Annotated in this window: 214 protein-coding genes, 1 tRNA gene, 1 other RNA gene and 1 pseudogene; 95 read left to right on the forward strand and 122 right to left on the reverse strand. The window is 39.5% G+C overall.

What is annotated here, in order from left to right:
* Positions 1 to 151: 151 nt before the first annotated feature.
* A complete protein-coding gene (pepN, locus tag BKK54_RS01420) occupies positions 152 to 2,761 on the reverse strand; it encodes an aminopeptidase N (RefSeq protein ID WP_077540799.1) in 2,610 nt (869 codons plus the stop codon).
* Positions 2,762 to 2,920: 159 nt separating this feature from the next.
* Between pepN and purE the strand changes: the two genes are divergently transcribed.
* The 11 genes from purE to BKK54_RS01475 all read left to right on the forward strand — a co-directional run bounded on the left by purE (position 2,921) and on the right by BKK54_RS01475 (position 12,595).
* Positions 2,921 to 3,418, forward strand: a complete 498-nt coding sequence (purE, locus tag BKK54_RS01425) for a 5-(carboxyamino)imidazole ribonucleotide mutase (protein ID WP_077540801.1) — start codon at positions 2,921 to 2,923, stop codon at positions 3,416 to 3,418.
* Between the two features lie 244 nt (positions 3,419 to 3,662).
* Positions 3,663 to 4,751 carry a 5-(carboxyamino)imidazole ribonucleotide synthase gene (gene purK, locus BKK54_RS01430; RefSeq protein WP_077540803.1) on the forward strand — a complete coding sequence of 363 codons (1,089 nt, stop codon included), beginning with the start codon at positions 3,663 to 3,665 and terminating at the stop codon, positions 4,749 to 4,751.
* Between the two features lie 139 nt (positions 4,752 to 4,890).
* Positions 4,891 to 6,081: an amino acid aminotransferase gene (locus BKK54_RS01435; protein WP_077540805.1), complete on the forward strand. Its 1,191-nt coding sequence runs from the start codon at positions 4,891 to 4,893 to the stop codon at positions 6,079 to 6,081.
* 213 nt (positions 6,082 to 6,294) lie between these two features.
* A complete protein-coding gene (locus BKK54_RS01440) occupies positions 6,295 to 7,197 on the forward strand; it encodes an urea transporter (RefSeq protein ID WP_077540807.1) in 903 nt (300 codons plus the stop codon).
* 25 nt (positions 7,198 to 7,222) lie between these two features.
* Positions 7,223 to 7,525: an urease subunit gamma gene (gene ureA / locus BKK54_RS01445; protein ID WP_077540809.1), complete on the forward strand. Its 303-nt coding sequence runs from the start codon at positions 7,223 to 7,225 to the stop codon at positions 7,523 to 7,525.
* A gap of 33 nt (positions 7,526 to 7,558) precedes the next feature.
* Entirely contained in the window at positions 7,559 to 7,864 is a 306-nt protein-coding gene (gene ureB / locus BKK54_RS01450) for an urease subunit beta (RefSeq protein WP_077540810.1), read from the forward strand.
* 9 nt (positions 7,865 to 7,873) lie between these two features.
* On the forward strand, positions 7,874 to 9,592 hold the full coding sequence (gene ureC, locus BKK54_RS01455) for an urease subunit alpha (protein WP_077540812.1): 1,719 nt from the start codon (positions 7,874 to 7,876) through the stop codon (positions 9,590 to 9,592).
* 53 nt (positions 9,593 to 9,645) lie between these two features.
* Positions 9,646 to 10,203 carry an urease accessory protein UreE gene (gene ureE / locus BKK54_RS01460; RefSeq protein WP_077540814.1) on the forward strand — a complete coding sequence of 186 codons (558 nt, stop codon included), beginning with the start codon at positions 9,646 to 9,648 and terminating at the stop codon, positions 10,201 to 10,203.
* Positions 10,188 to 10,895 carry an urease accessory protein UreF gene (locus BKK54_RS01465; RefSeq protein ID WP_077540816.1) on the forward strand — a complete coding sequence of 236 codons (708 nt, stop codon included), beginning with the start codon at positions 10,188 to 10,190 and terminating at the stop codon, positions 10,893 to 10,895. The genes ureE and BKK54_RS01465 overlap by 16 nt, the downstream gene beginning before the upstream one ends.
* A 148-nt stretch (positions 10,896 to 11,043) precedes the next feature.
* Positions 11,044 to 11,679: an urease accessory protein UreG gene (gene ureG / locus BKK54_RS01470; RefSeq protein WP_077540818.1), complete on the forward strand. Its 636-nt coding sequence runs from the start codon at positions 11,044 to 11,046 to the stop codon at positions 11,677 to 11,679.
* A 97-nt stretch (positions 11,680 to 11,776) separates the two neighbouring features.
* On the forward strand, positions 11,777 to 12,595 hold the full coding sequence (locus BKK54_RS01475) for an urease accessory protein UreD (RefSeq protein WP_077540820.1): 819 nt from the start codon (positions 11,777 to 11,779) through the stop codon (positions 12,593 to 12,595).
* 30 nt (positions 12,596 to 12,625) lie between these two features.
* On the opposite strand, the gene cdd is transcribed toward BKK54_RS01475, so the two are convergent.
* Positions 12,626 to 13,504 (reverse strand): cytidine deaminase, encoded by an 879-nt coding sequence (gene cdd, locus BKK54_RS01480; protein WP_077540822.1) that lies wholly within the window; start codon positions 13,502 to 13,504, stop codon positions 12,626 to 12,628.
* A gap of 292 nt (positions 13,505 to 13,796) precedes the next feature.
* On the opposite strand from cdd, the gene BKK54_RS01485 reads away from it, so the two are divergent.
* Complete coding sequence (locus BKK54_RS01485; protein WP_077493026.1) at positions 13,797 to 14,279, forward strand: Dps family protein; 483 nt, start codon at positions 13,797 to 13,799, stop codon at positions 14,277 to 14,279.
* A gap of 48 nt (positions 14,280 to 14,327) precedes the next feature.
* Here BKK54_RS01485 and grxB read toward each other — a convergent pair whose 3' ends face one another.
* Genes grxB through recB form a run of 3 tightly spaced genes read right to left on the reverse strand, consistent with a single transcriptional unit; the run spans position 14,328 to position 20,531 of the window.
* Positions 14,328 to 14,975 (reverse strand): glutaredoxin 2, encoded by a 648-nt coding sequence (grxB, locus tag BKK54_RS01490; RefSeq protein ID WP_077540824.1) that lies wholly within the window; start codon positions 14,973 to 14,975, stop codon positions 14,328 to 14,330.
* A 1-nt stretch (position 14,976) separates the two neighbouring features.
* Positions 14,977 to 16,917 carry an exodeoxyribonuclease V subunit alpha gene (gene recD, locus BKK54_RS01495; RefSeq protein WP_077540826.1) on the reverse strand — a complete coding sequence of 647 codons (1,941 nt, stop codon included), beginning with the start codon at positions 16,915 to 16,917 and terminating at the stop codon, positions 14,977 to 14,979.
* Entirely contained in the window at positions 16,917 to 20,531 is a 3,615-nt protein-coding gene (gene recB / locus BKK54_RS01500) for an exodeoxyribonuclease V subunit beta (protein ID WP_077540828.1), read from the reverse strand. The genes recD and recB overlap by 1 nt, the downstream gene beginning before the upstream one ends.
* A 134-nt stretch (positions 20,532 to 20,665) precedes the next feature.
* Here recB and BKK54_RS01505 point away from each other — a divergent pair, with 134 nt between their 5' ends.
* The gene (locus BKK54_RS01505; protein WP_077540830.1) at positions 20,666 to 23,401 is read left to right on the forward strand and encodes a YdbH family protein; all 2,736 of its coding nucleotides are present in this window, start codon (positions 20,666 to 20,668) and stop codon (positions 23,399 to 23,401) included.
* Entirely contained in the window at positions 23,385 to 23,579 is a 195-nt protein-coding gene (locus tag BKK54_RS01510; protein ID WP_077540832.1) for a YnbE family lipoprotein, read from the forward strand. The genes BKK54_RS01505 and BKK54_RS01510 overlap by 17 nt, the downstream gene beginning before the upstream one ends.
* Before the next feature lie 32 nt (positions 23,580 to 23,611).
* On the opposite strand, the gene BKK54_RS01515 is transcribed toward BKK54_RS01510, so the two are convergent.
* The 3 genes from BKK54_RS01515 to BKK54_RS01525 are packed head-to-tail and all read right to left on the reverse strand — an operon-like array spanning position 23,612 to position 26,290.
* Entirely contained in the window at positions 23,612 to 23,968 is a 357-nt protein-coding gene (locus tag BKK54_RS01515; RefSeq protein ID WP_077540834.1) for a DsrE/DsrF/TusD sulfur relay family protein, read from the reverse strand.
* A gap of 56 nt (positions 23,969 to 24,024) precedes the next feature.
* The gene (locus BKK54_RS01520) at positions 24,025 to 25,320 is read right to left on the reverse strand and encodes an NCS2 family permease (RefSeq protein WP_244153083.1); all 1,296 of its coding nucleotides are present in this window, start codon (positions 25,318 to 25,320) and stop codon (positions 24,025 to 24,027) included.
* 16 nt (positions 25,321 to 25,336) lie between these two features.
* Positions 25,337 to 26,290, reverse strand: coding sequence for an oxidoreductase (locus tag BKK54_RS01525; RefSeq protein WP_077540838.1), 954 nt, complete (start codon positions 26,288 to 26,290; stop codon positions 25,337 to 25,339).
* A gap of 57 nt (positions 26,291 to 26,347) precedes the next feature.
* Between BKK54_RS01525 and ybaK the strand changes: the two genes are divergently transcribed.
* Complete coding sequence (ybaK, locus tag BKK54_RS01530; protein ID WP_077540840.1) at positions 26,348 to 26,827, forward strand: Cys-tRNA(Pro) deacylase; 480 nt, start codon at positions 26,348 to 26,350, stop codon at positions 26,825 to 26,827.
* Between the two features lie 82 nt (positions 26,828 to 26,909).
* On the opposite strand, the gene BKK54_RS01535 is transcribed toward ybaK, so the two are convergent.
* The 6 genes from BKK54_RS01535 to BKK54_RS01560 form a co-directional block, all read right to left on the reverse strand.
* Positions 26,910 to 27,611 carry a LutC/YkgG family protein gene (locus tag BKK54_RS01535; RefSeq protein ID WP_077540842.1) on the reverse strand — a complete coding sequence of 234 codons (702 nt, stop codon included), beginning with the start codon at positions 27,609 to 27,611 and terminating at the stop codon, positions 26,910 to 26,912.
* Between the two features lie 6 nt (positions 27,612 to 27,617).
* Positions 27,618 to 29,024 (reverse strand): LutB/LldF family L-lactate oxidation iron-sulfur protein, encoded by a 1,407-nt coding sequence (locus BKK54_RS01540; RefSeq protein WP_077540845.1) that lies wholly within the window; start codon positions 29,022 to 29,024, stop codon positions 27,618 to 27,620.
* A gap of 1 nt (position 29,025) precedes the next feature.
* Positions 29,026 to 29,757, reverse strand: a complete 732-nt coding sequence (locus BKK54_RS01545; protein WP_077540847.1) for a (Fe-S)-binding protein — start codon at positions 29,755 to 29,757, stop codon at positions 29,026 to 29,028.
* Positions 29,758 to 29,854: 97 nt separating this feature from the next.
* On the reverse strand, positions 29,855 to 31,450 hold the full coding sequence (locus BKK54_RS01550; protein ID WP_077540849.1) for a lactate permease LctP family transporter: 1,596 nt from the start codon (positions 31,448 to 31,450) through the stop codon (positions 29,855 to 29,857).
* Positions 31,451 to 31,653: 203 nt separating this feature from the next.
* Positions 31,654 to 32,187, reverse strand: a complete 534-nt coding sequence (fabA, locus tag BKK54_RS01555; protein WP_077540851.1) for a bifunctional 3-hydroxydecanoyl-ACP dehydratase/trans-2-decenoyl-ACP isomerase — start codon at positions 32,185 to 32,187, stop codon at positions 31,654 to 31,656.
* A gap of 232 nt (positions 32,188 to 32,419) precedes the next feature.
* On the reverse strand, positions 32,420 to 34,183 hold the full coding sequence (locus BKK54_RS01560) for an AAA family ATPase (RefSeq protein WP_077540853.1): 1,764 nt from the start codon (positions 34,181 to 34,183) through the stop codon (positions 32,420 to 32,422).
* Between the two features lie 128 nt (positions 34,184 to 34,311).
* Here BKK54_RS01560 and matP point away from each other — a divergent pair, with 128 nt between their 5' ends.
* A complete protein-coding gene (matP, locus tag BKK54_RS01565; RefSeq protein ID WP_077540855.1) occupies positions 34,312 to 34,758 on the forward strand; it encodes a macrodomain Ter protein MatP in 447 nt (148 codons plus the stop codon).
* Between the two features lie 86 nt (positions 34,759 to 34,844).
* On the opposite strand, the gene cspD is transcribed toward matP, so the two are convergent.
* From cspD to BKK54_RS01590, 5 genes are all read right to left on the reverse strand, one after another.
* The gene (gene cspD / locus BKK54_RS01570; RefSeq protein ID WP_077415855.1) at positions 34,845 to 35,054 is read right to left on the reverse strand and encodes a cold shock domain-containing protein CspD; all 210 of its coding nucleotides are present in this window, start codon (positions 35,052 to 35,054) and stop codon (positions 34,845 to 34,847) included.
* 134 nt (positions 35,055 to 35,188) lie between these two features.
* Entirely contained in the window at positions 35,189 to 35,350 is a 162-nt protein-coding gene (locus BKK54_RS01575; protein ID WP_077541197.1) for a YoaH family protein, read from the reverse strand.
* Positions 35,351 to 35,352: 2 nt separating this feature from the next.
* Positions 35,353 to 36,063, reverse strand: a complete 711-nt coding sequence (gene truC / locus BKK54_RS01580) for a tRNA pseudouridine(65) synthase TruC (protein ID WP_077540857.1) — start codon at positions 36,061 to 36,063, stop codon at positions 35,353 to 35,355.
* On the reverse strand, positions 36,063 to 36,377 hold the full coding sequence (locus BKK54_RS01585; protein WP_077540859.1) for a YqcC family protein: 315 nt from the start codon (positions 36,375 to 36,377) through the stop codon (positions 36,063 to 36,065). The genes truC and BKK54_RS01585 overlap by 1 nt, the downstream gene beginning before the upstream one ends.
* Positions 36,378 to 36,460: 83 nt before the next feature.
* Entirely contained in the window at positions 36,461 to 36,730 is a 270-nt protein-coding gene (locus BKK54_RS01590; protein WP_077540861.1) for an acylphosphatase, read from the reverse strand.
* 242 nt (positions 36,731 to 36,972) lie between these two features.
* Here BKK54_RS01590 and BKK54_RS01595 point away from each other — a divergent pair, with 242 nt between their 5' ends.
* Positions 36,973 to 37,647, forward strand: coding sequence for a curli polymerization inhibitor CsgI-related protein (locus BKK54_RS01595; protein WP_077540863.1), 675 nt, complete (start codon positions 36,973 to 36,975; stop codon positions 37,645 to 37,647).
* 61 nt (positions 37,648 to 37,708) lie between these two features.
* Complete coding sequence (gene yccS / locus BKK54_RS01600; RefSeq protein ID WP_077540865.1) at positions 37,709 to 39,850, forward strand: YccS family putative transporter; 2,142 nt, start codon at positions 37,709 to 37,711, stop codon at positions 39,848 to 39,850.
* Positions 39,851 to 39,907: 57 nt separating this feature from the next.
* Here yccS and folC read toward each other — a convergent pair whose 3' ends face one another.
* From folC to rlmE, 8 genes are all read right to left on the reverse strand, one after another.
* On the reverse strand, positions 39,908 to 41,209 hold the full coding sequence (gene folC, locus BKK54_RS01605) for a bifunctional tetrahydrofolate synthase/dihydrofolate synthase (RefSeq protein ID WP_077540867.1): 1,302 nt from the start codon (positions 41,207 to 41,209) through the stop codon (positions 39,908 to 39,910).
* Between the two features lies 1 nt (position 41,210).
* A complete protein-coding gene (gene accD / locus BKK54_RS01610; RefSeq protein ID WP_077540869.1) occupies positions 41,211 to 42,101 on the reverse strand; it encodes an acetyl-CoA carboxylase, carboxyltransferase subunit beta in 891 nt (296 codons plus the stop codon).
* A gap of 84 nt (positions 42,102 to 42,185) precedes the next feature.
* Positions 42,186 to 42,980, reverse strand: coding sequence for a tRNA pseudouridine(38-40) synthase TruA (truA, locus tag BKK54_RS01615; protein ID WP_077540871.1), 795 nt, complete (start codon positions 42,978 to 42,980; stop codon positions 42,186 to 42,188).
* A 265-nt stretch (positions 42,981 to 43,245) separates the two neighbouring features.
* On the reverse strand, positions 43,246 to 43,731 hold the full coding sequence (gene sixA / locus BKK54_RS01620; protein WP_077540873.1) for a phosphohistidine phosphatase SixA: 486 nt from the start codon (positions 43,729 to 43,731) through the stop codon (positions 43,246 to 43,248).
* A gap of 61 nt (positions 43,732 to 43,792) precedes the next feature.
* The gene (gene glmM / locus BKK54_RS01625; protein WP_077540874.1) at positions 43,793 to 45,127 is read right to left on the reverse strand and encodes a phosphoglucosamine mutase; all 1,335 of its coding nucleotides are present in this window, start codon (positions 45,125 to 45,127) and stop codon (positions 43,793 to 43,795) included.
* Positions 45,128 to 45,163: 36 nt separating this feature from the next.
* Positions 45,164 to 45,991, reverse strand: coding sequence for a dihydropteroate synthase (gene folP, locus BKK54_RS01630; RefSeq protein ID WP_077540876.1), 828 nt, complete (start codon positions 45,989 to 45,991; stop codon positions 45,164 to 45,166).
* 113 nt (positions 45,992 to 46,104) lie between these two features.
* Positions 46,105 to 48,006 (reverse strand): ATP-dependent zinc metalloprotease FtsH, encoded by a 1,902-nt coding sequence (gene ftsH, locus BKK54_RS01635; protein ID WP_077540878.1) that lies wholly within the window; start codon positions 48,004 to 48,006, stop codon positions 46,105 to 46,107.
* Positions 48,007 to 48,086: 80 nt separating this feature from the next.
* A complete protein-coding gene (gene rlmE / locus BKK54_RS01640) occupies positions 48,087 to 48,725 on the reverse strand; it encodes a 23S rRNA (uridine(2552)-2'-O)-methyltransferase RlmE (protein WP_077540880.1) in 639 nt (212 codons plus the stop codon).
* A gap of 149 nt (positions 48,726 to 48,874) precedes the next feature.
* Between rlmE and yhbY the strand changes: the two genes are divergently transcribed.
* Positions 48,875 to 49,174, forward strand: a complete 300-nt coding sequence (gene yhbY / locus BKK54_RS01645; protein ID WP_077540882.1) for a ribosome assembly RNA-binding protein YhbY — start codon at positions 48,875 to 48,877, stop codon at positions 49,172 to 49,174.
* A gap of 65 nt (positions 49,175 to 49,239) precedes the next feature.
* Here the strand turns inward: yhbY and greA are convergent, their stop codons facing one another.
* A complete protein-coding gene (greA, locus tag BKK54_RS01650; RefSeq protein WP_077540884.1) occupies positions 49,240 to 49,716 on the reverse strand; it encodes a transcription elongation factor GreA in 477 nt (158 codons plus the stop codon).
* A 163-nt stretch (positions 49,717 to 49,879) separates the two neighbouring features.
* On the opposite strand from greA, the gene dacB reads away from it, so the two are divergent.
* Positions 49,880 to 51,319: a serine-type D-Ala-D-Ala carboxypeptidase gene (gene dacB, locus BKK54_RS01655; RefSeq protein ID WP_077540886.1), complete on the forward strand. Its 1,440-nt coding sequence runs from the start codon at positions 49,880 to 49,882 to the stop codon at positions 51,317 to 51,319.
* Positions 51,320 to 51,376: 57 nt separating this feature from the next.
* Here dacB and rnpB read toward each other — a convergent pair.
* Positions 51,377 to 51,753, reverse strand: an RNA gene (gene rnpB / locus BKK54_RS01660) — RNase P RNA component class A.
* A 104-nt stretch (positions 51,754 to 51,857) separates the two neighbouring features.
* Here rnpB and BKK54_RS01665 point away from each other — a divergent pair.
* Together BKK54_RS01665 and BKK54_RS01670 are read left to right on the forward strand one after the other, a co-directional pair.
* Positions 51,858 to 52,793: a KpsF/GutQ family sugar isomerase gene (locus BKK54_RS01665; RefSeq protein ID WP_077540888.1), complete on the forward strand. Its 936-nt coding sequence runs from the start codon at positions 51,858 to 51,860 to the stop codon at positions 52,791 to 52,793.
* Positions 52,794 to 52,802: 9 nt separating this feature from the next.
* Positions 52,803 to 53,345 carry a KdsC family phosphatase gene (locus BKK54_RS01670; RefSeq protein WP_077540890.1) on the forward strand — a complete coding sequence of 181 codons (543 nt, stop codon included), beginning with the start codon at positions 52,803 to 52,805 and terminating at the stop codon, positions 53,343 to 53,345.
* A gap of 45 nt (positions 53,346 to 53,390) precedes the next feature.
* Here BKK54_RS01670 and BKK54_RS01675 read toward each other — a convergent pair whose 3' ends face one another.
* Positions 53,391 to 54,077, reverse strand: a complete 687-nt coding sequence (locus BKK54_RS01675) for a hypothetical protein (RefSeq protein ID WP_143541396.1) — start codon at positions 54,075 to 54,077, stop codon at positions 53,391 to 53,393.
* An 8-nt stretch (positions 54,078 to 54,085) separates the two neighbouring features.
* Positions 54,086 to 55,513, reverse strand: coding sequence for a basic amino acid/polyamine antiporter (locus BKK54_RS01680; RefSeq protein ID WP_077541201.1), 1,428 nt, complete (start codon positions 55,511 to 55,513; stop codon positions 54,086 to 54,088).
* 99 nt (positions 55,514 to 55,612) lie between these two features.
* Here BKK54_RS01680 and yfaE point away from each other — a divergent pair, with 99 nt between their 5' ends.
* The gene (yfaE, locus tag BKK54_RS01685) at positions 55,613 to 55,861 is read left to right on the forward strand and encodes a class I ribonucleotide reductase maintenance protein YfaE (RefSeq protein WP_077541203.1); all 249 of its coding nucleotides are present in this window, start codon (positions 55,613 to 55,615) and stop codon (positions 55,859 to 55,861) included.
* Here the strand turns inward: yfaE and dapB are convergent.
* The 8 genes from dapB to BKK54_RS01725 form a co-directional block, all read right to left on the reverse strand.
* Entirely contained in the window at positions 55,856 to 56,668 is an 813-nt protein-coding gene (dapB, locus tag BKK54_RS01690) for a 4-hydroxy-tetrahydrodipicolinate reductase (RefSeq protein WP_077540892.1), read from the reverse strand. The two genes, yfaE and dapB, sit on opposite strands and share 6 nt — an antisense overlap.
* Positions 56,669 to 56,685: 17 nt before the next feature.
* Complete coding sequence (locus BKK54_RS01695; protein ID WP_077540894.1) at positions 56,686 to 57,315, reverse strand: homoserine/threonine efflux transporter; 630 nt, start codon at positions 57,313 to 57,315, stop codon at positions 56,686 to 56,688.
* 3 nt (positions 57,316 to 57,318) lie between these two features.
* Positions 57,319 to 57,807 carry a phosphatidylglycerophosphatase A family protein gene (locus BKK54_RS01700; RefSeq protein WP_077540896.1) on the reverse strand — a complete coding sequence of 163 codons (489 nt, stop codon included), beginning with the start codon at positions 57,805 to 57,807 and terminating at the stop codon, positions 57,319 to 57,321.
* A gap of 4 nt (positions 57,808 to 57,811) precedes the next feature.
* Complete coding sequence (gene thiL / locus BKK54_RS01705; RefSeq protein WP_077540898.1) at positions 57,812 to 58,801, reverse strand: thiamine-phosphate kinase; 990 nt, start codon at positions 58,799 to 58,801, stop codon at positions 57,812 to 57,814.
* Between the two features lie 38 nt (positions 58,802 to 58,839).
* Positions 58,840 to 59,427 carry a dual specificity protein phosphatase family protein gene (locus tag BKK54_RS01710; RefSeq protein WP_244153084.1) on the reverse strand — a complete coding sequence of 196 codons (588 nt, stop codon included), beginning with the start codon at positions 59,425 to 59,427 and terminating at the stop codon, positions 58,840 to 58,842.
* A gap of 194 nt (positions 59,428 to 59,621) precedes the next feature.
* Positions 59,622 to 60,056: a transcription antitermination factor NusB gene (gene nusB / locus BKK54_RS01715; protein WP_077540902.1), complete on the reverse strand. Its 435-nt coding sequence runs from the start codon at positions 60,054 to 60,056 to the stop codon at positions 59,622 to 59,624.
* Between the two features lie 3 nt (positions 60,057 to 60,059).
* Positions 60,060 to 60,533: a 6,7-dimethyl-8-ribityllumazine synthase gene (gene ribH, locus BKK54_RS01720; RefSeq protein ID WP_077540904.1), complete on the reverse strand. Its 474-nt coding sequence runs from the start codon at positions 60,531 to 60,533 to the stop codon at positions 60,060 to 60,062.
* 121 nt (positions 60,534 to 60,654) lie between these two features.
* The gene (locus BKK54_RS01725) at positions 60,655 to 61,095 is read right to left on the reverse strand and encodes a YcgN family cysteine cluster protein (protein WP_208605807.1); all 441 of its coding nucleotides are present in this window, start codon (positions 61,093 to 61,095) and stop codon (positions 60,655 to 60,657) included.
* A gap of 290 nt (positions 61,096 to 61,385) precedes the next feature.
* Between BKK54_RS01725 and pxpB the strand changes: the two genes are divergently transcribed.
* The 4 genes from pxpB to BKK54_RS01745 are packed head-to-tail and all read left to right on the forward strand — an operon-like array spanning position 61,386 to position 64,920.
* Positions 61,386 to 62,036, forward strand: coding sequence for a 5-oxoprolinase subunit PxpB (gene pxpB / locus BKK54_RS01730; protein ID WP_077540908.1), 651 nt, complete (start codon positions 61,386 to 61,388; stop codon positions 62,034 to 62,036).
* Entirely contained in the window at positions 62,033 to 62,965 is a 933-nt protein-coding gene (locus BKK54_RS01735; protein WP_077540910.1) for a biotin-dependent carboxyltransferase family protein, read from the forward strand. Before pxpB ends, BKK54_RS01735 begins: the two co-directional genes overlap by 4 nt.
* Positions 62,952 to 63,695, forward strand: coding sequence for a 5-oxoprolinase subunit PxpA (gene pxpA / locus BKK54_RS01740; RefSeq protein WP_077540912.1), 744 nt, complete (start codon positions 62,952 to 62,954; stop codon positions 63,693 to 63,695). Before BKK54_RS01735 ends, pxpA begins: the two co-directional genes overlap by 14 nt.
* A 37-nt stretch (positions 63,696 to 63,732) precedes the next feature.
* Positions 63,733 to 64,920, forward strand: a complete 1,188-nt coding sequence (locus tag BKK54_RS01745) for an NRAMP family divalent metal transporter (protein ID WP_077540914.1) — start codon at positions 63,733 to 63,735, stop codon at positions 64,918 to 64,920.
* A gap of 272 nt (positions 64,921 to 65,192) precedes the next feature.
* Here the strand turns inward: BKK54_RS01745 and glnS are convergent, their stop codons facing one another.
* On the reverse strand, positions 65,193 to 66,866 hold the full coding sequence (gene glnS / locus BKK54_RS01750) for a glutamine--tRNA ligase (RefSeq protein ID WP_077540916.1): 1,674 nt from the start codon (positions 66,864 to 66,866) through the stop codon (positions 65,193 to 65,195).
* A gap of 247 nt (positions 66,867 to 67,113) precedes the next feature.
* On the opposite strand from glnS, the gene BKK54_RS01755 reads away from it, so the two are divergent.
* From BKK54_RS01755 to BKK54_RS01770, 4 genes are all read left to right on the forward strand, one after another.
* A complete protein-coding gene (locus BKK54_RS01755; protein ID WP_077540918.1) occupies positions 67,114 to 68,289 on the forward strand; it encodes an efflux RND transporter periplasmic adaptor subunit in 1,176 nt (391 codons plus the stop codon).
* 17 nt (positions 68,290 to 68,306) lie between these two features.
* Entirely contained in the window at positions 68,307 to 70,238 is a 1,932-nt protein-coding gene (locus BKK54_RS01760; RefSeq protein ID WP_077540920.1) for a MacB family efflux pump subunit, read from the forward strand.
* Between the two features lie 233 nt (positions 70,239 to 70,471).
* Positions 70,472 to 71,839 (forward strand): toxin/drug exporter TdeA, encoded by a 1,368-nt coding sequence (tdeA, locus tag BKK54_RS01765; protein ID WP_077540922.1) that lies wholly within the window; start codon positions 70,472 to 70,474, stop codon positions 71,837 to 71,839.
* 55 nt (positions 71,840 to 71,894) lie between these two features.
* A complete protein-coding gene (locus tag BKK54_RS01770; RefSeq protein ID WP_077540926.1) occupies positions 71,895 to 72,524 on the forward strand; it encodes a histidine phosphatase family protein in 630 nt (209 codons plus the stop codon).
* A gap of 131 nt (positions 72,525 to 72,655) precedes the next feature.
* On the opposite strand, the gene rnm is transcribed toward BKK54_RS01770, so the two are convergent.
* A complete protein-coding gene (gene rnm, locus BKK54_RS01775) occupies positions 72,656 to 73,480 on the reverse strand; it encodes an RNase RNM (protein ID WP_077540931.1) in 825 nt (274 codons plus the stop codon).
* Positions 73,480 to 74,499, reverse strand: a complete 1,020-nt coding sequence (pyrD, locus tag BKK54_RS01780; RefSeq protein ID WP_077540939.1) for a quinone-dependent dihydroorotate dehydrogenase — start codon at positions 74,497 to 74,499, stop codon at positions 73,480 to 73,482. The genes rnm and pyrD overlap by 1 nt, the downstream gene beginning before the upstream one ends.
* A gap of 387 nt (positions 74,500 to 74,886) precedes the next feature.
* Between pyrD and BKK54_RS01785 the strand changes: the two genes are divergently transcribed.
* The 4 genes from BKK54_RS01785 to BKK54_RS01800 are packed head-to-tail and all read left to right on the forward strand — an operon-like array spanning position 74,887 to position 78,924.
* Positions 74,887 to 76,554 carry a type I restriction-modification system subunit M gene (locus tag BKK54_RS01785; RefSeq protein WP_077540941.1) on the forward strand — a complete coding sequence of 556 codons (1,668 nt, stop codon included), beginning with the start codon at positions 74,887 to 74,889 and terminating at the stop codon, positions 76,552 to 76,554.
* Complete coding sequence (locus BKK54_RS01790) at positions 76,547 to 77,899, forward strand: restriction endonuclease subunit S (RefSeq protein ID WP_077540943.1); 1,353 nt, start codon at positions 76,547 to 76,549, stop codon at positions 77,897 to 77,899. The genes BKK54_RS01785 and BKK54_RS01790 overlap by 8 nt, the downstream gene beginning before the upstream one ends.
* 2 nt (positions 77,900 to 77,901) lie before the next feature.
* Positions 77,902 to 78,363, forward strand: a complete 462-nt coding sequence (locus BKK54_RS01795) for a hypothetical protein (RefSeq protein ID WP_077540946.1) — start codon at positions 77,902 to 77,904, stop codon at positions 78,361 to 78,363.
* Between the two features lie 12 nt (positions 78,364 to 78,375).
* Complete coding sequence (locus BKK54_RS01800; RefSeq protein WP_077540948.1) at positions 78,376 to 78,924, forward strand: TIR domain-containing protein; 549 nt, start codon at positions 78,376 to 78,378, stop codon at positions 78,922 to 78,924.
* A gap of 381 nt (positions 78,925 to 79,305) precedes the next feature.
* Here BKK54_RS01800 and BKK54_RS01805 read toward each other — a convergent pair whose 3' ends face one another.
* A complete protein-coding gene (locus BKK54_RS01805; RefSeq protein ID WP_077540950.1) occupies positions 79,306 to 79,797 on the reverse strand; it encodes a transposase in 492 nt (163 codons plus the stop codon).
* A gap of 112 nt (positions 79,798 to 79,909) precedes the next feature.
* Between BKK54_RS01805 and BKK54_RS01810 the strand changes: the two genes are divergently transcribed.
* The 5 genes from BKK54_RS01810 to BKK54_RS01830 all read left to right on the forward strand — a co-directional run bounded on the left by BKK54_RS01810 (position 79,910) and on the right by BKK54_RS01830 (position 86,534).
* Positions 79,910 to 83,077, forward strand: a complete 3,168-nt coding sequence (locus BKK54_RS01810) for a type I restriction endonuclease subunit R (protein ID WP_077540952.1) — start codon at positions 79,910 to 79,912, stop codon at positions 83,075 to 83,077.
* Between the two features lie 523 nt (positions 83,078 to 83,600).
* A complete protein-coding gene (locus tag BKK54_RS01815; RefSeq protein ID WP_077540954.1) occupies positions 83,601 to 84,260 on the forward strand; it encodes an amino acid ABC transporter permease in 660 nt (219 codons plus the stop codon).
* Complete coding sequence (locus BKK54_RS01820; protein ID WP_077540956.1) at positions 84,250 to 84,918, forward strand: amino acid ABC transporter permease; 669 nt, start codon at positions 84,250 to 84,252, stop codon at positions 84,916 to 84,918. Before BKK54_RS01815 ends, BKK54_RS01820 begins: the two co-directional genes overlap by 11 nt.
* A gap of 10 nt (positions 84,919 to 84,928) precedes the next feature.
* Positions 84,929 to 85,693, forward strand: coding sequence for an amino acid ABC transporter ATP-binding protein (locus BKK54_RS01825; protein ID WP_077540958.1), 765 nt, complete (start codon positions 84,929 to 84,931; stop codon positions 85,691 to 85,693).
* Positions 85,677 to 86,534 (forward strand): cysteine ABC transporter substrate-binding protein, encoded by an 858-nt coding sequence (locus BKK54_RS01830; RefSeq protein ID WP_077540960.1) that lies wholly within the window; start codon positions 85,677 to 85,679, stop codon positions 86,532 to 86,534. Before BKK54_RS01825 ends, BKK54_RS01830 begins: the two co-directional genes overlap by 17 nt.
* Before the next feature lie 627 nt (positions 86,535 to 87,161).
* Here BKK54_RS01830 and uvrB read toward each other — a convergent pair.
* Positions 87,162 to 89,198: an excinuclease ABC subunit UvrB gene (uvrB, locus tag BKK54_RS01835; RefSeq protein ID WP_077540962.1), complete on the reverse strand. Its 2,037-nt coding sequence runs from the start codon at positions 89,196 to 89,198 to the stop codon at positions 87,162 to 87,164.
* Between the two features lie 397 nt (positions 89,199 to 89,595).
* On the opposite strand from uvrB, the gene BKK54_RS01840 reads away from it, so the two are divergent.
* Positions 89,596 to 89,671 (forward strand) — tRNA-Asn (locus BKK54_RS01840).
* Positions 89,672 to 89,774: 103 nt separating this feature from the next.
* Here the strand turns inward: BKK54_RS01840 and zevB are convergent.
* Positions 89,775 to 90,743, reverse strand: coding sequence for a zinc transporter permease subunit ZevB (zevB, locus tag BKK54_RS01845; protein WP_077540964.1), 969 nt, complete (start codon positions 90,741 to 90,743; stop codon positions 89,775 to 89,777).
* A gap of 3 nt (positions 90,744 to 90,746) precedes the next feature.
* Positions 90,747 to 91,367, reverse strand: coding sequence for a zinc transporter binding subunit ZevA (zevA, locus tag BKK54_RS01850; RefSeq protein ID WP_077540966.1), 621 nt, complete (start codon positions 91,365 to 91,367; stop codon positions 90,747 to 90,749).
* 338 nt (positions 91,368 to 91,705) lie between these two features.
* Between zevA and ettA the strand changes: the two genes are divergently transcribed.
* The 3 genes from ettA to BKK54_RS01865 are packed head-to-tail and all read left to right on the forward strand — an operon-like array spanning position 91,706 to position 94,344.
* A complete protein-coding gene (gene ettA, locus BKK54_RS01855; protein WP_077540968.1) occupies positions 91,706 to 93,376 on the forward strand; it encodes an energy-dependent translational throttle protein EttA in 1,671 nt (556 codons plus the stop codon).
* Positions 93,377 to 93,429: 53 nt separating this feature from the next.
* On the forward strand, positions 93,430 to 93,975 hold the full coding sequence (locus BKK54_RS01860; RefSeq protein WP_077540970.1) for a hypothetical protein: 546 nt from the start codon (positions 93,430 to 93,432) through the stop codon (positions 93,973 to 93,975).
* Between the two features lie 27 nt (positions 93,976 to 94,002).
* A complete protein-coding gene (locus tag BKK54_RS01865; protein WP_077540972.1) occupies positions 94,003 to 94,344 on the forward strand; it encodes a SirB2 family protein in 342 nt (113 codons plus the stop codon).
* Between the two features lie 45 nt (positions 94,345 to 94,389).
* Here the strand turns inward: BKK54_RS01865 and yciH are convergent, their stop codons facing one another.
* The 11 genes from yciH to dsbC all read right to left on the reverse strand — a co-directional run bounded on the left by yciH (position 94,390) and on the right by dsbC (position 103,729).
* Positions 94,390 to 94,710 carry a stress response translation initiation inhibitor YciH gene (yciH, locus tag BKK54_RS01870; protein ID WP_077540974.1) on the reverse strand — a complete coding sequence of 107 codons (321 nt, stop codon included), beginning with the start codon at positions 94,708 to 94,710 and terminating at the stop codon, positions 94,390 to 94,392.
* A 2-nt stretch (positions 94,711 to 94,712) separates the two neighbouring features.
* Positions 94,713 to 95,408 (reverse strand): orotidine-5'-phosphate decarboxylase, encoded by a 696-nt coding sequence (pyrF, locus tag BKK54_RS01875; protein WP_077540976.1) that lies wholly within the window; start codon positions 95,406 to 95,408, stop codon positions 94,713 to 94,715.
* A 37-nt stretch (positions 95,409 to 95,445) separates the two neighbouring features.
* Positions 95,446 to 96,624: a lipopolysaccharide assembly protein LapB gene (gene lapB, locus BKK54_RS01880; RefSeq protein WP_077540978.1), complete on the reverse strand. Its 1,179-nt coding sequence runs from the start codon at positions 96,622 to 96,624 to the stop codon at positions 95,446 to 95,448.
* The gene (locus tag BKK54_RS01885) at positions 96,624 to 96,923 is read right to left on the reverse strand and encodes a LapA family protein (protein WP_077540980.1); all 300 of its coding nucleotides are present in this window, start codon (positions 96,921 to 96,923) and stop codon (positions 96,624 to 96,626) included. Before BKK54_RS01885 ends, lapB begins: the two co-directional genes overlap by 1 nt.
* An 83-nt stretch (positions 96,924 to 97,006) precedes the next feature.
* The gene (locus BKK54_RS01890; RefSeq protein WP_077540982.1) at positions 97,007 to 97,291 is read right to left on the reverse strand and encodes an integration host factor subunit beta; all 285 of its coding nucleotides are present in this window, start codon (positions 97,289 to 97,291) and stop codon (positions 97,007 to 97,009) included.
* A gap of 149 nt (positions 97,292 to 97,440) precedes the next feature.
* The gene (gene rpsA / locus BKK54_RS01895) at positions 97,441 to 99,090 is read right to left on the reverse strand and encodes a 30S ribosomal protein S1 (RefSeq protein ID WP_077540984.1); all 1,650 of its coding nucleotides are present in this window, start codon (positions 99,088 to 99,090) and stop codon (positions 97,441 to 97,443) included.
* 96 nt (positions 99,091 to 99,186) lie between these two features.
* Positions 99,187 to 99,858: a (d)CMP kinase gene (gene cmk / locus BKK54_RS01900; protein WP_077540986.1), complete on the reverse strand. Its 672-nt coding sequence runs from the start codon at positions 99,856 to 99,858 to the stop codon at positions 99,187 to 99,189.
* Positions 99,859 to 99,866: 8 nt separating this feature from the next.
* On the reverse strand, positions 99,867 to 100,556 hold the full coding sequence (locus BKK54_RS01905; RefSeq protein ID WP_077540988.1) for a 5'-methylthioadenosine/adenosylhomocysteine nucleosidase: 690 nt from the start codon (positions 100,554 to 100,556) through the stop codon (positions 99,867 to 99,869).
* Between the two features lie 3 nt (positions 100,557 to 100,559).
* Positions 100,560 to 101,243: a thiol:disulfide interchange protein DsbA/DsbL gene (locus BKK54_RS01910; RefSeq protein WP_077540990.1), complete on the reverse strand. Its 684-nt coding sequence runs from the start codon at positions 101,241 to 101,243 to the stop codon at positions 100,560 to 100,562.
* A 10-nt stretch (positions 101,244 to 101,253) separates the two neighbouring features.
* Entirely contained in the window at positions 101,254 to 102,981 is a 1,728-nt protein-coding gene (gene recJ, locus BKK54_RS01915) for a single-stranded-DNA-specific exonuclease RecJ (RefSeq protein ID WP_077540992.1), read from the reverse strand.
* Between the two features lie 67 nt (positions 102,982 to 103,048).
* Positions 103,049 to 103,729 (reverse strand): bifunctional protein-disulfide isomerase/oxidoreductase DsbC, encoded by a 681-nt coding sequence (gene dsbC / locus BKK54_RS01920; protein WP_077540994.1) that lies wholly within the window; start codon positions 103,727 to 103,729, stop codon positions 103,049 to 103,051.
* Between the two features lie 131 nt (positions 103,730 to 103,860).
* On the opposite strand from dsbC, the gene prfB reads away from it, so the two are divergent.
* Together prfB and lysS are read left to right on the forward strand one after the other, a co-directional pair.
* Positions 103,861 to 104,959, forward strand: a protein-coding gene (prfB, locus tag BKK54_RS01930; protein ID WP_143541397.1) for a peptide chain release factor 2 whose coding sequence is annotated in 2 segments (ribosomal slippage) — positions 103,861 to 103,935 and positions 103,937 to 104,959 — 1,098 coding nt in all. Because the reading frame shifts where the segments join, the coding sequence is not laid out codon by codon here.
* 59 nt (positions 104,960 to 105,018) lie between these two features.
* The gene (gene lysS, locus BKK54_RS01935; protein WP_077540998.1) at positions 105,019 to 106,527 is read left to right on the forward strand and encodes a lysine--tRNA ligase; all 1,509 of its coding nucleotides are present in this window, start codon (positions 105,019 to 105,021) and stop codon (positions 106,525 to 106,527) included.
* Positions 106,528 to 106,603: 76 nt separating this feature from the next.
* Here the strand turns inward: lysS and BKK54_RS01940 are convergent, their stop codons facing one another.
* Both BKK54_RS01940 and BKK54_RS01945 read right to left on the reverse strand, forming a co-directional pair.
* Positions 106,604 to 107,476, reverse strand: a complete 873-nt coding sequence (locus tag BKK54_RS01940; RefSeq protein ID WP_077541000.1) for a DMT family transporter — start codon at positions 107,474 to 107,476, stop codon at positions 106,604 to 106,606.
* Positions 107,473 to 108,273 carry a hypothetical protein gene (locus BKK54_RS01945; protein ID WP_077541002.1) on the reverse strand — a complete coding sequence of 267 codons (801 nt, stop codon included), beginning with the start codon at positions 108,271 to 108,273 and terminating at the stop codon, positions 107,473 to 107,475. Before BKK54_RS01945 ends, BKK54_RS01940 begins: the two co-directional genes overlap by 4 nt.
* A 99-nt stretch (positions 108,274 to 108,372) precedes the next feature.
* On the opposite strand from BKK54_RS01945, the gene BKK54_RS01950 reads away from it, so the two are divergent.
* Entirely contained in the window at positions 108,373 to 109,035 is a 663-nt protein-coding gene (locus BKK54_RS01950; RefSeq protein ID WP_077541004.1) for a trimeric intracellular cation channel family protein, read from the forward strand.
* A gap of 209 nt (positions 109,036 to 109,244) precedes the next feature.
* Here BKK54_RS01950 and BKK54_RS01955 read toward each other — a convergent pair whose 3' ends face one another.
* The 5 genes from BKK54_RS01955 to BKK54_RS01975 form a co-directional block, all read right to left on the reverse strand.
* Positions 109,245 to 110,072: a D-hexose-6-phosphate mutarotase gene (locus BKK54_RS01955; protein ID WP_077541006.1), complete on the reverse strand. Its 828-nt coding sequence runs from the start codon at positions 110,070 to 110,072 to the stop codon at positions 109,245 to 109,247.
* A complete protein-coding gene (locus BKK54_RS01960) occupies positions 110,056 to 111,222 on the reverse strand; it encodes an anaerobic sulfatase maturase (protein ID WP_077541008.1) in 1,167 nt (388 codons plus the stop codon). Before BKK54_RS01960 ends, BKK54_RS01955 begins: the two co-directional genes overlap by 17 nt.
* A 1-nt stretch (position 111,223) precedes the next feature.
* Positions 111,224 to 111,820 (reverse strand): Crp/Fnr family transcriptional regulator, encoded by a 597-nt coding sequence (locus tag BKK54_RS01965; RefSeq protein WP_077462341.1) that lies wholly within the window; start codon positions 111,818 to 111,820, stop codon positions 111,224 to 111,226.
* A gap of 95 nt (positions 111,821 to 111,915) precedes the next feature.
* Complete coding sequence (locus tag BKK54_RS01970) at positions 111,916 to 113,361, reverse strand: sulfatase-like hydrolase/transferase (protein WP_077541010.1); 1,446 nt, start codon at positions 113,359 to 113,361, stop codon at positions 111,916 to 111,918.
* Complete coding sequence (locus tag BKK54_RS01975) at positions 113,361 to 115,040, reverse strand: solute:sodium symporter family transporter (protein ID WP_077541012.1); 1,680 nt, start codon at positions 115,038 to 115,040, stop codon at positions 113,361 to 113,363. Before BKK54_RS01975 ends, BKK54_RS01970 begins: the two co-directional genes overlap by 1 nt.
* Positions 115,041 to 115,254: 214 nt before the next feature.
* Here BKK54_RS01975 and BKK54_RS01980 point away from each other — a divergent pair, with 214 nt between their 5' ends.
* The 3 genes from BKK54_RS01980 (at position 115,255) to BKK54_RS01990 (ending at position 118,253) form a co-directional block, all read left to right on the forward strand.
* Positions 115,255 to 116,058 carry a sulfite exporter TauE/SafE family protein gene (locus tag BKK54_RS01980; RefSeq protein ID WP_077541015.1) on the forward strand — a complete coding sequence of 268 codons (804 nt, stop codon included), beginning with the start codon at positions 115,255 to 115,257 and terminating at the stop codon, positions 116,056 to 116,058.
* 230 nt (positions 116,059 to 116,288) lie between these two features.
* Positions 116,289 to 117,542: a glutamate-5-semialdehyde dehydrogenase gene (gene proA, locus BKK54_RS01985; RefSeq protein ID WP_077541018.1), complete on the forward strand. Its 1,254-nt coding sequence runs from the start codon at positions 116,289 to 116,291 to the stop codon at positions 117,540 to 117,542.
* Between the two features lie 57 nt (positions 117,543 to 117,599).
* On the forward strand, positions 117,600 to 118,253 hold the full coding sequence (locus BKK54_RS01990; RefSeq protein WP_077541020.1) for a hypothetical protein: 654 nt from the start codon (positions 117,600 to 117,602) through the stop codon (positions 118,251 to 118,253).
* A 50-nt stretch (positions 118,254 to 118,303) separates the two neighbouring features.
* Here the strand turns inward: BKK54_RS01990 and BKK54_RS01995 are convergent, their stop codons facing one another.
* The 7 genes from BKK54_RS01995 to aceE all read right to left on the reverse strand — a co-directional run bounded on the left by BKK54_RS01995 (position 118,304) and on the right by aceE (position 129,950).
* Positions 118,304 to 119,824 (reverse strand): catalase, encoded by a 1,521-nt coding sequence (locus BKK54_RS01995; RefSeq protein WP_077541022.1) that lies wholly within the window; start codon positions 119,822 to 119,824, stop codon positions 118,304 to 118,306.
* A gap of 300 nt (positions 119,825 to 120,124) precedes the next feature.
* Entirely contained in the window at positions 120,125 to 122,194 is a 2,070-nt protein-coding gene (dnaX, locus tag BKK54_RS02000; protein WP_077541024.1) for a DNA polymerase III subunit gamma/tau, read from the reverse strand.
* A gap of 10 nt (positions 122,195 to 122,204) precedes the next feature.
* Entirely contained in the window at positions 122,205 to 122,747 is a 543-nt protein-coding gene (apt, locus tag BKK54_RS02005) for an adenine phosphoribosyltransferase (protein ID WP_077541026.1), read from the reverse strand.
* A 335-nt stretch (positions 122,748 to 123,082) separates the two neighbouring features.
* Complete coding sequence (locus BKK54_RS02010; RefSeq protein ID WP_077541205.1) at positions 123,083 to 123,631, reverse strand: NlpC/P60 family protein; 549 nt, start codon at positions 123,629 to 123,631, stop codon at positions 123,083 to 123,085.
* 163 nt (positions 123,632 to 123,794) lie between these two features.
* Positions 123,795 to 125,219 carry a dihydrolipoyl dehydrogenase gene (lpdA, locus tag BKK54_RS02015; RefSeq protein ID WP_077541028.1) on the reverse strand — a complete coding sequence of 475 codons (1,425 nt, stop codon included), beginning with the start codon at positions 125,217 to 125,219 and terminating at the stop codon, positions 123,795 to 123,797.
* 93 nt (positions 125,220 to 125,312) lie between these two features.
* Positions 125,313 to 127,229, reverse strand: a complete 1,917-nt coding sequence (gene aceF, locus BKK54_RS02020; RefSeq protein ID WP_077541030.1) for a pyruvate dehydrogenase complex dihydrolipoyllysine-residue acetyltransferase — start codon at positions 127,227 to 127,229, stop codon at positions 125,313 to 125,315.
* A 63-nt stretch (positions 127,230 to 127,292) separates the two neighbouring features.
* On the reverse strand, positions 127,293 to 129,950 hold the full coding sequence (aceE, locus tag BKK54_RS02025) for a pyruvate dehydrogenase (acetyl-transferring), homodimeric type (RefSeq protein WP_077541032.1): 2,658 nt from the start codon (positions 129,948 to 129,950) through the stop codon (positions 127,293 to 127,295).
* 311 nt (positions 129,951 to 130,261) lie between these two features.
* Here aceE and mgsA point away from each other — a divergent pair, with 311 nt between their 5' ends.
* Entirely contained in the window at positions 130,262 to 130,720 is a 459-nt protein-coding gene (mgsA, locus tag BKK54_RS02030) for a methylglyoxal synthase (RefSeq protein ID WP_077541034.1), read from the forward strand.
* A 95-nt stretch (positions 130,721 to 130,815) separates the two neighbouring features.
* Here mgsA and BKK54_RS02035 read toward each other — a convergent pair whose 3' ends face one another.
* Complete coding sequence (locus tag BKK54_RS02035; protein WP_077541035.1) at positions 130,816 to 132,285, reverse strand: YdgA family protein; 1,470 nt, start codon at positions 132,283 to 132,285, stop codon at positions 130,816 to 130,818.
* Positions 132,286 to 132,552: 267 nt separating this feature from the next.
* Between BKK54_RS02035 and dnaK the strand changes: the two genes are divergently transcribed.
* From dnaK to dnaJ, 3 genes are read left to right on the forward strand one after another with little or no spacing between them, the layout of a single operon-like run.
* Positions 132,553 to 134,448 (forward strand): molecular chaperone DnaK, encoded by a 1,896-nt coding sequence (gene dnaK / locus BKK54_RS02045; RefSeq protein ID WP_077541039.1) that lies wholly within the window; start codon positions 132,553 to 132,555, stop codon positions 134,446 to 134,448.
* A 54-nt stretch (positions 134,449 to 134,502) separates the two neighbouring features.
* Entirely contained in the window at positions 134,503 to 135,219 is a 717-nt protein-coding gene (locus BKK54_RS02050) for a hypothetical protein (protein WP_077541041.1), read from the forward strand.
* Between the two features lie 5 nt (positions 135,220 to 135,224).
* Positions 135,225 to 136,376 (forward strand): molecular chaperone DnaJ, encoded by a 1,152-nt coding sequence (gene dnaJ / locus BKK54_RS02055; RefSeq protein WP_077541043.1) that lies wholly within the window; start codon positions 135,225 to 135,227, stop codon positions 136,374 to 136,376.
* A 168-nt stretch (positions 136,377 to 136,544) separates the two neighbouring features.
* On the opposite strand, the gene yfbR is transcribed toward dnaJ, so the two are convergent.
* The 9 genes from yfbR to BKK54_RS02100 are packed head-to-tail and all read right to left on the reverse strand — an operon-like array spanning position 136,545 to position 145,443.
* Positions 136,545 to 137,138: a 5'-deoxynucleotidase gene (gene yfbR / locus BKK54_RS02060; protein WP_077541045.1), complete on the reverse strand. Its 594-nt coding sequence runs from the start codon at positions 137,136 to 137,138 to the stop codon at positions 136,545 to 136,547.
* Between the two features lie 7 nt (positions 137,139 to 137,145).
* Positions 137,146 to 138,168, reverse strand: coding sequence for an outer membrane-stress sensor serine endopeptidase DegS (gene degS / locus BKK54_RS02065; RefSeq protein WP_077541047.1), 1,023 nt, complete (start codon positions 138,166 to 138,168; stop codon positions 137,146 to 137,148).
* On the reverse strand, positions 138,169 to 139,290 hold the full coding sequence (gene ribD / locus BKK54_RS02070; protein ID WP_077541049.1) for a bifunctional diaminohydroxyphosphoribosylaminopyrimidine deaminase/5-amino-6-(5-phosphoribosylamino)uracil reductase RibD: 1,122 nt from the start codon (positions 139,288 to 139,290) through the stop codon (positions 138,169 to 138,171).
* A 2-nt stretch (positions 139,291 to 139,292) separates the two neighbouring features.
* On the reverse strand, positions 139,293 to 139,742 hold the full coding sequence (gene nrdR / locus BKK54_RS02075; RefSeq protein WP_077541051.1) for a transcriptional regulator NrdR: 450 nt from the start codon (positions 139,740 to 139,742) through the stop codon (positions 139,293 to 139,295).
* A 44-nt stretch (positions 139,743 to 139,786) separates the two neighbouring features.
* Positions 139,787 to 143,200, reverse strand: coding sequence for an exodeoxyribonuclease V subunit gamma (gene recC / locus BKK54_RS02080; RefSeq protein ID WP_077541053.1), 3,414 nt, complete (start codon positions 143,198 to 143,200; stop codon positions 139,787 to 139,789).
* Positions 143,201 to 143,251: 51 nt separating this feature from the next.
* On the reverse strand, positions 143,252 to 143,527 hold the full coding sequence (locus tag BKK54_RS02085; protein WP_244153086.1) for a DUF5374 domain-containing protein: 276 nt from the start codon (positions 143,525 to 143,527) through the stop codon (positions 143,252 to 143,254).
* 4 nt (positions 143,528 to 143,531) lie between these two features.
* Positions 143,532 to 144,224: a DUF2572 family protein gene (locus BKK54_RS02090; protein ID WP_077541054.1), complete on the reverse strand. Its 693-nt coding sequence runs from the start codon at positions 144,222 to 144,224 to the stop codon at positions 143,532 to 143,534.
* Complete coding sequence (locus BKK54_RS02095) at positions 144,221 to 144,928, reverse strand: PulJ/GspJ family protein (RefSeq protein WP_077541056.1); 708 nt, start codon at positions 144,926 to 144,928, stop codon at positions 144,221 to 144,223. Before BKK54_RS02095 ends, BKK54_RS02090 begins: the two co-directional genes overlap by 4 nt.
* Positions 144,925 to 145,443 carry a prepilin-type N-terminal cleavage/methylation domain-containing protein gene (locus BKK54_RS02100; RefSeq protein ID WP_077541058.1) on the reverse strand — a complete coding sequence of 173 codons (519 nt, stop codon included), beginning with the start codon at positions 145,441 to 145,443 and terminating at the stop codon, positions 144,925 to 144,927. The genes BKK54_RS02095 and BKK54_RS02100 overlap by 4 nt, the downstream gene beginning before the upstream one ends.
* 200 nt (positions 145,444 to 145,643) lie before the next feature.
* On the opposite strand from BKK54_RS02100, the gene suhB reads away from it, so the two are divergent.
* Entirely contained in the window at positions 145,644 to 146,447 is an 804-nt protein-coding gene (gene suhB, locus BKK54_RS02105) for an inositol-1-monophosphatase (RefSeq protein WP_077541209.1), read from the forward strand.
* A 95-nt stretch (positions 146,448 to 146,542) separates the two neighbouring features.
* Here the strand turns inward: suhB and BKK54_RS02110 are convergent, their stop codons facing one another.
* A complete protein-coding gene (locus tag BKK54_RS02110) occupies positions 146,543 to 146,893 on the reverse strand; it encodes a helix-turn-helix domain-containing protein (RefSeq protein WP_077541060.1) in 351 nt (116 codons plus the stop codon).
* A gap of 205 nt (positions 146,894 to 147,098) precedes the next feature.
* On the opposite strand from BKK54_RS02110, the gene BKK54_RS02115 reads away from it, so the two are divergent.
* The 8 genes from BKK54_RS02115 (at position 147,099) to BKK54_RS11715 (ending at position 151,684) form a co-directional block, all read left to right on the forward strand.
* Complete coding sequence (locus BKK54_RS02115; protein ID WP_077541062.1) at positions 147,099 to 148,007, forward strand: DeoR family transcriptional regulator; 909 nt, start codon at positions 147,099 to 147,101, stop codon at positions 148,005 to 148,007.
* Positions 148,008 to 148,078: 71 nt separating this feature from the next.
* Complete coding sequence (locus tag BKK54_RS02120) at positions 148,079 to 148,867, forward strand: hypothetical protein (protein ID WP_077541063.1); 789 nt, start codon at positions 148,079 to 148,081, stop codon at positions 148,865 to 148,867.
* A gap of 26 nt (positions 148,868 to 148,893) precedes the next feature.
* Positions 148,894 to 149,376: a hypothetical protein gene (locus tag BKK54_RS02125; RefSeq protein WP_077541065.1), complete on the forward strand. Its 483-nt coding sequence runs from the start codon at positions 148,894 to 148,896 to the stop codon at positions 149,374 to 149,376.
* Complete coding sequence (locus tag BKK54_RS02130; protein WP_077541067.1) at positions 149,373 to 149,969, forward strand: hypothetical protein; 597 nt, start codon at positions 149,373 to 149,375, stop codon at positions 149,967 to 149,969. Before BKK54_RS02125 ends, BKK54_RS02130 begins: the two co-directional genes overlap by 4 nt.
* An 8-nt stretch (positions 149,970 to 149,977) precedes the next feature.
* A complete protein-coding gene (locus BKK54_RS02135) occupies positions 149,978 to 150,556 on the forward strand; it encodes a hypothetical protein (protein WP_077541069.1) in 579 nt (192 codons plus the stop codon).
* The gene (locus BKK54_RS02140) at positions 150,556 to 150,819 is read left to right on the forward strand and encodes a YkgJ family cysteine cluster protein (protein ID WP_077541071.1); all 264 of its coding nucleotides are present in this window, start codon (positions 150,556 to 150,558) and stop codon (positions 150,817 to 150,819) included. Before BKK54_RS02135 ends, BKK54_RS02140 begins: the two co-directional genes overlap by 1 nt.
* Positions 150,820 to 150,891: 72 nt before the next feature.
* Positions 150,892 to 151,551 (forward strand): ion transporter, encoded by a 660-nt coding sequence (locus tag BKK54_RS02145; RefSeq protein ID WP_077541073.1) that lies wholly within the window; start codon positions 150,892 to 150,894, stop codon positions 151,549 to 151,551.
* Complete coding sequence (locus tag BKK54_RS11715; protein WP_158074608.1) at positions 151,529 to 151,684, forward strand: hypothetical protein; 156 nt, start codon at positions 151,529 to 151,531, stop codon at positions 151,682 to 151,684. Before BKK54_RS02145 ends, BKK54_RS11715 begins: the two co-directional genes overlap by 23 nt.
* 150 nt (positions 151,685 to 151,834) lie before the next feature.
* On the opposite strand, the gene BKK54_RS02150 is transcribed toward BKK54_RS11715, so the two are convergent.
* From BKK54_RS02150 to BKK54_RS02195, 10 genes are all read right to left on the reverse strand, one after another.
* A complete protein-coding gene (locus tag BKK54_RS02150) occupies positions 151,835 to 152,620 on the reverse strand; it encodes a Cof-type HAD-IIB family hydrolase (RefSeq protein ID WP_077541075.1) in 786 nt (261 codons plus the stop codon).
* Positions 152,621 to 152,632: 12 nt separating this feature from the next.
* On the reverse strand, positions 152,633 to 153,097 hold the full coding sequence (gene ybeY / locus BKK54_RS02155) for an rRNA maturation RNase YbeY (protein WP_077541077.1): 465 nt from the start codon (positions 153,095 to 153,097) through the stop codon (positions 152,633 to 152,635).
* A 2-nt stretch (positions 153,098 to 153,099) separates the two neighbouring features.
* Entirely contained in the window at positions 153,100 to 154,182 is a 1,083-nt protein-coding gene (locus tag BKK54_RS02160; RefSeq protein WP_077541079.1) for a PhoH family protein, read from the reverse strand.
* Positions 154,183 to 154,390: 208 nt separating this feature from the next.
* On the reverse strand, positions 154,391 to 155,104 hold the full coding sequence (locus BKK54_RS02165; RefSeq protein WP_077541081.1) for a TerC family protein: 714 nt from the start codon (positions 155,102 to 155,104) through the stop codon (positions 154,391 to 154,393).
* Between the two features lie 71 nt (positions 155,105 to 155,175).
* Entirely contained in the window at positions 155,176 to 157,002 is a 1,827-nt protein-coding gene (uvrC, locus tag BKK54_RS02170) for an excinuclease ABC subunit UvrC (protein ID WP_077541083.1), read from the reverse strand.
* A 1-nt stretch (position 157,003) separates the two neighbouring features.
* Positions 157,004 to 157,768, reverse strand: a complete 765-nt coding sequence (kdsB, locus tag BKK54_RS02175; RefSeq protein WP_077541085.1) for a 3-deoxy-manno-octulosonate cytidylyltransferase — start codon at positions 157,766 to 157,768, stop codon at positions 157,004 to 157,006.
* 50 nt (positions 157,769 to 157,818) lie between these two features.
* On the reverse strand, positions 157,819 to 157,998 hold the full coding sequence (locus BKK54_RS02180) for a Trm112 family protein (protein ID WP_077541087.1): 180 nt from the start codon (positions 157,996 to 157,998) through the stop codon (positions 157,819 to 157,821).
* A complete protein-coding gene (gene lpxK / locus BKK54_RS02185; RefSeq protein ID WP_077541089.1) occupies positions 157,991 to 158,989 on the reverse strand; it encodes a tetraacyldisaccharide 4'-kinase in 999 nt (332 codons plus the stop codon). The genes BKK54_RS02180 and lpxK overlap by 8 nt, the downstream gene beginning before the upstream one ends.
* 59 nt (positions 158,990 to 159,048) lie before the next feature.
* A complete protein-coding gene (msbA, locus tag BKK54_RS02190) occupies positions 159,049 to 160,812 on the reverse strand; it encodes a lipid A ABC transporter ATP-binding protein/permease MsbA (RefSeq protein WP_077541091.1) in 1,764 nt (587 codons plus the stop codon).
* Positions 160,813 to 160,852: 40 nt separating this feature from the next.
* A complete protein-coding gene (locus BKK54_RS02195) occupies positions 160,853 to 163,240 on the reverse strand; it encodes a DNA internalization-related competence protein ComEC/Rec2 (protein WP_077541093.1) in 2,388 nt (795 codons plus the stop codon).
* Positions 163,241 to 163,499: 259 nt separating this feature from the next.
* Here BKK54_RS02195 and dksA point away from each other — a divergent pair, with 259 nt between their 5' ends.
* From dksA to folK, 3 genes are all read left to right on the forward strand, one after another.
* Positions 163,500 to 163,937, forward strand: a complete 438-nt coding sequence (dksA, locus tag BKK54_RS02200) for an RNA polymerase-binding protein DksA (protein ID WP_059365396.1) — start codon at positions 163,500 to 163,502, stop codon at positions 163,935 to 163,937.
* Between the two features lie 232 nt (positions 163,938 to 164,169).
* Entirely contained in the window at positions 164,170 to 165,603 is a 1,434-nt protein-coding gene (gene pcnB / locus BKK54_RS02205) for a polynucleotide adenylyltransferase PcnB (RefSeq protein ID WP_432213693.1), read from the forward strand.
* A 25-nt stretch (positions 165,604 to 165,628) separates the two neighbouring features.
* On the forward strand, positions 165,629 to 166,105 hold the full coding sequence (gene folK, locus BKK54_RS02210; protein ID WP_077541096.1) for a 2-amino-4-hydroxy-6-hydroxymethyldihydropteridine diphosphokinase: 477 nt from the start codon (positions 165,629 to 165,631) through the stop codon (positions 166,103 to 166,105).
* A gap of 64 nt (positions 166,106 to 166,169) precedes the next feature.
* Here folK and BKK54_RS02215 read toward each other — a convergent pair whose 3' ends face one another.
* Positions 166,170 to 166,511, reverse strand: a complete 342-nt coding sequence (locus tag BKK54_RS02215) for a DUF496 family protein (RefSeq protein ID WP_077541098.1) — start codon at positions 166,509 to 166,511, stop codon at positions 166,170 to 166,172.
* A 189-nt stretch (positions 166,512 to 166,700) separates the two neighbouring features.
* Between BKK54_RS02215 and serC the strand changes: the two genes are divergently transcribed.
* The 3 genes from serC (at position 166,701) to tpx (ending at position 169,487) form a co-directional block, all read left to right on the forward strand.
* Positions 166,701 to 167,786 (forward strand): 3-phosphoserine/phosphohydroxythreonine transaminase, encoded by a 1,086-nt coding sequence (serC, locus tag BKK54_RS02220; protein ID WP_077541100.1) that lies wholly within the window; start codon positions 166,701 to 166,703, stop codon positions 167,784 to 167,786.
* An 84-nt stretch (positions 167,787 to 167,870) separates the two neighbouring features.
* On the forward strand, positions 167,871 to 168,980 hold the full coding sequence (gene hisC, locus BKK54_RS02225) for a histidinol-phosphate transaminase (RefSeq protein WP_077541102.1): 1,110 nt from the start codon (positions 167,871 to 167,873) through the stop codon (positions 168,978 to 168,980).
* A 9-nt stretch (positions 168,981 to 168,989) separates the two neighbouring features.
* A complete protein-coding gene (tpx, locus tag BKK54_RS02230; RefSeq protein WP_077541104.1) occupies positions 168,990 to 169,487 on the forward strand; it encodes a thiol peroxidase in 498 nt (165 codons plus the stop codon).
* A 75-nt stretch (positions 169,488 to 169,562) separates the two neighbouring features.
* Here the strand turns inward: tpx and serS are convergent, their stop codons facing one another.
* Positions 169,563 to 170,852 (reverse strand): serine--tRNA ligase, encoded by a 1,290-nt coding sequence (gene serS, locus BKK54_RS02235; RefSeq protein WP_077541106.1) that lies wholly within the window; start codon positions 170,850 to 170,852, stop codon positions 169,563 to 169,565.
* Between the two features lie 196 nt (positions 170,853 to 171,048).
* Here serS and BKK54_RS02240 point away from each other — a divergent pair, with 196 nt between their 5' ends.
* A complete protein-coding gene (locus BKK54_RS02240) occupies positions 171,049 to 171,267 on the forward strand; it encodes a YdcH family protein (protein ID WP_077541108.1) in 219 nt (72 codons plus the stop codon).
* Positions 171,268 to 171,369: 102 nt separating this feature from the next.
* Here the strand turns inward: BKK54_RS02240 and rpsO are convergent, their stop codons facing one another.
* Complete coding sequence (rpsO, locus tag BKK54_RS02245; protein WP_005628925.1) at positions 171,370 to 171,639, reverse strand: 30S ribosomal protein S15; 270 nt, start codon at positions 171,637 to 171,639, stop codon at positions 171,370 to 171,372.
* Positions 171,640 to 171,833: 194 nt separating this feature from the next.
* Between rpsO and BKK54_RS02250 the strand changes: the two genes are divergently transcribed.
* The 4 genes from BKK54_RS02250 (at position 171,834) to BKK54_RS02265 (ending at position 174,836) form a co-directional block, all read left to right on the forward strand.
* Positions 171,834 to 172,268 carry a MarR family winged helix-turn-helix transcriptional regulator gene (locus BKK54_RS02250; protein ID WP_077541110.1) on the forward strand — a complete coding sequence of 145 codons (435 nt, stop codon included), beginning with the start codon at positions 171,834 to 171,836 and terminating at the stop codon, positions 172,266 to 172,268.
* Between the two features lie 4 nt (positions 172,269 to 172,272).
* A complete protein-coding gene (locus tag BKK54_RS02255) occupies positions 172,273 to 172,731 on the forward strand; it encodes a GNAT family N-acetyltransferase (RefSeq protein ID WP_077541112.1) in 459 nt (152 codons plus the stop codon).
* A complete protein-coding gene (locus BKK54_RS02260; RefSeq protein ID WP_077541114.1) occupies positions 172,716 to 173,240 on the forward strand; it encodes a GNAT family N-acetyltransferase in 525 nt (174 codons plus the stop codon). The genes BKK54_RS02255 and BKK54_RS02260 overlap by 16 nt, the downstream gene beginning before the upstream one ends.
* Positions 173,241 to 173,423: 183 nt before the next feature.
* Positions 173,424 to 174,836, forward strand: coding sequence for a hypothetical protein (locus tag BKK54_RS02265; protein WP_077541116.1), 1,413 nt, complete (start codon positions 173,424 to 173,426; stop codon positions 174,834 to 174,836).
* Positions 174,837 to 174,875: 39 nt separating this feature from the next.
* Here BKK54_RS02265 and hldE read toward each other — a convergent pair whose 3' ends face one another.
* Positions 174,876 to 176,306, reverse strand: coding sequence for a bifunctional D-glycero-beta-D-manno-heptose-7-phosphate kinase/D-glycero-beta-D-manno-heptose 1-phosphate adenylyltransferase HldE (gene hldE, locus BKK54_RS02270; RefSeq protein WP_077541118.1), 1,431 nt, complete (start codon positions 176,304 to 176,306; stop codon positions 174,876 to 174,878).
* An 86-nt stretch (positions 176,307 to 176,392) separates the two neighbouring features.
* Between hldE and BKK54_RS02275 the strand changes: the two genes are divergently transcribed.
* From BKK54_RS02275 to gltS, 4 genes are all read left to right on the forward strand, one after another.
* Positions 176,393 to 177,328 carry a Kdo(2)-lipid IV(A) acyltransferase gene (locus BKK54_RS02275; RefSeq protein ID WP_077541120.1) on the forward strand — a complete coding sequence of 312 codons (936 nt, stop codon included), beginning with the start codon at positions 176,393 to 176,395 and terminating at the stop codon, positions 177,326 to 177,328.
* 72 nt (positions 177,329 to 177,400) lie between these two features.
* Positions 177,401 to 179,299 (forward strand): DNA topoisomerase IV subunit B, encoded by a 1,899-nt coding sequence (gene parE, locus BKK54_RS02280; RefSeq protein ID WP_077541122.1) that lies wholly within the window; start codon positions 177,401 to 177,403, stop codon positions 179,297 to 179,299.
* Positions 179,300 to 179,312: 13 nt separating this feature from the next.
* Entirely contained in the window at positions 179,313 to 181,571 is a 2,259-nt protein-coding gene (gene parC / locus BKK54_RS02285) for a DNA topoisomerase IV subunit A (protein ID WP_077541124.1), read from the forward strand.
* A 33-nt stretch (positions 181,572 to 181,604) separates the two neighbouring features.
* Positions 181,605 to 182,819, forward strand: a complete 1,215-nt coding sequence (gltS, locus tag BKK54_RS02290; RefSeq protein WP_077541126.1) for a sodium/glutamate symporter — start codon at positions 181,605 to 181,607, stop codon at positions 182,817 to 182,819.
* A gap of 211 nt (positions 182,820 to 183,030) precedes the next feature.
* Here the strand turns inward: gltS and BKK54_RS02295 are convergent, their stop codons facing one another.
* The 3 genes from BKK54_RS02295 to metC form a co-directional block, all read right to left on the reverse strand.
* Positions 183,031 to 183,537 carry a DUF2301 domain-containing membrane protein gene (locus BKK54_RS02295; RefSeq protein WP_077541128.1) on the reverse strand — a complete coding sequence of 169 codons (507 nt, stop codon included), beginning with the start codon at positions 183,535 to 183,537 and terminating at the stop codon, positions 183,031 to 183,033.
* A gap of 81 nt (positions 183,538 to 183,618) precedes the next feature.
* Positions 183,619 to 184,974 carry a UDP-N-acetylmuramate:L-alanyl-gamma-D-glutamyl-meso-diaminopimelate ligase gene (mpl, locus tag BKK54_RS02300; protein ID WP_077541130.1) on the reverse strand — a complete coding sequence of 452 codons (1,356 nt, stop codon included), beginning with the start codon at positions 184,972 to 184,974 and terminating at the stop codon, positions 183,619 to 183,621.
* Between the two features lie 102 nt (positions 184,975 to 185,076).
* Positions 185,077 to 186,267, reverse strand: a complete 1,191-nt coding sequence (gene metC / locus BKK54_RS02305) for a cystathionine beta-lyase (RefSeq protein WP_077541132.1) — start codon at positions 186,265 to 186,267, stop codon at positions 185,077 to 185,079.
* A 248-nt stretch (positions 186,268 to 186,515) separates the two neighbouring features.
* On the opposite strand from metC, the gene BKK54_RS02310 reads away from it, so the two are divergent.
* Both BKK54_RS02310 and pgsA read left to right on the forward strand, forming a co-directional pair.
* On the forward strand, positions 186,516 to 187,118 hold the full coding sequence (locus BKK54_RS02310) for a peroxiredoxin C (RefSeq protein ID WP_077541134.1): 603 nt from the start codon (positions 186,516 to 186,518) through the stop codon (positions 187,116 to 187,118).
* Between the two features lie 103 nt (positions 187,119 to 187,221).
* A complete protein-coding gene (gene pgsA / locus BKK54_RS02315) occupies positions 187,222 to 187,782 on the forward strand; it encodes a CDP-diacylglycerol--glycerol-3-phosphate 3-phosphatidyltransferase (protein WP_077541136.1) in 561 nt (186 codons plus the stop codon).
* A 120-nt stretch (positions 187,783 to 187,902) separates the two neighbouring features.
* On the opposite strand, the gene metF is transcribed toward pgsA, so the two are convergent.
* On the reverse strand, positions 187,903 to 188,787 hold the full coding sequence (gene metF, locus BKK54_RS02320) for a methylenetetrahydrofolate reductase (RefSeq protein WP_077541138.1): 885 nt from the start codon (positions 188,785 to 188,787) through the stop codon (positions 187,903 to 187,905).
* A gap of 222 nt (positions 188,788 to 189,009) precedes the next feature.
* On the opposite strand from metF, the gene BKK54_RS02325 reads away from it, so the two are divergent.
* Complete coding sequence (locus tag BKK54_RS02325; protein ID WP_432213692.1) at positions 189,010 to 190,269, forward strand: PqiA/YebS family transporter subunit; 1,260 nt, start codon at positions 189,010 to 189,012, stop codon at positions 190,267 to 190,269.
* Complete coding sequence (locus tag BKK54_RS02330; RefSeq protein WP_077541142.1) at positions 190,244 to 192,919, forward strand: PqiB family protein; 2,676 nt, start codon at positions 190,244 to 190,246, stop codon at positions 192,917 to 192,919. Before BKK54_RS02325 ends, BKK54_RS02330 begins: the two co-directional genes overlap by 26 nt.
* A 113-nt stretch (positions 192,920 to 193,032) precedes the next feature.
* On the opposite strand, the gene BKK54_RS02335 is transcribed toward BKK54_RS02330, so the two are convergent.
* The 6 genes from BKK54_RS02335 to BKK54_RS02360 all read right to left on the reverse strand — a co-directional run bounded on the left by BKK54_RS02335 (position 193,033) and on the right by BKK54_RS02360 (position 199,143).
* A complete protein-coding gene (locus BKK54_RS02335; protein ID WP_077541144.1) occupies positions 193,033 to 194,586 on the reverse strand; it encodes a subtype B tannase in 1,554 nt (517 codons plus the stop codon).
* Between the two features lie 168 nt (positions 194,587 to 194,754).
* Positions 194,755 to 195,390, reverse strand: coding sequence for a tetratricopeptide repeat protein (locus BKK54_RS02340; RefSeq protein ID WP_077541146.1), 636 nt, complete (start codon positions 195,388 to 195,390; stop codon positions 194,755 to 194,757).
* A gap of 119 nt (positions 195,391 to 195,509) precedes the next feature.
* Positions 195,510 to 196,802: a prolyl oligopeptidase family serine peptidase gene (locus BKK54_RS02345; RefSeq protein ID WP_077541148.1), complete on the reverse strand. Its 1,293-nt coding sequence runs from the start codon at positions 196,800 to 196,802 to the stop codon at positions 195,510 to 195,512.
* A 273-nt stretch (positions 196,803 to 197,075) separates the two neighbouring features.
* The gene (locus BKK54_RS02350; RefSeq protein WP_077541150.1) at positions 197,076 to 197,936 is read right to left on the reverse strand and encodes a DsbA family protein; all 861 of its coding nucleotides are present in this window, start codon (positions 197,934 to 197,936) and stop codon (positions 197,076 to 197,078) included.
* 17 nt (positions 197,937 to 197,953) lie between these two features.
* Positions 197,954 to 198,298 (reverse strand): hypothetical protein, encoded by a 345-nt coding sequence (locus tag BKK54_RS02355; protein WP_167366610.1) that lies wholly within the window; start codon positions 198,296 to 198,298, stop codon positions 197,954 to 197,956.
* 98 nt (positions 198,299 to 198,396) lie between these two features.
* Positions 198,397 to 199,143: an alpha/beta hydrolase gene (locus BKK54_RS02360; protein WP_167366611.1), complete on the reverse strand. Its 747-nt coding sequence runs from the start codon at positions 199,141 to 199,143 to the stop codon at positions 198,397 to 198,399.
* A 161-nt stretch (positions 199,144 to 199,304) separates the two neighbouring features.
* Between BKK54_RS02360 and BKK54_RS02365 the strand changes: the two genes are divergently transcribed.
* Positions 199,305 to 199,640, forward strand: a complete 336-nt coding sequence (locus BKK54_RS02365) for a DMT family transporter (RefSeq protein WP_077541152.1) — start codon at positions 199,305 to 199,307, stop codon at positions 199,638 to 199,640.
* Between the two features lie 128 nt (positions 199,641 to 199,768).
* On the opposite strand, the pseudogene BKK54_RS12250 reads toward BKK54_RS02365, so the two are convergent.
* Positions 199,769 to 200,899 (reverse strand): annotated as a pseudogene (locus tag BKK54_RS12250) (NADH-dependent flavin oxidoreductase).
* A gap of 119 nt (positions 200,900 to 201,018) precedes the next feature.
* Between BKK54_RS12250 and BKK54_RS02375 the strand changes: the two are divergent.
* Complete coding sequence (locus BKK54_RS02375) at positions 201,019 to 201,717, forward strand: LysR family transcriptional regulator (protein WP_077541153.1); 699 nt, start codon at positions 201,019 to 201,021, stop codon at positions 201,715 to 201,717.
* The gene (locus BKK54_RS12135) at positions 201,708 to 201,890 is read left to right on the forward strand and encodes a LysR substrate-binding domain-containing protein (protein WP_077541154.1); all 183 of its coding nucleotides are present in this window, start codon (positions 201,708 to 201,710) and stop codon (positions 201,888 to 201,890) included. Before BKK54_RS02375 ends, BKK54_RS12135 begins: the two co-directional genes overlap by 10 nt.
* A 194-nt stretch (positions 201,891 to 202,084) precedes the next feature.
* Here the strand turns inward: BKK54_RS12135 and nfsA are convergent, their stop codons facing one another.
* Both nfsA and pepT read right to left on the reverse strand, forming a co-directional pair.
* Positions 202,085 to 202,801, reverse strand: a complete 717-nt coding sequence (gene nfsA / locus BKK54_RS02385) for an oxygen-insensitive NADPH nitroreductase (RefSeq protein WP_077541155.1) — start codon at positions 202,799 to 202,801, stop codon at positions 202,085 to 202,087.
* Positions 202,802 to 203,171: 370 nt separating this feature from the next.
* Positions 203,172 to 204,410 carry a peptidase T gene (gene pepT, locus BKK54_RS02390; RefSeq protein WP_077541156.1) on the reverse strand — a complete coding sequence of 413 codons (1,239 nt, stop codon included), beginning with the start codon at positions 204,408 to 204,410 and terminating at the stop codon, positions 203,172 to 203,174.
* 301 nt (positions 204,411 to 204,711) lie between these two features.
* Between pepT and potA the strand changes: the two genes are divergently transcribed.
* The 6 genes from potA to torA all read left to right on the forward strand — a co-directional run bounded on the left by potA (position 204,712) and on the right by torA (position 212,509).
* On the forward strand, positions 204,712 to 205,830 hold the full coding sequence (gene potA / locus BKK54_RS02395; RefSeq protein WP_077541157.1) for a spermidine/putrescine ABC transporter ATP-binding protein PotA: 1,119 nt from the start codon (positions 204,712 to 204,714) through the stop codon (positions 205,828 to 205,830).
* Positions 205,814 to 206,674, forward strand: a complete 861-nt coding sequence (gene potB, locus BKK54_RS02400; RefSeq protein ID WP_077541158.1) for a spermidine/putrescine ABC transporter permease PotB — start codon at positions 205,814 to 205,816, stop codon at positions 206,672 to 206,674. The genes potA and potB overlap by 17 nt, the downstream gene beginning before the upstream one ends.
* On the forward strand, positions 206,674 to 207,444 hold the full coding sequence (gene potC, locus BKK54_RS02405; RefSeq protein WP_077541159.1) for a spermidine/putrescine ABC transporter permease PotC: 771 nt from the start codon (positions 206,674 to 206,676) through the stop codon (positions 207,442 to 207,444). Before potB ends, potC begins: the two co-directional genes overlap by 1 nt.
* Before the next feature lie 133 nt (positions 207,445 to 207,577).
* Positions 207,578 to 208,660, forward strand: coding sequence for an extracellular solute-binding protein (locus BKK54_RS02410; RefSeq protein ID WP_077541160.1), 1,083 nt, complete (start codon positions 207,578 to 207,580; stop codon positions 208,658 to 208,660).
* Positions 208,661 to 208,901: 241 nt separating this feature from the next.
* Positions 208,902 to 209,999, forward strand: a complete 1,098-nt coding sequence (locus BKK54_RS02415; RefSeq protein ID WP_077541162.1) for a NapC/NirT family cytochrome c — start codon at positions 208,902 to 208,904, stop codon at positions 209,997 to 209,999.
* Between the two features lie 29 nt (positions 210,000 to 210,028).
* Entirely contained in the window at positions 210,029 to 212,509 is a 2,481-nt protein-coding gene (gene torA / locus BKK54_RS02420) for a trimethylamine-N-oxide reductase TorA (protein ID WP_077541164.1), read from the forward strand.
* A 302-nt stretch (positions 212,510 to 212,811) separates the two neighbouring features.
* Here torA and BKK54_RS02425 read toward each other — a convergent pair whose 3' ends face one another.
* The 5 genes from BKK54_RS02425 to ulaG all read right to left on the reverse strand — a co-directional run bounded on the left by BKK54_RS02425 (position 212,812) and on the right by ulaG (position 217,246).
* Complete coding sequence (locus BKK54_RS02425) at positions 212,812 to 213,630, reverse strand: pyridoxal phosphatase (protein ID WP_077541166.1); 819 nt, start codon at positions 213,628 to 213,630, stop codon at positions 212,812 to 212,814.
* Between the two features lie 56 nt (positions 213,631 to 213,686).
* Positions 213,687 to 214,379, reverse strand: coding sequence for an L-ribulose-5-phosphate 4-epimerase (araD, locus tag BKK54_RS02430; RefSeq protein WP_077541168.1), 693 nt, complete (start codon positions 214,377 to 214,379; stop codon positions 213,687 to 213,689).
* Positions 214,373 to 215,233 (reverse strand): L-ribulose-5-phosphate 3-epimerase, encoded by an 861-nt coding sequence (locus BKK54_RS02435; RefSeq protein WP_077541170.1) that lies wholly within the window; start codon positions 215,231 to 215,233, stop codon positions 214,373 to 214,375. Before BKK54_RS02435 ends, araD begins: the two co-directional genes overlap by 7 nt.
* A 94-nt stretch (positions 215,234 to 215,327) precedes the next feature.
* On the reverse strand, positions 215,328 to 216,074 hold the full coding sequence (gene ulaR, locus BKK54_RS02440) for an HTH-type transcriptional regulator UlaR (RefSeq protein WP_077541172.1): 747 nt from the start codon (positions 216,072 to 216,074) through the stop codon (positions 215,328 to 215,330).
* Positions 216,075 to 216,154: 80 nt separating this feature from the next.
* Positions 216,155 to 217,246, reverse strand: coding sequence for an L-ascorbate 6-phosphate lactonase (gene ulaG / locus BKK54_RS02445; protein WP_077541174.1), 1,092 nt, complete (start codon positions 217,244 to 217,246; stop codon positions 216,155 to 216,157).
* A 362-nt stretch (positions 217,247 to 217,608) separates the two neighbouring features.
* Between ulaG and BKK54_RS02450 the strand changes: the two genes are divergently transcribed.
* The 3 genes from BKK54_RS02450 (at position 217,609) to BKK54_RS02460 (ending at position 220,718) form a co-directional block, all read left to right on the forward strand.
* Positions 217,609 to 219,420: a PTS ascorbate-specific subunit IIBC gene (locus tag BKK54_RS02450; RefSeq protein WP_077541176.1), complete on the forward strand. Its 1,812-nt coding sequence runs from the start codon at positions 217,609 to 217,611 to the stop codon at positions 219,418 to 219,420.
* A gap of 71 nt (positions 219,421 to 219,491) precedes the next feature.
* Entirely contained in the window at positions 219,492 to 219,959 is a 468-nt protein-coding gene (locus BKK54_RS02455) for a PTS sugar transporter subunit IIA (protein WP_077541178.1), read from the forward strand.
* A gap of 78 nt (positions 219,960 to 220,037) precedes the next feature.
* Positions 220,038 to 220,718: a 3-keto-L-gulonate-6-phosphate decarboxylase UlaD gene (locus tag BKK54_RS02460; protein WP_077541180.1), complete on the forward strand. Its 681-nt coding sequence runs from the start codon at positions 220,038 to 220,040 to the stop codon at positions 220,716 to 220,718.
* Positions 220,719 to 220,970: 252 nt separating this feature from the next.
* On the opposite strand, the gene BKK54_RS02465 is transcribed toward BKK54_RS02460, so the two are convergent.
* From BKK54_RS02465 to BKK54_RS02475, 3 genes are read right to left on the reverse strand one after another with little or no spacing between them, the layout of a single operon-like run.
* Positions 220,971 to 221,435: a glycine zipper 2TM domain-containing protein gene (locus tag BKK54_RS02465; protein ID WP_077541211.1), complete on the reverse strand. Its 465-nt coding sequence runs from the start codon at positions 221,433 to 221,435 to the stop codon at positions 220,971 to 220,973.
* Between the two features lie 19 nt (positions 221,436 to 221,454).
* Entirely contained in the window at positions 221,455 to 221,754 is a 300-nt protein-coding gene (locus BKK54_RS02470) for a hypothetical protein (protein ID WP_077541182.1), read from the reverse strand.
* A gap of 4 nt (positions 221,755 to 221,758) precedes the next feature.
* Positions 221,759 to 222,328 (reverse strand): VOC family protein, encoded by a 570-nt coding sequence (locus tag BKK54_RS02475; protein WP_077541184.1) that lies wholly within the window; start codon positions 222,326 to 222,328, stop codon positions 221,759 to 221,761.
* Positions 222,329 to 222,407: 79 nt separating this feature from the next.
* Here BKK54_RS02475 and argS point away from each other — a divergent pair, with 79 nt between their 5' ends.
* Positions 222,408 to 224,141, forward strand: coding sequence for an arginine--tRNA ligase (gene argS / locus BKK54_RS02480; protein WP_077541186.1), 1,734 nt, complete (start codon positions 222,408 to 222,410; stop codon positions 224,139 to 224,141).
* A 37-nt stretch (positions 224,142 to 224,178) separates the two neighbouring features.
* On the opposite strand, the gene BKK54_RS02485 is transcribed toward argS, so the two are convergent.
* The 5 genes from BKK54_RS02485 to proQ all read right to left on the reverse strand — a co-directional run bounded on the left by BKK54_RS02485 (position 224,179) and on the right by proQ (position 229,768).
* On the reverse strand, positions 224,179 to 224,805 hold the full coding sequence (locus BKK54_RS02485) for an MBL fold metallo-hydrolase (protein WP_077541188.1): 627 nt from the start codon (positions 224,803 to 224,805) through the stop codon (positions 224,179 to 224,181).
* A gap of 57 nt (positions 224,806 to 224,862) precedes the next feature.
* Positions 224,863 to 225,423, reverse strand: a complete 561-nt coding sequence (locus BKK54_RS02490) for a YcbK family protein (RefSeq protein WP_077541190.1) — start codon at positions 225,421 to 225,423, stop codon at positions 224,863 to 224,865.
* A gap of 75 nt (positions 225,424 to 225,498) precedes the next feature.
* Positions 225,499 to 226,962, reverse strand: coding sequence for a L,D-transpeptidase family protein (locus BKK54_RS02495; RefSeq protein WP_077541192.1), 1,464 nt, complete (start codon positions 226,960 to 226,962; stop codon positions 225,499 to 225,501).
* A gap of 75 nt (positions 226,963 to 227,037) precedes the next feature.
* Positions 227,038 to 229,098, reverse strand: coding sequence for a carboxy terminal-processing peptidase (gene prc, locus BKK54_RS02500; protein ID WP_077541194.1), 2,061 nt, complete (start codon positions 229,096 to 229,098; stop codon positions 227,038 to 227,040).
* Between the two features lie 31 nt (positions 229,099 to 229,129).
* Complete coding sequence (gene proQ, locus BKK54_RS02505; protein ID WP_077541195.1) at positions 229,130 to 229,768, reverse strand: RNA chaperone ProQ; 639 nt, start codon at positions 229,766 to 229,768, stop codon at positions 229,130 to 229,132.
* Between the last annotated feature and the right edge of the window lie 506 nt (positions 229,769 to 230,274).

Raw genomic sequence — 230,274 nt, forward strand, 5'->3', positions numbered from 1 at the left:
CAAGGCAAGGCAAGGCAAGCATATTTTTTGCTCCTATTTAAGAATGTCAAGTGATATTTGTAGGGACACACTGCGTGTGTCCGTTATAAATTACAATTGTTTCAATATATTACAATCGGACACACGCAGTGTGTCCCTACATTTTAAAAATCTAGCGTAACGCTTTCTCAATCTTCTCAAATAAATCTTTGGAAAGATTTTCGACGGAGCTTAGACGCTCCAATGCACGCTTCATCAAGGTTTGACGCTGAGCATCGTAGCGGGCGAAACGGATCAAGGGTTCAATCAGACGAGCGGCAACTTGTGGGTTGCTGTCATTGAGGCGGATTAATACATCTGTTAAGAAACGATAACCTGAACCGCTGATTTCATGGAAAGCTTTAAGGTTTTGATTAGCAAAACTCCCCACTAAAGCACGAAGACGGTTTGGATTGTTGAAATTAAAACTTGGGTGATCCATTAGATGATTCACAATGTCTAACACATTTTCATCCGGTCGGGTGGCTTGTAATGCAAACCACTTATCCATCACTAAGCCATCGTGTTGCCATTTTTGCTCAAAATCAGCGAGTAAGGTATCACGGCACGCAAGGGAGGCTTTGGTTGCAGCAGCCAGTGCGGCAAGAGTATCCGTCATATTATTTGCCGCATTATAATGCTTATGAACGAGATTATTGCCAAGGGAGGTATAAGCCAAATAATTTAGGCAAAGGTTTCGCATTGCACGTAGAGCAATATCCTGTTGAGTGATACGATATTCATCCAAACGAATATGGTTGTAAGCTTTAAGCAGTGGCTCTTTCAGATATTCGGCAATGGTTTTCAATATAAACGATCGTGCAGCTACAATACCATCGGGATCAATGGTTTTAAAACTTTCGGCAAATTCAATATCCCGTGGTAAGGTAAGGATTAAGGTTGCCAATTCAATATCATCTTCATAATTTTCCAACACTGATAAAAGTGCGGTCAAAATTTGAGGTGAAATTTCGAAATCTTCTCCTTGTTGGAAGTGAGTCACGTTACGTCGTAACTCGTTCGTCAATAACATTTGTGCCGCATCCCAACGCACAAAAGCATTTTCGGAAAATTTTAATAAAGTAAGAAGTTGTTCCGTGGTGTAATCGTAATCTAACTTCACCGGTGCGGAAAAATCTTCCAGCAATGCCGGAACAGGGCGACCATAAATGCCGTGAAATTCAAACACTTGATCTTTTTCCGTAATATTTAATACCCCGCTTAATGGTGTACCGTTGTGCTGCAGAATTTGTTTCGTACCGTCTTGAGCATACAACGCCATTTTTAGTGGAATATGGAGATTGACTTTTTCCATTTGATCGGCTGTTGGCGGGGTAGATTGAGAAACGGTTAAACAATAGGTGTGGGTTTGTTCGTCATAAGCATCGCTAATCAATAATTCCGGCGTACCCGACTGACTATACCAACGGCGAAATTGGGTTAAATCAAGCCCGTTCGCACGTTCCATGGCAGAGACAAAATCTTCACAGGTCGCGGCTTTGCCGTCATTTTCCGCAATATATAACGCCATCCCTTTTTGGAACCCTTCCTCGCCCAATAAAGTATGCAACATACGGATCACTTCTGCGCCTTTTTCATACACGGTAACCGTATAAAAGTTATTCATTTCAATCACTTTTTCCGGACGAATCGGATGCGCCATTGGGCCGGCATCTTCAGCGAATTGTGTAGTGCGTAAAAATTTTACATTATTGATACGGTTTACCGCACGAGAGCCGGTATCGGAAGAAAATTCTTGATCACGGAACACGGTCAAGCCTTCTTTTAAACTTAATTGGAACCAATCACGACAGGTCACTCGATTCCCCGTCCAGTTATGGAAATACTCGTGTGCGATCACACTTTCAATAGCAAGATAATCTTCATCCGTTGCCGTTTGTGGATTCGCTAATACAAATTTAGAATTGAAAATATTCAATCCTTTGTTTTCCATCGCTCCCATATTGAAGAAATCCACCGCAACAATCATATAAATATCCAAATCGTATTCCAGATTAAAGCGATCTTCATCCCATTTCATTGATTTTTTCAGACTTTCCATCGCCCAACCGGCACGATCAAGATTCCCGCGATCTACATAAAGTTCTAATGCCACTTCCCGCCCGCTTTTTGTGGTAAATTTATCTTCCAAAAGATCAAAATCACCCGCCACTAAGGCAAATAAATAGCTTGGTTTCGGAAAAGGATCACGCCATTCAACCCAATGGCGACCGTTGTCTAATTCACCTTCAGCAATACGATTTCCATTGGAAAGTAAGTAAGGATATTTCGTTTTATCTGCGGTGATTTTTGTGGTGTAACGCGCTAACACATCAGGACGATCCAACATATAAGTAATTTGGCGGAAACCTTCCGCTTCACATTGTGTGCAAATCCCCTCGCCCGATTGATACAAACCTTGTAGCGAGGTATTTTCTGCCGGCACAAGAATGGTGACAATTTCTAGCTCAAATTCGACCGCACTTTGATCGCTGAGATCTAACGTTAAACTTTCGCCGTCTTGTTGATACGCAGTAAAAGGCTTACCGTTAAATTTAATGGAGGAAAATTGGAAACTATGACCGTCTAAACGCAAACTTGTTACGTCATCGTTTAATCGTTGGAACTTTGTAGTTGTGGTAACCACAGTGTGATTCGGATCTAATTGAAAATCCAGATAAATGTCTGTAACCGTAAAATCCGGTTTTTTATAATCTTTTCGATATTTTGCTTTGGCTAACATAATCCGCTCTTTTTTAAGAAAAAATCGTCCATTAGGATATGATTTTACGGCAAAAGTTGCAATGTAATTTTCTCTCACTACAACCGAGCAAACGTTTGCTTAGCCTTGTTAAATTATGCTATTCTACGCACCGTTTTTAGTTTTACTTGAGAGCAAAAAATGTCCACAACACAAGCACAAATTGCGATTGTGATGGGTTCCAAAAGCGATTGGACGACCATGCAAGAAAGCACGCAAATTCTAGATGAACTCAATGTACCTTACCACGTTGAAATCGTTTCAGCCCACCGTACCCCTGATAAACTTTTTAGTTTTGCCGAAAATGCACAGCGAAACGGCTATAAAGTGATTATTGCCGGCGCAGGTGGAGCCGCACATTTACCCGGTATGATTGCGGCGAAAACCTTGGTTCCCGTACTTGGCGTACCGGTGAAAAGTTCCATGTTAAGTGGTGTGGATAGCCTTCATTCTATTGTGCAAATGCCAAAAGGTATTCCCGTGGGAACACTTGCCATCGGCCCTGCCGGTGCAGCCAATGCAGCATTACTTGCTGCACAAATTTTGGCGGCGTGGGATCAGGATTTGCTCTCACGTTTACAAGCTTTCCGTGAAAAACAAACGAAGGCAGTATTGGATAACCCCGATCCACGCCTATAAAAACCTAAAAATTTGACCGTACTTTTAATAAAGTTCAGCATTATGTAGCGGTTTTACAAACCTGATTTTGGACTTTCTCGTAGGGACACACTGAGTGTGTCCGCTATATTGAAATACATTTGATTCCATAACGGACACACTCAGTGTGTCCCTACATTTTGCTTAAACGCCTGTTTTTGTTCATTTTCTACATAATGCCAATAAAGTGCGGTTGTTTTTTCGATTATTTTTAACGAGAAATAAAATGCAACAGTCTTCACTCTACCCCGTGGTTTATGTGCTTGGTAACGGTCAATTAGGCAGAATGCTTCGCTATGCCGGCGCCCCTTTAGATATTCAAGTCGAACCTTTAGCTTTCAACGCCCCTATTTTTGACTTACCGAAAAATGCGGTTATCACAGCTGAAATCGAGCGTTGGGAAAAAACACCTCTCACCGAATTGCTTGGCAACCACCCTCATTTTGTTAATCAATCCATCTTTGGCTTGTTGGCAGATCGTTTAACGCAAAAATCACTCTTGGATGAACTTGGGCTTTCTACCTCGCCTTGGTGCTTATTAGAAAATAAAGATCAATGGCAAGAGGTGTTCCAAAACATTAGTGAAAAAGTCGTGGTAAAACGCCGTACCGGTGGTTATGACGGACGCGGACAATGGATTATCACCAATGAAAACAACACTGAAATTACCGATGATTTATTCGGTGAAGTGATTGCAGAGCAATTTATTCCTTTTGATGATGAAGTATCACTTGTTGGTGCACGTTTCAAAAATGGTGAAAAACACTTTTATCCTGTGACACACAATCTTCAACAAAATGGAATTTTACGTTATAGCGTGATGGATACCACTTTCCCACAACAATCAAGCCAACAAAAACAAGCGGAAGAAATGCTTGGTAAAATTATGGACAAACTCAATTATGTGGGCGTCATGGCGATGGAATGTTTTGTGATTGGCGATAAACTTCTAATTAATGAACTTGCCCCACGGGTGCACAATAGCGGCCATTGGACACAGCTTGGCTGCACCATTAGCCAGTTTGAATTGCATTTGCGTGCTTTACTGGATTTGCCGACACCAAACTTGAAAACCTTTGCTCCAAGTGTCATGGTGAATTTAATTGGCACAGATCATAACCCGCAATGGCTAAAGACAGAGTTTGCCCAACTTCACTGGTATGGCAAAGAAGTACGTGCGGGGCGGAAAGTCGGCCATATTAACCTTTCTCACCCAAATAAATCCGTTATTATTCAACAACTGGAAAAACTTCGACATACTTTACCGGAAGATTACCAATCCGGTTTGGACTGGACAGTCGCACAATTAAAATAAATTCATTTTTAACCGCACTTTTTGATGTAATTAACAAAACACAAAAGTGCGGTTAATTTTTATCGTGTTTTTACTTGCTAAACATAAAAGCTTGCAGTATAAAACAACAGACCTAAATCCATTAAAAAAGGAAAACGCTATGTTTGAAAATATCAAAGCCGCCCCTGCTGATCCAATCCTTGGCTTAGGTGAAGCATTCAAATCCGAAACCCGAGCCAATAAAATCAATCTTGGTATTGGAGTTTATAAGGACGCACAAGGCGCAACACCAATTATGCGTGCCGTAAAAGAAGCCGAAAAACGCTTGCTCGACAAAGAAAATACCAAAAATTATCTTACCATTGATGGTATCGCAGAATACAACCGTTTAACTCAAGAACTACTCTTTGGCGTAGATAGCAACATTATTAAGCAACAACGTGCCAGGACCGTACAAAGCCTTGGCGGAACCGGGGCGTTACGTATTGCAGCAGAATTTATTAAACGCCAAACCAAAGCGCAAAATGTTTGGATCAGTACACCGACTTGGCCGAACCACAATGCGATTTTCAATGCGGTAGGAATGACAATTCGTGAATATCGCTATTATGATGCGGAAAACAAAACGTTAGATTGGGATAATTTAATCGCCGATTTAAGTAATGCAAATGAAGGCGATGTGGTGCTTCTACACGGTTGCTGCCATAACCCGACCGGTATCGATCCAACTCCGGAACAATGGAAACAACTCGCTGATCTTTCTGCAAAAAACGGTTGGTTACCATTATTTGACTTTGCTTACCAAGGCTTAGCAAACGGCTTAGATGAAGATGCCCTTGGTTTACGCACCTTTGCCGCAAATCACAAAGAATTGCTCGTTGCCAGCTCTTTCTCAAAAAACTTCGGGCTATATAATGAACGTGTCGGAGCATTTACCTTAGTGGCTGAAAATTCAGAGATCGCTTCAACGGCATTGACTCAAGTGAAATCTATTATCCGTACGCTCTACTCTAACCCGGCTTCACATGGAGCAGCAACCGTTGTTCAAGTGTTAAGTGAGCCTCAACTTCGCCAATCTTGGGATGATGAACTCACCGAAATGCGTGAACGAATCAAAAAAATGCGCCATTTATTCGTGCAATTATTAAAAGAATTTGGAGCCCAACAAGATTTTAGTTTTATCATTGAACAAAACGGTATGTTCTCCTTTAGCGGATTAACCGCCGAGCAAGTGGATCGTTTAAAAGACGAATTTGCTATTTATGCAGTGCGTTCAGGCCGCATTAACGTGGCAGGTATTACAGAAGATAACATTCGTTACTTATGTGAAAGCATTGTTAAAGTTCTTTAATCTCCTCTCTTTACTCAAAAGCGCATTCCAATATGCGCTTTTTTATTTTCGATAAAACAAGGAAAACATTAAAAATTATCCAATAAAAAATTAAATATTTAAAATTTATTTAACTATAAACGTTAAAATTTTAGAATTTAACTATTTATGATTGGCAATTATTCTTAACACGACTTAGACTATAAAGGTCATCTTTTATGAGGGAGATTTTTTATGCAATTTATAAAAATTGTCCTTGTCGGAATCGGGCAAATCTTTTTACAAGAGAACGGTCTATCAGGGCTAATTATCTGTATCGCAATGTTTTTCAGCCACTGGGCATTAGGTATGGGTTGCTTACTTGGGGCAATCATTGGCACAATAACAGCCATCTTACTCAAGTATCCCCAAAATGAAATCAAACAGGGGCTATATGGCTTCAATGCCAGCCTTGCTTTTATGTGTACAATGTTTACCTTTGGATTAAAAGGCGTTTCTCCTCTTATTTTTTCCTTAGGTATGATAAATGCGATCATTGCAACACTCATTATGCGTGAATTTACCAAAAGAAATCGGGTGGCTTATACTTTTCCTTTTGTGCTGACTTGTTGGTTTTTTTGCTGGGGTATAGCACAAATCGGTTTATTCGGATTATCGCAAACCACCCCAAACCTTGTTGATCACACCGCCACATTAGATTCGATTAAACAACCATTTTATGCTTGGGCAGAAGTCAATTTTGGTGCAAATTTAACAACAGGTTTTCTATTGTTTATTGCCATTGCGATTAGTTCACCGATTGCCGCAATCTGGGGAATGACGGCTACTGTCCTTAGTCCTTTCATTGCAGATTGTTTATTTAATATTGAACCTAATCAACTTGCAAACGGGATTTATAGCTTTTCCGCTATTTTAGTGGCTTGTGCCTTTGCCGGTAAAAAATTAAGTGATTTTATATACGTAATCAGTGGTATTATCCTTGCAATTTTAATTCAATTTAATATAGCGAAAACGGGTTTACCGCCTTATACTATCGGCTTTATTGTTTCTGCTTGGTTGATTTTATGGTTTAAAAATAATCTCAACCATGAAAAACTAAATTCTAAAAAATTCACTAACTTATTTAATCCCAAATAATCTGATGAAATAAAAGAAGGTAAATATGCATTTAACATCAAGAGAACAAGAAAAGCTGATGCTTTTTCTCGCCGGTGAATTAGCAGCGAAAAGAAAAGCCCGTGGGGTAAAATTAAATTATCCGGAAGCCATTGCCTACATTGCCAGCCATTTGCAAGAAGCGGCCCGTGACGGTATGACTGTCGCAGAAGTGATGGAATATGGCGCAACGCTTTTAACTATTGATGATGTCATGGAAGGTATCCACGAAATGGTGCATGAAGTGCAAATTGAAGCCACTTTCCCTGATGGCACTAAGTTAGTTACGGTACATAATCCGATTAGATAATCTAAACCGTGAAGATTGAAAAAAGGAAAAACAATGATCCCAGGCGAATACAAATTAGCAAACGGTGATATTCACGCCAATGTCGGGCGAAAAACTGTGAAAATAGACGTGGTGAACAAAGGCGATCGCCCAATCCAAGTGGGTTCCCACTATCACTTCTTCGAAACCAATAATGCCCTTGAATTTGACCGCACTTTAGCACGTGGCATGCGTTTAAATGTTCCTTCAGGCAACGCTATACGCTTTGAACCGGGTGAAGCTAAAACAGTAGAACTCGTAGCATTTGGTGGAAACAAAGTGATTTACGGTTTCCATAACAAAATTGACGGCAAATTGTAGGGGGAAATGATGGCATTAACAATTCCAAGAGCCCAATATGTGGCAACTTATGGTCCAACTGTGGGCGATAGCGTACGTTTAGGCGATACAGATTTGTGGGCAACTATTGAACAAGATTTACTCACTAAAGGGGATGAATGTAAGTTTGGCGGAGGAAAAAGTGTCCGTGATGGTATGGCACAATCCGGTACAGCAACACGTGATAATCCCAATGTTCTGGATCTTGTTATCACCAATGTGATCATTATTGATGCGAAACTTGGCATCATTAAAGCAGACATTGGTATTCGTGATGGACGTATTGTCGGCATTGGTCAAGCAGGCAATCCGGATACCATGGACGGTGTTACCCCAAATATGATTATCGGGGTCAGTACAGAAGTGCATAATGGTGCTAATTTGATTGCGACCGCTGGGGGAATTGATACCCATATTCACTTTATCTGCCCACAACAAGCACAACACGCCATAGAAAACGGTACAACAACCTTGATTGGTGGCGGTACTGGACCGGCAGACGGCACACACGCCACCACCTGCACGCCCGGCGCATGGAATCTACAACGCATGTTCCAAGCGGCTGAAGCCTTACCTGTTAATGTTGGCTTTTTCGGAAAAGGCAACTGCTCTACACTTGAGCCATTAAGAGAACAAATCCGTGCCGGCGCATTAGGGTTAAAAATTCATGAAGACTGGGGAGCCACTCCCGCTGTGATTGATGCGGCATTAAAAGTGGCAGACGAAATGGATGTACAAGTCGCAATCCATACAGATACGCTCAATGAAAGTGGTTTCTTAGAAGATACCATGAAAGCCATTGACGGACGTGTTATCCATACTTTCCATACTGAAGGTGCCGGCGGTGGGCATGCTCCCGATATTATCAAAGCGGCAATGTATTCAAATGTCCTCCCAGCCTCCACTAACCCAACTCGTCCGTTCACCGTCAACACTATTGACGAGCATTTGGATATGTTGATGGTTTGCCATCATTTAGATAAGCGTGTACCTGAAGATGTCGCCTTTGCAGACAGCCGTATCCGACCAGAAACCATTGCAGCAGAAGATATTTTGCACGATATCGGTGTATTCTCCATCATGAGTTCAGACTCACAAGCAATGGGGCGTATCGGTGAGGTCGTTACCCGTACTTGGCAGACAGCTGACAAAATGAAAGCACAACGTGGCGAGCTCGGCAGTGAAGGAAACGATAATTTCCGCATTAAACGCTATATTGCCAAATACACCATCAACCCTGCTATTGCTCACGGTATCGCTGATCATGTCGGCTCATTAGAAGTCGGTAAAATTGCCGATATTGTATTATGGAAACCGATGTTTTTTGGTGTAAAACCTGAAACCGTCATCAAAAAAGGGTTCATCAGCTATGCTAAAATGGGTGATCCAAATGCCTCTATTCCAACACCACAACCGGTATTCTATCGTCCAATGTTTGGTAACCAAGGCAAAGCCACAACGGAAACTGCGGTAGTGTTTGTATCTGAAGCGAGCAAACAAGCGGATATTCAAACCCAATACGGGATACAAAAAGAGCTTATTGCTGTAAAAGGCTGCCGTCATATTGGTAAAAAAGATTTAGTTCACAATGATGCCACACCTGAAATTACTGTCGATCCAGAACGCTATGAAGTTCGGGTTGATGGAGAATTAATCACCTGCGAACCTGCAGAGAAAGTGTCATTGGCACAACGGTATTTTATGTTCTAGGTATATTTCCCCTCATTATTTAAGAGGGGGATATTTAGTTTTATCGGGAAAATATGAAGATCATCAACCCAATCCTCCCCATTATGGAAAACATCTTGGGAAATTTAACCGACCTTCGTACAGAGGGTAAAATTACCACTCAAAGCATTGAGCGTGTACCATTGCAATGGTATGAAAGCGAACGCAATATTTTACGAAAAACTACTGACACGGGACGTGAAGTGGCGTTTCGTTTGCTCAAAGAAGGACAACGCTTGAAACATAATGATGTGGTGTTTATTAGCGATGAACTGGCAATCGTGATCGAAATTTTGCCAAGTGAAGTTATCCTACTTTCACCAAAAACCTTACCTGAAATGGCACGAGCCTGTTATGAAATCGGTAATAAACATTCTCCGCTCTTTTTAGATGGCGATGAAGTTACCTTACCTTACGACAAGCCGATGTTTGAATGGTTACAGGCAGCAGGATTTAATCCGCAAAAAGCAGAGCGCCGTTTAAGCCAAGCGTTACGGGCAAATTCTGCTCAAGGTCACGGACATTCTCATCAGCACGCCCATTCACACAATGGCTACCATCATCACGGAGACGGAAATTGGCACCAACATTAAACCGGAGTTTGTCTGATTTAGGCGCATTGCTCCATCTAGTTGATCCTACGCTTCCTATTGGCGGATTTAACCACTCAAATGGTTTGGAAACCTTCGTTCAACAGAGAATTGTGGAAAGTAAAGCGACACTTGAAGACTATGTTCACACCCAGCTATTACAAAACTGGATTTATAATGACGGGGCTTATCTCTCTCTTGCTTTCGATGCCATGGAAAACCACAATTTCGACCGTTTATGCGAATTGGATTGGGAACTCTCCGCCACGAAAATGGCACGTGAAAGCCGTGAAGGCAGTTTTAAACTCGGTGTGCGGTTGCTCAAAATTTTTATTCGCTATGAAAATCATCCCGTTCTCATGGCATATCAACAAGCCATCACAGAAAAACTGGTTCAAGGCTACTTCCCTATCGTCTTTGCGATGATAGCCCAAGCAATGGGGCTAACCAAAGCCGATACGCTCTATGCCTTTTATTACAATGCAGCGGTCGGAGCGATCACCAATGGGGTAAAGCTGATTCCATTAAGCCAAATGGACGGACAAGATATTTTGTTCGGCTTACGTCAGCCTTTGCAAGAAGCGGTAGGATTAAGCCTCAATCCTGATCCCGATTGGCTCGGAGCTGCCACACTCGCTAACGATATTCGGGCAATGCAACACGAACAGCTTTATACGAGACTTTATATGTCGTAGAAAGTACGTTTACGGGAGAAGGAAAGAGCGGTCATTTTTTACCCAAAATTCGGTACTATGTTTCATACCCTCTCCCTCCAAAAAACCAAAGAATTTATCCACCCTTTCCCGGAAGTGGAGAGGGAAACCATTAGAAAAAGGAAAAACAATGCGTAACTACATTAAAATCGGCGTAGCCGGCCCAGTCGGGGCGGGCAAAACGGCGTTAATCGAAAAACTCACCCGTGAGATCGCAAGCAAATATAGCGTAGCGGTGATCACCAATGATATTTACACCCAAGAAGATGCGGAATTTTTAACAAAAAACAGCCTACTTCCGCCAGAGCGGATTATGGGGGTGGAAACCGGCGGCTGTCCTCATACAGCAATCCGTGAAGATGCCTCAATGAATCTTGAAGCGGTAGATGAAATGGTGGCTCGTTTTCCTGATGTAGAAATCGTCTTTATCGAATCAGGTGGTGATAACCTTTCAGCCACCTTTAGCCCGGATTTAGCAGATGTGACGATTTTCGTGATTGATGTGGCGCAAGGCGAGAAAATTCCACGTAAAGGCGGGCCGGGTATTACCCGTTCGGATTTATTGGTGATTAATAAAACCGACCTTGCGCCTTTTGTAGGGGCAGATTTAAGCATAATGGAACGTGATGCCCGTCGTATGCGTAATGGTCAGCCGTTTATTTTCACTAATCTAATGAAAAAAGAAAATCTCAATGGAGTGATCGGCTGGATCGAAAAATATGCATTATTAAAAAATGTGGAAGAGCCAAAAGCGTTAGTAAGATAAAGATATTACCTGCTTTAAGAAAAGAGGGGTACAGGGAAGGGTTTGATAGAAATAAAATCCCCCTAGCCTTTTCAAAGAGGTGTTTAAAAGTTAAACAATGAACAGTAAACTCAAACTTTCCACTAAACTTTCTTCCAAGGGTACAACCCAACTTGCAGAATACTTTGCGACGCCACCATTCAAAGTGATGACGTTACCGAATTATTCCGGTACTTGGTTGAACGGATTAAATGCCATGCAAATGTCTTCCTCACCGGGTATCTTGGCAGGGGATCGGTTGGATATTCAAATTTCACTGGCAAAATCTACCGCACTTTCGCTGAATACGCAGGCATTCAGCCGTGTGCAGGCAATGAATGCTGGCGACTGTGCCGAGCAAATCACACAAATTCATTTGGCGGAAGAAAGCCGTTTATTCTATTTGCCTCATCCCTTGGTGTTGCATAAAGATGCTGCTTTCAAACAAAAAACGATCATTGACATGCAGCCAAACAGTGAACTGATTTACGGTGAAACTATCGCTATTGGGCGTGTGCTAAATAATGAGCGTTTTGCTTTCCGTCAATTTTCATCTCATTTGAAAATTTATGCCCTGCAAAATGATGGCAAAAAACGCCCGCTTGTGTCAGATTGTATTCAATGGCTGCCTTCATCAATGACTCTCACCGCATTGAGCCAAATGGAAAACTATTCCCATCAAGGATCATTAATTTATCTAAACCTAGGTAAAAGTGCGGTCGAATTAAAGGCAATTTTACAAACCATTCACGCACATATTGCAGAAGAAAAAACTATGCTGGTTGGGGCTTCCCTTTTGAACAGTGGAGGAATAATGGTGCGTGTACTCGGGCATCGTGCCGAGCAAATTCAGGATATGTTTCAAAATCTTGCCAAAGATTTCCAAAAGGAAAGTTAAGTAAAATGGGCAGATTACTCTGCCCTATTTTTATACCGTCACATATTCTAAAACAGGTAAATTCAATGCCCGTATAAGTTCTTCCGTCATTGATTTGTGACTCAATTTTGCCGGTTTTTCCACCATCACAATACGCTGAATATCCGTTAATATTTTGTCATTCAAATAAGCAAAATTCAGTGCGGTTTGTAATGCCGGTAAACTAGGATTAAAGGCCGCATTTTCCGCATACCGCCCGGTAATAATTTCCCCATTTTTAAACAATATTGCAATGCCGTGTGGGCTTTCGGAATAAGGGCAATAGGATTGGTTCGCCGCTAAAATCCCTTGATTAATCAATTCATCAGAATGATCGGCAATCAAATGATGTTCTTCTTTGGCTAATAAATGAGCCGTAATATTAAGATCTTTTGGACCAAAAGAATCCGGTAGATAATGATGTAAAGGGTTATTTAAACGATGAGGAAGATGAATCTGCAAGGTTTCAGCGCCTTGTAATTCATTCATAAATTGACGGCAATGCCCGCAAGGTGTGTAATTCACAACCACATGATCAATCTGTGTTTCTCCACGCAGCCATGCATGACTAATCGCACTTTGTTCCGCATGAATAGTCTGTTGAATTTCTACATTTGCAAATTCTTGATTTGCACCAAAGTAGAAATCCCCCTTTTGACCAATTGCCACCGCCCCAACATTAAAATGGGAAACGGCCGTATGACTATAACAAGCGGCGATAGGAAGTAAATGTATGGCTAATTGCAAGGGCTCTAATTCAAAATCTAAGCAAATCCGTTCCACTTGTTGAGCCCTCAAAAAGCCCGCCCAATTTCCAGCTTCTAGTTCTTTTATAATTGACTGATTCAATGGCTCATCCTGTGGCAGTGCGTGTTTAATTAATTCTTTCATCCGTTCTCCTTAAAAACATCTTAAAATTTAACCGCACTTATTGTAGATCAAAACTCAACGGATCAATCGACTATTTATAAAATCTGTGAAAAAGATCACAATTGAAGTTATAAAGGCATTTTGTTAATCAATCGTTAAATCTTTTTAAAAACATAGAATTGATACAAATAATCTATCAATTCTATCTAACAAAGTGGCTTTATTCCCTACTTTTATTATGTATAATAGCCACACTTGAAGCGAGATGGCTTCTGTCTGTAAAAAGTTTATCAACAATGTAGAGGAAAACATTATGTCAAAAACATCTATCGGCTTAGATAAAGAACAATCCGCAGAATTAGCAAACAAATTAAATGATTTACTTGCCACTTATCAAATTTTCTACACCAACGTGCGTGGTTATCACTGGAATATTAAAGGTGTAAACTTCTTTGAATTACATGCAAAATTTGAAGAAATTTATACAGATTTAATCACTAAAATTGATGAACTCGCAGAACGAATCCTGACTTTAGGTCATACGCCAAATAATGCTTACAGCCAATACTTAAAAGTATCCCGTATTCAAGAAGACATTGCGGTAAGCAATGCGCAAGACTGTTTATCCGGTACATTATCAGGCTTAAAAGTATTGCTTGATCAACAACGTGAAATCCTCGCTCTTGCCGGCGATGCCGATGATGAAGGTACCGCTTCTCAAATGAGCGACTACATCAAAGAGCAAGAAAAATTGGTATGGATGTTCAAAGCCGCTTGCCAAACTTGCCATGCATAATTCAATCTAATAAAAAGAAAACCTGCCGGTTGGCAGGTTTTTTTGTGATTAAATCGCCTTATCAAAATACAACTCCACCCCACTCTGCTCGGACATTTTCTCTAAATATGCCGCCACTTCCGGTGGGAATTGAATATCACGTACACAGGTTAAATTACGTAACATTGGGAAAACAATAATATCTTCCAAAGAAATCCCATCATTCAATGATGAAGGGGATTTAATCAGAGGCACAAGATTTTCGAGATCTTGATGTAAGCGAACAAGATAGTTTGCCGTTTCATCTAAATTTTGCTGAAAATCCCCGATTGATTCGGTTTTCTTTTTAGTGAAATAATCCACCTCACTTTGGGTTTTAAATTCTGCGAGATCCATTTTGACAAAACGCGGAATGAGTAAATGATTGTAGTAACGACTGACCGTTTTTACCCATTCCTCAATTTCAGGACGAAGTTGTTCAGAAAGCATTTTTTCACCGAAATACTCATCCACATAACGGACAATATCCAAACTTTCCGGCATTGCTGTGCCATCTTCTTTGACTAAAATCGGGACAACCTTTTTCCCCACTAAATCTGTTGGCGTGATTTCGTCATCATTGGCGAGAATGACGAGTTCAAAAGGCAGATTTTTTAACCCAAAGATCATTCTTGCACGCACACAAAATGGGCAATGATCATAAGCATATAATTTCATATTATTCTCCTGTTTGAGTGAAATTTTCTAATAATTTTCCTAACCCACTCTGCCGTTTTACGGTTTGGCGTACTGCCATTTTCCAGATTTTTTCACTGGCAAAAACGGTGAGTGATTTTTTGGCTCGTGTTACACCGGTAAACACTAATTCTCGGGAAAGCACCGGGTTAGGCTCTGTTGGTAGAACCATTAGTGTGTGATCAAATTCCGATCCTTGCGATTTATGGATTGTCATAATAAATGCCGACTCATGAGCAGGAATACGGCTGGTTAGTACCTCACGATTGCCAAACCACACTTTGCCCTTTGCCAAACACAATCCAATATCCCCGTTGTATAAACGCACATTATGATCGTTTTCCGTGATCATAATCGGTTTGCCAAGATACCAATCTTGCTCATTTCTAAACCAAAGCAAATGCTCTCGACGCAATGCTAAAGCGATTTCTTTATTCAGATTTTCCACACCTAACGGACTGCTACGAAGTGCGGTCAAAAATCTGATTGAATTAAAATGGGCTTGAATCACCTCCGCATAGGTTTTACCTTCTTCATTCCGTTGATTGAAATCCACACCTTGCCTTTGTAATTCTCGCAATTCCGTTAAATAAAGACGATAATTTTCCACCGCACTTTGCACGACCTGTTGCACCCAAGCCGCTTCAGTTTGTTCCGTATTAAACGGATTAAAATATAATTCCTGAGGGAAAGCTGAAAATAGCTTGAGGCTTTCTTCCCCATTTCCGTGTTGGATTTGCTCGGCAAGTTTACCAATGCCGGAATCTTTATCAAAACGGCGACTAAAGGTGAGATGACATAAACTATCACGCATTGGATTTGTGATTGCCGCATTTGGTACATTATACCCTGTGGTTTGGCGTAAATAATTCGCTTGTTCCCTGCTATAAGGCTCTTCGACCCATTGTGCCAGCTCGCCTAGCACAGCCCCTGCCTCCACAGAAGCAAGCTGTGCTTGATCACCCAATAAAATCAAGCGGGTTTCCGGTTTTAGTGCATTGATCAATTTTGCCATCAGAGGGAGATCAATCATCGAGGTTTCATCCACCACTAAAACATCAAGTTGTAATGGGTTTCTTTCATTGTGATGACAATGATCGTTAAAAGCATTGACACCAAGCAAGCGATGTAATGTTTCCGCTTTTTGTGGAATAGATTGCACCAGAGTATCGGATAATCTCATGGATTGTTGTAAAAATCCTAAAGCATTTTGGATAGATTCTTCCAACCTTGAGGCTGCCTTGCCCGTTGGCGCAACAAGTTTGATGTGTAATTGATGTTGGTATAATTCTTGCAAAACTAATAACAGCCTTGTCACGGTGGTGGTTTTTCCGGTGCCCGGTCCGCCGGTAATCACCGTGAATGGACTTTTAATCGCCGTTGCCACCGCCACTTTTTGCCAATCAATCTCTGCCGATTTTTGAGGAAAATACAACGCTAATTTTTCTCGAATTTCATCAGGAGAAAAAGCCAAAGTGCGGTTATTTTTTAAGGTGTTTTTAATATATTGTGCTACACGGTATTCATCTTGCCAGATACGATAAAAATATAAGGCATTAAATTGAAAAACCATCGGAGCAATGTGTGAAATCGGATCTTGTGTAAATGCAAGATGTCCTCGTAAATGAGATTGCCATTGTTCGACTGAGAGAAAATCTATTTTTTGTTGAATCTCTGCAAGATAATCCCTTTCTGTGGCACGATATGCCAAACCGAATAAACTCCGTTCTAATGCCTTATCCAATTCAACGCAAGTATTACCTTGTGCATAGTGCCAACTACAAAGTGCTGCGAGTAAAACGGCTAAATGTTTGGTCGGTTCAGGGAGGTTATCCGGCTGCTTATCTGCAATCAGTTTGGCAAAATAATAATCGCCTAAACTGATAATATTTTGTTCATTCAATGATTGTAAAAGCCTTAGCATTAAAACACCTCCTCTAATTCATTGATGAGTTGCACACTTGGGCGATCAAAAAACACACCGGATTGAGGCTCACCATTCATTCCTCTCAAGAAAAGATAAAATACGCCACCGAAATCTCGTTCATAGTCATAGTTCTTATCGACGGTTTTTAAATAACGGTGTAATGCCAAAGTATAAAGCAAATATTGCCAATCATAGTGATGATGTAACATCGCTTTTTCTAAGGCGTTAGGCGAATAATCCGCCCAATTTTCACCAAGAAAATTAGACTTATAATCCAACAAATAGTACTTGCCTTGATGGCGGAAAACCAAATCAATGGTGCCACGGATCATGCCTTGGATATCTTCAAATTGCAGCATGTCACTTGGTAAGTGGTGATGGGATTGTAAGGCTTCATTAAAGCCCGCTACGTCAAAATGATCCTGAATGGATAAATAAAAGGACATCTCTTTGATATAATCGGATTTTGCCAAATCAATTAATTTGATCCCATGAGATGCCGGCAACGGAGTATGCACAATTTGCTCAAACCATTGCTGTAATAATGTGATGAAATCTGTTTCCACCTGCAATTCTTGGCAAAGTTTTTCAAGGGCGACATCATTAGTCAGTGCATTAAAATCATTTTTTTCTAAATAACGATGTAACAATGTTCCCACTTGCGTGCCATGAGGAAACTCAGCAATAAGCAACCGATTGTCATTGGAAAGTGCAGTTAATATTTCAGAAGAATTTTCCAAGATTATCTGTGTATCGTAATCTTTTGCCTCATCAAAAACAGCGGATTTTTTTACCACACTGTCATTCAGATAATTCCTCCAACGATGTTTTTGCTCTATGCTTGTGAAACTGGTGATATGCCAATTTTGCTCGATCTCACCGTGAAAAGAAGAGACTGCAAGCTCATCCTGAGGTAAAGAAAAGGATAGAGAGGGCAATTCATTTAATTTTTCTGCAGGTTCAATGACAATGCTCGACATATTCACTTTAAATTCATTAAGTAATGAGCTGCTTGAATAAGTTTGTAACAGAGCTAAATTCTTCCCAATTTCCCCACGACTGAGTACATAAAGAAACGGATTCCATTTTTTATCAAATTCTGCCGGCAAGGCAAACGCCATTTGATATTTCGCCCGGGTTAATGCCACATAAAGTAAACGTAGCTCTTCTGCAAAAGTTTCCTCTGCCAATTCATCTAAATGACGATTCTCCATATCCCATAAAACGCGATCTTTATCTTTTGAGTAATAGAGATTAATGTTAGCGAATTGATTGAGATCACGGCTTGGCACAGCCAAAAACGGTAACCAAACTAAATCATATTCCAATCCTTTCGATTTATGAATCGTCACGATTTTGACTAACTGACGTTCGCTTTCTAAACGAATTTGTGCTTCTTGTCTGCCCTCTCCACGAATTTGTTTTTCAAACCAACTCAGTAATGCCGCTTCACTGTTATTTAATGTGGAGGCTTGCTGTAAAATCTCAGCAAGATGTAAAAAATCCGTTAAATCACGTTCGCCGGTAGGTAAACCCAATAAACGTTCGGCAATGCCTTGTTCAAGTAAAAGATGGTGCAACATGGGTAAGACGCCTTGTCGTTGCCAAATTTGCTGATACAGCTCAAAACTATCCGCCCATCGTTGCCAATCTTGTTCGTTATGATGAATTTGGTGAATTTCTGCCGCCGTTAAACCAAAAAGTGCAGTAGCAATCGCATTTAAAATAGATCGTTCCGTCACATTCAAACAGGCTTTCAAAACTCGTACCAATTCTTTCGCAACCCGACTATCAAACACGCTACTTTGATCAGAAAGGAATACTGAAGCAATGCCTAATTTTTGTAAGGCCGTTTTCACTAATGCGGCTTCATTTCTATCACGCACCAAAACGGCAATATTGGCAGCCTGTAAAATTTGGCTATCCTTATCCCCCTTAAAAACTGCCTGATTTTCAGCCGCACTTTTTAGCCAATGTTGAATTGAAACCGCACAAGTTTGGGCAAGTGCTGTTTTATCTAATTTTCCATCATTTTTTTCCGTCAAATAAAAGCGATAAGCCGGTTCCTGTTCACCATTTAAATAAAATTGGCGATGATCCGCTTTTGCCCCTACCGATGTAAATTCAATATTGTCATAAATAAAGGGGGATTTAGGAAAATCAAATAATTTGTTTATCCCCTCCACAATTCGTTGCTCGGAACGATAGTTTTTCATTAAACTAAAACGCTCATCCGCCTGCTTGGCAGCCTTTAAATAGGTAAAAATATCCGCACCACGGAAACGATAAATCGCCTGTTTAGGGTCACCTATCATAATAAAGCCGGTATTATTCTGCCGATTTTCTCGATAAATTTTGGAAAAAATCTCATACTGCTGTGCATCCGTGTCCTGAAATTCGTCGATCATGGCAAAGGGATATTGAAAACGGATCATTTCAGCGAGTTGATCACCCTGTTCATTTTGCAAGGCTTCACAAAGTAATCGTAATAAATCATCAAAAGACTTTTCTTGATGATTACGTTTATATTCAAGGAGTTTTTGTTGAACGCCTTGCCAGTAATGATAGAGAATAAGTTTCTTTAGCAATTCTGGGGAAAGCGTATGTTCAAATTCTTCAACCAAGTGATCCAATTTTTCTAAAATAGTGGAACAATTTGGCTTTTTGTTCTTGGCTGCATTAGCATTCACAGCTGATTGCGTAAAATATTTTACAATATCTTCACTCAATGAATGTGCTGTTGTATTTTTCACCCAAGTCGCCACTCGTGCATAATAACCGGGCAGATTATTGGCACGATATTTATTGCCGTTTAATCGCTTATCTTGCAGCTCCTGTGCGATGAAATCTTTAATTTCCCCCTCATTTTCTTGCCATGTTTGTTTCAATTTATCAATGATATTGCGTTGCACCACCACTTTTTCTAAAAGCGTTTCAAGAGGTAAGACGAGAAGATCTTGATGTTCCAATTCAACATCGAAATTTTTGCCAATATCATTTTTAAGTAGTGCGAATACACTATCCGGCGATTTCAACTCTTGTGCAATAAAATTTGCGACCGCAAAAGACTGTGGGTAAAAATGTTCACGCCAAAATTCATTGGCAAATTGCTTCAATAAATCAGACTGATCTTTTACTAATTCCAAATTGAAATGGACACCGGAATAAAAAGCATACTGCATTAACATTCGGCGACAAAAACCATGAATGGTAAAAATTGCCGCAAGATCCATATTTTGTTCCGCCAATTTTAATCGCTGAATAGCAAGGGGAAGATCATCAATATGCTGAGAAAGTGCGGTCAGAAAATCATCATCTTTAAAAGCGCTTTCTGACTGCGTTTCCGCATAAACTGACAATTTTTGAATGGCATCTATGATGCGTTCACGGATTTTTTGCTTTAGTTCTTCCGTCGCCATTTCCGTGAAAGTGACCACTAAAATCTCTTCGACATTTAACGGGCGTGAAAAATTCTTTTCTCCTGCTTGTAATAAGAGGCGAAGATAGAGAGAACCAATGGTATAAGTTTTCCCCGTTCCGGCTGAAGCCTCGATCAAATTCACTTGATTTAAAGGTAATTCGACAGGATTAAGCGGCGTTGATGTTGTCATAGTTTCGCAAATGTGGGATTAAATAGCGTTATTTTAGGGGGGAATTGTTGCTTTGGCTATGTATTAAATTGATTTTTTAATGGCAATTATTTCGTTACAATAGGCCGCTACAAAAACAGGATAATTGGGGAAATATGCGAAAAGGTCGCTGTTGTGCCTTATTGGCGTTGATACTTTTAATCGGAACAATTTCTTTACCTTGGTTGATCACGCCAAAACAAATTGAACGGGTGGTAAATTATTTCCTTACGCCAAATTATTCTGTGCAATTATCCGATGATTGGGCAATAAACAGTGAAGCATTAACACTCCCTACTTTGCAAGTCAATTCAGGAAAATGTACGCTGGCAAAGCTACGTGATATTCAGCTCACCGATTGGTTTTCACCCCATTTATCGGTTGAAAATGCCGTGGTCGATTATGCTTGTATTCAAACTATACCCAGTAGCCATGATAAAACACCGATAAAATTGACCGCACTTTTTGCGACAATACCGAGCTTTGAAATTAATATTAAGCAATTTCAAGTTTCAAATGGTAACCATCTTATTCCCCCCGTTTTGCAGGACATTCTCAATGCCAATATTTCCGCAATGGTAAATCGTCACCAGGATCAATTTCAGCTGAATTTATCCGCTCAAAATGACAAAGGATTAACATTACATCATCAATCTACTCTTTCCCCTCAGGATAATCACTTTATTTGGCAAGGAAAAATCAATTATCAACCGGAACAGAATCAATCTTATCAATCCGATTTTAACCTTCAATTAAATGATGAGATTCTACAAATACAGCCAAAAGGAGAAATGACCTTAACATGGCAAACCCCTCATTTTTCCGTCAATAACGGCGAAGCAACATTGTCTTGGGAAGGCGAAAATGGCGTCATCAAGGCGCAAGATCTCACAAGAAAATCGCCATTATTGGATGTGCCATTTATTTTTACTCGGAACGGACTGGAAATTTCTTGGGGAACGTTTTATTGGACCTTTGACGGTTATCAACCTATTAAAGGATTTTTAGGCTTGTCCTTACGTACACCACAAAAAGGCTGGTTTCCCCTTGGGATTGATACCAATATCATCGTACAAACTTTTGGTGAGTATGGTAAAGGCGAGATAGTGATTTCTGGGGAAAATGGCGAAATTGGTGGTGGAGAAAAACAAGATCAGATCCATTTTAATTTAAAAACGCGCGGTGATTTACGCTATAACAATACGGTTGCACACACGAATTTAAGCTATCATCTCGGTGGCTCATTTAATGACCCTTTACTTCGTTTCAATACGGGATCTCTTTTTAAAATGGATAATCAGCAACAAGGTTCAAGTATTCATATGCGTTTACCTTTAGATAATGTACAAATCAGTAAATATGGGTTAGATGGTCGATTATTGGCAACATTACAAGGTTTCACACCACAATTTTCTGATATTGATGTGAAGCTGGACGGGCAAGCCGATGAATTTATTGCGGGGATCAAAACCGTTTTTGAACTACGTGATCCACAACATAAATTACACAATGCGGAAAGCAATGCCAATAACCGCTGGGATTGGACGATTCAAGGCAAGGCCTATTGGAAAACCTTAAAAACGTCGGTGAATCTACAAGGTACTGGTTTTTGGCAAGGCAGCCATATTGAATTAAATCAACTCACAGCTTCTTCAAATAAAATACAAACTAACGGTATAAAAATGGCACCACTTTTTCTAGAGCTGAAAGATCGACTACGTTGGGATTATGAGAAAGAACACATTCGAGGTTTATTACAAGTCAAAAGTGCGTGGATTACCTTTGATTACGGCGGACATTTTACCAAGCCTATTTTTAGTGTCGGTGTTGATGGGGAAAGTATAGAACGTTTTAATATTGCCGGAGATTTAAAGGCCGGCACCCTTGGTCCTATCGACTTACTTGCCCACTATGAAAATCAAACACTAAAAGGAAAAATTAGCTGGAAAAAACAATCGGTAAACGTATTCCAATCCCTTTTTCCTCAACAGTGGGGCTGGTTAATTCATCATGGTCACATTAAAGGCATAGGCAATTTTAATATCGATCACGAAGGAATTGCGATGAAGGGGAATCTGCAACTTTATAAGGTCGGACTTTCTTTTCCTGATGGGGAAATTGAGGATTTAGACATTCATTTTCCGCTAAATTATCAGAATAATCTTTTACAAAATTCAACAAAAAACCCCATTAAGGTTTCTGTTCACAATATGCGTAAAGGCGCATTATTCCTGAATGACGTTGTATTTCATTTATCCGGTACTTATCCGTATTCTAAACTAAAACCGCTTACCTTGAGTAAGGTGAGAATCGGATTATTTGATGGTGAGGTAACATTAGATAAACTTAATTTCCCTCAAAGTGAAATGGCTACGCTCAAATTACATCACATTGATCTCAGTCGGGTTATGGCGATGGCACAATATAACCAAATCCATTTAGAAGGACGGATAAATGCGACATTGCCTTTTTGGTTAAAGAATCACACCTGTCTTATTTGCAATGGTACATTGCAACAAAGCGGTAAAATGCGTATTAAATTAAATGATGAAGTGGCAAAGGGATTAAAAAAAGGTGGCTGGACCGAAAGTATTATCGTGGATTTATTAAAAGAAATGGAACTTGACCATTCCCATGCCAGTCTTAATCTTACCTCTAACGGACAAATGAATTTGAGCGCAACAATCAAAGGTTTCAATGTCAACAAAGCAACACATCACCCAATTACATTAAATTATCATCACCAAGAAAATATGTTTGAATTATGGAATATGATTGACTACGGCGCTCAGTTTGAACAAAATTTACAATATCGGCTTTATCAAAATTTAGAACATGAAAAAACACCTTAAAAATCGACCGCACTTTTTTGTTGCTTTATTTTCCCTTAACCTATTGGCAGGTTGCATACCGACTATTCAACTTGATACACCAAAAGAAGGGATCACCATTAATATGAATGTGGTGGTGGATCACAATATTAATGTCACGATGGATGAAAAGGCTAAAGCCGTATCAGAGAAAAAATAAATGGCTTACATCATGTAAGCCATTCATATTGATTAAAAATTTAACACTTTATCCGCCTCAACAGTCCAATCCGCTAACTCAACGAGAGTACCGATTTCGACCCCCTCCGCTAAAGGTAATTCGGTGATACCACGTGCATTAGTACAGGTTTTACAAAGTTTTACGGTTACCCCTTGAACCGTTAAAATTTCCAGCATTTGCTGTAAATGATACCCTTCCGCCGGATTTTGTTTTGCCAGCCCCCCGTTCACCGCATCCGACATTAAAAACAGCTTTAAATTGACCGCACTTTTATGCTGTTCCTGTAATTGTAATGCCAAACGTAATGCACTAAAAAAATGTTCGTCCCCATAAGGCGAGGAATGAATGATGAAAAGAATATTTTGCATAATATGTCCTTTTTTCTTTGAATATAAAAAGGGCGAACCTTAGGCTCGCCCTGTCATTAACCTACCCAAACAAATTTCGCAATAAATAAAAGCGATACGACCCAAACAGGTGCATTGATTTCTTTAATGCGGCCGGTGCAGGCTTTCATAATACAATAGCTGATAAAACCAAAGGCGATCCCCTCCGTGATGGAATAAGTGAAAGGCATCATCGCTGCGGTAATAAATGCCGGCGTTGCTTCTGTTAAATCATCCCATGACACACGAATGAGGCTGGATGCCATTAAAATACCCACATAGACCAATGCGCCGGCAGTCGCATAAGTTGGCACAACGGCAGTAAGTGGAGAGAAGAAAATCGTCAATAAAAATAACACGCCGACGGTTACTGCCGTTAAACCTGTGCGTCCGCCCACGGAGACCCCTGCGCCACTTTCGATATAAGTACTAATTGCGGAAGTACCGATATATGAACCGCCCACCGCACTCACACTATCCACCAGTAAGGCTTGTTTCATTTTGGGGAAACGTCCTTTCTCATCGCTGATTCCGGCCTTGTCCGTCACGCCTAATAAAGTGCCGGAAGAGTCGAATAAATTAACTAATAAAAATGAAAAAATAATACCGAGCAATGCCGTGTCTAAGGCTCCGCCAATATCCACTTTACCCACCACTGTATCTAATGCAGGCGGCATAGAAATAATACCGTGGAACATCACCGTATCATCCAACCAAAGTGCAAGCCCCGTAACGACTGCAATAGAAATCAATACGCCGGAAAAAATATTGCGGGCAGCTAATACCACGATAATAAAAAATCCCAGTACACCAAGTAGCACCTTAGGATCATGCAAATCACCTAATGCCACTAATGTGGCAGGATTTGCTACCACAAGTCCCATATTTTTAAAACCAATCAATGCAATAAAGAAGCCAATCCCCGCGCCAATTCCCACACGAATACTCAACGGGATAGACGCCATTAACCAATAACGCACTTGAAACAGGGTGAGCACCAATAATCCCACCGAGCCCCAGAAAATCGTCCCCATTCCAATTTCCCATGAGTAGCCTAATTTACCTACTACGACATAAGCAAAAAAGGCATTAAGCCCCATTGCCGGCGCAAGCGCGATAGGCAGATTACTGAATAGTCCCATTGCCATCGTACCAATGCCGGCGATCAAACAAGTCGTCACAAACACAACCTGTTTATCCATCCCCGCATCGCCCAAAATTGAAGGATTCACAAAAACAATATAAACCATGGTAAAAAAGGTGGTAATACCGGCAATAATCTCGGTTCTTGTGCTTGAGCCTTTTTCACGCAATTTGAAAAGTCGTTCTAACATAATCATTCCTTAAAAATTAATAACCTTGATGATAAATTGCTTCTAATAATTTCACAGAAAGATGGGCAAGATTAAAACGTTGCTCATCTGCAACAGTCCAAAATTCAATCCCATTTTCAACCGCACTTAATCGGCTAATATGGAGTTTCACATGGGAAATCTCACTTTCAATCTCAGCAGTCATAACCGGAGTAATAAAATGTTCATGATATTGTACGAATTCATTCTCTTGAGGTTGAAAATCTATCTCATAATCTGAAAGCACGCTCACTTTTTGAGCCATCCCATAGAATACAGGGGCTTGAACAGCATGAAATACCACTGCCTCTAATTGAGGGAAAATTTTTTGAAATTGTTGTGATAATGATAACGTACTTTGTGGATAAACATCGAACGCTAAACGGGTCTCTCCCTCCTCCAACGGAATGCCATTTAATAATCGGGCGGTTTGCCCCGCCAGTTTTGTGACAGTCTCAATGTTTTGGTAAGAGGCTGGAAGTAAAGATGTCGTGAAGATTTTTGTGAGATGAGATGTTTGTAATACAGGGTGAATTGCCAAAGCAAGTTGACTCACCTGAGGATCCGGCAAACTAACAATATTACGTTGTCTTAATTCAATAAGGTTTTCCTCATTAATGCTTGGCACGACAACGGGTACATCAGAAAGTGTGCTACATATCCCTTTCATATCAATCACTACGCATCCCTGTTCCGCTGCCTCTACGATATGGGATACTTGTTCAATATTGCCTGCGAAAAAGAGATAATCCAATTCGCCCCAATCCATTTCCTTTGATGAACACTGAGTAACGCTTTTATTTTTAAAGCGAATTCCTTGTTCTTCTTCAAAAGGATAAATTTCAACCACAGTAACTTTAGCAATATTGAGTTCACTTTCTTCAAGAGCCTCAACAATTCTTTCGCACAATTCAAATTCTGCCGCAATGGCAATATTTAGGCTTGCATCCATTTTTTTCTCCGCTATAAAATAAGCAGACCATTCTACAAAAAAAGGGCTAGAAATAAAATGACACCCGCAATTGATTTACTTAAAAAACAGAAAATTCCTTTTATTCTTCACACTTATGATCACGATCCCAACAATACTCACTTTGGTGATGAAGCAGCAGAAAAACTAGGTATTGATCCTCATCGTTCTTTCAAAACATTACTTGTGACTGAGAACGGTGATCAAAAGAAACTCGCCTGTTTTGTTTTACCGACAGCCAATATGCTAAGCCTAAAAAAAGCAGCGAAAGCTATAGGGGTAAAAAAAGTGGAGATGGCGGATAAAGATTTCGCACAAAAAAGTACAGGATATTTAGTGGGAGGGATTAGTCCTATTGGACAAAAGAAACGCCTAAAAACAGTGATAAATTCGACCGCACTTACCTTTGATAGTATTTATGTATCCGGTGGAAAACGAGGCCTAAGCGTGGAATTGGCGGCAACGGATCTTGCAAAATTGCTAGGTGCTGAGTTTACCGATATTGTGGATGAGCCTTAATATTTTGTTCAACTTTTTGACAACCTTTATCCCATATTCAAGATGATAAAAAGCTTACCCAAGGGTAAGCTTTTTTAGATAATCAAAGGTCATCAATAACTAAATAAATTTTAGAGACCGGGCCGTGTACGCCAACAACTTTAATTAATTCAATATCTGCTGTGGCACTTGGCCCTGAAATAATATTGACACAAGATGGCATTCGTTCCCCTTGCTTCGCTTTATCATCCAAAATTTTTGCTAACTGTGCAACTCTTGGTAATACACAACTTTTACGTACGACAACAATGGATTTTTCCGGCAATAAACTCACTGAACGCCCAAACTGTTTATCAGAAAACAATACAATACCACCAGATTCGGCAAGCCCATACTCAGCGTAAACAATACCAATATTCGCTTGTTCAGCATATTGAATATTACTTTCGCTCTTCATCTCATCCCAAATATGGTGATCATACTTGCCTTGAATAGCTGATATTACCCCTAATGCCACAAGGCGTGCGTCATTATTCAAAATAATTTGCCCACCACCATATTTTTCACAAATTTCAATAACCGCTTGTGGAACAGCATTTTCTTTCGCCACAACCACATCAGCCATCATAACTTTGGCAAAGTTAATAAACTCGTTGCATAGTTGTTCTTGACTAAGCTCTGTTAAACGTGTCATCGGATAATCATTCACTAACGCCGGCATAGGTTCCGGTGAAGTTTGCCAAGTTGATTTCCCCATTCGTTTCGCTAATTTAGTTAGAAACTGTTCACGATTTTGTAAATCCATCTTTGCTTATCCTCTATTTTTAAACCATTCACGGAAACTTTGACCTTCCGGTGTAGGTAAATCACGTGCTTTTGTCCATTCAGCTAAAGCCCCCATTTGCACCGGCACCTTACCGTTTTTGATCAATTTCCCTGCCACCTTCGCACCAACATTAACCCCGACCTTCCAAACTGAGGGATGAGCATTAGCAAAGGTAAAACCAAAAATAGACAGACGTTCCGCTGCAGGGGTAATACCCGTTTGTGCCATATGTTCACGATGCTTCAAAATAAGCTGAGCAAGTGGAATTTTAACCGGACACACTGAATTACAAGCCGTACACAAAGAACAAGCATAAGGCAATTCTTTAAATTCCTCATATCCACCTAATAACGGTGAAACGACGGAGCCAATTGGCCCTGGGTAAATCGAACCATAGCCATGCCCGCCAATTTGGCGATATGCAGGACAAGTATTTAAACATGCACCGCAACGAATACAACGCAATACTTCTTTAAATTCACTTTCTAAAATTTTAGAGCGGCCATTATCAACAATAACTAAATGGAACTCTTCCGGTCCATCTGTTTCACCTTCTAGACGGGGACCTGTAAGCCATGTGTTATAAGCTGTTAATTTAGCGCCTACCGCACTGCGAGCTAACATAGTGATGAGAACATCCACTTCTTTAAACGTCGGTGCTAATCGTTCCATCCCCATGACGGCAATATGGGTTTTAGGCACCGTTGTTGCTAAACGTAAATTCCCTTCATTGGTCACTAAACAAACAGAGCCGGTTTCCGCTACGGCAAAATTACACCCACTAATACCAATATCAGCTTCTAAGAAGTCTTTACGGATTACCTGACGAATAAAAGCGGTCATTTCTTCCGGTGTTTCGGATCCATTATAGCCCAATTGTTCGTGTAATTCCTGACGGATCTTATAACGATCTTTGTGTATTGCGGGAACAACAATATGAGAGGGTTTATCACCTACGATTTGTAATAAATATTCACCTAAATCTGTTTCAACGACTTTTATTCCTTCCTTCTCTAAAACATCATTCAAACCGATTTCTTCTGTTACCATGGATTTTGACTTGACAATCTTTTTCGCCTGCTTTTCTAGTGCAATTTGACGAATATAAGCGGTCGCTTCTTCTGCAGTTTCAGCAAAATAAACCTTTCCGCCATTTTGCTGTACTTTTTCACTTAGCTGATAAAGATAAGCATCTAAATTGGCTAAAACATGATTACGAATTTGTTTAGACAAATCCCGCCATTCTTCCCAATGTCCCAATTCATCTACCATTTTTTGACGATTAGCACCTATCGTTTCTTGTGCTTTTACGACGGCTTTTCGCATCACCTCATTGTGAATTTGATTATCCACACGTTTTTTGAAAGCAAGATTACTCGTTTTTAACGACATTTTATTTTTCCTCCTGCATCAATACTTCAGCAATATGCATAACTTTAATATTTTTTCCTTCTCTGCTTAAACGCCCACCAATATTAAGTAAGCAGCTTACATCAGCACCGATCAAATAATCCGGTTCAACTTCTACAATATGATCGACTTTTTCCGTTACCATTTCCCCCGAGATTTCAGCCATTTTGACTGAGAAGGTTCCGCCAAAACCACAACAAGTTTGTTGGTTTTTAATCGGTAATAGCTCTAAACCTTTCACATTTTTTAGTAAGGTTAAAGGTTCATTAACAATACCTAACTTACGGAAAAGGCTACAAGAAGGATGGTAAACAGCTTTTCCCGGTAGGCTTGCACCAACATCGGTGATACCTAATACATTAACGATAAAATCTGTTAAATCATAAAAGCGTTTTGCAACTTTTTCGGCTCGCTTTGCCCATTGCAATTCACCGAATTGTTCAAAATATTCCGCATAATGCTTAATCGCCGAAACACAAGATCCTGCCGGAGCGACAATGGGATAATCATTCACTTCAAATGTTTCCACTAAATTTTTCATCCCCGGCAAGGCTTGTTTTGTATAACCACTATTTAATGCCGGTTGCCCGCAACAACTTTGCTTTTCTAGAAAAATAACCTGACATCCTAATTTTTCCAGTAATAAAACGGTGTTTTTAGCCACACCTGCTTTGACGACATCCGCAATACAGGTTACATAAAAATTAACATTCATAATCACTCCGTATAGAAAACATAAATAAAAACAAGCGGAATGTTTTAAATATACCACAAACACAACCGCTTGTTCTTTTAATCCCTATTAATTCGTATTATACCACATAGAACATCGGGATAATAAAGAGTGCTACTAAAGCAGCAATAATACCGTAAACGATCATTGGCACCACGGTTTTCTTAATGATTGTGCCTTCCTGTTTATCAATATTCAATACTGAACTCACTGCAACAATATTATTAATACACACCATATTACCCATTGCACCACCAACAGATTGTAAGGCAAGAATTAAAGAGGCAGAAAGCCCTGTTAATTCAGCAGTTGAAAGCTGAACACTACCGAAAGTTAAATTAGACACGGTGTTTGAACCTGAGAAAAATGCACCAACCGCCCCTAAATAAGAGGCAAACAATGTCCAATATTCACCTGTTGCGTGGGCAAAACTTTGACCAATGATTTTAACCATTGAATTATCACCACCTACTAGCATTAAATTCACCATAACCAATGCACCAACTAATGCAAAAAACGGATTCTTAGTTTGTTTAAAACTCGTCACAAAAATATCTTTTGTTTTTGACATAGATAAAGCAAACACCGGCACAGCAATTAATACAGTGACGACAAACGGGATTAATGCCGGAACATAAAGCAGCTTATAACTCGCATTAATTGATGTACCAAAAATGTTTTTCAAGCTGAAAATCAAGCCATAACTTACATCAAATAAACCGAGAGAACCGAGTTGTGCACTAAACCAAGATGTCGCATCATTCATCATTGATTTAAACGGTAATTGTTGAATACGTGTAACAATTAAAATAACGATAAGCATACCGGTTGGAAACAACGCTTTTGCCACTTGGCCAAAAGAAACCGAAGAGCTATCCAAAGTATTTTCTACTTTAGACAATCCAATCCCTTTATTCGCAACAATAACGGAGACAAATAAACCAATTGCACCACCGACTAAAGATGGAAACTCGTAGTTTACTTGCGCCAACAACATATATGGGATCACACAAGCAAACACACTGATATAAATAAAAATAAGGTTTTTACGAATTTCACTCCAACTGACAATTAAACTTAATGCCATCAGCGGAATGACTAATGCTGCAAAAGCATGAATTAAGGATGTCATTGAACCGATTTCTAAAATTTGAGCCTCTGCCAATTGCAAAGGACCAAATCCAAACCAAGTCGGTGTTCCTACCGCACCAAATGAAACCGGCACAGAGTTCATCACTAACGCCAACATCGCAACCCGTAACGGAGGAAAACCTAAGCCTACTAATATTGGAGCTGCAATTGCAGCTGGCGTACCAAATCCACTTGCGCCCTCAATCATAAACGCAAACGCCCATCCAATAATCATAATTTGTGCTACTGGATTAGGATTAATACTCCCTAGCCATTTACGTAAAGTATCTGTCGCCCCAGACACTTCAGAGAAACGATTAAATAAAATTGCACCAAAAATGACAGTGATAGGTGTTTGAACTGCCACCAATGCTGATGCAATATTCGCACTCACAATACTAATATCTGTACCAAAAAAGATTAATTGAATAATTAGAACAACAACTGCGATCCAAGGTAGAGCAAGGTAAGAAGGTAAAGCATTACGCTTTACCATTAAATAAATGAGTAGAACAATTGGAAAAATACTTAAAAATAGAGCCATAAGCCCCCCTCTAAAATAACAAATAAAAATCTTTGGCGATTTTAGAGAAAAGTATTAAACAAAAAAAGCAAAATGTTGAAATTTTGTGAAATTCGTCACATTTTTAAATTTGATTTTTAATGTAAAAATATGTGCTTAGCATCAAAACATAAAAATCTACTCATAACGAGTTATTAACATATAAGATACAAGTCTGAATGAGATTAAAAATTCGATGTGTCTTGGAATAACCCAACTTTCAGATCCGTTGCAGTGTAGATCACTCGTCCATCCACTTCAACCTCACCATCTGCCATTCCCATAACTAATTTGCGGTTAATCACACGCTTCATATTAATACGATAAATAACTTTCTTCGCTGTTGGCAAAATTTGACCGGTAAACTTCACTTCTCCCACACCTAATGCACGCCCTTTCCCTTTTCCACCAATCCAACCAAGAAAGAAACCAACAAGCTGCCACATGGCATCTAAGCCTAAACAGCCCGGCATAACAGGATCACCAATAAAATGACAATTAAAAAAAGGAAGCTTAGGATGAATATCTAACTCCGCTTCAATATAACCTTTGTCAAAAATACCACCAAATTCTGTCATATTGACAATACGATCCATCATCAACATTGTTGGTGCAGGAAGCTGTGGTCCTTCTGAGCCAAATAACTCTCCACGACCTGAGGCAAGTAAATCTTCGTAATTATAACTTTCCTTCTTATTTAGTGTACAAGCGTTTTGCATTTTTATTCCTTAATATTGTTTAAATTCACCAAATCACCGATAAATAGCATTCTAGAGGGAATAAAAATAAGTGTAAATAGAAAACGAGTGTTAGCTGAACTAGTCAGAGCAGTCTAAAATCAATAAATTATAAAATACAAAAAATGAGAGCAAACCATTGTTTGCTCTTAAAAAATCATAAAAATTTAGACTTAGTGTTTATCTTTGTTGTCGGTAAAAGCGCCCATCGCCCCTAAAATCGAAAAAAATTAAACAGACTTTTCTTTGTTGGCTCAGCACGAAAATCTATACGTTGTTGAATTAAACGAGAAATCGGGATTTTACTATCTTCATAGCTTTTAGTCTCCCCAATTAAATCACGCTGAAAAACCAATTCACAGGCTTGATAAATATCTTCTACCGGAAAAATGAAAAACTCCCCATTTTTGACCGCACTTACTACTTCATCAGAAAGACTAAGTTGCTGAATGGTTGTAGTGGGAATAATCACCCCTTGTTTACCTGTTAGGCCCCGCCGCTGGCAAATTGCAAAAAAACCTTCAATTTTGTCATTCACGCCGCCAACTGCATGAATCAACCCAAATTGGTCAATCGCACCTGTCATTGCAATATGTTGCGGTAAAGGTAAATCCGCCAAGGCACTCACAAGCACACAGAAAATAGCAAGTGACGCACTATCACCGTCAATTTCACCATAGGATTGTTCAAACACCAAAGAAGCCGAGAAAGGTAACTGTGACGGAAATTCCAAAATATTAGATAAACAAGCTTGAGCAATCATCATGCCTTTACTGTGTAAATTACCCGCAAGCTCATTTTTACGTTCCACATCAACCACTTCCCCCTCACCAAATTGTACAATACAACTAATACGTGAAGGTTCACCAAATTTCACCGGTGTCCCCGGATACTCAATGACAGACAAACCATTAATTTGCCCCACGATTTCCCCATCTGTTTCCACATAAACTTGCTCATTGAGAATATCAGCATAGGTTTGTTCTCTTAAGAAACCCTGTTGCCTTGTTTGTTGTAGAAAAAACCTTTCAAAATCAACCGCACTTAAGGCGTTTTTTTGTGAAAATGTCACTGCATTTAACAACATATTTTTCAATACCGCAGGGGAAGAATTAATTAAAAAGCGGCTTTCACTTTCCCTTACTAAAAGCTGATATAACTTGTTAAATGAAGAAAAATCTAATGTTAACCCACTTTCTTTTGCAAGATGCTGAACATAACCTGCCCAATTTTTTTGTTCATTTACCCCCGCCATAGAAAGATAACTTTCAATTTCGGCATAATCTGCAAAATGGTATAAATCCTCGTCCAATTCGCCGAGCGTAGCAAGTTCTGTACGATTACCAAGCACGATCACTTTCGTATTGAGTGAATAGCTCGGAATATCACATGGTAGGGATTTGTAAGGGTGTGCTGAGTACCAGTCAAATCGCTTAGTTTGTAGAATATGTTTTAAACGTTGCCATAAATCAAACTGAGCCAATAAAGTTGAGGCATTCAGAATCAACACGCCACCGTTTGCCTGATGAATAAGCCCCGAAGTAAGCTGAATATCTTGCGATCTTGGGTGTATTTTTACATTGCCAAAAAGTTGAAACTGATCACAATACAATGCACTTAGTACCTCCCCTGCACTGGCAAAGTTATCTTCCAAGGATGTTGCCGGCTCTAGATCAATTCGAGGAAATGAGAAAGAATCCCCCTGTTCCACGCGATAATTCACGCCAAAAATTGACCGTTCTTGGGGAAGAATTTGCCTAATAACAGGCACTAATAACTCAGAATAATCCGCTTTATCATCAGCTTTTAGCATCATTAAGGAACGAGTTGGATGATTCAAAAACAAGGAAAGAGCCTTTTGAGCTACCGGCTGTAACGTCCAAAAATCAAAAGATTGTACTGGGGGGTCGATGATCGCTAATTGCGGTTGTAACACATCCCAAGACAGGGATTGCTCTTGAAAAAAAGATGAATTCACTGTTGGATTCTCATTAGTAAAACTGACTGCATTATCTCATATTTATATTCATTATAAAAATTAGCTGGAAAATTTGTGATAAAACACGTATATTATTCGAGTTACCACGTCACTAAGCGACTATAACGATGAAATATCAAAAACTGGAAAATCAAGAAGCTAACTGGAAATGGCTCTATCTGATTCGTAAATATCGAGAAGGGGAAAACATTACCCGTTACGAAGAAAAGAGCTTGCAAGAATCCGTTGTCACAATATTACTTGAAAGTCAAAATTATCCGGAAAAAATTGAGGCTTGGATCAAACAACATCTCTCTTTATCATTGCCAATCAAGTTGGATCAAGCTATTCGTGCAAGGCGAAAACGTTTCTTCAATGCAGAAAAGCAATCAACCAAGAAGAAGTCAATTGACTTGGAATATGCCGTTTGGCTACGTCTTTCAAAGTATTCACGAAAAATGGATATGACACTCTCAGAAACGATTAGTTATATGATTGATGAACGTGAGAGTAAAGCGCTGTATGAAAGCCAAATGTCGGCGATGAAAAACAGTCTTAAAAATTTATTAAAATAATAAAAAAGACAAGGTGGTAAGGCTTGTCTTTTAAGTTAGACTAAATAGAGAAAATTTAAGAGTGTGACTTTAATTCACACTCTTCTTTATTCCACGACAGGAATGATTTTTGTGGCGTGAGATCCTTTATCACCGTGGATAACTTCAAATTGCACTTTTTGCCCGGCTTTTAATGAACGATAGCCGTCCATTTCAATCACAGAGTAATGTGCAAAGATATCAGCTTCCACACCTTCTGCGGAAATAAAACCAAATCCTTTTGCATTATTAAACCATTTAACAACACCAATTTCCATAATAATAGACCTCTTAGGCTTCGCCTATACAATCATAAATCAAATAAGACTAATGCCTTATCACCTCAACTGGCGTTATGTTCAAATATTTTGATTTTTTATGCAACAAGCAATATTAAAAAATGCTATGTAGATCACAAAAAATTTTTATTTTCTGTTGATTTTTTGTGTAATTCACGCAATTCTTTTGCCACAATTTGAATTGCCTCACCGCTATTAACACCTTGACTCATCAATTCTTGGATCTTTTCAACCGCTCTTTGTTGTTCTTCGTGTGTCAATTGAATATCAAACATGATTACCAACCAAAGTTTTTCATTAAATTTTGCCACGGATCATCCAATGGCGCGTAAATTGTTATATTCTGTTGTAAGATAGGATGAAGAAAACACAATTGTTCCGCATGTAACAATAAACGTTTACAACCAACATTTTCTGCTAGCGCCCTATTTTGATGTAAATCGCCATATTGTGTATCCCCCAAAATAGGATGAAAAATATGTTTACAATGACGGCGTAGCTGATGTTTTCTTCCTGTATGAGGAATTAAGCGTACCAAAGAATAGCGCGAAGTCGCATAACGCCCTGCTGAATAAGGCATTTCTACAGTTTTTAAACCAATACAATCTGTCACTGCATCCTGTGGTGCTTTATTCTCTTGTGTAAATTTATCGGCAATTTTATCACGTTGAATTTTTAGGGGATAATCAATTCTTGCCTCTCCAAACACATAGCCTCTCACTACGGCTAAATAAAATTTTTGTACGTTTTTTTGCTCAAATTGTTGGCACATTAAATTCGCTATTTCACTGTTTAATGCAAACAATAGTACGCCGGATGTAGGGCGATCCAAACGATGGATAGGAAAAACATGCTGCCCGATTTGATCTCGTAACATTTGCATCACAAATTGTGTCTCGTGAATATCTAACCAACTGCGATGTACTAACATGCCGGCCGGCTTATTCACCGCCACCAACCACTCATCCTGATATAAAATGTCTAGCATCATTGATTCTGCAATAACTCTTCTAACGCGACCAAGGGAGCAAGTAATAAATTGAGCCCATCAAATTCTTTCAATGCTTCCTCAATATAGGGAGAAATCGCAATTTTATTTGGTAAAGGTGAATGACTCTCCAACAATGCCTGCATACGCGGAATAAATACCCACTGCAACCATTCTTCCGGCGCCATCGTATCAAGAAAGAAAGGCTCTTGACTGAGAAAAGCCTCTTGTGCCGGCGGCATTGCTTGCCATAGATTTAAGCGTTGCATTGTTTGCCGTATCTGTTCAAGATAAAATTTTGTTTGGTTACGCATTATCGTCCCTATAATAAACTCATACATAATAAATAAGTGGCACATTCTAAGCAAAATCTGCTGACTTCGCAAAGGCGTCCAGTTTAACGGTGAATAATTGAAAAATGATCTGCAATGATGTCACGATGATCATTCACAATTATTTTTTCTACCTTGGCAGTTTTCGGTCCTTCTCTTAACCATTGTTCAAATCCCCTTAGTTGGCTTTCATTACCTTGTGCGATCACTTCTACTGAACCATCAACCCGATTTCGTACCGAACCTTTTATGCCCAATTTTTCAGCTTCTTTCCAAGAAAAATAACGAAATCCTACCCCTTGAACACGACCATAAATAAAAAATTGTTTTGTCATATTTTCTCTCCTTTTGCTAGATAATAGCATTGACTTAATCCGTAAAATTCCTCAAAGTAATGAATTTTACTCCCCTCACATTTATCTACGTCCCCAATTTTAAAATGAAAAACAACCCACACAAAATCCCTAACATAGATAAAACTTTTTCGTTTTTAACCGCACTTTTCTATTTTCATTTTTCGGAAATTAGCATAGCATAGGCGACGTTTTTATTTAATTCACCCGTTAAAGGAGTAATTATGAAATTACGCGTTGCTGTATTAGGTGCCTCAATATTATTTGCTAGCACAGTAAGTTTTGCCGGTATGGTATCTACTTCATCAAATATGGATTTCTTAGCTATTGATGGTCAAAAAGCAAGCAAATCATTATTAAAAGAAACCCGTTCATTTAATGTGAACGATACAAATACTCACCAAGTTGTGGTTCGCGTTGGTGAGATTGTAGGGAGTGGTTCTAGTCAATCATTATTTGAGTCCAGCCCAATTATTGTCACGTTCCAAGGTTCAACAGAAGATATTGTGATTTCAGCCCCTTCTCTTCGCTCTAAAGCGGATGCTGAAAAATTTAAATCAGCACCGGCTATTAGTGTAAAAACCTCATCGGGACAAGAAATTCCAGCGAAAATTGATATTTTAAAGCAAGAAGGTTTATTTCCATCTGCTAATGTTATCAATGACTTAGCCGATTATAATGCCTCCGGTGCAATAGCTGCCGTTCCGGCATTTGCCTCTGCAACGATGCCTGTCGCGTCTACGGCTGCCGTCGCCCCAGCAACAAATGGTAAAGCAGCTAAAGGCCGTGTTGTTGTTCAAGGCGAAAATGTGGCAGAACAACAATTACAATATTGGTTTCAACAAGCGGATAAAGAAACACAAGCACGTTTCTTAAACTGGGCAAAATCCCATAAATAATGACCGCACTTACACGAAAAGTGAGCAATAAGCTCACTTTTCTCTTTTAGTAGGGATTAAAATGAATAACTGGTTAAATGCAAAAGTGATTACCGCAATTCCGATATTTATTGCGGTCAACCTCGCTGCTCTTGGTGTTTGGTTCTTTAATATTTCCAGCCAATCTATGCCCTTAATCTTGGGGATTATTGCTGGTGGCTTGGTAGATCTGGACAATCGTTTAACCGGTCGTTTAAAAAATATTTTTTATACCTTAATCGCCTTTGCAATCTCTACGTTTATTGTGCAACTCAATATTGGCAAACCGATTCAATATATTGTATTGATGACGGTACTCACTTTTATTTTTACGATGATAGGTGCAGTAGGCCAACGTTATAGCACGATTGCTTTTGGCACGCTTGTCGTGGCACTCTATACCACGCTTACCTATAACCCTCATGCCTCTGCTAGCTGGTTTATTAATCCAACGATGATTTTACTCGGAACTTTGCTTTATAGCTTAGTCACGCTCATCGTCCATCTCTTTTTCCCCAACCGTCCTGTACAAGAGAATGTCGCCAAAGCTTTTAGTGCTTTAGGGGAATATCTTGACGCGAAATCAGTATTTTTCGATCCCGACGAAATAGAGGAAATAGAAAAAAAACATCTCAATTTCGCATTGAAAAATGCCAATGTCGTCAATGCCTTTAACTTAGCTCGAACCGCACTTTTTTATCGAATTCGGGGACAGCACCGCCACGCTCGTACACAAAAAATGGTGCGTTACTACTTTACCGCTCAAGAGATTCACGAACGTGCCAACTCTACCCATTTTGACTACCACCAAATCGCCGAAAAACTTAAAAATACCGATTTAATTTTCCGTATTCAACGACTCATTGAATTACAAGCCCAAGCCTGCCAAGAAGTTGCACAAAGCTTGCATCATAACAAACCTTATCGTTATAACCAACGTGTAGAAAAAGCACTTTCCGGTACGCTACAATCCTTTGAGCTCTATCGACATAAGCATCTTAATGATGAAAATCTTATCGTTGATATTCAAGGTTTATTGGATAATTTACAAAATATCAACTTACAACTAAATCAATTAGAACAAGAATCAAACACGAATGAAGTGCTTGCACAAATCCATACTGCACAAGTGACGGGATTGAAAAATATGTTTTCAACCATTGCCGGACACTTCAGCTTTGAATCACAACTCTTTCGCCATGCTATACGCTTGTCCATTGTGGTTTTTCTTTGTTGCACAATCGTAGATTTCTTTCAATTTAATCTCGGTTATTGGATCTTACTCACCGCAATTTTTGTTTGCCAACCCAATTATTCCGCTACAAAAACACGTTTACGCCAGCGTATTATCGGTACAATTCTAGGGGTAATTGTCGGCTCACTATTTCCTTATTTGAACCCCACTCTTGAACTAGAGTTGGGTTTAATTGTGTTAACTTGCACACTTTTTTTCTTTTTCCGTAGTAATAATTACAGTTTTTCAACTTTCTTTATTACTCTGCAAGTTTTATTGAGTTTTGATGTCATGGGGTTCAGCGCAGAAGCAGCCTTACTGCCCCGATTACTGGATACGCTACTCGGCTCAGCGATTGCTTGGTTCGCCGTCTCATACTTATGGCCTGACTGGAAATATTTACAATTAGATAAAGTTAGCCGACTCGCTATTCAAAGTGATGCGCAATATCTATTGCATATTGTCGGACAACTTCAATTTGGTAAAACTGATGATTTAAAATACCGCGTCGCCCGCCGCAACGCTCATGAGTATAACGCCTCACTTAGTACAATTATTTCAAATATGAATAGCGAACCGGTGAAATATCAAGCCTATTTACAAGAAGGCTTTGATTTACTAAAAATCAACTATTCGTTATTGAGTTATGTTTCTGCCCTTGGCTCATACCGCGACAAAATGCGTCAATTACAACAAACTAAAAGCTTTTTATCAGGTTTCTATCCAGCAGCAAAAAAGATTATCTATACCCTTGAAAATATTGAAAAGCTTTCACCTGAGATCTTTACAAAATTGCATGAAAACATTGAATTAAGCCTGAAAGCGGTTTCTCAAACAGAAATCCAAGTTTCTGAAAACAAGGCATTTGTTATTCCATTCCAACAATTAAATTTAATTGTGCAGTTGCTACCACAAATTTATGCTTATTTTCAGAAACATCAGAAAAATTAACCGCACTTTTAATGATAGCGATAGCTAAGAAGCATGGGCTCCTAAGATAAGTAATCATCAAAGGGCCGACAAAAATTCAGCAACCGTATGGAATGATCCAAATATGAGCACAATATCCTGTTTTGCTGTTCGTGCTAACGCTGATTTCGCCCCTGCTATCACGGAATTCGCCGCTCTGGCATTCACCCAAGAAGAAAACATCGTGAGTTTTGACAATAACTCTTCGCCGGATTGTCCACGAGTTCCCTCCAATGTAACACAATGCCATTCATCAATGAGCGGAACAAGATGGGTGAAGACACCTTGGGCATCTTTGTCCTTCAACATACCACATACAGCGATAATCTTGCCTTGCTTTTGTTCTTTAAGGGCGGTTAATTTTTCACTCAAATAAGCTGCTGCGTGCGGATTATGTCCCACATCAATAATTACTGTTGGTAAATTTTCAAACATCTTGTCCGCTAATATCACCAGCTTTTCACATTTATCTTCACTCAGTATTTGAAAACGTCCTGCTAACTCAACCTCTTGTAAAGATTGACGGAGTGTTTCTTCAGAAATATCGAAAGGTAGTTGTTCCACCACAGCAAGGGCTGTTGCCGCATTCATCAAAGGAATTTGGCAAAAAGGGAGATTTTCTAACCGCACTTTTTGGCTCTGCCATTGCCAATTTTTGGAATTAACTTGAAATGACCAATCAGTATCACGACATGATACCTGACAGCCTAAAAAGCCGGCTTGTTTCAACATCGTATTGGGTACATTTGGCTCACCGATTACAACCGGGCAGTTTTGACGGAAAATACCCGCTTTTTCAAAGGCAATCGCCTCCCTTGAATTCCCTAAAAAATCCGTATGATCAATATCAATACTGGTGATTACAGCCAAATTACTATCCACAATATTGGTGGCATCCAATCGCCCACCAAGCCCAACTTCTAAAATAACAACATCCAACTGATCCTGTTTAAATAGATGCAACGCTGAAAGTGTACTAAATTCAAAATAAGTTAAAGATTCGGTTCGATTTTCTTCAATAAATGCAAAAGAACGGGTATGTGCCTCATCAGGTAAATCTTGGTTTTGAATACGTACACGTTCGTTATAGCGTAATAGATGTGGAGAAGAATATACCCCCACACGTAATCCATGGTTAAGCAAAATCCTTTCTAATAAACGACAAGTTGTCCCTTTACCATTTGTTCCTCCCACAGTGATTACATAAGGAGCCGGATGCAAAAGATCCATCTTTTCCGCCACAGATTTAATTCGTTCCAGACCAAGATCAATCGCTTTAAAATGGCTATTTTCTAAATAAGAAAGCCACTCGGCGAGTGGCGAAGTGGCTTTTAAATTCATATTATGATTCATATTCAACTAATTCAGGTTCAGTAAAAGGTGAAGGTTGATGGGTTAATTTACTTAGCAGGCTTGCTAAAGTAGGACGCATATCACCACGTTTTACGATCATATCAATCGCACCTTTTTCCAATAGAAATTCACTGCGTTGGAAACCTTCAGGTAACTTTTCTCGAACCGTTTGCTCAATCACTCGAGGACCGGCAAAACCAATTAATGCTTTTGGTTCGGCAATGTTTAAATCACCTAACATAGCAAAACTTGCAGAAACCCCACCAAGGGTCGGATCTGTTAAAACAGAAATAAAAGGTACGCCCTTTTCACGCATTTGTGCAAGCACCGCACTGGTTTTTGCCATTTGCATAAGTGAAAACAGCGCCTCTTGCATACGTGCACCACCACTTGCGGAAAAACAAACAAACGGGCAATTTAACTCTATCGCTTTTTCAGCGGCTTTAACAAATTTGGCACCAACCACTGAGCCCATCGAGCCCCCCATAAAAGCAAAATTTGAGGCTGCAACTACAATAGGCATATTGTAAAGCGTCCCGGTCATGATGATAAGTGCATCTTTTTCACCGGTTTCTTTTTGAGCTGCCGTAATACGATCTTTATATTTCTTTAGATCTTTGAATTTTAAAATATCTTTTGGCTCTAAATCCGCCGCAATTTCATGACTTGAACCTTCATCTAACAAACGTAAAAGACGCTCACGCGCATCAATACGCATATGATGATCACACTTTGGACACACATAAAGATTACGTTTTAATTCTTCACTATAAAGAACTTGTTCACACGAAGTACACTTTGTCCAAACCCCTTCTGGCACATTAGCTTTACGTGTTGAAGAAGAAGGGTTTTTGTTAAAAATTCGGTTAATCCAGCTCATTATTTTTACCTATTCATCCACTAGAAAATCCTGCGTATTAAACCACAATTTGATTATCCTTGCTAGTCAGACAAGCGCCCCTTCCTAAATCAACCTATCTTCAAGGAAAAGTGGCCCTAATTTATGCTGAGGAATAGCAAATTTTTCAGGATAAATGACATTCACTAAGTAAAGCCCATCTGGTTTTGCCGTTGGTGCCGCAAGTTTACGATCACGCTGTTCTAATAACCATTTCATCCATTCAATAGGTTGATGAGAAGCCCCAACTTCAATGAGGCTCCCCACAATATTTCTTACCATGTGGTGTACAAAAGCATTGGCTTGAATATCAACGATAATATATTCACCTTTTTTCACGACATTCAAATGATGAATATTCCGCCAAGGTGTATTTGATTGACATTGCGATGCTCGAAAAGAAGAAAAATCATGTTCACCTAATAAAAATTGCCCGGCCTGATTCATTTTTTCTGCATCTAATTCCAAATGACAATGGGTAATCCCTGCCGGTAAAATGGCAGATCGTAATTTATGACAATACAGAATATAACGATAGCGACGTGCCGTAGCAGAAAAGCGTGCGTGAAATTCATCATCAACGATTTTTGCCCATTTCACCGCAATATCATCAGGCAAATTGGCATTTGTACCAAACGCCCATGCTTTTTCAGGACGAATTGCATTTGTTTCAAAATGCACTACCTGCCCCGTACCATGTACACCGGAATCGGTTCTTCCCGCACAAAATACTTCAATTTTTTCGTTTGCCACAAAAGACAAGGCTGTTTCTAATTCTTCCTGAACAGTTCTCAGCTTTTCTTGCCGTTGCCAACCAAAATAATATTGCCCATTATACTCAACACCTAAGGCAATTTTCATTTTTACCCCTTTCCTATCAATGCCAAAAAATTATATTATTTAAATAATAAATTATAACCTACCTTCGTATTAACAATATTTTCAGCCATGTTTTTTACAACATCATCTCTTTACAGACCAGCTAAATACCAAATAATCAGCATCCCTGATGTGATACAATCTATTCCAAATGGCTATCGTACCTTTCATTCATTTCTATAAATCACCTAGTGTTTGAGTATACCCGCATACAATCATAGAATTTCAGATTTAACTACACTATAGATTAGAGCATTTCCGGCGGATAATGATAACTGACTATCTCCCCTTTCCCTTCTTTCCAGTCAACTTGTACGAGAGTTGCCGGATAAAAGCTAATTGGGTTACGTTTACCATAAAGCTCAGCAATAATCTCTCCCACAAGGGGTAAATGTGAAATAATAAGAACAGATTCGATCCCTTGATTTTTTAACACTGACAAATATCCAGCAACCAATTCTGCTGAGCCATAAGGGGTAATGCCCTCCCAAATTTCCAAATTAGATTGTAGTGTTCCCTCAAATTGATTATTCACTTGTTCAAATGTCTCTAAAGCTCGCTGATAGGGACTGACTAATATATGATCAAACGAAAGTGCGGTTGATTTTATATAATTTTTTAACCATTCACCCTGTGCAAAAGTTTGCTTTCTACCGTATTCCGTTAAACGGCGATCCTTATCAGTTTTCGCGATCACTTCTGCTTCACCGTGACGCATAACAAAAATTTTCATTCTGCTTTCCTAAATTTAAGATAAAAACTGACCGCTCTTTTTGAAGAGCGGTCAAAATCAATTAATTTGCTTTTACTGCCTCAGCAATTTCTTCCGCACATTGTTGTGCAAGCTCCGCATCTTGGCATTCTACCATCACACGGATTAAAGGCTCAGTACCTGATTTACGCAGTAGAATTCTGCCTTTACCTTCTAAACGCTTTTCAACATCTGCCGCAACGGCTTTCACTGCCTCACTCTCTAATGGATTATCCCCGCCGGCAAAACGTACATTAATTAATACTTGGGGGAACAATTTTACCGCACTTGCCAATTCATTGAGTGAAAGTTTGTGTTGAACCATTGCTGCTAATACTGCTAATGAGGCCACAATCCCATCCCCAGTGCTGTTTTTATCAGAAATAATAATATGGCCTGAATTTTCTCCCCCTAGAGTCCAATCGTTTTCAATCATCTTCTCAAGGACATAACGGTCACCCACATTTGCACGTATAAATGGAACACCAAGCATTTTTAAAGCGATCTCAAGGCTTATATTACTCATCAAGGTACCAACTACACCGCCTTTTAATTTTCCTGCACGCAATGCTTCACGAGCAATAATAAAGAGGATTTGATCGCCATCTACTTTATTTCCGAGATGATCCACCATCATAATACGATCTCCATCCCCATCATAAGCCAAACCGACATCAGCTTTCACTTCCAACACTTTTTCTTGTAATGCTTTAACATCTGTTGCGCCGCATTTTTCATTGATATTCAAACCATTTGGTTCAGTACCAATTTCAATTACTTCCGCACCAAGTTCACGTAATACATTAGGAGCAATGTGATAGGTTGCCCCGTTTGCACAATCGACCACAATTTTGTAACCTTCTAACCCTAAGTGAGCAGGGAATGTACCTTTACAAAATTCAATATAACGCCCTGCTGCATCATTAATACGGCGAGCTTTACCCAATTCAGCCGATTCGACACAATCCATTGGCTGTTCAAGCATTGCTTCAATGGCTTCTTCAATTTCATCCGGTAATTTTGTCCCTTGTGCAGAGAAAAATTTAATCCCATTATCATAGTAAGGATTATGAGAAGCTGAAATAACGATACCGGCTTCTGCGCGGAAAGTTCGGGTTAAATAGGCAATTGCCGGTGTCGGCATTGGCCCAGTAAATGCCGCAGACAAACCCGCCGCTGCTAAGCCCGCCTCTAACGCCGATTCCAACATATAGCCGGAAATACGTGTATCTTTACCAATTAAGACGGTTTTTGATCCTTGTGAGGCTAGTACTTTGCCTGCCGCCCAACCTAATTTTAATGCAAAATCAGGCGTAATAGGATAAGTACCGACTTTACCACGTACCCCATCCGTACCGAAATATTTACGATTTGCCATAATAAATTCCTTTATTTCTCAATTTTTTCTAAAAAATTAGGCGTTTTCTGTCGCCTGCCAAACTTTGAGTGCATCCGATGTCGCAGCCACGTCATGTACACGTAGAATTTTCGCTCCACCCTGTGCAGCAATTAATGCCCCAGCAACACTCCCAACCATTCTTTCATTAACAGACTTATCCAACACTGCACCAATCATTGATTTGCGTGATAATCCCGCAAGCACAGGGTATCCCTCTTCACAAAATCTATTTAACTGTTGCAATAACTTATAATTGTGTTGAACGGTTTTACCAAAGCCAAACCCCATATCCCAAATTAAATTTTCTTTTTTTATTCCTGCTGTAATACATTGTTCCGAACGTTCCCGTAAGAAACTGAGGACATCTTGCACGACATCTTGATATTGAGGATTTGTTTGCATCGTGCTTGGTTGCCCTTGCATATGCATAATACAAACGGGTAAATCCAGTTCTGAGGCAACTTGTAAGGCATTTGGTTCCTGTAAGGCTCTGATATCATTGATCAAATCCATTCCGACTTTTGCCGCCTCTTGCATCACTATCGCCTTAGAAGAATCCACCGAAATCCAGCAATCAAAACGTTTCCGTACCGCTTCAACTAGGGGGACGACCCGTAATAATTCTTCTTGTTCCGACACCTCATCCGCCATGGGGCGGGTGGATTCCCCGCCAATATCAATAATACTCGCCCCTTCATTTAGCATTTTTTCCACCTGAAACAATGCCTTATCAAGGGTAAAAAATTTTCCACTATCAGAGAAAGAGTCCGGCGTAAAATTTAAAATTCCCATAATCTGAGGAAATGATAAATCGAGGGATTTGTTATTGGCGTAAAGCTTCATAAAGTGCGGTTAATTTTTAGCATAAATTTTAGGTGGGAAATTATAGCGGAATACCTCCAAGAAAAAAATCATTGGATAAAAATAAAGCCTTCACAACAGGAAGGCTTTATTTACTACTCAGAATCTTGTGGTTTTTCGACCGCACTTTCCGATTTGCTGTCAGAAGAGGTATTGGAATAAGCAGCTTGTGACATTTGAGGTTCTTCCCAACCTGAAGGAGGGGTAACCGGTTCACGATTCATCAATTGCTTAATTTGTGCTTCTTCAATGGTTTCATACTTGACAAGCGCATCTTTCATCGCATGCAAAATATCCATATTGTCGATAAGTAACTGTCTTGCACGTTCATAGTTACGATTCACAATTGCACGGACTTCCTCATCAATCACATGAGCTGTTTCATCAGACATATGTTTCGCTTTTGCCATTGAGCGACCTAAGAATACTTCACCTTCATCTTCGGAATAAAGAATTGGCCCCAGTTTCTCAGAGAACCCCCATTGCGTTACCATATTGCGGGCAATATTGGTTGCCACTTTAATATCATTAGACGCACCGGTAGAGATATTTTCCTCACCATAAATCAAATCTTCAGCCAAGCGCCCCGCATAGAGGGTGGAAAGTTTGCTTTCTAATTGTTTTTGACTAATGCTGACCTGATCCCCTTCCGGTAAGAAGAATGTAACACCCAATGCACGACCGCGAGGAATAATCGTTACCTTGTGAACAGGATCATGTTCAGGCACTAAATAACCGACAATGGCATGACCCGCTTCATGATAAGCGGTGGATTCTTTCTGTTTCTCCGTCATAATCATCGTGCGACGTTCCGGCCCCATATTAATTTTGTCTTTTGCTTTTTCAAACTCAAGCATAGAAACCGTACGTTTGTTGCTACGCGCCGCAAATAACGCAGCCTCATTAACCAAGTTGGCTAAATCCGCACCGGAATAACCTGGTGTACCACGAGCTAAGGTCATTGCATTGACATCATCAGCCAATGGCACTTTACGCATATGTACTTGTAAAATTTGCTCACGACCTTTTACATCCGGCAATCCCACCACGACTTGACGGTCAAAACGACCTGGACGAGTCAACGCAGGATCTAATACATCAGGACGGTTAGTTGCTGCAATCACAATGACCCCATCATTACCGCCAAAGCCATCCATTTCAACAAGCATTTGGTTTAAGGTTTGTTCGCGCTCATCATGGCCTCCCCCTAACCCTGCTCCACGTTGGCGACCCACTGCATCAATTTCATCAATAAAGATCAAACAAGGGGCATTTTTCTTCGCTTGTTCAAACATATCACGAACTCGAGAGGCGCCAACACCGACAAACATCTCAACGAAATCAGAACCGGAAATCGTAAAAAATGGTACTTTAGCTTCACCGGCAATGGCTTTTGCCAATAGGGTCTTACCGGTACCCGGAGGCCCTACCATCAAAATTCCTTTTGGAATTTTACCGCCTAGATTTTGGAATTTGCTCGGGTCACGCAAGAAATCAACAATTTCGCCGACTTCTTCTTTCGCTTCATCGCAGCCTGCGACATCAGCAAAGGTCACTTTGATTTGATCTTGACTGAGCATTTTTGCCCGACTTTTACCAAAACTCATGGCTTTACCGCCACCGCCCTGCATTTGACGCATAAAATAAATCCATACACCAATGAGGAACAACATCGGGAAAGAAGAAATTAAAAGTTGCGAAATAACACTTCGCTTTTCAAATGGTGTACCTTCTACCTTTACCTTTTTACTCAATAAATCATCAAGTAATTTTTTATCTTCCAATGGCGGCATAACCGTCATGTATTTTGAGCCATCATTTTTTGTTACCGTAATTTCATTGGTATCAAAACGAGCTTCTTTCACCTGACCATTGCTCACATCGTAAACAAAAGTGGTATAGTCTGTCGCGTTTTCCGCTGAATAAGAATTGAAACTCTGATAAGCTGTCATCATAACAACCGCTACCACGATCCAGAGTACCAAATTTTTGACCATATCGTTCAAAGTCTAACCTACCTTTCCTAAGTTAATAAATTCGTCACAAGATACTATATATCACAGACTATGAAAAGCTATTAAAGCGATTCCCCTTTATAGCCCATAGCCACAATATAAACCTCACGGGAGCGTCCACGTGAGGCCTCCGGTTTACGGACTTTTACCACATTAAAAAGAGAGCGAATCTCCTTTAAATATTCATCAAATCCTTCCCCTTGAAATACCTTCACCACAAAACTGCCTTTTATTGCCAACACTCGTTTACACATATCCAATGCCAGTTCCACCAAATACATCGCGCGAGGAATATCAACCGATGGCATACCGCTAAAATTCGGTGCCATATCCGACATCACTACATCCACTTTCGCTTCCCCTACACGTTCAAGCAATGCATTGAGGACATTTTCATCACGAAAATCGCCTTGTAAAAAATCCACCCCAACAATGGGATCCATTTCTAAAATATCACAGGCAATCACTTTGCCATTGCTACCGATTTGGCTTACCACATATTGTGACCATCCGCCCGGTGCGGCTCCAAGATCGACAACAGTCATTCCCGATTTAAATAATTTGTCCGTTTGCTGAATTTCATCAATTTTGAAATAAGCACGGGAGCGTAATTTTTGCTTATGTGCTTTTTGCACAAATGGATCTTTAAAATGTTCGTTTAACCAACGAGAAGAACTTGCCGAACGTTTTTTCTTTCCCATAATCTCTGTCTTTTGTACTATTTTTTGTAGTAGTTTCGCCTATATTTGGGTACAATCTGCCAAATTCAAGACTTAATGAGCCTAAAAACGCAGAAAATCCCTGTTTTTCTGACCGCTCTTTTTTATTATTTATATTTATAGGATTCCTTATGACAACCTTATCAACCAAACAAAAACAATTTTTAAAAGCCCTTGCCCACCACCTCAACCCAGTTGTGATGCTTGGAGGTAACGGTTTAACCGAAGGAGTACTGGCTGAAATTGAAAATGCGCTAGATCATCATGAACTCATTAAAGTAAAAATTGCCGGTGCGGATCGTGAAACCAAGCAATTAATCATTAATGCAATTATCCGAGAAACCAATGCGATGAATGTGCAAACTATCGGCCATATTCTAGTACTTTATCGCCCGAGTGAAGAGGCCAAAATTCAACTTCCTCGAAAATAAGATTAAACAAAGTGCGGTGATTTTTACCGCACTTTTTTATTAAGTGCGGTATTATGTAGCAAAGGTTATACGTAATTGACTTCAATAATTTCAAACTCAACATTACCACCTGGAGTAGCAATATTTACCGTATCATCAAGTTCTTTACCAATTAAGCCACGTGCAATCGGTGAATTTACGGAAATCAAACCCGCTTTAATATCTGCTTCATCATCGCCGACAATTTGATAAGTCACTTCCTCATCAGTATCCACATTCACTAACACGACTGTCGCACCGAAAATAATCTTGCCTTTGTTAGGCATCTTCGTCACATCAATAATTTGCGAATTTGCTAACTTGCCCTCAATTTCTTGAATTCGACCTTCACAAAAACCTTGTTGTTCACGCGCGGCGTGATATTCTGCATTTTCTTTCAAATCGCCATGTTCACGGGCCTCTGCAATCGCTTTAATAATTTCCGGGCGACGTACATTCTTCAAAAAATCCAATTCTGCTTTGAGCAATTCTGCTCCACGCACTGTCATTGGGATTTGTTTCATAGCTTCATTCCTTAAAATTTAATAAAAAGAAAACCACGGCAAAATTGCAAAATATTGCCGTAGCGACTTAAAATAAATTGTACACAAGAAAATGATTTACTCTCCTGAGTTCGGGGGCTATTATTGTCCGTCTTGAAAGAAATAGCAACCAGAACCGTTAATAATGGAAAAAATATCTTCAATTTCAACCGCACTTAAAGCGGCATTTTTCACTCTCGGCTTTTCCCTTTCCAGTTACGCAGAAATTAATCTTCCCACCATGACAGAATATTTGCCTGAAGGTGCAAGTGTGGGCGTTATCGCTAAAAATCTCAATAAAAATGACATCATTGCCGACTACAATGGTTCGACCTTTATGTTGCCAGCAAGCACTCAAAAAGTTTTTACCGCCGTTACAGCAAAATTAGTGCTTGGAGATACTTTCAAATTTGATACAGCCTTGTTAACCAATGGAAAAGTTCAAAACGGGCTTTTAGAAGGCAATTTAATCGTACGTTTTACCGGCGATCCGGATCTCACCAGCGGTCAACTTTATAGTTTACTTGCCGAATTAAAAAAACAAGGCATCAATAAAATCAGTGGCGATCTCATCCTAGATACTTCCGTATTCTCCAGTCATGATCGCGGTTTAGGTTGGATTTGGAATGATTTGACCATGTGTTTCAACTCCCCACCTTCCGCTGCCAATATTGATAACAACTGTTTCTATGCAGAATTGGATGCGAATCAAACGCCGGGGGAAACCGTTAAAATCAATGTGCCGGCGCAATTTCCTATTCAAGTTTTCGGACAAGTTTATGTGGCAGACAGTCGTGAATCCCCCTATTGTCAATTAGATGTGGCAGTACATGATAATAATCGTTATCAAGTTAAAGGTTGCCTTGCCCGCCAAACAAAACCGTTCGGTTTAAGTTTTGCCGTACAAGATCCCGATGCTTATGCAGCAGCGATTATTCAACGTCAACTAAAACGATTAGGCATTGAATTTAACGGAAAAGTATTACAACCGCAAAAACCACAACAAGGGCAATTATTGGCACAACATTTCTCTAAACCTTTACCGGATTTATTGAAAAAAATGATGAAAAAATCCGATAATCAAATTGCAGATTCTCTATTTCGAGCCATAGCCTACCATTACTATAAACGTCCTGCCTCCTTCCAACTCGGAACATTGGCTGTTAAATCTGTTTTACAAAAACAAGGAATCAAATTCGGTAATAGCATCTTAGCGGACGGTTCCGGTCTTTCACGCCATAACTTAGTAGCGCCTAAAACCATGCTTTCTGTATTAGAATACATCGCAAAAAATGAAGACAAGCTACACTTAATAGAAACGTTCCCTATTGCCGGCGTTGACGGCACCATTAGCGGACGTGGCGGATTAATTAATCCACCGTTAGTCAAAAATGTGATCGCCAAAACCGGCTCATTAAAAGGGGTGTACAACCTTGCGGGCTTTATGACAAATGCCCGTGGCGAGAAGATCGCCTTTGTTCAATTTATTAACGGTTATTCCACCGGCGAACTTGAAAATAAAACGAAACGTGCCCCTTTGGTGCAATTTGAAAGTGCACTTTATAACGAAATTTATAAGAATTAATAAAAAAAACAACCGCGCTTTAATTCATTCATCATGAATAAACTAAAGTGCGGTTATGTTTTGAGTTGGTCGATAAGCCGAGTTCTGTCGTGGACAATCATTCCTCTAGGCGGCGAATTACTCCGCCGCTCAAGCAACCTACCCGAATCCTGAGCGGGCCACCCATTGGATTCCTATTTGGTCTTGCTACGAGTGGAGTTTACCCTGCTGCCAATCGTTACCGACGGCACGGTGCGCTCTTACCGCACCCTTTCACCCTTACCGTTTGCACGGCGGTCTGCTCTCTGTTGCACTGGTCGTAGGCTCACGCCCCCCGGACGTTATCCGGCACTCTGCCCTATGTAGCTCGGACTTTCCTCTCGTTTACTTGTCCCACTAGGTCGTGTGAACACGGTTAAGGGCTTCAATAAACCAGCGATTGTCTAACCAACTCAGTGCGTAGTATAGAGATTAATAAAAGTGTGGTCAAATTTTCATTCTTATTTTTACTGCATTCCGCTAAAATACCCATAATTTTAACCGCACTTTAGGAATGTTCATGAACTATCTAAAAATTGCACGGGATACGCTTTCCGTAGAAAGCCTCGCACTCACCCAATTAAGCCAACGTTTAGATGAAAACTTCAACCAAATCGTTGAGCTTATTTTGCATTGTCAAGGTCGCCTTGTCATTGGTGGAATTGGTAAATCAGGCTTAATTGGAAAAAAAATGGTTGCCACCTTTGCGTCCACCGGCACACCAAGCTTCTTTCTCCATCCCACTGAGGCGTTTCACGGTGATCTGGGTATGCTCAAGCCAATTGATATTGTTATGCTCATTTCTTATAGTGGTGAAACCGATGATGTCAATAAACTGATTCCAAGCCTAAAAAACTTTGGCAATAAAATTATCGCTCTCACCAGCAATAAATATTCTACTCTTGCTCGTCATGCAGATTATGTGTTGGATATTACCGTTGAACGTGAAGTTTGCCCGAATAATCTTGCTCCAACCACCTCTGCGCTTGTCACTTTGGCACTCGGTGATGCTCTTGCGGTATCTCTTATCACCGCAAGGAATTTCCAACCTGCTGATTTTGCTAAATACCATCCGGGCGGTAGCCTAGGTCGCCGTTTGCTCTGTCGGGTTAAAGACCAAATGCTGACACGCTTACCGATTATTTCACCCGAAACAAATTTCACTGATTGTTTAACCGTGATGAATGAAGGACGGATGGGCGTTGCACTGGTGATGGAAAACTCACAGCTGAAAGGCATTATCACCGATGGTGATATTCGCCGTGCCTTGACCGCTAATGGTGAAAAAACGCTTAAGAAAACAGCACAGGATTTTATGACAAGTTCACCAAAAACCATTAATCAAAATGAATTCCTAGCGAAAGCGGAAGATTTTATGAAAGAGAAGAAAATTCACTCTCTTGTGGCAGTCGATGATGAAAATAACGTGGTCGGTTTAATCGAATTTTCAAGCTAAGGAAATCAAATGCAACAAAAACTCGAAAAAATTAAATTAGTAATTACCGATGTGGACGGCGTGCTGACAGATGGGCGACTCCACTATGATGCAAATGGTGAAGCCATTAAAAGTTTCCATGTGCGTGATGGTTTAGGCATTAAAATGTTGATGGAATCCGGTATTCAAATTGCGGTACTTTCCGGCAGAGATTCTGCCATTTTACGCCGCCGTATTGCCGATCTTGGCATAAACCTATTCTTGCTTGGGAAATTAGAGAAAGAAAGTGCCTGTTTTGAATTAATGAAGCAAGCCGGCGTGAAACCTGAAGAAACCGCTTATATTGGCGATGATAGCGTAGATCTCCCGGCTTTTGCCGTCAGCGGACTTTCCTTTGCTGTGGCTGATGCGCCCCATTATGTAAAAAATGCCGCAGATCATGTACTTTCTCTTGGCGGTGGAAAAGGCGCATTTCGTGAAATGTCCGATATGATTTTAACCGCTCAAGGTAAATCTGCTGTCTTTGACAGTGCACAGGGATTTTTAAAATCAGTCAGAAATATGACGCAATAATCCATTTCCCAATAAAAATAATCCCTCATGATTGAGGGGTTATTTTTACCAACAAAATCGTTCATTTATGTGATTTTCTAACCGTTCTTTTTGCCATTTCGATTTATTTTGTGGATCAGCAAAAAATTCATCCTGTGCTTTTAAACGATCCTTCAATTTTTCTTCTGCTTCTTTTAAGGCTATTTTACGATCTTGAAATTTAGTGGGTAATTCTTTCATAAAAATAATTTCATAAGGATGAGCGATTACCCAATCTACCGCCTCTTTTGCCAATTGACGTTGTTTATTTAAATCGCAAAATGCATAAGGATTCACAAACTGCCCCACGACTTGGCTAAATCCGGTATTTTCCGCCACGGTCGCCTTGGGTAAATCCAATACATACAGTGCGGTAATTAAACGATTCTGCCCCCGATAAAACCATTTCACCGCGTCGTCACGCAAACCCAAATCATAGGCTCTTGCCGATAAGGTAAACAATGTGATAGGAGAAATTCGAGCCGAATTTTCTTCTACAAATTTGACCGCACTTTGATAGCCCTTTAAGGTATTTTCCCGCAACATTGGATCAATCTGCTTATGCACAAAGACATTTTGGGCTTTACCTTTTTCTGCGGAATAATAAGGTTTCACATAAATATCAATGGATTTCACCGGCTCTTTACTCACTACGGCACAAGCGGTGGAGTAAAGTGCGGTGAATATCACCGTAATTTTTACAGAAAATTTCACGGTTCCCCCTAAATGGAAAGCAATCCTTGAGATAACTCCCAGCAAGCCATTAAAAATACCCCTATTAATATTATCAATAATGCCCATTCTTTTTTACTAAGTCCAAACTTACCCTTTTTCTGATATTGGGAATATAAGTAAACCGTTACCCCAGGAACATATAACACAACGGATAAAAACAAATAATCCATACCGGCAGCATAAACAATCCACAAGCCATAAAGGGTTGCCATTAAACCGGTAAGCTGAATATACCATTTTGCCTTACGTTGTAGGGCTAATTTAAATAAATACGCACCAATAAGAATGTAAGGAACCAAAATCATCGAAGTGGCAAGAGAAATTAATTTTGTGTAACTTTGACTGGTAAATAACACCAAAATTAAACAAAGTTGAATGACAATATTAGTAAACCAGAGGGAATTAATGGGCGTGTTATTTTTATTGAGTTTACTCAACATACGTGGAAATGCCTCGCTCTCTACCCCCCGATAAGGCACTTCAGTACAATACATTGTCCAGCTGATATATGAACCAAGCACGTAAACAATTAAACAGAAAGTAATAATAACTTTTCCCACTTTCCCAATCATTGATTCTAAAATCGGTGCCATAGAGGGATTTGACATGGTGCTAATGGTTTCACGTGGTAACACGCCAAGTGCCAGCACAGTAATCGCTACATAAAGCACCAAAGTAATACAAATGCCGAGTACTGTTGCCGTCCCAATATCACGTTGTTTTTTCGCATGTCCAGATAAAATTGACGCCCCCTCTACTCCCACAAAGACCCATAGGGTTATCAGCATGGTGCTCTTCACTTGTGTGATCAGATCTGCCGAGTGATTTTGATTAGCCAAGGTTTCCCCATTAAAATCTGTAAAAAACTGTGTTGGCGAGAAATAAAGTGCGGCTAAAATGATGAATAAAATTAATGGAAAAACTTTAACAATGGTTGCCAACATATTCACAAATGCCGCTTCTCTAATACCACGGGCAATCAGCCAATGCACGAGCCAAACCACAAGTGAAGCCCCTAAAATGGAATAAAGCGTACTGCCCGTACCAAAAATGATACGTTCCTGCGTATCTACAAAAGTGCCGAGACCTTCAAAAGCCACCACAAGATAGCTCACACTGCCAATACCGGAGCAAAGCCAATATCCCCAAGCAGAAAAAAAGCCGACTAAACCGCCAAATCCTTCTCTCGCATAAGTATAAACTCCACCATTCAGATCGGGGCGAAGACGGGATAAAAAGAAAAAAGACAGCCCTAGAAAAATAATCCCGACACCGGTAATCGCCCACCCAATCAACAATGCCTTCGCACCGGCTACTTCAGCCATATTCTGCGGTAAGCTAAAAATCCCCGAACCAATCATGGAACTGAGCACCAGCGCCGTTAAAGCAAATAATCCTATTTTTTTATTGGACATACACACCACATTAGAATCAAAAAAAGAGCGGTAAATTTTAACAGAGTTTTCCATTTTTCCTATATAATTATGCATCAAATCAAATTTTATATGCAAAATATGAAAATCCACTTAATTCGTAGTCAAATCACCCTTGATTTTAATAATGAAACAACCCTACTCGACCACCTTGAACGTAACAATATTCATCATGAATACCAATGCCGTAGCGGCTATTGTGGTTCCTGTCGGGTGAAGATCAAAAAAGGCAAGGTATCCTATCCGGAAACGCCCCTTGCCTTTGTTCAACCTAATGAAATTTTATTATGCTGTTGTCGTGTGGAAACAGATCTTGAATTGGAATTATAGATTATTCAAATCCAATACGTCCGTCATATCAAACAAACCATAGGGTTTATTTTCCAACCATTTTCCTGCCCGTACCGCACCGTTTGCAAAAGTCATTCGGCTTGAGGCTTTGTGGGAAATTTCCACCCGTTCACCAATATCTGCAAACCAGACAGTATGCTCGCCTACTACATCTGAGGCACGAATGGTGGAAAAACCGATTTCATTCAGTTTACGTTCACCGGTGATGCCTTCACGAGCGAATACCCCATGGGTTTTCAAATCACGCCCCAAAGTTTTCGCAATATGCTCTCCCATTGAAAGTGCTGTGCCTGATGGGGCATCTACTTTATGGCGATGGTGGGCTTCAATGATTTCAATATCACAATAATCCCCCATCACCTTGGCGGCTTTTTCCAAGAGCTTGAATACTAGATTCACCCCAACGCTAAAATTAGAGGCAAAGACAATGGCAATTTTTTCCGCAGCAGATTGAATTACAGCTTTACCCGCCTCATCAAATCCTGTCGTACCAATCACCATTTTTTTATTATTCGCCACACAAAATGCAATATGTTCAAGCGTACCCTCTGGACGAGTGAAATCGATCAATAAATCAAAGGTTTCTTTTTGCCCCTCCAAATTATCGGATACTGCAACACCAAGATGTCCGATACCCGCAAGTTCCCCTGCATCCGCGCCTACTAATGATGAACCTTTACGTTCAAAAGCCGCCCCTAATTCAACGCCTTCCGCCGAATGAACCGCTTGAATTAATTGACGCCCCATTCTTCCACCGGCACCGACAATCGCAATTTTCAATGTCATCGTTACTTCCTCTTCTTTTAATGAATCATTTCCATGATGCCGCTATAAATTAACACGCCACCAAAGAACAAAAATACCATGCCTGCCACGTTATCAATATAACGGCTATATCGGCTATAAAACTGTTTCGCAATACTACGCGAAAAAATAAAAGAAATCAGGTAAAAGTAAAAAAATGTCACTAACACAATTAAACCGAATGCCGCCCCCATTTCCCATATTTCCGTCATTTTGGCTAACACAAAAGACATCACACTGGAAAAATAAACGACGGCTTTGGCATTGGATAAATTAACCAATAAACCTTTCAAAATTTCTTTTTTCGCATTGGTTTGTTGATTTAACTCCTCGACTGAAAGCGGTTTAAATTCGGCATTTTGTTTGCTACGAACCAATAAAAAACCGAGATACGCCAAATAACTTCCGCCCAATATCATTATCACACCGTGCAATGCCGGCATGGTGGCAAATAGTACTGTCAGTCCGAGCATTGAAACCGCCGCCCAAAATGCCACGCCCAATGTAATACCAATAATGCCATAAACCGTATTTCGACGAGAATTACTTGCCGCCATTCGGCTCACATAAAAGAAATCCGGCCCCGGTGTCATTAAACCAAACAAATGAACGATTAATAAATTTAGCATGCTTTATCTCCAGATCTGAATCAAGAAAATTACCACGACCGCATAAATCGCCGCTAATACATCATCCACCATAATGCCAAAACCGCTTTCTAGTTTTTTATCAAAAAATCGGATCGGGAAAGGTTTGAGAATATCAAAAAAGCGAAAAAGCCCAAATGCCGTTACGATCCACGGCAAAGATAAAGTCGGAATAGCGCTAAGCACAATAAATACGCCGACAAATTCATCCCACACAATCGCACCGTGATCGTGTACGCCCATATCATCTGCTGTTTTTTGACATAAATAACAGCCTAAAATAAAGCAAAGTGCGGTCAAAATTAAGAACGTTTTTGTGCCTAAAATCCCGAGTAAAATCACGCCCAATAGGGTACCAAGGGCGCTGCCCCAAGTTCCCGGTGCGGGACGAAGTAAACCTGAGCCGAATCCCACGGCAAGCAAATGAACGGGATTTTTTAAAGAAATTCGTTTTAACGGATTCTCTTCTTTCATATTTTTATTCCTTAAAATGATCGAAGCCAATTTTTGATGAATAATCGATCGGCTGCCCATCACGCAAAAAACGGATGGAAAACTGACCGCACTTTTTCGTTTCAAACTCAGGCACAATTCGCCCAATACAGGTGCAAGGCACATCAAGATTTTTTAGGCGAAACTCAAGTAAGGGCTGATTTTTCGGTGGAATAGTAAAACACAATTCATAATCTTCCCCACCGCTCAAGGCGAATTGCTCCACTTGTGTGCGATCATAAAGATTTAATAAGGAGGATGAAAGTGGCAGATTGGAAAGATCAATTTCTGCTGCACATTGACTACGTTTAAGAATATGTCTGAGATCGGAATTTAACCCATCGGAAAGATCAATAGCAGCATGGGCAATATCGGCTAATGCTCGTCCAAGCGTAATTCGAGGCGTTGGGCGAAAATGACGTTGTTGTAAAAATTCTTCGTCAAAACCCACCGCACTTTTGCCCGATAAAATTTGTTGCAAACCGGCGGTACTATCGCCCAAAGTACCGGAAACATAAATCAAATCCCCGACTTTGGCTTGATGGCGGCATAAGGCTTTTCCTTTTTCCACCAAGCCTTGTGCTGTAATGGTAACAGATAATGCGCCTTTTGTTGTATCACCGCCAATTAATGTGACGTTGTAATCTTTTAATGTTTGTAACAAACTTTGGCTGAACCGTTCGAGCCAGCTTTCATCAACGTTTGGTAAGGTTAAGGCAAGGGAAAGCCACTTGGGTTGTGCCCCAATAGCGGCTAAATCGCTGAGATTGGTCGCCACCGCTTTATAAGCTAAATCTTCCGGTGTAATGGAGGGTAGAAAATGCGTATTTTCCACCATTGTGTCGGTGGTAATCGCCAGTTGATAATTTTCCGGCACGCTCACCAAGGCGCAATCATCGCCAATGGATAATTGCACAAAATCATCACAAGTTTGCTGCTGTTCAAAATACTCTTTGATTAAATCAAATTCGCCCATTGTATTTTCCCACCACGTTACCGCCTAAATTTATACCGCTATTTTGATGTTTGTGAAAATTGAGCTAAGCGTGCTTTAATTTTTTCAACATTTTCTGTCGTAAAAAATTTGTCAATGTTTTTCCAAACGGAATGATAACCGTAAGGGGCTTGTTGCATTTCTCGTTTAGCTTCATTTAAATTCCAATTTTGGTATAGCACACGATACATTGCCACAATCAAACCGGTGCGATCCGCCCCGTGATAACAATGCACCAACACAGCGCCATTTTTTTGGTTTTGACGAATTTGCCATAAAATAGCGGCAACCTCTTCAGGCGTGATAGCCCAAGTTAAAAGCGGTGTATTGATCAAATGAATATTTTTATGCCCGAATGCTTGTTTATCATCATTACGATCAAAAAAACGTAAATTGACGATGGTTTTGATATTTAATTGATCTAACAAGGGTTCGGCTTGGCGTTCTAATTGTTCGCTGCGATAAAAATTATTATCCACACGATACAGATTGTTTTGTTTACTAATTAGCGCAGCCCAATGTGCGGTATTTGTTGGAGGCTCATTAGGCGTTGTAGTACAGGAAATTAACGTCAACATCGCAAAGGCGATAACACTTTGTTTAAGCATAAATTTTGAGGGGAAAACCGGGATATTTTTTTGCATAAAAATCCTTAGGAGGAGAAGAAATGTGGGGATAGCCAATATGCAAGTCTAAAGTGCGGTTGATTTTCAGCGAATTTTCTATCTCATAATAAAAAAGCGCAAGTTCATCCTTATTTCACTTTCGAGATAATGTTGGAAACTCACGCTATTTTATCGAATTATTTTCGCCCTAATGCCGGTGCAATTTTGTCTAGGACACCGTTAATATATTTATGACTGTCGTCCGAACCAAACACTTTTGCCACTTCAATGGCTTCGTTAATCACCACTTTGTAAGGCACATCAAGCTCAAAACGTAATTCATACACCGCTAAACGTAAAATGGCTTTTTCAATGGGATCAAGTTCCTCAAAGCCACGATCAATATAAGACGTAATGGAAAAATCAACGGTTTCCATATTTTCTACGGCTTGACGGAATAATTTACGAAAATAAGACTTATCCACTCCATCCATATCTTGATCAAGCATAAAGGCAAGCTCTACCTGCTCCGCAGTATTGCCGGAAACCGCCCAAGAATATAGCGCTTGCACAGTGCATTCACGTGCCCGACGACGAGCCGATGGTTTTTTCACTTGTTTTTGTTCTGCCATTGTTTATGCCGCATCAATTTGTTGAAGAAGATTCATCATTTCAAGTGCGGTTAATGCAGCTTCAGCCCCTTTATTCCCCGCTTTTGTGCCGGCACGTTCAATAGCCTGCTCAATGTTTTCGGTAGTGAGTACCCCAAATGCAACAGGGATTTCAGCTTCCATCGCCACTCTGCCTAAACCACTACTCGCTTCACCTGCAACATATTCAAAATGCGCAGTGCCGCCACGGATCACCGTACCTAAAGCTACAATCGCATCAAATTTTTTACTGGCAGCCAAACGGCGTGCTACCAACGGTAATTCATAAGCACCCGGTGCACGTAAAAGCGTAATATTTTCATCTTTTACCTGACCGATTCTTTTTAATGCATCTAATGCACCTTCTAATAAACTTTCATTAATAAAACTATTGAAACGAGCAATAACAACTGCAACTTTGGCATTCGGTGCAGCTACTGAGCCTTCTAAAACTTTCATATTTTTTCCTATGTTACTCATCACGATAAAATTGGGGGCTGATTCTAGCATAAAAATCACTACCTATCAGCATTTATCTTGTCTGCGTCGAACTAAGTGCGGTCATTTTTTCTCTGGTTTTTTATTCCTTATCAATGACAAACTCAAACCAGTCGATCACATCATTTTCATGTACGCCATTGCTAATCAAAATACCGGCATTTTTTACACTTTGTGCATCACTGGAAATTAGTGGATGCCAGTCCGGCAAAGGTTTGTCTTCGTAAAGAAGTCGATAAGCACAGGTATCCGGTAACCAATGAAAATCGGGCAAATTCTTTTTGGTCAGTTTTGTACAATCTTTTTCAATACTAAAACGTTCCACATAATGACCGCACTTTCCGGTTTCTAGATTCAACAAATTGCAGGCTATACGGGTGTAATAAAGTTTCTGCCGTTTCCCACGACCTTGAATATATTTGCGATAACAGCATTTTCCGCAACCATCGCACAACGCCTCCCATTCGGAGTCGGTCATTTCAAGGAGAGATTTGGTTTGCCAAAAATTAGGCGTTAAATTCATCATTTTGGAACTTTCAGGTATAAAAACACAAACTTAAGATGACATAAACTAAGTGCCATCCACCAAGAACCGCACTATTATAGATATTCAACGATCCAATTGAATAATCTTACCATTATATCTCTCCGAAAAAACCAAACGATGCAATATTATTCCCACATAACTCAATAAAAATCTTGATACTGCTCACAATTCTGAAAATTTTCCATCATTTTTGTAAGCCTTTTTATTGACTGGGTAAAAAAATAGGAGTAAATACTTTTAACAAAAAAGCAACATAAGGACAACATATGCTTACCATTCATCACACGAGTGAATATTCCTTGATTTGCTCACTTCCTCCCCCTGCCGAGCTGTCAAAACAGCAATCTATTTGGCAATTATCAGAATTGGCACAAGCTATCCCAGGCGTTGTTGAAACAGTCGTCGGAATGAATAATCTAACACTTTTTTATCATCTTCACACCGATCCCCTACAACTTATTAATGAATTGCAGCAACTTTGGGAAAAAGTTCAATTACAAAAAACACATTTTCAAGGAAAATTAGTGGAAATCCCCGTGCATTATGGTGGGGAATTTGGTGAAGATTTACATGATGTGGCGAAATATCATCACACCACAGCAAAAGAAATTGTTCGCCTCCATACTTCCCCAACCTATACGGTTTTTATGATGGGCTTCCAACCCGGTTTCCCTTATTTAGGCGGATTGCCTGAATCCCTCCATACGCCACGTCGTAATGAGCCAAGAACAAGAGTTCCCGCAGGTTCGGTAGGCATCGGCGGGAGCCAAACAGGAATTTATCCTTTCACCTCTCCCGGCGGGTGGCAATTATTAGGTAAAACCGAAATTCAACTTTTTGATGTCAATCAAAACCCGCCGGTTTTACTCAAAGCTGGCGATCAAGTTCGTTTCGTTGTGGAGGAGATAACCCTATGATTTATATTCAACATCTTCAAGGCTTTGCTCATCTACAGGATTTAGGCCGCTTTGGCTTACGCGGATTTGGTATCGGACATTCCGGTGCAATGGATTGCCTTGCATTGCAAGCGGGAAATTTACTATTGAAAAATGCCCATAATTTGCCCGCACTTGAAATAGCCTTAGGAAGCCTGACAATAACCTTTGACTGTGACACACCATTTTGTTTAACGGGCGCATTATGTGAGGCAGAACTTGATGATAGCCCTATTTCGCCTTATTGGCGTTACACGGCAAAAGCGCGCCAAACCCTCAAAATCAAACGAATTACCCAAGGCAACTACACCTATCTTTGTGTTGCCGGAGGCTTTAAAGTACCTAAAGTATTAGGATCTTATAGCACCAATTTACAAGCAGGTTTTGGTGGGTTTCAAGGACGTTTACTCAAATCCGGTGATCATATTGCGACAGGGTTAAGAGATACGGTGCTTAGCCCATTAGGGATTGAACCCATTTCTTATACAAAAACTATTCATGCAACCGTTTCATCAGAATATGAGGCATTCAACCAAGAAACCCAAACATTATTTTGGCAACAGGGTTGGATATTACAACGAAATAGCAACCGTATAGGCTATCGCTTTTCCGGTTCTCAAAAATTAACGCTTAATTCCCCTCTTGAAATGCTCTCTTATGCCGTACCAATAGGCACAGTTCAAGTACCTCCGGACGGTCAGCCGATAGTATTAATGGCAGATGCTCAAACAACGGGCGGTTATCCAAAAATTGCCTGTGTTATTCAAGCGGATATTGGCAAATTGGCACAAATACCTTTTGGGGAAACCGTTTATTTTAAACAGGTTACCCATCAACAAGCGCGAGAGTTATACCAACAAGATCAAGATTATTTAGCCCACATAAGGAGAAAAGTAAATGAAACGCGTTGATTTAAATGTTGATCTAGCCGAAGGCTATGCGAATGATGAAAAATTGTTGCAATTAGTCAGCTCTGCAAATATTGCCTGTGGATTACACGCCGGAGATTACAACGAAATGCGTAAAGCTATTTTATGGGCGAAACAAAATAACGTCACGATTGGTGCCCATCCCGGCTATCCCGACCGAGAAAATTTCGGTCGCCTTAATATGGATTTAACCAATGAGGAACTCAAAGCCAGTTTGCTTTATCAGCTCGGTGCGATTGAAGCCCTATGTGAGGCTGAAGGTGTGATATTAAGTTACGTCAAACCGCATGGCGCATTATATAACCAAGCAGCAAAAGATCCGGCTCTCGCTCGTTTAATCGTACAAACCATTAAAAAATTTAATCCTGATTTAGCCTTAATGGGGTTATCGGGAAGTGCTATGCTTCTCGCAGCCCAAGAAGAAGGGCTTAAAATCATTTCTGAAGTTTTTGCTGATCGGCATTATCTCACTGATGGGTCATTGGTACCACGCAGCCGTGATGATGCGTTAGTCGAAAATGATCAAGAAGCCGTTGCACAGGTTCTACAAATGGTGATTGAGGGAACCGTTCCTACTGTCGAAGGTTTCAATATACCTATTCAAGCCGACAGCATTTGCTTGCACGGTGACGGTAACCATGCGATTGAATTTGCGAAAAAAATTCGTGCCGCATTACAAGCAGAACAAATTATCATTTCGGCAAAATATTAATAGCCTCAAGTTGTATAACAACCTATCGGAGATCAATATGGCAAATAATAACCGTAGCGCCCTACTCGGAGCGGCATTTTTAATGGCGACATCAGCTATCGGCCCAGGTTTTCTTACCCAAACCGCAACCTTTACCCAATCTTTACTGGCCAGTTTTGGCTTTGTGATTTTACTCTCTATCTTGCTTGATATTGGAGCTCAATTAAACATTTGGCGAATTATCACCGTTTCAGAAAAAAAAGCCCAAGATATTGCGAATACTATTTTACCCGGTACGGGATATTTTCTTTCATTGCTTATTGTTATAGGAGGATTGGCTTTCAACATCGGAAATGTTGGAGGTGCAGGATTGGGCTTAAATATTCTCACAGGAGTGTCACCTGAAATAGGGGCGATAATTAGCGGATCTATTGCCGTATGTATCTTCCTTGTAAAAGAAGCCGGTAAAGCAATGGATCGTTTTGCTCAAATCATGGGATTCGTGATGATTGCCTTAACCATTTATGTCGCTGCACAAACCAATCCACCTATTGGAGAAGCCGTATTCAGAACTTTCGTACCGGAGAAATTAGATGTCATCGCTATTGTTACCCTTGTAGGTGGCACTGTGGGTGGTTATATCACTTTTGCCGGGGCTCACCGTTTATTAGATGCCGGTATTAAAGGCAAAAGTTCTCTAAAAGAGGTCAGCAAAAGCTCGGTATCAGCAATTCTCATTTCCTCCATAATGAGAATTGTATTGTTCTTAGCCGTTTTAGGCGTCGTCTCACAAGGTGTTACTCTCGATCCTAAAAACCCGGCCGCGACCCCATTTTCATACGCAGCCGGTAATATCGGATTAATGATCTTCGGTATTGTAATCTGGGCTGCTTCAATTACCTCCGTTATCGGTGCTGCTTATACTTCCGTTTCTTTCATTACCAGTTTTTCACCTAAGATAGAAAAACATAAGAATTGTTGGATAGTGGCCTTTATTGTTATCTCGACTGCCGTGCTTGCAACTATCGGTCGCCCAGCCCAAGTATTAGTTTTTGTCGGCACATTAAACGGTTTAATTTTACCGATTTCTCTCGGTCTCATTTTGCTCGCTGCCTACAACAGTAAAATTATTGGTGATTATAAACACCCTATTTGGATGACGATTTCAGGTTCTATCGTTGTTATTTCCATGGCAATATTAAGCATGATAACGCTTGTGAAATATATCAGTAATTTATTGGCTTAGAAGCTCATTAAACATGAGCTCTCAGGGGGGAATTAAAGAAAAAGTGCGGTCAAAAACCATCTTAACTTTTGGTATTATGTAGCAAATGCACAAAAATAGAAATTTCAACGATACGTAGGGACACACTGCGTGTGTCCGTTATAAAATCAAATCATTTCAATATATTAAAATTCGGACACACTCAGTCTGGTCCCTACAAGTTCACCAAAAAATAGATTTTTGCAACTGCTACATAATACCGTTAATTTTGACCGCACTTTTGTTGATGAAAACTAAAAACTTTCTTTTAAGCTAACCGTGAGGTTAAACACCAAATGTTCAGGGCGATTGTCTTTGCTGTCTGCACAGAAATAGCCTTCACGTTCAAATTGATACCCTTTTTCCGCTTGTGCATTACCAAGACTTTGTTCTACCACGCCATGTTTTACCACAAGGGAATTTGGATTGACGACTGAACAAATATCTTCCTCCGCTCCCGGATTTGAAACCGTAAAGAGTTTGTCATAAAGGCGGAATTCTGCTGGATGGTTATGCACTGCCGAGACCCAATGAATCACCCCTTTCACCTTACGACCATCTGCCGGATTTTTGCCTAATGTATCCGGATCATAGCTACAAAAAATTGTGGTAATTTCACCATTTGCGTCTTTTTCCACACGTTCCGCTTTAATCACATAAGCATTACGCAAACGCACTTCTTTGCCAAGTACGAGACGTTTGTATTGCTTATTGGCTTCTTCACGGAAATCCGCACGATCAATATAAATTTCTTTGCTGAAAGGTAATTGACGCTCACCTAATTCCGGACGATTCGGGTGATTTGGTGCTATCAACATTTCTTCACCTTCAAAGTTTTCAATCACCACTTTTACCGGATCAATTACCGCCATTGCACGGCAAGCATTTTGGTTGAGATCATCACGAATACAGGCTTCTAATGCACTATATTCCACTACGTTATCTTGTTTGGTGACTCCAATACGGCGACAAAATTCACGAATTGATGCCGGCGTATAACCACGACGACGTAAACCAGAAATAGTCGGCATACGGGGATCATTCCAACCGTCCACAATGCCGTCTTCCACTAATTTCAATAACTTACGTTTAGAAGTTAACGTACCTTCTAAATTTAAGCGTGAAAATTCATATTGGTGCGGTAATGGACGTTCAATCGAAATATTATCCAATACCCAGTCATATAAACGACGGTTATCTTGGAACTCTAATGTACATAACGAGTGTGTAATACGCTCAATCGCATCGGAAATACAATGGGTGAAATCATACATCGGATAGATACACCATTTATCGCCGGTTTGGTGGTGCTTGGCAAATTTAATCCGATAAAGCACCGGATCACGCATCACCATAAACGGCGAAGCCATATCAATTTTCGCCCGTAAACTGGCTTTTCCTTCGGCAAATCCGCCATTTTTCATTTTTTCAAATAAGGCTAAGTTTTCCTCAACACTGCGATCACGATAAGGGCTGTTTTTACCCGGCTCTGTTAACGTACCACGATATTCACGCATTTCTTCCGGCGAGAGCTCGTCCACATACGCCAAGCCTTTTTTAATTAATTCAATGGCATAGTCATGGAGCGTATCAAAATAATCCGAGGCATAATGCACCTCTCCTGCCCATTTGAAACCCAGCCATTCTACATCTTGTTTAATGGAATCTACGTATTCCACATCTTCTTTCAAAGGATTGGTATCATCAAAGCGTAAATTACATAAACCGTTATAATCTTTCGCAATGCCAAAGTTTAAGCAAATGGATTTCGCATGTCCGATATGCAAATAACCATTGGGTTCAGGTGGAAAACGGGTATAAACCTCTTTGTGTTTACCACTTGCTAGATCTTCATCAATAATTTGGGTAATAAAATTGTGCGGACGCATATTTTCCGCATTTTCTAAACCATGTTCTGTATTGCTCATAACCTTCTCAAATCAATAGAAAAAATAATCGTGCTATTCTATACGTTTTGCTGTCAAAAAGCGAGATATGAGGATAGCGCCCTTTTCATCCTAATTTTCAGCTAATTTTGCCATGTGAAAATTCACCACCGAAGTAAACCAATTAAAAAATGGTTTGTCTCATCTCCAAATTTTTCGTGCAAAACACGGGATTTATCATTAAAATACGCAAACTGAACAAACGTTCATTAGTTGGAATTGAAGCTCAATGAAGAAAATTTTCGTTATACTCGGACTCTTAATTTTAGGCGGACTCGCCTATTATTTTTTTGTAAACAATCACAACCAGCAATCCACCTATCTGACCGAAAAAGTCACTCGTGGGAACATTGAAAAAAGCGTGGTCGCCTCCGGCACCATCAGTAGTATTAACGAGGTGGATGTGGGGGCACAGGTCTCCGGTAAAATCACTAAACTTGCTGTAACCCTTGGGCAGGAAGTAAAAAAAGGCGATTTGATCGCAGAGATCGATTCGACCACTCAAATTAATACACTTAATACCAAAAAAGCTGCACTTGCCAGCTATCAGGCACAATTAAAAGCAAAAGAAACCGCACTTACCGTGGCACAATCCGCTTATTCTCGTTATTCAAAACTATACGGGCAAAAAGCGGCTTCCCTTGATGATGTCAACAATGCTAAAAATACGTTTGATGCGGCAAAATCCGAAGTGGAAGCATTAAAAGAGTCCATTAAACAAGCAGAAATTGAAGTGGATACAGCGGAAACTAATGTGGGCTATACACAGATCACTTCACCTATTGATGGGACGATCATTTCTACACCGATTTCCGAAGGACAAACCGTCAATTCTGCACAAACCACCCCAACCATCGTCACGGTCGCTGATCTCAGCAGAATGTTGGTGAAACCTGAAATTTCAGAAGGCGACATTACCAAAGTCAAAGCCGGACAAAAAGTAAGTTTTACGATTTTGTCTGATCCCAATACCTATTACCATGGTGTGATTTCCTCTGTTGATCCGGCAACCACCACAAAAAGTGACAACACCTCCACGTCCTCAAGCAGTTCAAGTTCCTCAAGTACGACAACGGCGGTTTATTATTACGCCAATCTCATCGTCGATAATCCTGACCGCACTTTACGCATTGGTATGACAACAGAAAATAATATCAAAATTGCCGATGCACAAAATGTTTTGTTAGTTTCCAATATGGCAATTCAAAAGAAAGAAGGGAAAACCTTTGTTAAAGTGCTCAATGAGAAAAATCAACCTGAAAGACGTGAAGTGGTAATCGGTGTACAAAATGATTTCCAAACAGAAATTAAATCCGGTTTAACGGAAGGCGAAAATGTCATCGTGTCACAAGTGGCTTCCGGCGAAAAAGTTGGCAATAGCAACCGTGGCCCGAGAATGTTCTAAAGTGCGGTAGAAATTTGATGAATATTATTGAAATTAATCAGCTCAACCGCTACTTTGGCGAAGGCGAAAATCGTGTCCATATTCTCAAAAATATTTCCCTTAATATTGAGAAAGGCGATTTTGTGGCGATTATCGGGCAATCCGGTTCGGGAAAATCCACACTAATGAATATCATTGGTTGCTTAGATACAGCAACCAGTGGCTCTTATAAAATTGACGGTAAAGAAACCCACCAACTTTCGCCGGATCAACTTTCCGATTTACGAAGCCAAAAATTCGGTTTTATTTTTCAACGTTATAATTTACTTTCCAGCCTTACCGCCGCGGAAAATGTAGCTCTACCCGCCATTTATGCCGGTATCCCTCAAACTCAACGTCTTGATCGAGCAAAACAATTACTCGAAAAATTGAGACTAGGCGATAAATGGCAAAATAAACCCAACCAACTTTCCGGCGGTCAGCAACAACGTGTGAGTATTGCCCGTGCCTTAATGAATGGCGGTGAAATTATTCTTGCCGATGAACCCACCGGTGCATTGGATTCCCACAGCGGACAAAATGTGATGGAAATTCTGCGCCAACTCCACAAGGAAGGGCATACCATTATTATGGTCACCCACGACCGTGACATTGCCGCCAGTGCAAACCGAGTCATTGAAATTAAAGACGGCGAAATCATTGCAGATTCCCAAAAAGAACCGGTTAAAAGTGCAGTTGAAAATCAATCAAAAATTAGACCGCACTTTGGCTTTAGCAAAGATCAACTCATTGAGGCCTTTCGGATGTCCGTCAGCGCCATTGTCGCCCATAAAATGCGTTCTTTACTCACCATGCTTGGGATCATTATTGGCATTACTTCCGTGGTTTCCGTTGTGGCACTAGGAAATGGTTCACAACAGAAAATTCTTGAAAATATCAAAGGTATCGGCACCAGCACGATGACTATTTTCAATGGCACAGGCTTTGGCGATCGCCGTGCCGACCAAATGCAAAATCTTACCGTTCATGATGCCAATGCATTAAATCAACAAAGCTACATACAAAGTGTGACACCAAATAGTGCTTCCAGTGGCACATTGGTGTATGGCAATCAAACTTTCTCTTCCACAAGCCTGAAAGGTGTCGGTGAACAATATTTTGATGTAGAGGGGCTAACGCTAAAACAAGGTAGTTTATTTTCCACACAAGATATACAGGAAAATAATCAAGTCGCTCTCATTGATGAAAGTGCTAAAAAAGCCATTTTTCCAAATGAATCACCTCTTGGGAAAGTGGTGATGTTTGAAAAACGCCCATTGCGAATTATTGGTGTGGTCTCAGACCGACAAATGGGCGGTGCAAGCAGTTCTTTGAATGTTTATGCACCTTACACCACAGTGATGAACCGCATTTCCTGCAGCAAAAAAATCAGCTCTATCACCGTGAAAATTGCCGATGATGTTAATTCCACCGTGGCGGAAAAAGGCATCACCGAATTACTCACCCTGCGCCATGGCAAGAAAGATTTTTTTGTGATGAATAGCGACACCATTAAACAAACCATTGAAAGCACTACCGGCACAATGAAACTCTTAATTTCTTCCATTGCCTTTATTTCTCTCATTGTAGGGGGGATTGGTGTGATGAATATTATGTTGGTCTCCGTCACGGAACGCACCAAAGAAATTGGTGTGCGAATGGCGATTGGTGCCCGTCAAACCAATATTTTGCAACAATTTTTAATTGAAGCCGTGCTCATTTGTTTAATCGGGGGTATCACCGGCATTTTGCTTTCCGGTTTAATCGGCTTGCTATTTAACCTATTTATGAAGGATTTCACTATGGCATTTTCTACTGTCTCTATTATCACAGCCGTGTTATTTTCAACGCTCATTGGTGTGGTATTTGGCTATATGCCGGCAAAACGGGCTGCACAATTGAACCCCATTACCGCCCTTGCCAGAGAATAGAAATAGATTTTGTAAAACCCTAAAATGCGGTTAAAATCAGCCGCACTTTTAATGATGTAACCGTTGCGCAAAACAATTTGTGGGATTATCCGTAGGGACACACTGCGTGTGTCCGTTATAAATTCAAATTATTTCAATATATAATAAACGGACACACACAGTGTGTCCCTACATTTCATTAAATCCTCGGTTTTGTACACTGATACGATGATGTTTGAATGAAGGAAAAAACAATGTTAAAAATGAAAAAATTGACTCTTGCTATTGTTATGGCAACCACCCTTGCCGGCTGTGCCAATATTGGCGATTCTTACCAAGCCAGCCAAGCGGACTATCAAAAATACGAAGAAATCGCCAAGCAATTCAATGTAAAAGAAAACTGGTGGGCACTTTATAATGATCCGCAACTTAATCGAGTGGTCGAGCAAGCGCTATTAAACAATAAAGATCTTGCCAAAGCTGCCGTTGCGGTTAATCGTGCACTTTATAATGCGAATTTAGTCGGCGCAAATTTAGTGCCAACCTTTAGCGGTTCAACCTCATCAGGAGCACAACGCCGTATTGATACCTCCGCCAGTTCAACCATTTCACATACCGGTTCATTAAACGTAGCTTATACTCTTGATTTATGGCGTCGTTTAGCAGATTCTGCCGATGCCGCAGAATGGACACACAAAGCCTCAGCACAAGATTTAGAAGCAACGAAGTTATCCTTAATCAATTCTGTTGTAACAACCTATTATCAAATCGCCTATTTAAATGATGCCATCAGCACTACGCAAGAAAGCATCAAATATTACAATGACATCAGCAATATTATGCAACGCCGCTTAAGCCAAGGTGTTGCGGATGCGGCAAGTGTGGATCAAGCACAGCAATCCGTTTTAACCGCACGCAATAATTTGATCAACTACCAAACCCAACGCAAAACAGCGGAACAAACACTGCGTAATTTACTGGATTTAAAACCGGAAGAAGCATTGAATATCACTTTCCCGCATATTCTTAACGTGAAAAACGTGGGCGTGAATTTGAATGTGCCGGTTTCAGTGATCGCCAATCGTCCTGATGTAAAAGGCAATCAATACCGCTTAAGCAGTGCATTTAAAAATGCCAAAGCCACAGAAAAAGGTTGGTTCCCTGAAATCACCTTGGGCGGGACTCTAAGCTCAAGCGGTAACAAAGTCGGCAACGCTCTCCATAGCCCCGTTGCAGGTGGGACAGTGGGAATCAGTTTGCCGTTCTTAAATTGGAATACGGTAAAATGGAACGTGAAAATCTCTGAAGCCGATTATGAAACCGCACGTTTAAATTACGAGCAAAGTATCACCACAGCGTTAAATGATGTGGATACCAACTATTTTGCTTTCACTCAAGCCCAAAGTGCCTTTGCGAATCAGCAAAAAACCTTTAACTACAACAAACGTATCACACAATATTATCATAATCGCTATAACGCCGGCGTATCCGAATTGCGTGAATGGTTAAATGCGGCCAACACCGAAAAATCCTCACAGCTTGCTATTTTACAAGCAAAATATAGCCTAATTCAGGCAGAAAACGCCGTATATAGCTCAATGGCGGGTTATTATTCCCGTTAATCCCTCAACAATAAGGAAGTTTCGACTTCCTTATTTTTTACTCGGTTTATGAAAGATGAAAAAACAACTGACTTTTTATTTTATCCGCCACGGCAGAACGGTTTGGAATGAACAGGGCTTAATGCAAGGGCATGGCGATTCTCCCCTCACCGAACAAGGCATTTTAGGGGCACAAAAAGCAGGTAGTGCATTACAACATATTCCCTTTGTTGCAGCGTATTCCAGCGTTTTAAAACGTACCATTGACACAGCAGAACATATTATTGGCGAACGCAATATTCCACTTTTTCAACATAAAGGGTTAAACGAACAATTTTTTGGAAAATGGGAGGGACAATGGGTTGAACCTTTGCGTGAGCAGGCTGAATTTAAGCAAATGATCAGCGATCCGGCAAATTACAAAGCCGAAACAAACGGCGGTGAAACCTACCAACAACTCGCAGATCGGGCAATGAAAGCCATACAAGACATCATTCAAATCCATGATAAAGGCAATATTTTAGTCGTTTCTCACGGCCATACACTGCGCTTACTCATCGCTCTACTTGACGGTGCGACTTGGCAAAATCACCGTGCAGCAGGACAATCCGTTTCTTTACTCAACACCGCGATCAGTATAGTGCATTATGATAGCGAAAAAGGCTTTACCGTTGAAAAAGTCAATGATGCAGGGCATTTGGGGTAAAAGAGCGGTCATTTTTTATCTTGTTTTTCAGTATTACGCTTGGGATTTGTAGGGACACACTGCGTGTGTCCGAATTTTAACATATTGAAATAATTTGATTTTGTAACGGACACACTGCATGTGTCCCTACGCTAAAACCTTGCCCAAATCGGTTCTACGTCTTCAGGAAGATCGAGATTTTTTCCTAACTCTACCCAGCCACAAGGAAAATGGAAATCCGATCCCACCGAGCCTAGCAAACCAAACTCATTTGCCCAGCGGGCGAGCATTTGGCGTTGGTCTTTGGTTTGTCCGTAGCCGGAAATTTCCATGGCATCGCCTTCCCAATTTTTGAAATCTGCTATCAATTTGCGAATCCATTTTCCCGTTAAGTTATAACGTAACGGATGAGCAATGACAGCCATTCCCCCTGCGGCATGAATGGTTTCAATAGCAGTAGGAATATCCACCCATTCTGCTTTAACAAAGGCGGGGTTTCCTTGTCCTAAATAACGTTTGAAAGCCTGTCCATCGTTCGACACTTTGCCAATTTGCACCAAATATCGTCCATAGTGAGCACGTGTCACTTCCCCATTTGCTAATGCTTTTGCCCCTTCATAAGCGTTGGGGATTCCCGCTTTTTCTAATTTAGCCCCAATTTCAACCGCCCTTTTCTCACGCAAGGCTTTTTGCTTTTCCAAAAGTGCGGTCATTTTCGGGTGAGTTTGATCAAAATTCAGCCCTACGATATGAATGCCTCGCCCTTCCCAAGTAGTGGAAATTTCCACGCCGGTAATCAATTCGATCCCCACCTCTTTTGCCGCCAATTGAGCCTCATCAATGCCACAAACCGTATCATGATCGCATAACGCCAACACATTCACGCCTTGCTCGGCAGCCCGTTGTACTATTTCTGTTGGGCTTAATACCCCATCGGATGCCGTGCTATGGCAATGTAAATCGTATATTTTTGTCATTATTTAATCGTTTTCACTAAATCTTTTACTAATTTCGGTCCGTGATAAATCAACCCGGAATACACTTGCAACAATTCAGCGCCGGCTGCCATTTTCTCTTGGGCATTTTGCACACCGTCAATCCCACCGCTGCCAATAATCGGGATTTGCCCTTTCAATTCTTCATTTAATCGTTTAATAATCGCCGTGCTTTTCTGTTGCAACGGCTTACCGCTTAATCCGCCCTGCTCTTCGGCATTTTTCAATCCTGCGACATTTTCACGGGAAATAGTGGTATTGGTGGCAATCACCCCGTCCATTCTATGACGAACCAACGTATCGGCAATTTGCACCAATTCCGCCTCCGATAAATCCGGCGCAATTTTCACCGCAATCGGCACATATTTATTGTATTGATCCGCCAAAATTGCTTGACGAGCCTTAATGCTTTGCAACAAATCATCAAAATAATCACCATATTGCAACTGGCGCAAATCCGGCGTATTTGGCGATGAAATATTCACTGTAATATAACCGGCATAGTTATAGGCTTTGTTCAAGCAGAAAATATAATCGTCTTTGCCGTGTTCCAATGGCGTTTGTTTATTTTTACCGATATTGATGCCAATCACGCCACGATAGCGAGCGTTTTTCACATTTTCGATCAAATAATCAATGCCATTATTGTTAAACCCATTACGATTAATAATACCTTCCGCTTCAATCAAACGAAACTGGCGGGGTTTCGCATTGCCGTCTTGTGCAAGGGGGGTCACCGTGCCTACTTCCACAAAACCGAATCCCAATGCCCCAAAACCATCAATGGCATCACCATTTTTATCTGCCCCCGCTGCCAAGCCAATAGGGTTTGGGAAACGCACCCCCATCACGGTTTTTTCCGAGCCTTTTGGCGTGCCGATAACGGATTTCAGTAACGGCTGCAACCATGGACTGCCGGCAAGTTTTAAACATTGAAGGGTGAAATTATGGGCGGTTTCCGCATCCATTTGAAAAATACATTGACGGAATAATTTATACATACTCGTTTATCTCTCGGGATAGTTGACTGTAAAAAAAGTGCGGTCAAAATCAACCGCACTTTAAAGATGGGGCTGTATTATGTCGTATTGCATTTATTTCCATTGTAGGGACACACTGAGTGTGTCCGTTATAAAATCATTTTAATAGGTTAAAATTCGGACACACGCAGAGTATCCCTACTTATTGAAATTCCAGTTATGCGCATTTACAACATAATATTAAAAGCGTTTGCGTATTCTACGAGGAAAGGGGGAAATGTGCAATGAAATGTCAAATCAAAAAAATCCCATCATAACGCTTAAAATCAAATTGTTCAGACTTTAACTTTTCTATAAAATAACCGCACTTTTTTTCAAAATATCTATATTTCACTTTACAAAGGACGAATTTTATGCAGAAGTCACCAAGATTGTGTCAGCGAAACGCAAACACAGCAAGCCTTTCTTAATGATTTAGATGAAAAACTTTGGTCTGCCGCAGACCGTCTCCGCCAACAACTCGATGCCGCCAATTATAAACACATTGTTCTCGGCTTAATTTTCTTAAAATACATCTCCGACAGTTTCACGACCCAGCAGGAAAAAATCCGTACGGAACTTGCCGATCCTGAAAATCCCCTTTATCTTGACCGTACGTTTTACGATTCGGACGAAGACTATCAAGAAGCCCTCACCGCTGAATTAGAAAACCGTGATTACTATATCGCCGATAATATATTCTGGGTGCCGCCTTCCGCCCGTTGGCAAGCGTTACAATCTGTCGCCCTTTTTAACACCGGCACGGCATTACCTTGGGGCGGTAAATTCACCGGTGTCGCCCGTTTAATTGATGATGCCTTTGATGCTATTGAAAAAGACAACGCCAAACTCAAAGGCGTATTGCAACGCATTAGTGGCTATGCGGTAAATGAAGATACATTACGGGGCTTAATTAACCTTTTTTCCGATACCAATTTTACCCAGCCCACTTACAACGGCACCCCAATTCATTTAGGGGCAAAAGATATTCTCGGACACATTTATGAATATTTCCTCGGGCGGTTCGCCCAAGCAGAAGGTAAACGGGGCGGGCAATATTTTACACCCAAATCCATCGTTTCTCTTATTGTTGAAATGCTCGAACCTTATTCTGGACGGGTTTACGACCCCGCAATGGGAAGTGGCGGCTTTTTCGTGCAAACGGAACGCTTTATCACTGACCACCAAGGCAATATCAACCAAGTGTCTATCTATGGGCAAGAATTCAACCCTACCACATGGAAACTTGCCGCTATGAATATGGCGATTCGAGGCATTGATTACGATTTTGGCAAACACAATGCCGACAGTTTCGTTCAACCACAACATCTCGACAAAAAAATGGATTTCATTATGGCGAACCCACCCTTCAACAGCAAAGATTGGTGGAGCGAAAGCCTTGCGGATGATCCTCGCTGGGCATACGGCATACCGCCAAAAGGCAACGCCAACTTTGCGTGGCTACAACATATGATTTACCACCTCTCCCCGAAAGGCAAAATGGCACTTTTACTCGCCAACGGCTCAATGAGCAGCCAAACCAACAACGAAGGGGAGATTCGCAAAGCCATCGTGCAAGCAGATCTTGTGGAAGCCATGGTTGCCCTACCCGGACAACTGTTCACCAACACCCAAATCCCCGCCTGCATTTGGTTGTTAAACCGCAACAAACCCCGCAAAAATGAGGTGCTATTTATTGACGCCCGTCAAATCGGCTATATGAAAGACCGCGTATTGCGTGATTTCACCCTTGATGACATCGCCAACATTGCCGACACCTTCCACGCTTGGCAAAAATCCGAAGGCTATGAAGATCAACCCGCTTTCTGTAAATCCGCCACCTTAGAGGACATTGAAAAGAACGATTACGTCCTCACCCCCGGACGCTATGTCGGCACCGCTGAACAAGAAGACGACGATATTCCCTTTGCCGAAAAAATGCAAAAACTGACCGCGCTTTTAAAGGAACAATTTAAACAAAGTGCAGAATTGGAAGCGGAGATTAAGAAAAATTTGGGAGGATTGGGGTATGAGTAATAAATTATCAGATATTGTAGATTTTAATCCACCAAGAGCATTAAAACGAGGAAAAATAGCCCCCTTCATAGAAATGGCTTCACTGCCAACAAATGCGAAATTTATTGAACAAATAGATACGAAAACATTCTCTGGTGGTAGCAAATTCAAAAATGGAGATACTTTATTTGCTAGAATTACACCTTGTTTAGAAAATGGAAAAACGGGAAAAGTCACAGGGCTAGATGATGGTTCTATTGGGCACGGCTCAACTGAATTTATTGTAATGTCAGCTAAAGATCCAGATTTTGATGAAGATTATATTTATTACTTTGCTCGATTATCTGAATTTAGAGAATTTGCACAACAACGAATGGTTGGTACATCAGGACGACAACGTGTTGCTTGGCAAGATTTAGCTGAATTTACTTTTAAATTTCCACCTAAGGAAGAAAGAAAAAGAGCAGCTGAATTATTAAATGTTTTTGATAAAAAAATCCAATTCAACACTCAAATTAACCAAACCCTCGAACAAATCGCCCAAGGGATTTTTAAAAGCTGGTTTGTGGATTTCGACCCCGTGCGTGCCAAAGCCGAAGTCCTTGCACAGGGCAAAACCCAAGCGGAAGCCGAACTTGCCGCTCAACAAATCATCAGCGGAAAAACACCGGAAGAATTAACCGCACTTTCCCAAACCCACCCAGACCGCTATGCGGAATTAGCGGAAATTGCTAAAGCGTTTCCGAGTGAGTTTGAGGAGGTTGATGGGTTTGGAGAAGTGCCGAGGGGGTGGGAAAAAGTTTCCATTTCAGATAAAAAAATATGCGAAATTATCAAACCTAAAATTAACCAATTTGAAGGGGAAAAAGACTATATTGCAACTGCTAATGTTTCAAGAAATTCTATCGTGGGAACATTAGAAAAAATAACTTATCAAAATCGTCCATCAAGAGCCAATATGCAACCTATAATAAATAGTATTTGGTTTGCAAAAATGGTAGGAGAACATAAAGCAATTTTAATAGACAAAAATGATGAATTTTTATTAAAGAATACTGTTTTATCTACAGGTTTTTTAGGATTAAAACCACAAGAAAAAACAAAATCATTTCTATATTGCTTTATAAATTCTGATTACTTTACATTGAGTAAAAATCAATTAGCAACTGGTGCAGTACAAATTGCATTAAATAACACTTCATTTTCAAAAATAGAATTAGTGCTACCATGCAATAATTTATTAAAATTCTTTGAAGGAAAAGTAAGTAATTTGTATGCTAAAATTTCACAAAACCAAAGAGAAAATAGAGAGTTATCAGAAACAAGAGATTTTTTATTGCCTAGATTATTAAATGGAACGCTATAAATATGAATAACCAAGAAATATTACATAAAGAAATTGAATTAATTCAAACTTGTATCAATAGAATGGCAAATAATTCTTTTTTACTTAAAGGTTGGACTGTTTCACTAATCACAGTTATTCTAGCATTGACTAATATTAGTCTATCAAAATATGCTTACTTAGCATTATTTATACCTTTAATAAGTTTTTGGTATCTAGATGCTTTTTTCTTAAGAAAAGAAAGAATGTATCGAGAAATGTATTCTTGGGTTTTGGAGAATCGTAGCAAATCTGATGAGCATATTTATAACCTAAACCCTCATAGATTTGATGGATCTGTAAAAAAAATATTATCAGTATTTTTGTCAAAAACATTACTTATCTTTTATGGTAGTTTAATGTTTACCCTGATTATTTGGATATTATTTATATTTAAACTAGAAATTCTAGCTAAATTAAAAACTTTATGTCTATTTATTAATTAATAGGGGAAAATTATGAAAAGACGAGTTTTTTATAGCTTTCATTATCAGAAAGATAATTGGAGAGTAAGTCAAATTAGAAATATCGGAGCTATTGAGGGTAATAAGATAGCTACAGATAATGAATGGGAAGAAGTAAAAAGGCAAGGGGATTTAGCAATTAGATATTGGATTAATGAAAATCTAGAAAATCGTAGTTGTTTAATTGTACTTATTGGAGAGGAAACATCAACCAGAAAATGGGTCTTATATGAAATTGAAGAAGCGTGGAATAGAGGAATGGGAGTATTAGGTGTTTATATTGAAAATCTAAAGGATAATAAAGGAAATTTTTCTCAACGAGGTAAGAATCCTTTTGAGAAATTTAATTTTCAAGATGACAGTTTTATTCCTTTTAGCTGTATTGTTCCAATTCTTGATCCAGAAAAATTTGAGATGGAGTCCTTTTTTACTGATTTAGGAGGAAATTCTTCATATAACATAATAGGAAAAAATTTGGAACAATACATTGAAAAAGCTATAGAAAAAAGAAAAGGATTAGGAAATATTATTAAAAATGTCTAATTTTCCTATGGATATAAATCCACACTGTTAAACATAACCATTCCTCTTTTGGGAACATCAAACCAAAAAGGGATTAGATTATGTTCTAATTTGTAAATTTTTCCAATATATACGGACACACGCAGTGTGTCCCTACTGGATTCGTGGGATATGAAATAGATTTTGGTTAATTAAATATGGATATGATGAAACATAAAAAACATCAAATAACGTGACTGGTAGGGACACACTGCGTGTGTCCGACATGTGTCCGAAATCAAATATTAACCGAAATAAAATAAACACGAATAAATTAAATATTGGCATTATCAAAAAACAAAACATCGATTGATGTCATTGACACGGACACACTGCGTGTGTCCGTATTTGATATATAATGTTTTAATAAAAACAATCCATTTTCCAATTTATGACATTATTTTCAACGTAATGATAAATATACGTAAATGCTTTTTCCGTTTTGATAATATGTTCGTGATAACGAGGTTGCCATTGAAATGGCATTTGGTTTTTAATGGCAAAAGAGGTTAAAGATGCTTTAATACCACGAATAATTGAAGCTAAATTTTTACGTTGTCCATGACCGAAACAATGCTGATGTTGGTTTATATGGCTATTTATAATAATGATTAAATGAAAATGATTGGGCATGATCGTGTAAATAGGTATTTCAATAAATTGATCAGATCTTAAATTTATTGTGTTTTTAATAATTTTTTGTAATTCCATTCCCAGTGATGATAAATACATTTTTTGATTTTTTATTTCGCCAAAATAATGAATTTTATCTTTGGTACAAGCGGTCACAAAATAACAACCATTTTGATAACTATCCCATTTTACACGGACAGTTTTCCTATTTGGTCTGTTCATACTTTATTGATAGCTTTAATATATAGATGTAATAACTTAATGAAAAATAAATATTTTTTAAATAGCCAAATATAAGTTTTACGATCAAGATCGCAAAATTTGAGGAACAATTATGATTAACGAAAACGACATTGAACAATTAACAATAGAACGCTTACAAAATCTCGGCTGGGAGCACTACTATGGGAAAAATTTACCGGTTTCTGAAGGGAAATTTGCCCGTGGAGACTTGGGCGGTGTCGTGTTTGTGGAAATGCTCAGAGAAGCGGTGAAGAAACTGAACCCACAATTTCCAGAAAGTGCGGTTGATTTTGTGGTGAAATCGGTGACTAAAGGCAACATTGGCGAATTAGTGGGGCGAAATCAGGGGTTTTATAAAGGGTTGCGTGATGGCGTGAAGGTGGAATATCTGCAAAACGGAGAGCAGAAATTTGATGTGGCACGCCTAGTAGATTTTGAACACTGGACAAACAACCGTTTTGTGATGGTGAATCAACTCGAAATTCGCAGCCGTAAAGGAGGCAAACGAATCCCTGATATTATCGGTTTTGTGAATGGTTTGCCCTTGGTGGTGTTTGAGTTGAAAAATCCTTTGCGTGAATCAGCAGATTTGTTGCAAGCCTTTAATCAGTTGCAAACCTACAAAGATGAAATTGCTGATCTTTTTGTTTATAATCAAGCCTTAATTATCAGTGATGGCTTGAATACTCGATTAGGATCGCTTTCGGCTGATTTTCAACGTTTTACTCCTTGGAAAGTGGTAGATGAAAAAGCCCAGAGCCAGCGGTTAGATTTTGGCGATGAATTGCAAAATTTGTTGAATGGTTTACTCACGCCACAAAAATTGCTGGATTATGTGCGTTACTTTGTGTTGTTTGAACGGAATTCTAATGGGGCGTTAATTAAAAAAATTGCCGCTTATCACCAATATTACGGGGTCAATGAAGCGGTGGAATCCACCCTTTTTGCCACTAGTGAACAAGGGGATAAACGCATTGGTGTGATGTGGCACACGCAAGGATCAGGTAAATCTATTTCTATGCTGTTTTATGCCGGCAAATTGCTTTCCCAACCTGAATTGAAGAACCCTACAATTTTGGTGGTCACGGATCGTAACGATTTAGACGGACAACTTTTCCAAACTTTCAGTAGCGGTAAAGATTTAATTAAACAAACGCCACAACAGGTGGAAGATCGGGAAGCACTTCGCCAATTATTAAGTGAACGTGAGTCCGGCGGGGTGTTTTTTACCACCATTCAAAAATTTGGCTTAGAGGAAACAGAAGATAAATTCCCGATATTAAATAGCCGTTCTAACATTATTGTAATTAGCGATGAAGCACATCGTAGCCAATATGGTTTAACCAAAAAATTACACAACGGCAAATATCAAGCAGGTTACGCCCGCCATTTGCGGGATGCCCTACCCAATGCCTCTTTTATCGGTTTTACCGGTACGCCAATTAGCCTTGAGGATAAAGATACACAAGAAGTGTTTGGGCGGTATGTTTCCATTTATGATCTGCAAGATGCCGTGGAAGATGGGGCAACTGTGCCGATTATTTATGAAGCAAGGCAAATTCAACTGGCAGAAAAAACCAATCACGAAGCCTTATTTGCTGAAATTGATGAACTGTTAGAAAACGAAGATAATCCGAAATTACGCTTGCGAGAAAAATTACTGGGTTCAGAAGCCCGATTACGGGATCTTGCAATGGATTTTGTCAGCCATTTTAGCAAACGTAATGAACAGCAGGACGGTAAAGCGATGATTGTGGTTTCCAGCCGTCAAATCTGTGTGGATTTATATCATCAAATTACCGCCCTTCACCCAGAATGGCATTCTGATGATATCAATCAGGGTTCGATAAAAATTGTGATGACAGGTTCTGCATCCGATGACCTCAAAATGCAGAAACACGTTTACAGCAAACAAGAAAAGCAAACCCTTGAACGCCGTTTTAAAGATCCGAATGATCCGTTAAAAATCGTGATTGTCCGTGATATGTGGCTCACAGGATTTGACGCACCTTGTTGTAATACCATGTATCTCGACAAGCCGATGAAAGGACATAATCTAATGCAAGCTATTGCTCGTGTGAACCGTGTATTTGCAAATAAAAGCCGAGAAAACGGTGGGTTGATTGTAGATTATGTGGGTTTAGCCGAAGAATTAAAAGAGGCAACGAAACAATACACTAATTCCACAGGCAAGGGGAAATTGGCGGAAAATGTGCAAGAAGTGTTCTTTAAAATGAAAGAGCAACTCGAATTTATCCGCACTTTGTTTACAACTAAAATTAACGGTAAGACTTTTGATGTGCCATCCGCTATTACTGAAGCTGAACCGGCACAATTACTCAAAGCCATTGCATGTGCAGCAGAACATATCTCAAGACTTGATCAACAGACCGATGATGATAAAGCATATCATCAACAATGGAAAAATTCAGATGATCCTGAGCCCCGCAAAAAAGCCTTTTTAAAAACTGTAGCCAGCCTTAAAAAAGGTTATGCGCTATGTGGTGCATTAAAAGAGGCAGAACCCTATAATCAAGAAATTGCTTTTTATGATGCGGTGCGTTCGGTGCTTTCCAAACGTGAACAAAAAGGTACAGGTAGTAAAGAACGGCTTATTCAACTGAAAGCCTTAATTAACCAAAGTATTGTTTCAAGCGGAACTATTGATTTATTTGAGTTACTCGGCAAAGAACAAACACAAATTGATTTGCTATCTGATGAGTTTTTGCAAGCGATAAAAAATAGCGAAACCAAAAGCCTTTGGATATTAGCAATGGAACGCTACTTGAAGCAAGAAATCAAAGCCAAAGCAGGGAGAAACCTTGCAGCACAGAAAGACTTTGAACAACGTTTACAAGAAGCCTTAAATCAATATCACAACCACAATCTCACGGTAGTTGAAATTCTTGATGCTCTCGTGCAAATGGGAAGAGAATTCTCCGAACGTTTGGGACGAGGCGAAAAACTCGGTTTAAGCGCTGCAGAATTAGCGTTTTATGATGCCCTCTCCCAAAATGAGAGTGCAAAGGAATTAATGCAAGATGAAACCCTTTCAGCATTGGCAAAAGAGATTACCGATATTTTGCGAAAATCTATCAGTATTGATTGGCAACATAAAGAAGCCGTGCGAGCAAGAATTCGCCTACTCGTTAGTCGAGCATTACAAAAGTATAAATATCCACCGGACAAATCAGAAGAAGCAATAAAATTTGTTCTACAACAAGCAGAAGAAATTGCCGATGAATTAACCACTCCATAATACGTCAAAGCCAGACTCAAATCTGACAGTCCCCGTTTAAAATTACAGTGTCTGTCAGATTAATTTGAGCTTAAATTATTTTCCGCTAAAAACTTCATATTACCCTTAAATAACCGAATAAAATTCCATCATTATTTTTACTCATGCTACCTCATAGCATTCGTAACATAGGTAAACTTTAAAAGTAAGAGTGGATTTCATCTTTGAGTATATACCATACTAAAAATTAAGCTCTGTGAGATATTACTACATTTGTTGGCTAAATTAGTCAGTAATAAAATATTAGCGTTTCATTTTTGTTTATGATTAAACTTGACATCTATATTCTACACCTCAACAGATCACTTTGATTACTATAATTTATCAGATACCCCAAATATACCTATTTTCCTCCTTTCTTTCTACCCCTGTATAAAAATCATTTATTCCATTCCATTATAACTAATTCATTTCAATTCTTTCCCGATGAGAGAAATCTGCTCTACTATACGCTTACGAAAACGACTATCTGATGAAAGAAATAATGAATTGGGATTACATTATCAGCGTGCTACCACGCTTTGTTGATGCAACATTGATAACACTTACCCTCTCGTTTTGGGGGATTTTATGCTCATTTATTATTGGCACGATTTGTGCTGTCATCAATAGTTATCACTTTAAGACATTAAATTGGTTGGTGAAAGGTTATATTGAACTTTCACGTAATACCCCATTATTGATTCAAGTTTTCTTCCTTTACTTTGGGCTTTCAAAAGTTGGCATCAAATTAGACGGTTTTACTTGCGGTGTCATCGGATTAGCTTTTTTGGGTGGAAGTTACATGGCAGAAGCCATTCGTGGAGGCTTAGAAGCGGTTTCCAAAGGTCAAATTGAATCTGCGCTCAGTATTGGTTTAACGCCATTTCAGGCCTTTCGTTACGTGATTTTTCCACAAGCATTGGCTATTTCCATACCGGCGATTGGGGCGAACTGTCTGTTTTTAATGAAAGAAACCTCTGTCATTAGTGCTGTTGCGGTAGCAGAACTCATGTTTATGGCAAAAGAAATTATCGGAATGGATTATAAAACCAACGAAGCGTTATTTTTATTAGTGGTGTTTTATTTAATTATTTTGCTGCCAATCTCAATTTCTATTCGTTATTTAGAACAGCGCACACGGAGAGCAAAATATGGGATTTGAATTACTATTCCAAGGCAATAATTTCACCAGACTGCTAAGCGGTCTTTGGGTGACGGCTGAAATTGCCTTCGTTTCCGTCTTTTTTGCCTGTCTTTTTGGGGTAATTTTAGGGGTGGTAATGACAAGCAAAAATGCCGTAATTAAAGTGATTTGCCAAGTTTATTTAGAATTTGTCCGCATCATCCCTTTGCTCGTTCTACTGTTTATCACCTATTTTGGCTTGGCAAAATGGTTTGACATACATTTAGATGCCATCACTGTCTGCATTTGGGTATTTATTTTTTGGGGAAGTGCGGAAATGGGCGATCTTGTGCGCGGTGCATTAACCTCCATCGAAAAACATCAGGTTGAATCCGCTTATGCTTTAGGACTAACGCCTTTTCAAACCTTTATTTATATTTTGATCCCCCAAAGTCTAAAACGTGTCACCCCAAGTGCCATCAATCTTTTCACCCGAATGGTGAAAACCAGCTCTTTAGCGATGTTAATCGGTGTAATAGAGGTGATTAAAGTGGGTCAACAAATTATTGAACACTCACTTTTTAGCAATCAATCAGCGGCACTTTGGATATACGGGGTCATTTTCTTTCTCTATTTTGTGATCTGTTATCCGCTCTCATTATTTTCCCGTTATTTAGAAACTCGTTGGGAAAGCTAAAGGAATATATATGGCATTACTAGAAATAAAAAATCTTGTTAAAAACTATGGCGAGGTTGAAGCACTAAAAGGGATTAATCTTTCCGTCGAAAAAGGCGAAGTCGTGGTGATTTTAGGCCCGTCCGGCTGCGGCAAAAGCACATTACTTCGTACATTAAACGGCCTAGAGCCCATAAAAAGCGGTCAATTATTGCTCCAAAATGCCGGCGAACTTGGCAAAGAGATAAGTTGGATCAATGCTCGGCAACAAATTGGAATGGTATTTCAAAGCTATGAATTATTTGCCCATTTATCAGTGATCGACAATATTTTACTCGGACCTTTAAAGGTTCAGAAACGTGATCGGGCAGAAGCCGAAAAACAAGCAGATGAATTATTAAAACGTGTGGAATTATTTGATCGAAAAAACGCCTACCCACGTGAGCTTTCTGGTGGGCAGAAACAGCGAATCGCTATTGTGCGTGCACTTTGTATGAATCCTGAAATTATGTTGTTTGACGAAGTCACCGCCGCCCTCGACCCCGAAATGGTACGCGAGGTACTTGATGTGATATTAGGGCTTGCCAAAGAAGGCATGACAATGTTGATTGTCACCCATGAAATGGAGTTTGCCCGGCAAGTGGCAAATCGTATTGTTTTTATGGATAAAGGGCAAATCATTGAGCAAGCCAAGCCGGAAGATTTTTTCACCAACCCTACCACGGATCGGGCGAAAACATTTTTAAACATCTTAAACTATGAACCGAGAGGAACAAACTATGAAGAAAACATTTAAAAATTTAACCGCACTTTTTGCCACTGTAACCTTAGCCCTAGGGATTACCGCCTGCAACGACAATACATCAAGCAAAGAGACTTCACAAACAGCCTCAACCATTGAGCAATTGAAACAAGCCGGCAAAATTCGTATTGGTGTATTCAGCGACAAGCCACCTTTCGGCTATGTAGATGCACAAGGCAAAAGCCAAGGTTTCGATGTGGAAATCGGCAAAGCTATCACTAAAGATCTCTTAGGTGATGAAAATAAAGTGGAATTTGTGTTGGTGGATGCCGCCAATCGTGCGGAATATTTACTTTCCAAAAAAGTGGATATCATCCTCGCCAATTTCACCGTAACGGCGGCACGAAAAGAAGTGGTTGATTTTGCCAATCCTTATATGAAAGTGGCGCTTGGCGTGGTTTCAAAAAATGGTGAAGTCATTACCGATCTTGAACAATTAAAAGACAAAACGCTCATTGTTGATAAAGGCACCACGGCGGATATTTTCTTCACAAAAAATTATCCGAATATCAAATTATTAAAATTTGAACAAAATACGGAAACTTTTGAAGCCTTACGAGACGGCAGAGGGGATGCGCTATCAAATGACAACACTTTCTTATTTGCTTGGGTAAAACAAAATCCGAGTTATACTGTGGGCGTGAAAAGTTTCGGCGATCAAGATGTCATTGCCCCTGCTGTTCGTAAAGATGCTGTGGATTTATTAAATTGGCTCAACACTGAAATTGAAAAACTGTCAAAAGAAGGCGTACTCAAACAAGCCTACGAAAAAACCTTATTACCGGTTTATGGTGATAGCGTAACTGAAAGTGATATTTTGGTGGACTATAAATAGCATTAAAATATTGGAGATGTTTTTTAGTTGTAGAGCCATTCTCTAATGAAACAGATTTTATTAAACTAAACCTCTAGAAAAACTCTAGAGGTTTTATGTTAACATAGCCCCTAACTCTTATCGGGTTTTAACCTTACTCTTCAAGTTGAGATTTTATTTTTCCAAATCGTCTAGTCGCCTCTAGCACATAGAGGATCCCTATACTTATCTCACTATCAATCAGTTTCTTATCCCTCTGATCCTCGCTAAATAAGACATAATCATCTTCCGTTACACTAACTCTTGGTAAACTACCCTTTTTAGCTGACCTGAGATTTAGTTTATCTAATGAGATTTTTTTGAAGTAGTGGGCATAGAAAGAGAGCTAAATGTTACTAGTGGCTTAGAAATCTTATCAACACCAACAATAATCCCATCGATTCTACCTTCCACCATATCCATTTCATCCGAAGTTTTTTTGTTCTCTTGTAGGGACACACTGAGTGTGTCCGAATTTTAATCTATTGAAATAATTTGGTTTTTGTAACAGATACACACAGTATGTCCCTACGTTTTGTTAAAATTTCTGTTTTTCTGCATTGGCTACATAATACCGAAAAATCGCAGAGATTCTAACCGCACTTTCCCCTACTCACTCATCACAAATTGTTCTCTTAATTGGTGGAGTTGATCTCGAATAGCGGCAGCTTTTTCAAATTCCAAATCTTGAGCAAATTTGTACATTTGCTGCTCCAGTTTTTTGACTTGTTGTTGATATTCTTTGGCATTTTTCGGTGCGTTATAAAGTGCGGTCGGTTCTGCTACTGTTTTGGTTCGTGATTTGCCTTTTCCTTTATTTGTAACACCCTGACCAATATCCAATAATTCGCCTACTTTTTTATTCAATGCCTGTGGAATAATGCCTTTTTCTTCATTGTATTTCATTTGTTTTTCACGGCGGCGGTTGGTTTCCGTGATGGCTTTTTCCATAGATTTAGTCATGCTGTCGGCATATAAAATCGCTTTTCCTTTCAGATTACGTGCAGCACGACCAATGGTTTGAATAAGCGAACGTTCAGAACGCAAGAAACCTTCTTTATCCGCGTCTAAAATTGCCACCAGTGAAACTTCCGGAATATCTAACCCCTCACGCAATAGGTTGATCCCAACCAACACATCAAATTCACCCAAGCGTAAATCACGGATGATTTCTACCCGTTCAACGGTGTCGATATCCGAATGGAGATAACGTACCCGAATGCCGTGTTCATCTAGATAATCCGTGAGATCTTCCGCCATTTTTTTGGTAAGGGTCGTCACTAAAACACGCTCATTTCTGTCCGCTCTTTGACGTGCTTCTGAAAGCAAATCATCCACCTGAATCGCAACGGGGCGAATTTCAATTTCCGGATCAAGTAAGCCTGTCGGACGCACCACTTGATCGATAATTTCATCGCCGGATTTTTCTAATTCATAAGGCCCCGGTGTAGCGGAAACATAAATAGTTTGCGGCGCAAGGCGTTCAAATTCTTCAAAACGCAACGGGCGGTTATCTAAGGCGGAAGGTAAACGGAAACCATACTCTACCAACGTTTCTTTGCGTGAACGGTCGCCACGATACATTCCGCCGATTTGTGGGACGGTCACGTGGGATTCATCAATAATCAAAATAGCATCAGAAGGCATATAATCGAACAATGTTGGTGGCGGTTCGCCTTCATTTCGACCGGAAAGATAGCGTGAGTAATTTTCAATGCCTGAGCAATAGCCCAATTCGTTCATCATTTCAATATCGAACATTGTTCGTTGGCTAATGCGCTGTTCTTCCAGCAATTTATTTTCTTTGATGAAATATTCACGGCGTTGTACCAACTCCGCTTTGATTTTTTCGATAGCATCTAAAATGCGTTCACGTGGTGTCACATAGTGGGTTTTCGGATACACTGTATAGCGTGGCACTGCTCCCAGACTATGCCCTGTTAACGGATCAAATAAACTTAAGCGTTCAATTTCCTCATCAAATAATTCAATGCGAACGGCAATATCATCAGATTCTGCAGGGAAAATATCAATAATCTCACCACGAACTCGGAAAGTTCCCCGTTGGAACGCTTGATCGTTACGCGTGTATTGCAATTCTGCCAATTTGGCAAGAATTTGGCGTTGGTCAATGATCGCACCTTGTTGCAGATGCAACATCATTTTCAAATAGCTATCCGGATCACCCAAGCCGTAAATGGCAGAAACCGAAGCCACCACAATCGTATCACGGCGTTCCAAAAAAGATTTAGTTGCAGAAAGACGCATTTGTTCAATTTGATCGTTAATGGAGGCATCTTTTTCAATAAAGGTATCACTACTTGGCACATAGGCTTCAGGTTGATAATAATCATAGTAGGAGACGAAATATTCCACGGCATTCTCAGGGAAAAAAGCCTTCATTTCCGTATAAAGCTGGGCGGCAAGGGTTTTATTTGGTGCAAGTAACATCGCCGGACGATTCAGTTTTGCGATCACGTTGGCGATAGTAAAAGTTTTACCCGATCCTGTTACCCCAAGAAGTGTTTGGTGGGCAAGCCCGTCATCTAAATTTTCAGCAAGTTTTTCAATAGCTTGAGGCTGATCACCGGAAGGATTGAAATCGGAATGAAGAATAAAAGGTTTACTGTTAATTTTTTCTGCCATAAAAGTGCGGTTAAAATTGCATGAGTTTTTACTGGCGCTATTCTAACATATTTCTTACTCCGTATAGAGTGAAAAAGGTAAGTTTTACACAGTGTTAGCGATGTCAAGAGAAAAACCTCACAAAATTGAAAACTTTTTTTATATTTTTTGCTGGACTTTATTTAACTAATTGATAAATAAAGAAATGTTATTTTACAGTCAATTTTTACTCCACCTTGTACAATCCCAGTATTTATCAGCATTAGAGGATCTTATTTTATTTTAATCCACAAAGTTATCCACAGCCTTTGTGGATAGAAAAATACGTTAAAATTTTTTGAATTTTTTTATTTTACCCGTTGACAAACTATTACTCGATCATTAAAATGCGCGCCGATTCATTGTGATACAGAATTATTCCTCCTTAGTTCAGTCGGTAGAACGGTGGACTGTTAATCCATATGTCGCTGGTTCAAGTCCAGCAGGAGGAGCCAATTTCTCTTTTGGTTTAGTTTTCGTTTGTCTCCTTTTACGAATCCTAAATTAGCAACCAAAAGATTTTAAGCCCATCGTGTTGATGGGCTTTATTTTTATCTGCTATTTTCCAAACAATACCACTCCGCCCCTCACGTCAAGAGTCGTCCCATAAAATAACGTGATCGCAAAAAAGAGCATGATGACACTGGCAATGATTTTTACGCCTCGCCCACTATATTTCTTTAACCCTTTGACATCATACCACTGCCCAATCCGTATTGCCGCATTCTTGGCATAACGCACGAGAATCGCAAAGCAAGCTAACATTAGCCCTGTACCAAAAGACATCGCAAAAGTCGCAACAATCCCCCAAATAAACAAATCAAGCATATAAGCAAGGAAAAGAACAAAAATTGCACCGGTGCAAGGGCGTAAACCAATGCTCATCATCACCAGAAATTGGCTTTTCCAAGTATCAGCTTGTTTTAATTGAACCGCATTCGGCAAATGCTGATGCCCACAACCACAATTCGCGTTAAAAGTACGGTTAATTTTGACCGCACTTTGTAATGCTAAATCGCTCGGCTGAATGGAATTAATACGAAAACCCGATGGCTTTCGCACACCTTGATAAATCCAATAGCAGCCCAATCCCATTAATAGAATCAACGCACTCCGTTCCAGCCATAATTGGCTCAATTTGAAATAGCGAGAGGAGAGATTTAGAATCACCACAATAATAGAGGTTGCAGTAATTGCCACAATCCCCTGCATAAGTGAAGAAAGTAAACTTAATTTCACACTTTGTTTCAGTTCACTTTCGTGTGTAGATAAATAACTTGCAATAATAAATTTACCATGGCCCGGTCCAAGTGCATGTAGCACGCCATAAAGAAAACTCACGCTAATTAATATTATCCCTGCAGATACCGACTGTTGCTGAATCTCATGAAGGTTTTCAGTAATCAGCTGATTAAATATCTGTTGCCATGCCACGACTTTCACAAAAAGCCAAGGAAAAAACCAGAAAATACCCACTAGCGCCACAATGAGAGTGATGAGCCATTTGAATGGAAAAATCGGTTTCATAATTTACTCACACTGAATTTTTATTTTTTGGGCAAACATCACGCCTAAAGAATCATCCTCATCTTTCTGCGTTTTATCTAAAGATGCCGCATAAGCTTGTATCTTTTCATCAACATTGGGAGCGTCAAGACTTCCCTTGCAATTTTTCGGAAGCGCTGAAAAATCGACCACACTTTGCTCTTCTGGATAGTACATCGAAACATAGTAAGTGCGATCATAAGTCATAAGTGTAAAGGCATTATCCTGTAATGACTGTGGCTGGGAGAGAAAGAAATCAAAATAATATTGAATCCGCCTACCTTTTACGCTTACACCATAATTTTTTACCTGTTTTTTATATTTGATCTTATTGTTATGTTTATTGAAGAAATAACTAAAATAGTGTTCATTCACCACATTGTCCATCACGTCATCAACTAACTTTTGCTTTTCGCCCTCTCCCCTAGCCTGTTTCATATCGTACAATACCGCTGAAGAACTCGCTTCATCTAACATCCAATTCATCGAAAATCCCACTAATTGGTTTTCTTCGACCAGCACTTTCGTTTGCATTTCAATAAACGCATGAGGGTGAGCAAATGCTATCCCTGAATAAAATAAAGAAAAGAGTAATAATTTTTTCACGTTTAGCTCCCAATAAAAGACCACTCATTTTAGCATAGACAAAAAAATTCTAAAAAATGTTTACTTTATAATCGAAATTGCATAAATCACTGGAATTTATTGATATAAATCAAGAAACAATGAGATTGGATTTTATTTGAAAAGAAAATTTCTGTATCATCAGCACAGTCAAGTGATTGCTTGATATTCATAAAGTTCCTAAATAAAATAATCATAAATATAGCTAAACTACTTTCCTACCACCCGATTCGGGTGGTTTTTTTTGCCTTCTCATTAGCTTATTTGCTAAACATCAAGTAAAATGACCGCACTTTTTTAACCAGTGAGAAAGAACGATTATGTCATCACAATTTGTTTATACAATGCACCGTGTCGGGAAGGTTGTCCCACCGAAGCGGCATATTTTGAAAGATATTTCTTTGAGTTTTTTCCCCGGAGCGAAAATCGGGGTACTTGGCTTAAACGGGGCAGGTAAATCTACTCTACTCCGTATTATGGCGGGGATTGATAAAGAGATTGAGGGGGAAGCCCGTCCACAACCGGGCATTAAAATTGGCTATCTGCCACAAGAGCCGAAACTTGAGCCACAGCAAACCGTACGTGAAGCCGTGGAAGAGGCCGTCTCTGAAGTTAAAAATGCGCTTACTCGTCTTGATGAAGTTTATGCCCTTTATGCCGATCCTGATGCAGATTTTGATAAACTCGCAGCAGAACAAGCCGAACTGGAAGCAATCATTCAAGCACAAGACGGGCATAATTTAGATAATCAGCTAGAGCGTGCCGCCGATGCATTACGCTTGCCTGATTGGGATGCAAAAATTGAGCATTTGTCGGGTGGTGAACGCCGCCGTGTCGCACTTTGTCGTCTCTTGTTAGAAAAACCGGATATGCTCTTATTAGATGAACCAACTAACCACTTAGATGCAGAATCTGTGGCATGGTTAGAACGTTTCCTCCACGATTATGAGGGGACAGTCGTAGCAATTACCCACGACCGTTACTTCTTGGATAATGTTGCCGGTTGGATTTTAGAACTTGACCGTGGTGAAGGAATTCCTTGGGAAGGTAACTATTCTTCTTGGCTAGAACAAAAAGAAAAACGCCTAGCCCAAGAGCAAGCAGCGGAATCAGCTCGTCAAAAATCTATTGAGAAAGAATTAGAGTGGGTTCGCCAAAATCCGAAAGGTCGCCAAGCGAAAAGCAAAGCACGTATGGCTCGTTTTGAAGAACTCAATTCCGGCGAATATCAAAAACGTAATGAAACCAATGAACTCTTTATCCCACCAGGTCCACGCTTAGGTGATAAAGTGATCGAGGTGCAAAACCTCACGAAATCTTACGGTGAGCGCACCTTAATAGATAACCTTTCTTTCTCTATTCCTAAAGGGGCGATTGTGGGGATTATCGGGGCAAACGGTGCGGGTAAATCCACCCTATTCCGTATGCTTTCAGGACAGGAGCAACCTGATAGCGGTTCAATCACCATGGGAGAAACTGTTGTACTCGCCTCCGTAGATCAATTCCGTGATGCGATGGATGATAAGAAAACCGTGTGGGAAGAAGTGTCAAATGGGCAGGATATTCTCACTATTGGTAACTTTGAAATTCCAAGCCGTGCCTATGTGGGACGCTTCAATTTCAAAGGTGTGGATCAACAAAAACGGGTGGGCGAACTCTCCGGCGGTGAGCGTGGACGTTTACATTTAGCGAAATTGCTACAGGCAGGCGGCAATGTACTCTTACTGGACGAACCGACCAATGATCTTGATGTAGAAACTTTACGTGCATTAGAAAATGCCATCTTGGAGTTCCCAGGCTGTGCCATGGTGATTTCACACGACCGTTGGTTCTTAGACCGTATTGCCACCCATATTTTAGACTATGGCGATGAGGGCAAAGTGACCTTCTATGAAGGTAACTTCTCCGACTACGAAGAGTGGAAAAAGAAAACCTTTGGAGCCGAAGCGTTGCAACCACATCGTATGAAATATAAACGTATTGCGAAATAAAAAGAAGAAAGTGCGGTTAATTTTGACCGCACTTTATAAATTGAGGAGTCAAAATGAAAAATTTATTGCTGATTTCAATCATGACATTGGGAGCGGCAGCCTGTGTTTCAACAGAGCTATCTAATCAACATACCCCCTATGATGCAACAAAAGATGCCAGAATTCGTTTATACGGACAAAATGGACGACCATCTTTTTTAACAGTAAATATTGATGGCAAAAAAGAAAAAGTAACCGTTGGTGGCGGTTTAGGGCAAGCCTTTAGTTCAATGGTTGGAGCCAAAGACAACGAAAGTATTGGAATGCCGGAAACGCCATTAAGCAAGAATCCATCTGCACATTCAAAATTATTATCAAGTATCTTTTTTAAAGAATTTGTTATTCCGGCTAACGCAGAAATACAGGTCACTAATGAAATTATTTCAATGGACAGCACTCATACGCACTACACCGCAACTGAGAAAATTACGACTGTTATCAAAGGAAAAAGCTGCAAAGGAAATACTGTCACCTTTATTCCTGAAGCAGGTAAAGACTATGAGGTTGCACCAATAAGCACTGATCGGGAGTGTGGTGTTACTGTTTACGAAATTAAATAGAAATATAATATCTATTTAGGAGTGATTATGTTAATTTCTTTACATATTTTCTGTGCATTTTTAAGTTTAGGACTTTTGATTATCCGCGGCATAATGCAATTAAACGGGGGAGATTGGCGAGCTATAAAATTGTTAAAAATTTTACCGCACGTAGCAGATACGGCCTTAATCGTAAGTGGTTTAGTGATATTTTTCCTATTACCTTTTGAGTTGGAAACTTGGCTTATCGCCAAATTCTGCCTACTTATTTTGTATGTTATCTTTTCAGCAAAATTCTTTGGCAGAAAGGTAGTAAAGGCCAATCCAATATTTCTACTCCTGGCTCTAATAAGCTTTATTAGTGCGGTTCTTATTGCTTATATTCACTAAAATCAGATAAAAAATCCATCTTTAATAAGATGGATTTTTACTTTTCTAGCCGCCCACCAGTTTAACGGTAAAACCTTTTTCTTCAAGTAATCCTTTGAGCAAATCTCGTTTTTCACCTTGAATCTCAATATTACCGTCTTTTACTGAACCACCTGTACCGCAGCGTTTCTTGAGTACCGTAGCAAGTTTTTTCAATTCCTCATCCGGTAAATCTAAGCCAGTAATGACAGAAACCGCGGCCCCCTTTCTGCCACTGGTTTGCCTCTGAATACGCACAATACCATCACCTTTAGGTCTTGGTCGCTGAACCTTTTCTTCTTTAATTCGCCCACTTTCTGTGGAATAAACTAAAACAGAATCAGACATAACTACTGCACAATAGAGGCGTTAATAGAACGAAGCACGTCTGCCGGATTCTCTGCTTGTGTAATTGGACGGCCAATCACTAAATAATCCGAGCCTGAGCGGATTGCGGCTGCTGGCGTCATAACACGGCGTTGATCACCAAAATCAGCACCAATTGGACGAATACCAGGGGTAATTAATTTGAAATCAGCACCACAGCTATTACGTAAAATTTCCACTTCTTGCGGAGAACAAACTACCCCGTCTAATCCAGCTCGTTGGGTTAGATGAGCAAGACGTAATACTTGTTCCATAGGGGAGGCATTAATACCAATTTGAAGTAAATCCAAATCTTCCATACTGGTTAAAACCGTTACAGCAATTAAAAGCGGCGCCTCTTTACCATAAGGTTCAAGAATTTTTTTCGCTTCCTCCATCATTTTCAAACCACCGCTAGCGTGAACATCTACCATCCATACGCCTAAATCTGCCGCAGAACGCACTGCTCGTGCAACCGTATTTGGAATATCATGGAATTTCAGATCAAGGAAAACATCAAAATCACGTTGATGAAGTTGTTTAACAAAATTTGTTCCCAAAGTGGTAAACATTTCTTTACCAACTTTTAAACGGCATAAGCTCGGATCAATTTGATCAACTAACGCAAGCGCTTCTGCTTCCGTTTCATAATCAAGTGCGACAATCACTTTACTACTCATAATTTTACCTCTCTGTGTACCTTTTATTATGTATAAATTATATTGATGATGGCTTTATTGTTTCCCAATGACGGCATGATGGGCAATTCCAAAGTAATTTATGAACCTGATAGCCACAATTTGAACAGCGATAAGTGGCATTTTGTTTAATACGCTCACCGACGATTTTATGAAGTAGAGTAAGACTTTCCTTTCCTCTCCCTTCTTCTGCATCATCAATTTGATATTGGATAAAATGATAGAAAATAAGCGTACTTGGCTTTTTTGTTAATTGGTGATAAAGCTTAGCTTGTGCAGCAGATTTTCCATCTTTTTCTTCAATTAATTTTGTCAGGGCTAAATTAACTTCATCATTTTTAACCATTTGTCCTGCACGAATCAAAAATAACTCAAAATTATCAAGCTGGTTTAGTATTTTATAGCAAGATTTTAAAGTTGATAGCACTTCACCAATATAGTCAGGGTTTTGATAAAGTACATTTTCTAATGTTTTAATTGCCTGTGGATAAGATTTTTCTTCAATATCAATATCTGCCAATAATATTGATGCTCTGACGCAGCTGGAAGAAACTTGGAGCGCCTTTTGCAAAAAATTGCGTTTTTCAACCGCACTTTCCCTACTCAAACTTTCAGAATACTCACAATAACATTGTGCAAGTTCAATATCATTCTCTTTCGGACTAATTTTCGCTAACTTTTCTGCAATATTGACAGCCTTTTTCCACTCTTTTGTTTTTTGATAAATTAATAGCAGCTGTTGTAGTGCATTCTCGGCAAATTCAGGTTCATCCACTAATAAAATGTAAAGGCTTTCTGCACGATCAAAAAAACCTATCGCCATAAAATCACGGGCAAGCTGCTGTTTAGCTAAAAGTTTTTGTTCAAAAGAATAATTAGGGCTACGATCTAGCGTTTGATGAATGCGAAGTGCGCGATCTACCTCGCCGCGAGAGCGGAATAAATTACCAAGAGTAAGTTCCGCTTCAAATTGGGAATGACTTTCTATTTCATTCTCAGTTTCTTGTTTCTGCAACATGTCCAAAAACAAATCAACTGCTTTATCTGTTTGATTAGAAAGTAAAAAATTAACCCCCGTGACATAATCACGGGAGAGTTTATTACTAATATCTTCCTGATCTTTTTTTGCACTACGCTGCCCCATATACCAACCATAGGCTGCTGCAATAGGTAAAAGCAGAAAGAGTAATTCAAGCATTATTCAGCCCTAGTTTTATCACGAGCTGTGGTTAAATCGTTTATCTGTAAGGCTTGTCGTTTAATTTGTCGATTAAGAGACATATTTTTGAGTTTCAGTTTTAAATAGAAAAAACCGGTGATACACCATCCTAAGAGCAAGCCTAAACCAAATAAAATGGCAACCAATGTTGAAAGTTGGAATTGACTTTCTGCCACAATATAATTGAATGTGATAATTTGATTATTATTAGCCCCTACCGTAATAGCCACAATCACGATAGCCAGTACAATAACAAATCCTAAAATATATTTAATCATAATGAGTCCCTCAAAAAATTTTCTTAATTATGCCAAAGTTTCCTATGAAAAACGACACCTAAGTGTCGCTATTTCATCTATTTCTACGCAAATATATCCACCCTTTCTTTCAGTGCTTTTCCCGCTTTGAAATGTGGTACGCATTTCGCATCTAATTTGACAGAATCACCGGTTTTAGGATTTCGCCCAAGACGGGGCTGACGATAATGTAAGGAAAAACTACCAAATCCTCGAATCTCTACACGATTATCTTCTTCTAATGACTGTGAGATAAGCTCTAAAATATCTTTTACCATTCCTTCAACTTCTTTTACAGATAAGGAAGGATGGTTAATGGATAAATTTTCAATAAGTTCTGATTTGGTCATTCTATTTCTCCCTTATTTCTATTATATGCTGATTTATGACAATAAGATTTATTGATAATTCAGTCATCATTACTATGAATGCCGGATGAATTAGCAATAAACCCTAAAAAAATAAGGCTGGGACTTCCCCAGCCTTGCCCAAATATTAATTATTCACCTTTAGCAGCTTTGAAAGCTTCAGCCATAGCATTTGGAATAGCAACTTCTTCTTGTTTATTATTCACATTTGCAACCGCTGCCGCTTCTTCAGCTTGATCTTTTGCTTTTACAGATAAGTGAACGATACGAGCTTTACGATCTACACCAGTATATTTTGCTTCAACAACATCACCTGCAGATACTTCATCTGTTAAATCAGCAGCACGAATGTAACCTTCGGCACCACCAACTAATTCAACTTTTGCACCTTTAGCATCAGACTCAACAACTGTTGCAGAAACTACTGCACCTTTTTTGTTGATAGCAATAAAGTTATTAAATGGATCTTCTTCAAGCTGTTTGATACCTAAAGAAATACGCTCTTTCACTGCATCAACAGCTAGCACAACGGCAGAAACTTCATCACCTTTTTTGTAGTTACGAACAGCTTCATCACCTGAGACATTCCAAGAGATATCAGATAAATGAACTAAGCCGTCAATACCACCTTCAAGACCAATGAAAATACCGAAATCAGTGATAGATTTGATTTTACCAGTTACTTTATCGCCTTTATTGTGAGTTTCAGCAAATTGAGTCCATGGGTTTGGTTTGCATTGTTTTAAACCTAAAGAAATACGACGACGTTCTTCGTCAATCTCTAATACCATGACCTCAACAGTATCACCTAAGCTGACAACTTTAGAAGGATGGATATTTTTGTTTGTCCAATCCATTTCAGAAACATGAACAAGACCTTCAACACCATCTAAAATTTCAACAAAGCAACCATAGTCTGTTAAGTTAGTAACTTTACCGGTTAATTTGCTGTTTACCGGATGATTTTCAGCGATAGCAACCCAAGGATCTTGACCCAATTGTTTTAAGCCTAAAGATACACGAGTACGATCTTTATCAAATTTCAAGACTTTAACCGTTACTTCATCACCAACATTTACGATCTCACTTGGATGTTTAACACGTTTCCAAGCCATATCAGTGATATGTAATAAACCGTCAACGCCACCTAAATCAACAAATGCACCGTAGTCAGTCAAGTTTTTAACAATACCTTTAACTTCGGAACCTTCTGCAAGGTTTTCTAACACTTGTTCACGTTCTTGGCTGTTTTCAGATTCAATTACAGCACGACGAGAAACAACAACGTTATTACGTTTTTGATCTAGTTTAATAACTTTGAATTCTAACTCTTTACCGAGTAAGTGATCGGCATCACGTGCCGGACGAGTGTCAACTAAAGAACCAGGCAAGAATGCACGAACACCGTTTAACTCAACTGTGAAACCACCTTTCACTTTACCGTTGATTAAACCGATAACAGTTGCTTTTTCTTCATAAGCTTTTTCTAACTCAATCCAAGATTCGTGACGAACCGCTTTCTCACGAGAAAGTTTAGTTTCACCAAAACCGTCTTCAACAGCGTCTAATGCAACATTCACAGTGTCGCCAACTTGAATATCAAGCTCGCCTTGCGCATTTAAAAATTCAGCAACAGGAATAGCTGACTCAGATTTTAAACCTGCATCAACAAGGACGAAACCTTTTTGGATAGCTACTACAGTACCGTTAACGATTGAACCTTGACGGGTTTCAAGGCCTTTTAATGATTCTTCAAAAAGTTGAGCAAAAGATTCTGACATATAAATAATCTTCTTTAAAAGTTAATAACATCCACATTTAATCCTTAAGATGTGGGGTTGAAAATAAACGTCTATTCATCCTTGAATAAACAGGGTTTAAAGATTTATGCGCTGTTGAATATAGGCCAAAGCCTGATCAATCACTTCATCAATGCTTAATGTTGTACTATCAAGCAACAACGCACCTTCGGCAGGTTTCAGCGGCGCAATCTCACGATTTCGGTCACGAAAATCACGCTCTTTTATCTCGGCTAAAATCTGCGCAAAGTTACCATTAATTCCCTTACTTTGCAACTGTTTATAACGTCTTTTTGCGCGTTCTTCTGAGCTGGCATCTAAAAATAATTTTACTTGAGCCTGAGGAAATACTACTGTTCCCATATCACGTCCATCAGCAATTAATCCGTCATTTTTAGCAAAATCTTGCTGAAGTTGCAGCAACGCAGCACGAACTTCAGGAAAAACTGCCACTTGGGAGGCAGCCTCCGCGACCTCTTGTGTTCGAATCAGATGACTCACCATTTCACCATTCAAAAGAATATGGACTTCTCCGTCCTCTGGAATAAATTGAATATTCAAATTGCGTGCCAGTTGGGCCAAAGCCAATTCATCCGTTAAATCAACCGCACTTTTTAATGCTGCTAAAGCGGTTACACGATAAATCGCACCGCTATCTAGCAAGGCATAACCCAATTTTTCAGCCAAAGCATAACATAATGTCCCTTTGCCCGCACCACTTGACCCATCAACGGTAATAATTGTTCCCATAAGAAATCCTATAATTTATCTAACATACCTAAAACCAATGTGGAGGACTGCTTCGCCGCTAAAGGTAAAAATTCTTCAAAAGATAGCGTTGCCCCGCCATCGCCCCCATCAGAAATAGCACGTACCACAACAAAAGGGACATTAAAAGCATGGCATACTTGCGCAATGGCTGCTGCCTCCATTTCTACCGCCGTCACATGAGGAAAATCAGTTTTTATTCTTGAGAGTTTTTCTTCGCTATCAATAAAGCTATCCCCTGAACAAATCAGCCCTCTTTTCACGGGTTGCCCTTGCTGTTCCGCAATATTTTGGGCTAAATCTGCTAATTTTTTATCAGATAAAAATGAGGCGGGATTAGCCGGAAGTTGACCTTTTTCGTAGCCAAATGCGGTGACATCAACATCGTGATAACGGGTTTCATCGGAAATGACTATATCACCAACTTTTAATCCTTTCGCCACGCCACCTGCAGAGCCTGTATTGATCACCAGATCCGGTTTGGTTAGTTGTAATAAAGCCGTTGTCCCGATTGCAGCAGCAACTTTCCCAATGCCCGATTGCAACAAAGCAACCGTTTTTCCATTAATTTTACCTTCAAAAATGACCGCACTTGCTACACGAATTTCCTTTTTTTCCGTCATTAAGCCACTCAAAATATCAACTTCTTGTGCCATTGCGCCAACAATACCAATCTTCATTTTTTAATTTCCTTTTTCCAATTTATTCACTAAATAATCTAATACTGCCACACTGTAATCATCGTTATAAAGTGTACTTGCTGTAAGGACATATCGCCCTCCAATCACAACATAAGGATAAGTAAAAACGCCATATTCCTCTGTGAGTTCAATCGCCTTTTCCACTTGCTCTCTAATATTGGTAGAATTTTTAATTTGAATAAATCGCGCCTTATCCAACCCTTTATCTTCCACCCATTTTAAAATTTTTTCCAATGAAGCCAACTCTACATATCGTGATTTTTCCGAGGTTTCAAATAATAAAACATGAGATAATTCATCCGCTTTCAACGCCTTCAATGTATAAAACACCTTCGCACTAAATTGACTTTCTGCTGTTACAACAGGGTATTGTTCCAGCACAATTTTATCTGCCCGTATCTGGCTATAAAGAGACAAAATATCCAGTGCCGACGAACATACCCGACAATCGTAATCAAAAAAGAATTGAACAGGAATTTTTTTATCCGCACGAAAAACCTCTCCTACCGGCTCTTGATAGGAAAAATAATCCCGCCCATCTTCAAATTTTAATGTATCCGCCGAAGGTAATAACGGTTGGTTTTGTGTGGAAAAATCCTTGGGATGAGGAGCAGAAAAAGTCACTTGAGGCAATCCCAACAACACAAGATACCCCCACCGCCACATTGTTATTCTTTTAATCATCGATAGGCTCAATATAATCAACCAATAACTGTACGCTACGATTACCACGAAATTCATTTATGTCTAATTTATAGACCAAACGAGCCAGCCTAACAGACAAATCAGGATACAATCGTGTGTCAATATTAAATGCTATCGCATCCAAAAGCGGCCCGCCTTGTTTCGGTTCAACCAACATTTTTAGATGATTTTTATTCTGTCCGATTGCACGCTGATCTAGAATTTTAAATTCACCATCAAAACAAGGCTCGGGGAAGGCTTGTCCCCAAGGCCCAGCCGCTTTTAGCAATTCTGCTATTCCAAGGGTTAATTCATGAGCCTGTAATTCACCATCCGTCCAGACGATATGTTGTAAATTCGCTTCACCTAACCAATCAGAAACCGTTTGATTGAAAACTTGCTGAAACTCGGTAAAACAAGCTTCTCGAATACTCAAACCGGCTGCCATAGCATGTCCACCAAATTTTAAAATCATATCCGGGTGCGAAGAATGTATTCTCTCTAACACATCACGCATATGCAGCCCTTCAATAGAGCGTGCCGAGCCCTTCAACACGCCTTCACCATCTTGCGCAAAAGCAATCACGGGACGATGATATAAATCTCTCAAACGAGAGGAAACAATCCCAAGCACACCTTGATGCCAATCAGCCTGATAGAGCGTGATACCAACTGGCGGCTCATTGAAAAGTACGGTCAAATTTCGGCAAATTTCTAACGCCTCAATTTTCATTCCTGCTTCAATTTCTTTACGTGTTTGATTAAGCTGATCTAAATCCAACGCTAATTCTCGTGCTTTTTGCATATTTTCTGCAAGAAGTAATTCTACACCAAGAGACATATTATCCAATCGCCCGGCAGCATTTAAGCGGGGGGCGATAGAAAATCCAAGATCACCTGCTGACATTTGCTCAAGATTGCGATTCGCTACTTCTGCCAAGGCGACAATCCCCGGACGACAATATTGAGCGCGAATACGCATTAATCCTTGATGCACTAAAATTCGGTTATTCTGATCAAGCGCCACCACATCAGCAATTGTACCTAATGCGACAAGATCAAGTAATTCCGTAAAATTAGGTTGGGTTTCTGCATTAAAAATCCCAATATCACGAAATTTTGCCCGTAGGGCAAGCATCAAATAAAATGCGACTCCCACACCGGCAAGGGATTTTGACGGAAAACCACATTGAGCCAAATTTGGATTGACAATCGCATCAGCCGGCGGCAACTGTTCAGGAGGCAAATGATGATCAGTCACCAAAACCTGCACGCCCTTTTGTTTCAAAAATACTACGCCATCAAAAGAAGACACGCCATTATCTACGGTCATCAACAATTGCACACCTTTTTCAATCGCCATTTCAGCGACCGGAATACTCAAACCATAGCCTTGCTCAAAGCGATTCGGCACTAAATAATCCACATTTTTAAAACCAAGCTGTCGCAATGCCAATACGGTTAATGCTGTACTTGTTGCACCATCGGCATCAAAATCGCCCACAATAATAATTTTTTGCTGTGTTTGATAAGCGGATATTAATAATTCCACACCTTGTTCAATGCCATATAACCGATTTGGGTTCAACATTGATTTCAAAGTGCGGTCTAATTCTTGAGGATTTTGGATATGACGTGCACGATAAAGACGATCTAACAAGGGATTTTCACTAACGAAATTTCCCCCTGATACTTCACGACGTTTGATGAGTTTATTCACAACAATAATAAATCAGACGGTATAAAAATAAACTAAAAAATCGGTGGGCATTAAACCCACCTTTGTCTTATTCTTCCAACGCTGCCAATAGATCAGAGGGTTTCAAATATCCTCCAATCACTTCACCTGTTGAGGCCACAATGCTTGGCGTACCGCTCACACCAAATTGAATACCTAACTCATAGTGTTTTTTCACAATATTCGGCGTTTTTACTTCTTTCGGCAAATGACCTTTCTCCGCTTCATTTAGTGCAAACACAGGATCTTTTGCAGTCCAAATTGCTTCCATCTGTTTTGCTGTTGCAGTGTTCATACCAGCACGAGGGAAAGCCAAATAACGAATGGTGATCCCGAGATCATTATAGGCTTTAATTTGTTGATGTAATAAGTGACAATAATGGCAGGTGATATCCATAAACACCGTCACGACGTGTTTTTCATTCTTCGCAGGATAAACGATCATCTCATGCTTATAAGAATTAAGTTTATCCATCAAAAGTTTACCTGAAACATCCATCGGGCCTTTATTCGTTAATTCATAAAGTTTACCTTGAAAAGCATATTTTCCATCTTCTGTGACATAAATAATGCCTTCATCGGTTACCGCTGTTTTAACGCCTGAAACAGGTGAATCTTTTATATCAATACTTTTAGCACCCAATGCCTTTAATTGGCTTTTAATCGCCGCATCATCAGCCATCGCATTCACGGCGATTCCACATAAAAGTGCGGTTAAAATTTTCTTCATTTTCGATCCCTAAATTTGCTAAACAAGAAAGGCTGAGATTATAAAGAGATTGCTAATTTGTGCAAGCCTCGCTACCCAAAAATCAGAAAATAGCATATAATCCGCCAAATTCTGAGTAAAGTAAATTGATTATGTTTGAAATAAATCCTGTAAAAAATAAAATCGCAGACCTTTCTGAGCGCACCGCTGTGCTTAGGGGGTACCTTTGACTTTGATAGTAAAGTAGAACGCTTAGAAGAAGTCAATGCTGAATTAGAACAACCCGATGTATGGAACGATCCCGATAAAGCCCAAGCTCTAGGGAAAGAGCGTGTTGCGCTTGAACAGGTTGTCAATACAATCAAAAGTTTAGAACAAGGCTTGGAAGATGTTGACGGACTACTTGAGCTTGCAATAGAAGCCGAGGATGAAGAAACCTTCAATGAAGCCGAATCAGAATTAACCGAGCTTGAACAACAACTCGAAAAATTAGAGTTTCGTCGTATGTTTAGCGGCGAACACGATGCTTATGATTGTTACATTGATTTACAAGCCGGTTCAGGTGGTACTGAAGCCCAAGACTGGACTGAAATGTTATTGAGGATGTATTTACGTTGGGCAGAAAGTAAAGGCTTTAAAACTGAATTAATGGAAGTTTCCGATGGTGATGTAGCAGGATTAAAATCAGCCACCGTCAAAATAACGGGTGAATATGCCTTTGGTTGGCTACGCACTGAAACCGGTATTCATCGCTTAGTGAGAAAAAGCCCGTTCGATTCCAATAATCGCCGCCATACCTCCTTCAGTGCAGCCTTTGTCTATCCTGAAATTGATGATGATATTGATATTGAAATCAATCCTGCTGATTTACGTATTGATGTCTATCGTGCTTCTGGGGCAGGCGGTCAGCACGTGAATAAAACGGAGAGTGCAGTACGTATTACCCATATGCCAAGCGGAATTGTGGTGCAATGTCAAAATGACCGTTCCCAACACAAAAATAAAGATCAGGCAATGAAGCAGTTAAAAGCAAAATTGTATGAACTGGAGCTGCAAAAGAAAAATGCCGACAAACAAGCGATGGAAGATAATAAATCAGACATCGGTTGGGGTAGTCAAATTCGTTCCTATGTGTTAGATGATTCCCGAATAAAAGATTTACGCACAGGAATAGAAAACCGCAATACACAAGCCGTGTTAGACGGTGATTTAGATCGTTTTATTGAAGCCAGTTTAAAAGCCGGATTATAAAAGTGCGGTCATTTTAAATCATGTTTTTTAAAGTTAAAAATTCACTAAGGTAAACAAAAATGTCAGAACAAGAAGTAAAAGAATTAGACCTGAACGGCGAAATGTTAGTACGCCGTGAAAAATTAGCTGCGTTGCGTGCTAAAGGAAATGCGTTCCCTAACAAATTCCGCCGTGATTCGCTAGCACAAGATTTACATAATCAATATGAATCGGAAGAGGGTGAAACCTTAAAAGAAAAAAATATTGAAGTCACTGTTGCAGGTCGTATTATGACCCGTCGTGCAATGGGTAAAGCCACGTTCATCACGATTCAAGATATGAGCGGTAAAATTCAACTTTACGTGGCACGTGATAACCTTCCTGAAGGCGTCTATAAAGAAAATGTGGGCTCCTGGGATTTAGGCGATATTATTGGGGTTAAAGGAACATTATTTAAAACTAAAACGGGCGAACTTACGGTTAAAGCAAGTGAAGTTCAATTGTTAACCAAAGCACTTCGCCCACTACCGGATAAATTCCACGGTTTAACAGATCAAGAAGTGCGTTATCGCCAACGTTACTTAGACTTAATTTCTAACGAAGAATCCCGCCGTACATTTATTATCCGTTCTAAAGTAGTAGCCGGTATTCGTGAATATTTCATCTCAAAAGGCTTTATGGAAGTCGAAACCCCGATGCTACAAGTCATCCCCGGTGGTGCGGCAGCCCGCCCTTTCGTGACCCACCATAATGCACTTGATGTAGATATGTACTTGCGCATTGCACCGGAGCTTTATTTAAAACGTTTAGTCGTGGGTGGGTTTGAACGTGTATTTGAACTCAATCGCAATTTCCGCAATGAAGGCGTTTCTGTTCGCCATAATCCTGAATTTACCATGCTTGAATACTATCAAGCTTATGCGGATTATCATGATTTAATGGACAATACTGAAGAATTGTTACGCAAATTAGCTATTGATATTCTCGGTACAACCATCGTGAAATACGGTGAATACGAATTTGATTTTGGCAAACCGTTCGAGCGTATTACTTTACACGATGCCACCCTCAAATACGGTGCAGACAAAGGCATTGTAAAAGAGGACTTATATGATTTCGATCGTGCCAAAGCAACCGCTGAGCATTTAGGTATTGAAGTGCAAAAATCTTGGGGATTAGGGAGTATTGTGAATGCTATTTTTGAGGAAGTCGCAGAACATCACTTAATTCAACCAACATTTTTAATGGCACACCCTGCGGAAATCTCACCACTTGCCCGTCGTAATGATGAGAATCCGGATGTCACCGATCGCTTTGAACTCTTCATCGGAGGCCGTGAAATTGGAAATGGTTTCTCCGAATTAAACGATGCAGAAGACCAAAATGAACGTTTTGATGCACAGGTTGCCGCAAAAGAAGCGGGAGATGATGAAGCAATGTTTAAAGATGAAGACTTTGTGGTTGCACTTGAACATGGTTTACCACCAACTGCAGGAGAAGGCTTAGGAATAGACCGACTCGCTATGCTTTATGCCAATGCGCCATCGATTCGTGATGTGATTTTATTCCCAGCGATGCGTCAAAAATAAAACGTAGAAAAGCAATAATTAATTGTCCTTTATTACTATGCCAAAGTGCGGTTATTTTTAACCGCACTTTTTTGTTTTAACGTTTTACTGAACCCAGATAAATAGCAAACAATGTCAAGACAGCACCAATCCATTGCCATAGATTAATCGCTTTGTGCAAATAAAAATAATCAATAACCAATGCAGCAACCGGCTCGGAAAGTAACAATAACCCTGTTAATCCTAAAGAAAGCAATGGAATTGCATAAGCTATCATTCCCCAAGCTACACACTGCATTATAGCGCCATAAATCACGATTAGTCCCCAATCTTGAAAATGAGTAGGATAAAGTTTGTCAGCATTAAATATTAACGAGGGAATAATTAACACGATGGCACCACTAAAACTAATGATTAACATGAGAGGAAACAATGCAACCTCTTCCTCTTGGTGAACCTTTTTCACCATAACCATTGACGCCGCCAACATTACGGCAGAAATCACCCCAATAACAATACCATAAATACCTTCAATATTATGTTGCAACTCTTCACCGGCAATCAATGCCACTCCAACCATCGCCAACACCAAGCTGAATAGTTGTAATTTACTTTGTCTTTCCGAGAAGAAAATAAACCCAATTACAGCTAAAAAGAAAATTTGTAAGCTATTTAACAAAGTGGAAATACCCGGCCCTACGGCATAAATACTTTCGTGCCAAAAGGCAAGATCAAAGGCGAGAAAAATACCGGATAGACAGCTATACAATAACGCTTTTCTACTTTTCGGGAAATGTTGGTATTTTAATTTCATTAAACCCCAGAAAATACCCGAGGCAATAAGTAAACGCCAGAATGCGATGGCATAACCGCCTATAGGTACAAATTTAACGATAATGCTCCCTAAACCGAATAAAATACATCCGACAACTAACATGCCTGCGGCATAATGATGTTGGTTCTGATTCATACAAATATCATCCACAATGGTAAGCACGCCGTAATAAAGAGTAAAATAAATAATGTATTCACACTTAAAGTCCATTTTTGAATGCTATGAATCGCCAAAACGCCCGCAATCACTAAATGACAGATAAAATAAATGATATAGGCAAAAATACTTTCGGAATTAACCGCACTTTCCAAGCCATTCAAAATCAAAAAAATAAAAATGATTGATGCATTTAAAATCAGTAAAATAATCATCAGTAACGGCAGTAATGCAATCAACCCCTGTAATCGGCTTTTCGCTAGCAAGAGAAATAAATTAGATAAAACCACACCTGCTAAAATAGGGGCTATCGGATTATATTCAGCAAAAGCAGGCAAAGGAAACAGGCTAAGGGACATCGCATATCCCAACACCCCCAAACCGGCAACCAAAGCCGCCATAAATAAAAAACTGTTGCGAAGTTTTTCCTCTTTTGGTTGTTTCCAAGTAAAATACAAAACAGATAAACCGCATAGACTTATCACGTTTGTAAAGGTCGGGTGGGAAGATAAAAGCCCCATCACTAACCATACCAGCCAATAAAGTGAAAATGCCAAATTTACTCTAATTAAACGCCCACGCTGTCCCGGACAAATCTCCCCTTTATAAAACACCAGTAAAGAAATTAACTGTGCAACAAACACAGCCAACCCTAAATGAGGTATCACCTGGTTTTGAGATTGCAAAGAAAATATAAAAAGATCGACGGCAAGCACAATACCGATGGCAAGTATTGAAAATTGTGTGGAAAAGGATTTTGAAGATTGCTCTGACATAATAAAAAATATGAGAAAAATAATGCGCCATTATGCTAAAAATTCATCTTATTTTAAAGTAGAATGACGAGCGATTCTAACCTCACTTTAGGAGCCTGAATGTTACTGAGCATTTTATATATCATCGGTATTACCGCTGAAGGGATGACCGGCGCATTAGCTGCCGGTAGAGAAAAAATGGATATTTTTGGTGTGATTATCATTGCTTCAGTAACGGCAATCGGTGGCGGTTCTGTACGAGATGTATTATTAGGTCACTACCCTTTAGGCTGGGTCAAACATCCCGAATATTTTTTAGTGGTTGCCGGTGCAGCAGTGATGACTGTTTATATTGCCCCCTTTATCAATCACTTTATGCGTTATTTCCGTATGATTTTCTTAGTCTTGGATGCCATGGGCTTAGTGGTATTTTCGATCATTGGTGCTCAAATTGCGATGGATATGGGGCATGGCGTCACGATTGTCTGTATCGCAGGCTGCATTACCGGTGCATTTGGCGGTGTATTACGAGATATGCTTTGTAACCGTATTCCCCTCGTTTTCCAAAAAGAACTTTATGCCAGTGTTTCTCTCTGTGCAACCCTCACCTACTTTGGGTTGTCAGCCTTACAGATGGAACAAACCCTTGCGGTGTTAATCACTCTAATTAGTAGCTTTACACTGAGAATTTTAGCCATTCGCTTTGAATGGGGATTACCCGTGTTTAACTATCAAGAACTCACCGTTGATCATAAAGATAAATCCCCAAAGAAAAAGAAATAATGCTCATAAAGAAGATAAAATTGCTGAAAATACATTAGTGCCATTTCAGTATCATAATCCAAGAAAGAAATCCTTTCCCTCACAGGAATAAATCCATTGGAATCAGTCAGACATTTTATCATTACGGTTTAAGACCTAACCCTCTACAACCCAACGTTGTTGTGCCGTATTAAAGTGCGGTCAATTTTGAGTCTATTTTTAATAGATCATTAACGAGAAAAATCGTTATCTGCAAAAATATCCACGCCAACGGTTTCACCAAAATTCAAAGGTTTACTGATTCGCGCCGTTTCTAAACAGAGCATGTTTTGATAGTCCGTCTCCTGCATGGCACTCGTGGCTTTATGCCACGGATTCCATAACACTAATTCGCTCGCATTATGATGCTCAAGGGTAATATCGCGCTTAGACTGGTGATCGCTAATCAGATTCTGATGAAAATTGCCCGTATAAATGCAATCCACATTTTCATTGATTGTTCGTCTGCTCGGCACGTCTTCCATTTGTTGAGTCAGGGAATTAAAACAGCTTGTCGGTAAATCTAAAACCTCCGCTTGATGAATATCGCCGATATGGAAATAGCTATGCAATGCCACTTCTGCTGGTTGTTGTCCGTAGTGGGTAAAACGCAGTCGGCATTTCTGCTCAAATACCATTTCCATTTTGGCTTCAATAATATGGTTTTGATCAAACAAGGCAAAAACCAACCGCACTTTATCGGGTTGAATATCATAATCGGAAAGCTGCCACAGGCGTAATCTTGCCGTGCCGTGCGCCGGCGACTGCTTTGTGCCGAACCAAGGGTAGCAAATCGGCACACCGCCTCGAATTGCCGTGCCTAATTCAAATGGCTCTATTTCACTTAACCAAAGCAAATCTTGTTGTTCGTCATACGGTTTCCAGCTTAATAGCTGTGCGCCTTGTAAGGAAATTTTCGCTTTCCCGACCTGATGATCCAAACAAATAACCGGAATCTCATTGTAATGATATAAACTTAATTCCGGCGTGAGATGGGTGATTTTATTGATAATCGGCATGTTTAGCTCCTTGAATTTGCCATTTCATTTGTTGCATATAATCGGCGGTTTGTTTAAAAAAATATTGATAAGACGCACACAGATAGTTTTGTTTCCTCTCGTCATTATCTTGCGGCAAAATGCGGTGTTTCGGGCAACCGCCGTGGCATAAGGCACGAAATTCACATTGCCGACAGGTCTGAGTCAAACTATTTTGCTTATACTGACCAAACTGACGCTGTTTCTCTGATAAAACAAGATTCACTAATGAGGTTTCATTTAAGTTTCCTAATTTGTGATTCGGGTAAACATAATGATCGCAAGAATAAACCTCGCCGTTCGCTTCAACAACTAAGGATTGCCCGCAGGTCGGGCGATGAATGCAGCTACTTGAGGGATAACCCAACCATTGTCCAAGTAGATTTTCAAATTCCAACACAAAAATTTTGCCGACATCCTGTTTTTTCCACTCTTGAAAAACATCGACTAAAAAATGTCCGTACCCTTGTTGCGGCACGGAAAACGCTGTTGTTTTTGGCTCATCCGTACAGTTTGTCGGAAAATGCGTTTCAACAATGGGGATAAACTGCATAAATGTCGAACCCAATGATTTGAGCGCCAGATAGGTTTCTTTGCCTTTTTGCCAATTTTGATCGTTGACGACAGTTAACGTGTTAAATTCCACCTGATGTGTCTTTAATAATTGCAACGCATTCACCACTCGTTCAAAGGTCGGATTACCGCTATTTGTCATACGATAACGGTTATGCAACGCACTGAGACCATCAATGGAAAGTCCGATTAAAAATTGGTGTTGCTTAAAAAATGCTACCCATTGCTGATTAAGCGCCATACCGTTAGTTTGAAACCCATTGGTGATGGTTTTACCGTTGGCAAATTCTCGCTGAAAATTGACCGCACTTTTGAAGAAATCCAGACCAAGCAGGGTCGGCTCACCGCCTTGCCACATAAATTCAACCCGATCTCCTGCCTGTGATTCAATGTAATTTTTAATATAATTTTTGAGAGTATGTTCCGACATAAACTCAGTATTGTTGCCAAAATACTGCGATTTTCCCAAGTAAAAACAGTATTCGCACTGAATATTACAATGGAAACTACTGGGTTTTGCCATTAAATGAAAATGCGCTTTCTGCGAAAAAAATGACATACTACTTGCCTTTGTGATGATTTAATGCGTCTTTAAATAAGCCGTTTTGTTTTAATTCTTTACCGATACGAATTGCTGTTTCCGTTTCACAGCCCGCATATTCGGCAATTTCTCGGTAAGTCCAATTATAGTAGGGGAAATGTTGGGTAAGAAAATAAAGACTGTCGATCACGCGATCAAAGGTACGCAAATAGGCACTTTTGGCTAAGCGCTGTTCCGCTTCTCTTAACTCCTCCGCTAAGGTTTGCAATAAATATTTTGTCATTGCACTATTATGTAGAAAGAATTGATCGATATTGTCTAATTTGATTTGAATCAGTTCCGATTCAATTAACACTTTCGCCGTGCAGTGATAATGATTGTTGCCTAAACCGAATAAGGTGCGGAAACCGAAATAATCGCCTTGAGAATAAAGTCTGACTAAGCTCTCTTTTCCGTTATCAAGGGTATGATAAAGACCGATAAGACCTTGCTTGATATAATAAAATTCGTGCGCTTTTTCGCCCTGTTGGTAAATCACCGTTCCCTTGTTCATTTGCGAAAGCCGGTTTAATTGGCACTGCGCAAGTTCAGTAGGTACAATCAATCCTTTGTTCATTATCGTTATCGTTCCTTTTAAATAGGTTAAATGAATTTTGTTTTATCAGAAACATCATATTTACCCGAAACGATTTTATTTCGGGTAAATACGATTTAGATTTCATTAATAATTCGATAAACCCAATTCTCGAGAGGATCCTTTAATCTTTGCATTTCTAACCGCATTTCCTCCAGCATTTCTTGCTTTATCTCTTTATAGTTTTCATCATAAAACAAATTGTTCATTTCTTGCGGATCTCGGCGTACATCATAAAGTTCGCAAATATCCGTCGCATTAAATACTAATTTGTAATCTTTACGCCGCCACATTCGCTGTTCAAAATAAACAAAATGCCCTGCCAGTTGAGCTAAAACCCCCTTGCGCTGATTATTTTGTTTCTGACGAACAATCGGTAACAAGGTTTCGCCCTCAAATTCCGTCGGAATCGGTTGTCGGGCAATATCATAAACCGTCGAGGTTAAATCGTGCAGATAAATCAGGTTATCATCTTGCTGATTTTTTCGTTCGGACAACGGATCGCGCACAATCAGGGGAATATTGTAAGTGGTATCAAACATAAATTCGCCTTTTTCAATCATTCGGTGCGCGCCCATTGCATCGCCGTGATCGGCAGTAGCGACGATAAAGGTATTATGATAAATCGCGTTATGCTCTAAATACGCCAACAATTCACCGATTGCGTCGTCAATTAATGTGATATATCCCCAAAATTTTGTAATCACTTCTTTCCAACGATCTTCGGTCGCCTCCCACATTCCCCACATTTTTGAAATGGTGCGGAAATGCCCTGGTTTGCCCTCTAACGGTTTAAAAAAACTTTCGTCTAGAATGACATCATCTTTTGAATACATTGAATAATAAGGTTCCGGCACGATACAAGGGGTATGCGGCCCCCAAAAGTTGATCCAAGTAAAAAACGGTTTGCCTTCCGCTAAGGATTCTTGAATATAGCGTTTGGCTTCATCAATAATAAAATAGGGAATGGTTTGCTCTCTGCTACCGGACAATAATCCGCAAAGCTCCTGCACACGAAGATGTGGGTTTTCCCCAAAATAGGCTTGGCTGACGGTCGGGATATCAAACCCTTTTTCAGCCAACCATTCTTGATAGCGGTTAGAATGGGTCGGTGGTTGGTTAAAAACTAAATTATGATAAACACCACTCCCCGGATAACCATAACCGTCAAAATTATGTCCTTTAATATCATAATCTTCCGGCACGGATTGCGTACCGACGTGCCATTTCCCCACCACATAGCAATTATAGCCGTCTAATTTGGCAATATTCGGTGCTTCTCGACGAATTTCACCCGTTCCGCCTTTTTCACCGTTTTTTATAATGCCGTGCGAAGACGGCATTAATCCGGTAAATAAAGAGGTTCGTGCCGGCCCGCATACCGAAGCGGGTGTAAATGCGTTATTAAAACGAATCCCCTCTTGCGCCAACCGATCCAAATTCGGTGTTTTAACAATTTGATGCCCGTAAGTCCCCAACATATCTTTGCGAACTTGATCGAGCAAAATATACATAATATTCATCACTTCACCTCTTTTTTACGCATGACAACAAATAGTAGCAGTTGGCATATTGCATAGCCTGCTAAAATGAGTTTCGGATTGCCGTCATAGGAGGATAAACCAAGTGGAGAAAGTAACGCATGTAGAGTAATCAATCCTAACACCAAAGAAACGACTGTCAGCGGTGCATATTTCCAATTGGTTAAATCCACTCCCTCTTTGTTTTCCTTGCTTTCTTGATAAGGCTCGAGTTTGAGGAATTGCCCTAATATCAACATCACGACTACATCAAACACAAATAATGCCGCCATCACATAAACAAAATTCACTTTGACATTAAATACCCAAACAATACAAAAATAAAGCACAACGTGAAGCAATAAGGCGATTCTGGCAGCTAATCCGGAAACAGTTTTATTGAAAAGCCCTACGGCAAAGAGTGCCACAATAGGGATATTCACAAAGCCGGCAAAACGTTTGGTTAATAAGAAAATTCCATCAGTACCGAACATTAATAACGGGGCAATCACCATGGTTAATATCGCCATAACCGTTGATACTTTTTTCGCGTGGGCAATCAGTTCTTGATCGGAAAACGTTTTTTTACTGATAGAGGGTAATAAATCCTTACAATAGATCGTTGCCGCAGAATTTAAAAAAGAGTTAAAGGTACTTAAAATCGCCCCGAACAAGGCGGCAATAAAAAAGCCTTGTAAAAAGGTTGGCAGCACTTTATTTACTAAGGTCGGATAAGAGGTATCAATTGGATTTAAATCACCGCCAAGAATATGGAAACTTAATAAGCCGGGTAAATTAAGAATAATTGGTAAGGTTAATAAAAATAACGCTGCAATTAAAATGCCTTTTTGCCCCGCTTGCAGATCTCTTGCGCCTAATGCACGCTGAACGATAGCTTGGTTGGTCGTCCAATAAAAGAAATTAACGATCAAAATACCGGTAAACATTGCCGGCCAAGGTACGGCATCATCTTTACCGCCTATCGCATTAAATTTCTCAATATGAGAGGTTGTAATGGTTTTAAGCCCTTCGGTAAAACTGCCTTCGCCTAAATAAATGAGCGCAAAAATAGGCACTAATAATGCCCCGATAACTAAAATCACCGCATTAATCGTATCGGATACTGCAACCGCTTTTAAACCGCCAAAAATGGCATAAATTGCGCCCACAATCCCAATCGCCATGACCGTATAAACAATGGATTCGGCATAAGTTAAGCCAAAATAGGTTTCCAAATTAAAAATTTTATTAAAGGCTATCGCACCGGTATAAAGTGCGGTCGGAATGACGATAAAAAGATAAAAGACTAAAAACAGCGCCGACATAATTAAACGGGTTTGCCGATCAAAACGATTCTCAAAAAATTCAGGAATCGTGGTATAGCCGTTTTTAATATATTTCGGCAGTAAATAAAGTGCTAAAAAACATAGTGGGATGACCGATTGAACCGTCCACGCAATAATCGAGAAATTGCCCTTATAGGATACCGCATTCACCCCGATTAACTGTTCGGTTGATAATGATGTCAAGACCATTGAACAGCCAATCACGACGCCGCTTAATCCCCTTCCCGCTAAAAAATACCCTTTAGACGTGGTTAAATCATCATTTTTTGTTTTTTTCCACGAAATAAACGCCACAATTCCCGTTACTACCAGAAAACTGGCAATCGTTATAAACATAGCTCCTCCTCATTTTGATCCAATATAACTGCATACTTAGAATAATATAGAGAGAAAAGAAGTTTTATGATAATCATCATAACCCCAACCAAATTGGTGTGAATTAGATCACAAATTTGACATTCTTTTTTTCAATAATATGAGCAGGATCATAAAGCAAGCGGCATCCTATTCAGCATAATAATAATAATAATAATAAAAAACAGGAGGAATGATGAGTTTACAGCTAATTTCGATTTTAGTGCTATGCGGTTTTTTTACCAATTTAATGTCAGCGGTTTTTGGTATCGGCGGTGGCGTGTTAATGGTGCCGATTCTCTATACATTATTTCCCGATTTTCCACTGCAAATGATTGCCGCCACCTCACTCACCATTGTTATCGGCTCATCAATCATTAATTTGATTTATTTTTATCAGCAAAAAATTCAAATTCGTATAAAAGCGGTGTTGTTTTGGTCACTTTCCACCATTATCGGCGTTCAATCCGGTTTTGAAATTAGTTTTTTCTTACCGGATATTCTAATTATTAGTATTTTTGTCGGAACGTTAAGCCTGTTAGCGCTAAAAATAATGTTGAGTTCAGAAAACTTGCCACATCACGGACAAATATCGGGTGAAATATGGAAAGGCAGCGGACTATGCTTATTCGGCGGGTTAATCGCAGGACTAACCGGTATTGGTGGCGGTTCAATTATGGCGCCTTTAATCGGGCAATTAAAAAGTATTAAGCCACAACAAATCGCCCCTTATACCAATTATATGATGGTGATTGGCGGCAGCGGCAGTCTGTACAGTTATCTGACAAAATCCCCACCTTTTTATCTAACAGGAAGCTGGCAAGTCGGTTATGTTAATTTCTCTATTGTTGCCATTGTGGTATTAAGTGCATTTATGATGAGTTTTTTCTCAATGAAAATTCGAGGCAAACTTTCCCCCTCGCTTACACGAAAATTGCTCGCCCTTATTCTGTTTATCATCGCCGGATATATGCTGATGTTACATTTATTGAAAGGATAAAACAGCATAACCATCATCTTATTCTTAAAGAAATAAATCTGTCTAAAATCTTCACTTTTTAGATAATCGGATATAAAAACACGCTAATTTTAACCGCACTTTATTTAATAATTAAGGCGATATCAACACGCCGAATGCCACAAGCTAAATCTTTTAGCTTAACTATTTGACCTTCTTTATTTTTCAGATAAGCTACGCATCATTATTTTTTATTGCTAGAGAGACAGACTATGTTAGAACAAATGGGCAAACAAGCCAAAGAGGCAGCTTTTATATTGGCACAGCTGAGTACATCGGAAAAAAACCGTGCTTTAAATATTATTGCCGAACAGTTAGAACAACAATCGGCGAGCATTTTAGAAGAGAATGCAAAGGATATTGAACTGGCAAAACAAAACGGGCTATCAGATGCATTGATTGATCGCCTTTTACTCACCCCCGAGCGTTTACAAGGTATTGCCAATGACGTACGTCATGTGGTTTCACTTGCCGATCCGGTGGGTAAAATTATTGATGGAGGAACACTAGATAGCGGTCTTAAAATCGAACGTGTCCGCACACCCATTGGGGTGATTGGTACCATTTATGAAGCACGCCCGAATGTCACCATTGATGTGGCAAGTCTTTGTTTAAAAACGGGCAATGCAGTCATTTTACGAGGGGGAAAAGAAACCCAATTTTCTAATCATATTTTGGTGAACGTAGTGCAAAATGCCCTTGAGCAAGCAGGATTACCAAAATTTGCGGTACAAGCCATTACCGATCCTAATCGTGATCTCGTGATGCAATTATTAAAACTGGATCGCTATGTAGATATGATTATTCCTCGTGGTGGTGCGGGCTTACACGAACTTTGTAAACAACATTCTACGATTCCCGTGATTATAGGCGGTGTCGGTGTTTGCCATACCTTTGTGGAAGAAAGTGCGGATCAAAATCAAGCCGTTTTAGTTATCGACAATGCGAAAACTCAGCGTCCAAGCACCTGTAATACCCTAGAAACCCTACTTGTTCAAGAGTCTATTGCTACTGAATTCTTACCTAAACTCGTGGCGCAACTTTCAGCGAAAAAGGTAAAATATCACGCAAAATCAACCGCACTTGAGATATTAAAACAAGCCGGAGCAAGCGTGGATGAAGTGACTGATCAACAATTACGTGAAGAATGGGGTTCTCTTGATTTAAATGTCGTGATCGTGAAGGACATTCAGGCTGCAATTGCCCATATTCGTGAATATGGCACGCAACATTCCGAAAGCATTTTAACCGCCTCTCAAACTCTGGCACACCAATTTGTGAACCAAGTGGATGCGGCAGCGGTTTATGTGAACGCAAGCACACGTTTCACCGATGGCGGACAATTTGGCTTAGGCGCAGAGGTCGCCGTCAGCACCCAAAAACTTCATGCTCGTGGCCCTATGGGATTAGAAGCCCTTACCACTTACAAATGGGTATGTGAAGGAAACTACACCACAAGAAAATAACGATTATTTCTACCGCACTTTTCATCAATAAAGTGCGGTTATTTTTAGGAGAATTTTATGAAAAAATTACTTTCATTACTCATTATCATTGCTGCCTTAATCGGCATTGCCGCTGTACAACCTTCTGCAACCGATAACAATGCTGACGATGGCAAACGAAATTTTGTGGTTTCGCTCGTGGCAAAATATTTTCCGTTTGAAGCGGAAGATCTTGTTGCATGGTACGATAAAAATATTGTTTATGCTGATAATCCAACAGACACTGCCGTGACATTTAAATTAGATGAAAAAGAAATCACCCTTGCCGCTCATCAAACGCAAAAACTCATGTTAGAACCGGGACAACATCGCTTGGAATTGAGTGATGGTAAAGTGATTGAATTAACACAGAAAGAAGGAACAAACCGCTCTATCTTAAACCCAACTGCCTCGCTTTATTTCTTTTGGAAAACTGTTTATGGTTCCGTGAGTTTACCCATTGAATATAAAACCGTAGCAATAGCTGGAAAACCCTATGAAGGACCTTTTGAGGTGAGTAATGAATATTTGATTACACGTATAGGCAATCAACCTTGGCGATTTGGTTTAGATGAATCAATTCCTGACACCATCGCCGTCAATAATGATCGTAATACTTATACCTTAATTTTTAGTAAAGCTTATCGCTTACCGGATTTTATCAACGCCTATCCAATGCTATCGGCACAATAAACAAAAAAGGTTGATGTCATTTTGACATCAACCTTTTGCTTTTTAGCGAATTATAGTAAACCGCCTTGGCCTAAAGCAGGGTCAGTATCACGTGCTTTTAACGCATCTTCTACCGTTAAACCTAATGCTTTCGCTACACCTTCACCATATGCAGGATCACACCAGTGACAGTTACGGATATGACGATATTTGATGAAGTCAGGCGCATCGCCCATTGCTCCAGCAGTGTTGTTAAACAATGCTTGTTTTTGGTCTGCGTTCATTAAGTTAAACAATGCACGCGGTTGACTGAAGTAGTCATTATCATCTTGACGATAATCCCAAAATGCAGCATCACCGTTAATGCGAAGTGGTGGCTCAGCGAAATCAGGTTGTTGTTGCCATTGATTGAAGCTATTTGGCTCATAATGCGGTAAGCCACCATAGTTACCATCTACACGACCTTGACCATCACGTTGGTTACTGTGAACAGGGCAACGAGGACGGTTTACCGGAATTTGACGGAAGTTCACACCTAAACGGTAACGTTGTGCGTCAGCATAGTTGAATAAACGTGCTTGCAACATTCTATCCGGACTTGCACCGATTCCCGGTACTAGGTTGCTTGGTGCAAATGCAGATTGCTCAACATCAGCAAAGAAGTTTTCAGGATTACGGTTAAGTTCGAACTCACCCACTTCAATTAATGGGTAGTCTTTTTTCGGCCATACTTTAGTTAAATCAAACGGATGGTAAGGAACTTTTTCTGCATCCGCTTCCGGCATAACTTGGATAAACATTTTCCATTTCGGAAAATCGCCACGTTCAATCGCTTCGTATAAATCACGTTGGTGACTTTCACGATCGTTTGCGATAATCGCTGCAGATTCTGCATCAGTTAAATTCTTAATGCCTTGTTGAGTGTGGAAATGGAATTTCACCCAGAAACGTTCGCCTGCTTCGTTCCAGAAGCTGTAAGTATGTGAACCATAACCGTGCATATGACGATAACTTGCCGGAATACCACGCTCACTCATTACGATAGTCACTTGGTGTAAGGCTTCAGGTAATAATGTCCAGAAATCCCAGTTGTTGGTTGCTGAACGCATATTAGTGCGAGGATCGCGTTTTACTGCTTTGTTAAGATCCGGGAATTTACGAGGATCACGTAAGAAGAATACCGGTGTGTTGTTACCCACCATATCCCAGTTACCTTCTTCAGTATAGAATTTTAATGCAAAACCACGAATATCACGTTCTGCATCTGCCGCACCACGTTCACCCGCTACGGTAGTAAAACGTGCAAACATCTCAGTTTTTTTACCCACTTCGCTAAAAATCTTAGCACGGGTATATTTGGTAATGTCGTGAGTAACGGTAAAGGTACCGAATGCACCTGAACCTTTTGCGTGCATACGACGCTCAGGAATCACTTCACGTACAAAATCTGCTAATTTTTCATTTAACCATAAGTCTTGTGCAAGTAATGGGCCACGTGGACCTGCTGTTAAACTATTTTGGTTGTCGGCGACAGGTGCGCCATTTCCCATTGTCAAAGATGTGGAATGAGAAAATGGACATTTTGAAGTCATAGGATGCTCCTCTTTATCTTTAGTGAATGTAAACTTCTTGCGCATTATATAGAAAGGTTTTAACGATTAAAATCTATCAAATTAATCAAAAAAACCAATTTAACAGATTTTCTTTGTAAAAAAGCGATACTTGTTCTAAGTGAGCCATAAAGTTAAAGTGCGGTCATTTTTGTAAATGTTTTTTCTTTAATACATGGGCATGCACTTCATTAAAACAAGCCACTTTTTCAACAATCAATATGATTTATTCAACTATTGGAAAACGGTCTCAATTAAAGAAATGATGAATAAAATCAAATTTTATACCGGTCGAATACTCTCAACATCGAGCGTTGCATCAAACTCTTTTTGTAAAAGAAGTAATTTTTTATCTTGTTGAAGTTCATCACGGGCTTGTTCACAGAGCTCTTGATACACTTGTTTACGATGTTCCATTGGTGTAGCGATACGACGATCATCAAATTGAATATCAACCTTTATCTGAGCGCCATAAAGCCGACTGAGTGATTCGGCTAATACATCTATATTACGATCTTGGCGTAAGTGGGCTTTTTCCGAATGAAGACCAAGCTGAATGCGATCTTCAGTTTTATTCAGTAAGAAACAATTTAACGCTAATTCTTTTGAAAACCCTGTTACCCCGGAACGCTCGACAATATCCGTCCATTCATCCTGTTTCTGTGTAATATTAACAATACGCAAGCGCAATTCCGGAGTTATATCTTTCAAGATGGCTTGTCTAATATCAGATGGTCGAATAGCCTCCGTTTCCTTTGCCAACTCTGGATTTCGCCATTCCCAGCGGTAGGTTTCCGCATCAACCAGTTCTTGCTCTTCCTGTTCTCGCTCCGTATTATTCTCTACGGTATTTTCCATAGTTTGAATATTTTTTGGCACACTAGAAACTGAAAGATTAGCAGCCGTTTTATTTGGCGGAGTCATCTCAAGTACCGGAAGTGCGGTCATTTTTCTTTCTATTTTTTGCTCATCAAGTGATTGTATGCGATGCATGGTTTCACTCACGGCATTATTCATTTCTTTTTGATGAGCTTGGCGTTCCCCCTCTTCAATTTGATTCAGTTGCTTTAACGCATCTAAAGCAGCGAGGCTTGCAAGATTAAGTGGCTGATTTGAGGAAGCAGAAATAGGCTGGTTTTCTGCACCGTAAGTTGCTTTAATATTTTGCGACAGCACCGGTACATCAATATCTTTAGTGTGATTTTCAACCACACTTTTTTCAAGAGAAGGAGCTTGATATTCAGATGACTGAATCTTGGGTGCTGCCGTAAGGAACTTTGGGTGAAATGCTAATGCCCTTAATAATGTCATTTCAGCACCGACACGATAATTTGGTGCCACATTCAATTCTTTTCTACCTGAGATGATCACTTGATAGAAAAACTGTACATCTTCCGGAGAGATATGTTTTGCAAGGAAAGAAAGATGCTCACTTTCATTAGTTAAATGTTGTGGAAGAAGCTGCATTAATGCAATTTGATGTAGCTTTTCAGCCACTTCTGCTAACAAGCTATCCCAATCGCCGGCCTTTTCAGCAACCGCTTGAATTGTTTTCATTAAAGCTTCGCCATTGCCTTGGTGTAGGGCATAAATAATGTCAATTGCTTGGGTATCGTCCAATAGTCCTAACATGGTGTTAACTAGGTTTACCGTTATATGGCGATCCCCCATCGCAATAGCTTGATCCGTAAGGCTGAGACTGTCACGAATACTCCCTTGTGCTGCCTTTGCTAACTTGTCTAAAGCCAGTGGCTCAAAAGGAATGTTTTCTTGACTTAAAATATGGGCAAGATGTTGTGAAATTTGCGTTTCATCTAACGCCTTGAGATGAAATTGCATACAACGCGATAAAATCGTGACAGGAAGCTTTTGTGGGTCCGTTGTAGCAAGCAAAAATTTTACATATTCAGGCGGCTCTTCTAAAGTTTTCAGTAAGGCATTGAAAGAATGTCGTGACAACATATGCACTTCATCAATCAAATACACTTTAAAGCGTCCAACTACAGGTTTGTATTGCACGTTATCCAACAGTTCACGCGTATCTTCAACTTTAGTTCGAGAAGCTGCGTCAATCTCAATCAAATCAATAAACGTGCCTTGTTCAATGGCTTTACAGTTTTCACATTCGCCACAAGGGTGGTCTGTAATACCATTTTTAATACAATTTAATCCTTTGGCAAAAAGGCGTGCAATGGAGGTTTTTCCCACGCCTCGTGTACCGGAAAATAGATAAGCGTGATGGAGTCTCTGTTCTTTTAAGCCGTTAGAAAGTGCGGTGAGAATATGACCTTGTCCTACCACATCTTCAAAGGTTTGAGGACGCCACTTTCGTGCTAAGACTTGATAGCTCATAAATTATGTATTAGTGACCTTCAAAATTAACTAAGGTATAACAATTTACACCTAAATCATTCAAACGTTTCTCACCGCCAAGCTCCGGTAAATTAATCACAAATGCGGCATGATTAACTTTTCCGCCTAGGCGTTCAACCAATTTGACCGTTGCTTCAACCGTTCCCCCAGTGGCGAGTAGATCATCAATAATTAAGACATTATCCTGCTCCGAAATAGCATCAACATGAATTTCTAAGGTATCTTGACCGTATTCCAATTGGTAGGATTGGGAAATCGTTTCACGTGGGAGTTTTTTTGGCTTGCGTACCAATTCAAAAGGCAAACCTAATGCAAGAGCAACCGGCGCACCAAAAATAAAACCGCGAGATTCTGTGCCAAGCACTTTAGTGATTTTTTTGTCACGATACTGATCAACAATTAAATCAATGCTCGCTTTAAAAGCGTCTGGGACTTCTAATAGTGCCGTAATATCGCGGAAAATAATACCCTCTTTCGGATAATTAGGAATGGATTTGATAGAAGATTTGATAAGTTCAAGTTTTGTATTCATAAATAAACTCAATAAAATGAGAGGAAATCAATATTTTTGGGCTGTCATTCTATCATAAAACATAAGAGAAAATGGAAAATTACTGACATAACATTAAAAGGTAAATTCGCATAAAAAAGCTGAAATGGAGACTCTCCAATTCAGCTTAAATTATTTCAGCATTATGTGCTCGTTGTGCAAATTTAATTTTCACTTATCCGCTAGAAACGAATGAACTTTAATAAAAAATAAATAATTTCAATATGTTAAAATCCTAATGCCAATATGGCGTCTATAAATTTTTCTATCTGTATATTTACTACATTACTGAATTCTTTTGTAAAAATGACCGCACTTTACATGATTCGGCGAGACTGGGTGTAGGTTCTCGCCCAATAACTTTCATCTAAAGAGCTAATAGTAACACCTTTGCTCGTACTCGCATGCATAAACCGGTTATTGCCAATATACACACCAACATGATTATTATGACGGAAGAAAACAAGATCACCTTTCTGTAATTCATGTTTACTGATTTTGCGTCCTAGATAACGTTGCTCTGCCGTAGAACGAGGTAATTCAATACCATAAGCAGACCAAAATGCGGTTTGCATAAATGCAGAACAATCAATACCCCGCTTACTCGTCCCGCCCATTCTATAACGAGTCCCAACCCATTCATTATAGACACCGGCAAGTGCTTTATCACTAATTAAACCGGATCGAGGACGATTTGTTTTTAATGTCTGATGAGCACCACGATTTGCCTTTTCTAAATGGCTGATTAATCCCGTCAACTGAGCATCATCACTTTCTGAAATTTTGCTATTGGTATGATGAACACGACTTGAACAGGCTGTAGCAAGGATGACAATCCCCAAAATGGTTAAAAATCGCTTTAACATAGTAAAAAATTTGAAATAACTAAAAGACATAAAAATAAAATTTGCGGAAGGCTATCAAATATAAAAGTAAATAGCCAGTTAAAATTGCATTTTTATGCATTTTTGTGAGATATTTCACAAAAAAGGCAATCCATAAAGATTGCCTTTTTAGCATAATAGTTAATTATTTTTTCTTCGCTTTTGCATTTGGTAGATCGGTAATAGATCCCTCAAATACTTCAGCTGCCAAACCGACAGATTCGTGTAAAGTTGGGTGGGCGTGAATGGTTAATGCAATATCTTCTGCATCACATCCCATTTCAATCGCTAAACCAATTTCACCAAGTAACTCCCCACCATTGGAGCCAACAATAGCACCACCCAAGAGACGATGAGTATCTTTATCAAAGATAAGTTTTGTCATCCCTTCTGAACATTCAGAGGCAATAGCACGACCGGACGCTGCCCATGGGAATTTCGCGACTTCGTAATTCAACCCCTCTTGCTTACATTCTTTTTCTGTTTTACCAACCCATGCGACCTCTGGTTCGGTATAAGCAATTGATGGAATCACTTTTGGATCGAAATAATGTTTTTGTCCCGCAATAACTTCTGCCGCAACATGACCTTCGTGAACACCTTTATGAGCAAGCATTGGCTGACCGACAATATCACCGATCGCAAAGATATGCGGTACATTAGTACGCATTTGTTTATCTACATGAATGAAACCACGTTCATCAACTTCAACACCGGCCTTACCTGCATCAATCAATTTACCATTTGGTACACGACCGATAGCAACCAATACGGCATCATAACGTTTCGTATCGTTGCAGGCTTTACCTTCCATTGAAACATAAATACCATCATCTTTCGCTTCAACAGCTGTAACTTTAGTTTCAAGCATGAGCTTAAATTTTTTCTCAATTTGTTTGGTATAAATGGCAACGACATCTTTATCCGCAGCAGGGATAACTTGATCAAACATTTCAACCACTTCAATCTCTGAGCCTAATGCGTGATAAACCGTTCCCATTTCTAAACCGATAATACCGCCGCCCATGATAAGTAATTTTTTAGGTACTTCTTTTAATTTAAGTGCATCGGTTGAATTCCAAATACGTGGATCTTCATGTGGAATGAAAGGTAATTCGATTGGTCGAGAACCTGCCGCAATGATCGCATTGTCGAATTTGATCGTGGTTGGGTTACCATCGCGATCACGGGCAACTAAAGTATTTGGATCAGCAAATGTCGCTAAACCTTCAACGACGGTGACTTTACGCTGTTTCGCCATACCCGCTAAACCACCGGTTAATTTTGCTACTACAGCATCTTTACCCGCACGAACTTGGTCTAAATCAATTTTAGGTTCACTAAAATAAACCCCATTTTTCTCCGCATGTTTTGCTTCTTCAATCACTTTAGCAACGTGCAATAAGGCTTTGGATGGAATACAACCTACATTCAAACATACACCACCCAGCGTAGAATAACGTTCAACAAGCACTGTTTCTAAGCCAAGATCTGCGCAACGAAACGCAGCGGAATAACCAGCCGGACCGGCACCAAGTACAACAACTTGGGTTTTAATTTCTTTACTCATTTTTACCTCGTAAAAACGTTGAAATTATTGACCGCTCTTTGAGCAATCAGGAACATTTAAAAAACGCCCCTCAATCACGAGAGGCGTTACTTATTACATAATTAAACGACGTAAATCCGCTAATACAGCACCAATATAGCTAATAAAACGAGCGCCGTCAGCGCCATCAATCACACGGTGATCGAAAGACAATGACATTGGAAGAATTAAACGAGGTGCAAATTCTTTACCATTCCATACCGGTTCCATAGAGGATTTGGAAACTCCTAAAATCGCGACTTCAGGTGCATTTACAATTGGTGCAAAGTGCGTTGTACCGATACCACCGAGGCTTGAAATAGTGAAACAACCACCCTGCATATCAGAGGCGGTTAATTTACCTTCACGTGCTTTTTTCGACACTTCCATTAATTCACGGGAAAGCTCAATAATCCCTTTTTTGTTCACATTTTTGAACACCGGTACCACTAAACCGTTTGGTGTATCCACCGCCACACCGATGTTGATATATTTTTTCAAGATCAGGCGTTGTGCATCTTCAGTAATTGAACTGTTAAAACGTGGATAAGCTTCCAACGCTTTTGCCACAGCTTTCATGATGAATACAACAGGGGTAATTTTCACACCTAATTTTTGTTTTTCAGCCAACACATTTTGTTCTTTACGGAACGCTTCTAAATCGGTGATATCCGCTTTATCGAAATGAGTTACATGTGGAATCATCACCCAGTTACGATGTAAGTTTGCCCCGGAAATTTTATTAATACGGCTTAATTCTACTTCTTCAATTTCACCAAATTTGCTGAAATCTACTTTCGGCCATGGTAATAAACCAAGACCCGCGCCATTTGCCACACCGTTTCCAGCGGCTGAAGACGCTGTTGTTCCACTTTCATAAGCTTTAACCGCAGTCTTAACATAAGCTTGAATATCTTCTTTAACAATACGTCCTTTACGTCCCGTACCTTTTACTTTGTCTAAATTTACACCAAATTCACGGGCTAAACGGCGAATAACAGGGGTTGCATGCGCATAACTTGCACTTGCTACTACTTGCTCTTGGCTTAAACCTGATACATTGCCGCTTTCTGTTGTGGAGGATTGAGACGGAGCCGCTGTTGTTTGTGCGGTAGGTGCAACTTGCGATACAGGTGCTGTAGCTTGAACCGGTGTAGCCCCCGCCACTTCAAAGCGCATAATTAATGAACCGGTAGAAACTTTATCACCTGATTTCACTAAAATTTCTTTTACGACACCCGCAAATGGTGCCGGAACTTCCATTGAAGCCTTGTCACCTTCAACCGTAATTAAAGATTGCTCTTCCGAAACGGTATCACCTACTGCAACCATAATTTCAGTGACATTGACTTCATCGCCACCGATATCCGGTACATTTACATCTTTAACTGCAGATGTTGCCAGTGCAACTGTCGCAGGAGCTGACTCTTGAACCGGTGCAGAAACAGCCGGAGCTGAGCCTGCCACTTCAAATTTCATAATCAATTTACCTGTAGAAACTTTATCACCCACATTGATTAAAATTTCTTTTACCACACCAGCAATTGGTGCAGGCACTTCCATAGATGCTTTGTCACCTTCTACGTTAATGATAGATTGATCCACTTCAACGGAATCACCGACTTTCACCATAATTTCAGTGACATTGACTTCATCAGAACCAATATCAGGCACATTGACTTCTATTACGCTTGCTACCACAGGTGCATCAACCGGTTTCACTTCTTGTACAGGCGCTGCTGATACCGGAGCCGCTGTTTCTGCAGAATCCAATATCAACATTGGTGTACCGGTAGTGACTTTATCGCCGACTTTCACCAAAACTTCTTTTACCACGCCTGCTTCCGGTGCCGGTACTTCCATTGAAGCCTTATCACCTTCTACATTAATAATACTTTGATCTACCGCAATAGTATCACCGACTTTTACCATGACTTCCGTTACAGTAACTTCATCGCTACCAATATCAGGAATTTGAATTTGTTTTGACATATTTTGTTCCTTTATAAAGTGCGGTCAAATTTATAAAAATTTTTGACCGCAGTTTTCCATCAATTACGCATAGAGCGGATTGATACGCTCAACATTCAAACCGAATTTTGCAATAGCATCCGCAACAACTTGATTTGTTACAGTCCCCTCTTTAGCCAATTGAGAAAGGGCAGCAACAACGATATAACGCTCATCGACTTCAAAATGTTCACGTAAGTTTGCACGGCTGTCAGAACGACCAAAACCATCCGTACCTAATACGTGATAATGTTTCGTTGGCACAAAGGCACGGATTTGATCTGCATAACCTTTAATGTAATCCGTTGACGCCACAGTTGGTAAATCTGCAAGTACTTGTGCAACATAAGGGATTCGTTGTTCTGAAGTTGGGTGTAACAAGTTCCAACGTGCAACATCATGGCCATCACGTGCCAATTCATTAAATGATGGTGCCGAGAAGACATCCGAAGTGACACCATAATCATTGGCAAGGATTTGTGCAGCTTCACGAACGTGACGCATAATCGCACCGGAGCCTAACAATTGAACGTGGCCTTTACCTTTACCTTCTACCGTTTCAAATTTATATAAACCTTTGCGGATACCCTCTTCCGCACCTTCAGGCATTGCCGGTTGCTCTGTTATTTCATTCAATGTGGTGATGTAGTAGAACACATCTTCTTGTTTTTCACCGTACATGCGTTGAATACCATCTTGAATGATTACAGCAACTTCAAAGGCAAATGATGGATCGTAAGTCACACAGTTAGGAATCACACCCGCTTGAATGTGGCTATGGCCGTCTTCGTGTTGTAAACCTTCTCCGTTTAAGGTTGTACGACCTGATGTCCCTCCAATCATAAAACCACGAGCCAATTGGTCGCCCGCTAGCCACATCATGTCACCCACACGTTGGAAACCAAACATTGAGTAATAGATGAAGAATGGAATCATTGGTTGATTATTCACCGAGTATGAGTTCGCTGCGGCTAACCAAGATGCTGTCGCACCCAATTCATTGATCCCTTCTTGTAATACTTGGCCATCTTTCGCTTCACGATAGTACGCCACTAAATCACGATCTGAAGGCACATAATTTTGACCATGTGGATTGTAAATACCAATTTGACGGAACAAGCCTTCCATACCGAAAGTACGCGCTTCATCTGCAATGATCGGCACAATTGTTTTACCAATATTTTTGTCTTTTAATAAGGTATTTAATACACGTGAAAATGCCATAGTGGTCGAAATACCACGAGGTTGAGCATCCAATAAAGCGTTAAATTCATCTAATGCCGGAACTTGATATTCCACATCAAATTTCGATTTACGTGCCGGCACATAACCATCTAGTGCTTTACGCTGACCATGCAAGTAATTATATTCTTCAGATCCTTCAGGGAATTTAATGTATTCAAGATTTTCAACTTGCTCGTCAGTTAATGGTAGTTGGAAATAATCACGGAACCCCTTAAGGCTTTCGTAAGACATTTTTTTCGATTGGTGAGCAGTATTTTTACTTTCCGCTTCAGGAATTTTATAACCTTTCACTTGCTGCGCTAAAATCACAACCGGTTTTGTTGCATTTTGAGCTTTAGCGTAAGCGGCATACAGTTTTTCAGAATCATGTGCACCACGACGTAACGCCCAAATTTCATCATCTGTCATATCGGCGACTAATGCAGCTGTTTCCGGATAACGACCAAAGAAATGTTCACGGACATAAGCACCATCTTTGGATTTGAAAGTTAAATAATCGCCATCGACCACTTCCATCATTAACTGGGTTAATTTACCGGAAGTATCTTTCTCAAATAATTTATCCCAGTTACCGCCCCATAATACTTTAATCACTTCCCAACCGGCACCGGTAAATAGTCCCTCTAATTCCTGAACGATTTTACCGTTACCATTTACCGGACCATCTAAGCGTTGTAAATTACAGCTTACGGTGAAAATGAGGTTATCCAAGCCTTCACGTGCAGCAAAGGTTAATGCACCTTTAGACTCAATTTCGTCCATTTCACCATCACCGAGGAAGGCATAGACTTTTTGGCTTTTCGTATCTTTTAAACCACGGTTATCTAAGTATTTTAAGAAACGGGCTTGATAAATTGCATTAACCGGGCCCAACCCCATTGACACAGTTGAGAATTGCCAGAATTCAGGCATTAATTTCGGGTGTGGATATGAAGATAATCCATCAACAAAGGCTTCTTGACGGAAATTATCCATTTGTTCTTCCGTTAGACGACCTTCTAAAAAAGCACGGGCATACATCCCCGGTGCAGCGTGACCTTGGAAGAAAATTAAATCACCACCGTTTTTCTCAGTTGCGGCTTTAAAGAAGTGGTTGTAGCATACTTCGTACATGGTTGCCGCAGATTGGAAGGTAGAAATATGACCACCTAAGTCGAGATCTTTCTTCTGGCTACGTAAAACCATCGCAATCGCATTCCAACGCACCGCTGAACGAATACGACGTTCAATTTCGCGATTACCCGGATAAGCCGGTTGCTCAGATACCGGAATAGTATTCACATAATCCGTAGTCACGCCTGTTGGCAACGAAACTCCGCTAGTACGCGCTTGACCGATTACTTGCTCAATGATGTATTGCGCACGCTCAATGCCTTCTTCACGAATCAAAGAATCTAATGATTGTAACCAATCTTGCGTCTCGATTGGATCAACGTCATTTTTTAAAATCTCAGACATAGGTTTTCCTTATCTGTTAATCAAGTGAAAATTAGTTCGACTACTTATTAAAGTCAAACACGAATATCAAAATGCCTGTTTCGATTTACAAACATTTAACAAATCTTGTAAATTTTAGAAGATTTTTTTAAATAAAGATAGTAAATTTTCACCAAACTGACGCTTTTATCCGCAAAACATTACGCGATATCATAGAAGTGCGGTTCTTTTCTGAAAAGTTTTAACGAAGTAATGAAAGCAATGCTCAAAACCTTGCATAGCCCTTGTCTTTAATTTAAAGTTTTCTCATCTCTTAACATAAGGAAATCACGATGAAATCAACACTTCGCTCGCTCTCACCACATAAACGTATTGCTTTAGTGGCACATGATAGTTGCAAACAAAGCCTCATAAAATGGGCCAAAAAACATCAAATTGCTCTCGGCTCACATCAACTTTATGCAACAGGCACAACAGGACACTTGCTCGCACGGGAAACAGGTTTAACCATTCAACCTTTATTAAGCGGGCCAATGGGCGGCGATCAACAGCTAGGCGGGCTTATTGCAGAAAAGAAAATGGATATAATGATCTTTTTTTGGGATCCCATGAATGCTGCGCCTCATGATCCTGATGTGAAAGCCCTAATGCGTATTGCAACCGTCTGGAATATTCCTGTTGCAATCAATCAAGCCTCGGCTGATTTTTTACTCACTTCACCTCTTTTTAAACAAAGCATGGATATTGAAATTCCGGATTACGAAGATTATCTAAAAGAACGTTTAGGATAAAATCAGGTAAAATTAACCGCACTTTAAAATACGAAAAGGAGATAAATCACCTTTATCTCCTTTAATCAACACCATCAATGTAACCCCGAAGAAACTTAACGCTGCATCGCTGCGCCCATTAACAACATAAAGATCACACCTTGAACTTGTTCTTCAGGCACAGGTTGACCATTTAATTTCAACTCCCCATTTTCCAGTACCAGTTTCATCACCACAGATTTTTCATTATTTACGGCAATGCCCTTGCTCGCCACTTCAGCTGCCATTTCCTCAATTTTAGCCTTAGTACTTGCTTTATCTTCTTCTGAAACAAACTTCATCATAAGATTCTCAGCCGTTGCTTTATCTACCTGAATATCAATAGAAAAATCCGTAAATTGTTGATATAAATGACTGCGCATAAAATCAAATTTAGGCTCTTTGGCTAAGGCTACATTCAGCTCTAATGCCACCTTTCCTTGGTCATCGGAAACTGAAATAGGATTAAATTTCAGCTGAGGTTGATGATTGAAAATCGCCATTCCATATTGCTTACCCCATGTTTCAACAATTTGGTTTAGCATTGAGATATTGCCGATACTTCCCTCTTTTAATACTTTAATGAGAGATTCAAACAACGCATTAATCGCATTGGCTTCAAGATGATTGAGTTCAAAATTGTAGGCTACTTTACCTAAGTTTTTACTATCAATGATGAAAGAATCTATATTATTTGTGCCTTTAAGACTTAAAAAATCGTTATCTAAAGTCACCTCTGATGTTCCTCTTACACCTTTTTCCATAAAAGATATTGCCGTTCCATTTTGAGCCAGATTCGTCATTTCGACACTTTCAATAGAGGATGTTCCTTTTCCCGTATAGAGGTATGCCCACTTCGTTGGTGCAAAAGTCGTACTAGACTTAATACCTTTCCACTGAAGTTTTGCTGATTCAAGATTATTTTCATCGCTAGGATTTTTTGTCTCAAATACCACATTATCAATTGAAGTATCATACATACCCGAAAGATCTTTATTGACCTCAAAGCCAATGACCACATCTGACCAAATCAATTTATTTTTGTCTGATTTAGGCCCTACAAACTCTCCGGCTAATACCTTCAGTGCGCCTTTTGTTGTTAAATCATAATTTGTTGAGGATTGATACTGAATAAGCTTATCTGATTTAATCACATCAAACAATGGTTGTGTCGTCTCATTTTTACCCATCGTGCCTTCTAAAGAAAACATTGTCGGCATCAAATTAAATTTAACCAATTGATTAAGAGGCAGCGGTCCATGATAAAGTGTCGTGGAAAAAGGAATTATCCATTGTTTTTCGTCCTGTGGTAACGTAATCACAGCCTCATCTTCGATTTGAGAACTAAAAAAACCACGTTCAAATTGCTTATTTTTAAATTCAACCTTGAACGTATCCGACAGCTCCAAAGTTTGAAACCTTTGATTTGCCTGATCAATTTGACGTTGATACGCCACCTCTGCTTTTTGACCGGTAAACCATGTTCCCCCCACCCAGGCAAGTGCAAGAACTGCCACAACACTCATCGCAATTTTTGATTTTTTCATCAGTTATCCTTTTGATTATAAAACATAAAAAACTTCGCCAATTCTACCTTACTTTTCTTTTTTATCCACTTGTTTATAAAAAAACATGCTTCCCCCTTGAAGTTTGATAGTTTGCTCTTATCTTGCAAAACAAGAACGGAAACAACCGCACTTTTATTGAGAAAAATAAAAAATTTTTTAATTTTCTCTTGAAATGCGAAGAAGTATCCACATCTTACAACTCGTAACAAATGACACTAAATTTAAAAATTTAATTAGGAGAACAAAATGGGAAAAATTATTGGTATTGACTTAGGAACAACCAACTCTTGTGTTGCTGTAATGGATGGTGACAAACCTCGCGTGATTGAAAACGCAGAAGGCGATCGTACCACGCCATCAATTATTGCTTACACAAATGACAACGAAACATTGGTCGGTCAACCGGCAAAACGTCAAGCGGTGACCAACCCGAAAAATACATTATTTGCGATCAAACGTTTAATCGGTCGTCGTTTTGAAGATGAAGAAGTAAAACGCGATATTGATATTATGCCATTTGAAATCACTCGTGCAGACAACGGCGATGCATGGGTAAATGTGAAAGGTGATAAACTGGCACCACCACAAATCTCTGCTGAAGTATTGAAAAAAATGAAGAAAACGGCGGAAGATTTCTTAGGTGAATCAGTGACAGAAGCCGTGATCACCGTTCCGGCATACTTTAACGATGCACAACGTCAAGCCACCAAAGATGCCGGTCGTATCGCTGGTTTAGAAGTTAAACGTATCATCAACGAACCAACTGCGGCAGCATTAGCTTATGGCTTAGATAAAGGTCAAGGCAACAAAACGATCGCGGTATATGACTTAGGGGGCGGTACCTTCGATTTATCTATTATTGAAATTGATGAAGTTGGCGGTGAAAAAACCTTTGAAGTATTGGCAACCAATGGTGATACCCACTTAGGGGGTGAAGACTTTGATACCCGTGTGATCAACTACTTAGTAGATGAGTTTAAAAAAGAACAAGGCGTAGATTTACGCAACGACCCACTTGCTATGCAACGTTTAAAAGAAGCAGCAGAAAAAGCCAAAATTGAGCTTTCTTCTTCACAACAAACCGATGTAAACCTTCCTTACATCACTGCAGATGCAACGGGGCCAAAACACTTAAACATTAAATTAACCCGTGCAAAATTAGAATCTTTAGTTGAAGATTTAGTAGCGAAATCTCTTGAGCCGGTTCGTACTGCATTAAAAGATGCCGGTTTAAATGCTTCTGAAATTGACGATGTGATCTTAGTCGGTGGTCAAACCCGTATGCCACTTGTACAACAAGAGGTTGAAAAATTCTTTGGCAAAGCACCACGTAAAGATGTCAACCCGGATGAAGCGGTGGCAATCGGTGCAGCCGTACAAGGCGGTGTGTTAGCCGGTGATGTGAAAGACGTATTATTGTTAGACGTTACCCCATTATCACTTGGTATCGAAACCATGGGTGGTGTGATGACTACCCTCATTGAGAAAAACACTACGATTCCGACTAAGAAATCTCAAGTTTTCTCAACAGCAGAAGATAACCAAAGTGCGGTAACTATCCACGTGTTACAAGGTGAACGTAAACAAGCGTCAGCAAATAAATCTTTAGGTCAATTCAACCTTGAAGGCATTAACCCAGCTCCACGTGGTATGCCACAAATTGAAGTAACCTTTGATATTGATGCTGACGGTATTATCCACGTTTCTGCGAAAGATAAAGGTACAGGTAAAGAGCAACAAATCACCATTAAAGCTTCTTCCGGTTTAAGTGATGAAGAAATTCAACAAATGGTGCGTGATGCGGAAGCCAATGCGGAATCTGATCGCAAATTTGAAGAATTGGTACAAGCCCGTAACCAAGCGGATCACCTTGTACACAGCACCCGCAAACAATTAGAAGAAGCGGGTGACAAAGTGCCAGCAGCAGATCGAGGTGCAATTGAAAGCGCATTAAGCGACCTAGAAACCGCGGCAAAAGGTGAAGATAAAGCAGCAATTGAAGCGAAAATCCAAGCCCTTGCAGAAGCCGCACAGAAACTTGCTCAAACCGCCCAACCACAAGGCGAACAAGCTCAAAGCAACAACAAACCGAATGATGACGTTGTTGATGCTGAGTTTGAAGAAGTGAAAGATAATAAATAATTAGTTTCTTAAAAAATGAAGGGTGTAAATTACACCCTTTCTTAAGAGTCCCAAATGATAAAATTCTTACCACATAAAACTAAAATTTTATTTTTAGATTTAGAATATTATGTTCCTGAAAATGATAGGGATAACCCTAATCCTGGAGGAATGTCATTTTCACCAACATCTCCAACCCATAAAGTAATTGGTGGGTGCTTTCAAATATATTACCCCATGAAAAATAGGCCAGAGTGCCAAATTCTTAGTTTTTGGGAATGGAAATTAGGTTCTGAAGAGAATATTATTAAAGAAATCTATAAAGTTTTTATAAGTTTGTGGAAAGGTATTCATAAATCTAATAATTGTGTTCCTATGTGTTGTGGTATTATTGGAATATCGCATAGTGATCTTCCAGTGTTATATACGAAAATGCTTCAATATAAATTAGATACCCCTGAAAATTTATTTTATTTGATATTTGGCACTAGACAATTAGATTTAAGTTGCATTGTCGCAGGTCAATTTACTTCCAAAAAACACAACTATTTCTTTTATCCGAAAACTAAATCTCAACTTTATCAAAAATATTTACCAAAAGCCAAACGTTCTGAACACGCCATATCCGTATGGAAATACTATGATGATCGAGCTTTTGAGGAAATTGAGCAAAGGACTAGACTGGAAATAATAGATAGCCTGAAGATTTATAAAAAGTTTTTTGAAAAAAGAATGGAAACAGAAAATATTCTTAATAATGCTAAAAAGCAATTAAAAACTAATAATCAGTAAAATTTATGGCAAAACAAGACTACTACGAACTTCTCGGCATCTCAAAAGGTGCGGATGAAAAAGAAATTAAACGAGCTTATAAAAAGCTTGCGATGAAATATCACCCCGACCGTACTCAGGGCGATAAGGAGAAAGAAGAAAAATTTAAAGAAATTCAACAAGCCTATGAAATCCTCAGTGATAAAGAAAAACGTGCTGCCTACGATCAATATGGTCACGCAGCCTTTGAGCAAGGTGGTTTTGGTGGCGGTGGATTCGGTAATGGGTTCGGCGGAGCTGATTTCGGTGATATGTTCGGCGATATTTTTGGCGATATTTTTGGTGGCGGTAGCCGTAGTCGTCAACGTGTCGTACGTGGTGAAGATCTACGCTATGACCTTGAAATCAGCTTAGAAGAAGCGGTAAAAGGCACCACCAAAGACATTCAAATCAACACACTTGCCCATTGCGATAACTGTGATGGCAGTGGCGCAGAAAAAGGCTCAAAAGTTGAAACCTGTCCAACCTGTCACGGAGCAGGACGTGTTCGCCGCCAACAAGGTTTCTTTGTATCTGAAAGTATTTGTCCGACTTGTCACGGCTCCGGCAAGAAAATTGAAAAACCTTGCCACGCTTGCCACGGAGATGGTCGGGTTCATAAAAAAGAAAGCCTTTCCGTTAAAATTCCGGCAGGGGTGGATACCGGCAACCAACTTCGATTGGCAGGTAAAGGTGCCGCAGGCGAAAACGGTGCACCGGCGGGTGATTTATATGTTGTGATTCACGTAAAAGATCACCATATTTTTGAACGGGACGGCAATAATCTTTATTGTGAAGTACCGATTAGCTTTGCTACCGCAGCATTGGGTGGTGAAATTGAAGTCCCAACCTTAGACGGTCGAGTAAAACTCAAGATTCCTGCCGAAACCCAAACAGGAAAATTATTCCGTATGCGCGGCAAAGGTGTAATGTCTAATCGTAGTGGCTATGCAGGCGATTTAATCTGCCGTATTGTGGTCGAAACACCGGTGAATTTAAACACTAAACAAAAAGAATTATTGAAAGAACTTGAGGAAAGTTTTCAGGGCAAAGAATTAAGCAAGCACAGCCCGAAATCTTCCGGTTTTTTAGATGGTGTGAAAAAATTCTTTGATAATCTGGGTAAATCCGATAAATAAAAACTTGACTAAAAAAGCCCGCACTTTGCGGGCTTTTTCATTTTGGCTGCGATAAAAAGTGCGGTGATTTTTGACCACACTTGATGATTTAAACAGAATTACACCACGATACAAATATGGCTTTGTCTATGCATATGGAGGCGGTATTACCCCTACATTTCGTTGAGTCTACAACGCAATCTCATCCAAAGATCGTCCAAAACTTGGCATAAAGACTTGTAAGAAGTAATCCATTTCTTGGGTATGCCATTGTTGCATTAGGGTTTCTAATCTTGTTTTTGCGGCTTTAAATTCTTGATTGCCATTGTCTAGTTCAAATTGTGCTTTAATATAAGCACAAATTAAATCCGCCTGTTTAACCAAATGTTTTTCCTCATCAGAAAAAGTTTCACTGTCTAAATAGGGCGCAAAATCACCTTGCAGTTCTTGCGGTAAAAGGCTGATTAAATGTAGCTCTGCCGCACTCTCAATTTGTTTATAGGCTTGGGTAATTTCAGGGTTGAAATATTTTATAGGGGTGGGTAAATCACCGGTAAAAATTTCTGACGTATCGTGATACATTGCCATCACAGCAATTCTTTCAGAATTCATCTTACCACCAAAAAATTTATTTTTGATAATTGCCAGTGCTTGTGCGACAAATGCGACTTGCAGACTATGTTCTGCAAGATTTTCTTTTTCAATATTACGCATTAGCGACCAACGTTGAATCAAACGTAGGCGATCCAGACAAGCAAAAAAGTGACTGGTTTTAATTTCCATATAACCTCTAATTAGAAGGTAATTCTTCCACGACCAAAGGTAAATCAAACACTTTCCCTAAACGCATCACCGTCACCGTCACTGTCGTATTCGGCGGAGTATTAGAGATAATTTGCATCATTTCAGTGGTTGAAATTGCCTCTTGATTATTAAGCTTTAAAATCACATCGCCCACTTGAATACCTGCTTTGGCTGCGGGGCTATTGGCACTCACCCCGGTGATTAAAATTCCTTGCTCTGTACTGGCACTAATCTCACTTTGTACGCCAAAATAACCGCGAATCACTCGCCCATCACGAATAATTTTATAAAGTACATCATTGGCGATATCCATTGGAATAGCAAAATTCAGTCCTTCTGCGATTTCATTTGAGGTTTTGCCTATACTCAATGTACTAATTCCCACCAATTCACCGGCAGAATTGATCAAAGCCCCGCCAGAATTTCCTCGGTTAATCGACGCATCTGTTTGAATAAAATTTTGTCTGCCAAGGGAATCCCCCACAGCACTACGCCCTACCGCACTAATGATGCCTTGGGAAACACTTTGTCCAAGATTATAAGGATTACCGATTGCGAGAGCGACATCTCCGACATGAACTTGGCGCGTTGAATTTTGTGGGATCGTAGCAAGATTATCGGCACGAATTTTTAACACGGCAAGATCCGTTAAATTATCCGAACCTATAAGACTTGCTTCATAAATATTGCCATTTTGTAATGCTACGACAATTTGATCAGCATTTTGAATCACGTGTTTATTGGTAAGAATATAGCCATCTTTACTCATGATCACACCTGATCCCAAATTGTTGACTTGTAATTGATCACTATCATTAATGCTAGCGGAAGAAAAAGATCGGTTATAGACATTCACCACTGCCGGGGAAGCAATACGCACAGCGTTTTTGAAGGACACAATATCGTCCGAAGTAAAAATACGACTTGAATTTAATCTGGGAACGGCAAAGAGAATAACACCTGCTGCGGCAAGCCCCCACAGGGCGGAATGAAAAAGTTTTTTGAACATTTAAGATCCTTTTGGCGTGTAAATGAGCTTTATATCCTCGCCAATTTGTTGAAATTCGTTAAGCTGCCATACCGGAGCATCAGATAACCATTCTAAATGAGGTAACTGACATAAACCACGTGCTTGATCGCCTAATAATTTCGGTGCCATATAAATAATTAATTCATCTACTAGCTTCTGCTCGATCAAACTACCGGCTAAATTTGCCCCAGCTTCTACCCAAAGAAGATTAATTTGGCGTTTACCTAATTCAAGCATTAGCGCCTGTAATAAGTTTTCTTTAGGCAAAACAATTTGTTCACAAAAAGAGGGAAAAGTAGAAAGATCTCTTTCCTGACTAGAAACCAACCAGACCGGTGATTCAGTCTGAAATAATCGATGTGTCGGTTGAATACGATGTTGAGAATCTAAAATAACCCTAACAGGCTGACGTACTGTTTCTTTGGGATAATCTGCTTTGAGATCATCGGTAAAATCTTCCCAACGCACATTTAAACTCGGATCATCGGCTAAAACTGTTTCAGAGGTCGATAAAAGTGCGGATGATTTAGCCCGCATTTTTTGCACATCAGAACGGGATTCCCCGCCTGTAATCCATTTACTCTCACCGCTTGCCATTGCAGTTCTTCCATCAAGGCTCATTGCCAGTTTTAATTGGATGAAGGGAACACCTTGACGCATTCTCTTTAAAAAACCTTTATTGAGCTTTTCTGCGGAATCTTCAAACAAATTGACCGCACTTTCAATACCGGCCTCAGCCAATAAGCGCAATCCTTTCCCCGCTACCTGTGGATTTGGATCTTGCATTGCCGCAATAACTTTGGCGACCCCCGCATCAATCAAACCTAATGCACAGGGCGGCGTACGCCCATAGTGAGAACAAGGTTCTAAGGTGACATAAGCAGTCGCCCCTTTTGCCTTTTCACCCGCTTGTGCCAATGCCATCCGCTCCGCATGAGGTTGCCCGGCTTTAAAATGAAAACCTTCCCCCACAATTTCACCGTTCTTAACCAAAACACACCCTACGGCAGGATTAGGTGCTGCGGTATAAATTCCTTTCGAGGCTAAGGCTAATGCACGTTGCATAAATTGATGATCTTGCTCGGTAAACTGATGAGACATAATTAATCCTTCAAGCTTTCAATTTCTTTCGTAAATTGGTTGATATTATCAAAACTTAAATATACCGAAGCAAAACGAATATAAGCGACTTTATCCAACTCTTTTAGTGAGCTCATCGCTAATTTCCCGACTAATTGGCTCGGCACTTCACGCTCACCGGTAGCACGCAATTGCAAAATAATATGGCTAATGGCTTTTTCCACATCATCCGAACTCACCGGACGTTTTTCTAGCGCATGTTGAATGCCGCTACGAAGTTTCTCTTCATTAAAAGGCTCTCGAGATCCATCAGTTTTAATAATTTTAGGTACGATCAATTCTGCCGTTTCAAAGGTAGTAAAGCGTTCGTGACAGCTGCCACACTCACGGCGGCGGCGAACTTGATAACCATCGGAGACTAAACGGCTATCAATAACCTTCGTTTCTTCAGTGGAACAAAATGGGCAACGCATAGGGAATCCTCGTGAAAATGGGCGCTTATCTTAGCAAAAAAAGTCTATGTTGACGATTTACTTTGCTTTCCAGTGACTGATTTCTTATCTTCTTTTAGAAACAATAACCCAAACCAATCTGTCGTTTGTTTTAACAATGCCAATAAATGCTCTTGGTGTTCAAATTTTGTCGTTTGGGCAAGCATACGCATCCAATAGGGATCGGCTTTTTTGATATAGTTTCCTCGTTTTTCATCTTCTGCTAATTTTTGTAGTTTCATCAAAATTACATCAAAATCTACCGCACTTTCATCTTTTACAATGAAATCCGATATTTTCTCTATGGTTGGAACAGGCTGAATTTCTAGCTGGCTTTGTAAATAAGCCTGTACATAGATTTGCAACTGTGCCCATGCGGTTTCAGGCGTAACCTGAGGAAATTCGATTTCTTGGTCTTTTGTTATTAATTTTGGCGGTATTACATTTTCTTGCGTCACACATTGAATTAAATAATAAAGCCAAGGGCGAATACAATAGCGCTCTTTGTAGGTGGCAAAACGCCATTCAATCACCCGTTGCATTTCATTGAAAAGATTATCCATATAGCCAAACAAGCGAATAGGCTGCACTTTTCCTTGCCAAGTCACATTTACTATGAAGTCAATAGAACAATGAGATGGCTCTCCTAGATCAACAATTTTTTGTTTAAACGCCAACACGGTATCACGCACGATCTCAGCGGCGACCTGCCCAAATTGGGCACGAGGCAATATACCTTTCACAGCAGCTTGTGCAAAATATGCCTCAAATTGTTGTTCATCCGCATACACCAGATCATTATTGAGCTTATAGTTATCCAATCCGTCTAAGGTAAAATTTTCGCTATCAGCAATGCGATCATCTTCATCACGGAAATACACACCGAGTTGTTTTTCAAAGAAAAATTTTACGGGATTTTCTACAAATCCAACTAAACGTTCTAGCTCAATTTCCGTCACGCTTTCTCTATTGTCCATCACCGAAGCAAACTCTTTTTGCGCAACCTTCCCACCATTTTTTACCATAGGCAACCATTTCTTGGCAAAAGAGCGGTTGAAATCATCGTCATTGTTGAAATTGCTCGGGCTAAATGCGGTCATCGTATGCAGTTGAACCTGTAACTTCTGCTTATCCGTTTTATCTTGATTAATATAATCAAGCAGTTGGCTCACCAATACGGAAGGTTCCCTTTCTTGGTTATCAACAATTGAACGCCCGACATAACTGATATAGCAGTAATCACGTGCGGCAAGCAAAGCCTCAAGGAATAAATAACGATCATCATCACGACGTACACGGTCGCTTTTTTGATGATGATATTGCATCAAATCAAAGCTGTTTGGTGTTTGCGAACGAGGATAATCCGCCTCATTCATACCAAGCAAACACACCACTTTAAAAGGAACGGCACGCATTGGTAACAAGGTGCAAAAATTCACTTTACCGGCCAAAAATTTCAAACTATTCGGGCTTTCTTCCAATTTGCCGGTCATCACATCGGCTATCACTTCTGCTTGTAGCGCTAAATCAAAATGAAGTGAGGAGAGTTGCTGCACCACCTCATTAATTTTCTCTTGAATATAAAGTATCGTATCGTTGGTTTCTTCATTTTTTGCAAAAAAGTTTGCCAAAAGTGCGGTGAGTATTTCATGCCATTTTTCTATTGAATGGGATTCTTGAAGCATATCATGCCAATAAGACAGCTGGGTGAAAAAACGGGATAAATTCCCAACTAATAACCCTTTTAAACCATAACTACTATCAAACCCCAAACTATCTTGCCAAATCCCATGCTCTTCTCGCATCGCATAGCCTAATACCATACGCTCTAAACCGGCTTGCCAGGAATTGAAATTGATCCCGTCTTGGGTTTTCTTCAAACCAAAACGAATCCCCACCTCTGCTACCCACTCACGTACCAAAGGTAAATCAGAAAGGGCAATATCAAAACGCTCACGCAGTGCCGGAATATCTAATAAAGCCAGTATGGTTTCCGCAGTAAATGAGCTTTCTTTTAAACGCAATAATGTTAAATAGCAAGAAACCAACACATCGCTTTCCGATAATTTATTATCAGAAATAGAAAAAGGGATCTGTATTGCCTCCCCATTTTTCTGACCGAAAACCGCTTGAATATAGGGGGTATATTGATTAATGTCTGCGACCATCACCACTACATCTTTCGGGGTGAGCAAAGGATCTTGGTTGAATAAATGCAACAGATAGTCATACAGCACCTCAACTTCCCGCATAGCGCTATGGCAGGCATGCACCGTTAAAGAGCGGTCATTTTTTTCAAAATTTAAAGGCTGATTGTCTAAATGCAAAATATGAGATTGTAATTGTCCAAGCAATGTAGAGGCTGAAATTTCTTCATAAGCATTCACTGAATAAGTAGGCACCTTTTCTTCATCTCGAACCAATGCATAAAGAAAATCACGCCCCATTTTTCCCCAAGCCGCCAACAGTGGATTGCCAATTTGCAGATGTTCATTATGATAAGTTGTTTCTCCCCTCCCTTGTATCAAAGCGGAACATTGCGCTTCTGAAAAGAGCGGTTGAATTTCAGAGGAATTTTGATAGCTCCGGCGTGTACGGCCGGAAAGATAATCCATACGCAAATTACGGATATCCCCCCAATATTCTTGGCTAGGATTGTTAAAAAAGAGGTGAATATCCACTTCTGATGACATCGCTTGTAAAATAGACAAATAAGCAGCTGGTAATGCCGGAATACCAAAAATAAAAAGGCGACTTGGCAATTTTTTCGGCTGATTTTTATTATTTAATAAGGTAAGAAATTGCTCATGCAAGGCAGCACGGTGGGTAGCATATTCTCCCATATCTGCTTTAATATCCGACACTAAAGCACGCCACAATGCCCCTTGCCACGCCACATTACCGAGAATTTGTTGTAACAAGGTTTCATTTAAATGAGCTTGTTGTGCCTTAATTTGTGTGGCAATAAGCTCATCTTCTCCTTTTTCCCAAGCAAAAATCCATTCGGGACGATAAACCAAATATTGGTCAAAAAGATCGGCGATCTTGCGGCTTAATTGATAACGTTTATATTGTTCGGAATACGGCGAAGAAACTAAATAATGACGTAGTGGTAAAAATTCTTCCCGTTCTAAAAAATCGGGCATAAGCTTCATTAAACGCCACATTATTGAATCTTTATCAAAAGGATTTTGCAAGGAAACAGAAGACAAATTATCTGCATAGAGCTGCCAAATAAAGGTTGCCGGCATGGGAAAAGCCAAATGAGCGGAAACACCATTTTTCTTTGCTAATTCCATCTGTAACCATTGTGCCATACCGGGGCTTTGCACCAAGATAATATCTTGTTGAAAAGGATCCTCTCGTGGAAGCGTTTTGAACAATTCGGCAAGAATATCTTTCTGTTTTTCAAGTTGATTGGAATAGTAAACGATAAACACGATGGCAACCTATCAAAGTAAGCAAAAATAAGGGCTAATTTTACCTGTTTTTTAATCATTTTTCAGCGAAAATTCCCCCATATGAGAGCGAATAACCACTTGATGACTTTGACATTGTATCTGAAACTGTGTGCCATTTTGTTTCACTTGTTGTTCACAAGGTAAACCTAAAAATTGCCGTTGCGCTTGATTTTCTGCAATCTGTAACGCTTGAAAATCATAATAAATTTTCACCGCATTTTGACGTTGATTTGTCGTCCAGCGATTAAATACGAGAAATAATATACTTAACACCATTAGTGTAAACATCACAGAAATCAGTGACATTCCCTTATTCGCTCGGGGTTTTAAAATCACTCCAACTTTTCTCCGCTAATTGCCATTTACTGTATTGATATACCAAGGGTTCAATGATCTTTTTGCTATAGGCAACGCTCACCCCTTCCAAAACAAGGTGTCCACCTGTAATCACTGCACCACTCACCCGACCTTTACCACGCAAGGTTAAATCCCCCTCCGCGACTAAAATTCCCAATACAGTGCCGTTCACGTCCCATTCTGCTTGCTTTCTTTGAAACCAATATAAGCGTGGCATTTTATTCTCAATGAAAGGATTCGGAGGCGTTAAAAAGTGCGGTCTAAATTCATCAAGATTTTCTAAGTGGATAAAGTTTGTCAATAAACCTTGATTGACGCCTTTCGTTGGAGGTTTCTTGAATATTCCAACACGTTGACACCATAAAGAATATTGAATGGCATCTTCGGCACCTTGCCTATTTATAGAAACTTGCCGAACCCGATCCGAATTATCCAAAGGCAATAATGAACAAACTTTCTGCTTCTCTTTCGATGCCATTTTTTGTAGTGCCACGGTTCGCTCCACATAATTTTTACGTTGCATTTGTTGAGCACGAAAAAAACTCAGCGTACTATCATCAAAAAATAACATTATCGTCAGTAACCCAGAAAGAAAGATCAAAATAGTGAGTGTCACAATCCCCTTTCTTCCCCGGAATAAAATCATTGATTCCACAATGCTACCACCATAGCCGTTTCATACTGAATCATTGGATACCTTTTTAAATGACCGGCAAGTTGAATCTCAACACCTTTTCTTTCTGCAATAAAATTAAACTGTAAACGGGTGATTTCATATTCCCGTTCATCAAGTAAATCCGTCCAGCCTCCTCCCGCCTTACAGGCTGTTTGCTGAAGTGCTTTTTGACATTCGGTTGATCGACACTTAGCATTGATCGCACTTTTATAAGTTTGTTTCGTTTCAATCATTTTGTTATTCAATTTATACCCGAAAAGCTCTTTTTCGATGCCTTTTGCCACATTCTGCCCCCTATTTAAACACGTATTTTTTGTGAATTTCTCACCTATGCATCCGTTTGCATTCAAATCGTAAAAGAATAAAACACAGCTATTTTGGGGTGCATTATCCGCTTGAGAAATAAAGAGCGCAGAGCCCTGCTTATCTAACTCAAACAAAAGAATATTGCTTTCTATTAACTTGCTATTTAGTGCCCGAAACCCCGCACGACGAAGATCTTTACCCATAAGCTGAATCGTTCGTTGCAACTCAGACTGAAGTCTCAATTTCAACAAAATCTGCTGATTTTGAACTTGGATATGGGTATAAAACTGTGAAATCACCCATAAAAGTGCCGATGAAATGGCCAGTGAAATCATTAATGCCAACAATGTTTGCCCTTTTTTCATCATGATCTCGTACAAGCACTGGCTGATTGATTTGGTTTCAATTTCAAACTGCCTACATTAAAGAAAGAAAATAATGTACGGTCATCGCCCACTTGTAATAAAAAACAGTTGGAATCTATTGTATTGCGTATGCCATTAAAACGAGCTATTTCTAGGGGGTAAATCTTTGGACTCATAATCGTTGTTTGATCCGCAAAGTAGGGATAGTAAAAATGTGCATAAACCTCTTTTGGGCAAACTGTCGGATTCAAACAATCACAAAGTTTGTCATTCTTTACCTGAGCGGTCATACACCAGCGCTTCGTGGTAGGATGACGATTTGCCAAAATAAACCAAATCTCAGAGGAATTTTCTGCCCTCCCCTGAATTTGTCGCAAAAATAAATAAAGACGATGTTGCTCTTTGGCTAAAATCATTTTCGGATTATCAGTTTGCCAAAAGGGAATCGTAAAACTCAATGTAATACTGATAATTGTCAAAGTGATTAATAATTCTAACAATGTCGCACCTTTTCGCATAAAACGCCCCTCATTTCAGCCGCACTTTAACGTTTTTTCTCACAGGGGCAACAATGCTGAATCATTTTTTCGATTCGGATCGCAAAACCTATGGTAAAGATAAGGAAAAAACCTTGTTTTATGATTTTCAGCTGGTTATTTTCACAAATGCCGCTATAATGGAGCGGAAATTTTTCAGTTCTTTAAAATCTGGTGGAATTATGAATCCAATGTTAAATATCGCCATTCGTGCGGCACGAAGAGCGGGCAATGTCATTGCTAAAAATTACGAACGCCGTGATACTATCGAAGCAACGCAAAAAGGCATTAACGATTATGTGACCAGCGTAGATAAACTCGCTGAAGCTGAAATTATTGAGATTATCCGCAAATCTTATCCCGATCACACTATTATCACGGAAGAAAGCGGCGCAATTGAGGGAAAAGAAACTGATATACAATGGATTATTGATCCGCTAGACGGCACTCGTAATTTTATGAATGGTTTGCCACACTTTTCCGTATCAATCGCTATTCGTGTAAAAAACCGCACTGAAGTAGGCGTGGTTTATGACCCAATACGTAACGAATTATTTACCGCTGTACGTGGTGAAGGCGCAAAATTAAACGAAGTACGCTTGCGTGTTGATGCCAAACGTGAACTTCAGGGCGCTATTCTTGCCACCGGATTCCCATTCAAACAACCAAAACTTATGCCAACCCAATTTGCCATAATGAATACCCTCATTGAAGATGCTGCGGATTTCCGCCGTACGGGTTCTGCCGCTTTAGATTTATGCTATGTAGCGGCAAGCCGTGTTGACGGTTATTTTGAAATGGGCATAAAAGCATGGGATTGTGCAGCCGGAGATTTAATCGTGCGTGAAGCCGGCGGCTTAATTTGCGACTTTGAAGCAGGTAATGGCTATTTACGCAGTGGAAATATCATTGCCGCCCCAACTCGAGTGTTAAAAGAAATGATAAATAAAATCCGCCCTTGCTTAGGTGCTAATTTTAAAAATTAAAAAACATTGAAAAAGACAACCGCACTTTTCACATCTCAAAGTGCGGTTATTTTTATCTTATTTTTTAATATATTTGGAAACAAGGATATTTTCCCTTAGCTGTTTTTTCTATTTCCCCATCGGATTAAACGCTCAACCAAATCCAACAACTCACTGCGTTGATCATTCTCTAATTCTTGCAGTAAACGTTCCAATCTGCGGGCTTGATCCATTGTGCGATTGCTACTGTCAATCACAAGATCAGCAACTTCACAATGAAAAATCTCTGATAGCTCTACCAAACGAAGAATTGTCGGCACGGTTTTCCCCCTTTCCATTCGCGATACCGCATCATTACTCATATCCAAAATTTCCGCTAATTGCGCCTGCGTTAATCCGGCAGCTTGACGATATTTCGTAATGGCACGACCAACAGTAAGCATTAATTCTTGTTTCTTGTCCGGCATTGCTTTCCCCTACATTGAAAGCAGCAATGATAAACCTTGACTTTCTCACATAAACAGCTTTTAATTCTATACCTAGGCTTAAAAAATCTAATTTAAATATAATAGCGAAAAAAACAAAAAAATTTTCGCTTGCGACACAACCTGACGCACAAGATCGGAACTTCTTTGCTAAATTATATATACCTATCCACAGCGATTTAAAAAAATGAAAAAGAATAACCAACTTGCACAACGTTTAGCACTAATATTAAGCAAACTTAATCAAGGGGTTCGTCTTGATGTTCAGCAATTATCTGAAGAATTTGGTGTTTCATTACGCACCATTCAGCGTGATATCAACCGCTTTGATTTTCTCGAATGGGAAGAAAAAGGCGCAAGATATTACAAAATAGGACAGCTTGCAGGAGGAGCCGTTGCAGGGGCAGCTGCCGCTTATGCTGTTTACGGTGGAGTAATGGCACTTGCTGCTGCTTCAACTGGCACGCCTATTGCCGCATTAGCTGGGGCTGTAGCTCATAATGCAGCAATGGCAGCAATTGGAGGCGGATCACTTGCAGCTGGTGGATTTGGTATGGCAGGAGGAGCAATGGTACTTGGTGCAGTAGTTGCCGCACCTATTATTGCTATTGCAGGTTTAGGATTTAATATGCATGCAGAAAAAGCCAAACAAAATGCTGTTGCTTATAAAGAAGAAGTCAATCAAGCTGTTGAGAAGATGAAACTTTCTATTGAACATTTAAATAAAACAAGTAGTTATGTCACAGATTTAATTGTTGAAATTAAAAGAATTGATGGTCAATTTAATCAATATTTTGACAAATTAAAATCAATTAATACGTTACTTAAAGATGGTACTTTAGATTTTGATTCGTTAAAAGACTCTATTTTACTTACCATCAATAATGGTTACATTCTTGCTGCTATCCTGACAGATATTATCACCACTCCACTATTTAAAGTGAAGAAAAATTCCTTTGATAAAATGGTCATGGATGGTGATCAACCTGTAATGGAATTAGATGAAAATGGATTACAAATTTTAAATAAAGAAGAAATGAAAACTGCTGTTCTAAAAGGTTCTAATGAAGAAATATCTAAAGCATTAAAATCTTAATAGCTCTCTAAATTAATAATAAAAACCCGATTATAAATTTTTTAATCGGGTTATATCAAAGGAGTATAACTATGGCATTTATTATTGCTGGTGTAGCTGCAGTTGCAGCTGGATATGGTCTAAAAAAAGTATTTGATGATAAAAATAAATCTGACATATCAAAAACGTATAATACTTTAAATGAATTAGGTAAAATCTTATTAGATTTGGGAGAAGATAGCACCAAATACATAAAGTTATCTAAAAGATTATCTGAGATAATAAATAAAGAAATATATACAGGGAACGATGAAAGAATATCAAAATTTGTTAGTTATTTCTCTAACAGAGATGATGTTTCTGAAAAAAATATTACTTTTGCTGTATGGGGGAGTGAAACCTTAAATTCATTGTCATTTATGCCTCTTATGCCTCCTAAAGAATGGGTTGATGAAAATGGACTAGAAGATATTTCAGTTGATAAATGGGCAAAGAAATGTATGGGATATAGAGAAATTTCTGATTCAGATATAAAAAAGCTTGCGAAATATATAGATAAGATTGAAATTATAAAAAAACAGATAGAGCAAGTTTATGAATATGTTAAATTTTATTCTAATTATCTAACTATAGTATTAACACGCAATGATTTAGATAATCATAAAGAAAGTATCGTAGAAGCGATTCATCAACGGCTCTGTGCTATGGATAGCTTAGTTGGAAGTCTCCCTCCAATAGATCTTTTAATTGAAGATAATATTGGCATAGCAGAGAATGCGATGAAAATGCGTATCCATCTAAATAATATGAACATATCAGTAAATAATTTTTCAAAAGAACTTTTTGAAAATTTACATATGGATAAATTATCTGATAAATAAATCATCTATCTATAATAGAGGTAAAAATGGAAAATTTAGTTATAAATAAAGAATTTGAATGGAATAAAGAGTTAGAAAAAACGGTTATTAATTCATTAGCTACCACATTTGGATTAGACTTCCTTCTTTTTGAGGATAAAAAAGGTGGAAATGTTGATACTATTTATAATGTAAGAAAAGGAACTTGGGCAACAGAAGAAGAAAAGCAAAAGTATGATAATAGAGAAGACTATAATCCTGAAATTTATCATAAACATGAGAACTATATTAAGAATAATAAAGAAATGTCTAATAATAAGAAGAATGGAGAAGTGGTAGATGCATACATAGGAGAGAATGTCCCAGTAAATGCAAAAATAGATCAAGATCATATAGTCTCAGCCAATGAGATACATAATGATCCAGGTAGAATATTGGCGGAGCTAAAAGGGGAAGATCTTGCAAATAGAGATGAAAACCTTGTTCCAGTAAGTAGCTCATTAAATAGATCTAAACAAGATATGTCATGAGTGAATTTATTAGTAAACTAGATGAAAAAATAGTAAATAAGAAGAAGGAGCTAGAGAAAATTAAGAATAGTCTAAATCAACTAGAGAATGAAACACCCCGTAATCAACATAAAATTAATGAAATACAAAAGAAAGTAAGAAATGCTGAAAAATATATAGAAAATCACCAAAAATTAAAAGAAGATCCAACTAAGGCATTAGAAGCAGATAAAAAGGCAAGAGAGATAATTAACAGAGAGATTAACTGGAGTTATTACACTAGTTCAAAATTTTTCAAAAATACAGCAAAAGAAGCCGGAAAAAAGGGTTTAAAAATGGGTGTTAGACAAGCCTTAGGCTTAGTATTAGATGAAATTTGGTTTGAATTAAGAGAACAAATTCCTAAACTTTATCAAAAATGTAAAAACAAATTTAATATACAGATTTTTCTTAATTCTATTCAAGAAACACTAAAAGGTATCTGGAAAAGAATTCAAGAAAGATTTAAAGATTTAAAGATTTACTTAATTCCTTTAAAGATAGTGTATTTGCAGGTGCATTATCAAGTGTTACTACAACATTACTTAATTGTTTTCTTACTACTGAAAAGCTGATCGGTAAAATGATCCGTGAGATATGGAATAGTTTAGTCGGCGTAATCAAGTTGGTTTTCTTTAATCCTAATAGACTGGCCATGGGAGATTTGCTTAAAGAAGCAATGCGATTACTAGGTTTAGGGGTATATACACTTGTTGGTACTTATATTCATACACACTTAAATACCCTATTGAACTTTCCATTAGGAGCAGAACTTTCATCTTTCGTTAGTGCAATAGTAACAGGCATATTAAATTTAGGATTTGTTTATTTCTTAGAACATAGTGAGCTAACAAACAAAGTTTGGACATTTCTAAATCAATTTAAACCTAAACTATTAATTGAACAAGGTATTGATTATATGCGGGAAGTCAATGCTGAATTAGATCGTTATCTTCTTGAATTATCTAAAATTGAGTTCAATATGAACCCATTAGAATTAAAGGAGTTCTCAAACAATCTAGATACGGCTAACAGCGAATTAGAGAAACATTTTATTTTAAAGGCAGAAGCCAATCGTAGAGGAATTGAATTACCTTATGACTCAGATAATCTCGAAAGTGTAAGAAATTGGTTGAAAAAGATAGGCAGCAATAAGAAATAATGGAAGTATCATCATTCCCCTGTACAGCCTGTGGCAAATGCTGTCGTCGCGTTAATTTAAGCAAGCAAACGAGTTTTCTTGATCGTGGTGATGGTGTTTGCCAATATTTTAATGAGAAAACTAATTTGTGTAATATTTATGAAACTAGACCACTTGTTTGTCGAGTTGAGGATTACTATAAAACATATTTATCTCATCTTTATGAATGGGATGAATTTGTTAAAGTTAATTTAGAAATTTGTAGAAATTTTAATAATGATTAATTTCAAACATAGAATAATTTTTTAATATATCCTCTCAGATTATTTATATCTTCCTAAACAAGGTATTTTATTATGTCAAAACAAAAAATTATAAAAAACAATATAATAAAATTATTTAATAAAATCATTTTATCATTAATTGTTATCAATGCCATTATAGTCGGTGTGGATACTTACCCTGCTCTATCTTATAAAATGGGTAATTATTTAACATTAATTAGCAATATTTGTTTAACTATTTTTGTTATAGAAATAATATTAAAAATTATTTTTATGCAAAAAAACTTTTTTAAAAACTGTTGGAATATTTTTGATTTTATAATTATCTTTATTTCTATACTTGCTGAATTTTCTCCGCTTTCCATTTTTAGAATTATTCGTGCCATTCGTATTCTACGTTTTTTATCTGTAATTCCTAAAATGAGGGTTATTACTCAAGTATTATTTAAATCAATTCATTCAATGCAAGGGATTGCAATTTTATTATGTATCGTATTATATGTGTATGCTGTATTAACTACACATTTATATAGTGATATATCCCCAAAATATTTTGGTAGTTTAACAGAAAGTTTTTATACTCTATTTCAAATTATGACTTTTGATAGTTGGTCATCAGGTATCGTTCGACCAATACTAAGCAGCTCCCCTTACGCTTGGATAACATTCATTAGTTTCTTACTTATTGCAAGTTACATTGTCCTAAATATTGGCGATTGGAATTATTGTTGATTGTATTACAGAAATCAAAGAATATGAGATGAATTTAAAAATTCAAGAAAAAGAAGATAAGCTCTTAGGAAAAATGAATATATTAGAAAATGAAATTAAAGAGTTAAAAGAACTTATTAAAAAAGGCTGTTAGCTCCAAAGTAGAATATAGCAATTAAAATTCCTTTAACTTAGTCAACCACTTAATTTTTTATTTTCCTCTGTGTTGAGATTCTATAAAAAACCGCACTTAGCCTTGAAATAAGAAATTCTTAGACAAAGTGCGGTCATTTTTTATCTGTTTTTATTCTGGGAAAATTTCTTCCAAAATTAGGGCTAGTCCATCTTCATTGTTGGTTGCGGTGACACGATTGGCTGCTTGTTTGATTTCTTCGGGGGCATTGCCCATTGCGACACCCAAACCTACATTTTCCAACATATCCAAATCATTAAAATTATCGCCAAAGGCGATGGCTTCTTCAATTTTGACCTGAAAATAATCCTCTAAGAAACGCACGGCACGGCCTTTTGTGGCAGATTGATGCATGACTTCTAAGAAATTCTGGTGAGAACGGCAGATACTTAAATGTGGAAAAGCCGCTTTTAAACGGTTTTCAACTTCAATGATTTCATCTGTTTCACCAATAATTTGAATTTTATGCGGAGAGTAAAGCGCACTTTCATCATAAGGATCAATTTGAATTTTCGTCACACTCTGCTCGAAAATAACCCATTTATTATTTATATCACGAGCCACACAATCATCATGAGTGTAGTAATTCACAGCTAATTCGGGATACTGTGCCAATAGTTGGTTAATTTGTTGAATATCTTCCACTGAAATATTCACGGAATAAAGTACATTAAGCTGACGATCTAAAATCAGCGCACCACTAAATGCGACAATGATATTGTAATGCTCAATTTGCTTGGCATAAGGCAAAATGCCTAGAGGAGAGCGGGCAGAAATAGGAACAAAAGGAATGCCCTTACGTGTAATACGCTGAATAGCGGCTAAGGTTCTTGGGGTGATTTTATGATCTGAGGTTAACAAGGTTCCATCAAAATCACTGAATACAGCTTTATACATACTTACTCCAAATTATTTTTCCGATAAATAAGGGTCGGCAAAACCTAAATTTTGCATAATCTGTGTTTCCAGGCTTTCCATTTCTTCGGCTTCATCGTCTTCAATATGATCATAGCCCAATAAATGTAAACTACCATGCACCACCATATGCGCCCAATGTGCCATAAGCGGTTTTCCTTGTTCTTTGGCTTCACGCTCCACCACTTGGCGACAAATCACTAAATCGCCTAATAAAGGTAATTCAACTGCATCAGGACATTCAAAAGGAAAGGAAAGCACATTTGTAGGACGATCTTTTCCACGGTAAGTGAGATTAAGTTCATGACTTTCTGCTTCATCCACAATACGCACAGTCATTTCCATATTCTCGCTTTCCGGTTGAACCGCTGCCGTTGCCCATTGAATAATTTGTTGTTCTGTTGGTAAATCTTGTATATTTTCTGTGGCGATCTGTAAATCAATTAACATACTACTCATGATTATTCTCCTAAATTCTCGGCTAAAATTGACCGCTCTTTTTCTCTCTCAATTTGACGTTGCTCGGCTAATTCCTTACGGCGGATTTCATCTTTTATTTCCCATGCTTCATAGGCTTGCACCACTTTCGCCACCACAGGATGACGCACAATATCTTGACTATCAAAATAATTGAAACTTAACTCAGGTACGCTTTCAAGCACTTCAATCGCATGGCGTAAGCCTGATTTAGTACTACGGGGTAAATCAATTTGCGTAATATCTCCGGTAATCACCGCTTTGGAATTAAACCCAATACGGGTTAGGAACATTTTCATCTGCTCGACAGTCGTATTTTGACTTTCATCTAAAATGATAAAGCTATCATTTAAGGTTCTTCCCCTCATATAGGCTAAAGGCGCAATTTCTATTACATTGCGTTCCATCAGTTTCTGTACACGTTCAAAACCCAACATTTCAAACAATGCATCATACAGTGGTCGTAAATAAGGCTCAATTTTTTGCCCTAAATCCCCCGGTAAGAAACCTAGTTTTTCCCCCGCTTCAACTGCCGGACGGGTTAATAATATACGGCGAATTTCTTGTCGCTCTAACGCCTCCACCGCTGCAGCTACGGCTAAAAAAGTTTTTCCCGTACCCGCAGGCCCAATACCAAAACTAATATCATGGGTTAAAATGTTATGTAAATATTGAATTTGATTTTCACCACGTGGCTTAATCACGCCACGTTTCGTTTTTATCGTTGTGCTGTAAACTTTACTTTCTGTTCGTGTTAATTCCGATTGGGAAAGCATTCTGCTTTCTTGTAGAGCAATGTGCACATCCTCTAAATCCAATTCATTCACTTTCCCTTTAATCGGGGCTGTTTCCACATATAAATCTTGAATTAATTTGACTGCACTTTGCATAAGTTTTTCGTGCTGAGGCTTTGGATTATCTTCATTTGATTTGAGGGTAAAAGTGAAATTATTGCGGGCGATGTTCAAATTAAACGCTTTTTCGATTAATCTAAGATGCTCATCAAATGCACCACAAAGAGATTGAAGACGTGTATTATCTTGAGGTTCTAGGGTGAATGTTGCCATTAATATTTAACGTTGAGTGATTTAAATTTGGGCTATTTTAGCTTAATCTGATTCTATTTACATCAGCTACCTAAAAGTGATCAGGTTTCTCTTTGCTTTAATCAATTCCTTTTAAACCATTGCTTGAAAAGTGGGGAGTATTGTCTTATAAAAAACCTGCACCTTAATCGGTTATCCTTCAGGCAACCTTTAGGTGCAGGGAAATTTTCTATTTAACAGCACGTCTCATTCGGATGTTCAACATTTCTACAATTGCAGAGAATCCCATTGCAAAGTAAATGTAACCTTTTGGAATATGAATATCGAGACTTTCTGCAATTAAGCTCATTCCAACCAAAATCAGGAAAGCTAAAGCGAGAATTTTTAAAGTTGGGTGGGTATCCACAAAATCACCGATTGGTTTTGCAGCAAACATCATCACACCAACAGCAATAACAATTGCTAAAACCATTACAGGTAAATGCTCTGCCATACCAACAGCAGTAATAACAGAATCAAGAGAAAACACAATATCCAGTATGGCTATTTGAATCAATACGCCAAAATAGCTGACTTTCTTTTGATTGTCATTCTCATGATGTTCTTCAGGATGGAGAGCTTCCTTAATTTCCCCGATACTTTTCACAATCAAGAATAAGCCACCCAAGAATAAAATTAAATCCCGTCCGGAAATCTCTTGATTAAACAAAGTAAATAGCGGTTCAGTTAATTTCATCATCCAAGTCAGCGACATCAAAAGTAAAATCCGCGTAATCATCGCTAAAGATAAACCGATAACCCGACCGGATTGACGTTGATTTGCCGGTAAACGCCCCACTAAGATACTGATAAAAATAATATTATCGATCCCCAAAACAATTTCAAGTGCGGTTAATGTTGCAAGAGAAAGCCAAGCTTCAGGGTCCGAAAGCCATTCAAACATAATGTGTCCCTATAAATAAAGTCCGAAAGCCGAGATCATAATCTCTCTACGAAGAAAAGCAACGTATTTCATCAACTTCTCAATGTTTCGTAAATTGTCTCTGCCAATTTTTTTGAAATACCCGGTACTGAAGTAATTTCATCTAATGTGGCATTTTTCACGCCTTGCAAGCCCCCAAGATATTTCAATAGCGCTTGACGTCGTTTTGCACCTACTCCTTCAATGGTTTCTAAACCACTGTGAGTGAAAGCATTTTGGCGTTTTTTACGGTGTCCGCTAATGGCGTGATTGTGGCTTTCATCACGAATATGTTGGATTAAATGCAAGGCTAAACTATCATCGGGCAAGTGGATTTCACGATGTTGTTTGCTGATAATCAACACTTCCTGCCCTGCACGACGATCTACCCCTTTCGCTACGCCAATTAAGTGCAGTCGGTTTTTATCCCATTTGACCTTCAATTGTTGAAACACGTCCAAAGCACGATTAAGTTGTCCTTTTCCTCCATCAATAAAAACAATGTCAGGGATTTTGTCTTCTTCTAAATCACGGTCATAGCGTTTTTTGAGTGCCTGTTCCATTGCCGCATAGTCATCACCACCGGTAATGTCTTCAATGTTAAATCGCCGATAATCGGATTTTAACGGGCCTTCTTGGTTGAATACTACACAAGACGCTACCGTTTGATTGCCCATTGTGTGACTAATATCAAAACATTCCATTCGTTTAATTTCCGACATACCAAGCAATTCGCACAAAGCCTGATAACGCTCAGACATTCGTGAGGATTGTTTGAGTTGGGTGGCAAGCGCCGCTTTCGCATTCACTTGTGCTAGCTGTAAATATTTACTTTTATCGCCTTTCACACTTTCTTGAATCGTCACTTTTCTGCCCGCTTGCTCGGTAAGCAGCGTTTCCAGTTCTGCTTTTTCCGTCAGTTTCCGATCCACAATAATACTATTCGGGATACTTCTGCCTTGATGCCCTTGTAAATAAAATTGCCCAACAAAGGTTTCCGTTAGCTCAGAAAGATCCGTATTTGCCGGCACTTTCGGGAAATAACTGCGATTACCCAATACTTTTCCCTGACGGATAAACATGACTTGCACACAGGCTAAACCGTGTTGATAAGCGATAGACATAATATCCATATCGTCTAACCGTTCATTGGACACAAACTGTTTTTCGATAACCGATCGCACCGCTTGGATTTGATCCCGATAACGCGCGGCTTGTTCAAAATCCAACTCACGGCTTGCCTGATCCATTTTACCAATCAAATAGTCCAGCACTTGTTGATCTTTACCTTGTAAAAATAAACGTGCCAGCTCCACCTGTTGTGAATAGTCTTCATCGGTCACATAGCCTGCCACACAAGGCGCAGAGCAACGCCCGATTTGATATTGCAAACAAGGACGCGAGCGATTGCCATAGACGGAGTTTTCACACTGCCGTACCGGAAATAATTTTTGGATTAAGGATAAGGTTTCCCGCACCGCCCCTGCGTGAGGATAAGGTCCAAAATATTCACCGGCAATTTTTTTAGCCCCTCGGTAAGCCGTAATGCGAGGATGGCGTTCTTTGGTTAATAAAATGAAAGGATAAGATTTATCATCACGCAATAGGACGTTATAACGGGGCTGATAAAGCTTGATGAAATTGTGTTCCAGCAATAAGGCTTCTGTTTCAGAAGAGGTAATCGTGGTGTCAATATGATAAATAGACGCCACCAACGCCTCTGTTTTTTTACTGCTGAGATTGGAACGAAAATAACTCGACAGGCGTTTCTTTAAATCTTTGGCTTTGCCCACGTAAATCACCTGATCTTTATCGTCATACATACGATAAACACCCGGTTCGTGAGAAACATTCGTCAGGAATTTCTTGGCATCAAACATCTTAATTCGCTGCTAAAATCGACCGCACTTTTTCTAAATCTTCCGCCGTATCCACTCCCACAGCCGGCACTTCTTTTGCTAATTCCACATGGATTCGTTCCCCATACCATAGCACGCGTAATTGTTCCAATTTTTCTAAATTTTCCAACTGTGTCGGCGCCCATTGCACGTATTTTTTGATAAAACCCGCACGGTAAGCATAAATACCGATATGACGCAAATATACATCCGTCAGTGTTACGTTTGCAACATCTTGTAAGTCCATAAATTGATCCCGATCGTAAGGGATAACCGAACGGGAAAAATACAGCACATAGCCCTCTTTATCCGTCAGTACCTTGACGACATTCGGGTTAAACAGTTCTTCCGGTTCGTGAATTTTCACCGCAAGGGTTGCCATATTCACCTTAAATTTTGCTAAATTTTCCGCCACTTGACGAACAATCACAGGTGGAATAAGGGGTTCATCGCCTTGAATATTGACGATAATTTCATCATCGGAAATAGTCAGTTTTTCCACCACCTCGGCTAAACGCTCAGTACCGGAATTATGCTGTTCCGATGTCATACACACTTCCGCTCCAAAACTTTGTGCAACTTCTGCGACTTTTTCATTATCCGTTGCAATAATCACACGGTTTGCACCTGATTGTTGTGCCTTTTCAAAAACGTGTTGAATCATTGGCTTTCCGGCTATGTCTGCAAGGGGTTTACCCAGCAAACGTGAGGAGGCAAAACGGGCAGGGATAATCACAGTAAATGACATAAAATATTCCTTCTTTTCTTTAATAATCCTAAAAATCAACAACCAAAAACTTAATCAACAATCTTTTCCGCTTTTTCATCAATCAAGATTGGTACACTGTTTTTAATGGGGTAAGCCAACTGTTCATAGCGACAAATTAATCGTTGATTTTTAGCATTATATTGCAAACGAGCAAGACAACGGGGGCAGGCGATCACTTCAAGCAATTTTGGGTTTAATCGCTCAGGCATTTTTATATCGCTCCACGAGTGCCTCTATTTTTTTCCAAAAGTGCAGTAAATTTTCGCCTTGTTTTTCCGCCTCAACCAACTCGGCATCCACCGGTACATACCACCAATTTTCTTTTGCAAACTCTCGGCATTTTACCGCATCTTTTTCCGTCATAAAGAGCGGTTGATTTTGTGGAAATTTTTCTAACTGCGAGGCACCAAAATCTTGATGATCTTGGAAAGCCTGAGTTTGTACTAAATTTATCCCTAATTTTTCCAACATTGTAAAAAAACGTGGAGGGTGACCAATACCTGCAATGGCAGAACCGAATTGAAATTCACTTAACGGACGTTTTTCTTTGGTTTTTAAATTGATCGCATAATGAGGTACCAATGTCATCACCGCATCGGAATATTGATTTTTACCGCCGTTGGTGATCACAAAATCTACGGTTTTTAATCGACTTGGTAATTCGCGCAAAGGGCCGGCCGGTAACACAAAACCATTGCCAAGCCCCCGTTCCGCATCCATCACCACGATTTCGATATCTCGTTGTAATTGATAATGTTGCAATCCGTCATCCGAAATAATAATGTCGCAATTGCTATGCTTTAAGAGTAACTCAATGGCTTGTCGACGGTTTGCTGAAATCACCACCGGCACACCCGTGCGTTGAGCGATGAGAACCGGCTCGTCTCCGCCTTCATGGGGATTTGTCTCTGCGGTGACGAGTAACGGATAAGTTTTCGCATGGCTACCATAGCCACGTGAAATCACCCCTACACGTAATCCACGTTTCTTTATTTCTTCCACTAACCACACCACAACAGGGGTTTTTCCATTTCCGCCAACAGATAAATTCCCTACAATCACCACCGGTTTCGGCGCTCGATAAGAGGATTTTAGCCCAAGCCGAAATAAAACTCGGCGAAATTGACTTATCAGCCAAAATAAAAATGAGAATGGCAAAAGAAACCAAGCGAGTTTGGAATGCGAATACCAAAATGGCATAAATGTTCCCTCTAAAAAGTGCGGATAAAATGACGCGAGTTTTGCAACCCGCGTTAAACCTAACCGCTAAATTGCATACTATGGAGTTGTTTGTATGCGCCCGCTAAAGCGAGCAGTTCATGATGGCTACCGCGTTCACGAATTTCACCATGTTCAATCACTAAAATTTCATCGGCATTTTCAATGGTGGAAAGACGATGAGCAATGACAAGCACGGTACGATCCTTTTTCAACTCATCCAGTGCCGATTGAATCGCCCTTTCGGATTCCGTATCAAGTGCAGAGGTTGCTTCGTCTAAAATTAATACCGTAGAATGACGCAGTAAAGCTCGAGCTATTGCCAAACGCTGACGTTGTCCACCTGATAAGCTCGCCCCATTTTCACCAATCACAGTATCAAAACCTTGTGGTAATTTTTCAATAAACTCTAATGCATAAGCTGCTTTGGCGGCTGCAATAATTTCTTCACGTGTGTATTTATCCTTTGCCGCATAAGCGATGTTGTTTGCAATCGTATCGTTAAACAAATGCACCTGTTGAGAAACCACCGCACAATTTTGTCGCAAATTGGATAAACGGTAATCCTGAATATTCACTCCATCAAGCAAAATTTCACCTTGTGAAATATCGTAGAAACGGGTGACGAGATTAGCAATAGTGGACTTACCGGAACCGGAACGCCCCACCAATGCCACCGTTTTTCCGGCCGGAATGTTGAATGAAATATTATTTAATGCTAACTCATCTTTACCTTGATAAGCAAAACTCACATTCTTAAATTCTAATTCGCCTTTTGCCGGCTCCGCTTTATAACTGCCATTATCTTTTTCCGGTTCTAAATCTAAAATTGCAAACAATGTTTGACAAGCAGCCATACCACGCTGAAATTGGGAATTAACATTTGTTAAAGATTTAAGTGGACGCATCATCGCCAGCATAGACGAAAAAACGACGGTAAAAGATCCTGCACTTAAATTCTCCTCTGCAATTAATGGTGTTGTCGCTAAATAAAGCACTGCAGCCAAAGCAAGAGAAGCGATAATTTGTACTACGGGATCAGAAATGGCATCAGCGGTTACCATTTTCATCCCTTTGCGGCGCATATCATTACTCACCTGATTAAAACGAGCTTCTTCCACATATTGACCGCCAAAAGATAAGACGACTTTATGCCCTTTCAGCATTTGTTCCGTGGTAGAGGTTAATTCTCCCATGGAATCTTGTAAATTTTTGCTAAGTTTACGGAAGATTTTTGACACCATACGAATCAATACAGCAATAATCGGTCCAATCACAAATAACACTAGCGTTAATTCCCAACTGGTATAAAACATCACAACGAGTAAGGAAATAATGTAAGCCCCTTCACGTACAATCGTCACAAGAGAATTGGAAGATGAATTAGCGATCATCTCGGAATCGTAAGTAATACGAGAAAGTAATTTTCCTGAAGGATTGCTATCAAAAAAGCTCACCGGCATAAACATGAGATGTTTAAATAATCGACGACGCATGGTCATCACCACTTTTCCGGAAACCCAAGCCAAACAATAGTTAGAAATAAAGCTACTAAGCCCGCGTAAAAAAATCATTCCGACGACAACAAACGCCATTATTTTCAAAAAAGAATGATCGGCTTTACCGAATCCCTCATCAAGTAAGGGTTTTAATAAATAAATTAAGCCGGAATCTGCCAAAGCATTAAGAACCAACGCAACGGCAGCCACGACCAATCCTGATTTGAAGGGTTTAATCATTGGCCACAAACATTTAAAAGTCTGTATAGTGGAAAGGTCTTTATCTTGCATTTTTTGATTTTGCATATTACTTATCTTCCGAAAAAAATTCGTCGCATTGTACCTTTTATTCCGTTGATAATCCAATCACATACGCATACCAAGGAGAAAAAGGCATTCTTGCACGATCAATTTTCCATTCATTTTGATAAAAGCTCACCCGAATTTGTCCCGAAATTGCAGTATTTTCTATGGCAATTTGGTGTCGTTTTAAACGTTCCACCACAGAGTGATGAGGAAATTTCCAAGGATTCCAACGCCCGCTTGAAATAATCGCCAGATCAGGCTTAGTGTGTGAAAGTAAAACCTCACCAGTGGAAGTTTTACTGCCATGGTGCCCAACCTGCAATACATCAATTTTTCCTAAAGTGCGGGTAAAAAATCGTTCATTTTGTATGTCAGCATCACCGGTAAGTAATACCCTGTAGTTACCATCGTCCACCAAAATCACACAAGAATCCGAATTATCAGCACGATTCACTTTCTTTTTCGGAGAAAGCACTTGAAAACGGATTTCTTGCCATTTCCATATTTTACCGGCAATGCAAGAAGTGCGGTTGTTTTCACCATAGTTTCTTTCTGATGAGCTGATCAATACCACGTTTGGGAAAGCATTTAATATCGCTTTCGCTCCGCCTGAATGGTCATTGTCGTCATGGCTCAGTATTACCTTATCTAACACGATGCCCTCACGCTCCAAGTAAGGTAAAATTTCCAATTCCGCCATAGAACCCCCTACCCATGCCGCCCCTGTATCATACAAAATTCCCCGACCATTTTTGACAATCAAAGTGGCCAACCCCTGCCCGATATCTAGTGTATCAAGTTGCCACATTGGTTTTTGGGCTTGTCGGATCGTAACAACTAATAAAGACAAAATCGCTACGCCGGTTGAAATCAAAATAACTTGTGTTTTCAAAACCTTAGGTAATGATTTATTAATGTTAAGGGTAAAAAATCCTGTTGGTTTTATCGTTCTGATTTGGAGCGGCTGCGGTTTTTCACGATAAATAAAATGAACTAGAAGAAGAAAAAGAATGCTGAAAAGTGCGGTTAATATTAAAGACAAATCAAAGGTAATACTAAACCAGTGGCCCTGAAAAAAAGCAATGGTTTGTGTCACCCCTTCAGCGAAGCCATTCGCAAGTTGCCAAGAAGAAAATGCACCGTTCGTTAATGCCGCAAACAAAATTAAAGGGACAAGGAAAAAACTATACAGGGGAACGGCAACTAAATTCGCAACAAAACTATTCAATGAGATGCCATTAAACAAAAATATTTGCAGTGGCGTAAACAATAATAGCAAGCCAATCTGTAAATGAAGTATCCCCAAAATCCAACGTACTTTTTGAGGGAAAGGTCGATATCGCCATTGAAATAAAGAAAGTGGCACATAGCGATACCAAACAATTAGGCAAAATACCGCACCTATCGAAAGCCAAAAACTCATCGAAAGCGACATTAACGGATCGTTCAGTAGAAGGAAAGCCACTACCAAGATAAATAATTGAAAAGCGGAATAATATCGCCGAAACATTTGAATCCCAAAAACAAACATTAACGCAGAAATTGCTCTAAAAGTGGGAATACTCGCACCTGCGAGATTGGCATAAAATAAGGCGAACATAACGCCGAATAGAAAAGGTACAGAGGGAGAAATAAATTTTGTTGGAAGAAAAAATTGCACAATACGCATCAATAGAAATCCTATCCCCATTGCTAATCCAATATGCAAACCGGAAATTGCTATTAAATGTGCGGTATTTGTTTGTCGATAAACCTGCCAAATGGTGTTATCTAACCAAGCTCTCTCTCCAAAGGCTAATGCAATCAATAAACCTTGTGAGGATAAATTTTCCGTTTGTTTTAGTGCTTGTTGGAGTTTTTTCTCCCGCCATGAGAAATCATCGCCAATTTTAACCGCACTTTTTAAGGTTCCGGTGGCAATCACCCCCTTGGAAAAATACCATTGTTGACGATCAAATCCCCCAAAATTCAATCGTGCAGACAGTGGGCGGAGAGAAACCTCTCCCTGCCATCGTTCACCTAAAAAAGGACGTTCTTTCGCTTTCCAATTTAAGAAAATACGTTGTGCCTTCTCCCCTTCCTTTAATACCGTGCGTACAATCACCGTTTGATATGTCTGTTGGTGTAATATTTCCTCAATTGTGAAGACTATCGACTGCTTTTTTACCTGAATTTTCTCCACTTGAGACAATAAATCTAAGGCGGAAGAATGGGCATAGCCTAACGCAACTATCAGTATATTTAAACGCACGATAACACGAGAAACAGAAAATTTTTTGCCCCAATAAAAACAAACTGCTATCAGCGTGAGAACTAAATTACCTAACAACATTTGCTTTCCACTGATTAACATAAAATTGGGTAAAAAGAGCAATGACAATGATGCCACGATCATACTTGTGGCGAACATAAACACAGTAAAAGGCATAAGGGGAAAATTGCACAGTAAAATAAGTGAACGCTATGTATTTTTAAGCGAATAGGCAATCTCCCCTTATAAATTTTGCGACATTGATCGCAAAATACAATTTTAGTGGGGAAATTTTATTTGCTAAACGTGAAAAGTTTTGCTATTTATATCGCCCTCAAAAATCGGGTTCTCAGTCACATCATCGAGAACGAATTATAAACTATGACAGGAAGTCGTGAACTTCACGCTTAAATTCTGTTCGTATTAGGAGTGAGATATGTCAAAGGCAACGTTAAGTTTATTAGAGCTAGCCGGCGTAAAACCATATCAACCAAAAAAAGATGAAGAATATATGAATGAAAATCAACTTCTTCACTTTAAAAAAATCTTAACGGCTTGGCACGAACAAATCGTGGAAGAGGCTTCTCGTACAGTTGCACATATGCAAGATGAAGCGGCAAACTTCCCAGACCCGGCTGATCGAGCGACTCAGGAAGAGGAGTTCAGTTTGGAGTTACGCAACCGTGATCGTGAGCGTAAATTAATGAAAAAAATTGAAGCCACATTGAAAAAACTGGATACCGATGATTTCGGTTACTGCGATTCTTGTGGCGAAGAAATCGGTATTCGTCGTTTGGAAGCCCGCCCAACAGCGGATCTGTGCATCGACTGTAAAACCCTTGCGGAAATCCGTGAAAAACAAGTCGCCGGTTAATTTATTTTGTTCAGGAAATAAAAGTGCGGTTAAAATTGACCGCACTTTTTGCGTTTACAACATTATGTGACAAATACACAAACAGGAATTTCAACAAAATTTAGGAACGCACACCTGTATCTGCGATAAAAAACAAATTATTTCAATATGTTAAAAGCTGATGCCTTTGTAGTATTCCTATCACCAATCATCAAAACAAATGGAGTTTATTATTCTTACTTATATTAAAAATTTGTTTGGTAAAAAGAAAAAATCATCACAAAATTCAAAAAAACAAACCGCCCAAACAAGTGCTCATTCTAGAGGAGTTGAGCAACCAAACGTATTACGCCACAAAAAAAACAGCCAAAAGCATCAATATAATAAAAATGTGATTAAAGCTTCGCATTTTGGCATTCATCCTCGTATGTTTAGTCGCAATGCACTTACCGTCGTAGAAAAATTGCAACGACAAGGGTTTGAAGCCTATATTGTCGGCGGATGTATTCGGGATCTTTTATTGGGTAAACACCCAAAAGATTTCGATGTTGCTACCAATGCCCGACCTGAGCAAATTCAAAAAATTTTTCAACGCCAATGTCGCTTAGTCGGTCGTCGTTTTCGCCTAGCACATATTATGTTTGGCCGCGATATTATTGAAGTTGCAACTTTCCGTGCCAATCATAATGATGCCCATAGCGAACAGCAAGCAAAACAAAATGATGAGGGGATGCTTTTACGTGATAACGTCTATGGTTCTGTTGAACAAGACGCAGAACGCCGAGACTTCACCGTAAATGCTCTTTATTATAATCCTCAAGATAATACGCTACGTGACGATTTCAACGGTATTGCTGATCTCAAAGCCGGTAAATTACGTTTAATTGGCGATCCTATCACCCGCTATCAAGAAGATCCGGTGCGGATGCTCCGCTCAATTCGATTTATGGCGAAATTAGATATGTTCCTTGAAAAACCAAGCGAACAGCCCATTCGTGAATTAGCACATTTACTAAAAAATATTCCGCCGGCACGTTTATTTGATGAAAGTTTAAAATTATTACAAACCGGGCAGGGTGTAAAAACTTATCGTTTACTACGTCAATACGGGTTGTTTGAACAGCTATTTCCCGGCCTCACACCTTTTTTCACGGAAAAAGAAGACAGTTTTGCCGAAAGGATGATTATTATTGCCCTCACTTCAACAGATGAGCGTATTGCGGATAAATTACGCATTAACCCCGCCTTTTTATTTGCTGCTTTTTTTTGGTATCCATTACGTGAAAAAGTGGAAATTTTAAAAAATGAGGGGGGATTAAATAATCACGATGCTTATGCTTTAGCAGGTAATGAGATTTTAGACTTATGTTGTCACACGTTAGCGGCACCACGTCGTCATACCGCAGTGATTCGTGACATTTGGTTCTTGCAATTACAATTGCTCAAACGCACCGGTTCAACACCTGTACGCCTTCTGGAACATCCCAAATTTCGTGCAGCCTTTGACTTATTAATGATGCGTGCTGAAATTGAAGGTGGTGAGATCGTTGAACTCGCTAAATGGTGGCATGAATATCAATTCAGCAATAGCGAACAACGTCATCAACTTGTCCAAGAGCAGCAACGTTTACATCCAAAACCGAAGAAAAAATACTTCCGCCCCCGTAAACGTCGTAACCCAAAATAAGTATAAGAAAATTGGAATAACAACGATGATCACTGCTTATATCGCCCTTGGTAGCAATTTAAACACCCCCGTTGAGCAGCTCAATAGTGCATTAAACGGGATTGAAAACCTACCGAAAACCCAACTTCTTGCGGTAAGTTCATTTTATCAAAGCAAACCGCTCGGTCCACAAGATCAGCCGGATTATGTCAATGCAGTAGCAAAAATTACAACCGCACTTCCCCCATTATCATTGTTAGATGAATTACAACGTATCGAAAATGAACAAGGGCGGGTACGTTTACGTCGTTGGGGTGAACGAACATTGGATTTAGATATTCTGCTCTACGGCAATGAAATCATTCAAAATGAGCGCTTAACCGTCCCCCATTATGATATGCACAATCGGGAGTTTGTGGTTGTGCCTTTAGTAGAAATTGCACCTGATCTTATTTTTCCTGATGGGAAAAAACTTACTGAATTAGCGTTAAATTTTATCCACCATTCAATGAAAATAATCTAAAAAGTAACCGCACTTTAATTGCTAAAGTGCGGTTGTTTTTATTGGTGATGTTTATTCTATGACTTTATTTTGATTTCTTTAGCAAATTTTCGTGAGATTTCTTTTGCTCTTTCATTTTTCCACTGATTTCACGGCGTTGAGTAGAAAGCTCCGCACTACGAATTGTATAATCATCAACACGTGCTTCATAATCATCACGCATATTCTCAATAATGGCACGAACATCTTCAATATCCATATCATCACGAATATATTGATTCAAATTATCAAGTAATAATACGCGTTTTTGGTTATCGCGAATTTTACGGCTAATGTCTTCAATATCACGCTTTAATTTATTTTTTAAACGATACATACGCACATATTCTAATACTTCTTGAAAGGATTGTTTGTTCACTGTTTCCATAATTGCTCTCTCTATTTAGACAAAATAACTGACCGTAATTTAGCTTTTTTTTCCCCTGTCGTCAAAACCTTAAATTTAAATTTTGTGGCTTATATCAAAAAAATCTCGGTTTTTTCTAAAAACCATTGATTATCCGCTTTTCTAGTGATAAAACGTGGTCTATTATTTTTCAAAAAACAAGGAAACACAATGTCTCAAGTCTTCAATTTTAGTGCCGGTCCGGCTATGATTTTTCCTGAAGTATTGCACAAAGCACAAGCGGAACTCACCAACTGGTTAGGACAAGGCGTGTCCGTGATGGAAGTGAGCCACCGTGGCAAATATTTTATGTCACTCATCGCAGAAGCAGAAAAAGATCTACGCGAAATCTATAACATTCCGGACAACTATCGTGTGTTATTTTTACAAGGTGGTGCACGTGGTCAATTTGCTGCATTGCCAATGAACCTTATCGGCCAAAAAGGAAAAGCACTTTATTTAAATAGCGGACATTGGTCTGCAACTGCGGCAAAAGAAGCTCGCAATTTTGCAGAAATTGATGAAATTACGATTGTTGAAAATGGCAATAATACCCGTATAACCCGATTAGATTTCAGTGATATTGCCGATCAGTATGGTTACGTCCACTATTGCCCTAATGAAACTATTAGCGGCGTAGAAATTTTTGACGTACCAAAGGTTGGAAATGCCGTACTTGTCGCGGATATGTCCTCTAATATTCTTTCTCGTGAAATTGATATTAGCAAATTCGGTGTAATTTATGCCGGTGCGCAAAAAAATCTCGGCCCAGCCGGGATTACATTGGTGATTGTTCGTGAAGATTTGATTGGCAATGCGCGTAAAGAAACGCCTTCCATTTGGAACTATGCAATACAACGAGATGCGGATTCAATGATCAATACCCCACCAACTTTTGCTTGGTATTTATGCTCTTTAGTATTTAAACATATTAAAGCACTCGGTGGCTTGAAAATGATTGCTAAACGAAATGAACTAAAGGCGAAAACCCTTTATGATTATATTGATTCCAGCAAACTCTACCGAAATGTTGTGGCAAAAGAAAATCGCTCCACAATGAATGTCACCTTCGTTACCGGCAACCCGGAATTAGATGCAAAATTCGTCTCAGAATCAACGGCAGCCGGCTTACAAGCGTTAAAAGGTCATAAAGTTCTGGGTGGTATGCGTGCCTCCATTTATAATGCAATGCCTTTAGAAGGTGTGGAAGCGTTAATTGAATTTATGAAAAAATTTGAAGCGGAGAATCTCTCCTAAGCGTAACAAAGGCATAATAGTAAATTCAACGCTCAATGTTGTGGGCGTGATAAAACGCCCTTCTATCTTAATAAATGTAAAACTATGCAATATATTAATATCGCCAATCAAGGCGTAAAATCGCTTTCCCCTTATCAGGCGGGTAAACCGATCGAAGAACTTGAACGTGAACTCGGTATTTCTAATATCGTTAAACTTGCCTCTAATGAAAACCCATTCGGTTTTCCCGAGAGTGCAAAACAAGCCATTATCAACCAATTGGATCAGCTCACCCGTTACCCTGATGCAAATGGCTTTGAGCTAAAGCAAACCATCGCCAAAAAATTTGGTGTTCAGCCGAATCAAATTACCTTAGGCAACGGTTCAAATGATTTACTTGAACTCTTCGCCCATACTTTTGCCGGTGAAGAGGACGAAATCATTTATTCACAATATGCTTTTATCGTTTACCCCCTTGTGACAAAGGCGATTAATGCCACGGCAAAAGAAATTCCGGCAAAGGATTGGGGACACAATTTAGCGGGATTTTTGACCGCACTTTCCAATAAAACCAAATTAATTTTTATTGCGAATCCGAACAATCCGACGGGGAATTTTCTCACAGAACAGGAAATTGATGCGTTTTTAGAAAAAGTACCGGAAAACGTACTGCTCATATTAGACGAAGCCTATACGGAATTTACCCTGCCCGAAGAACGGATCGATTCTTTCGGTTTATTGAAAAAATACCCTAATCTCATAATTTCCCGTTCACTCTCGAAAGCCTATGGATTAGCCGGCTTACGGATTGGCTATGCGGTGTCTAATCCTGAAATTGCCGATTTATTAAACCGTGTTCGTCAGCCATTTAACTGCAATAGTTTAGCGCTTGCCTCAGCGATTGCCGTGATGAATGACGACGCTTTCATTGAAAAAGTGGCAACAAATAACCGTGCTGAAATGGCTCGTTATGAACATTTCTGCCAACAATACGGCTTGGATTATATTCCCTCAAAAGGCAATTTCATTACAATCGACTTCAAAAAGCCTGCTATGCCAATTTATGAGGCGTTATTGCGAGAAGGCGTGATTGTCCGCCCCATTGCTGGCTACGGAATGCCGAATCATTTACGCATTAGTATTGGATTACCTCACGAAAACGACAAATTTTTTACCGCACTAATTAACGTGCTCAATTTAACTCAAGCTAACTAGGAGCTTTTTATGACAGTAGTAACAATGATGGGAAATCCCATTGAAATTAAAGGTTATTTTCCACAAAAAGGTGAAAAAGTTGATAACCTTATCTTAACCAATAAAGATCTGGCGGATGTCACCTTAGAAAGTTTTGCTGGAAAACGCAAAGTATTAAATATTTTCCCAAGTATTGATACCGGTATTTGTGCGACATCAGTACGTATATTCAACCAACGTGCGGCAAATTTGGAAAATACCGTCGTATTATGTATTTCAGCGGATCTCCCTTTTGCTCAAGCCCGTTTTTGTGGTGCAGAGGGCATTGAAAATGTGCAAACACTTTCCACTTTCCGCCATAAAGATGTTCATGAGAGCTTAGGTGTAGCTATTGCAACCGGCCCGATTGCCGGTTTAACTGCCCGCTCTGTGATCGTGTTAGATGAAAACAACAATGTGTTACACAGCGAATTGGTGTCTGAAATTAAAAGCGAACCGAATTATGATGCCGCAGTAGCAGTATTATAAAAAACGATTGTAGTATATAGAAAACAAAAAGTGCGGTTAAAATTGACCGCACTTTTTACTCGCCGAATATCGGTATTATTTGCCGATAACCTCTAACCCGCCCATATACGGACGCAAAACTTCCGGTACGGTAACTGAGCCGTCGGCATTTTGATAGTTTTCAAGTACGGCAACTAACGTACGCCCTACCGCTAACCCCGAGCCATTTAACGTATGCACTAAACGGGTTTTCTTATCCCCTTTCGCTTTACAACGGGCTTGCATGCGGCGGGCTTGGAAATCCCACATATTAGAACAAGATGAAATTTCACGATAAGTATCCTGTGCCGGCACCCACACTTCTAAATCATAGGTTTTACAAGAACCAAAGCCCATATCACCGGTACAAAGTAATACTTTACGATAAGGAAGATTGAGTAATTGCAATACTTTTTCCGCATGACCGGTTAATTCTTCAAGGGCTTCCATTGATTTATCCGGATCAACAATTTGCACCATTTCCACTTTATCAAACTGGTGCATACGGATTAAACCTCTCGTATCACGCCCGTAAGATCCTGCCTCTGAACGGAAACATGGCGTATGTGCGGTCATTTTGATCGGTAATTCTGCGTCATCAAGAATCACATCACGGACTAAATTCGTTACAGGTACTTCCGCCGTTGGAATTAAGGCGTAAGGCTGCTCCCCTTCTAAAGCATTGGTATGAAATAAATCCTCACCAAATTTTGGTAATTGCCCTGTACCGTAAAGGGTTGCATGATTAACCAAATAAGGCACATAGGTTTCTAAATAACCATGTTGTTCCGAATGAAGATCCAACATAAATTGGGCTAAAGCACGATGCATTTTAGCAATTTGCCCTTTCATCACGGCGAAACGCGCCCCCGCCAATTTTGCTCCGGCAGCAAAATCCAAACCGTCAATTTGCTCACCTAAAGTAACATGATCCTTAATTTCAAAATCAAAAACTCTTGGCGTTCCCCAACGTAAAATTTCGAGGTTTTCTGAATCATCTTTACCAAGCGGCACGTCATCTGCCGGTAAATTTGGAATGGTTAATGCAATTTGATTGATTTCCGCCAAAACTTCATCTAATTGAGTTTTCGCTTCATTTAATTGGTTGCCCATATTATCGACTTCAGCAAGTAATGGGGCAATATCCTCACCACGGGCTTTTGCCGCCCCGATAGCCTTCGAGCGAGTATTACGTTCCGCCTGCAAGGTTTCTGTTTTAACTTGAAGTGTTTTACGCTGTTCTTCCAACGCCACAAGTTTTTCGGTATCAAGAATGAAGTGACGTTTAATTTTTAGTTTTTCTGCGACTTCCGCCAAATTGTTGCGGAGTAAATTTGGATCGATCATTGCATTTCCTTAGTTTTTCATTGAAATAAAATGCCCTTATTCTAGCGTGGATTCACTAAATAAACCAGTTAAAACCCAATGGAGAATAAGGATTTTATTTTGTGATCCGGTTCAAATTTTTGTGATTCGGTTCTATTAATTTTTTATAAATAGGTTAAAGTAGAAACAGTTTTTAACCATTCACAGGAGCTTACCTATGTTTCCCGAATTTAGAGAATTAATCACCAAACTTAAGAATCATGATGCTTATTTTGATCGTTTATTTAAAAAACATAATGAATTAGATCATGATATTAAAAATAAAGAGGAAAATATTACGCTCGCAACTCATACGGAAATTGAGATCTTGAAGAAAGAAAAATTACGGATTAAAGATGAGCTTTATACTTATTTGAAGAAGAAAGCGGAGGAATAAAAAGTAGGTTCAACCAAATCGCTCGAACTTTTCTAAGCATATTACTACACACAAAAAAGCCCTCAAAATTGAGGGCTAAATTGTTTAATATTGGAATAAAAATTAGCGACGTAAACCTAAACGTGCGATAGTGCTTTGATATAAAGCAAGATCCGTACGTTTTAAGTAGTCTAAAAGTTTACGACGACGAGAAACCATACGTAATAAACCACGACGACCATGGTGGTCTTTTTTATGCTCAGCAAAGTGTGCTTGCAAGTGGTTGATTTGTGCAGTTAATAATGCGATTTGAACTTCAGAAGAACCGGTATCTTTCGCATCGCGACCAAATTCAGCAACGATTGCCGCTTTTTTTTCAGTACTTAGAGACATTTTTTACTCCTAAAAGGTAGTGTTGTTGATACATCATTCGCCGATCTCTAACTCAGCGATGACAAGGAGTGGGCATTCTATCTATTGTGTATAACAAAAGCAAGTCATTCCTATCATATCCAAAATCCTAGGCTTGATTTAATCTTATTTCGTACTAAAATAGCAAAAAAAAACCGAACGAAATAGGACTAATTATGCCAACACAATTCGATAAACTTTCAGATCTTTCCGCAAAGCTATCCTCTCTCTATGCAAATTGGTCTAAACAGAAAGGAATCACCTTGAACGAACTCCATTTTCTCTATCATATTGGACGCAATGGAACATCATCGCCTACTGCCATAGGGGAACGGTGGAGTTTACCAAAACAAACTGTCACATCAATCTGTAAACAACTTGATAACAAAGGCTACTTACAATTTATCACAGATGAAAAAGATAAACGTAGTAAGCAGATTGGATTGACTGAAGAAGGCAAAATGTTTATTGAGCCAATCATTGCAGAAATAACTCAAATTGAATGGCAGACAGAACAACAATATTCTTCTGAAAAATTGACCGCACTTTTAACCGAAGTGGAACGATTACTTGATATCTTTTCACAACAACTTAACCAAAAACGAGGATAGGAAAATGAACATTCTCATTAGAAAAGCTAAACGACAAGATTGTGAAAAAATATGGCATTTAATGAAAGAACTCGCTATTTTTGAACACTATATTGATAACTTTGCCATTACCCCTAAAATTGTCGAAGAATGTGGTTTTAATAAAAACCCACCAGATTTTTATTGTCTGGTCGCCACTGATAAAGAAAATATTGTAGGCATTGCCGTTTATTATTTTCTGCCTTATACCGCTCAAAATCGCCCTGCTATTTACCTCAAAGAACTCTATATTGATGAACATTATCGAGGACGGAAAATCGGTGAAAAATTAATGCAAGCCTTAAAAGCTGAAGCTCAAAATTACGGTTGTCAGCAAATAAAATGGACAGTTGCTTCTTGGAACGAAAGCGGAAAACATTTTTACAAAAAGCTTGGAGCACAACAAAATAACGAATGGGTAAACTACGAATGGAAAATCAATTAAATATCAAAAAACTCACTTTAAACGATGTTAATGCGCTACAAACTTTAAGTAAACAAACGTTCTTTGAAACCTTTGTCGGCACTTGTAGTGATGAGGATATGCAAAACTATCTGCAAGAAAGTTTTAGTCTCACACAACTCGAAAGTGAATTAGAAAACAAAGAAATGCTCTTTTATGTGGCAGAATCCGAAGGTGAAATACTCGGCTACCTAAAAGTGAATTTAGGCGCCGCACAAACAGAAAAACAATCACCAAGTGCGGTTGAAATTCAGCGTATTTATGTATTGAATCAATATCATAGCAAAAGCGTGGGACAAGCCCTATTTCAACAAGCTTTAGATATTGCTCAAAAATACCAAGCAGACTATATCTGGCTTGGCGTATGGGAACATAATCATAAAGCTCAAAATTTCTATCGAAAAAATGGCTTTGTAGAATTTGACAAGCACACCTTTATGATGGGAAATGATGCTCAAACGGATATTATGATGAAAAAAATCTTAAAATAATAAAAGTGGGGTATCCCACTTTTTTCTTTTCTCAAAATACTATTTTACATTTTTTTACATTCCCCTATTGATTTAATCCTATATAGTACTAAAATTATAATAAAGTACGATATAGGATTATTTTCTTATTTCTACTATTAGCTCCCTTAATTCAATCAAATAAAAATTTTATTCGAGGCTCCTATGAACCAATCCAAAGAATCAAATTCTACAGAACTTGGTATTGCAGGCTATTCCTGGCAACCAATTATCAAACTATTACTTATTGCTTTGCTCGTTTATGCAATTGGCAGTATTTTTATCTCTAATCCTTTTTCTATTTTTGTGGATCGAAAAACCCCTGTAGATTATTCACGAATCATGTATTTCCACGGACTTACTGTTGGTTTAGCCGGATTAACGTGTTTAAGTATTAGCCAAATTTTTGATTTAAAAAATGTTTATAAAAAAATTATTTTTTACTGCACTGTTTCTACAATTTTCTTTGGTATTACAGGTGGTGCGATTAACCGCTCTATGGAAGAAACTAAATTATGGTTATGGTACCAAACTCTCTCATTTTTTTCGTTAGATGCTATCTTAATAGCCTTATTTATCGGACTTTTAAATACCCAAAATAAAACATTAAAACATTCATCAACTTACTATCTCGTCACCACCTCCTCAGGATCTGCAATTATTGCAGCACTAATTGGCGATCTTATGGGCGTAATTTTAGATTACGGCGATATTTTGGGAATATTTAGTGCTTATGCTAACCACATTGGCTACTCATTAACAGAATGGAATGATAATTTATTACGTGCACACTCAGATATGATTGTAATTGCCATTATTGGATTAATTCTCTCAATCATAAGTTGGAAATATAGTAAAAATCTAACAGGTATAGCCAAAACACTTAAAATCAGTGGTGAATATATGGCAACCATTGGATTAATTTTAATGACGATTATTTTAGCTGTAGCCGGTTTTGCCGGTGTAAATTGGCAAATTCCACATATATTTACAGAAAAAGGATTCTATGCTGCACGTGGACAAAGCGTAGCAGGTATTGATCTTGTTGATTTTGTGATTGGAACATTATTTCTCTTCGGAGGATTATTTATGATTCTTGCAATATTATTTGGCAAAAGAATAAATCATGAAACTTTAACTCAAACAGCTAAATATACGTTAGGCGGTCTATTATTAACTTGGACTTGTATTATTATCACTGTTGCGGGAATGGGCTTTTTACAAGAATATCAAGCTAACTTATACAGCTCATCAAATGATGTCCCTTTAGCTGATTTTGGTTTTGCCTTCAGAATGTTACACTTAGATGTGAGCTTAATTCTATTCCCGGCTATCATGACAATGATGCTATTTATGCAACACTTCTTGCAAGAAAAACAAAATCAAATGATTCAATGGGGATTACGTATTGGTGTGATTTTATGCACTGTTGGCTCACTCATTTATATGACAGTCAATCCCACTGCTTTCGGTCCCGGTTATTGGATTGTTTCATTAGGTTTCACTTTTGTGATTGCAGGGATGATTTATTTTTTTGTAAAAAGTAGCGAAAAAGAGATTGAGAAATTTCATTCATAATTAATAAAAGGTTGGGCATTCCCAACCTTTTATTTCAATTTAATCTTTCAACAATTTAATCTTTTCAATCACATTTGTGGTAGAGCAACCATTTTCAAAGTTTAATACTTTCACGTCCCCGCCATTTGCCCACACTTCTTGGCTACCGGCAATCTCTTCCGGTTTATAATCGCCGCCTTTCACCAATAAATCCGGTAAGATTTCAGCAATTAAGCGTTGTGGCGTATCTTCCGAGAAAGGCACAAGCCAATCCACGGAGGATAACCCAGCCAATACTGCCATTCTGGAATCAAGATGATTAATTGGACGGCTTTCGCCTTTTAAGCGTTTGACAGAATCATCGCTGTTCACAGCAACAATTAAACGATCACCTAATTTACGGGCATTTTCAAGATAAGACACATGACCCGGATGTAAAATATCAAAACAGCCGTTTGTCATCACAATTTTTTCACCACGGGCTTTCGCTTGTTTGACGACTTCTTTGAGCTTAGTTTCCGTCATAATACCAAAACCGGTTTCCGGACGTGCATGGATCGCATTTTCAAGCTCAACGTTGGAAACTGTTGATGTTCCCAATTTCCCTACCACAATGCCTGCGGCAACATTCGCTAAATAGCAGGACTCTTCAAAAGAACGCCCATCTGCCAGTGCGGTTGCCAATACACTGATCACCGTGTCCCCTGCGCCAGTCACATCAAAGACTTCTTTCGCTACGGTTGGTAAATGATAAGGTTCTTGATTTGGACGAAGTAAGGTCATGCCCTTTTCTGAACGGGTCACCAAAAGTGCGGTCAATTCTATGTCAGAAATTAATTTCAAGCCTTTTTCAATGATGTCTTCTTCCGTGTTGCATTTGCCCACTACAGCTTCAAATTCTGCCATATTGGGTGTGAGCAAGGTCGCCCCACGATAACGCTCAAAATCCGTGCCTTTTGGATCAATTAACACCGGCACATTCGCCTGACGGGCAATTTGAATCATTTTTTGCACGTCTTTCAGTGTACCTTTACCATAATCGGAAAGCACTAAAGCACCGTAATTTTTAACCGCACTTTCCAGCTTAGAAAGTAAATCCTGACAATCTACATTGTTAAAATCTTCTTCAAAATCAAGGCGTAAAAGCTGTTGATGACGGGATAATATACGTAATTTAGTAATGGTCGGGTGGGTACTTAATGCGACAAAATTACAATCAATTTTTTGTTCTTTAAGCAAATTAGACAATGCTGCACCGGTTTCATCTTGCCCAATCAATCCCATTAATTGTACAGGCACATTCAGTGAGGCAATATTCATCGCCACATTCGCTGCACCACCGGCACGTTCTTCATTTTCTTGCACTCGCACCACCGGCACCGGTGCCTCAGGTGAAATTCGGTTGGTTGCACCAAACCAATAACGATCAAGCATTACATCGCCTAATACAAGGACTTTTGCCTGTTTAAATTCTGCTAAATACTGAGCCATGCTATTCTCTCTTGGAAAAAATTGACGTGATTTTACCACAAGTCATTTTTACGTTAAACTACCGCGCAATTTCATGGAGAATGATAATGAAAAATAACAAACTCCCTAGGTTTCAACGCACTTTTCTTGCCCCTAAATATTGGGGATTCTGGCTTGGACTTGCTCTTTGGCGTGCCATTTTACTGTTGCCCTACCCAATTTTACGCCACATCGGTAACGGCTTGGGCTGGCTTTTTTCCCGATTAAAAATCGGCAAACGCCGTGCTGCTATCGCGCACCGCAATCTTGAACTTTGCTTTCCTGAAATGTCGGAAAAAGAACGGGAAAATATCCTAAAAGAGAATTTGCGTGCTGTTGGTATGGCGATTATTGAAACGGGTATGGCTTGGTTTTGGTCTGATGCCCGCATAAAAAAATGGTCGAAAATTGAGGGCTTACATCATCTCAAAGAGAGCCAACAAGACGGTATTATTTTTGTCGGTGTCCATTTTCTCACTCTGGAACTAGGTGCGCGTATTGTGGGGTTACATCACCCGGGATTGGGCGTGTATCGCCCTAATGACAATCCTCTAATGGACTGGCTACAAACGCAAGGGCGTTTGCGTTCCAATAAAGATATGTTAGATCGTAAAGATCTTCGAGGTATGATTAAAGCCCTGCGCCAAGGTGAAACCATTTGGTATGCGCCTGATCACGATTATGGGCGAAAAAATGCGGTATTTGTACCATTTTTTGCCGTACCCGATGCTTGCACTACCACCGGCAGCTACTATCTATTAAAATCCTCTCCGAAAAGTAAAATCGTTCCCTTTGCCCCTTTACGTAACAAAGATGGCTCAGGCTATACGGTGAGTATTTCCGCTCCTGTTGATTTTACCGATTTAGCGGATGAAACCTCTGTTGCCGCCAGGATGAATCAAGTGGTGGAAAAAGAAATTCTAAAAGGAGTAGCACAATATATGTGGTTACACCGCCGTTTTAAAACACGCCCAAGTGAAAATGACCCAAGCCTTTATGATTAAAAGTGCGGTCGAAAATGACTGCACTTTTTGATACACTCTTTCGCAATTTTTTCATATTTAACGAATAACCAAATGACAGCCAATTATTCAGCTCAAGAAATTACCGTATTAAAAGATCTCGAACCGGTGAAAATCCGCCCGGGTATGTACACTGACACCACCCGTCCAAACCACCTTGCCCAAGAAGTCATTGATAACAGTGTGGATGAAGCCCTTGCCGGATTCGCCACAAAAATTGAAGTGATTTTGCACGCTGATCAATCGCTTGAAGTCATTGATAACGGTCGGGGAATGCCCGTGGATATTCACCCGACAGAGGGCGTGTCAGGCGTGGAAGTGATTTTAACCAAACTTCACGCCGGTGGTAAATTTTCCAATAAAAACTATGAATTCGCCGGTGGTTTGCACGGCGTAGGGATTTCTGTGGTGAATGCCCTTTCCGAGCGAGTGGATATTCAAGTCAAACGCAATGGCGAAGTATATAAAATCGCTTTTGAAAATGGGCTAAAAGTGGAAGAATTGGAAGTGGTCGGCACCTGCGGCAGACGCACTACCGGTACGACCGTTCACTTCAAACCTAACCCGAAATATTTCGATAGTGCAAAATTTTCCGTCAGTCGCTTACGCCATTTATTGCGTGCCAAAGCCGTGTTATGTTCAGGGCTGGAAATTAAATTCACGGATAAAATCAACAACACACAAGATGTATGGCTATATGAAGACGGTTTGTCCGACTATCTTATTGAAGCTGTCAACGGTTATGAAACCTTGCCGGAAAAACCTTTCGTGGGCGAATTTAAAGGCAATAATGAAGCGGTCAGTTGGGCATTATTATGGCTGCCTGAGGGCGGAGAATTGATCGGTGAAAGCTATGTAAATTTGATCCCAACTATTCAAGGCGGCACACACGTCAATGGTTTACGCCAAGGTTTGCTTGATGCGATTCGTGAATTTTGCGAATTTCGCAATCTGCTCCCTCGTGGTGTTAAGCTCACCGCTGATGATATTTGGGATCGTTGTGCTTATATTCTCTCGCTCAAAATGCAAGATGCCCAATTTGCCGGACAAACCAAAGAACGCTTATCATCTCGTCAAAGTGCAGTCTTTGTCAGCGGCGTTTTAAAAGATGCCTTCAGCCTATGGCTTAACCAAAATGTCCAAGATGCGGAAAAACTGGCAGAAATGGCGATCAGCTCTGCCCAACGCCGTTTGCGTGCCGCCAAAAAAGTGGTGCGGAAAAAACTGGTAAGCGGCCCGGCATTACCGGGTAAATTAGCAGATTGTGGTTCACAAGATCTGGAAAAAACTGAATTATTTTTAGTGGAAGGGGATTCTGCGGGCGGCTCGGCAAAACAAGCCCGAGATCGGGAATATCAGGCAATCTTGCCGTTACGGGGAAAAATTTTGAACACCTGGGAGGTTTCACCGGAACAGGTTCTCGGTTCCACAGAGATTCACGATATCGCGGTGGCATTAGGCATCGATCCGGACAGTGATGATCTGTCCCAACTACGCTACGGAAAAGTCTGTATCCTCGCTGATGCCGACTCAGACGGTTTACACATTGCGACATTACTTTGTGCCTTATTCTTACGTCATTTCCCCAAATTAGTACAAGAGGGACACGTTTATGTGGCAATGCCCCCTCTTTACCGCATTGATTTAAATAAAGAAGTGTTCTACGCCTTGGATGAAGGGGAAAAAGAGGCAATTTTAGATCGCCTGAAAAATAAAAAAGGTAAACCAAATGTTCAACGTTTTAAAGGTTTGGGTGAAATGAATCCTTCTCAATTACGGGAAACCACCATGGATCCGAATACCCGCCGTTTGGTGCAATTAACCTACAATTCAGAAGAAGAACAAGGTACAGAAACCTTAGAATTGATGGATATGTTGTTGGCGAAAAAACGTTCCGAAGATCGAAAAAATTGGCTACAAACCAAAGGCGATCAAGTGGATTTAACGGTGTAATGGGAAAATTTATATGAGTACAAATATCAACTATGAAGGCATTGAGCAAATGCCGCTCCGCACTTTTACCGAAAGTGCCTATCTTAATTATTCCATGTACGTCATTATGGATCGTGCATTGCCTTTTATTGGCGATGGCTTAAAACCCGTACAACGCCGTATTGTCTATGCCATGTCAGAACTTGGCTTAAATGCCACCGCAAAATACAAAAAGTCCGCACGGACGGTGGGGGATGTGTTGGGTAAATTCCACCCTCACGGGGATTCCGCTTGCTATGAAGCCATGGTATTGATGGCCCAACCCTTTTCTTATCGTTATCCATTGGTGGACGGTCAAGGTAACTGGGGTGCGCCTGATGATCCCAAATCTTTTGCGGCAATGCGTTATACGGAATCACGCCTGTCCAAAATTTCTGAAATTTTACTGTCCGAACTCGGACAAGGCACGGTAGATTATCAACCGAACTTTGACGGTACGTTAGAAGAACCGCAATATTTGCCTGCACGTTTACCCCATATCTTACTTAACGGTACAACAGGGATTGCGGTAGGAATGGCAACGGATATTCCCCCTCATAATATTAATGAAATTGCCGATGCTGCCGTTTTATTACTTGATAGTCCCAAAGCTAATCTTGATGATCTATTAAACATTGTACAAGGGCCGGATTTTCCAACTGAAGCAGAAATTATTTCGCCAAAAACGGAAATTCGTAAAATTTACGAACAAGGCCGTGGCTCGATAAAAATGCGTGCGACATGGAAAAAAGAAGACGGGGAAATTATTATTTCCGCCCTGCCACACCAAGCTTCGCCCTCTAAAATCATTGCGCAAATTGCCGATCAAATGACGGCGAAAAAATTGCCGATGGTGGAAGATATTCGTGATGAAGCCGATCACGAAAACCCGATTCGTATTGTCATCGTGCCTCGTTCCAATCGGGTGGATACCGATGCCCTCATGGCACATTTATTCGCCACCACCGATCTGGAAAAAAGCTATCGGGTGAATATGAATATGATTGGGCTTGATCATAAACCGGCAGTAAAAGGGTTAGTGCAAATTCTCAATGAATGGCTACATTTCCGCCGCACTACGGTGACACGCCGTTTGCAATATCGTCTTGATAAAGTGCTTTCCCGTCTGCATATTTTAGAAGGATTAATGATTGCCTTCTTAAATATTGATGAAGTCATTGAGATTATTCGCCATGAGGATGATCCCAAAACAGAACTCATGGCACGCTTTAACTTAAGTGATGAGCAAGCCGATGCGATTTTAAACTTACGCTTGCGTCACTTAGCAAAATTAGAGGAGCACCAACTTCGTGCCGAACAAAATGAGTTGGAAAAAGAGCGGTCAAATTTAGAAGCGATTTTAGGCTCTGAACGTCGTCTCAATACGCTCATTAAGAAAGAAATCCAAGAAGATGCTAAGAAATACGCCAGTCCACGGATGTCACAATTAGTCGAACGTGAAGAAGCCAAAGCGATTTCAGAAAGCGAAATGACACCGGCAGAACCGGTTACTGTTATTTTGTCGGAAATGGGCTGGGTACGCTGTGCCAAAGGGCATGATATTGATCCAAAAGCATTAAGTTATAAAGCCGGTGATGGTTATCGCGCTCATGCTTGTGGTAAAAGCAACCAAGCTGCCGTATTTATTGACAGCACCGGACGCAGCTATGCCGTTGATCCGCTCACCCTGCCCTCTGCCCGCTCACAGGGCGAACCACTTACAGGTAGATTAACTCTGCCTGTTGGTGCCACTATTGAGCATGTCATCATGGAAGCGGATCAACAGGAATTATTGATGTCATCTGATGCGGGCTATGGATTCATTTGTAAATTTGAAGATCTAATTGCACGTAACAAAGCAGGAAAAGCCTTGATTTCTTTACCAGAAAATGCCAAAGTGTTGCCGCCAAAAATTCTGTCGGATTCAAGCGCACTTCTCGTTGCCTTGACTTCAGCCGGCAGAATGTTAATTTTCCCGGTACAAGATTTACCGGTATTATCAAAAGGTAAAGGCAATAAAATCGTGAGTATTTCTGCGACTCATGCAAAAGATCGTAGCGAATTATTAGTGAAATTATTGCTCATTTCAGATCAAGCCGCTCTTGAGTTCCACTCCGGCAAACGAAAAATGACATTAAAGCCAGAAGATCTGCAAAAGTTCCGCACAGAACGAGGCAGAAAAGGATCGCAACTCCCCCGAGGCTTACACAGCAATGTGGATATTACGGTGATTGATCCTGAACACAACACATAAATTTTCCAAAACAAACTAAGAGGAGAATACTTCGTGAATATTGTTTTCGATACTTATCAAACACTGGCACTCGCCAGCCTTGTTTTATTATTAGGCTATTTTTTAGTAAAACGCATTAGCGTACTGAAAAACTTTAATATTCCTGAACCGGTTGTCGGCGGTTTTATTATCGCTATCGCATTGACAATTTGGTATCAAATAGATGGTACTTCATTTACCTTTGAGAAAAGCCTACAAACCACAATGATGTTAGTTTTCTTCTCATCAATCGGTTTAAGTGCAAATTTTGCCCGTTTAATTAAAGGTGGAAAACCATTAATTATTTTTCTTTTTGTTGCCGCGGCGTTAATTTTCTTCCAAAACGTGATCGGTATTGCTGGCACTCAGATTTTAGGTATTGACCCTGCCTATGGTTTATTAGCGGGCTCCGTCACCTTAACCGGTGGTCATGGTACCGGTGCGGCTTGGGCTGAAACCTTCATCAAGGAATTTAACTTACCGGCGGCAACAGAAATTGCCATGGCTTGTGCTACATTCGGTTTAGTTTTCGGCGGTATTATTGGCGGCCCGGTAGCACGTTTCTTGCTAAATCGTCAAAAACAAGGGGAAAACCCGGAAAATGATGAAGTAGATGATGTCCAAGAAGCCTTTGAGCATCCAACCTACCAACGTAAAGTCAATGCACGTTCTATCATTGAAACCATTGCAATGATGTCTTTCTGTCTATTGATCGGTCAATATCTAGACAGCGTGACAAAAGGTACGGCATTACAATTACCAACCTTCGTTTGGTGTTTATTTACCGGCGTTATCATTCGTAATGCATTAGCACATATCTTCAAATTCCGTGTGGCAGATTCAGCTATTGATGTTCTCGGCAGTGTGGGATTATCTATCTTCTTAGCCATTGCCTTGATGTCATTAAAACTTTGGGAATTAGCCGGCCTTGCAACAGATGTATTAATTATCCTAGCAATTCAAGTTGCCTTTATGGCGTTCTTCGCTATTTATGTGACTTATCGTGCCATGGGTAAAGATTACGATGCGATCGTACTCAGTGCGGGACACTGTGGTTTCGGTTTAGGTGCAACACCAACTGCAGTAGCAAATATGCAAGCAATCACTAGCCGTTTCGGTGCGTCTCACAAGGCTTTCTTAATCGTACCAATGGTGGGTGCATTTTTTATTGACTTAATTAATGCCTCACTATTAAAAGTTTTCTTAGCTGTGGTGACTTATCTACACTAATAATGTGTAAAAAAGAGCGGTAAAATTGACCGCTCTTTTTATTTTGTAACAATTGTATAAATCTGTTTTTTGGTTAGATTGTAGGAACACACTGCGTGTGTCCGCTATAAAATCAAATTATTTCAATATGTTAAAATTCGGACACACTCAGTGTGTCCCTACATATCGTTGAAATTTCTGTTTTTGTGCATTTGCTACATAATCCCCTATTTTAAACCTGATATTTTGTTTTATCGCCAATATCAAAATGCAATGGCATTCGCCATTTTTGAATGGCAAGTAACAACAGTAATACCCCTACAATCATTGAGAAGATCCGAGTCAGTATTCCGCTTTCAAATACCCAAACAAACCAGAGTATCGCCACAAAAATAGGCTGTAAATTTAATAATGGCACTCGGAAACAAAAATATTCTTTAAAACAAAGCCCACCTAAGGTGACTAATGCACCGCCTAGTGCCAGTTCGTGCCAACCTAAAATGAAGCAAACCAGAGCTAACCAAGTAGCAAATTGAAAGATTAAACGAAAATGTTTGAGATAAATATGCAAAGATGAGGCACAACAGGTCGCAGCAATTAAAATCGTGATTTCTGCCAAACTTGGCAACCAAGTCAATAGCAAAATACCAAAAGCGGCGACAACAAACCCGGTTCGATAAATTATCACTGTGATGTTATCCCAAATATCCATTGGGGACTGAATATGTGGATCAGCCATTTTTCCTCCTTTCTAGTCAAATAATAGAACAAAAGTGCGGTTAAAAAACACATGATTTTCTAACCGCACTTTCATCAAAAATTATTTTAGTCTATCTAAAATTTTTTGGTGGATACCGCCAAAACTACCGTTTGACATCACAAGGATATGATCTGTTGGTTGGGCTTCTTCGACGATCATATTAACCAACTTATCAAGGTTTGCACTCCAATATGCAGGTTGCACACATTGTGAAGCAATTTCTGCGACTTCCCAAGGAATATTATCCGGCTGCAACATAAAGACGACATCTGCTCTGCCTAATGCCGGTGCAATTTCATCTTTATGCACGCCCATTTTCATCGTATTTGAACGAGGTTCTAGTACCGCAAGAATACGGACACCCCCACCGACTTTATCACGCAATGCCGTTAAGGTGGCAAGAATAGCTTCGGGATGATGAGCAAAATCATCGTAAACCGTGATACCATTGACTTCCCCTTTCACTTCTAGGCGACGTTTCGCATTAATAAAAGAACCTAATGCTTCACAAGCTTTCTCAACAGATACCCCTACGTGATAAGCTGCGGCGATTGCCATTAATGCATTATGCATATTATGCACGCCAACTACATTCCATTTTACTTCAGCCACTTTTTCGCCATGATGGAATACCGCAAAATGGGAAGCGTCAGTTGTTAGACGTTCTGCAAACCATTCCTTATCTTTTCCAAGAAACTGTTGTTCAGACCAACATCCCATAGCTAATGTTTCCTTTACACTTTGCTCATCAGCAAAAGAAAGAATACGCCCACTACTTGGAATAGTCCGAATCATATGATGAAATTGGCGTTGAATCGCATTCAAATCATCAAAAATATCCGCATGATCAAAACTGATGTTATTAATAATTAAGGTTTTAGGATTGTAATGCACAAACTTAGAACGCTTATCAAAAAATGCCGTGTCATATTCATCTGCCTCAATGACAAAAAAATTGCTTTCTCCTAAACGGGCGGAAGTCCAGAAGTTACCGGCAATTCCACCAATTAAAAAGCCGGGTTTTAAGCCGTTTTGTTCCAAGATCCAGGTCAGCATACCGGTTGTGGTGGTTTTTCCATGGGTACCTGAAACCGCCAAAACCCAACGATTTCTTAATAAATTATCATGTAGCCATTGTGGGCCGGAAGTATAAGGCAAACGATTTTCCAATACGTACTCGACACAAGGATTACTACGTTTTAGGGCATTTCCAATCATCACCATATCCGGTGCGGGTTGAAGTTGTTCAACATCATAATTAGGGATAATATCAATCCCTTGTTCTTGTAAAAAGGTACTCATCGGTGGATAGACATTCGTATCTGATCCCGTCACTTTATAGCCCATCTGTTTGGCAATCATCGCCACGCCCCCCATAAATGTGCCGCAAATACCTAAAATATGAATATGCTTCATTTGTAATCTCTTTTATAAAAAATGAAAAATATGATAAATCAACTCAAAGTGTGAGTAAACAAAGGCTTATTCTACAAGCCTTTTTACTCATCATAAAACCTGTCACGCAATTCGTTCAAAACCGGCTTTTAAATCATTAATTAATTCATCAGGATCTTCAAAACCAATATGCACACGAATCAGTGAGCCTGTGAGTTTTCTTTTGATACTCGGGCGAATTTTGGCAATTTCTTCCGGTTGATTGCATAAAATTAAGGATTCAAATCCTCCCCATGAATATGCCATGGTGAATAGTTTGAAATGATCCATAAATTGGGCGACTTGCTCATCTGTCAAACGTTGAGTTAATTCAAAGGAAAATAAACCGCTCGAGCCATTAAAATCACGTTGGAAAAATTCATGTCCCGGGCAACTTGGTAAAGCCGGGTGATAGACTGCCTTCATTTGTGGCTGCTCACTTAACCATTTTGCGATTTTGATACTACTTTCATGATGCTGTTTTAATCGCACCGCTAAAGTGCGAATCCCTCTTGCCGTCATATAAGCGGAATCCGCATCGACCATTTGCCCCATTAAATAGGAATGCTCTCGTAGCTGATCCCAAGTACGATCATTTGCTACCGCTGTGCCTATCATCACATCCGAATGCCCCACCAAATATTTCGTCCCAGCTTGAATAGAAATATCAATCCCATGCTCTAATGCTTTAAATAACACACCAGCCGACCACGTGTTATCAATCATAATCACAATTTCAGGATTTACCGAACGGGCCACTTTCACGAGAGTCGGAATATCTGGCACTTCCATGGTAATAGAACTTGGTGATTCTAAAAAAAGAACCTTGGTATTTGGTTGAATAAGCTGGGCGATATTCTCACCAATTAAAGGATCATAATAGGTAGTATCAATCTGCATTTTTTTCAAAACAATATTGCAGAAATCTTGTGTAGGTTCATAGGCAGCACCGCTCATCAAAATATGATCACCCGTTTTTACAAAAGATAAGATGGTATTTGTCACGGCAGCTGCCCCACAAGGGTAAAGATAACAGCCTGCCCCCCCTTCCATTTCACACATTAGATCTTGTAACGCAAAATGCGTGAGTGTACCTCTGCGACCATAAAATAATTCACCTTTATAACGATTTTTCGTGCAGTGTTTTTTATCCGCTATCGTATCAAAAACCAGTGAAGATGCCCGTTGAACAACAGGATTAACTGCCCCCTGAGAAAATCGTTTATCTCGTCCACTATGGACAAGCAATGTGGATAATGAAGTATTTTTTGACATAAATTTCACCTAATTTAAACAATACAAACAAGATAATGAAACAAAAGCACTATAAAAGTGTGGTTAAATTTTATAGAATGTTGCGGCATTGTGTAGCAAATGGGCAAAAACCGAAAATCCCAACAAATGTACGGATTGTTATATGTATCCCTACAAATGCCCTACAATCACTTTTGTGCAATCGCTACATAATGCCGGAATATTACCCGTTTTTTCTATCAATAAACTTTTAATAGAGGAATTAGACTATGGTATTAGTAACTCGCCAAGCACCGGATTTTACTTCATCTGCAGTTTTAGGCAATGGTGAAATTGTTGATAATTTTAACTTCAAAAAACATATTGAAGGAAAAGCAGCCGTAATTTTCTTCTACCCATTAGATTTCACTTTCGTATGTCCGTCTGAATTAATCGCATTCGATCACCGCTATGAGGAATTCAAAAAACGTGGTGTTGAAGTCGTTGGTGTATCTATTGATTCTCAATTCACCCACAATGCGTGGCGTAATACACCAACTGAAAACGGTGGTATCGGCCAAGTTAAATATGCGTTAGCCGCTGATATTAAACATGAAATTGCCCAAGCGTACGGCATTGAACATCCAACCGAAGGTGTCGCTCTGCGTGCTTCATTCTTAATTGACAAAAATGGTGTTGTTCGCCACCAAATCGTTAATGATCTTCCGTTAGGTCGCAATATTGATGAAATGTTACGTATGGTCGATGCCCTACAATTCCACGAAGAACATGGTGATGTTTGTCCTGCCCAATGGGAAAAAGGCAAAGAAGGGATGAAAGATAATCCCGAAGGCGTTGCAAAATACTTAAAACAAAATGCGGATAAACTTTAATCTTTATCAAATCTTTACAATAAAGCCACATTACGTGGCTTTTTTTATCACCTGATATCCTTTAGAATAAGTCCATCTCTAACCAAAGTGCGGTTAATTTTCTATGAAATTTAATATTCCTACTTTTCTCACAATTTTTCGCGTCGTATTAATTCCTTTTTTTGTGATCACCTTTTATTTGCCTTTTGAATCTGCCCCATTTATTACCACGCTTATTTTCTTTATTGCCGGTGTAACAGACTGGCTCGATGGTTATCTCGCACGTAAATGGAAACAAACCACAAGCTTTGGTGCCTTTTTAGATCCTGTGGCAGATAAAGTCATGGTCGTTGCCGCACTCGTACTTATCGTAGAATATCAACATACCTTTTGGATCACGATTCCTGCAATCATTATGATCTCTCGTGAAATTATTATTTCAGCCTTGCGTGAATGGATGGCGGAATTGGGGGAACGCAATAAAGTTGCCGTTTCTTGGTTGGGGAAAGTGAAAACGACTTCTCAAATGCTTGCACTAGGCGGATTATTATGGCGCTATAATATTTATATGGAAATTTCAGCAATTGTCTTACTTTATATTGCAGCGATTTTAACGGTTTGGTCGATGATTCAATATTTAAAAGTTGCAAAAGAAAATGTGTTAGACGAAATAGAGATGAAGTAAAAAAATCGGTACTATATGTTTATTGAAAATGAACAAAAAAGTGCGGTTAAAATTTTGGGGATGTATACCGTAAACATCACAAAAAACAACCGCACTTTATTTTATCCGTTAGAAAACCGTTTATCCCCTTGGTCTCACGCCTAACATATGACAAATCGCGTAGGTTAATTCGCTACGATTGAGCGTGTAGAAATGGAAATCATTGACACCTTCACTGGATAAAATTTTCACCATATCCATTGCAACACTTGCTGCGACAAGGTTACGTGTTGTTGGGTCATCATCTAATCCTTCGTAGGCTTTTGACAACCAAGTCGGGATTTTCACATTAGTGAAAGATGCCATTTTTTGGAGTTGTTTAAAATTGGTAACCGGTAGGATACCCGGTACAATTTCCGTATCAATACCAATAGACGCACAACGGTCTCGAAAGCGGAGATAGTTGTCAATATCAAAGAAAAACTGCGTGATCACATGGTTTGCCCCAGCATCAATTTTCCGTTTCAGGTTAATCAAGTCCGCTTGTGCAGATTTCGCTTCAGGGTGTACTTCAGGATAAGCCGCAACGGAAATATCAAAATCTGCTACGGTTCTCAGTAATTCCACCAAATCGGCTGCATAAAATGGTTTCTTTTCATAGCCTTGCGGCTCATCACCACGCAATGCGACAATATGCCGAATCCCACTGTCCCAATAATCTTTGGCAATTTGCTTTAATTCTTCCGGTGTCGCATCAATCCCGGTTAAATGTGGTGCAGCTTCCAATCCGGTTTCTTGCTTAATAGATTTTACAATACTATGAGTACGATCCCGCTCTCCCGAATTCGCCCCATAAGTCACCGAAACAAATTTAGGTTCGAGCACTTTCAAGCGGTGAATTGATTCCCATAACATTGTTTCCATTTTTTCATTTTTAGGTGGAAAAAACTCAAAGGATACATTGATTTTTTTATTAAAATCCGCAATGTTTTGGTTCAAGTTGTTAATTTCTTTTGCATAACTCATATTATTCTTCCTATATAGAATGATGTTGCTACGCTACAATAAAATAAGTTCGTCTATGAGTCAATTTCAATAAATTCATAAGAAACATTAATAAAATCCATAGTTTTGCATACAAACGCGCACTCTACCCAACATTTCTTGATTTAAACTTCACAAAATGGGGGAAATAAAGATAAAATACGCCAATTTTTTTGACCGCACTTTATTGTAAATAAGACAACGATGATGACGACAAACTCAACTCAATCCCGCTATAAAATCACCCGTTGTGGCGAATGTGACGAGCTCGTCTCCATCATTTATCCCTTACCTCAGGATGAACATGCAGAATGTCCCCGTTGCCATCATACGTTGAGCACAAGCAATCGTTGGTCATTACATCGTTGTGCGATGATTGCACTTTCTATTCTCATTTTAATCCCCTTTGCCTTGAATTTCCCGCTATTGAGTATTGATTTACTGGGTGTAAGAGTGGATGCCTCGGTATGGGAAGGAATCTGGAAAATGGCAACAGCCGGCTATCAATACACCGCTTTTTTAGTATTTGTTTGTGCCGTATTAATGCCTATTTCTTTTGCGATTTTGGTTTTAATGTTATGGTTTTCAAAGTTACTTGGTATTCGTCCACGTAACGTTTTACTTTTTCTCAGTTATATTAAACCTTGGGTGATGTTTGATGTATATCTCGTGGCACTTGGCGTATCTATGTTTAAAGTACGGGAATATGCAGCATTACAAATTGATCTCTATTTACTTGCCTTTATATTTACCGCACTTTTAACCACATTATTATTCATTAAAATTAACTTAAATGAATTGTGGGATGAATTTTATCCGGAAAACAAGCATGTGCATTCAACAACAAATGATATTGAATTATGCACCGCCTGCCACTATTCCTTCCCTCATTCAGAAATAAAGCGGGATCAGGGTCATTCTTTCTGTCCCCGTTGCGATTCACGTATAGCTATCCCAGAATCCATTACACTACAACGAACATGGGCAACACTTATTGCCGGTATTATTATGCTCTTCCCGGCAAACCTACTCCCCATCTCCGGTGTTTATTTGACGGGTTCTCTATCTGAAGATACATTAATGTCCGGCGTCATTTCGTTTATTGAGATGAAAAGCTACTTTGTTGCCTTTGTTGTATTCTTTGCCAGTATTTTTGTACCGATTAGCAAAATTTTCATTATGCTATATTTACTCGCCAGCGTGCATTTTAAATGGCAACATTCAATAAAATGGCAAATGCGTCTCTTACATATCGTACATTTTGTGGGACGTTGGTCTATGCTTGATTTATTTGTTCTTGCCCTTATGATGTCGCTTGTGACACGTGGGCAAATTATTAATTTTACGGTAGGACCTGCCGCCTTCTACTTTGGTGCTGCAGTTTTCCTTACAATGATTTCAACCTCACAATTCGATAGCCGACTGATTTGGAAAATCTATGACAGAAAAACAACAACCGAATGACCAGCATTCAACCGACTCGGGTATTAGTTCACAATACAAAGCCGTTCAAGCCGTTTTGCGGAAAAATCGGAAGGTTTCTCCGTTTTGGCTATTGCCCTTTATTGCACTTTGTATTGGGGCGATTCTTTTCTTCCAAATTGTGGAGGAACAAGGTAAAAGTATCAAAATTACTTTTACGAATGGCGCAGGCTTAGTTGCTGATAAAACCCCTATTCGCTATCAAGGGCTACAAATCGGTGTAGTGAAAAAAGTCAACTTTACTGACAATATGCAGAAAGTTGAGGTCATTGCAAACATTTACCCTGAAGCAACAGGTGTTCTAAGGGAAAACACTAAATTCTGGGTTGTACAACCTAATGTTTCTCTCGCGGGTATTTCAGGACTAGATTCCCTTGTGTCAGGCAACTACATTACATTACAGCCTGGTGATGGTAACAGTGAAGATGAGTTTATCGCTGAAGAAAAAGGGCCAATAGCTCAAGTTAAATCAGGTGATTTACTTATTCATTTAATTTCGGATGACTTGGGCTCAATTTCTATTGGTGCCTCCGTTTACTTCAAAAAATTGCCGGTAGGTAAAATCTACGATTACCGCTTTAATAACGACAACAAAGTGGAAATTGATGTTGTGATCAATAAGGAATATGCTCATTTTGTAAAAAAAGATTCACGATTCTGGAATATTAGCGGTATCGCAGCCAATATCACACCGGCAGGTTTAAATGTGAATATGGAAAGCCTTAATTCCATTGTTCAAGGTGCCGTTTCCTTTGATTCCCCCACCAATAGCCCTAACGCAGTAGAAAATACAAGCTACACCCTTTATTCAAACCTACAAGCAGCAAAAAGAGGAATTAATGTTGAAATAACCCTCCCCTCTGTTGCCGGTTTAGAAGCCGGACGCAATGAGGTGTATTACCAAGATCATAAAATTGGTGTGCTTTCAAGTCTAACAACCGTTGAAAATGATGACAGTCAATTACAAGGAATACTACTTATCGATCCAAACCAAGCCAACTTATTAAAGACCCATACCCGAATTGTACTGCGCAATAAAAAACCAACCTTAGGGGACTTAACCGATCCACAACGGCTTTTCCGTGGTGATTACTTTGAAATTATTCCGGGTGAAGGATCTGAACAGTTAGCATTTGATGTCATTAAAGAAAACGAGTTACTTTTAAAAGCACCAAATACTTTAGTTGTAAAATTAACCTCACCTGAAAGCTATGGTGTCTCTGAAGGTCAATCCGTTTATTACAATAATATTGCCATTGGGGAAATCATCAATCAGCAGGTAGGGGTAGAAGGCGTAGAATATGATGTTGCCATTGCCTCGACATATCGTAATTTAATTAACCCTAATACACTTTTCGTGGCTGCCTCAAATTTTAATGTCAATTTAGGTATTGATGGCGTACGCTTTGAAGCGGCACATCCTGAAAAATGGCTACAAGGTGGTATTCGTATTATTGCCAAAAAAGGATTAGGTGAGGCACTAAAAAGCTACCCCCTCTATAAAGATACGCAAAATGCCGAATACGGTATCACAGGGAAATTGGTTGAACCAAGTACCACCCTAAAAACATCAACATTACCAAGTATCAGTAAAGGTTCTGTTGTACTTTATCACCAATATGAAGTGGGTAAAATCACCAACATTCAACCCCAAACCAACCATTTTAATATTGATGTTTATATTTATCCGCCGTACAAACATTTATTAACGGATAGAAGCATCTTTTGGGTGGAAAGTGCAGCACAGGTTGATATTACGCCAAAAGGTATCAGCATTCAGGCGACACCGATTGCACGCTCATTAAAAGGGGCAATTAGTTTTGATAACACCGGAGCAGGAAAAAATAAGATCTTATACCCTAACGAATTACGAGCGAAATCTTCAGGAAAAATCATTACCCTTACCACTGATGATGCTACCAATCTAAGTAAAGGTATAAGCCTACGCTATTTAGGCTTATCTATTGGTGAAGTTGAAAGTGTAACATTAGATGCCAAATCACGTAAGATCACGGCAAAAGCATTTATTAATCCAAACTATATGGAAATCATTGCAAAAGAGGGCTCGACCTTTAAAATCATTTCTCCGCAAATTTCCGCCGGTGCTATCGAAAACCTAGATAGCCTTTTACAACCCTATATTGATGTGGAAGTAGGAAGTGGGAAAATAAAAACACAATTTAACCTTTCACAAACCACAGCAAGCCGTAATAAATACAGCCAAGGTATGCCATTTATTCTTGAAACCAATGATGCAATGAATTTAACGGAAGGCTCACCGGTGCTTTATCGTGGTGTTGAGGTTGGAACGATACGTAAATTTGACTTAAACAGTCTAGGTGATCGTGTCCTAATCCATATTATCATCGCACCAAAATACCAACATCTTGTGCGTAAAAATTCTGAATTCTGGGTTTCATCCGGCTATGATTTCACGCTAGGCTGGCAAGGTGCTAAATTTAATACCGGTAGTGTCCAACAATTACTCAAAGGTGGAATTTCATTCTCTACGCCATCGAGTACCGTCATTCAACCACAAGCCCCGGCAAATCAGCGTTTCTTATTACAAATTAAACGTCCAAGTGAGGCTCATAGTTGGAATTCCGGCACGCTTCCTAAGCAAGAAAATTGATAATATATTGACCGCACTTTTATTCGCCTTTGATTGCGATTGATATATTACGAATAAATCGGACAATAAATAAAATCCTCTGCGAATTAATTATGCAGAGGATTTTTCTAACTTTATCGACTAATATCCGTCATCCATTGAAATAGTTCATCTAAATCATAATCCCCCGCATGTGGAATACCCCACGGCATCTCATAATCGACAGACTTTCCGGACATCTCTAACTTCACCGCAAGCATTGCACCAATGGCATGTGAAGTATCTCGATCACTTGTACCGACACGAATACGCCAATGTTGTGTTGGACTCGTTTCGACATAATTCATTGCATTCATCAATTTAATTTGCTCATTATCTGCCATTAATTCTGATTGATTACCCTGTGCTTTATTCTGCGCCAGTGAAAAGGCAGTAAAGTGACGATGATTAATACTTTCCGTACCAAACAGGTTATTTTCACCACTTGTTAAGTCTAATGCATCAAAAGCAGGAGGTGATTTCATTCGTTTTTCAGAATGAATATACCCGTTCCAATCCATTCCGGTTACACCATTTTTATCTTTCACAAGCCAAGTAATTTGGCTTAAATCCGTACCATTTTTCAAGGCTTTGTTGGCTGAACGCACAATGATACCTTCTAAATAAGTTTTGAATGAACCATTGCCATCCTGATCTAACGTTAAAGGATTGCCTTGTGTATCTTTCAAATTGAGACTATTCAAATAGGCAGGAAATGCAGCTTTCAACTGATTAGAAACAGCGATTTCATCTTTGTTTAACGATCCCTCAATCATTGCCTTAGCGGCAGGTTGGCTGCGATCATTATAACTATTGGCATTCAAGCGGCTCATATCCATTCTTTGATAATCATTTAATCCATTAAATTCCCATTCATAAGCACTATCTGCGTGCTCCAAATTGGTAATAGGGCAATACGCCGATACCGCAAAAACACGGTCTGATGCCTGTGCTGCGCCCAATTGTTGGAAATATGCTATATAATCACGACTATCGCCACTTGCCCCTAATAAGGCGGATAATGCCCCACCGGCACTTGTCCCATTTGAAATAATTTTATTCGCATCTCCCGGCATAACAGCATCGTTAAAATGTAAATAACGTACGGCAGATTTAAGATCGATAATCGCAGCCGGTGCTTTACCCGTGTATTTTCCCTCTTTCTCCAATGTTCTGCCACGAGCCCCCACACTGGCTACCACATAGCCTTTAGAAAGTGCGGTTAAAATTGCATTCGGTTTATCCTCTCCACCTATACTTTTTTTGTCATAGGTTGCAGCCTTCGCAGGCATATATCCTCCCACCGCATTCGGTAAGAAAATAGGGGCATTATCAGCATTAAATCCGTTAATTGATCCTTGTTGAAAATAGGCTTCCGGTACATACAAATTGAGTGTTTGATAATCCGCTTCTATGGGGTTTTGTACATAAACGATTTTCTCAAACGCACGAAATTTCACGGTTTCACCATTCACTTTCGCTTCCAAAATACGGTAGTTTTTCGGTGAGAATGTTAGATCAAACCCTTTTTCGGTCTGATTAAAATAAGGCGTATCAGCCAAAGGATCATCCATTTCTTTCGATACAGCCTGTGTTTGAATGGCAATCGCACTCAGTGTAGTAGCCACCAATAAACTTTTTGATAACATTATTTTTCTCCAATTAAGATCATGATATTTCTAAATATTATGTGCAATTAAATTGTTGGTTTGTCAATACAGACAAAAGGATTCACCTAGTCAACGAATACATCTTGTATTAACTATTCCGACATATTTAACCGCACTTTACCGTTATAGTAATGAAGTCAAAAATAATTACCCCTCATTTAATAAATTTAATTTGATTTCGCCTTCCTTACTCCCCGCCTCTATGGCTAAACGATACCATTTTTCCGCCTCAACCTTATTGACTTTAACGCCAAGCCCCAATCCATAAATATCGCCTAATGCAATAAAACTTGGCGCACTAATGTGATCAATACGATGTTGATGCTTTTGGTAAAGAGCAATGGCTTTAGCATAATCACGTGCTACCCCTAACCCTTGTTCATACAGCTTTGCTAGCCTATATTGTGCCGTCACATCACCATACTTATCACCTTGTTGATAAAATTTCGCGGCCAAAACATAATCCTGTGCTACACCTAAGCCTCGTTCATAAATGATACCTAAGTAACGGGGAGCTTTATGTTCACCGGCATTATTGGCCTCTTCAAACAGTGCTTTTGCTTGACGATAATCAAATTCGCCTTGATAGCCATTCAAAGACATCACACCTAAGTTTAATTTTGCTCTCGAATTCCCTTGGTCAGCAGCTTTTTTTGACCATAACAAAGCCTGAGAAAAATCAACCTTTTGCTCATAATTACCATTCAAATAAGCCTCGCCAAGACGAGCCTGAGCCTCAGGATCACCTTGAGCCGCCAATGTTTGTATTTCAGGAAAAGTCATTTTTTCGCACTCTCTTGCAGTTCATTCGCAAACGCAAATAAGCTAAACCATAGTGCAATGAATAACCCTAACTTTTTCATTATGTTTCTCCCACGACAAAAGAGACAATCTCTGCACGATTATTTCGTCTGAGCAAACAACCATTCACGAATTGGCTCAATACTGTATGCAAGCCGCCATGTATTGCGATGCCCGCTAGCCCCTTGACGGCTATCGGTCTCACGAAAAACAGTATCTTTAGCGAAAATGGTATAATTAATCGGACTTTGTTCAGCCATTAAATCATCATAAGCAAAGCGGTATTGATCCGCCTCCCAACTACCATTCCATTCTGCTCGGCTGATTTTTGCACCGGCTTGTGCTAAACGTTCGGTGATCGCATTAAAACTAGGAAATGCCCCCAAATCATCCACCGATGCCATAAACCACATTTTATTCTTCGCCAATGGTGCGACAACTTCAGCATTCCATTTGCCTGCCACTAAATAACTGGCTGTAAAAAAATCAGGATATTTCACATTCATTGCTGTTGCTAACATACAGCCACCGGATTGTCCTGTCACATAAATACGTTTCGGATCGATTTTTTCTTCTTCAATCAACTTTTGAACCAAATGAATTGTGGTATCAAGCATATCAGACGTACGCCAATCATCATCTGCGATAATCTCGTTATATTGTGGCGCAAGCACATAGCAAGGACGCTTTTCCTGCTCCTTCGGTTCAGCCCAAATAACCGCGCCTAATCCTTGAAAAAGGGTGACTTCAGTCTGATCGCTGGTTGCCCCTGCATCGTGCATAAATAGCACTAATGGTAAGGGTTGACTTTGATCTTTTGGTTTAAATAAATTATAAGGTAGCGTTTTGGCTGTTTTCGGATCGTAAAATTCTGACTGTTGAAACTCATCAACGACCCCATTTTTTACAGTATGTGTTTCTAAGGTTTTGCCTTCTACCAATACTTTAGCTTGTGCTTTTTTATAGCGAATAATTTTACTCATTGTATCACCGGCAACCCAGCGAGGTCTGCCACTATTCGGTGTCGGAGATTGAGACGTTGCATTCGCCAATTGCACGGTTTCTTGTAAACCGCTACCCGCTTCATCAGGTTTGAGCGCCACAATCACGAACTTACCCTTATCACTCTCGGTTAAATCTACCGATTGACTAATAAATACATTTTGTATGGTTCTGCCTTCAACATTAAAATCAGCCGTTTTTATATCTGTTGGTGTCAATTCCTGTGCAAATTCAATCGCAACCGCCACCATCTGTACCCCATCACCAAAAACCTGCGTAATTGCTGTTGCGTTCAAAGGCTCATTAGCGCCTTTTGCGAAGACGATACTTGGCATACTCACTGCACAAGCCATACCGGCACTCATCACTAAAAATTCTCGACGTGTTTGCATTTTTACCTCTCTATAAGAATGAATCAAAAACCTCTATAAAGACCAATATATAATGGTAAGGTTCAATCGGTATTTCTACAATTTAAAATAATCGTGCTTTCCCATCTTTCAAAAAAGACAAATAGGAGGGTGATTTATGAAAGCTTACAATATTATGTCAATAGGCTGTTTGAGGTTAAGCTCGACAGTCCCCCAAAATTCATAATAACAACATTATTTCGGCTTTGTATCTTGTCCAAATAATCAAAATCTTATTGAGAATCCACCGCATTTTTAACGCTGAACCGCCACAAATTCTCCTTTTCCCGTTATCGCCAATGTGCCATTCTTCAATAACGGGTGAATCCAGCTTTGCACGGACTTCTTATGCGATAATCCAAAGGCATATTTCAATTCAATGAATGAAACAAGCGGATGGTTTTGTAAGAAATCTTGCAAATTTTCCAAAGTCGCGTTCGGTGCAGCCGGAAGAATTTTACCCTCACTTAATTTGATGATAGCGTTGAAGAAAGTTCGATCGTCCAGCACGCCTTGCAATAACATGTGTTGATTTTCATATTCCAATAAATAAGCAGGCAGACGATAAATCTTTAATGATTCCCTTAAAGCCCAATCTTGCTCTAACGCCGCTTGCGCCATACCATTTTGATAAGACTTCATAAAAGTGCCAATGTTGATACCTGTCTGTTCCACTCCCCGAAAAATCTCTTTCCAATGGGTTATGGGACGAGTTTCAACAATCAGAGCGTAACGCAAGCGATAGAGAAATGCCGCCTCTTTGTTTTTATCAGTTAATTCCGCCGCCTTCACCGCCAAATTCAATGGCGTAGAACTACGGTGCAGGCGGTCAAATAAGTGCAGATTGTCGGGCGTAATGTGAATGGGCATTCCAGTAATGGCTTGCTCCGCTTGGTAAATATGAGCAAGTCTGCGGTTATAATGCTCAAGTGCTAGGATTTCACCATCACGAAAATCTTCTGCAATCATAAAATGACGTACATCACGCACCAGTCCTGCCATTTTAGTTTGTATTTCAATTTGCCCAGAAAAGTGAGTTTCAATTTTTGCCAAAAAAGGGACACTTTCGTAGGAAAGCCCCATCATTGGATCAGTGAAAATGGTCAATTTCAGCATTTTTTATCCTTATTCAATTAAATTTCCTGCGACCGCCCAACTTTTATATTGTTAAATTGAATGTAACTATTTTGTGGTGGAATATTCAGAATGTCGTTCATGATTTGGGTTAGCCGTTGGGCAAAGTCGGTATAGCCAAAATGTTGAGGATTGCCGAAAATATTAGCATTAATCAAGGCTGCCGGTTTTTTTTCACCACGTAAATACAGGCTTTGATTACCCTCAAGAATTAACATCAAATAGGCTTCACTTTGTCCAATTAAAGACATTGCCTGCCCGATTTGTTTTTTTAATGCGGTCTCTGATTCCGCAGTCATCAGTGCGGTCGTTTTTACGCTGATAAATGCCATAATTGACGCCATTTTTGAACAAGATCTAAGAGTTTATCTGCAACTTCCTGCTCTTTTTTCTGATAGGTATGCCCGGTTTGCTCAATAAAAAGCAGTTGATTTTTATCCCCTTAGGGAAAATGATGATTAATTGTCTGCAAGAAACCTCGGGGATCGCCATAAGTAAAACGATCAAGCGTACCGATGAGCAATGCCCCAGTATGCGGAATTTGTCGAATTTGACGATAATCACCACTCTCCTCTACGTGAACATTATTCAACAGAGGTGAATATAGCCACTGATAAGCAGTATTAGCGGTGGCAGGCAGCCAACCAAATAGCTCAAAAGGCAGCATTTGTTCACCTTTGCCTTGTTCCACCATTTGGCGGATAAAAGCACGCTCAGTTTCATTCACACTGTTGGTTAAGTGGGTTACATTAGCCGGACTTAATAAAATAAATTTTGCCACTCGTGGATCTTGGGTTTGACTTAAATAATAAATCACTTTATTTGCCCCTAAAGAATGTCCGGCAAGGATAATATGCCGATAGCCACGACTTTCTGCAAAATCAATGTAGGCTCGCACATCGTCAATACTTTTAACAAAATCCTCGTTAAACGATCCTAAAATTTCAGGTAACCCTGTTTGCGTATTCACATCATTAAATTGACTAAAGGCATTGCGAGTTTGTGCGTAAATAAAGTCAATGCCTTGATTGGCAAAAGTTTCGCCAATATTGTAATAAAAAGGATTAGAATAAAAATTGCCATGAATACCGGTAATGGCAATCACTGCGGTATCCGATGAGCGATTAGCAGTAAATAACACACCATGTAACACAGATCCGGTATGCGTTGAAATATTAAATTTTTGCATATAAATTCCTTGCCTTTATCATTTTTTGAATGCCAAACACCCTCGTGTGATAGATGATATTTCTCTCAAAATTGCGCACAAAAAATCTTAAAAAACAAGACTGTTTTAGTTTCTAAGTTATTGATAAAATTGCCACCTCTTTTATTTTCGGAGGTAAATTTATGCAATTACATTGGCTCTTTTTAGCCTGTGCGATTATAAGTGAAGTATTCGCTTCATCTATGCTGAAACTAAGCGATGGTTTTTCCAAGCCCTTGCCGACAGTGGGGGTTGTTGTCGGCTTTATTATTTCGTTTTATTTTCTTTCAATTACCCTTAAAACAATGCCTCTTGGCACAGCTTATGCCGTATGGGCAGGCTCAGGGTTAGTGCTAACATCCGCAGTCAGTATTATCTTTTTCGGACAAAAAACGGATTTAATCGGGATAATCAGTATCGGGTTAATTTTGCTTGGTGTCGTATTACTCAATACTATGTCTCAAATGTCGGGGCATTAATCCGACAATGATTTAATAAATGGTCGCTTACACCGTAAACGACCATTGTTATGACCAAAACAAAACTGAATTAGTATAAACCCTGTAAACAAAGTAAAGTGCGGTCATTTTTTGAGATGTTTTAGCCGTTAAAAATGATCCGATTTATATCTCACCCCGGTTTGCTTGGACGGTGGATAGAAATCGTGCCCCATTCTTGTGCCGTTTAACATAGCCGGGGTGTAGCGATAGAAATCGGCGTTGTCCCAGTCAAAGGTAGTTTGAATTTCCGCTTCACGTCCGTTTTCAATCAGTTCCACCAAATTTGGGTTAAGCATAATACTTTTACCGATAGAGACGCTTTCCACCCAGCCGGTTTGATAAGCATTGAGCATATCATCGGCAGTATAAAGATTGCCCGCCCCAAAAACGGCAAGCGTCCGTTAATGCGGTCATGCACGACTTGCATTCGAGTCAGATTGATATCTGCCCCACGGCGGACTTTTTTATAGAAATCCCATAGGGAAATATGCAAATATTGCAGCGGTTTCTCCAACAAAGCGTCCACCAGTGCCAGCGTTTCTTTCATAGTAATGCCTTGTTCACCCGGTTCTTCCGGAGAGAAACGATAGCCAATGATGAAATCAGGGCGGTCATGTTTACGGCGTATTTCATCAATAGCGTCCACAATGGCAAGGGGAAAACGCATTCTTTTTTCCAAACTACCTCCCCAGTAATCATGACGCAAATTTGTCGCCGACGATAAAAATTGCTGAATTTGCCAACCATTCGCGCCGTGAATTTCCACGCCGTCAAAGCCGGCTCGCAACACCAATTCCGCGGCATAGGCATAACTTTGCACCATATCCCATACTTCCTGCTCGGTCATTGTGCGAAAATTGCCGTAATAATCGCCTGTTGCCGCCACCAGTTCCGCCCCTTGCGTCATTAAAGGGTCGGCACGCAAACCGTTGCACCACCGCTTTCGCCCCTTGAGCATGAGCGATTTGCGCATATTCACGTAAGCTTGGCAAATGGCGTTCATCAAAGGCATTGGGGCTTTCAAAACCAATTCCGCTCGGGTGAACATTGGTAAACGGCATAATGTATAAACCAAAACCTTTAAAGCGATCTTGCCAAAAACGGCGCCCCGCCTCTGTCATCTCGCCGTCTTTGCCTGAGTCATAAATGGTCAAAGGGGCAACGGTAAGGCTATTTTTAATTTCTACGCCATTGTTTAAGGTATAAGGTTCAAATAAAGGAGCATATTTTGGATTCATATTCTTTCCCTTTTTCTCGTTGTTTTTGGATGTGGCAGAGTATATTCCATTTAAAAAATGGATTAAGTAGGTATAATTCCATTCATTACGGAAAATAATTCCACAATCAAGGAAATAAAATGCAGGATAAATTTGCAGGTATTGAAGAATTCTTAACCACTGTAGAAACAGGCAGTTTTAGTGCCGCAGGCGAAAAATTAGCAATGACAGGATCGGCGGTGGGCAAAAGCATAACAAGGCTAGAGCAACGGCTTGGCATACAACTTTTCCATCGTTCCACACGTAAACTCGTATTGACCCGAGAGGGGGAAGTTTGGTTAGCAAGTTTCCAACGTATCAGAGATGAAATAGAACAAGTACAAAGCCTACTTTGCAACGAACAGATAGAACCAATTGGTGAAGTGAGGATCGATTTGCCTAATATTTACGGACGCATTCATCTGCTGCCAAAACTACTCAAACTGGCACAAAAACACCCTAAACTACGCCTCAACCTCAGCTTTGAAGAACGCAAAATAGATTTAATTGCCGAGCAAATTGATGTCAGCGTTCGCTTTGGCGAATTAGACAATTTAAACGACATCATCGCCCGCCAAATCGGACAAAATCAAAACCGCATTTGTGCCTCTCCTATTTATCTCAACCTTCAGGGTACACCACAAGCCCCCTCAGAACTGATCCAACATATTTGTATCGGTAGCATACAACCTGATTGGTTACTAAATAACGAAAGAGGCGAGCCGACCCGTTTTCCAGTGAACATACAACATATTATGAATGACGGCGACGCCGACTGCAAGCTGCCCTTATGGGCTTAGGGCTGGTACAACTACCAGATTGGCTAGTACAACCTTATATTGAACAAGGTTCGCTTATTCCTATTCTAACTAATTACGAACCTAATCCAGAACCCATTCATATCCTTTGGCAGAAAAAGCTACACTTACAGCCAAAAGTAAAAGCAGTGGTGGAAGCATTAAGCCAGCCTTAGAATATCATTTGAAAATCGATTGAATTACTAGAAAAGTGCGGTTGGTTTTATAAAACTTTTCAATATTATTGAATAAGGCGGAAACAGCATAAATACAGATAAAGGACATCTTATATCTGTATCGTGAGTGAGCGCTTCAAACACAGAAGCTCCCTAAATCAGCCCACTCATTTCTCATTAAATAATGGCATTTCTTACCGTTTCAAAAAGCCTTTAGATTGTAGGTAGTCCAAAATCTGAGGGCGTTTTTGTTCGGAAAAAACGGCTTTCATATAATCTGACCAAGTGAGATCTTTTTGCGAGCGGGCTTGATAATAAGCGGAAATTTCCGCATCAAATTCAGCGAGTTTCACTGGATCTAATGGGTGATATTCATTTTCAGAACAAAGCATTTCCACAGGAAAACGAGGGCGTAACATCGGATCTTGTGCCGGATAGCCCAAACACATTCCCACCAACGGCACAACATATTGCGGAAGTTTGAGCAATTTATCGACCTGTTCAATATCATTACGTAATGAACCGATAAACACGCCACCTAAACCGCTTGCCTCCGCGGCAGTGAGCACGTTTTGAGCAAAAATCCCCGTATCAATCGCGCCAACTAATAACCACTCCGTCCAGTCAAATTCTGCATTTGGAACGATTTTGGCGTGTTTAGAAAAATCGGCACAAAATACCCAAAATTCCGCCGCACTTTCTACATAAGTTTGATCGGAACAAATCTCACGAAGTTTTTTGCGAAGAGTAGGATCGGTGATACGAATAATATGTGTCGCTTGAATATGCTGTGAAGTCGATGCCATTTTCGCCGCATTCAAAATCTCGTGACGAAGTTCAGCACTGATGGGTTGACCGGTAAATTGTCGAATAGAACGGTGATTTTTAAGTTGCTGTAACATTGGATTCATGAGTTATCCTTATTAGGGAGAAAAATCAATGGGTAATAGTATAAAATGATTGTCGCCATGGCTCAATGCGTAAAAAACGGAGGGAATGAACCTCCGTTTTTATGCGTAAAATCTTTGTGGAAAATAACCGCACTAAAAACACGCCAAAATTGAGATACCAATTGTTGCATTAATGTATCAATAACGGTAAGCAAATAAAGCGCGGTCACTTTTTGGGAATTAAAAAGAAATATAAAAAAACCCCTGATTACTCAGGGGGATATCAAAAGGAATTTATGAATAAAATCTCTAAAGTTTAGCTTTATCAAAAGGAATCTCGATAAAACGTTGGCAATTATATTTACACTTCTTTACAAAAGCAAGGGAAAATTTACATTTTCTTGAATTTCACAATTTCAGTAATGACTTCTACTGCTTTTTCCATTCCCTCCAAAGAGATCAATTCATGTTTACTATGAAAATTGTATCCGCCAGTAAAAATATTCGGGCAAGGCAAACCTTTTTCAGCTAAAAATGCGCCATCTGTTCCACCACGAATCGGTTTATGGATCACCTTTATGCTACATAAATCCATGGCTTTTTCAGCAATAGAAATTGATTGTGGCGCCTTTTGAACAACCTCATACATATTTTGATAACTGTCGTGAATCACACATTCAACAGGTTGTTTTAACTTTCTTTCAGCATTAAATTTTGCCGTCCAATCCTGAATAAATTGTTTACGTTGCTCAAAAGATTGCAAATCAAAATCACGAATTAAATAATTTAGTTCTGCTTTCTCAATGTCACCCACAAAATGATCTAAATGGAAGAATCCTTCTTTGCCATCTGTTTTTTCCGGTACCTCATCTTTTGGAAAACCCTGATGAAAATCACAAGCAAGCGAGAGTGCATTAACCATTTTATCTTTCGCATAACCTGTGTGGATACTTCTTCCGGAAAAATAAATTTTTGCCGTGGCCGCATTGAAATTTTCGTACTCTAATTCTCCGACTTCCCCACCATCAATGGTATAAGCCCAGTCACAGGGGAAATCTTCTAAAGGAAAATACTGCATTCCCAAACCAATTTCTTCATCCGGGGTAAAGGCTATTCTTAAATTACAATGCGGATATTTTTCTTTTTGAATGATTTCAAGCGCGGTCATAATCTCGGCGATTCCCGCTTTATTATCTGCTCCGAGTAATGTATTGCCATCCGTCACGATTAAGGTTTTACCAATAAGTTGGTGCATAAACGGATAATAAGCAGGGCTGATAAATTCTTCACCGATACCTAAAGCAATATCTCCTCCCCGATAATTTTCAATGATTTCCGGTTTCACATTCTTCCCACTACATTCCGGCGACGTATCCAAATGAGCAATAAAACCGATGGTATGTGAAAGCTCCTCTCTATTTGAAGGAAGATAAGCAGTAACCACCGCATGTTTACTGACCTCTACATTTTGCAACCCAAGATTTATTAACTCTTTCTCTAAATGCTTTGCAAGTTTCACTTGCCCGATAGAACTTGGAGAACATTTAGCGTTGTGCTTTGACTGTGTATCAAAAGAAACGTAGCATAAAAAGCGGTTTAATAAATTATTTTTATAATGATTTGTTTCCATCTTTGTAATCCTTTATAACTTGTTGCGACCAGTTTAACTTAAATTTAACAATAGATTCTTGATATATAACAAACATTCAATAAGTAACTGAAAACCCGCTAGAAAGAAAAAGTGCGGTTAATTTTTTGATTGTTTTTATTGCTCGAAATTTTTTTGTATCCCTAAGCATTAAGTCCTTTGCATTATTGAGAATTCACTATATCATAGGCACTTATTTTTTATGTCGCCCCTGCATTCTTGCAGGTTTTGTTTCTACTCAGTACCAACTTATTTGGTGAAATTAGGGAGAAAACCAAAGCTAGTGGAAAATCAGGTTCAAAACAAGCCTATTATTGAGCTTCGTTCAATCAAAAAATCCTACGGTTCTAACACCATTATTAACGACTTTAACTTAACCATTAATAACGGTGAATTTGTCACTATTCTCGGGCCTTCCGGCTGCGGAAAAACAACAGTATTACGTTTGTTAGCAGGTTTAGAAGAATTAGACTCGGGTCATATTATTTTGGATGGTGAAGACATTACCGATGTGCCGGCTGAAAAGCGCCACATTAATACTGTGTTCCAAAGTTATGCCCTGTTTCCGCATATGACTATTTTTGAGAACGTGGCTTTTGGTTTGCGTATGCAAAAAGTACCCGAGGCAGAAATTAAACCTCGTGTGCTGGAAGCTTTGCGTATGGTGCAATTGGAAGAAATGGCTGATCGTAAGCCGACCCAATTGTCAGGTGGTCAACAGCAACGCATTGCGATCGCTCGTGCTGTGGTAAATAAACCTAAAGTCTTATTGCTTGATGAATCCTTATCCGCATTGGACTACAAACTGCGTAAACAAATGCAATACGAACTTAAGGTCTTGCAACGCCAATTAGGTATCACCTTTATTTTCGTGACCCACGATCAAGAAGAAGCCATCACCATGTCTGATCGCATTGTGTTGTTACGTAAAGGAAAAATTGCACAAGATGGTTCTCCACGCGAGATTTATGAAGAACCGGCAAACCTATTTGTGGCACGTTTTATTGGTGAAATTAACGTCTTTAATGCAACTGTCATTGAACGTAAATCCGAAAATGTGGTACTGGCAAATGTAGAAGGCCGTGTCTGTGATATTTATACCGATATGCCGGTAGAAAAAGCTCAAAAACTTCAAGTTCTCCTTCGTCCTGAAGATATTGTAATTGAAGAACTTGATGAAAACGAACAATCTAAGGCAATTATCGGCCATATTATTGACCGCACTTACAAGGGGATGACATTAGAATCTACCGTAGAATTCGACCATAACGGTATGCGTGTGCTTGTGAGTGAATTCTTCAATGAAGATGATCCGCACATGGATCACAGTGTTGGACAACGTGTTGGTATTACATGGCACGAAGGTTGGGAGGTTGTACTCAACGATGAAGATAATCAATAATAAATTTCAAAAAATTACTGTTGCAATTATCTTCAGTTGGCTTATTTTCTTTGTGCTAATTCCAAATCTGTTGGTTTTAGCCGTTAGCTTTTTAACTCGAGATGGTAGCAACTTCTACGCATTCCCGATGACCATTGAAAACTATACAAACTTGTTTAATCCGCTTTATGCGCAAGTTGTATGGAACTCTTTGTCTATGTCGTGTATTGCCACGGTTATTTGCTTGATAATCGGTTATCCATTTGCTTTTATGATCAGTAAAATTAACCCGAAATATCGACCGCTCTTGTTATTCCTTGTGGTTCTACCGTTTTGGACAAATTCACTCATTCGTATCTATGGAATGAAAATATTCCTTGGCGTAAAAGGTGTCTTGAATACGATGTTAATGGATATGGGGATTTTAAGTGAACCCATTCGCATTTTGAATACGGAAATTGCGGTGATCATCGGATTAGTGTATTTGTTATTACCATTTATGATTTTGCCACTCTATTCAGCGATTGAAAAATTAGATGGTCGCTTATTAGAAGCCGCAAGAGACTTAGGTGCAAATACTTTCCAACGTTTCTTTCGTGTTATTTTGCCATTAACCATGCCTGGTATTATTGCCGGTTGTCTCTTAGTGTTACTGCCAGCAATGGGAATGTTCTATGTGGCAGATTTATTGGGGGGGGCAAAAGTCCTGTTAGTGGGTAACGTCATTAAGAGTGAATTCTTAATTTCCCGTAACTGGCCGTTTGGTTCTGCAATTAGCATTGGATTGACAATCTTAATGGCATTGCTAATTTTCGTTTATTATCGTGCAAATAAACTATTGAATAAAAAAGTGGAGTTAGAATAATGAGCCGTTTACTACGTAATGTGTTTATGTTTGTGGTATACGCTTATTTGTATATCCCAATTATTATCTTAGTAACCAACTCCTTCAATGCAGACCGCTATGGTTTAAATTGGAAAGGATTCAGTTGGAACTGGTACGAGCGTCTATTTAATAACGATACCCTAATTCAGGCGGCAATTCATTCCGTGACCATCGCATTCTTTGCAGCAACCCTAGCAACGATTGTCGGCGGATTAACCGCAATTGCATTATATCGCTATCGTTTCCGTGGTAAGCAGGCGGTGAGTGGAATGCTATTTATCGTGATGATGTCGCCGGATATTGTTATGGCTGTTTCATTATTAGCATTGTTTATGGTTGTGGGGATCTCATTAGGTTTCTGGTCATTACTATTAGCACATGTGACCTTCTGTTTACCTTACGTTACCGTCACTATTTTCTCCCGTTTAAACGGATTTGACGCCAGAATGTTAGAAGCGGCAAAAGACTTAGGGGCAAGTGAAGTAACCATTCTTCGTAAAATCATTCTTCCGCTTGCTTTACCAGCGGTGATATCCGGTTGGTTATTAAGTTTCACCATATCCCTAGACGATGTTGTCGTCTCCTCATTTGTGAGTGGTGTCAGCTACGAGATTCTCCCATTACGAATCTTCTCACTGGTGAAAACAGGCGTGACGCCGGAAGTTAATGCATTAGCAACCATTATGATCGTGCTTTCATTGGCATTAGTGATTTTAAGCCAATTAATCACACGTAAAAATAACCACTAATCACAAACAAAAGGTTTCACAAACCCTTTAATATCAAATAGAATACGCCTTGACGCACAATCAAGGCGTTTTTTTATACCTACAATTCCTGTAGGTGGTTTTTTTACCCCTCTTTTACGGAGAACAAACAAAAATGAAAAAATTTGCAGGTTTAATTACTGCCGGTTTAGTGGCTGCAACCCTAACAGCTTGTAATGACAAAGAAAACAAGTCTGAGAATGCAAATACACCGGCTACTGCTAATGATACTGTGTACTTATATACTTGGACTGAATACGTACCGGATGGTCTTTTAGATGACTTCACGAAAGAAACCGGTATTAAAGTTATCGTTTCAAGTCTTGAATCAAATGAAACCATGTATGCAAAACTCAAAACCCAAGGCACAGCCGGTGGCTATGATGTGATTGCACCATCAAATTACTTCGTGTCTAAAATGGCACGTGAAGGTATGTTAAAAGAACTTGATCATAGCAAATTGCCTGTCATTAAAGAATTAGACCCTGATTGGCTCGACAAACCTTATGACAAAGGAAATAAATATTCCCTTCCTCAATTACTGGGCGCACCGGGTATTGCATTTAATACCAATGCCTACAAAGGCTCAGATTTCACCTCTTGGGGCGATTTATGGAAGCCTGAATTCGCCAACAAAGTACAATTATTAGATGATGCACGTGAAGTCTTTAATATTGCTTTATTAAAAATCGGTCAAGATCCAAACACTCAAGATCCTGCTATCATCAAACAAGCCTATGAAGAATTATTAAAATTACGTCCAAACGTACTTTCTTTCAATTCAGATAACCCTGCTAATTCTTTTATCTCAGGTGAAGTAGAAGTCGGTCAATTATGGAACGGCTCTGTACGCATTGCGAAAAAAGAACAAGCACCTTTAGATATGGTATTTCCAAAAGAAGGTCCGGTACTCTGGGTTGATACTTTAGCGATTCCTGCAACGTCAAAAAATCCGGATGGCGCACATAAACTTATCAATTATATGTTAAGTGCAAAAGCAGCTGAGAAATTAACACTAGCAATTGGCTATCCAACCGCTAACGTTGAAGCGAAAAAAGTATTGCCAAAAGAAATCACTGAAGATCCGGCAATCTACCCTACCGCTGAAATATTAAAAAACAGCCACTGGCAAGATGATGTAGGTGATGCAATTCAATACTACGAACAATACTACCAAGAATTAAAAGCGGCGAAATAATCTCGCTGAGTTTAAACACCTTTAAAGTGCGGTCAAAAATGTAAGATCTTTTGACCGCACTTTTTTATATTAATCATTATAAAAATCTCTATATAAAGATTTGATATAAAAACACGACAAAATTTACCTTACCTTCCCATTTTTTGACTTAAATCATCATCGCCTAAATTAATAGCTTTAAAATCCCACTAATCATTAAGAGTTATTATTTCTCTATTTTTTACTACGTTGGAGTACATTCATGCCAAAAACAATCAAAATTATGACCGCACTTTGTCTCATCGGCATAGGTGCATTAGCTTTATGGGGAAGCCAAGCTATTATGTATAAAACCAGCTCAACAGAATTCTGTGTGAGCTGCCATTCCATGGACCCTCCACAACAAGAATGGGAAGGTTCAACTCATTTTACTAATGCAAAGGGCATTCGTGCAGAATGTTCTGATTGCCATATTCCAAAGGAAGGCTGGCACTATGTGAAAGCGAAATTTATCGCATTAAAAGATGTGTGGTATGAAATACAAGGCAAACTAGACTCTAAACAGCAATATGAAGCACACCGAGCAGAAATGGCACAACGTGTATGGAATGAGATGAAAGAGACAGATTCCGAAACTTGTCGTAGTTGTCACCGTTTTGATGCCATGGAATTTTCCGCACAAACAAAATTAGCGAAAGAAACCCATCTCAATGCGAAAGCTAATGGACAGACCTGTATTGATTGTCACAAAGGTATCGTGCATTTCTTACCTGAATCTCTCGGTGATGAAAGCAAACAATCAGCGACCTCTTTAGGTGGAAATATCACTCAAGATTCGTCTATTTATGCAGCTGAGATGACAACGGCACAAGGTGAACAAGGCGGCGATATCCGACTCATGCCTTATGCGGAAATAACGAACTGGCAAGCAAAAGGCGAGCAATTACAGGGTACTTTACACGGCTGGCAACAAGTTGGTGCGGATTCTGTGGTTTATCAAGATCTTGGCAAACGCATTACCGTGGCATTAGTAGATGAAGAGGCACGCAAAGGTATGAAAGTGTTGCAAACCAAACATAATGAAGTCACAGATTCAGATTGGAAAGAAGTGAGTCTTATCGTTTCTGTGCCAAAAGAAAAAATGTCCTCAGATTTGACCGCACTTAATCAATACGGTGGTCAGTTAAACCAAGCACATTGCAGTAGTTGCCACGCTGCGATTAGTGCCGATCACTATACGGCGAACCAGTGGATTGGCGTGGTAAACTCCATGAAAGATCGGACTTCTATGAATAAAGATGAAGTGCGTGCTTTAACCATTTATTTACAACGTAACGCCAAAGATATGGCTACAAAATAATTCACTTCTCATATGAAAACGAGGTTGAAATGAAAAAGAATAATGTCAATCAACAACGCCGTGATTTCTTAAAAAATACATCTCTTGGCGTAGCAGGTGCCTCACTTTCCGGTGGTATGATGGGGGCAGTGTTGTCTAAAAGTGCGGTTGCGTCAGAGCCTGAATTAAAAACAGTGGTGACCGCTGCACACTGGGGGCCGATTGGCGTAGTCGTGCAAGATGGTAAAGCAGTAAAATCCGGGGCAGCAATCGAGCCGGCTATCCCTAATGAACTACAAACTGTCGTTACCGATCAACTTTATAGTGAAACCCGCGTGAAATACCCAATGGTACGTAAAGGCTATTTAGAAAACCCAGGGAACAGTGATACCACAATGCGTGGACGAGATGAATGGGTACGAGTGTCTTGGGAGCAAGCGCTCGATCTTGTGCATAATCAACTCCATAAAGTGCGTGAACAATATGGCGCAAGTGCGATTTATGCAGGTTCTTATGGTTGGTTTAGTAGTGGTTCCCTTCACGCCTCCCGTACATTGCTACAACGTTATATGAATGTAACAGGTGGCTTTGTCGGCTATAAGGGGGACTATTCTACGGGCGCTGCGCAAGTGATTATGCCTCACGTACTTGGCACCATTGAAGTCTATGAACAGCAAACCAGTTGGGAAGTCCTACTTGAAAGCAGTGATATTATTGTGCTTTGGGGAGCGAATCCACTCACCACGTTACGCATTGCTTGGATGTCTTCAGATCAGAAAGGCATTGAATATTTCAAAAAATTCCAAGCCACAGGTAAACAAATTATCTGTATCGATCCGATAAAAAATGAAACCTGCCAAATGCTTGGCGCGGAATGGATTCCTGTGAATACTGCAACGGATGTGCCATTCATGCTAGGGGTCGCCCATACCTTAGTCAGTGAAAACAAACACGATAAAGCCTTCTTAAAAAAATACACAACAGGTTACAGTAAATTTGAAGATTATCTGCTTGGTAAAACAGATGGACAACCTAAAACCGCAGAATGGGCGAGTAAGATCTGTGGTGTACCGGTGGAAATCATTAAACAATTAGCCAATGATTTTGCTACCAAACGCACAATGTTGATGGGCGGATGGGGAATTCAACGTCAACGCCACGGTGAGCAATCTCATTGGATGTTGGTGACCCTTGCCTCAATGCTGGGACAAATAGGCTTACCGGGCGGTGGCTTTGGTTTTAGCTATCACTATGCAAATGGTGGCGTACCAACCGCAACAGGGGGCACGATTGGTTCAATCAGTGCAACCCCATCTGCGGGAAGCAGTGAAAAAACATGGTTAGATGACGCAGCAAAATTTTCTTTCCCAGTGGCACGTATTGCCGATGCCTTACTCAATCCGGGAAAAACCATTGATTACAATGGAACAAAAATCACTTATCCTGAGATTAAAGTGGTCTATTGGGCAGGGGGTAATCCATTTACTCAGCACCAAAACACGAATTTATTAGTCAAAGCTTTCCAAAAACCGGAAACCGTTATTGTCAATGAAGTCAACTGGACACCAACGGCCCGTATGGCAGATATTGTCTTACCGGCAACAACGAGTTACGAACGTAATGATTTAACCATGGGTGGGGACTATTCTATGTTTGCGGTGTATCCAATGAAACAAGTCGTGCCACCACAATTTGAAGCGAAAAACGATTTCGATATTTTTGCCGAACTTGCTAAACGTGCAGGTAAAGAAGAGGAATTTACAGAAGGCAAAACGGAAATGGAATGGTTGGAAGATTTCTATGAAACCGCTTTCACTGCCGCACGTCACAATCGTGTTGCGATGCCTCGTTTTGAGCGATTCTGGGAAGAAAATAAACCTTTTATATTTGAGGCCAATGAAGCCGCGAAAAAATGGGTACGCTATGCAGAATTCCGCGAAGATCCGTTGCTCAATCCTCTTGGCACACCATCAGGCAAAATTGAAATTTATTCTGATGTTGTAGCCAAGATGAATTATGACGATTGCAAAGGTCACCCGACTTGGATGGAGCCGGAAGAATTTGCGGGTAACACGACAGAGGATTATCCACTCGCCTTAGTCACACCCCATGCTTACTATCGTTTACATAGCCAATTGGCTCATACCTCATTACGCCAAAAATATGCGGTGAATGATCGTGAACCTGCTTTGATTCACCCTGAAGATGCCAAAGCTCGCGGTATTGTAAATGGGGATATTGTTCGTATCCATAATGTACGAGGTCAGGTATTAGCAGGGGCGGTTGTGACCGAAGGAATTATTAAAGGGACAGTCGGATTACATGAAGGTGCATGGTATGATCCACTCGATCTCGGAGAAAGTGAAAAACCACTATGTAAAAATGGTAGCCCGAACGTGCTAACCCGTGATGAGGGTACATCTAAATTAGCACAAGGCAACTCGCCGAATACTTGTATTGTGCAAGTAGAAAAATATACGGGTATCGTGCCTGAAGTCACGGTGTTTAAACAACCTAAGCACTCAACATAAAACCACTGAAGAATTAACCGCACTTTTAAGCGCGTGAATCAAAGTGCGGTTAAAATCTAGTATTACCTAGCAAACGCTAAACAGGATTTTGATTTTATTCGTAGGAGCACAGTCCGTGTATATCCGAATTTTAACCTGTTGAAATGATTTTATTTTATAACGGACACGCGCAGTGTATCCTACGTACTGTTAGTGCATTTGCTACATAATACCGATATCTACTCAAAGTGCGGTCAATTTTGACCGCACTTTTTTCTTAGGAAAGAATAATATCTTTTATATCCAGGCATTGAAACCACAAATTAGAGTGATAAAGTATCCCTTAACACTTGTGCGATACCGCTCTCATTATTTGATGTCGTGACCTGTTTAGCCTGTGATTTCACCTCTTCTTCCGCATTACCCATTGCGACACCTAACCCCACCACACTTAACATACTGATGTCATTATGATTATCGCCGAATGCGATCACTTCTTGTGGATCAATGCCCCACTCTTTTAATAATGCAAGTAATCTTCCGCCTTTCGTATTACCGGCGTTGGCAATATCAACACGATCCACCCACGACCATTCACAACTAAATTGTGAAATCGGCAGCTCATTCACGACATTATTCATAATCGCTTTATTTTCTGCGCTAATGACGCATTTCCAAATTGGATTATGATGATCGATCACCTCTTGAATACTGTCCACCTTACGTACATCAGGGCGTACATCTGCCGGGCAAGTTTCTACCCATTTCACAAATTTTTCCATATGCGGATTAAGTTGTGCATAATTCATTGAATCTCGGGAATACATCAGTAGGTGACAATGATGTTTTTCCGCAACATCATAAATTAATTGTGCTTGCTGTTTAGAAAGCGGATTGGCAAAAGGCGTGGAATCTGTCGCGACATCATAAACATAGGTGCCGTTACAACAGATAATCGGTGTATCTAAATCTAATTCATGATAATAAGGCTTGACGGCAGTATGATGTCTTCCTGTTACCAATAACACTTTAATCCCTTTATTTATGGCGGATTGAATTGCCTCTTTATTTTCTGGCAGAATACGCCCCTCAGAATTTAATAATGTGCCGTCAAGATCAAAGGCAACGACTTTGTAATTCATTTTTACCCCTCTTAGATTAAAAAGGCGGTTAAACACCGCCTTATTCTCAACAAATATTATTGTCCGTAATAGGCATTTTTTCCGTGTTTACGGAGATAGTGCTTATCAAGTAATTCTTGTTGCATTGATCCAATATTTGGACGAATTTGATGACTGACAAAATTCATATACGCCACTTCTTCCAATACGACAGAATTATGCACTGCATCGAATCCGTCTTTTCCCCAAGTGAAAGGACCATGAGAATGAACTAATACACCCGGTACGGATTTAGGTTCAATATGACGTTTGCGGAAAGTTTCAACAATCACTTTACCGGTTTCCAACTCATACTCACCAGCAATTTCCTCCGGTGTCATTTTGCGCGTACAAGGGACAGATCCATAGAAATAATCACCTTGCGTTGTACCTAAAGCAAGAATATCCTCACCGGCTTGTGCCCAAGCCGTTGCATGACGGGAATGAGTATGTACCACCCCCCCAATATCCGCAAATTGACGATAAAGCTCTAAATGGGTCGGCGTATCTGAAGAAGGTTTTTTATCCCCCCAAACCCGATTACCATTGAGATCGACAATCACAATGTCATCGACAGTCATCAAATCATACTCTACCCCTGAAGGTTTAATCGCAACCAAACCGCTTTCACGATCAATTTCACTCACATTTCCCCAAGTGAAAGTCACTAATTTATATTTTGGTAGCTCAAGATTCGCTTTTAGTACTCGTTCTCTTAATTCTTTTAACATTGGAAACCTCCTTCTTTCATTTTTTGCTCAATCCAACGGCGGGCATTGATAATTTCCGCAATCGGTTCATCCGCTTTTTCCGTCCACATTTCAATTAAAAATGCCCCTCGATAATTCAATTCGGCAAGGGTTTTAAAGCAAGCCACAAAATCAACACAACCCTCTCCAAACGGCACATCTCTAAATTGCCCTGCACAGGTTTCAGTAACCTTATAAGTATCTTTTAAATGAATGGCAGAAATTTTATCTATACCCAGTTTTAATTCTTCAGCGACATTATCATTCCATGCAGAAAGATTACCTAGATCAGGATAGACGGTAAACCAAGGCGATTTAATGATCTCATCCCACTTTTTCCAGCGAGAAATGGAACTCATAAATTTTGTATCCATAATTTCTACGGCAAGCGTCACTTGGTTACTCGCAGCAAGTTCTACCGCCCACTCTAGCCCCTGCTGAAAACGTTCGATAGTGCCTTCATCCTGTTCTTCATAATAAACATCGTAACCCGCTAATTGAATCGTACGAATCCCTGTATCGACGGCAAATTGAATTGCCTTTTCCATAATTTCGTAGGCTTTTTGACGGGTCGCTTCATCACGGCTACCGAATGGAAAACGGCGATGGCCGGATAAACACATTGAAGGAATGGTTACACCGGTATTAACAATCGCTTTCACTAATTTTAACCGCTCTTTTTTACTCCAGTCTAAACGAGCCAAACGTTCATCTGTTTCATCAATGGATATTTCTACAAAATCAAAACCGCAAGCCTTTGCAATGGACAAACGATCTTGCCAACTAATGTTTTTAGGTAGGGCTTTTTCATAAATGCCGAGTTTATGTTTTCTCACGGAATACTCCTGTCAGAGGTTGAGGTATAAGTAATATGTTCGATATATGAACACAGTGAATCTCTTTTATTTGCCAATCTTTGTATTGAGCCATTTAAACAAGCATTACAGCTAAGCCTTTATCTCGTAATGATTGAATAAACTCAGGTTTCGCATTTTTATCGGTAATTAATAAATCAATATCTTGCAATTTAGTGAACAGCATACCCACTTGCTGTCCTAATTTTGTACTATCCAGTAACACCACATATTTACCCGCTTTGGCAGATAAACGTTGCTCTGAATTAGCAATAATCATATCAGTTTTATACAATCCTTCTGCTGTAAAACCTTTTCCACTGGTAAACATAATATTGGCTGCATAAGGACTTTCATTTTGGTTAAGAGAAAGGGTAATGGCTTTATTACGATTATATTGCCCCCCCATAATCACAAGATCTTCGTGATTGTTTTCAATTAATTTATTTGCAAGAGGAATAAAATTTGTGATGATTTGCAACCTTCTTCCACACAGATGATCACCCAACATTTTCATTGTCGAACCACAGGTTAAGATTATTGAATCCCCTTCTTGGCATAACCGGCTTGCTGCCTGAGCAATGCGTTGTTTCTCATCAATATTATTGATTGCCAAATTATCTTGATAATCTATTGATGAAGACTGTATTGATTCTGCACCATTACGTACCTTCTTTAATCGCCCTTGCTGCGCTAATTTATTGATATCTCGTCTTGCCGTTGCAGGTGAGACATTAAGTTGTTCAACAATTTCTGTTGTAGAAAGCGCCTTTTTATCAAGTAGCAATTGTAAAAGTCGTCTATGACGGTAATTTTCGTTCATTATATTTTCCTAGCTATATCTTTGATGCGAATAATGAACAAAAAATGAGCCACCTTCAAGTAAAAAGGTGGCTTTTTTTGTTATAACATTGATTTAAATTGAATATTAGGTTCGTGTTCAAAGCAATCATCGAAACCACGAGGGTGATGATATTCAATTAAATCCTTATCACGTGGGTAAACATACTTACCACCGACTTCCCAAATAAATGGATGGAATTTATATTGCAAGCGCTCTTTGCGCATTTTCCATAACTGGATAATTTCGTCAGTACTCGCCATAAAGTTCGTCCAAATATCGTGATGAACAGGGATAATCACTTTACAACGTAAACTTTCCGCCATACGTAATAGATCAATAGAGGTCATCTTATCGGCAATACCAACCGGATTTTCACCATAGTTATTGAGTGCAACATCAATATCAAATTCTTTACCATGTTTAGCAAATTGAATTGAGAAGTGGGAATCCGCACCATGGTAAATATTACCACCCGGTGTTTTAAACACATAGTTTACTGCCTTGCGTCCCATTTCTTCATCTGATGGGCAAAGACCTGCCAGTTCCCCCCCTTGCTCTTCTGCACCTTCAACCGGTAAGGTGACTAAACAAGTGCGGTCAAAAGAATCAAGAGCGTGAATTTCGACATCTTTTAGTTTCACTACATCACCCGGTTTGACAACAATAATACGCTCTTCAGGTACACCCCATTTTTTCCATAATTCAGCACAATGCCAAGGACCGACAAATTTCACATGATCAAGCTTTGGATTATTGACAATTGCTGCCGCCACATTGACATCAATATGATCACTATGGTAGTGAGAAGCAAGAATGAAATCCACTTCATTAATTGCAAATGGATCTAACACCATCGGTGCTGCACGTAAGTTAGGTTGTAATTTACGCACACCTGCCATATTCGCCATTTGGTGACCACGTACCATATCTTTTACTTTCTTCGTATTTTTACCACGGCCACACCATAGATCCATACAAAGATTTGCCCCGCCCGGAGTCTTAATCCAAACCCCTACACAGCCCAACCACCACATAGCGAAGTTGCCTTCCGGTACAACTTCCTGCTCAATCTCTTCATTCAACCAAGTTCCCCACTCAGGAAAAGTAGAAAGAATCCAACTTTCACGAGTAATTTCTTGAATTTTGCTCATATTTAACTCCTTTGGTTAATAAAATAGTCAAAACTAATCATATCAAATCATTTTTCTTTGTAAAATACTTTTTATAAAATTTGTGACCAAGATCTCAATTTATCTCCACTTATTCCATAAAATCGACTAGACAAACATTAAATACCTGCTCAGTCAAACATTACTAGCGATTTAGAGAAAGTGAATAAAATCTATGACACTCATACACACTATAAAAAATAAAATGTGATATTGCTCACAAAAAATCAAATTCACTCTTTTCTATTCAAAAATAATTGCTATTATTTGCTAGACTTCTTTTTCGAAATGATTCGGAATGAATTCAAACACTCACTTAATTAAGGTCAACAGAGGTTCTGTTTATGGAAACATTATTAGATCTATTCATTGTATTTAGAGATCAGGTTCTAAATAAAGCACCGCTACTTCTAGGTATCGTTGCTTGTATTGGTTATATCCTTCTACGCAAAGATACGACAACCGTTATTAAAGGCACAATTAAAACCATTGTTGGTTTTATGCTTGTTCAAGTCGGTGCCGGTGAATTAGTAAAAGGCTTTAAACCAATCATTGAAAAATTATCCGAATATCACGGTTTAACCGGTGCAGTTATCGATCCCTACACCAGTATGCAGGCAACTATCGAAACGATGGCAGATAATTATGCTTGGGTGGGTTATGCCGTGTTACTGGCATTAGCATTAAATATTTTGCTTGTTCTATTCAGACGCTTTACCGGGATTCGCACTATTATGCTCACCGGGCATATTATGTTCCAACAGGCAGGGTTAGTTGCCGTATTCTATATGCTCATTGGTGCATCAATGATGGAAACCATCATCTACACAGCGATCATCATGGCGTTGTACTGGGGGATTTCATCTAATATTATGTATAAACCGACTCAATCCGTAACAGGGGGAGCCGGTTTTTCTATTGGACACCAACAGCAAATTGCCTCTTGGATTGCCGTTCAACTCGCACCAAAACTCGGTAATAAAGAAGACAGCGTTGATAATATGAAATTACCTAAATGGTTACATATTTTCCACGACAGTATCTCTGCGACCGTATTAGTGATGACTGTATTCTTCGGCATTATCTTACTTTCTTTCGGCTTAGATAATCTGCAAACCATGGCAGGTAAAACACACTGGACAATTTATATTCTTGAAACAGGATTAAAATTTGCCGTAGCAATTCAAGTCATCGTTATCGGTGTACGTATGTTTGTTGCCGAATTATCCGAAGCATTCAAAGGTATTTCCGAACGTGTTATTCCTAATGCTGTGTTAGCCATTGACTGTGCTGCGATTTACGCATTTTCACCAAACGCCATGGTATTCGGCTTTATGTGGGGGGCAATCGGTCAATTCGTTGCGGTCGGTTTACTACTTGGTTTTGATGCTTCCGTACTCATCATTCCGGGCTTCATTCCAATGTTCTTCTCTAACGCAACAATCGGTGTATTTGCCAACCATTTCGGTGGCTGGCGTGCAGTAATGAAAATTTGTTTCGTGATGGGAATTATTGAAGTATTAGGTTCCGCTTGGGTTATCCATCTACTAGCGACCCAAGGTGCAACGTTTAACGGTTGGATGGGAATGGCTGACTGGGCATTATTCTTCCCACCGGTGTTACAAGGTATCGTTAGCGTTCCATTCTTCTTCTTTGTTATCTTAGCTGCTGCTTTCGTTTACATGGCATTCGCCGCGAAAAAATTACGCGCAGCCGAAGCCGCTGCTGCCGCTGCTGGCAAAACACTTGAACAAATGGACGGCTATGGTGTTGATGAAAACGAGCAAGAAACTGTTTCTCAAGATCACACAGCACAAAGTGCGGTCAAAAATGATGAAATTTCTGACGAATCAGTGAAACCTGTACGCATTCTTGCAGTTTGTGGCTCTGGTCAAGGTTCTTCTATGATGATGAAAATGAAGATCAAAGGCTATCTAGACAAACGTGGTATTCCAAATATTATGGATTCTTGTGCCGTTACCGACTATAAAGGTAAACTAGACAGTACAGATATTATTGTTTCGTCTAAACATTTATCCGGTGAAATTCAAGTCGGCGAAGGTAAATTTGTATTAGGTGTACAAAATATGCTTAACCCGAACTCTTTTGGAGATGAGTTAATCGAATTGATCAACAAATTTCAAAATAACAAATAATTCAACACAAAGTGCGGTCAATTTTCAACAAAAATTGACCGCCCCAATACACAAATCGTTAAGGATAAACTATGTTAAAAGAATCACTTATTGCTAACAATTCCATTAAACTCAATCAAACTGCCTCAGATTGGAAAGCTGCCATTAAAATCGGCACAGATTTATTAGAGGCCTCAGGTGCCATTGAACCACGCTACTACGACACGATTATTAGCAATATCGAAAAAATGGGACCTTACATTATTTTAGCTCCCGGTCTTGCCATGCCTCATGCCCGCCCGGAAGAAGGCGTGATCAAAACTGCCTTTGCTTTGGTTACCTTAAAAGAGCCGATTTATTTTGATGGTGAAGATGATCCAATCTATGTCCTCATTACCCTTGCGGGTAGTGATTCTGATCAGCATATGCAAGGCTTAGTGGAAATTACCCAAGTACTTGATGATCCTGAAAGTGATGATGGTGTAGATTTAAATCGTTTCCGCCATTGTAACAATGCAGATGAAGTCTATGCAGCCATTGATAAAGCATTAAACGGCTAATCTTCATTCAAATCAAAGTGCGGTTAAAATTAACCGCACTTTCTCCCTATTTCAATTTAACAAAAAGGAATAATGACTATGTCTAAACCATTATTACAAATTGCCCTTGATTCCCTTTCTCTAGAAAAAGCTGTTGCCGATGCCAAACAAGCAGAAAATTTAGTGGAAATCATTGAAGTTGGTACTATTCTTGCCTGTGCCGAGGGTATGAAAGCAGTCAGCACATTACGGGCTTTACATCCAAACCACATCATAGTTTGTGATTTAAAAACCACTGATGGCGGCGCAATTTTAGCAAAAATGGCATTTGAAGCGGGAGCTGACTGGCTCACTGTTTCGGCAGCAGCCCACCCTGCAACCAAAGCAGCCTGTAAAAAAGTGGCAGATGAATTCAATGCAGCTCATCCTGAATTAAAAGTAAAAAAAGAAATTCAAATTGAAATCTACGGTAATTGGACAGTAGAAAAAGACGCGAAAGAATGGGTTGAATTAGGAGTAAAACAATCGATCTATCACCGCTCTCGTGATGCAGAATTAGCAGGTAAAGGTTGGACATCTGAAGATGTTGAATTAATGAAGAAATTATCCGCTCTCGGACTTGAACTATCAATCACTGGCGGTATTGTGCCGGAAGATATTCATCTATTCAAAGAAATCAAAAATGCGAAGGCCTTTATTGCCGGTAGAGCACTCGTCGGAGAGAAAGGCAAAGCAACCGCTGAAGCTATTCGTGCTGAGATTGAAAAATATTGGGCTTAATATACAGATAGAGCAAGCTGTATTTAAAAAATTTTTCTAAATCTATCACAAAAATCGGATAAATTATTCAATTTATTCGATTTTTTATTGCTTGTTTTTGAAACTATTGAAATTTTAAAAAATAAATTCTAACCGTTCCAATCTAAGAGCTGCGAAAGTTTATTTTTTGCAGAATCCAAAAGTGCGGTTAATTTTAAAATAAAAAAGCGAACATCATGCTCGCTTTTTTAAACACCAAACTAGGATTGAATATTAGTTAATTACAGAAACATTTAATGACGAACCGCCAACAATTTGAACACGTTTTCCTGCCACAAATTTTGAATCGGCTTTTTGGACAACAACGATAGTTTTACCATCATCTTTTTTAATCACAAGCTCCGCGCCATTAACTTGGCTCGCTTTTTCTTCAATCTTACTACCTGCTACAGCACCGGCAATTGCGCCAACAGCAGTTGCAATCGCTTGACCACGGCCACCACCAACAGCACTACCGGCAATACCACCAAGCACACCACCACCAACAGTACCAATGACACCTTGGTTATCCGCCTGAATTTTTACCGGACGAACCGAAACCAATGTACCGTAGCTAATTGAACGTGCTTCTTTTGCTTGATCTGCCGAATACACATCACCACTAAAAATATCAGTATTTGCACACCCTGTTACACCAAGTGCAACAATCAATGCGAATGCTATTGTCATCTTTTTCATCATGAATCAACCTTATAAATTAAATTGGATTTCTTGGTGACCAAGTTGAAATATTCTTTAAACCATTACCATTGTCAGAAACTTTTACACAAGCACCTACAACAAGAGTTGAATCATACTGATGAGTAACGCTTTCAGTTTCACCTTCAGGCTTATATGAGCAGTCATTTTTCCGAATTGTTAATTGAAGGTTTTCCCCCTCCATTTGACTAAAAATAACCTGACCTTTATATGCACTTTCATCTTTTTGATTATTTGATGAACAAGCTGCCAAACCTAAACTTAATAAAATAGCTAATGCTAGGGTCATCTTTTTCATTATGCTAAACCTCGAGTATTTTCTTAATAGAATAAGGGTGAACTTTTATGCAAGTATGGTTCTCGCGTTTATCCGCAAAACTCACTGCAATAGAAGGATTTGGTAAATGCTCTCCTTCAACTTTTGGTTCACTAACTTTAATTGTTAATTGGGTTAAATGTTGCCACAAAAACTGTTGATTGATCCTTTCTATCCATGCTTCAACCGATTCATCAGGAAAAAAAGGAATCACAATCTCAATATGTTCCCAAGTTTCTTGGGGATATTGCTTGTTTTTCGGAAACGGTAGCTCAATAATATCAACAAATTGTCCCGCAAAAGAAATTGGCTTTTCTAATTGAATTAAATAGATAGGCCGCCCATTGACGATATTATCGGACAAAATTCTACCGCACTTTGATAAATGTGTCAGCCAAATTTTGGCATTTTGCTCACTATTCACCCGTAAAGCAAGATGATCGATTTCGTAATCCCTTAAATCAAGTTTCATTTCCGAAGCAAGCGCCTGGATTTTTTCCTCAAAATCAATTAATTCAACCTGAAGTACGGTCAAATTTTCATTAAAATTTGTCATATTCGCCCTTTAAGAAATGCCTAAAGAACGCTATCATAGCCGATTATTTTTACTATTCAAATTTAACGTAAGGAAAACCGTGAATATTCAATCTATTTTATCGAATAAAATTAAGCAGGCGATGATTGCTGCTGGTGCTGATGAGTCTTGTGATTCCCTCGTACGTCAATCAAGCAAGCCACAATTTGGTGACTACCAAGCAAATGGTATTATGGCTGCGGCTAAAAAATTAGGATTAAATCCACGTGAATTTGCCCAGAAAGTATTGGATCATGCTGATTTTTCTGATATCACCGAAAAATTAGAAATTGCGGGTCCTGGTTTCATCAATATTTTCCTAGCGCCAAGTTGGATTGCTAAAAAAACCTCTGATGCACTAGCCCAACCTAATTTAGGTATTCAAGCAGAGGAGAAACAAACGATTGTCATCGACTATTCCTCACCAAACGTTGCAAAAGAAATGCATGTAGGGCATCTCCGTTCAACCATCATTGGCGATGCCGTTGTGCGTACCCTAGAGTTTTTAGGTCATCATGTTATCCGCGCAAACCACGTCGGCGACTGGGGAACGCAGTTTGGTATGCTGATTGCTTATCTCGAAAAAATGCAAAATGAACAGGCTAACGATATGGAATTACAAGATTTAGAAACATTCTATCGTGAAGCCAAAAAATATTATGACGAAGATGAGACCTTTGCTGAAAAAGCACGTAACTATGTCGTGAAATTACAAAGTGGCGATGAATACTGTCTTGCAATGTGGAAACATTTGGTAGATATCACCATGCAACAAAACCAGCATAATTATGATCGTTTAAATGTCACCTTAACAGAAAAAGATGTTATGGGGGAAAGTCTGTACAATCCAATGTTACCCAACATAGTTGAAGATTTGAAAAAACAAGGTTTGGCGGTTGAAGATGATGGTGCGTTCGTGGTGTATTTAGATGAATTTAAAAATAAAGAAGGCGATCCAATGGGTGTCATCGTACAAAAAAAAGATGGTGGTTTTCTGTACACTACCACGGATATTGCCGCAGCAAAATACCGTTATGAAACATTAAAAGCCGATCGAGCTCTCGTTTTCTCTGATACCCGCCAGAGCCAACATATGCAACAAGCTTGGCTTATTACACGTAAAGCAGGTTATGTGCCAGATAGCTTCTCTTTGGAACATAAAAATTTTGGAATGATGCTCGGTAAAGATGGTAAGCCATTTAAAACCCGTACCGGCGGTACCGTAAAATTATCAGATTTATTAGATGAAGCGATTGAACGTGCGACAATCTTAATCAATGAAAAAAGTGCTCATTTATCTGATACCGAAAAGACAGCCGTTATTGAAGCAGTAGGAATTGGTTCAGTGAAATATGCGGATCTTTCCAAAAACCGTACCACAGATTATGTATTTGATTGGGACAATATGTTAAGTTTTGAAGGTAATACCGCACCCTATATGCAATACGCATATACCCGTATTCGCTCAATCTTTAACAAAGTCAACATAGACTCAACCGAGCTTTCTAATGCAGAGGTAATCCTACAAAATGAAAAGGAGCGGGCTCTAGCCGTTAAATTACTCCAGTTTGAAGAAGCCGTTCAAACCGTAGGAAAAGAAGGGACACCACATATCCTTTGTTCCTATTTATATGAATTAGCCGGTGTATTCTCTTCTTTCTATGAGCAGTGCCCAATTTTAAATGCAGAAGATGAGAAAGTTAAGTTAAGCCGTTTAAAATTAGCGCTATTAACTGAAAAAACCTTAAAACAAGGTTTGACATTATTAGGTATTAAAACTATTGAAAGAATGTAATCTTTATCGAAAAGGCGCTCAACGCGCCTTTATTTTTTTACGTTAAAAAAGGATTGGAAACTTTTTCTCGCCCAATCGTGGTATAGGGACCATGACCGGCAATAATAATCATATCATCATTGAGCTTGAATAATTTCTCACGAATTGATGAGATAAGCTGTTCATAATTTCCTCTAGGAAAGTCAGTACGCCCAATTCCACCTTGAAATAATACATCACCAGTAAATGCAACTTTCTTTTCTTGCTCAATAAAGCCAATATGTCCCGGTGTATGACCCGGTAAATGTAAAATATTAAATTGGAAATTGCCGATATTAATGATTTCTCCTTCATGTAACCAACGATCCGGTAAAAAAGCATTAATATGCGCGAGTCCAAAGCGTTCCGCCTGTTCTGGTAAGCTTTCAAATAAAAATTGATCGTCTTCCTGTGCTCCCCAAATCTCAACATTGAAATAATCTTTCAACAGCATTGCCGCACCAACATGATCAAGATGAGCATGAGTCAGTAAAATAACCTTTAAATTCAACTTAAGCTCTTCAATTTTCTGAATGAGTTTTTCTGATTCACCACCGGGATCAATAATAGCTGCATTTTTTTCATCATCCCAAATTAAAGAACAATTTTGCTGAAAAGCGGTGACAGGAATAATCTCTATGTTCATTTTTTCTTTTCTCCAAAACAAAAACCGCACTAAAGTGCGGTTAATTTTTCTAATATTTTACACACCACGCCAAGTTCTTACCGGACCGGTATCAACATGAACAAAATTACTGCGAGGATAAAACCCGACTCCCCCATCATGTAAATTTTCTGCCGACTGCTTAATTTTAACAAGAGGCACGCCATCAATACGAAAATCAATCGCCTGCCCTTTTACATGATAGCTATTACTTGCTACACCACGACTTTGGCGATGACGCATCGCGTTTGTGGAAGGAGAACGATAACCACAAATAATCTGAATCTCTGCAGTTTGTAGTCCTAAATTTCCTTGAATACGATAAAACTTCATAAACAAGTTTGGATCCATACGGTGCACTTGATTTGTTCGTTTATCACGCATGAAATAATCAAGTTTTTTTAGCATTGAGGTAGCAAAGCCACCATTTGGTGAAAACGTAGCACTTAAACGCTCACCGGTATTAATATTACGAAACGCCAAAATACGAGGCCTAGGTGTAGAAACCATCGCAAAAACAGTATTTGGCACCATGCTTGCACCTAGCATAATTCCGCCTAAAGATAACCATTTCCGGCGACCTTGATTTATTTTATCCATGATTCTGTCTCTCTTTCCCTTACTTCGTTTTTCGACTTAAAAAATACAGCTTAGTTCACCAAAGTGCGGTCAATATTAAAGATATTTTTTCACCGTATTCCAGTTTATTTCACTACTGCTAATCGCATTATCATATTTGTAAATATCCGGTAGTGATTTAGTTTGACCGTTTTCAACCCATGCGGTGACATAATATAAGAAAACGGGATTATCCGAGCGGATATTAGCTGAAGTTGTTTTCTTACTCGCTAGGACATTTTTCTTCCGTTCCTCGCTCCATCCCGCTTCTTTTAATAATATACCGGCAAGCTGAGACGATTTTTCCACCCGAACACAACCGGAGCTTAATGCTCTATCCTTACGTGAAAAAAGACCATGATTCGGCGTATCATGCAAATAAATTGCATCTGAACTTGGCATGTTAAATTTATAATTACCCAGTGCACTATCTCCTGGAGCTTGACGAATACGATAAGGGAAATTTTTACCAATTTTATTCCAATCAATGGAATAAGGATCAATACTATTTCCTTTACTATCAAGAATACTATATCCATGGGCAGCCGCATAACCCGGATCGCGCTTCAACTTCGGTACAATATCTTCATTAATCAAACGTGTAGGTGCATTCCATGGTGGATTCACGACAACATTACTTAATTTACTATACATCACCGGAGTACGACGCTGATCTTTACCAACAATGACTCGAGACTCTAATACCAATCTCCCATCACGATAATATTGTAATTGATAGCTTGGAATATTCACAAAAATACCATTGTGAAAATCCGGAATAACACGCAAACGCTGCGCGTTAATGGCTAATTTCTTACCTGTAGGTGAGATCCCTGATGATGAAATCATTGATGATAAAGCCTGAATTGTTTGATGATAATGTGAATTTTTTGTTGATAAACCATTCACATAAGCCAAAACATCATTATTTTTAACTGCACTCAACCATTGCTGAATCTGTTCATCCGTTGGGGCTTGCGGCTTATAGACACTTGAGCCATACAACCAACGTTGGGCTTGCTGATTAACATTTGTGCTGTAATAAATGTAATCTAAAAAAGCATCACTCAACAATACATCATAAACTAAACCGCCATTTTGTTCTGAACGATTTAAATTTTCTAGTAATTGCGCTGATCGTTTAGAAACAGCGCTCGCAACCATAGCCGCATATTCACGTAGAAATTGTTTCTCTGCCGATTTATCCTTCCATAGTAAATCATACTTATTATCAGCATAAAGTTTTGCAAGAATCGGCTTAAATTGTAAATTTTGCTCACCGATTTCATGAGTAAGAGACATCTCAAGCATAGCTTGCTTTTCAGCGGCCAAGCGAGCTTGATCCTCTTTAATTTCAGCCTCTAGCCTAGCCCTTTCTTCCGGTGAAAGTTTCGACATATCAATATTTGATAAGCTATGATCTGTAGTCGAATTTTTTGCCCAATCAGCCAATGCACAACCAGATGTTGCCATTGAGAGGGGCAACACCAATGCCCCTAATTTTAATATTCCTTTCAACATAAAAGTTCCCTTAGAGATTGACAAAAGAAACCGCACTTTATCCAAGAGCGGTCAAAAATTAATGATTTTTTACTTCTATTTTTTCGCATCCTGCTGAATTTTCATATTCACTTTTTGTTGCTTTTTACTTAATTTCACTAAATCAGCCATCATTTTTTCAGCTTCTTTCAAGAAAAAATCCGGTGCTTCATAATCTTTTGGTAAAGCATCAATATCTTTTAACGGTTTCTTACCCTCACGTTTAAAACGCTCATTAATGTCTTTCAAACGTCTTGCATCATCAAGGTCGTTTTCTGTTTTACGTGCTTGATAATTTAAAGACATAAACTTACGATCACGACGTTCATCACGAATTTTTAATTCGTCATTTAACGCAATAAATTCCGGATCTTTCGCAACACGCTCCTGATGATTTTTCTCTAACACTGGAATATATTGACGAATATCTCCCACTTCAGAATAACTCGCCGCTGGAATTTTATCCCAAGGCAAAGCATTACTTTCTTTTTCCTCACCGTTTTCTTTCGCATCAATAATTTCAGGGAATTTAATATCCGGTGCAACTCCTTTTAATTGTGTAGAGCCCCCATTAATGCGATAAAATTTTTGAATAGTATATTGCAAGATACCAAGTGGTGCTTGATCTAAATCATAAATGAAATTCAGAGAACGACTTTGCTGCACTGTCCCTTTACCAAAGGTATTTTGCCCCACAATAATCCCTCGATTATAATCCTGCATTGCGGCTGCAAAGATTTCAGATGCTGAAGCACTAAAACGATTAACCATAACAATTAATGAGCCTTTATATCGCTCTGCACGATCATCATCCTCATGTACCCGAATTCGCTGATAAGCATCACGAACTTGTACCACCGGACCATCAGTAATAAACAAGCCACTTAATGCAACGGCCTCCGTCAAAGCGCCACCACCATTTTCACGCAAATCAACAATTAACCCTTTTACATGCTTTTTATCGGCTTGAACCAATAATTTTTTCACATCTCCTGTTAAACCGATGTAAAAACTTGGGATTTTAATGACGGCAATATTTTCACCATCCACTTTTTCAACAGTGAGTTTGGCTGCTTGATCTTCAATGCGAACTTTATCACGTACTAAAGTCACAATACGTGATTTCCCACCTTTGGCAGGCTCAATTTCCAAACGAACTTTCGTGCCTTTTTTACCTTTTATTTTGTCAACAATATCTTCCAATCGCCAACCAATGATGTCTTCAATCTCGCCTTTTTCTTGCCCTACACCAATAATTTTATCGCCGGCTTTCAATTTCTTACTACGTTCAGCCGGGGCGCCAGGAACAAGAGATTTAATGCTCGTTTCATCATCTTCAGACTGTAACGTTGCGCCAATCCCTTCTAACGAAAGATTCATACTTTCATTAAAACTTTTTGCAGTACGTGGCGCAAGATAACTGGTATGCGGATCAATCTCACGTGCAAACGCATTTAAATAAACCTGAACAATATCATCTGCCTTTGTTTGTGTTAGACGGCGAATAGCCAAATTATAGCGTTTCACCAGTTTCTCTTTGATTTCTGACCATTTTTTGTCTTTCAGTTTCAAATTGATCACATCATTCTTTACACGTTCTTCCCAAAGACGGTTTGCCTCTTCTTCTGTTTTAGGAAAAGCAGCCTTTTCACGATCAATTTCAATTTGATCTTGACCATTTAAATCGGGCTCTTTATCCAATAAGGAAAGTGCATAGGCATAGCGCTCGTACCGACGCTTCATCATTAACTCATAAATCGAAAAAGCAGCAGAAAGATCGCCTTGGTTTAATTGATCATCAAGTTGAGCGCCATATTTACTCCTCAATTCATCAATATCCGACTGTAAAAAGGTGTTACGGCTGTAATCTAAGTTTTTAATATAACGATCGAAAATTTGCTCGGAAAAAGCGTCATCAAGCTGAAACTTATGATAATGAGATTGCGTTAAACGTGTTGTCGCACGTTTTGTTGCCAATTGATTTTCCTCCGTAATAGAAGGAATTTGAATATCACTTAACTTCAGCTTAGGTGCGACAGCAAAGCTCACACCAACATGAAAAAGCAACGCACTTAATACAGTACTTGCGACAATACTTTTGGACATTGTAAATTTCATTTAATCTTTCCCGATGATAAAAATATCAATGTTATACAAATAAGCGATCTGCTGTGACGCCCATAACTAAGCCATTTTCAAGCTCAACACGTGCTGAATCTTTCAATACTTCAACAATAGTGCCTTTCTTCGCATTATCCCCAACTCTTACTTTCACAGAATCACCTGTACGAAGTGAAGAAAAATCAACCGCACTTAATTCAAACTTTGGCTTACGTGGTGCTTTTGAAAAATTTTGGCGACGTGGTTGACGTTTTTGTTGTGCTCTTTTCTCAGCTAACTCTGCCTTACGTTTTTCAGCAAACTTTGCTTTCGCTTCTGCGAGCTGTGCAGCAGCATGTGAAACATGTTCAGCCTCTAAAACACCGGCAGGATTGCCATACAAATCAACACGTACAGCCCCTTCACGGCAACCGTGCAAATAACGCCAGTTTGACGTATACTGACGAAGCGCATGGCGCAATTGGGTTTTACTGACACGCTCATCATCTCTTAGTGCTTCTGCCAAATCTTGGAATAAACCAATTTTGAGAGGTTTTGCCTCCCCTTCTAAAATAAAGCAGTGTGGAAACTTTTCTGCTAAATAAGCAATAATTTCCTTATTATTTGTCAATTTTTGTAAATTTGATGATATGTCTTCGGTTTGAACATCAACTTGAGAATCAGCCATTTTTTGTCCTAGTACTAAAAATAAAAAACTTGCGTAGTGTATCGCACTTTTGCAAGCCTTGACAATGGTTCAAATATACTCTTTTTTCTCAGTTGAACTAAAGAAATACCCAGTGATTAGAAATATTTTTACGATATTATACAGTGATTACACAAGCTGTTTTTGGGTTTAGTTTTAGAAATGCCGTACGTGCACCCGTTTATCATATATTGCAATAATTTTATATCGAACAGCTCCTACAGTTTCCTTTAAATTTCTGTTTTTATACATTATGCAACATACATAATACCGTATTTTTACTCGTCTTCAGTACAAAATACGATGAAATTAGATTAGCTGAATTATACTTTTAAAATTGCCACCTCTAGTACAGACAACAGCAACAATATAAGTTTTTTTAAAATAAGATAAGCCCATGTTCTATCACCTAACGATAAAATCAAACGCTAAGTAGTATTATGGTTTTAAAATTGAATTAAAGGGATAAATACTTGGTGGGTCGTGAA

It is taken from the genome of Rodentibacter genomosp. 1, assembly GCF_001999285.1.
GTDB lineage: Bacteria > Pseudomonadota > Gammaproteobacteria > Enterobacterales > Pasteurellaceae > Rodentibacter.

Bases quoted from the DNA above. Each gene is read 5' to 3' on its own strand.
- pepN (WP_077540799.1), bottom strand. From the start codon at position 2,761: ATGTTAGCCAAAGCAAAATATCGAAAAGATTATAAAAAACCGGATTTT.
- purE (WP_077540801.1), top strand. From the start codon at position 2,921: ATGTCCACAACACAAGCACAAATTGCGATTGTGATGGGTTCCAAAAGC.
- purK (WP_077540803.1), top strand. From the start codon at position 3,663: ATGCAACAGTCTTCACTCTACCCCGTGGTTTATGTGCTTGGTAACGGT.
- BKK54_RS01435 (WP_077540805.1), top strand. From the start codon at position 4,891: ATGTTTGAAAATATCAAAGCCGCCCCTGCTGATCCAATCCTTGGCTTA.
- BKK54_RS01440 (WP_077540807.1), top strand. From the start codon at position 6,295: ATGCAATTTATAAAAATTGTCCTTGTCGGAATCGGGCAAATCTTTTTA.
- ureA (WP_077540809.1), top strand. From the start codon at position 7,223: ATGCATTTAACATCAAGAGAACAAGAAAAGCTGATGCTTTTTCTCGCC.
- ureB (WP_077540810.1), top strand. From the start codon at position 7,559: ATGATCCCAGGCGAATACAAATTAGCAAACGGTGATATTCACGCCAAT.
- ureC (WP_077540812.1), top strand. From the start codon at position 7,874: ATGGCATTAACAATTCCAAGAGCCCAATATGTGGCAACTTATGGTCCA.
- ureE (WP_077540814.1), top strand. From the start codon at position 9,646: ATGAAGATCATCAACCCAATCCTCCCCATTATGGAAAACATCTTGGGA.
- ureG (WP_077540818.1), top strand. From the start codon at position 11,044: ATGCGTAACTACATTAAAATCGGCGTAGCCGGCCCAGTCGGGGCGGGC.
- BKK54_RS01475 (WP_077540820.1), top strand. From the start codon at position 11,777: ATGAACAGTAAACTCAAACTTTCCACTAAACTTTCTTCCAAGGGTACA.
- cdd (WP_077540822.1), bottom strand. From the start codon at position 13,504: ATGAAAGAATTAATTAAACACGCACTGCCACAGGATGAGCCATTGAAT.
- BKK54_RS01485 (WP_077493026.1), top strand. From the start codon at position 13,797: ATGTCAAAAACATCTATCGGCTTAGATAAAGAACAATCCGCAGAATTA.
- grxB (WP_077540824.1), bottom strand. From the start codon at position 14,975: ATGAAATTATATGCTTATGATCATTGCCCATTTTGTGTGCGTGCAAGA.
- recD (WP_077540826.1), bottom strand. From the start codon at position 16,917: ATGCTAAGGCTTTTACAATCATTGAATGAACAAAATATTATCAGTTTA.
- recB (WP_077540828.1), bottom strand. From the start codon at position 20,531: ATGACAACATCAACGCCGCTTAATCCTGTCGAATTACCTTTAAATCAA.
- BKK54_RS01505 (WP_077540830.1), top strand. From the start codon at position 20,666: ATGCGAAAAGGTCGCTGTTGTGCCTTATTGGCGTTGATACTTTTAATC.
- BKK54_RS01510 (WP_077540832.1), top strand. From the start codon at position 23,385: ATGAAAAAACACCTTAAAAATCGACCGCACTTTTTTGTTGCTTTATTT.
- BKK54_RS01515 (WP_077540834.1), bottom strand. From the start codon at position 23,968: ATGCAAAATATTCTTTTCATCATTCATTCCTCGCCTTATGGGGACGAA.
- BKK54_RS01520 (WP_244153083.1), bottom strand. From the start codon at position 25,320: ATGTTAGAACGACTTTTCAAATTGCGTGAAAAAGGCTCAAGCACAAGA.
- BKK54_RS01525 (WP_077540838.1), bottom strand. From the start codon at position 26,290: ATGGATGCAAGCCTAAATATTGCCATTGCGGCAGAATTTGAATTGTGC.
- ybaK (WP_077540840.1), top strand. From the start codon at position 26,348: ATGACACCCGCAATTGATTTACTTAAAAAACAGAAAATTCCTTTTATT.
- BKK54_RS01535 (WP_077540842.1), bottom strand. From the start codon at position 27,611: ATGGATTTACAAAATCGTGAACAGTTTCTAACTAAATTAGCGAAACGA.
- BKK54_RS01540 (WP_077540845.1), bottom strand. From the start codon at position 29,024: ATGTCGTTAAAAACGAGTAATCTTGCTTTCAAAAAACGTGTGGATAAT.
- BKK54_RS01545 (WP_077540847.1), bottom strand. From the start codon at position 29,757: ATGAATGTTAATTTTTATGTAACCTGTATTGCGGATGTCGTCAAAGCA.
- BKK54_RS01550 (WP_077540849.1), bottom strand. From the start codon at position 31,450: ATGGCTCTATTTTTAAGTATTTTTCCAATTGTTCTACTCATTTATTTA.
- fabA (WP_077540851.1), bottom strand. From the start codon at position 32,187: ATGCAAAACGCTTGTACACTAAATAAGAAGGAAAGTTATAATTACGAA.
- matP (WP_077540855.1), top strand. From the start codon at position 34,312: ATGAAATATCAAAAACTGGAAAATCAAGAAGCTAACTGGAAATGGCTC.
- cspD (WP_077415855.1), bottom strand. From the start codon at position 35,054: ATGGAAATTGGTGTTGTTAAATGGTTTAATAATGCAAAAGGATTTGGT.
- BKK54_RS01575 (WP_077541197.1), bottom strand. From the start codon at position 35,350: ATGTTTGATATTCAATTGACACACGAAGAACAACAAAGAGCGGTTGAA.
- truC (WP_077540857.1), bottom strand. From the start codon at position 36,063: ATGCTAGACATTTTATATCAGGATGAGTGGTTGGTGGCGGTGAATAAG.
- BKK54_RS01585 (WP_077540859.1), bottom strand. From the start codon at position 36,377: ATGCGTAACCAAACAAAATTTTATCTTGAACAGATACGGCAAACAATG.
- BKK54_RS01590 (WP_077540861.1), bottom strand. From the start codon at position 36,730: ATGACAAAACAATTTTTTATTTATGGTCGTGTTCAAGGGGTAGGATTT.
- BKK54_RS01595 (WP_077540863.1), top strand. From the start codon at position 36,973: ATGAAATTACGCGTTGCTGTATTAGGTGCCTCAATATTATTTGCTAGC.
- yccS (WP_077540865.1), top strand. From the start codon at position 37,709: ATGAATAACTGGTTAAATGCAAAAGTGATTACCGCAATTCCGATATTT.
- folC (WP_077540867.1), bottom strand. From the start codon at position 41,209: ATGAATTTAAAAGCCACTTCGCCACTCGCCGAGTGGCTTTCTTATTTA.
- accD (WP_077540869.1), bottom strand. From the start codon at position 42,101: ATGAGCTGGATTAACCGAATTTTTAACAAAAACCCTTCTTCTTCAACA.
- truA (WP_077540871.1), bottom strand. From the start codon at position 42,980: ATGAAAATTGCCTTAGGTGTTGAGTATAATGGGCAATATTATTTTGGT.
- sixA (WP_077540873.1), bottom strand. From the start codon at position 43,731: ATGAAAATTTTTGTTATGCGTCACGGTGAAGCAGAAGTGATCGCGAAA.
- glmM (WP_077540874.1), bottom strand. From the start codon at position 45,127: ATGGCAAATCGTAAATATTTCGGTACGGATGGGGTACGTGGTAAAGTC.
- folP (WP_077540876.1), bottom strand. From the start codon at position 45,991: ATGAAGCTTTACGCCAATAACAAATCCCTCGATTTATCATTTCCTCAG.
- ftsH (WP_077540878.1), bottom strand. From the start codon at position 48,006: ATGGTCAAAAATTTGGTACTCTGGATCGTGGTAGCGGTTGTTATGATG.
- rlmE (WP_077540880.1), bottom strand. From the start codon at position 48,725: ATGGGAAAGAAAAAACGTTCGGCAAGTTCTTCTCGTTGGTTAAACGAA.
- yhbY (WP_077540882.1), top strand. From the start codon at position 48,875: ATGACAACCTTATCAACCAAACAAAAACAATTTTTAAAAGCCCTTGCC.
- greA (WP_077540884.1), bottom strand. From the start codon at position 49,716: ATGAAACAAATCCCAATGACAGTGCGTGGAGCAGAATTGCTCAAAGCA.
- dacB (WP_077540886.1), top strand. From the start codon at position 49,880: ATGGAAAAAATATCTTCAATTTCAACCGCACTTAAAGCGGCATTTTTC.
- BKK54_RS01665 (WP_077540888.1), top strand. From the start codon at position 51,858: ATGAACTATCTAAAAATTGCACGGGATACGCTTTCCGTAGAAAGCCTC.
- BKK54_RS01670 (WP_077540890.1), top strand. From the start codon at position 52,803: ATGCAACAAAAACTCGAAAAAATTAAATTAGTAATTACCGATGTGGAC.
- BKK54_RS01680 (WP_077541201.1), bottom strand. From the start codon at position 55,513: ATGTCCAATAAAAAAATAGGATTATTTGCTTTAACGGCGCTGGTGCTC.
- yfaE (WP_077541203.1), top strand. From the start codon at position 55,613: ATGAAAATCCACTTAATTCGTAGTCAAATCACCCTTGATTTTAATAAT.
- dapB (WP_077540892.1), bottom strand. From the start codon at position 56,668: ATGACATTGAAAATTGCGATTGTCGGTGCCGGTGGAAGAATGGGGCGT.
- BKK54_RS01695 (WP_077540894.1), bottom strand. From the start codon at position 57,315: ATGCTAAATTTATTAATCGTTCATTTGTTTGGTTTAATGACACCGGGG.
- BKK54_RS01700 (WP_077540896.1), bottom strand. From the start codon at position 57,807: ATGAAAGAAGAGAATCCGTTAAAACGAATTTCTTTAAAAAATCCCGTT.
- thiL (WP_077540898.1), bottom strand. From the start codon at position 58,801: ATGGGCGAATTTGATTTAATCAAAGAGTATTTTGAACAGCAGCAAACT.
- BKK54_RS01710 (WP_244153084.1), bottom strand. From the start codon at position 59,427: ATGCTTAAACAAAGTGTTATCGCCTTTGCGATGTTGACGTTAATTTCC.
- nusB (WP_077540902.1), bottom strand. From the start codon at position 60,056: ATGGCAGAACAAAAACAAGTGAAAAAACCATCGGCTCGTCGTCGGGCA.
- ribH (WP_077540904.1), bottom strand. From the start codon at position 60,533: ATGAAAGTTTTAGAAGGCTCAGTAGCTGCACCGAATGCCAAAGTTGCA.
- BKK54_RS01725 (WP_208605807.1), bottom strand. From the start codon at position 61,095: ATGAATTTAACGCCTAATTTTTGGCAAACCAAATCTCTCCTTGAAATG.
- pxpB (WP_077540908.1), top strand. From the start codon at position 61,386: ATGCTTACCATTCATCACACGAGTGAATATTCCTTGATTTGCTCACTT.
- BKK54_RS01735 (WP_077540910.1), top strand. From the start codon at position 62,033: ATGATTTATATTCAACATCTTCAAGGCTTTGCTCATCTACAGGATTTA.
- pxpA (WP_077540912.1), top strand. From the start codon at position 62,952: ATGAAACGCGTTGATTTAAATGTTGATCTAGCCGAAGGCTATGCGAAT.
- BKK54_RS01745 (WP_077540914.1), top strand. From the start codon at position 63,733: ATGGCAAATAATAACCGTAGCGCCCTACTCGGAGCGGCATTTTTAATG.
- glnS (WP_077540916.1), bottom strand. From the start codon at position 66,866: ATGAGCAATACAGAACATGGTTTAGAAAATGCGGAAAATATGCGTCCG.
- BKK54_RS01755 (WP_077540918.1), top strand. From the start codon at position 67,114: ATGAAGAAAATTTTCGTTATACTCGGACTCTTAATTTTAGGCGGACTC.
- BKK54_RS01760 (WP_077540920.1), top strand. From the start codon at position 68,307: ATGAATATTATTGAAATTAATCAGCTCAACCGCTACTTTGGCGAAGGC.
- tdeA (WP_077540922.1), top strand. From the start codon at position 70,472: ATGTTAAAAATGAAAAAATTGACTCTTGCTATTGTTATGGCAACCACC.
- BKK54_RS01770 (WP_077540926.1), top strand. From the start codon at position 71,895: ATGAAAAAACAACTGACTTTTTATTTTATCCGCCACGGCAGAACGGTT.
- rnm (WP_077540931.1), bottom strand. From the start codon at position 73,480: ATGACAAAAATATACGATTTACATTGCCATAGCACGGCATCCGATGGG.
- pyrD (WP_077540939.1), bottom strand. From the start codon at position 74,499: ATGTATAAATTATTCCGTCAATGTATTTTTCAAATGGATGCGGAAACC.
- BKK54_RS01790 (WP_077540943.1), top strand. From the start codon at position 76,547: ATGAGTAATAAATTATCAGATATTGTAGATTTTAATCCACCAAGAGCA.
- BKK54_RS01795 (WP_077540946.1), top strand. From the start codon at position 77,902: ATGAATAACCAAGAAATATTACATAAAGAAATTGAATTAATTCAAACT.
- BKK54_RS01800 (WP_077540948.1), top strand. From the start codon at position 78,376: ATGAAAAGACGAGTTTTTTATAGCTTTCATTATCAGAAAGATAATTGG.
- BKK54_RS01805 (WP_077540950.1), bottom strand. From the start codon at position 79,797: ATGAACAGACCAAATAGGAAAACTGTCCGTGTAAAATGGGATAGTTAT.
- BKK54_RS01810 (WP_077540952.1), top strand. From the start codon at position 79,910: ATGATTAACGAAAACGACATTGAACAATTAACAATAGAACGCTTACAA.
- BKK54_RS01815 (WP_077540954.1), top strand. From the start codon at position 83,601: ATGAATTGGGATTACATTATCAGCGTGCTACCACGCTTTGTTGATGCA.
- BKK54_RS01820 (WP_077540956.1), top strand. From the start codon at position 84,250: ATGGGATTTGAATTACTATTCCAAGGCAATAATTTCACCAGACTGCTA.
- BKK54_RS01825 (WP_077540958.1), top strand. From the start codon at position 84,929: ATGGCATTACTAGAAATAAAAAATCTTGTTAAAAACTATGGCGAGGTT.
- BKK54_RS01830 (WP_077540960.1), top strand. From the start codon at position 85,677: ATGAAGAAAACATTTAAAAATTTAACCGCACTTTTTGCCACTGTAACC.
- uvrB (WP_077540962.1), bottom strand. From the start codon at position 89,198: ATGGCAGAAAAAATTAACAGTAAACCTTTTATTCTTCATTCCGATTTC.
- zevB (WP_077540964.1), bottom strand. From the start codon at position 90,743: ATGAAACCGATTTTTCCATTCAAATGGCTCATCACTCTCATTGTGGCG.
- ettA (WP_077540968.1), top strand. From the start codon at position 91,706: ATGTCATCACAATTTGTTTATACAATGCACCGTGTCGGGAAGGTTGTC.
- BKK54_RS01860 (WP_077540970.1), top strand. From the start codon at position 93,430: ATGAAAAATTTATTGCTGATTTCAATCATGACATTGGGAGCGGCAGCC.
- BKK54_RS01865 (WP_077540972.1), top strand. From the start codon at position 94,003: ATGTTAATTTCTTTACATATTTTCTGTGCATTTTTAAGTTTAGGACTT.
- yciH (WP_077540974.1), bottom strand. From the start codon at position 94,710: ATGTCTGATTCTGTTTTAGTTTATTCCACAGAAAGTGGGCGAATTAAA.
- pyrF (WP_077540976.1), bottom strand. From the start codon at position 95,408: ATGAGTAGTAAAGTGATTGTCGCACTTGATTATGAAACGGAAGCAGAA.
- lapB (WP_077540978.1), bottom strand. From the start codon at position 96,624: ATGCTTGAATTACTCTTTCTGCTTTTACCTATTGCAGCAGCCTATGGT.
- BKK54_RS01885 (WP_077540980.1), bottom strand. From the start codon at position 96,923: ATGATTAAATATATTTTAGGATTTGTTATTGTACTGGCTATCGTGATT.
- BKK54_RS01890 (WP_077540982.1), bottom strand. From the start codon at position 97,291: ATGACCAAATCAGAACTTATTGAAAATTTATCCATTAACCATCCTTCC.
- rpsA (WP_077540984.1), bottom strand. From the start codon at position 99,090: ATGTCAGAATCTTTTGCTCAACTTTTTGAAGAATCATTAAAAGGCCTT.
- cmk (WP_077540986.1), bottom strand. From the start codon at position 99,858: ATGGGAACAATTATTACCGTTGATGGGTCAAGTGGTGCGGGCAAAGGG.
- BKK54_RS01905 (WP_077540988.1), bottom strand. From the start codon at position 100,556: ATGAAGATTGGTATTGTTGGCGCAATGGCACAAGAAGTTGATATTTTG.
- BKK54_RS01910 (WP_077540990.1), bottom strand. From the start codon at position 101,243: ATGTGGCGGTGGGGGTATCTTGTGTTGTTGGGATTGCCTCAAGTGACT.
- dsbC (WP_077540994.1), bottom strand. From the start codon at position 103,729: ATGAAGAAAATTTTAACCGCACTTTTATGTGGAATCGCCGTGAATGCG.
- lysS (WP_077540998.1), top strand. From the start codon at position 105,019: ATGTCAGAACAAGAAGTAAAAGAATTAGACCTGAACGGCGAAATGTTA.
- BKK54_RS01940 (WP_077541000.1), bottom strand. From the start codon at position 107,476: ATGAATCAGAACCAACATCATTATGCCGCAGGCATGTTAGTTGTCGGA.
- BKK54_RS01945 (WP_077541002.1), bottom strand. From the start codon at position 108,273: ATGTCAGAGCAATCTTCAAAATCCTTTTCCACACAATTTTCAATACTT.
- BKK54_RS01950 (WP_077541004.1), top strand. From the start codon at position 108,373: ATGTTACTGAGCATTTTATATATCATCGGTATTACCGCTGAAGGGATG.
- BKK54_RS01955 (WP_077541006.1), bottom strand. From the start codon at position 110,072: ATGCCGATTATCAATAAAATCACCCATCTCACGCCGGAATTAAGTTTA.
- BKK54_RS01960 (WP_077541008.1), bottom strand. From the start codon at position 111,222: ATGTCATTTTTTTCGCAGAAAGCGCATTTTCATTTAATGGCAAAACCC.
- BKK54_RS01965 (WP_077462341.1), bottom strand. From the start codon at position 111,820: ATGAACAAAGGATTGATTGTACCTACTGAACTTGCGCAGTGCCAATTA.
- BKK54_RS01970 (WP_077541010.1), bottom strand. From the start codon at position 113,361: ATGAATATTATGTATATTTTGCTCGATCAAGTTCGCAAAGATATGTTG.
- BKK54_RS01975 (WP_077541012.1), bottom strand. From the start codon at position 115,040: ATGTTTATAACGATTGCCAGTTTTCTGGTAGTAACGGGAATTGTGGCG.
- BKK54_RS01980 (WP_077541015.1), top strand. From the start codon at position 115,255: ATGAGTTTACAGCTAATTTCGATTTTAGTGCTATGCGGTTTTTTTACC.
- proA (WP_077541018.1), top strand. From the start codon at position 116,289: ATGTTAGAACAAATGGGCAAACAAGCCAAAGAGGCAGCTTTTATATTG.
- BKK54_RS01990 (WP_077541020.1), top strand. From the start codon at position 117,600: ATGAAAAAATTACTTTCATTACTCATTATCATTGCTGCCTTAATCGGC.
- BKK54_RS01995 (WP_077541022.1), bottom strand. From the start codon at position 119,824: ATGACTTCAAAATGTCCATTTTCTCATTCCACATCTTTGACAATGGGA.
- dnaX (WP_077541024.1), bottom strand. From the start codon at position 122,194: ATGAGCTATCAAGTCTTAGCACGAAAGTGGCGTCCTCAAACCTTTGAA.
- apt (WP_077541026.1), bottom strand. From the start codon at position 122,747: ATGAATACAAAACTTGAACTTATCAAATCTTCTATCAAATCCATTCCT.
- BKK54_RS02010 (WP_077541205.1), bottom strand. From the start codon at position 123,631: ATGTTAAAGCGATTTTTAACCATTTTGGGGATTGTCATCCTTGCTACA.
- lpdA (WP_077541028.1), bottom strand. From the start codon at position 125,219: ATGAGTAAAGAAATTAAAACCCAAGTTGTTGTACTTGGTGCCGGTCCG.
- aceF (WP_077541030.1), bottom strand. From the start codon at position 127,229: ATGTCAAAACAAATTCAAATTCCTGATATTGGTAGCGATGAAGTTACT.
- aceE (WP_077541032.1), bottom strand. From the start codon at position 129,950: ATGTCTGAGATTTTAAAAAATGACGTTGATCCAATCGAGACGCAAGAT.
- mgsA (WP_077541034.1), top strand. From the start codon at position 130,262: ATGAAATCAACACTTCGCTCGCTCTCACCACATAAACGTATTGCTTTA.
- BKK54_RS02035 (WP_077541035.1), bottom strand. From the start codon at position 132,285: ATGAAAAAATCAAAAATTGCGATGAGTGTTGTGGCAGTTCTTGCACTT.
- dnaK (WP_077541039.1), top strand. From the start codon at position 132,553: ATGGGAAAAATTATTGGTATTGACTTAGGAACAACCAACTCTTGTGTT.
- BKK54_RS02050 (WP_077541041.1), top strand. From the start codon at position 134,503: ATGATAAAATTCTTACCACATAAAACTAAAATTTTATTTTTAGATTTA.
- dnaJ (WP_077541043.1), top strand. From the start codon at position 135,225: ATGGCAAAACAAGACTACTACGAACTTCTCGGCATCTCAAAAGGTGCG.
- yfbR (WP_077541045.1), bottom strand. From the start codon at position 137,138: ATGGAAATTAAAACCAGTCACTTTTTTGCTTGTCTGGATCGCCTACGT.
- degS (WP_077541047.1), bottom strand. From the start codon at position 138,168: ATGTTCAAAAAACTTTTTCATTCCGCCCTGTGGGGGCTTGCCGCAGCA.
- ribD (WP_077541049.1), bottom strand. From the start codon at position 139,290: ATGTCTCATCAGTTTACCGAGCAAGATCATCAATTTATGCAACGTGCA.
- nrdR (WP_077541051.1), bottom strand. From the start codon at position 139,742: ATGCGTTGCCCATTTTGTTCCACTGAAGAAACGAAGGTTATTGATAGC.
- BKK54_RS02085 (WP_244153086.1), bottom strand. From the start codon at position 143,527: ATGTCACTGATTTCTGTGATGTTTACACTAATGGTGTTAAGTATATTA.
- BKK54_RS02090 (WP_077541054.1), bottom strand. From the start codon at position 144,224: ATGATTTTATTCCGGGGAAGAAAGGGGATTGTGACACTCACTATTTTG.
- BKK54_RS02095 (WP_077541056.1), bottom strand. From the start codon at position 144,928: ATGATGAAAAAAGGGCAAACATTGTTGGCATTAATGATTTCACTGGCC.
- BKK54_RS02100 (WP_077541058.1), bottom strand. From the start codon at position 145,443: ATGCGAAAAGGTGCGACATTGTTAGAATTATTAATCACTTTGACAATT.
- suhB (WP_077541209.1), top strand. From the start codon at position 145,644: ATGAATCCAATGTTAAATATCGCCATTCGTGCGGCACGAAGAGCGGGC.
- BKK54_RS02110 (WP_077541060.1), bottom strand. From the start codon at position 146,893: ATGCCGGACAAGAAACAAGAATTAATGCTTACTGTTGGTCGTGCCATT.
- BKK54_RS02115 (WP_077541062.1), top strand. From the start codon at position 147,099: ATGAAAAAGAATAACCAACTTGCACAACGTTTAGCACTAATATTAAGC.
- BKK54_RS02120 (WP_077541063.1), top strand. From the start codon at position 148,079: ATGGCATTTATTATTGCTGGTGTAGCTGCAGTTGCAGCTGGATATGGT.
- BKK54_RS02125 (WP_077541065.1), top strand. From the start codon at position 148,894: ATGGAAAATTTAGTTATAAATAAAGAATTTGAATGGAATAAAGAGTTA.
- BKK54_RS02130 (WP_077541067.1), top strand. From the start codon at position 149,373: ATGAGTGAATTTATTAGTAAACTAGATGAAAAAATAGTAAATAAGAAG.
- BKK54_RS02135 (WP_077541069.1), top strand. From the start codon at position 149,978: ATGATCCGTGAGATATGGAATAGTTTAGTCGGCGTAATCAAGTTGGTT.
- BKK54_RS02140 (WP_077541071.1), top strand. From the start codon at position 150,556: ATGGAAGTATCATCATTCCCCTGTACAGCCTGTGGCAAATGCTGTCGT.
- BKK54_RS02145 (WP_077541073.1), top strand. From the start codon at position 150,892: ATGTCAAAACAAAAAATTATAAAAAACAATATAATAAAATTATTTAAT.
- BKK54_RS02150 (WP_077541075.1), bottom strand. From the start codon at position 152,620: ATGTATAAAGCTGTATTCAGTGATTTTGATGGAACCTTGTTAACCTCA.
- ybeY (WP_077541077.1), bottom strand. From the start codon at position 153,097: ATGAGTAGTATGTTAATTGATTTACAGATCGCCACAGAAAATATACAA.
- BKK54_RS02160 (WP_077541079.1), bottom strand. From the start codon at position 154,182: ATGGCAACATTCACCCTAGAACCTCAAGATAATACACGTCTTCAATCT.
- BKK54_RS02165 (WP_077541081.1), bottom strand. From the start codon at position 155,104: ATGTTTGAATGGCTTTCGGACCCTGAAGCTTGGCTTTCTCTTGCAACA.
- uvrC (WP_077541083.1), bottom strand. From the start codon at position 157,002: ATGTTTGATGCCAAGAAATTCCTGACGAATGTTTCTCACGAACCGGGT.
- kdsB (WP_077541085.1), bottom strand. From the start codon at position 157,768: ATGTCATTTACTGTGATTATCCCTGCCCGTTTTGCCTCCTCACGTTTG.
- BKK54_RS02180 (WP_077541087.1), bottom strand. From the start codon at position 157,998: ATGCCTGAGCGATTAAACCCAAAATTGCTTGAAGTGATCGCCTGCCCC.
- lpxK (WP_077541089.1), bottom strand. From the start codon at position 158,989: ATGCCATTTTGGTATTCGCATTCCAAACTCGCTTGGTTTCTTTTGCCA.
- msbA (WP_077541091.1), bottom strand. From the start codon at position 160,812: ATGCAAAATCAAAAAATGCAAGATAAAGACCTTTCCACTATACAGACT.
- BKK54_RS02195 (WP_077541093.1), bottom strand. From the start codon at position 163,240: ATGCCTTTTACTGTGTTTATGTTCGCCACAAGTATGATCGTGGCATCA.
- dksA (WP_059365396.1), top strand. From the start codon at position 163,500: ATGTCAAAGGCAACGTTAAGTTTATTAGAGCTAGCCGGCGTAAAACCA.
- folK (WP_077541096.1), top strand. From the start codon at position 165,629: ATGATCACTGCTTATATCGCCCTTGGTAGCAATTTAAACACCCCCGTT.
- BKK54_RS02215 (WP_077541098.1), bottom strand. From the start codon at position 166,511: ATGGAAACAGTGAACAAACAATCCTTTCAAGAAGTATTAGAATATGTG.
- serC (WP_077541100.1), top strand. From the start codon at position 166,701: ATGTCTCAAGTCTTCAATTTTAGTGCCGGTCCGGCTATGATTTTTCCT.
- hisC (WP_077541102.1), top strand. From the start codon at position 167,871: ATGCAATATATTAATATCGCCAATCAAGGCGTAAAATCGCTTTCCCCT.
- tpx (WP_077541104.1), top strand. From the start codon at position 168,990: ATGACAGTAGTAACAATGATGGGAAATCCCATTGAAATTAAAGGTTAT.
- serS (WP_077541106.1), bottom strand. From the start codon at position 170,852: ATGATCGATCCAAATTTACTCCGCAACAATTTGGCGGAAGTCGCAGAA.
- BKK54_RS02240 (WP_077541108.1), top strand. From the start codon at position 171,049: ATGTTTCCCGAATTTAGAGAATTAATCACCAAACTTAAGAATCATGAT.
- rpsO (WP_005628925.1), bottom strand. From the start codon at position 171,639: ATGTCTCTAAGTACTGAAAAAAAAGCGGCAATCGTTGCTGAATTTGGT.
- BKK54_RS02250 (WP_077541110.1), top strand. From the start codon at position 171,834: ATGCCAACACAATTCGATAAACTTTCAGATCTTTCCGCAAAGCTATCC.
- BKK54_RS02255 (WP_077541112.1), top strand. From the start codon at position 172,273: ATGAACATTCTCATTAGAAAAGCTAAACGACAAGATTGTGAAAAAATA.
- BKK54_RS02260 (WP_077541114.1), top strand. From the start codon at position 172,716: ATGGAAAATCAATTAAATATCAAAAAACTCACTTTAAACGATGTTAAT.
- BKK54_RS02265 (WP_077541116.1), top strand. From the start codon at position 173,424: ATGAACCAATCCAAAGAATCAAATTCTACAGAACTTGGTATTGCAGGC.
- hldE (WP_077541118.1), bottom strand. From the start codon at position 176,306: ATGGCTCAGTATTTAGCAGAATTTAAACAGGCAAAAGTCCTTGTATTA.
- BKK54_RS02275 (WP_077541120.1), top strand. From the start codon at position 176,393: ATGAAAAATAACAAACTCCCTAGGTTTCAACGCACTTTTCTTGCCCCT.
- parE (WP_077541122.1), top strand. From the start codon at position 177,401: ATGACAGCCAATTATTCAGCTCAAGAAATTACCGTATTAAAAGATCTC.
- parC (WP_077541124.1), top strand. From the start codon at position 179,313: ATGAGTACAAATATCAACTATGAAGGCATTGAGCAAATGCCGCTCCGC.
- BKK54_RS02295 (WP_077541128.1), bottom strand. From the start codon at position 183,537: ATGGCTGATCCACATATTCAGTCCCCAATGGATATTTGGGATAACATC.
- mpl (WP_077541130.1), bottom strand. From the start codon at position 184,974: ATGAAGCATATTCATATTTTAGGTATTTGCGGCACATTTATGGGGGGC.
- metC (WP_077541132.1), bottom strand. From the start codon at position 186,267: ATGTCAAAAAATACTTCATTATCCACATTGCTTGTCCATAGTGGACGA.
- BKK54_RS02310 (WP_077541134.1), top strand. From the start codon at position 186,516: ATGGTATTAGTAACTCGCCAAGCACCGGATTTTACTTCATCTGCAGTT.
- pgsA (WP_077541136.1), top strand. From the start codon at position 187,222: ATGAAATTTAATATTCCTACTTTTCTCACAATTTTTCGCGTCGTATTA.
- metF (WP_077541138.1), bottom strand. From the start codon at position 188,787: ATGAGTTATGCAAAAGAAATTAACAACTTGAACCAAAACATTGCGGAT.
- BKK54_RS02325 (WP_432213692.1), top strand. From the start codon at position 189,010: ATGATGACGACAAACTCAACTCAATCCCGCTATAAAATCACCCGTTGT.
- BKK54_RS02330 (WP_077541142.1), top strand. From the start codon at position 190,244: ATGACAGAAAAACAACAACCGAATGACCAGCATTCAACCGACTCGGGT.
- BKK54_RS02335 (WP_077541144.1), bottom strand. From the start codon at position 194,586: ATGTTATCAAAAAGTTTATTGGTGGCTACTACACTGAGTGCGATTGCC.
- BKK54_RS02340 (WP_077541146.1), bottom strand. From the start codon at position 195,390: ATGACTTTTCCTGAAATACAAACATTGGCGGCTCAAGGTGATCCTGAG.
- BKK54_RS02345 (WP_077541148.1), bottom strand. From the start codon at position 196,802: ATGCAAACACGTCGAGAATTTTTAGTGATGAGTGCCGGTATGGCTTGT.
- BKK54_RS02350 (WP_077541150.1), bottom strand. From the start codon at position 197,936: ATGCTGAAATTGACCATTTTCACTGATCCAATGATGGGGCTTTCCTAC.
- BKK54_RS02355 (WP_167366610.1), bottom strand. From the start codon at position 198,298: ATGGCGTCAATTATGGCATTTATCAGCGTAAAAACGACCGCACTGATG.
- BKK54_RS02360 (WP_167366611.1), bottom strand. From the start codon at position 199,143: ATGCAAAAATTTAATATTTCAACGCATACCGGATCTGTGTTACATGGT.
- BKK54_RS02365 (WP_077541152.1), top strand. From the start codon at position 199,305: ATGCAATTACATTGGCTCTTTTTAGCCTGTGCGATTATAAGTGAAGTA.
- BKK54_RS02375 (WP_077541153.1), top strand. From the start codon at position 201,019: ATGCAGGATAAATTTGCAGGTATTGAAGAATTCTTAACCACTGTAGAA.
- BKK54_RS12135 (WP_077541154.1), top strand. From the start codon at position 201,708: ATGGGCTTAGGGCTGGTACAACTACCAGATTGGCTAGTACAACCTTAT.
- nfsA (WP_077541155.1), bottom strand. From the start codon at position 202,801: ATGAATCCAATGTTACAGCAACTTAAAAATCACCGTTCTATTCGACAA.
- pepT (WP_077541156.1), bottom strand. From the start codon at position 204,410: ATGGAAACAAATCATTATAAAAATAATTTATTAAACCGCTTTTTATGC.
- potB (WP_077541158.1), top strand. From the start codon at position 205,814: ATGAAGATAATCAATAATAAATTTCAAAAAATTACTGTTGCAATTATC.
- potC (WP_077541159.1), top strand. From the start codon at position 206,674: ATGAGCCGTTTACTACGTAATGTGTTTATGTTTGTGGTATACGCTTAT.
- BKK54_RS02410 (WP_077541160.1), top strand. From the start codon at position 207,578: ATGAAAAAATTTGCAGGTTTAATTACTGCCGGTTTAGTGGCTGCAACC.
- BKK54_RS02415 (WP_077541162.1), top strand. From the start codon at position 208,902: ATGCCAAAAACAATCAAAATTATGACCGCACTTTGTCTCATCGGCATA.
- torA (WP_077541164.1), top strand. From the start codon at position 210,029: ATGAAAAAGAATAATGTCAATCAACAACGCCGTGATTTCTTAAAAAAT.
- BKK54_RS02425 (WP_077541166.1), bottom strand. From the start codon at position 213,630: ATGAATTACAAAGTCGTTGCCTTTGATCTTGACGGCACATTATTAAAT.
- araD (WP_077541168.1), bottom strand. From the start codon at position 214,379: ATGTTAAAAGAATTAAGAGAACGAGTACTAAAAGCGAATCTTGAGCTA.
- ulaR (WP_077541172.1), bottom strand. From the start codon at position 216,074: ATGAACGAAAATTACCGTCATAGACGACTTTTACAATTGCTACTTGAT.
- ulaG (WP_077541174.1), bottom strand. From the start codon at position 217,246: ATGAGCAAAATTCAAGAAATTACTCGTGAAAGTTGGATTCTTTCTACT.
- BKK54_RS02450 (WP_077541176.1), top strand. From the start codon at position 217,609: ATGGAAACATTATTAGATCTATTCATTGTATTTAGAGATCAGGTTCTA.
- BKK54_RS02455 (WP_077541178.1), top strand. From the start codon at position 219,492: ATGTTAAAAGAATCACTTATTGCTAACAATTCCATTAAACTCAATCAA.
- BKK54_RS02460 (WP_077541180.1), top strand. From the start codon at position 220,038: ATGTCTAAACCATTATTACAAATTGCCCTTGATTCCCTTTCTCTAGAA.
- BKK54_RS02465 (WP_077541211.1), bottom strand. From the start codon at position 221,435: ATGAAAAAGATGACAATAGCATTCGCATTGATTGTTGCACTTGGTGTA.
- BKK54_RS02470 (WP_077541182.1), bottom strand. From the start codon at position 221,754: ATGAAAAAGATGACCCTAGCATTAGCTATTTTATTAAGTTTAGGTTTG.
- BKK54_RS02475 (WP_077541184.1), bottom strand. From the start codon at position 222,328: ATGACAAATTTTAATGAAAATTTGACCGTACTTCAGGTTGAATTAATT.
- BKK54_RS02485 (WP_077541188.1), bottom strand. From the start codon at position 224,805: ATGAACATAGAGATTATTCCTGTCACCGCTTTTCAGCAAAATTGTTCT.
- BKK54_RS02490 (WP_077541190.1), bottom strand. From the start codon at position 225,423: ATGGATAAAATAAATCAAGGTCGCCGGAAATGGTTATCTTTAGGCGGA.
- BKK54_RS02495 (WP_077541192.1), bottom strand. From the start codon at position 226,962: ATGTTGAAAGGAATATTAAAATTAGGGGCATTGGTGTTGCCCCTCTCA.
- prc (WP_077541194.1), bottom strand. From the start codon at position 229,098: ATGAAATTTACAATGTCCAAAAGTATTGTCGCAAGTACTGTATTAAGT.
- proQ (WP_077541195.1), bottom strand. From the start codon at position 229,768: ATGGCTGATTCTCAAGTTGATGTTCAAACCGAAGACATATCATCAAAT.